Below are 230,686 nucleotides of genomic sequence, written 5' to 3'. Positions count from 1 at the left end.
TAGATTTTGAAAAGCTTCAAAAAGAATTGGTGAAGGCGTTTAGTCCTGAGAACGTTCAAGGAACAGCAAATATGGGTAAGGCCCAGCCTAAAAACACTAATACTCCTACATTAGATCAGTATGGAAGAGATTTGACTCAAATGGCAGAAGAAGAAAAGCTTGATCCAGTAATAGGAAGAGATAAGGAAACAGAGAGAGTTCTTGAGATTTTGTGCAGAAGGATTAAAAACAACCCATGTCTTATTGGTGATCCAGGAGTAGGTAAAACTGCTATTGCAGAAGGCCTTGCTCAAAGGATTGCAAGTGGAAATATTCCAGAAATATTAAAAAACAAGAGAGTTGTAACTCTAGACTTATCTTCTATGGTTGCTGGTTCCAAATATAGAGGAGAGTTTGAAGACAGAATTAAGAAGGTTATAGAGGAAGTAAGCAAAGCTGGAAATGTGATTCTATTTATAGATGAAATTCATACTATAGTTGGAGCAGGTGGAGCAGAAGGAGCTATAGATGCTTCTAATATATTAAAGCCAGCCCTAGCAAGAGGTGAAATTCAATGCATAGGAGCTACAACTCTTGATGAATATAGAAAATATATAGAAAAGGATACAGCACTAGAGAGAAGATTCCAACCTGTAACTGTAGGAGAACCTACAAAAGAAGAATCAATACAAATATTGTATGGTCTAAGAGATAAGTATGAAGCTCACCATGGAGTAAAAATTACAGATGAGGCAATAAAGGCAGCAGTTGAACTATCAGATAGATATATTACAGATAGATATCTTCCAGATAAGGCAATAGATTTAATAGACGAAGCTGGTGCTAAGGTAAGAATTAAAAACTTAACAGTTCCACCAGATTTAAAGAGCTTAGAACAAGAGATTGAAAAAGCTCAGAAGGAAAAAGAGGACGCAATTAGGGTTCAAGATTTTGAAAAGGCAGCAAAGCTTAGAGATAAGGAAAAAGAGCTAAAAGAAAAGTTGGATAATTTCAAAAACAACTGGAAAAAGCATAGTGATGGATTTACTCAAACCGTTGGAGAAGAAGAAATAGCTGAAGTGGTATCTAGATGGACTGGAGTGCCAGTGGAAAAGCTTACAGAAAGTGAATCAGAAAGATTGATGAAGTTAGAAGAAATCCTTCATAAAAGGGTTATAGGGCAGGAAAGAAGCAGTGAAGTCTATTTCTAGAGCAGTAAGACGTGCTAGAGTTGGACTTAAAGATCCAAAGAGACCAATTGGCTCATTTATATTCTTAGGACCTACTGGGGTTGGTAAGACAGAATTATCCAAGGCTCTTGCAGAAGCTATGTTTGGAGATGAAAATAATATAATAAGAATTGATATGTCAGAATATATGGAAAAGCATGCGGTATCAAGACTTATAGGATCTCCTCCAGGATATGTAGGACATGATGAAGGTGGTCAATTAACTGAAAAAGTAAGACGCCGTCCATACTCTGTAATTCTTTTTGACGAAGTTGAAAAAGCTCATCCAGAAGTGTTTAACATTCTTCTACAAATATTAGAAGATGGAAGACTTACAGATTCAAAAGGAAAAACAGTAGATTTTAAGAATACAATTATAATAATGACATCAAATGTAGGTGCGCATACAATTAAAAAACAGAAGTCCTTAGGTTTCTCTACATCTGAAGATGAAGCTGAAAGTCAATATGAAAAGATGAAAGAAAATATTATGGGTGAACTTAAAGAAAGCTTTAAACCGGAGTTCTTAAATAGAATAGATGACATCATCGTATTCCACTCTTTAGAAGAAAAAGATTTAAGACAGATAGTTAAGCTTATGCTTAGAGAAGTATCAAACAGATTAAAAAATCAAGAAATAGATATTGAATTTGACGAAGAGGCTGAAAAACTGTTATCCAAGGAAGGATTTGATCCTGCTTATGGAGCAAGACCTTTGAGACGTACTATAACAAAGGTTGTTGAAGATAAATTATCAGAAGAAATTTTAAGAGGAAATATAAAAAGAGGAGACAAGGTTTGTGCAACAGTAGAGGATGGCAAATTAGTATTAAAAACTTTAATTAACCAGTAAATTAAAGCATGAAAAAACCGACAGAGTCAGCTTAAAGCTGTCCTGCCGGTTTTTGAAATGTAATTAAATTCAAATAAATACAATGAATTTAATTTATATAAAAAAATTCGCATTCCATACAAATTTATATAAAAATATTGTATAATATTATTTTGTATGAGTAGACAGGAGTGGTAAGTGTGGCTAAAAATAAGACTATATTTATATGCCAGGAATGTGGATATGAGGCTCCTAAATGGTTTGGTAAGTGTCCAGGATGCGGTTCGTGGAATACCATGGTTGAAGAAAAGAAAGAAGAGAAGATTTTAAGTAGAAGCACTGGAATAAGCAGCAATAATAAACCAGAAAGCATATCTAATATAAAGTCAGGTGAATTCGAAAGATACGATACAGGCATTAATGAATTAAATAGAGTGTTAGGTGGAGGATTAGTCAAGGGCTCATTGACATTAATATCAGGGGCTCCTGGAATAGGAAAATCTACTATATTACTGCAAACCGCAAACAATATTGCAGGAAAGTTTGGAAAAGTTCTGTATGTATCAGGAGAGGAATCTGGTGAACAGATAAAAATAAGAGGAGATAGGTTAGGCAGTATATCCTCTGATTTATATATTTTATCAGAGACTAATCTTCAGCTTATAGAAGAGCACATTAATAAGATGAATCCAGTATTTGTAATCATAGATTCTATACAAACTCTGTTTAAGCCATCTATTGAATCTGCTCCAGGAAGTGTATCCCAGGTAAGAGAATGCTCTAATGAACTTATGAGAATTGGGAAAACAAAAAATATTCCCCTCTTTATAGTGGCTCATGTAACCAAGCAGGGAGAGCTAGCTGGACCGAGAGTTTTAGAGCATATGGTTGATACAGTGCTTTCTTTTGAAGGTGAAAGAACTCAAGAGTTTAGAATACTCAGAACCATGAAAAACAGATTTGGAACCACTAGTGAAATTGGGGTCTTTGAAATGAGACAAGAAGGGCTTAAAGAAATTCTTAATCCTTCCCAAGTATTTTTAGAGGAAACAAATTTCAATGCTGAAGGTTCTGTAGTAATAGGGATCATGGAAGGTACACGTCCTATTCTAGTTGAAATACAAGCACTTGTAACAGAGACTAAAGCTGTTATGCCTAGAAGAACTGTGGTAGGTGTAGATATATCCAGATTAAATCTAATTTTAGCTGTTTTGGAAAAAAAGCTTAGAATCCCATTCTACAACTGTGATGTTTATGTAAATGTAGTAGGAGGCCTTGAAATAGAAGGTACATATGGAGATTTAGGGCTTGCATTAGCTCTTATATCCAGCGTAAAAGGGCGAAATTTTAAGTTGAATAAGATGATAGTTTTTGGAGAGATTGGATTGACTGGCGAAGTAAGACCTATTGCTTTATGTGACAGGTTAGTAAATGAAAGTATAAAGATGGGATTTGAAAATATCATAATACCTTATAGAAATAAGGATAAGATAGATGTAAAAAATAGAAATGTTATAGGAGTATCTTCATTAAAAGAAGCAGTTAGCAAAGTTTTTTAATATCATATAAAACAAATGAGAGGAGAGTGAGATATGAGATTAGATAAGGATAAAAAGCTGATGGATATATTAAAGATTATGGCTCCAGGAACTCAGCTAAGAGATGGCCTAGATAATATATTAAGGGCTAAAACAGGAGGATTAATAATTCTTGGGGACAGCGATGAAATATTAAAAATCGTAGATGGAGGCTTTAATATAAATTCCGAATATAGTCCATCTTATGTATATGAACTTGCTAAGATGGATGGAGCAATAGTCTTAAGCAGCGATTTAAAAAGAATTCTTTATGCAAATACCCAGCTTATACCAGATGCCTCTATACCAACCTTTGAAACAGGAACAAGGCACAGAACTGCTCATAGAGTAACGAAGCAAACTGGAAGTATAGTAATTGCTATTTCTCAAAGAAGAAATATAATTACTGTGTATAAAAATGATATTAAATATGTGTTAAGAGACAGCAGTGATATATTGGCAAGGGCAAATCAAGCTCTTCAAACTCTTGAAAAATATGTATCTGTTTTAGAGAGAGTGGTTAGCAACTTAAACTTACTAGAATTTCAGGACTTAGTCACATTATTTGATGTTACAACTGCAATTCAAAGGACAGAGATGGTTATGAGAATTGTGGACGAAGTGGAGCTTTACATAGTTGAACTTGGAAACGAAGGTAGGCTTATATCTATGCAGCTAAATGAACTTGTAAAGAGTGTGGAGGAAGACGGAATACTCTTAATTAGAGACTACTGTAGGAATAATATGGATTATAATAAGATATATGAGCAGATTCAAAAGATGTCTTCTGATGAAATTTTAGATTTAGATTCAATAGCTAAGGCATTAGGACATAATGGTGGTGCCTTAGTGGATACCTTAATATCACCAAGAGGATACAGAATGTTAAGCAAAATTCCGAGAATTCCTGTAAATGTAATAGAAAATGTTATAAGCAACTTTAGAGAACTTAAAGCGGTCATGGAAGCATCCTATGAGGAATTAGATAATGTTGAGGGAATTGGAGAAGCCAGAGCCAAAGCTATTAAGAATGGTCTTCGCAGGTTAAGGGAGCAGTTTATGATAGACAGCTAATAGCACAAAATAAGCTGTGCTTATTTTGTGCTATTAACTATCTAAAGGTATACTTACCTAAGGTGTTTATTTTATTTAGCTCTTTCAAAAGTATATCATAAAGATTTAGGTCTAATAAATTGCACAGTGAAGTTAGATAAAATAAATTATTGCCGATTTCTCTTTCTATAACATCCCTACAGTTTTCACATAATTCTCCGTTTAAGTGGGTGTTTAGGTGTTCCTTAAATAAGTTAAGATCTATATCATCAACACTAGGTATTTTCTGTTTTTTTGCATCAATTTGAATACAGCCGCAATTAGTAACAGACTTTGCTACTGCTCTGTTTATACGTCCTTCAGATTCTTGTAATTTGGTTATTATATCTAACAAGCTTCTATGGCGCAAAAGACATTCATCTACTGCATTCTGAAAATCGTCGAAAATAACATCTTTCATAGTTTCAGCTCCTTACCACTAATTTTTCCAGCGTCTTGATATTATAATTATAATAATCTTTGAACAATTTTGTCAATAAAGCTATAAGAGGGGTGTCGGTACATGTATATAATAAGGCAATATAATTTTTATTAATAGGGGGATTAAAAAGTTAAATATTAGACGAAAATATATACTGAGGAAAATGTAACGATATTTTTCATGAATAAATTTTAAATAATTGCTAGGCTGGTTGAAATAGGGTATATAATAATATATATTGGTATTAATAGTATTAAAAACTTTTTAAGTAACATGGTAAGATTATCGAGGAGGTGAAAGAAATGTTTAATAGAATTCTAAGAGGGTTCTTTACTATAATTGGACTTATATTAGGATTTATAGCTGGAGAATGGCTGCTTAGCTTAAATAAGCTAGTATATTTTAATAGTACAACTGTTTTGAAAATAGTGTTTTTAGCCTTTACCACTTTGCTTTTAGGACTTATATTATTTATTATTTCCCCTATATTTAATTCTTTAATAACAAAATCTATGAATTATTTTGAAGAGAACATACAAAAGATACCTACTGTAGAAATACTTATAGGTACTATAGGAGCTATATTAGGGCTTCTTATTTCAGTTCCTTTTGTGAGTTTGTTTAATGATTTCCTTATAGGAAAAATAATAGGAGTAATTATAGTTTTAGTAGTGACTGCTTTAGGAGTTGATATTGCAGTCAAAAAGAAGGAAGAGATAATTGGAGCTGTTTCAAACATAAAAAAAGTTGGAACTACAAAAGAAAAAAAGCCTAAGACTTCATATAAGGGAATTCCAAAGGTTCTTGATACTTCTGTAATAATTGACGGAAGAATTTTAGATATATGTCAAAGCGGGTTTATAGAAGGAACTTTAATAATACCAAACTTTGTTTTAGATGAGTTGAGACATATAGCTGATTCATCCGATAGTCTAAAGAGAAATAGAGGTAGAAGAGGACTTGATACTCTAAATAAGATGCAGAAGGAATTGGTTATAGATTTACAGATAACAGATAAAGATTTCCCAGAGATAGAAGAAGTTGATAGCAAATTGTTAAAATTAGCACAAGTCCTAAAAGGAAAGGTTATAACTAATGACTACAATTTAAATAAAGTAGCAGGGGTGCAGGGAGTACCTGTCCTAAATATAAATGAGCTTGCTAATTCAGTAAAACCTGTGGTTCTTCCAGGAGAAGAAATGACAATACAAATAATTAAGGATGGTAAGGAGCAGGAACAAGGTATAGCTTATTTAGATGATGGAACAATGATAGTTGTAGAAGGCGGTAAAAGGCATATAGGGGAAGTTATGGACGTAGTAGTTACATCAGTACTACAGACGGCAGCAGGAAGAATGATTTTTGCAAGACAGAAAAAGTAAGTTTACTTCGTTTATGGTAAAAGGAGCACTCTAAATGGGAAGAAACTGTGCTGTTATTGTAGCAGCAGGCAAGGGAACTAGAATGAAGTCAGAAATAAATAAGCAGTTTATAGAATTAAAAGGCAAACCAATTTTATACTATACGCTCAAAGCTTTTGAAGATAATGATTTAATAGATGAAATAATATTGGTATTGGCAAAGAATGAGATTGAATATTGCAAAGATAACATTTTAAATAAATATAAAATGAATAAAATAAAGAAGATAGTTGAAGGTGGAAGCACAAGACAAGATTCAGTTATAAGAGGATTATTAGCGGCGAAAGGAAACGACATTGTTTTGATACATGATGGTGCCAGACCTTTTGTAGATAATAGAATAATTGAGGATGGAATAAAATATGCCAATATATATGATGCATGTGCTTGTGGAGTACAGCCTAAAGACACAATAAAAATTAAAACAGAAGAAGGGTTCTCCTTAAATACTCCAAGGAGAGATACTTTGTTTTCTGTGCAGACCCCCCAATGTTTTAAATATGATTTGATACTGGATGCTCATAAGAAAGCTTTGAAAGAAAAAATAGAAGCTACAGATGATACAATGATTGTGGAAAATTATAATCACAAAGTGTATCTATATGAGGGAAGCTACAACAATATAAAAATAACTACTCCAGAAGATTTAATAATTGGTGAAAGAATACTAGATATGATGTAAAATTATACTTGTAGTACGAAGTTGTGCAAAATAAACATAATTTGTTAGGAGGCACTGCAATGAAAATATTCAATACAATGACAAGGCAAAAAGAAGAGTTTGTTTCTATAAAACCTAATGAAATTACTATGTATGTTTGTGGACCTACAGTATACAACTATTTTCATATTGGAAATGCTAGAACTTTTTTAGTGTTTGATACAATTAGAAGATACTTTGAATACAGAGGGTATAAGGTGAGATTTGTTCAAAATTTCACAGATATAGATGACAAAATGATAAAAAGAGCTAATGAAGAGAATACTACAGTAAGAGAATTAGGAGATAGGTATATAGAAGAATATTATAAAGATGCGGATGGACTTAATATTGAAAGGGCTACTGTCAATCCAAGAGCTACTGAATATATAGAAGAGATAATAAAATTTATACAAGATTTAATAGATAAAGGCTATGCTTATGAAGTTGATGGAGATGTATACTTTAGCACAAAGAAGTTTAAAGAATATGGAAAGCTATCTGGGCAGAATCTAGATGACTTACAAGCTGGTGCTAGGATAAGTGTAGATGAGAGAAAAAAAGATCCTATGGACTTTGCAGTATGGAAAAGTGAAAAGCCAGGAGAACCTTCTTGGAATAGTCCATGGGGAAAAGGAAGACCAGGATGGCATATAGAATGCTCATGCATGGCACACAAGATTCTCGGTGATACAATAGATATTCATGCAGGTGGTGCAGATTTAGTTTTTCCACATCACGAAAATGAGATAGCTCAAAGTGAAGCAAGAAGTGGTAAGCCTTTTGCTAACTATTGGATGCATTCGGCTTATTTAAATATAAATAATAAAAAGATGTCAAAATCTCTAAACAATTTCTTTACTACAAGAGAGATTTTGCAAAATTATGATGCAGAAGTTGTTAGATTATTCATGCTTTCCGCTCATTACAGAACTCCTTTAAACTTTAGTGATGAGTTATTAGAAAGTGCAAAAGCTTCAAAGGAAAGACTATATAATGCCATAGGTAACTTAGAAAGGCTTATAGATGAAGTTAAAACTGAAAATTTAAAAGAGGAAGAAAAGGCTTATATAGACAACCTTAATGCCTATAAAGACAAATATATAGATAAGATGGATGATGATTTTAATACAGCAGATGCTATAGCTGTAATATTTGACTTGATAAAAGATATAAACACTAATGTAGGAGTAGATTCATCTAAAGAACTTATAAAATATTGTTTGGACTTAATAAGGGAATTAGGAAAACCTTTAGGTATACTTCAAAAATCTACAATAGAGGATTTGAATTCTGAGATAGAAGCGCTAATAGAGGAAAGACAGCAGGCGAGAAAAAATAAAAACTGGGCCTTAGCAGATAAAATAAGAGATGATTTAAAAGCTAGGGGGATAGTTCTTGAAGATACTCCACAGGGAGTAAGATGGAAAAAAGTTGATTAATTCAAATAATGGTAATAACAAAAAGTGTAGTCATTATTGAAATGACTACACTTTCACGTTATATTAAGTATAGTGTTGTTTTATGATTATCAATATAAAGTAAAGGAGAATTATCTTCCTATGAAATTTGACTTTTTAAATAGTAAACTTACTACAAATGAGGCTAAACAACTAAATCCTCTGGTTCTTGCTTTTGTAGGAGATTCGGCTTATGAAGTGTGTATTAGAACTTATCTAGTCACCAATAATAGAAACATATCTGCTCATAAACTTCATCTTAAAACTATATCTTTTGTTAAGGCTCACAGCCAAAGCGAGTTTATGAAAAGTATAGAAAATCAATTAAATGAAGATGAGCTTACAATATATAAAAGAGGAAGAAATGCTAAATCGGGTACTGTTCCTAAAAATGCAGACGTTCAGGAATATAGGATAGCAACAGGGTTTGAGGCTGTAATAGGATTTTTATACCTTACAAATCAATTAGATAGACTTAATGAGTTATTAAATGTTATTATAAATTTAAACATCAATTAAAGATTAAAAGGGGAGAATATAATGGCACTAAAGGTGAAATTAATAGAATATACACCAAATCCAGAAAAGGTTATTGCATCAGCAGCAAAACTTTGCTATAGTGCTGTGGGAATAGACGATATATTAAATGGATTGGATAATGAAAATACAAATAAATTTCTAAATAGACTAATGTCTTATGGACATATGTCTCCTATAGAACATGTATCATTCACTTTTGCTGTGGAGGGAGTTTCAAGATCCTTAACACATCAATTGGTTAGACATAGAATTGCATCTTACTCTCAGCAGAGTCAAAGATATGTAAAGCTGGATCAATTTGAATACATAATTCCTCCAGAAATTGATAAAGATGAAAGAGCAAGACAAATCTTTATCAAGACAATGGAAGATGATCAAAAAGCTTATGATGACATTGTAAGCATATTAAAAGAAAAATATATAAAAAATGGACTTAAGGAAATGGCTGCAGAGAAAAAAGCTATTGAAGATGCTAGATACGTATTTCCAAACGCATGCGAAACGAAGATAGTACTCACAATGAATGCAAGGTCCTTAATGAACTTTTTTGAACATAGATGCTGCAATAGAGCTCAATGGGAAATTCATGCTCTTGCAGATAAAATGCTGGAATTAGTAAAAGAAGTTGCTCCTATTCTATTTAAAAGAGTAGGTCCTGGTTGTGTAAAGGGGAACTGCCCTGAAGGAGCTATGACTTGTGGAGAAATAGAGAAAGTAAGAGAAAAGTATTCAAAATAATTTTAAATGAAAGAGGTAGCCAAAATGAAAGAAGTAAGAAAAAAAGATATTGAGGCTAGAGAAGACTTAATAGAAGGAAGAAATGCTGTAATAGAAGCTTTAAAAAGTGATAGAACTATAGAAAATATATTAGTTGCCAAAGGAGATATGACTGGCTCTATAAGCAAGATTGTGGCTATGGCAAGAGAGAAGAGTATAGTTATAAAAGAAGTTGATAGAAAGAAACTAGACTCTATGTCTGTAACAGGAGCGCACCAAGGAGTCATGGCTATAGTAACTCCTTATAAGTATTGCAGTATTGATGATATATTGGATTACGCTGATAAAAAGGGAGAAAAGCCTTTTATAGTAATACTAGATGAAATTGAAGACCCTCATAATTTAGGATCTATTATTAGAACAGCAGAAACCTGTGGTGTACATGGAATAATAATACCTAAAAGAAGAAATGTTGGTATTACGCCTACTGTATATAAGACATCAGCAGGAGCTATTGAATATATGAAAGTTGCTAAAGTTGGAAACATAAATAAAGCTATAGATATGATTAAAGAAAGAGGAGTATGGGTATACGGAGCAGATATGGATGGAGAAGGATACTGCTTCCAGACGGACTTTTCAGGAGCAGTAGCTTTAGTTATAGGCAGCGAAGGAAGAGGGATCTCAAAACTTACTAAAGAAAAATGTGATGGACTAGTTAAAATCCCTATGGTAGGAAATATAACATCTTTAAACGCATCTGTAGCGGCCGGCATAATGATGTATGAGGTTCTAAAACAAAAAATGGAATAAGTTAAAGTCGTGAAGAATGTATTTGTAGATGGATATAATGTAATTAATAGTTGGCCGGAGCTAAATAAAATTAAAGAGTATAGTTTTGAGGCAGCGCGCATGAAACTTATTGAGATGTTGCAAGATTATGCAGCCTTTAAAGGAGATAAAATATTTATAGTGTTTGATGCCCATATGGTAAAAGGAAGTTTAGAAAAGAGAGAAAGACTGAATAATATAATAATTGTTTTTACAAAAGAAGGAGAAACAGCAGATAGCTTTATCGAAAAATATGTTGATTCAATAGGTAGAAAGGCTGAAGTGTGTGTTGTAACTTCTGATTTTCTAGAGCAGCAAGTAACATTTCAAAGAGGAGCTACAAGAATGTCTTCTTTAGAATTCTATAATGAAGTGATAAGTACTAGGCGTAAGATAAGTGTAAAGACTAAAAAGGATACTTCGGGAAATAAAAACTTGTTGAAGGATAGAGTAAATAAGGAAGTATTAGATAAACTTGAAAAAATTAGAAGAGGAGATTAAAATTTCTTGACTATAAATTTCCTATTATTGTATAATCAAATATATAATATGGAATATTTTTGGAATTTATAGGTGGAGGGGATATTTTGATAAATAAGGCAGGCGCTCTTGAGGAAAATGTGGATATGGAAGATAGAATAGATGAAGAAATTGCTTTAGAGGCTAAAGATGGAAACGTAAAAGCACAAGAATACTTAATAAATAAATATAAAAATTTTGTAAAAGCAAAGGCAAAGTCCTACTTTCTAATAGGAGCTGATAAGGAAGATATTTATCAAGAAGGCATGATAGGTCTTTATAAGGCTATCAGAGATTTTAGGCCTGATAAGTTATCATCCTTTAAGGCTTTTGCAGAGTTATGCGTTACAAGACAAATTATAACTGCCATTAAAACGGCGACAAGGCAAAAGCATATACCACTTAATACATACATATCTCTTAATAAACCTATTTATGATGAGGAATCAGATAGAACTTTACTGGACATAATATCCACAGTAAAGGTATCTGATCCAGAAGAGTTAATTATAAGTAGAGAAGAAGTAACAAAAATAGAGTGTGAAATAGAAGAAGTGCTATCAGAATTAGAATTAGAGGTATTGAATTCATACTTGCAGGGTAAATCATATCAAGAGATAGCTTGTGACTTGGATAGACACTCTAAATCTATTGATAATGCTCTTCAAAGAGTTAAGCGAAAGCTGGAAAAATGCTTAAACAAAAACATGAAAAAATCTTGACAAAAAAAAGTGGAAATAGTAAAATAGATAATTGGTATAGGGCTTTTGAAAAACGATTATGTGGTGTCATGGGCTCAATACTATTTTGAAATTTTAGAAGATGCCCATGTAGCTCAGCAGGCAGAGCGTCACCTTGGTAAGGTGGAGGTCGCCGGTTCAAGCCCGGTCGTGGGCTCCATGAATTAAAAATAAGCTGACAACACACCAGGACAAGTTTACGAAAAGATTAAACTTAATAATGAATGGGAGGAATAAAAATGGCAAGACAAAAGTTTGAAAGAACAAAGCCACACGTAAACATAGGAACAATAGGACACGTTGACCACGGTAAGACAACAACAACAGCAGCAATCACAATGACACTTGCAAAAACAGGTGGAGCAGAAGTACAAGACTACGAAGATATCGATAAAGCACCAGAAGAAAAAGAAAGAGGAATAACAATCAATACAGCACACGTAGAGTATGAAACAGAAAAGAGACACTACGCACACGTTGACTGTCCAGGACACGCTGACTACGTAAAGAACATGATCACAGGAGCAGCTCAAATGGATGGAGCAATCCTAGTAGTATCAGCAGCAGACGGTCCAATGCCACAAACAAGAGAACATATACTACTAGCATCAAGAGTTGGAGTTAACCACATAGTAGTATTCTTAAATAAAGCAGACCAAGTAGACGATCCAGAATTATTAGAATTAGTAGAAATGGAAGTTAGAGAATTATTAAATGAATACGGATTCGATGGAGACGGATGCCCAGTAGTAGTAGGATCAGCATTAAAAGCTATCGAAGAAGGCGACGACGAATGCATTAAACAATTAATGGATGCAGTTGACGAATATATACCAACACCAGAAAGAGCAACTGACCAACCATTCTTAATGCCAATAGAAGATGTATTCACAATAACAGGAAGAGGAACAGTTGCAACAGGAAGAGTAGAAAGAGGAGTACTACACGTAGGAGACGAAGTACAAATCGTAGGAATGAAAGAAGAAATAGGAAAGACAACAGTAACAGGAGTAGAAATGTTCAGAAAGATGTTAGACGAAGCAATGGCAGGAGATAACATCGGAGCATTACTAAGAGGAGTACAAAGAAACGAGATCGAAAGAGGTCAAGTATTAGCAAAACCAGGTTCAGTAACACCACACAAGAAATTCGTAGGTCAAGTATACGTATTAAAGAAAGAAGAAGGTGGAAGACATACACCATTCTTTGATGGATACAGACCACAATTCTACTTCAGAACAACAGACGTTACAGGAACAATTAAGTTACCAGAAGGTGTAGAAATGGTTATGCCAGGAGACCACATCGACATGAACGTAGAACTAATCACACCAGTAGCAATGGAATCAGGATTAAGATTCGCTATAAGAGAAGGTGGAAGAACAGTAGGTTCAGGAGTTGTTACTTCAATAGTAGAATAGTTTTAAATTAATAATTAGGACTAGGTTCAACACTTAGTCCTTTTAAAAGGCATAAGATAAGAAAACACAAATGGTTTATATTGCATTGGTTTATATTACAATTAAGGTGATTAAAGAAAAAAGTTGACATATACAGCAACTTATGATAAATTCTTAAGGTAACACGTAAATTTATATGGATCAATATAAATGTGTAGTATATGCTTATGAATATAGTAATGCCTGTGTGTGTATACGCAGAATATGGAGGTGTTGATTGTGAGAGTTAAAGTAACTTTAGCATGTACAGAGTGCAAGCAAAGAAATTACAATACAATGAAGAATAAAAAGAATGACCCAGAAAGATTAGAAATGAGAAAGTATTGCAGATTCTGCCGCCAGCACACACTTCACAAAGAAACAAAATAGTTGCTTGTATTCACTAAATATATTTAAGGATGTGAATATAATGGCTTTGAATGAAAATAAAAAGGCTGAAAAAAAATCAAATGAAGGTATAGTCAAGTTTGTTAAAGAAGTAAAGGCAGAAACCAAGAGAATAACTTGGCCACCTAAAGATGAAATAAAAAAGTCTACTATAATAGTTTTGTTTTTTTGTGCTGTTAGTGCTATCATAATTGGATTAATGGATTATGGTTTTAATGGCCTTTACAAATTGATATTTAAATAAACAATAAATACAAAGAGGGAGGTAGGAGTGAGGATTAACCTCATCCCCTGATTATGGCAGAAAAAGCTCGTTGGTATGTTGCTCATACCTATTCTGGTTATGAAAACAAAGTTAAAGTGAATTTAGAGAAGGCAATTGAAAATAGAGGATTGCATGACTTAATTCATGATATACAAGTCCCAATAGAAGAAGTAGTAGAAGTAAAAGATGGAAAAAAGAAAATAACCCAAAAGAAGATATTTCCGGGTTATGTACTTGTGAAGATGATAATGTCAGATGAGTCATGGTACATAGTTAGAAATACTAGAGGGGTTACGGGATTTGTTGGTCCTGGTTCAAAACCAGTTCCTCTTACTGACGAAGAGGTAGCAGCTATGGGAATTACTGAAAAGACTGTTAACATCGACATATCAGTAGGGGAAAATGTTAAGATCACTTCTGGACCATTAAAGGATTTTATCGCATTGATACAAGAGATCAATGTTGAAAAACAAAAAATTAAAGGTTTAGTTAATATGTTTGGCAGGGAAACCCCTGTTGAACTTAATTTTAATCAAATAGAAAAACTTGATTAACCTGCTATAAGACTTTGTCTTATACAGTGGGAGAGCTAAAAGCTCGCATTACCACATATGAGGAGGTGTAAATTATGGCAAAAAAAGTAGTAGGAATGATTAAACTTCAACTTCCAGCAGGAAAGGCAACACCAGCACCACCAGTTGGACCAGCACTTGGACAGCACGGTGTAAACATTATGGCTTTCTGTAAGGAATACAATGCAAAAACTGCAAATCAAGCAGGAATGACAATTCCAGTTATAATTTCAGTTTATCAAGACAGATCTTTCAGCTTTATACTTAAAACTCCTCCAGCAGCAGTTTTAATTAAGAAAGCAGCTGGATTAGAAAGTGGTTCTGGAGAACCAAACAAGAAGAAAGTTGGAAAGATCACAAAAGCTCAACTAAAAGAAATAGCTGAGACAAAGATGCCTGACTTAAATGCAGCATCATTAGAATCTGCTATGAGCATGATAGCTGGTACAGCTAGAAGCATGGGCATAACAGTTGAAGAATAATATATATTCAATTAGTGGGAGGTAAAAACCGCTAATACCACAAGGAGGAAAGAATATGGCAAAAAGAGGAAAAGGTTATTTAGAAAGCGTTAAGCTAATCGATAAGAATACTTTATATACACCTTCTGAAGCTATAGATCTTACTTTAAAAACAGCAAAAGCTAAATTTGATGAGACTATAGAACTTTCTGTAAGACTTGGTGTAGATCCAAGACACGCTGATCAACAAGTTAGAGGAGCTGTAGTGCTTCCACACGGAACAGGAAAAAAAGTTAGAGTTTTAGTTTTCGCTAAAGGAGATAAAGCTAAAGAAGCAGAAGCAGCAGGAGCTGATTATGTAGGAGCAGAAGAATTCATTGATAAAATCCAAAAAGAAAACTGGTTTGAATTCGATGTAGTTGTTGCTACACCAGATATGATGGGATTAGTAGGTAGATTAGGTAGAGTATTAGGACCTAAGGGATTAATGCCTAACCCAAAATCAGGTACTGTTACATTTGATGTATCAAAAGCAATAGCAGATATTAAAGCTGGTAAGGTTGAATACAGAGTAGACAAAACAGCTATAATTCACGTTCCAATAGGAAAGAAATCTTTTGAAAGTAAAAAGCTTGTTGAAAACTATAATGTATTAATGGAAGCTATAGTTAAAGCTAAACCTGCAGCAGCTAAAGGACAATATATTAAATCTGTAACATTATCAAGCACTATGGGACCAGGAATAAAAATTAATCCTGCAAAAGTTATAGATTAATATTGACTTAGCAATTTAGATTTGATATAATAAATCATGTTGTGTGAAATTGAATAAGATAAATCTCCGCAGACAGTAGGTGCGAAAGCGTAACGGGAAACCAACCTACCGAGGATTTAAATATTCGGTATTGGATATTATAGAGTCTCTTTGCGTCTGCGCGAAGAGGCTTTAATTTTTAGTTGAGGAGGTGCTACAGTGGCAGGAGAAAATAGACAATTAAAAGAAGCTAAAGTTCAAGAGATAAGAGAAAAATTTGAAAAAGCTCAATCAATTGTGCTTGCTAGTTATCAAGGACTTAACGTTGAAGAAGATACAGAGCTTAGAAAGAAGCTAAGAGAAGCTGGTGTTGAATATAAAGTTTACAAAAACACATTAGTTACTCTAGCAACTAAGGAATTAGGCTTAGAAGGAATAGCTGAGTACCTAGAAGGGCCAGTATCTGTAGCTATAGGATATGATGATGCAACTGCTCCAGCAAGAATATTAAATGATTTTGCAAAAGATCATAAAAAATTACAATTAAAAGCTGGTATAGTTGAAGGTCAAATATTCGACGAAGCAAAGATAAAAGAACTTGCATCAATACCACCAAAGGAAGTTCTTGTTGCAAAATTACTTGGCAGCCTAAAGGCTCCACTATCAAAGTTTGTTTACTTGATAAATGCTATTGCAGAAAAGAATGGTTCAGCTGAAACTGCTGAATAAAAATTAAAATAACGGAAAAAGAAGATAAATGTTAAAAATTATGGAGGTGCTATTATAATGACAAGAGAAGAGATCATTCAAGCTATAAAAGAAATGTCAGTTTTAGAATTAAACGAATTAGTAAAAGCATGTGAAGAAGAATTTGGAGTAAGTGCTGCTGCACCAGTTGCAGTTGCAGGTGCACCAGCTGCAGGAGCTGCTGCTGCTGAAGAAAAGACTGAATTTGATGTAGTTTTAGCTAGCGCTGGAGCTAACAAGATCAAAGTTATAAAAGTTGTTAGAGAATTAACTGGATTAGGATTAAAGGAAGCTAAAGAAATAGTTGACGGAGCTCCTAAGACACTTAAAGAAGCAGTTTCTAAAGAAAATGCAGAAGAAATGAAAGCAAAACTTGAAGAAGTTGGTGCTGCAGTAGAATTAAAGTAGAATCTAATATAATTAAAAAGGCACTTATTTAAGTGCCTTTTTATTTTAATGAAATCTATGTTGACACTTAAAAGTTATTATGATAATATAGTTTAATGCATGAAAGTATAGAAAATACTATTTAAAATACTACTTAAAATAATTAATCATGATGAATTAATCTATTTTTTTTGGTTATACTAACAGGATGAGCGTGTATATTCTAGAATTATTAGGAATTCATAGAGTGTCTGCGTTTTTTGTTATTCTTATGCGAGGGGTGAAAATTTTAATGGTACATCCTATTCAAATCGGTAAAAGAACGAGAATGAGCTTCTCAAAAGTTAATGAAGTTTGTCCTATGCCAAATCTTATCGAAGTACAATTAGATTCATATCGATGGTTTTGGGAAGAAGGAATAAAAGAAGTTTTTGACGATATTAATCCTATCCAAGATTACACAGGAAACCTTGTTTTAGAGTTTACTGACTACAGCTTAGATAAGGATGCTATCAAGTATTCCGTAGAGGAATGCAAAGAAAGAGATGCAACCTATGCTGCACCTTTAAAAGTAAAGGTAAGATTGCTTAACAAGGAAACAGGAGAGGTTAAGGAACAAGAAGTCTTCATGGGAGATTTTCCATTAATGACACAACAGGGTACGTTTGTTATTAATGGAGCGGAAAGAGTTATAGTAAGTCAGCTTGTTAGATCGCCAGGAGCTTATTATGGATTTGATGTAGATAAGACAGGAAAAAAGTTGTTTTCTTCAACGGTTATTCCTAACAGAGGAGCATGGTTAGAATATGAAACTGATTCTAACGATATTATATATGTAAGAATTGATAAGACAAGAAAATTGCCGATAACTATTCTGATAAGAGCTTTAGGAGTAGGCAGCGATGCCGAAATTATAGAATACTTTGGTGAGGAAGAAAGACTTAAGGCTACAATTGAAAAAGACAACACTAAGACCAGAGAAGAAGCACTACTTGAAATATATAAAAGGTTAAGACCAGGTGAACCACCTACAGTTGATAGTGCGGTTTCACTTATAAATTCATTATTCTTTGATGCTAAAAGATATGATTTATCTAGGGTTGGAAGATATAAGTTTAATAAGAAATTAGCAGTTTATATAAGATTGCTTAACCAAATAGCTGCTGAAGATGTTGTTAATCCGTTAACTGGAGAAATTATAGTACAAAAAGGCGAAGTTATTGAAAGAGAAAAAGCACTTGAAATTCAAAATTGCGGTATAAATGTTGTAAATATTCAAGTTGAGGATAAAGTTATAAAAGTAATAGGAAATAATTTTGTAGACATACATAACTTTATAGACTTCGATATTTCTGATTTAAAGATAAAAGAACATGTACATTATCCAACACTAAAGAAAATTCTTGATAATTATACAGATGAAGAGACTATAAAAGAAGAAATTAGAAAAAATATACATGAATTAATTCCAAAACATATAGTAATAGATGATATCTACGCTACTATCAGCTATGAATTAGGATTACCTTATGGAGTTGGAGACGTTGATGATATAGACCACTTAGGAAATAGACGTTTAAGATCGGTTGGAGAATTATTACAAAATCAATTTAGAATTGGATTATCCAGAATGGAAAGAGTAGTCAAAGAAAGAATGACTATTCAAGATCAAGAAGTTATAACACCTCAAGCATTAATAAATATTAGACCAGTGGCAGCTTCTATTAAGGAGTTCTTTGGAAGTTCTCAGCTTTCACAGTTTATGGATCAAACAAATCCATTATCTGAGTTGACACATAAGAGAAGATTGTCAGCCTTAGGACCAGGAGGACTTTCAAGAGAAAGAGCAGGTTTTGAAGTAAGAGACGTTCACCACTCACATTACGGAAGAATGTGCCCTATAGAGACTCCAGAAGGACCAAACATAGGTCTTATCAACTCTCTTGCATGTTATGCTAGAGTTAATGAATATGGGTTTATAGAAACTCCATATAGAGTGGTAGATAAAAAACAAGGTAAGGTCAAAGATGAAATAGTTTATTTAACAGCAGATGAGGAAGACCAATATCTAGTAGCTCAGGCTAGAGAACCGCTTGATGAAGAAGGACACTTCATTGATAGCAGAGTAACTGTTAGAACAAGAGAAGATGTAATAGTTGTTTCAAAAGATCAGGTTGATTTAATAGATGTTTCTCCAAGACAAATAGTATCTGTTGCTACAGCGATGATTCCATTCCTTGAAAATGATGATGCCAGCCGTGCTTTAATGGGATCAAACATGCAGCGTCAGGCAGTACCTCTACTAAAGCCAGCGGCTCCTATAGTTGGTACAGGAATAGAGTATAAGGCAGCAGTAGACTCAGGAGTACTTCCAAAGGCAGAGCATGATGGAGTAGTTGTATACGCAAGCGCTAATGAAGTCAGAATAAAAAGAGATTCTGATGGAGGATTAGATAGATATAAACTTCTTAAGTTTAAGAGATCTAACCAAGGAACCTGCATAAATCAGAGACCTATAGTAAATAAAGGTGAAAGAGTAAAAGCTGGAGATGTATTAGCAGACGGTCCATCAACAGATTTAGGTGAAATAGCATTAGGTCAAAATATACGTATGGGCTTTATAACTTGGGAAGGATATAACTATGAAGATGCTATGCTTGTATCTGAGCAGCTTGTTCGTGACGATATATTTACTTCTATCCATATTGAAGAATATGAAGCAGAAGCTAGAGATACAAAATTAGGACCGGAAGAAATAACAAGAGATATACCTAATGTAGGTGAAGATGCTCTTAAGAATATAGATGAAAGAGGAATAATTAGAATTGGAGCCGAAGTTAGATCAGGAGATATACTAGTAGGTAAGGTTACTCCAAAAGGAGAGACAGAACTTACAGCTGAAGAAAGATTACTTAGAGCTATATTCGGTGAAAAGGCAAGAGAAGTTAGAGATACATCACTAAGAGTTCCTCATGGAGAAGCTGGAATAATTGTAGATGTAAAAGTATTTACAAGAGAAAATGGCGATGAACTTCCTCCAGGCGTTAATGAGTTAGTAAGATGCTATATAGCTCAGAAGAGAAAGATTTCTGTTGGAGACAAGATGGCAGGAAGACACGGTAATAAAGGTGTTATATCTAGAATATTACCAGAAGAAGATATGCCATTCTTACCAGATGGAAGACCGCTTCAAATATGCTTAAATCCTCTAGGAGTTCCATCACGTATGAACATTGGTCAGGTTTTAGAGGTTCATCTAGGATGGGCTGCTGCAGAAATGGGTTGGCATATTGCAACACCTGTATTTAGTGGTGCTTTAGAAGAAGAAATTGTAGAGCTTCTACATGAAGCAGGTTATGACGGTGACGGTAAGACTGTTTTATATGACGGAAGAACAGGAGAACCTTTTGATAATAGAGTTACTGTTGGATACATGTATATATTAAAACTTCACCATTTAGTAGATGATAAGATACATGCAAGATCAACAGGTCCTTATTCCTTGGTTACTCAACAACCATTAGGAGGTAAAGCTCAATTTGGTGGCCAAAGATTTGGAGAAATGGAAGTTTGGGCTCTAGAAGCATATGGAGCTGCACATACACTACAAGAAGTTTTAACTGTAAAATCTGATGACGTAGTTGGTAGAGTTAAGACATATGAGTCTATAGTTAAAGGAGAAAATATTCCAGAGCCAGGTGTTCCAGAATCATTTAAAGTTCTTATAAAAGAACTTCAAGCTCTTTGCTTAAATGTAAAAGTATTAAGCGATACAAATGAAGAAATAAAGATAAAAGAGTCAGTAGACGAAGAAATGGAAGACTTAGGTGTTAATATTGAAGGAACAGAGGACGAAGTGCTTCCTGGAATTAGAGACGATGAATTAGATGAGCCAGCAGAAGAAGATGTAGATGATATGCCTGATATAGATGAATTTGATGATAGTAAGTTAGACTATGATTTGCCATTAGATGAAATTGGAGATGGGCTAGAGTTAGAAGATTTTAATGATGAACATTAATGCGAAGGGAGGATTTACCCTTGATAGAATTAAATAATTTTGAAGCATTACAAATAGGGTTGGCTTCACCGGAACAAATAAGGGAATGGTCTAGAGGTGAAGTTAAGAAGCCTGAAACTATTAATTACAGAACTTTAAAACCTGAGAAGGATGGATTGTTCTGTGAAAGAATATTTGGACCTATGAAAGATTGGGAATGTCACTGCGGTAAATATAAGAGAGTAAGATACAAAGGTATAGTCTGCGATAGATGCGGAGTAGAAGTTACAAAATCTAAAGTAAGACGTGAGAGAATGGGGCATATAGAACTTGCTGCCCCTGTATCTCATATTTGGTATTTCAAGGGAATACCATCTAGAATGGGACTTATACTTGATATGTCCCCAAGATCCTTAGAAAAAATATTATATTTTGCTTCATATGTGGTTCTAAATCCAAAAGAAACTCCATTGCTAAAGAAGCAATTACTAAGTGAAAAAGAGTATAGAGAAAGTGTTGATAAGTACGGAGAAGATGCATTTGAAGCTGGTATGGGAGCAGAAAGTATAAAGAAATTACTCGAAGAAATTGACTTAGAAAGCTTGTCTGCTGAATTAAAAGAAACTTTAAAAACTAGCACAGGTCAAAAAAAGGTAAGAACTATAAGAAGATTAGAGGTAGTAGAATCATTTAGAAAGTCTAATAATAGACCAGAATGGATGATTATTGACGTTATACCAGTAATTCCTCCTGACTTAAGACCTATGGTTCAACTTGATGGAGGTAGATTTGCTACATCAGATTTAAATGACCTATATAGAAGAGTTATAAATAGAAATAATAGATTGAAGAAGCTTCTTGATTTAGGAGCTCCAGATATTATAGTAAGAAATGAAAAAAGAATGTTACAAGAAGCAGTTGATGCTCTAATAGATAATGGTAGAAGAGGAAGACCAGTTACAGGACCAGGAAATAGACCTCTAAAATCATTGTCAGATATGTTAAAAGGTAAGCAAGGAAGGTTTAGACAAAACTTGCTTGGTAAGCGTGTTGACTACTCTGGACGTTCAGTTATCGTTGTAGGACCTGAATTAAAGATGTATCAATGTGGTCTTCCAAAAGAAATGGCTCTTGAGCTATTTAAGCCATTTGTTATGAAAAAGTTAGTAGAAAGCGGTGCTGCTCATAATATTAAGAGTTCTAAAAAGATGGTTGAAAGAGTTATGCCGCAAGTATGGGATGTACTCGAAGATGTTATATCTGAGCATCCAGTATTACTAAACCGTGCTCCTACTCTTCACAGACTAGGAATTCAGGCTTTCCAACCAATACTTGTTGAAGGTAGAGCTATTAAACTTCATCCATTAGTATGTACAGCATACAATGCAGACTTTGATGGAGACCAAATGGCTGTTCACGTGCCTTTATCAGTTGAAGCACAAGCAGAAGCTAGATTCTTAATGCTTGCAGCTAATAACATCTTAAAGCCATCTGATGGTAAGCCAGTATGCGTACCTACCCAGGATATGGTTTTAGGGTCATATTACTTAACTTTAGATAAGGATGGAGCAAAAGGAGAAGGTAAAGCGTTCTCTGGCCCAGATGAAGTATTAATGGCTTATCAACTAGGTGAAATAGATATCCATGCAAAAATTAAAGTAAAAATGACCAAGGAAAAGGATGGAAAGATTATTAGTGGTATAATCGAAACTACACCTGGAAAGTTAATGTTCAACGAATCAATACCACAAGATTTAGGATTCGTTGATAGGAGTAAGCCAGAAAATGAATTTAAATTAGAAATTGATTTCCTAGTAACTAAAAAGAATTTAGGAAAAATAATAGATAAATGTTATACAAAATATGGTCCAACTATGACATCCACAATGCTTGATAAGATAAAAGCTAAAGGATATCATTATTCTACAATAGGAGCTATAACAATATCAGTATCTGATATGACAGTACCAGCAAATAAGAATCAATTATTAGCAGATACTGATGCTGCAGTAGATAAAATTGAAAAAATGTACAGAAGAGGTTTCATATCTGAGGATGAAAGATATGAAAGAGTTATTGAAAAATGGACTCAAACTACAGAAGATGTTGCTAATGCACTTATGGAAAACCTTGATAAATTTAACCCTATATTCATGATGGCAGACTCAGGAGCCAGAGGTTCTAAGTCTCAGATTAAGCAGCTTGCAGGTATGAGAGGACTTATGGCTAACCCATCTGGTAAAATTATAGAGTTACCAATAAGAGCATCCTTCAGAGAAGGTCTTGACGTACTAGAATACTTTATATCTACTCACGGAGCTAGAAAAGGTAACGCGGATACTGCTCTTAAGACTGCTGACTCAGGATATTTGACAAGAAGACTTGTTGATGTTAGCCAAGATGTTATAGTAAGAGAAGAGGACTGCGGAACAGAAGAAGGATTTGAGGTTTCAGAAATTAGAGAAGGAAATGAAATAATTGAATCATTAACAGAAAGACTTCATGGTAGATATTCAGCTGAAGATATCATGGATCCATCTACTGGAGAAGTTATAGTACCAAAGGATACTTATATGGATGCTGATTTAGCAGAAAAGGTAGAGAAGTCCGGAATTAAAAAGGTAAAAATCAGATCTGTATTTACATGTAAGTCAAAACATGGTGTTTGTGCTAAATGCTATGGTATGAATATGGCAACTGGAATGAAAATAAATATTGGAGAATCAGTTGGTATAGTTGCAGCTCAATCTATAGGTGAGCCAGGAACTCAGCTTACAATGAGAACTTTCCACACTGGTGGAGTTGCTGGAGCTGATATAACTCAAGGTCTTCCAAGAGTTGAGGAGTTATTTGAGGCTAGAAAACCAAAAGGACTTGCAATAGTAACAGAAGTATCAGGTACAGTAAAAATAGAGGAAACTAAGAAAAAGAGAATTGTGCATGTTATAGATGATGATGGTATAGATAAGAGCTATGATATTCCATTTGGTTCAAGAATAAAGGTTGTTAATGGTGCTAGAATAGAAGCTGGAGATGAAATAACTGAAGGTTCAGTTAATCCACATGACATAATAACAATAAAAGGACCAAAGGAAGTTAAAAATTATCTACTATCAGAAGTTCAAAAAGTTTATAGACTTCAAGGTGTTGATATAAATGATAAACACTTAGAGGTTGTTATAAGACAAATGACAAGAAAAGTTAAAGTAAAGGAATCTGGAGATACCGAGTTATTACCAGGAACATTAGTAGATATGTTTGATTTTGAGGAGATAAATCAAAAGATGCTTGAACAAGGTGGAGAATTAGCTACAGGAGAAGTAGCTTTACTAGGAATTACTAAGGCAGCTCTTGCTACAGATTCCTTCTTATCAGCAGCGTCTTTCCAAGAAACAACAAGAGTACTTACTGATGCGGCTATAAAAGGTAAGATAGATCCACTTCTAGGATTGAAGGAAAATGTAATAATAGGTAAATTAATTCCTGCTGGAACAGGAATGATGAAATACAGAGCCATAAAATTAAATACAGATAAACCAAAAGAAGAAGAAGAAAATGTTAGCGAAGCTTAATATTGATTTTGTTGACATGTGGAATGTAAAATGATAAAATACATTTTGTGTGTAATGATTATGATTAGAGGCAAATAAAAAATATTTGTCTCTAACATAATGTTTTTAAGGGGGTTCTCGGATGGTTCGAAGAATTGAAGGGGAAAAGGTGATTGGTCTCAAACAGACTCTAAAGCACATGAAAAATGGAAAAGGACAATGTCTGTATATAGCAAAAGATGCTGAAGAAAAATTAACCAGCCCTGTTATTGAATTAGCCAAAGAGAAATCGATCCAGATTGTATATGTAGAGACAATGAAAGAATTAGGAGTACTTTGCGGAATAGATGTTGGAGCATCGGTAGCTCTAATTCTTCATTAATAATTATGCTAAACACTAAATTTATATAGCTTAAGTTTAAAATATTAAGGAGGTGGAAAAATGCCAACAATTAACCAATTAGTAAGAAAAGGAAGAAAGTCAGTAGAGTATAAGTCTGCATCACCTGCATTAAAACAAAGCCCACAAAAAAGAGGTGTTTGTACAGTTGTTAAAACATCAACACCTAAGAAACCTAACTCAGCTTTAAGAAAAGTAGCAAGAGTTAGACTTACAAACGGATATGAAGTTACAGCTTATATCCCAGGAGTAGGACATAATTTACAAGAACACAGCGTTGTTTTAATTAGAGGTGGAAGAGTTAAGGACCTTCCTGGTGTTAGATATCACATAATCAGAGGAGCATTAGATGCTGCTGGTGTTGCTAACAGAATGCAAGGAAGATCTAAGTATGGTGCAAAGAAACCAAAACAAAAATAGTTTTTGAAAATAGTGCTATGTCTTCGGCATTTATATAGATTATAAATAAATTAATTAGTATTTTGCAGAAGAGAGCACTTTGCGGTGTGGTTACCGAGTACCTATGAATTAAATACACTATGTTAAGGAGGGAAGAAAAGTGCCAAGAAAAGGAAATACACCAAAAAGAGACGTTTTACCAGATCCAGTATATAATAGTAAGGTAGTTACAAAATTAATCAATAATATAATGTTAGATGGTAAAAAGGGAGTAGCTCAAAAAATATGCTACGATGCATTTGATATTGTTGCTGAAAAGACTGGAAAAGAAGCAATGGAAGTTTTCGAAGCTGCAATGAATAATATCATGCCTTTACTAGAAGTTAAAGCTAGAAGAATTGGTGGTGCAACATACCAAGTTCCTATGGAAGTAAGACCAGAAAGAAGACAGACTTTAGGATTAAGATGGTTAATTGACGCTGCTAGAAAAAGAGGCGAAAAGTACATGAGAGAACAATTAGCAGCAGAATTAATGGACGCTGCTAACAATACAGGTGCAGCTGTTAAAAAGAGAGAAGATACACATAAGATGGCAGAAGCTAACAAAGCATTTGCACATTACAGATACTAATATAGATTTGGATATAAAACTGTTTTGGGCATCCCGAAGCAGTTTTATACAATTTTTAAATTTCTGCTTTTAAGGCATACAACTTACTTGTTGAGAGGAGGAAGAACATGGCTAGAAAATACCCATTAGATAAATTTCGTAATATTGGAATAATGGCTCACATAGATGCTGGTAAAACAACATGTACTGAGCGTATATTATTCTACACTGGAAAAACTCATAAAATAGGTGAAACCCATGAAGGTGCAGCTACAATGGACTGGATGGAACAAGAACAAGAAAGAGGTATAACAATTACTTCTGCTGCAACAACATGTTATTGGAAGGATTACCAAATAAACATTATAGACACACCAGGACACGTAGATTTTACTGTAGAGGTTGAAAGATCTCTTAGAGTACTTGACGGAGCTGTTACTATACTTGATGCAAAGGGTGGTGTTGAACCACAAACTGAAACTGTATGGAGACAGGCAGATAAATATGAAGTACCTAGAATGGTATTTGTAAATAAGATGGATATATTAGGTGCTGACTTTTATATGTCAGTTAACTCAATCAGAGAAAGATTAAATGCCAATGCAGTGCCAATACAGCTTCCTATAGGAAAAGAAGATAATTATCAAGGACATATTGATCTTATCAGAATGAAGGCTATAATCTTCGACCATGAATTAGGCCAACATTTTGAAGAGGTTGAAATTCCAGAAGATATGAAAGAACAAGCAGAAGAATATAGATCAGCTATGATTGAAGCTATAGTTGAAACTGATGAAGAATTAATGATGAAGTACTTAGAAGGCGAAGAAATAACTGAAGAAGAAATTCATACTGCTTTAAGAAAAGCTACTATTTCTAATGAAATAGTTCCAGTACTTTGCGGTACTGCATATAGAAATAAAGGTGTTCAACACCTATTAGATGCTGTTGTTGCTTATTTACCAGCACCAACTGATATACCAGCTATTAAGGGAACTAATGCTGAAGGAGAAGAAGTTGATAGACATTCATCAGATGATGAACCATTAGCTGCTCTAGCATTCAAGATAGCTACTGACCCATTCGTAGGTAAATTAGCATTCGTTAGAATTTATTCAGGTATAATGACAAGTGGATCGTATGTATTAAATAGTAACAAGAACAAAAAAGAAAGAATCGGAAGACTTGTTAAAATGCATGCTAACCATAGAGAAGAAGTTAACGAATTATACGCTGGAGAATTAGGTGCGGTAATAGGATTAAAGAACACAACTACTGGAGATACACTATGTGATGAGAATAATTTAGTACTTCTTGAAAGCATGGAATTCCCAGAGCCAGTTATTCGTGTAGCTATTGAGCCAAAAACAAAGGCAGCTCAAGAAAAGATGGGTATAGCTTTAGCTAAATTAGCTGAAGAAGACCCAACATTTAAGACATATACTGATGAAGAAACAGGTCAAACAATTATAGCAGGTATGGGAGAACTTCACCTTGAAATTATAGTTGATAGACTTCAAAGAGAATTCAAGGTTGAATGTAATGTTGGAGCTCCACAAGTTGCTTACAAAGAGACAATCAAGAAGGCTGTTAAGGCTGAAGGTAAGTTTGTAAGACAATCAGGTGGACGTGGTCAATATGGACACTGCTGGATAGAATTAATACCTCATGAAGGTGAATATGAATTTGAAAATGCTATAGTTGGAGGAGTTATACCAAGAGAATATATCCCAGCTGTAGATAATGGAATTCAAGAAGCATCTCAAAATGGTATATTAGGTGGATATCCAGTTATAAACTTCAAGGTTAAATGCTATGATGGATCATACCACGATGTTGACTCATCTGAAATGGCATTTAAAATTGCAGGTTCTATGGCATTCAAAAATGGTATGGCAAAAGCAGATCCAGTACTTCTTGAGCCAGTAATGAAAGTTGAAATAACTGTTCCAGAAGAATATATGGGAGATGTTATGGGAGACGTTAACTCAAGAAGAGGTAGAATTGAAGGTATGAATGCAAGAGCTGGTGCTCAAATCATATCAGCATTTGTTCCATTAGCTGAAATGTTTGGATATGCAACAACATTGAGATCTAAAACTCAAGGTAGAGGAGTTTACAGCATGGAATTTGATCATTATGAAGAAGTTCCAAAGAGTATAGCTGAGAAAGTTATTGGAAACAAATAATTAATTATTTAATATAAATTTTTATTAATAAATAGTTATGGGAGGAATAAAAAATGGCAAGACAAAAGTTTGAAAGAACAAAGCCACACGTAAATATAGGAACAATAGGACACGTTGACCACGGTAAGACAACAACAACAGCAGCAATCACAATGACACTTGCAAAAACAGGTGGAGCAGAAGTACAAGACTACGAAGATATCGATAAAGCACCAGAAGAAAAAGAAAGAGGAATAACAATCAATACAGCACACGTAGAGTATGAAACAGAAAAGAGACACTACGCACACGTTGACTGTCCAGGACACGCTGACTACGTAAAGAACATGATCACAGGAGCAGCTCAAATGGATGGAGCAATCCTAGTAGTATCAGCAGCAGACGGTCCAATGCCACAAACAAGAGAACATATACTACTAGCATCAAGAGTTGGAGTTAACCACATAGTAGTATTCTTAAATAAAGCAGACCAAGTAGACGATCCAGAATTATTAGAATTAGTAGAAATGGAAGTTAGAGAATTATTAAATGAATACGGATTCGATGGAGACGGATGCCCAGTAGTAGTAGGATCAGCATTAAAAGCTATCGAAGAAGGCGACGACGAATGCATTAAACAATTAATGGATGCAGTTGACGAATATATACCAACACCAGAAAGAGCAACTGACCAACCATTCTTAATGCCAATAGAAGATGTATTCACAATAACAGGAAGAGGAACAGTTGCAACAGGAAGAGTAGAAAGAGGAGTACTACACGTAGGAGACGAAGTACAAATCGTAGGAATGAAAGAAGAAATAGGAAAGACAACAGTAACAGGAGTAGAAATGTTCAGAAAGATGTTAGACGAAGCAATGGCAGGAGATAACATCGGAGCATTACTAAGAGGAGTACAAAGAAACGAGATCGAAAGAGGTCAAGTATTAGCAAAACCAGGTTCAGTAACACCACACAAGAAATTCGTAGGTCAAGTATACGTATTAAAGAAAGAAGAAGGTGGAAGACATACACCATTCTTTGATGGATACAGACCACAATTCTACTTCAGAACAACAGACGTTACAGGAACAATTAAGTTACCAGAAGGTGTAGAAATGGTTATGCCAGGAGACCACATCGACATGAACGTAGAACTAATCACACCAGTAGCAATGGAATCAGGATTAAGATTCGCTATAAGAGAAGGTGGAAGAACAGTAGGTTCAGGAGTTGTTACTTCAATAGTAGAATAGTTTTAAGTTTTTTATAGATTATTACGTAATAAGAAATTAAAAAAAGGCCTTTATATAAAGTGAAAGGAGAGGGGGACGCCCTTCTCCTTTTGCTTGTAATATAAATGTAAAAACGTAGTATTGTGAAAGAATTTGTGATAAAAAAGAAAAAATACTTGTCAAAGTCAAAAAAATATTATACAATATAAGAGTTGTGACACGAGAATGGCGATGAAGCAAGAGGTTGCTGGACTTACCAGGATATTCTTAGCTGAGCATGCTTTGATCTTGAATCAGGCGGCAGCGATATGAATATAGGTTCCATTATTTGTGCAAAATGATGCAACGCGTGGAGCAGTTTACATAACGCTGATGTTACATCTATGAATTAATGAGTAGTGAAAAGGAGGGAAACAAAAATGGCAAACCAAAAAATAAGAATTAGATTAAAAGCTTTTGATCATAACATATTGGATCAATCAGCTGAAAAAATTGTTGAAACAGCTAAAAACACAGGTGCTAAAGTAGCTGGTCCAGTACCACTACCAACTGAAAAAGATGTTGTTACAATTTTAAGAGCAACACATAAATATAAGGATTCTAGAGAACAATTTGAAATCAGAACACATAAGAGATTAATCGATATATTAAGTCCATCACCAAAGACTGTTGATGCATTAATGAGATTAGACTTACCAGCAGGTGTTGACATCGAAATAAAATTATAAGAAATATTAACAATGAGATATTATGATCGGAAGCGATCCGCTAATATTTTAGGAGGTGCAAAGAAATGAAAAAAGCTATATTAGGAAGAAAACTAGGAATGACTCAAATATTTGATGAGAGTGGTAAAGTGATTCCTGTTACAGTTGTTGAAGCTGGTCCTTGTGTAGTAACTCAAAAGAAGACAGAAGAAAAAGATGGTTACAATGCTATACAAGTAGGCTTTGGAGATATAAGAGAAAAATTAGTTAATAAGCCTAAAAAAGGACACTTTGCAAAGGCTGGAGTAGCAGCTAAGAGAATCGTTAAAGAATTCAGATTAGAAAATATCGAAGGATATGAAGTTGGAAGCGAAATCAAAGCTGATATATTTGAGATAGGAGAAAAAGTAGATGTATCAGGAGTTTCTAAGGGTAAGGGATTCCAAGGTACAATAAAGAGATGGAACTTCTCTAGAGGACCAATGGCACACGGTTCTAAGTATCATAGAGGTGTTGGTTCAATGGGAGCTTCATCAGATCCATCAAGAACATTCAAAAACAAGAAGATGCCTGGACATATGGGACATAGAAATACAACTGTCCTAAACCTTGAAGTTGTAAAAGTTATGCCAGAAAAAAATGTTATTTTAATTAAAGGTGGAATTCCAGGACCAAACAAGGGTTACGTTGTAATAAGAAATACAGTAAAAGCTTAACGTTTTAGAAGAAAGGAGGATAAAGAATGCCTACAGTAGATTTATATAATAGAGAAGGGCAAAAAGTTGGAGATATGCAATTATCAGACAACGTATTTGCAGTAGAAGTTAATGAAAATGTATTACATCAAGTTGTAGTTGCACAACTTGCAAATAAAAGACAAGGAACACAATCAGCTAAAACTAGAGCTGAGGTTTCTGGAGGTGGAAAAAAACCTTGGAGACAAAAAGGAACTGGTAGAGCAAGACAAGGTTCAATTAGAGCTCCACAATGGATACATGGTGGTATAGTATTCGCTCCAAAGCCAAGAGATTACAGAATGTCAATTCCTAAGTCAATGAGAAGAGTTGCTATGAAGTCAGCTTTAACAAGCAAAGTAAATGATAATAACATAGTAGTTCTTGAAACTTTAGAATTAGAAGCACCAAAAACTAAAGAAATGGTTAAGATGATAAATGCTTTTGAAGCTAAAAAACCATTAATAGTACTACCAGAAAATAATGAGGTTGTTTACAAATCAATAAGAAACATTGAAGGTGCAACTGTTATACCAGTAAACAACTTAAATGTTTATGATATATTAAGACACGATAAATTCATCGTTACTAAAGAAGCGGTTGCTAAAATTGAGGAGGTGTATGCATAATGATGTTAAACAGTTACGATATAATAAAGAGACCTGTAATAACTGAAAAAAGCATGTCTGCTATGGCAGATAGAAAGTACACCTTCATTGTGGATATACATGCAAATAAATCTCAAATAAAAAGAGCAGTTGAAGAAGTATTTGGTGTAAAAGTTGAAGAAGTTAATACTGCTAGAATAATGGGAAAAGTAAAAAGAGTTGGAGTTCATGTTGGGAAAAGACCTGACTACAAAAAAGCAGTAGTTACATTAACTTCAGATAGCAAGACAATTGAATTCTTTGAAGGAATGTAAGATATAGATAAAGCTGTTATTGGTAAGAATACCAGATAAGCGATGAGAAGGAGGGAACTTAGATGGCAGTTAAAAAGTTTAGACCAGTTACACCTTCACTTAGACAGATGACAGTTTCTACTTTTGAAGAAATTACTACAGATAAGCCTGAAAAATCACTTCTAGTTTCATTAAATAAAAAGGCTGGAAGAAATGCTCAAGGTAAAATAACTGTTCGTCACCGTGGTGGTGGAGCTAAGAGAAAATATAGAATAATAGATTTTAAGAGGAATAAGGATGGAATACCTGCAAAGGTAGCAACTATAGAGTATGATCCAAATAGAACAGCTTATATAGCTTTACTTGTATATGCTGATGGTGAAAAGAGATATATAATTGCACCAGTTGGATTAAAGGTTGGAGATGTTGTAGTATCTGGTCCAAATGCAGATATTAAACCAGGTAACGCTCTTCCATTAGTAAATATACCAGTAGGTACAGTAATTCATAACATAGAATTACAAGCTGGAAAAGGCGGCCAAATAGTAAGAGCAGCTGGAGCATCAGCACAGCTTATGGCTAAAGAAGGCAAGTATGCTATTTTAAGATTACCAAGTGGTGAAATGAGATATGTTAATATCCAATGTAGAGCTACAGTTGGAACTGTATCTAACTTAACAAATGACATAATAAACATTGGTAAAGCAGGAAGAAAGAGACATATGGGTTGGAGACCAACTGTAAGAGGATCTGTAATGAACCCTAACGATCACCCACACGGTGGTGGAGAAGGTAGATCTCCAATTGGACGTCCAAGTCCAGTTACTCCATGGGGTAAACCAGCACTTGGATATAAGACTAGAAAGAATAGTAAATACTCTGATAGAATGATTATCAAGAGAAGAGGTCAAAAATAGTAAATAAATGAATTAAGAAGAGAATGTTAATTCTCTTCCTAAGCTTTTACATTATATGAAGGGAGGACACAGAGTTGAGTAGATCACTTAAAAAAGGACCTTTCGTTGCAGAATCGTTAATGAAGAAAATTGAGGAAATGAATGCGAAAGGTGAAAAGAAAGTTGTAAAGACTTGGTCAAGAAGTTCAACAATATTCCCTCAGATGGTAGGTCATACTATAGCTGTTCATGATGGTAGAAAACATGTTCCGGTATATATAAGTGAAGATATGGTAGGGCATAAACTAGGTGAATTTGTATTAACAAGAACATTTAAAGGCCACGTAGATAAGAGCGAAAAGTCATCACGTGTAAGATAGCGAAGGGAAGGAGGAACTAAGATGGAAGCTAGAGCTATAGCAAAGTATGTGAGAATATCTCCAAGCAAAGTGAGAGTTGTTCTTGATTTAGTAAGAGGTAAAAATGTAAACGAAGCTTTTGCTATATTAAAATACACTCCAAAAGATTCAGCTGCTGCAATTTTAAAAGTATTAAAATCAGCTGTAGCTAATGCAGAAAATAATTTTAACTTAGACGTTAATAAATTATATGTTGCAGAGGCTTATGCGAATCAAGGTCCAACATTAAAAAGATTTAAACCACGCGCACAAGGCAGAGCGTATTCAATAATGAAAAGAACTAGTCACATAGTACTAGTAGTTAAAGAAAGAGCATAGAAGGAGGGAAATAGAGTGGGACAAAAAGTACATCCACATGGCCTCAGAGTCGGCGTTATAAAGGATTGGGATGCTAAATGGTATGCAAATGATAAAAACTTTGCAGATAACCTAATCGAAGATGATAAAGTTAGAAAATTCATTAAGAATAAATGCTACTCAGCAGGTATTGCTAAAATAGAGATAGAAAGAACCCCAAAGAGAATAAAGATAAATATTCATACTGCTAAACCAGGAATGCTTATTGGAAAAGGCGGAAAAGGTATAGAAGAATTAAAAGGCGAAATACTTTCAATGGTAAATGAAAAGAACGTAATAATCAATATTGTTGAAGTTAAGAAGCCTGAAGTTGATGCTCAATTGATGGCAGAGAACATTGCTCAACAACTTGAAAAGAGAATTTCTTTCAGAAGAGCTATGAAGCAAACTATTCAAAGAGCTATGAAGGGCGGAGTTAAAGGTGTTAAAACTGCTTGCTCTGGAAGACTTGGCGGTGCTGAAATAGCTAGAACAGAACAATATCATGAAGGAACAATTCCTCTACAAACACTAAGAGCAGATATTGATTACGGATTTGCAGAAGCAAATACAACATACGGAAAAATAGGAGTTAAAGTTTGGATATATAAAGGCGAAGTTCTTCCAACAAAAAAAGTGAAAACAGAAGAAGTTAGCCAATAGGGAAGGAGGAATAAGTTATGTTGATGCCTAAAAGGGTAAAACATCGTAAAGTTCAACGTGGCAATATGAGAGGAAAAGCTACTAGAGGAAATTTCATTGCATACGGTGATTACGCTATACAAGCAACTGAACCAGGTTGGTTAACAAGCAATCAAATAGAAGCTGCCAGAATAGCGATAAATAGATATATAAAAAGAGGTGGAAAGCTTTGGATTAAGGTTTTCCCAGATAAACCAGTAACTGAAAAACCTGCAGAAACTCGTATGGGTTCTGGTAAAGGTTCACCAGAATATTGGGTAGCTGTAGTTAAACCAGGTAGAGTATTATTCGAATTATCTGGAGTATCTGAAGATGTTGCTAGAGAAGCTATGAGACTTGCTTCACATAAGCTTCCTATGAAGACTAAGTTTGTAACAAGAAAAGATTTTGAACAAATGGGTGGTGAAGTAAATGAGGGCTAATGAATTACAAGAATTAAGACAAATTTCTTCTGAAGAATTGTCAACTAAATTAAATGATTTAAAAGCTGAATTATTTAATTTAAGATTCCAATTAGCAACTGGCCAACTTGAAAACCCAATGAGAATAAGACAGGTTAAAAAATCAATAGCTCAAGTTAAAACAATACTTAGAGAAAAAGAGTTAAAGGTACTTGAACAGTAGTATGCTGAAAGGAGGTAATCCTGTGGAAAGAGGTAACAGAAAGACTAGAATAGGAAGAGTTGTTTCTGACAAAATGGAAAAGACTATTGTAGTTGCAGTTGAAGATAAGGTTCGTCATCCTTTATATGGAAAGACAATAAATAAAACTAAGAAATTTAAAGTTCATGATGAAAATAATCAAGCTGGAATCAATGATAGAGTATTAATAATGGAAACTAGACCATTATCTAAAGATAAGAGATGGAGATTAGTGGAAATCGTTGAAAAGGCAAAATAATTCAATGATTGAAAGGAGGGTATTTGTATGATACAGCCACAAACTCGCTTAAAAGTAGCAGATAATACTGGAGCAAAAGAGATTATGTGCATAAGAGTTTTAGGCGGTTCTAGAAGAAAATATGGCAACATAGGAGATATAATCGTTGCTAGCGTTAAAAGTGCAACACCAGGCGGAGTTGTAAAAAAAGGTGATGTAGTTAAAGCAGTTATAGTAAGATCTAAAAGAGGAGTAAGAAGAGTAGATGGTTCATACATCAAGTTTGATGATAACGCTGCAGTTGTTATCAAAGATGATAAGCAACCAAGAGGAACTCGTATCTTTGGAACTATTGCAAGAGAGCTAAGAGAAAAAGATAAAGAATTCAATAAAATATTATCATTAGCACCTGAAGTTCTATAAAAGGGAGGTGGCTGTGATGGCTAAAGTTCATGTAAGAAGAACAGACAAAGTAGTTGTTATTTCAGGTAAAGATAAAGGTAAAGTAAGTGAAGTGTTAGCTGTATATCCTAAAGCTGGAAAAGTTTTAGTTAAGGATGTAAATATAGTTACTAAGCACATGAAGCCTAATAGAGAAAATATGCAAGGCGGATTAGTTAAGAAAGAAGCGCCTATAAATAGTTCAAAAGTTATGTTATATTGCACAAATTGTAATTCTGCTACAAGAATTAGCAAAAAGCTTTTAGAAGATGGAACAAAAGTTAGAGTATGCAAGAAGTGCGGAGAAATACTATAGACTTTGAAAGGAGGTTCACTAAATGACTAGACTACAAGAAAAATACAACACAGAAGTAGTACCAGCTCTTATGGAGAAGTTTGGGTATAAAAACGTAATGGAAATTCCAAAACTTGAGAAAGTTGTTGTTAACATGGGTGTAGGAGAAGCTAAAGAAAATTCTAAGGTGTTAGAATCAGCTGTAGCTGACTTACAAGAAATCACAGGACAAAAGCCAGTAGTTACAAGAGCTAAAAAATCTGTAGCTAACTTCAAAGTAAGACAAAACATGCCTATTGGATGCAAGGTTACATTAAGAAAAGATAAAATGTTCGAATTCGTAGATAAATTAATGAATGTAGCTTTACCAAGAGTTAGAGACTTTAGAGGAGTATCTTCTAAATCTTTTGATGGTAGAGGAAACTATGCATTAGGAATTAAGGAGCAAATCATATTCCCAGAAATCGAATATGATAAGATAGATAAAGTAAGAGGTATGGATATAATATTTGTTACTACTGCTAAAACTGATGAAGAAGCAAGAGAATTGCTTAGATATCTAGGTATGCCATTTGCTCAATAGTAAGGAGGTAGAAATATGGCACGTAAAGCGATGATTGAAAAGTGGAATAAGACTCCAAAATATTCAACTAGAGCTTATACTAGATGTAGAATATGCGGAAGACCACACGCTGTTTTAAAGAAATACGGAATATGTCGTATCTGTTTTAGAGAATTAGCCTACAAGGGACAAATTCCTGGATGCAGAAAAGCTAGTTGGTAAAAACATTGTTATTAGAAAGGAGGCATAATAAATGGTTATGACAGACCCTATTGCTGATATGCTAACTCGTATAAGAAATGCAAATATAGTTAGACATGAAGTCGTTGAAGTACCGTCTTCAAATGCCAAAAAAGCTATCGCTAACATATTACTTCAAGAAGGATATGTTAAAGATGTAGAAGAATATGCAGATGGAGCGGTTCCAATGCTTAGATTGTCTTTAAAATATCAAGGAAAAGAAAGAGTTATAACTGGACTAAAGAGAATATCAAAGCCAGGTTTAAGAGTTTATTGTAAGAAAGATAATATACCTAAGGTACTAAACGGATTAGGAGTTGCTATCGTATCAACTTCTAAAGGAATAGTTACAGATAGAGAAGCAAGAAAATTAGGTTTAGGTGGAGAAGTTATCTGTTATATTTGGTAATTTAACGTGAACAGGAGGTGCTATAATGTCAAGAGTAGGAAGACTTCCAATAGATATACCTAATGGAGTAAATATTACTGTAACACCAGACAACGTTGTTACAGTAAAAGGACCAAAAGGAGAATTAACTAAAGCTATGCATAAAGATATGAGTATAGCTATAGAAGACAATAAAGTTGTTGTTACAAGACCAAGTGATGTACCTCAACACAGAGCATTACACGGTTTAACAAGATCTTTAATAAAGAATATGGTTGTTGGTGTAAGTGAAGGATACCAAAAAACTTTAGAGTTAGTTGGTGTTGGATACAGAGCCCAATTAAAAGGAAAAGACTTAGTATTAAATCTTGGATATTCACATCCAGTTGAAATACATGCTGTTAAAGGCATAGATTACTCAGTTCCAGAACCAACAAAAGTTGTTGTTAGCGGAATTGATAAAGAACTAGTTGGTTCAGTTGCTGCAAACATAAGAGTATGGAGAAAGCCAGAGCCATATAAAGGAAAAGGAATTAAATATGCTGGAGAAGTTATAAGACGTAAAGAAGGTAAGACTGGTAAGTAACAGAAATAACAGCAGAAAGGAGTGAATTAGATGTTCAAGAAAGAGAACAGACAAGAAACTAGAGTTAAGCGTCATTTAAGAGTACGTAATAAAGTTTCTGGTACTGCTGAGAAACCTAGATTAGCAGTATATAGAAGTGAAAAGAATATATATGCTCAAATAATTGATGATGTAGCTGGAAGAACTTTAGTATCAGCTTCAACTTTAGATAAAGATTATACTGGAAAAGTTGGAAGTAATAAAGAAGCTGCTAAAACTGTCGGAGCAATGATCGCTAAAAAAGCAATTGAAAAAGGTATAGAAGAAGTTGTTTTTGATAGAGGCGGATATGTATATCATGGAAGAGTAAAAGAACTTGCTGAAGGTGCAAGAGAAGCAGGCTTAAAATTCTAAAGAAGGAGGGAAAACAATGAGAATAGATCCTAGCACGCTAAATCTTAAAGAGAAGGTTGTATTCATAAATAGAGTTGCTAAGGTTGTTAAAGGTGGTAGAAACTTTAGATTTAGTGCTCTTGTTGTAGTAGGAGACGAAAACGGACACGTTGGCGTAGGAATGGGCAAATCTGTTGAAATACCTGAAGCTATAAGAAAAGGTATTGAAGATGCTAAAAAGCATTTAATAGAAGTAGCAATTGTTGACGCAACTGTTCCTCACACAATACAAGGTGAATTCGGAAAAGGAAAGGTATTAATTATGCCAGCTAGCGAAGGTACTGGAGTTATCGCTGGTGGTCCTGTAAGAGCGGTATTAGAATTAGCAGGATTGAAAGACGTTAGAGCAAAATCATTAGGCTCTAATAACCCAAGAAATATGGTCGGTGCAACATTAGACGGATTATCAAAATTAAGAACTGCAGAACAGATTGCTAAATTAAGAGGCAAGGCTGTAGAAGAAATTTTAGGATAGGAGGGGATCGACCGTGGCTAAACTAAAAGTAACATTAATAAAGAGTACTATAGGTAGAAAAAAGGACCATATTGCTACTGTAAATGCTCTTGGATTAAAGAAAATAGGTAACAGTGTTGTTCACGAAGATACTCCTCAAGTTAAAGGTATGATAAACAAAGTGAGCTATCTTTTAACTGTTGAAGAAATATAGTAAGAGGAGGTGTTATATATGAAACTTCATGAATTGAAACCTGCTGCAGGCTCTAGAAAGGCTTCAAAAAGAGTTGGTAGAGGAAATGGTTCAGGATTAGGTAAGACTGCTGGAAAAGGTCATAAAGGACAAAATGCTAGATCAGGCGGCGGCGTTAGACCAGGATTTGAAGGAGGTCAAATGCCTTTATATAGAAGATTGCCTAAAAGAGGTTTTACTAATATATTTGCAAAAGAATATGTTGAAGTTAACGTAAATAGATTAAACATATTTGAAGATGGAACAGAAGTTACTCCAGAATTATTAAAACAAAATGGTGTAGTTAGCAACTTAAGAGATGGAGTTAAAATAATGGGTAACGGAGTTCTTGAGAAAAAACTAACTGTAAAAGCAACTAAATTTACCAAAGGTGCTATTGAGAAGATAGAATCCATGGGGGGAAAAGCAGAGGTGATATAAAATGTCAACCTTACGTAACGCTTGGAAAGTTCCCGAATTAAAAAAAAGAATTATATTTACATTTTTAATGGTAGCAATTATCAGGATGGGAAATCATATTCCTGTTCCTGGAATTGATACCGACGCACTAAAAAACTTGGCAAAAGCGGGGACGCTATTTAGTTTTTACGATTTGATGTCAGGTGGAGCGCTAAGTAGTTTTAGTATTTTTGCTATGGGAGTTGTACCCTACATCAACTCATCAATTATATTTCAATTGCTTACCATAGCTATTCCTTCTCTTGAACAACTTTCTAAGGAAGGTGAAGAAGGAAGGAAAAAGATACAAAATTATACTAGATACGCCGCAGTAGTTTTAGGTGCGCTTCAATCTTTTGGAACTTATGCTTTAATGAGAAATTATGGAGCTGTTCCCAACTTAGGTAAATTTGATGTATTCTTAATAGTTTTAACATTGACTACATCTTCTATCTTCTTAATGTGGTTAGGAGATCAAATAACTGTTAAGGGTATAGGAAACGGAGTATCATTGATAATATATATCAATATACTTTCAAGATTACCACAAGAAGTTCTTAAAATTGCTAGCTTACAAGAAACTGAGGCTGTAAGTGTTGTTCAAGTAGCACTATTGTTAGTATTTGTTATAGCTTTATTTGTTATGGTTGTTATAGCTACTTTAGCTGAAAGAAGAATACCAGTTCAGTATGCAGCTAAAAATTCTGGAGGAAGAATGTTTAAAGGACAATCAACTCATATTCCTATAAACATGAATTCATCTGGTATTATAGCTATAATATTTGCTATGTCAGTGATGCAGTTTCCAGCTACAATAGCTAGTTTTTGGCCAGATTCTGCATTTAATAAATTTATAACTATGAGTAAATATAGTGTATTTAGATATAATAGTTGGCCATATGCAATACTCTCTGTAGTATTGATAATATTCTTCACTTGGTTTTATACTGAAGTTACATTTAAGCCAGAGGAAATGGCGGAAAATATACATAAATCTGCTGGATTTATACCTGGGGTAAGACCAGGAGAACCAACAGCAAGATTTATTGAGAAAGTATTACTAAGAGTATCAATACTAGGCGGTATATTTGCTGCTGTTATAGCTATAATTCCAATGGCAGTAGAAACATTTAGTGCATTTAAAGGATTATCCTTTGGAGGTACTTCATTGCTAATAGAAGTTGGGGTTGCCCTTGACTTTATGAGACAATTAGAATCTCAATTAGTAATGAGACATTATAAAGGTTTCCTTAAATAAGAAATGGAAAGAATTTGGAGTTGATATTTATGAGAATGATTTTGTTAGGTCCTCCAGGAGCAGGAAAAGGAACTCAAGCAAAATTAATAAGCGAAAAATACTCTATTCCTCATATATCTACTGGAGATATATTCAGAAAAAATATTTCTGAAAAAACACCATTAGGAATAAAAGCTAAAGAGTATATGGATAAAGGACAATTAGTTCCAGATGAATTAACTATAGATTTAGTAAAAGATAGATTAACAAATGAAGACTGTAAAGGTGGATTTCTACTAGATGGATTTCCAAGGACAGTAAAGCAAGCAGAAGCCTTAGAAGATTTTCTAAGAGATAAGGAAAAAGCTATAGACACTGCTTTGCTTATAAATGTGCCTAGTGAATTCATTCTAGAAAGAATGACAGGAAGAAGAGTTTGCCCATCATGCGGAGCAAGTTATCATGTTAAATTTAACCCTCCTAAAGTTGATGGAAAATGTGATATTTGCGGCAGCGAAATTGTTCAAAGAAAAGACGATACTGAAGAGACAGTAAAAGAACGTTTGGATGTGTATGAAAAGCAAACTCAACCATTAGTAGATTTTTATGCCTCAAGAAATCAATTATTTGTGGTTGATGGTACACAATCAATTGATGAGGTCTTTATTTCAATTTCTAATCATATAGAAGGCGATAAATAGATGATAATAATTAAAAGCAGCAGAGAAATTGAGTATATGAGACGTGCAGGAAAAGTTGTTAGCGAAACCCTTGCTCTATTGCAAGAATCTGTAAGACCAGGAATAACTACTGGCGAATTGGATAGAATAGCAGAGGAATATATAAGAAAATGCAATGCTGTTCCATCTTTTAAAGGATACTATGGTTTCCCAGCTTCCATATGTACTTCCGTTAATGAGGAAGTAGTTCACGGTATACCAGGTAAACGGGTGCTGCAAGAAGGAGATATAATAAGTGTTGACTGTGGAGCCATCCTTGATGGTTATCATGGTGATGCGGCTAGAACTTTTGCTGTAGGAAAAATTTCTAAAGAAGCCGAGGAATTAATTAATGTTACCAAGCAAAGCTTTTTTAAAGGTGTAGAAAATGCAAAAGTTGGTAATAGATTAACTGATATATCATCAGCAATTCAAGAATATGCTGAAAGCCGAGGATATTCTATAGTTAGGGACTATGTTGGGCATGGTATTGGTATGGCAATGCATGAAGAACCTGAAGTTCCTAATTACGGTAGACCAGGTCGAGGACCAAAGTTGGTTAAAGGCATGGTTTTAGCAATTGAACCAATGGTTAACATTGGTGCCTATGACGTAGAAGTTCTATCAAATGATTGGACTGTAGTTACTAGAGATAAAACATTATCAGCTCATTATGAAAACACTGTAGCTATTTTAGAGAATGGTCCTGAAATATTGACATTAAGTTAATCGAGGTGGCCATAATGAATAAAAAAGAGCTTTTAGGAAGGGTTGTATACTCTAAAGCCGGAAGAGATTCAGGAAGAACATTTATAATACTTGATGTTATTGATGATAATTATGTAAGTATTGTAGATGGTGATTTACACAAAGTTGAAAAACCTAAGAAGAAAAAAGTAAAACACTTAAACATCACAAGTACTGTTATAGAAGATATAAAAAAGCTGATAATTTGTAAAGAAAGTCTTAGTAATGCAGAGCTAAGAAAGTATTTAGGAAATAGGGACGTTATTAAGGAGGGTTAAGTACCTTATGTCTAAAGATGATGTAATTGAAATGCAAGGTACAGTTTTAGAAGCTTTGCCTAATGCTATGTTTCAAGTTGAATTAGAAAGTGGGCAAAAAATATTAGCTCATGTATCTGGAAAGTTAAGAATGAATTTTATTAGAATTTTACCAGGTGACAAAGTTACGGTTGAGCTTTCTCCATATGATCTAACAAAAGGTAGAATAACTTGGAGAGCGAAATAGCAAGGAGGGTTAGGAATGAAAGTAAGACCATCAGTTAAACCTATTTGTGAAAAATGTAAGGTTATAAAAAGAAAAGGTAAAGTAATGGTTATATGTGAAAATCCTAAACACAAGCAAAAACAAGGATGATAAATTATTACTAAAAAATTTAAGAAAATAGTTGATAAAATAAATAATTTGCAATATTATGTATAAGTATGATATTGCATTAAAAACAAGTTTATATGCGGCTGCTAACATAAATATAAGATGAAGTGAAAGTTGAAAATTAGGAGGTGTACAATTTAATGGCGAGAATAGCTGGTATTGACCTACCAAAAGAAAAAAGAGTTGAGATAGGCTTAACTTATATTTACGGTATAGGTCTTAACAGATCACATGAAATTCTTAAAGCAACTGGAGTAAATCCAGATACTAGAGTTAGAGATTTAAGCGAGGAAGAAGTAAATGCAATCAGAGATTACATTACTAAAAACTTCGTTGTTGAAGGAGATTTAAGAAGAACAATAGCTCTTGACATAAAGAGATTAGTTGAAATTGGATGTTATAGAGGAATTAGACACAGAAAAGGACTTCCAGTAAGAGGACAAAAGACTAAGACAAATGCTAGAACTAGAAAAGGACCAAAGAAGACAATTAGCGGAAAGAAGAAAAAGTAATAAGGAGGGATGAAAGTGGCTAAGGCAAAGACTAAGAAGACTAGAAGAAAAAAGGAAAGAAAAAATATAGAACACGGTTGTGCACATATAAAATCAACTTTTAATAACTCAATAGTTACTTTAACTGATTCTGTTGGTAATGCTTTATCTTGGTCAAGTGCGGGAGCATTAGGATTTAAAGGATCAAGAAAAAGTACACCATATGCAGCTCAAATGGCAGCTGAAACAGCAGCTTCAGCAGCAATGGAACATGGGTTAAAGAGTGTAGAAGTATATGTAAAAGGACCAGGTGCTGGTAGAGAAGCAGCTATAAGATCATTACAAGCTGCAGGATTAGAAATTACTTTAATAAAAGACGTTACTCCAATACCACACAATGGTTGCAGACCACCAAAGAGAAGAAGAGTATAGTATATAGGAAACAGGAGGTGTTACTTGAATGGCTAGATATACAGGAGCTGCATGCAGAATATGCAGAAGAGAAGGCATGAAACTATTCCTTAAGGGTGATAGATGTTATACAGATAAATGTTCGTTTGCAAGAAGAGGATATGCACCTGGACAACACGGACAAAGCAGAAAGAAACTTTCTAACTATGGAGTTCAATTAAGAGAAAAACAAAAAGCTAGAAAATTATACGGAATTCTTGAAGGTCAGTTCAGAAGATACTATGAAAAAGCTGCTCATATGAAGGGAATAACAGGTGAAAATCTGTTAAAGCTTCTTGAAATGAGATTAGATAATGTAGTATATAGAACAGGTTTTGGAGGCTCAAGATCAGAAGCTAGACAATTAGTTACACACGGACATTTCTTAGTGAACGGTAAAAAAGTAGATATACCTTCTTACCAAGTAAGCGTTGGAGATGTTATAACTGTTCGTGAAAAGAGCAGAGCTTCTGAAAAGTTCAAGGTTTTTGCTGAAAATCCAAAAACAATGCCAGCTTGGTTAGAAGGAAGTACAGAAAACTTTGAGGCAAAGGTTGTTGCTGAACCAACTAGAGAAGATATTGATGTTCCAGTAAATGAAACATTAATTGTTGAGTTATACAGCAAATAATAATGGTAATTAGAATGGAATCAGTTGCCCTCAGTATGTGTATAATTCATTAAGGGAGGGTTCGTATGTTAGAGATAGAAAAACCCAAAATAGAATGTGTTGAGGCGTCTGAAGATGGTACTTATGGTAAATTTGTCATAGAACCATTGGAAAGAGGATATGGGATAACTTTAGGAAACTCCTTAAGAAGAATCTTATTATCTTCACTACCAGGAGTTGCTGCGAATTCTATTAAAATTGATGGAGTTTTACATGAATTTTCAACAGTTACTGGAGTTAAGGAAGACGTAACAGAGTTAATCCTTAATATTAAAGGGTTAGCATTAAAGATGAGTGAAGAAGGTCCAAAGACTGTATATATAGATGCTCAAGGACCTGGAATAGTAACTGCTGCTGATATTATTTCTGATGGAAGTGTTGAAGTCGTTAATAAAGATATGTATATAGCTACTTTAGATGATGATGGAAAACTTTACATGGAAATTAATGTTGACAAAGGTAGAGGATACGTAACTCAAAATAAAAACAAAAGAGAAGATCTTCCGATAGGTACTATACCGGTTGATTCAATCTATACTCCAATTAAAAGAGTTAATTTTTCAGTGGAGAACACTAGGGTTGGTCAAATTACTGACTATGATAAATTAACTCTTGAAGTATGGACTAACGGTACTATAAAACCAGAGGAAGCTATTAGTCTTTCGGCTAAGATTCTTATTGAGCACTTCAAGCTATTTATGACACTTACAGATCATGCTGATAATGTGGAAATAATGGTTGAGAAAGAAGAAGATAAGAAAGAAAAAGTTCTTGAAATGACAATAGAAGAATTAGATTTATCTGTAAGAAGTTATAACTGCTTAAAGAGAGCGGGAATAAATACTGTACAAGAACTTACAGAAAGAACTATAGATGATATGATGAAGGTTAGAAATCTAGGTAAAAAGTCCTTAGAAGAGGTACAGGAAAAGCTTGCTGCTCTAGACCTAGGTTTAAAAAAATCCGATGAGTAAAGGAGGATGAAACATGGCACAACAACGTAAGTTGGGGCTTCCAACTGATCATAGAAGAGCTATGCTAAGAAATTTAGTTACTAGCTTCTTAAAGAATGGTAGAATAGAAACTACTATTACAAGAGCTAAAGAAACTAAGAACATGGCTGAAAAAATGATCACTCTTGCAAAAAGAGGAGATCTTCATGCTAGAAGACAAGTATTAGCATATGTTACTGAAAAAGAAGTAGTAGACAATTTATTTACAAACATTGCTCCAAAGTATGCTGATAGAAATGGTGGATATACTAGAATATTAAAGATGGGTCCAAGAAGAGGAGACGGAGCAGAAATAGTTATACTTGAATTAGTGTAAATGCTATATAAGGGGATTAAGTATTTCTGGCTTAGTCCCCGTTTTAATATATCCTTTAATTTTAATTTATAAGAGGAGTATTTATCCATATGAGTGTAAACATGATTGAATGCAAAAACGTTGTATATAAATATGAAAAAAATGATCAAGAAGTTAAAGTAGCAGTGGATGGTGTTGATCTTGATATAAAAAAAGGTGAGTTTTTGGTTATACTTGGACATAATGGATCAGGCAAGTCTACTCTCTCAAAACATATGAATGCTCTTTTGGTACCCACTGAGGGAGTGGTAACTGTTTCAGGAATGGACACTAGGGATGAAGCAAATACATGGAAAATAAGAAATAAAGCTGGTATGGTGTTTCAAAATCCAGATAATCAACTTGTAGCAACCATTGTTGAAGAAGATGTGGCATTCGGACCAGAAAATTTAGGTATTGATCCAGAAGAAATAAGAACTAGAGTAGATGATGCTCTTAAAAAGGTCAATATGTATCATTTTAGAAAACATGCACCCCATTTATTATCAGGTGGTCAGAAGCAGAGAATAGCTATAGCAGGTATTTTAGCTATGAGACCAGAATGCATAATTTTTGATGAACCAACTGCTATGTTAGATCCTTCTGGAAGAAAAGAAGTTATTAATACAATAAAGGACTTAAATTCTAATTATGGTATTACTATCGTGCTTATTACACACTATATGGAGGAAGCAGTAGAAGCTGATAGAATAGTAGTTATGGATAAGGGTAAAATTGTTATGGAAGGTTCTCCAAGAGAAATCTTTAGCAATGTACCAGTAATGAAAGAGATAGGTTTAGATGTTCCTCAAATGACAGAACTTTCATACGAACTAAAAAAAAGTGGGGTAAATATAACTTCAGATATATTAACTATTAATGAGATGGTGGATGCAATATGTCGATTAAAATAGAAAACTTAACTCATATATATATGCCTGGATCGCCTTTTGAAAGAAAAGCGTTGGATAATGTGAACTTATCAATAGAAAATGGAGAATTTGTTGCCCTTATAGGTCATACTGGTTCAGGAAAGTCTACATTAATTCAACATATAAATGGCTTATTGAAGCCATCAAGTGGAAAAATAATCATTGATGGCGTGGACATAACATCAAGTAAGGTAAAATTAAATGAAATACGAAAAAAAGTAGGACTTGTATTTCAATATCCTGAATACCAGCTTTTTGAAGAGACTATAGAGAGAGATATTGCTTTTGGTCCTAAAAATTTAGGACTAAAAGATGAAGAGATAGCTAAAAGAGTAAAAAGAGCTATGAATATGGTAGGCTTGGATTATGAGACATATAAAGATAAGTCACCTTTTGATTTAAGCGGAGGTCAAAAAAGAAGGGTTGCAATAGCTGGAGTTGTTGCTATGGAACCTAAAGTTTTGATTTTGGATGAACCTACAGCAGGTTTAGACCCTAAAGGAAGAGATGATATACTAGAAAAGATTGTACAGCTTAGAAAAGAATATAATATGACAATAATACTAGTATCACATAGTATGGAGGATGTAGCAAAAGTAGCAACTAGAGTATTAGTAATGCATGAGGGAAAATGCATTTTAGATGGAACTACAAGTGAGGTATTTAAACAAGTGGATATACTAGAGGGTGTTGGACTTGCAGTGCCGCAGGTAACTTATTTAGTAAAAAGACTAAGAGAAAAAGGGTTTAGTATATCTGAAGATGTATTTACTATAGATGAAGCAAAAAGAGAAATTTTAAAATTATTAAGGGGAGCTAATCAAAATGATTAAAGATATTACTATAGGGCAATACGTTCCGGGAGAATCTTTCATTCATAAATTGGACCCTAGGGTTAAAATATTATTATCCATAGTATATATAATAGATTTATTCATAATAAATAACTTTAAGGGGTATATTTTCATAATAGCATTTACAATAGCTGCTATTCTCATTTCAAAGGTCCCTTTTAAGTATATATATAAGGGCTTAAAGCCCATATTTATATTACTTATAATTACTGCCTTATTAAATATCTTTATGACAGGAGGCAGTTCTGGTGAAGCACCATTATGGCAATGGGGAATTTTAAGAGTATATAAAGCTGGTCTAGTATTAGCTGGATTTATGATTATTAGACTAGTATTTTTAATAGTAGGAACATCCTTACTTACTTTAACGACTTCACCTATTGAACTTACAGATGGATTAGAAAAGCTTTTAAATCCATTTAGAAAAATAGGCCTTCCAGCTCATGAATTAGCCATGATGATGACTATAGCTCTCAGATTCATTCCAACACTTATGGATGAAACAGATAAAATAATGAAAGCACAAATGGCAAGAGGAGCTGATTTTGAATCAGGAAATATCTTCAGCAGAGCGAAGAACTTAATACCTCTCCTTGTACCTTTATTTGTTAGTTCCTTTAGACGTGCAGATGAGCTTGCTATGGCAATGGAGGCAAGATGTTATAGAGGTGGAGAAGGAAGGACCAGAATGAAGATACTTAAAATGGGAAATAGAGATTATATTGCTATTGCCATTACTGCTCTTTTAGTTATTACTTCTATTTGGAGCAGAAGCTTTATATAAGTAACTAAGTAGTAATATGGAGTGTTTATATTGAAAAGAAATATTAAGTTAACTATAGAATACGATGGAACAAATTATTCAGGCTGGCAGAAACAAAAGCATTCAATTACAATACAACAAAAGATTGAAGAAGCTATTAAAAGTATTACAAGGGAAGATTGTGAAGTTATTGGATCTAGTAGAACTGATGCAGGAGTACATGCGAGAGGATTTACAGCAAACTTCATAACGGAAAGCAATATTCCCCCTAACAAGTTTAAATATGCTATTAACAGCAAACTGCCTAAAGATATTGTAATAATAAACTCCGAGGAAGTGCCTTTAGAGTTCCATTCAAGATTTGATAGCAAGGGTAAAAAATATATATACACCATATTAAATAGAGAAGAGCCACCTACCATTGAAAGAAATTACGTATATCATTTTCCTAAGAAATTAGATGTAGATTTAATGCGCCAAGGCAGTAAATTCTTTATTGGAGAGCATGAATTTGATTCCTTTTATAAAAAATCGGGAAGTACAGTAAAGTCTACTCTTAGAAATATATATTACTGCGATGTAAGAAAGAAAGATAATCTTATTGAATTTACGGTAATCGGCAGTGGATTTTTATACAACATGGTCAGGATAATGGCTGGAACACTTATTGAAGTTGGAATTGGCAGAATACAGCCAAAGGATATACAAGATATATTATTAGCTAAGGACAGAGAAAAAGCAGGTAGATCTCTGCCTCCGCAAGGCTTGTGCCTTCATGAGGTGCTTTACTGATAATAACAGTAATTTCAGTAATAAACTTTTTTATATGATATGGAAATTGTGTTGACACGCCAGGCTAATTGTATTATAATATTTCTTGTTGTAGAAATGTATTTAAGACCACGGCCCCGGTCTTGATATAGAAGAATAAAAGAGCGAAGATAAGCGATAGAAAAAGTTCAAGGAGGGAAAAAAGATGAAATCATACTTAGCAAAACCAAATGAAGTTCAAAGAAAATGGTATGTTATCGACGTAGAAGGAAAGCCACTAGGAAGAGCAGCAAGCCAAGTTGCTACAATTTTAAGAGGAAAAAATAAACCTACTTATACACCACATGTTGATACTGGAGATTATGTTATAATACTAAATGCTGACAAAGTAGTTTTAACAGGAAAGAAATTAGATCAAAAGATGTTAAGACATCACTCATTATATCCAGGCGGATTAAAAGAAGTATCTTATAGAAAAGCTTTAGAAAGCAAGCCAGAATTTGTTTTCCAAGAAGCTGTAAGAAGAATGCTTCCACAAGGACCTTTAGGAAGAAAAATGCTTAAGAAATTAAAAGTATATAGAGGTTCAGAACACGATCAACAAGCTCAAAAACCAGAAGTTTTAGAGTTAAGATACTAATTGGAGCTGAAGGGAGGATACATACAGATGGCTAAAGTTCAATATTTTGGAACAGGAAGAAGAAAAAAATCAGTAGCTAGAGTAATACTTGTACCAGGAGACGGAAAAGTTACTATTAATAAGAGAGACATTGAAAAATATTTTGGATTAGAAACTTTAAGATATATAGTAAATCAACCACTAGTATTAACAGGAACTAAAGATAAGTTTGATGTAATTGTTAATGTTCATGGTGGTGGATTCACAGGTCAAGCAGGAGCTATAAGACATGGTATAGCTAGAGCTCTTGTAAAATCTGATGAAACATTAAAGCCAGAAATTAAAAAAGCTGGATTCTTAACAAGAGACCCAAGAATGAAGGAAAGAAAGAAATACGGTCTTAAAAAAGCAAGAAGAGCACCACAATTCTCAAAGAGATAGTTATTGTTGTCGACTTACAAAAGAGTCGGTTCAAACTTACAAAGTTTGTTTGCGAGTTTACAAAACCGTCATTGGTTCAAATACCTTTGACGGTTTCTTATTTTTGGTGAATTATTAATAATAGTTATATAATATATTATACATGTCCAGTTGTAGAATTTTATGAATTAGGGAATATTTAAGTTTTAGAGATTGGAGAGTAGAAAATGAAAAATCTAATTTTTATAAATGGAACTATGGGCGTAGGAAAAACAGCAACAAGCAGAGAATTGCAAAAACTTTTACCAAATTGTGTTTTTCTGGATGGTGATTGGTGTTGGGACATGTCTCCTTTTATTGTGAATGATGAAACCAAAAATATGGTAATTGATAATGTTAGTTATCTCATAAATAATTTTATTTCATGCTCAGTGTATGAAAATATTATTTTTTGTTGGGTAATGCATGAGCAAAGTATTATTGATGATGTGCTGTCTAGGCTAGAAAAACATGATTATAAATTATATAAGTTTTCTCTAGTATGTACAGAACAAGCATTAATTTCACGAATTACAAAGGATATAAAAATTGGAATAAGGACTGAAGATGTTATTAATAGAAGTGTATCAAGATTAAAAAATTACTTTCAAATGGATACATATAAAATTGATGTAAGCAATATTTCTGCCAAAGAAGCCGCAGAAATAATATTTAAGCACATTATGAATAAATCATAATCATTATATTAATGTATACTTTTTAGGACTATATAGTGTATTTATTACATAATAAATTGTTCATTGTCTACTAACTCGAGTTTCTTCACAATTACAAAGTTTGCTTATAGCAAGCGTACAACCGGCATTGGTTTATATACATTTGGCGGTTTTTTTGTTTGTAAAAATAAAGATAAAAATATGAAATCCGGACGCAGTTGTAATCCCTTGGAATGGAGTATAATTCGTATGTGTAACTGGACAGTTATATCAGAACAAGAGAGGCTTATGTACCTCTTGTTTTTTTGTTATATTTAAAAATTAGAAATATATTAAAAAATTATAGAAAATATAGCTAAGGATATATTCTCCATCTTTTATATAATTATTCAAAGTAAAACATGTTAATATAGGACAAAATATAATTATAGTGTAGTTAGGAGGGATTGTTTTGATAAAGATAAGAAAGAGAAAATATATTTGGTGCGTATTAACATGTATAACCTTAGGATTATTATTTATCAATTTAAAATACATGTCTTCAGAAGTATATAATAAAAGGACTAAGACCATAAGCGGTAAAAAGACTATATTAATAGATCCAGGTCATGGAGGAATAGACGGAGGAGCAGTTTCTAAAAATGGAACAGTGGAAAAAGATATTAACTTGAAGATATCATTAAAATTAAAAAAGGCTTTAGAAGAAAGAGGCTTTAATGCAGTATTGACTAGAGAGGAAGATAATGGTCTTTACTCTGATTCAGGTAGAATAAGAGATAAGAAAAATGAAGATTTAAATAATAGATGTAAAATCAAAAGTGATAGTAAGTGTGATGCTTTTATAAGCATACATTTAAATATGTTTGAGCAAAGTCAATATTACGGAGCACAAGTATGGTATTCTAAAGAAGGAGAGAGTGGACAGTTTGCTCATATAATACAGCAAAACCTTGCAAAGGATATAGACAACAATAACAAAAGAAGAGAAAAGTGTGCTAAGGGAGCATATAAAATATTAAGATGTCATGATGATATACCATCAGTATTAGTAGAATGTGGGTTTTTATCAAATCCTGATGAGGAACAAAAGTTAAAGAAGGAATCTTATCAAGAACAAATTGCAAAATCATTAGCAAGATCTATTGAAGAGTTTTTCTCTATAAAGGAGGAAAGAGAATTAAGGATAGAACAATAAGCAAAAACCGACATATTTCCTTGGAAATATGTCGGCAAATTTTAAAATTATTTTCCCATACAAAAAGGACATTTTTTATGGCATGGCTGATCTGTCATCAAAGATCCTTCATTTAAAGAGCTATACATTTCTATATTCTCTTCATCAATATCATCTATTTTGCACTCAGGTTTTTCATTTTTTAAATCATGAAGCAGGTTAGTGGAAAGATCAAGAGCATATCTTTTGTAAAAGAAAGGATATCCGTGTCTTATCATATATTATCACCTCAAAATTTTTGTTGTGTTTACGTTTACTATTGTATCATATATTTATAATGATAGCATATATTTTATAAGCAAGAAAAAGAGCTTTATTTTTTTAATTATATAAGCTAGTTACTTGTTGATAATATATGTAATTTGCTGTAAAGTTATATTAAGGGATAAATTATCTTCAAAATAAGGAGGAAAGTAAGAGATATTGGCTTTACTAATTCTCTAAGAAGTTATGGAATATAAGTGTATAGGTATAGAACTAGATAGACATAGGAGAATAGAATTTCAATATAAATTAATAAAGAAATTCAATATGCCTTTAGTTGTAATAAGAGTTAACTATCCAGGAGAAAATAGGAGCAATGACATTACAAATAGTATAATAGAGAGTATGGATGATATAATATCGGATATTTTTAGTCCGTATATCCATTTAAAATTACTAAGGATTACGGAAGAGGGGCCTACTTTAACCTTAATAATTAATAAAGATGCACTAGAGATAAAGAAAACAACTGTGGAAATAGAAGATAAACACATTTTAGGAAAATGTGTGGATATAGACGTATATGACATGAAGGCTCGAAAAATCAGTAGAGTTGAGTTAGGCTATGTCCCTCGTAAATGTTATCTATGCAAAAATACTGCTGAAAAGTGCATTAAAGAAAAAACTCACGCTCAAGATGAAGTAATACAATATATCGTAGGAAAATATAGAGAATATGTAGAAAGCTTCTATGGAAAAAAGGCTAGATAAAAATAGAGCAGTAAACTTCAAGTTTACTGCCCTATTTTTTACTTTATATCAAGATCAAGAACCATATGAGCTATGTTGTCTGAATGGTCTCCAACTCTTTCTAAATTAGATAGTAAATCAACAAAGATTGACCCAGCTGCAGGAGTACAAGTTCTACTACTAAGCCAACTGATATGTTCTCTTCTTAATTGTTCTTCCAATTGGTCTATTTTTTCTTCTGTTTCAAGTACCTTATTAGCTGCTTCGAAATCTAAATTTGATAAACTTAATATTGCAAGTTCAACAGCTTCATTAGATAATGAATATAAGTTTTTTAAACCACTAACAGCATTGTCTGAAAGAATTAAGTTATTTTCTAGTTTATATTGCGCAAGCTCAGCAAGGTTTGTAGCATGATCTCCTATTCTTTCAAAGTCACTAACTACGTGGAATAATGATGTTATAAGTTGTGACTGCTGTTCAGATAAACTTGTATTAGATAGAGAAACCATGTAGTCTGTTATTTCTCTTTGAAGGAAGTTGACCAACTTTTCCTGCTCAAATACGGAATCTATCAGTTTTTCATCATAATTTAAAAATGCAGACATAGCATTATCTAAATTCTTATGGGAAGTTTTAGCCAATCTTGTAATTTCCTTAACTACCTGACCACAAGCAATTGAAGGGGTTTCTAATAATCTTGCGTCTAGATATTCTAGTTTTAATCCACTTGAATCAATATCTTCACCAGGAACTAGTTTGTTAACAAACTTAACTAGCAAAGGTATAAAAGGTATTTGAACAATAACATTAGTTATGTTAAATATTGTATGCGCATTAGCAATTTGCCTTTGTATATCTCCACCAAGCATAGGAATAAACTTCATTACTAAGCTAAATGCAGACATAAATAGTAATGTACCTACACAGTTAAATGTAAGATGAATAAGTGCTGCACGCCTTGCATTTTTGTTTGTTCCAATACTTGCAAGAAGAGCAGTTACACATGTACCGATATTATCTCCAAAAAGTATTGGAAGAGCTGCATTAAGGCTAATTGAATTGTTAGATGCAAGTGCCATAAGTATACCTATGGTTGCACTACTGCTTTGCACTGTAGCAGTCATTGCAAGACCAACAAGTACTCCAAGTAGGGGATGCTGACCTATAGTAAGTATAAGGTTTCTAAAAGCATCGAGTTCTCCTAAAGGTTTCATAGCATTTTCCATCATAGACATGCCTACAAATAAGATACCAAAACCTAAAACTATATCTCCTAAGTCCTTTGTTCTTTTCTTCTTTGAAAACAGAACTATAACAGCTCCTATACCAAGTATAAGAGGAGCTACATCGGACAACTTAAAAGCAATCAGCTGTGCTGTTATAGTCGTTCCTATATTAGCACCCATTATTACTCCGGCAGCTTGAAATAGGTTCATAAGACCTGCATTAACAAATCCTACAACCATTACTGTGGTAGCACTACTGCTTTGGAGGATGGCTGTTACTCCAGCACCAACAAGTACAGCTAGGATTCTATTTCTAGTCAAAGCTTCAACTATTTTCTTGAGCTTATTACCAGCAGCTTTTTGAAGACCATCTCCCATGAGCTGCATACCATAGACAAACAGTCCAAGACCGCCCAATAACTTAAAAATCATTATATAGTCCATACTACACATCAATCTCCTATCAAATTTTATAGTATATGAATACGGTTAAAATTGTAGCATACCAATGTTAAGTTTATATTAAGATTAGAAAAAAATAAAGAACATATGTTAAAAAATCGGAAAAAATATAAAAAAAGAGAAGAATATTTATTAATTATGGAAATATTCTTCAAAAATTTAATAACATTAAAACAATGTAGTTAAAAATCTATTCCGTATTTTTTACATTTTAATGAAACTGTTCTATGAGTCAGCCCTAAAGCCTTTCCAGCTTTATTAAAGCTTTTATACTTCTTCATGGCAAGAGATATAATTTCTTTTTCGTACTCTTCCATAGTTTTTAGCTCTCCTTCACTTATATTTACTAATGGGCTATTTTCCTTAGTAGGAGAGTTAATATAAAAAGGTAAGTCCTTAAGAGTTATAAAATCACCATCGCACATATTAATAGCACGCTCTACCACGTTCTCAAGCTCACGAATATTACCGGGCCAATCATAATTCTGAAGATAAGGCATCACATCTGGAGATATACCAGATACTTTTTTATTTAATTTATTGCTTATTTTCTCTATAAAATGTTCTAAAAGTAAATTGATATCTTCTTTTCTTTGTCGAAGAGGAGGAAGGTGTATACTTATGACATTCAATCTATAATACAAGTCTTCCCTAAATTCTCCGTTTTTCATCATTTCTTCTAAATTCTTATTAGTAGCTGCAATAATCCTTACATCTACTTTTTGAGTTTTTAATCCACCTATGCTTTCAAATTCTTTTTCTTGAATGACTCTAAGGAGTTTAACCTGCATAGCAGGGGATAAATCTCCAATTTCATCTAAAAATATACTTCCTTCATGGGCAAGAGAAAACTTTCCTGGCTTACTCTTTGTAGCTCCAGTGAAAGCTCCTTTTTCATACCCAAAAAGCTCGCTTTCTAGAAGATTTTCTGGTATTGCAGCACAGTTTACTCTTATAAAAGGCTTATTTTTTCTATCGCTGCTGTTATGAATAGCATTTGCTATTAACTCTTTGCCAGTTCCGCTCTCTCCTCTTATAAGAACAGTAGAAGAGGATTTTGAGGCTTTATCTGCTATAATGAGACATTCTTTTAAGGTGCCGCTGCTTCCAATTATGCTTTTAAAAGAATTGTTAAGCTTATTATGTCTCTGCAATTCCTGCTTATAATAGTTAAGCTCTTCCTGAAAATCATCAAGCTTTTTAACCAAATCCTTTATCTCCTCAGCAGGTTTAGATATAGATATAACCCCTTTAAAAGAATCCTCTATAAAAATAGGCTGTATGGTGGAGATTAGACTTATATCTCCCTTTTGATGAACTATATTTTCAATCTTATGTTTAGAATTAAAAGATTTCATTCTAAAACCTTTTGGAGATATTTCCATTAAATCTTTTCCAACAATATCTTCATTATCAATATTAAAATACTTCTCATAAGCTGGGTTTATGTAGCTTACTTTTCTATTTTCATCAACAAAGCAAATTAATTCATGAGAAGTTTCTAGTATGCTTCTAAGTTTTTCATTTAATTCTTTTATTCCTACTAGTTCGGATATATCTTGAAATATTTTTACGGCGCCTATTATTTTACCATTTGATATTATAGGAGAGGCATTTACAATGACCATGTGATTATTAACGTATTTAATATCTCCATATCTAGTTGTACTATTTTTTAAAATAGAGGGTAAATCAGAATTAGGTATTATATTTGTAATATTTTTACCGATAACATCTTTAGAGTCTTTATCAATAAGCTTAAGACCGTAACTGTTTATAGTAGTTATATTGGAATTAGCATCTATAACTATAACTCCAACAGGAAGGCTTTGTAATATTTGTTCTGTAGCTATAGTATTTTCTTCTAGTATGGCGTCAAGGTTAGTCATAGTAGAGTGTTTTGTATCAAGGTGTTCTGTTATGAAGTCACATAGTTCAAGAACTGCCTTTTCACCATTTAAGCTATCATCACTGCAGAGAATTTCTACAGTTTCTCCCTTTACTATCTTAAGGGAAAGTAAGGCAAGCATACTTATAGCTAGAGGTTCAGAGTTTTCATATTTCTTTATGCATAACTCTAAGTTATATTTATGTCTTATTTGAGAAGCTTTTTGAACAATCATAGCAGCTATTCTAGTATGAACGCCATCTTCTATATTTATAGTTATTTTATTTTTAAACATAACAAATAACCCTCTTTTCGTAGATTATGTATATATTTGATAAAAAATATCATATATAAAATAATATTGATAAATTTTATCAAATATATATTATCGCATAAAAATCCATAAGTCTACAGGTATTTTATATATACGACATACAAATACTAGACATAATAATTGAGAATTGTTGATAAAAAGTATCAAGTTTAAGTATGTAATCGTATATATTATAGAGATGTATTTACTTAGCTAATCCTGTTATATCAATAGGTTTTGACATACATATAAAATCTGGCATGAATCTTGCTTTAGTAATTAAAGATTAAGTTTTCAAAAATTATAGGAGGTAAGGTAATGAAAAAAGGTATAGCCGCATCAAAAGGATATGCTATAGGGCAGGCAATTATAAAGGAGAATAGAGAAGTATCAATAGTAGAAAGAAGAATAGAAAACGTACAGGCAGAGAAGGAAAGACTTGACAAGGCTATAAACAACTCAAGAAATCAACTAGTAAAAATAAAGGAAAAGGCTGAAAAAGAGCTTGGAAGTGATAAGGCGGCAGTATTTGAGAGCCATATTATGCTTTTAGATGATCCAGAGTTTACTGGAGCTGTAGCTATGAACATAGAGTCTAATAAAGTAAATGCAGAAAAGGCTTTAAGCGACGTTATAGAAATGTATATGGGTATATTTGCATCTATGGAAGATGAATACATGAGAGAGAGAGCAGCAGATGTAAAGGATGTTGGAAATAGAATACTAGCTAATTTATCAGGAAATGGAGCAGATGATTTAGAAAATCTAAAGGAAAACACAATAATTGTAGCTCATGACTTAACACCATCTGATACTGCTCAATTAGATAGAAACAAGGTTATAGGATTTGTAACAAATATAGGCGGAAGAACATCACATAGTGCTATAATGGCAAGGACTTTAGAAATACCTGCTGTTGTAGGATTAAAAGACATAACTGAAATTGTTAAGAATGGTGATACTCTAATTGTAGATGGAGAAGAAGGAGTAGTTTTAATAAATCCAGATGAAGCCACAATGGCTAAATATAAGGAAAAGAAAGCAGCTTACGAAAAGGAAAGAGAAGAACTTAAGAAGTTAATAAGTGTAAAGACAGTAACTAAGGCTGGAAAACATGTTGAGGTTGTAGGAAACATAGGTAAGCCTCAAGATATACATCAAGTATTAGAAAATGGCGGAGATGGTGTAGGACTATTTAGAACAGAGTTCTTATATATGGATAGAGATGAGATGCCATCTGAAGAGGAACAATTTGAAGCTTATAAATATGTTGCAGAAAAGGGAGAAGGAAGACCAATAGTTATAAGAACTTTAGATATAGGTGGAGATAAAAAGCTTCCATACTTGCCTTTACCAGAGGAGATGAACCCATTCTTAGGATATAGAGCAATAAGACTTTGCTTAGATAGAAAAGATATATTTAAGATTCAGTTAAGAGCATTACTAAGGGCATCAGCTTTTGGTAACATAAAAATAATGTTCCCTATGATTTCTTCTTTAGAAGAATTTCTAGCTGCAAAAGATGTGCTTAAAGAATGCATGGATGAGTTAAGAAGTGAAGGAAAAGACTTTAATGAAAATTTAGAAGTTGGAATGATGGTTGAAATACCATCAGCAGCTATTTATGCAGATGAACTTGCAAAACATGTTGACTTCTTTAGTATAGGAACTAATGACTTAATTCAATATACTCTTGCTGCGGACAGAATGAATGAGAAAGTTTCATATCTATATAATCCACATCATCCAGCAGTTTTAAGATTGATAAAAATGACTATAGATGCTGCTCATAAGGAAGGAAAATGGTGTGGAATGTGTGGAGAAGCAGCTGGTGATGAAAGTATGATACCAATTCTTGTTGAATATGGATTAGATGAATTTTCAATGAGCGCTACTTCAATATTAAAAGCAAAACAAATCATAATGAATAATTAGTGATATAATAAAAGGCATATAGTGTTTAAAAAAACACTATATGCCTTTTTATAACTTTTAATGTATAATAAACGTATATAGTAATAAGCAGGTGAAGGGGTGGGACCGCTTGTTCGAAAAAGAAGACGATTTAATCCTGATAGAAAACATATTGAATGGAGACGTTAGAAGCTTTGAATCTCTTGTAGAGAAATACGAAATGACTATACTAAAATTTATATATTCTATGATAAGAGACAAGCAAATAGCAGAAGATATAACCCAAGAAGTATTTATAACAGTATATAATAAATTAAATACTTTCGACAGCAGATATAAATTTTCTAACTGGATTTTAAGAATAGCAAAAAATAGATGCATAGACTATATAAGAAAAGTAAAAAAAGTTAGCGAATCAAATATTGAAGATTTTGTAGGTTTAAAATCTAAAGAAATAACTCCAGAGGAAGCAGTTGAATTTAAGGAAACTAAACAAGTTATTACTGAATATATAAATACTTTAAGTGATATAGACAAGCAAATAATAATACTTAGATATTCTCAGAAAACAACCTTTAGTGATATATCCAAAATTCTGGATATAAATGAGTCGTCTGTAAAAAGAAGGTATTATAAAATAAAAGAACAGTTCAAGAGGAAAATAGCTGTAGAAGAAAAGAGGTGTGGATATGAACTGTAAGGTATTTAGAGAAAAATTGAATAGTTTTATTTCAGAGGATATTCCCAAGGAATTGATGAAAGAAATGCAGATTCATATGCTATCCTGTGAGTTTTGTAGAAGGCTTTATGATGAGGAGCTTTTAATAGAAAAGTCCTTTGAGGAAGCTCTGAATTTTGATGATATAGTTTTTGAAAGTCAAAAGGATAAAATTATGTCTAGAATTGATAAGAATAAGTATGCTGATGATGGACATAAAGATTATAGATACTATAGAAATATGATTAAGGTAGGAGCACCTATAGCAGCAGCTATAGCGTTTATATTACTTATAAATCCAATATCCAGGTTTCATGTAATAGAGAATAATCAAATTTCAAAAGGCACACAAGAAAATAAGCCAAAAGTTCAGGAGAATATAAAACCACAACAAAATGAAAAGAATATTAATACGGATTTATCAGACAAAGTGAATGAAAAATTTTCTATAAAACCAAGTACAGAAAATATGGGTGGTGATTCATTAAAAAAGGATTTACCAAAAAAGATTGCTAAGTCAAATTCTACTTCAAAACAAGAAGAAGCTGTACAAGGAAATGATAAAACAGAAGGTAGTTTAAATACCCAATTAAACGGAAATATAAATGATGAGCATAATAGTTCATCAAACAGTACTGTAAATGGAATAGTTAAAGAAGGCGAAGCTTTAGATAAAGCAGAAGGTGCAGATGGAGGCATAAATACCTTATTACCAGGAGGTAATGAAGTAGCTGTAGAAGAAATTGAAGAGGATCAGAAGAAAATTAAACTTCTTTTCGGAAGAGTTGGTGTTCCTGTAAGAATACCTATAATCTTTAATAAAAAACCTGTGGATGTAAGTCTTCAATACAAGTTGCTTGGCTTATGGAATGAATCTCCAGATAAGAGCTTTGGATTTTATCTTCCAAAGGAAGGAGAATATCCTGAAGAGAGGTTATATATCAGAGATGTATACAATAAAAGCAACTGGTATTTAGAACTAAACTTTGCCTACAGAAAAGCTAAACCTAAGTATATAAAGTGGGACAGTGAAAACTCCTTATTTATTGTCTTTGAAGGGAAAGAAAATGAGGTTAATTGCGCAGAAGAGCTATATATGGTAAATGTAAAAACAGGAGAAGCTCTCATGATATACAAGGTCTTAAATGATAATAAAGGCATAGTAGATGTGGTAAGAGAAAATGATGATATTAAAATAAAAATTGATATTGATAAATATGATGATCATAACGAAATCTATGAAGAAAGTATAATATACGATGCTCCAAATTTTTAATAAGAAATGTATAAAAAACTAAAGGGGGAAAACTTATGAAACCTAGTATAAGTAGATTAAAAAATAGTATATGCTATATTATTTGCTTGCTTTTGACTGCCTCAGTTATAGGATTTACAGGATGTTCAAATAGGAAAGTTGAAGAAAACAAAAAAGTAACTGCAAATTCTGATGATAAAAAGAATACTAAAGAAGCAGAAGAGGATAAAGATAAAAAAGATGAGTCTGTAGATATAGATGAAAATAAAGATGTTGAGAATAATGATGATTCAAATAAGGATTCATCTTCGGAGAATACTATAAAGTTTGCAAAGAACAATCTAGGCAAGGATGTTAATCCTAAGTTTTCAACTGAGTGGAAGGATTCTTTAAATAAAAAATTGAGTGTATGCATTGAAGGAAAAGGACCAGATGCAATAGAAGAAGGAATAGGTAAGATATATGTGAAAGACTTAGAAACTGGAGAAAAATGGTCTTTGGATATTGTCCAAGATGAAGAACAAAATTCACCTAAATTTGTGGAATGGTTAGATGACGAAAATGTAGCTGTAATAATAGGGCATGGTTATGGAACAATAGCTGTAGGTGGAGATTTATATAAGCTTAATGTTAAAACTTGTGAAGTTAAGGGAATATATAATGCTAATACTTTAAATCAGCAGGTAACTTCTGTAAAGAAGGTTAATGACAAGTTAGAGCTTCAGCTTCTTGTCTATGACGATGATGACTTTATAAAATCACATACAGAGAAAAAGATTATAGACTTAAAATAAATCTTTATAAAAACGGTATGCAAAGGCAGTAGAAACTTTGTGTACCGTATTTTAAATATGATTTAGGGGAAAATATTTTTATAAGTATTTACTTGAGAATAAAAGACTTAGAAAGTGATAAACAAATTATTGACTAATATAAAAAAGAGAGTTACAATAATAATATAAGTTACCCCCTTGGGGTATATGAAGAGTTTATGGAGGGATAATACATGGTAAGAGAAATAAATAGCCGTAATTTTATTCAAGAAGTAATAAATTCCGAAGAAGCAGTTATAGTAGACTTCTGGGCTCCTTGGTGCGGACCATGCAGAATGCTAGGACCTGTAATAGAAGAATTATCTGAGGATATGGGAGATAAAGCTAAGTTCTTTAAAATGAATGTAGATGAAAATCCAGAAATAGCATCAAAATATAGAATTTCAAGCATTCCTAATGTTATGATATTTAAAAATGGAGAAGTTGTTGAAAATATGGTTGGATTTAGACCAAAACAAGATTTCGAAACAGCTATTTCTAAACACCTATAAAATACAAAACCGACAATAACCTAAAAAAGGTATTGTCGGATTTCATTATATAAAGGAGGTGAATGGCTTTGAGCGAAAGATATGATATAGCTATTATTGGCAGCGGTCCAGCGGGATTAGAAGCAGCTATAAATGCTAAAATAAGAAATAAGAATATAATTATTTTTGGAAATAAGGATTTTAGTCCTAAGCTTATAAAGGCACCTAAAATTAATAATTATTTAGGATTTTATAATATATCTGGTAAAGAGTTAAAAGAGAAGTTTGAAAGCCATATTAAGAATATGGGAATAGAAATAACAGAGGAGAGAATTGACTCTGTATATGCCATGGGAGAATATTTTGCTCTAATGGTAAATCAAAAGATGTATGAAGCTAGATCTGTAATATTGGCTACAGGTATGGAGTATGGTAAGCCTATAAAAGGTGAAGAAGAATTTTTAGGTAAGGGTGTAGGGTATTGTGCTACCTGTGATGCCCCTCTTTATAAAGGTAAAGTAGTTACAATAATAGGTTACAATAAAGAAGCTGAGCATGAGGCTAATTATGTAAGCGAATTAGCTTCAACAGTTTACTATGTTCCTATGTATAAGGGAAATTTAGAATTAAACTCCAATATTAAGATTGTAAGTGATATACCTAAGGAGATAGTTGGAGAGGATAGAGTATCAAAGCTTGTTTTAAATAAGGAAACTATTGAAACGGATGGAATATTTGTACTTAAGGACAGCATATCTCCAAGCCAGTTGGTTCCAGGACTAGAAATGGAAAATGGGCATATAAAAGTAGATAAGAATATGAGAACAAATATTAAAAGATGTTATGCCGCAGGAGACTGCACAGGAAAGCCTTATCAGTATATAAAGGCAGCAGGTGAAGGTCAAGTGGCTGCACTAACAGCAGTAGATGAAATTTAAAATAATACTATATGAAATTTAAAGTTATGGTAGATAATATTTAGATTAATATAGAAGAGGCAGTTCACACAATGTGAACTGCCTAAGTGTTTTTTGACATTTAAGTTTACTATATTTATATTAATTGAAATGATTGGCAATATGTTACTTTGCTACGAAAAATACATGATTACCAATCCTCTTGGAGTTTTTCTTAGCTATATTTTTCATCCAAGAGGATGTGGCAATTTTCGGATTATAAAAGAAAACTGCACTGTCAGTTGGATCTTTACCTTTAAGAGCATCCATGACAGCTCTATAAGAATTATCATCTGGAGTTACATTTATTTTTCCATCTTTCACGCATGAAAATGCGGCCTTTTGTTTTATTACACCTTCGATGTTATTAGGAAATTTAGAATCTTTTAAACGGTTTAATATAACTGATGCAACCGCTACTTTTCCTTCGTAAGGTTCAGCACAGCTTTCTGCATATACAATTTGAGCCATTAAATGTATGTCATCTTTAGTTATATAGAAATTTTGTCCTTTATCATTAAATACTGTTACAACTTGAGATTCTTCTTTATATAATGTTTTTGCTTCAGAATCGCATATTACCTTTGCACTGGCATAATAAAAAGAAGCTGTTAACATAGTAATCAAAGTTATTATGCTAACAAGAATTTTTTTCATTTTTACTATCCTCTCCTTTAAAATTATTGGAGCTAATTTAAAGTGGGCTATTGATATTGTTCCCGCTAGTAAAAAAATAATTCAAAAAATAATTAAATTTAACAATAATCTTAAACAATTTTATCCTCGAATTCATTGTATATCCTTATAAAGTTTCTATAATCCTTTTCTACAACCTGCATCTGCTGTTCAGGAGTGTCATATAACTTATTTAGATTATTGTTATTTGTAAGCCCAGATACGGATGTGAGTTGTTCTGTTTTTACAGAATACTTTAAACTTTGTATATATGTATCATAGTCATCCAAAACCTTAACAAAAGCCTCATACACAGATAAAGCATCATTTGGAATAGTTAGATTGGATAAGTCTATTTTTATTCTGGTTATAGCATTTTCCGTATTATCTAATTCACTTAGCAAGTTTTCGTATCCGGTGACATTACTTCTAGAATGTATAATAGTATTCATATAATCCTTCTTTATTTGACTAAATTGATTTGATATATCATTAAAAGTAAGAAGAAAATCTCGATTTTGGCTTAAAACTATCTGGGCATCAGTATTTTGTCTAATTTGCTTTTCAGTATAAGCTATGGTGTTGTTTAAGAATTCTAAACTTTCATTAGGTAAGGTGATTTTTATGCCCTTAATAGAAACCAAAGCATAATAATTCATGCAATCATCTCTACTTTTTTCAAGCTCATCTAAAAGTTTTGTAAGGTTAGGGCTTTTAGGGTCGCTAACTATAGAAAGTATGTGTTTATACATTAGTATATTATTTTCAAGACCTAAAATTAAGTTGTTCTGATCTTTAGCATACTTATTTGTTACAATTAAACTTCTGATTTTTGAGTGTGAATTTTGCAATGAAGCTATAGATTGTGAAAGAGAAGACGATATTTTGTTTATATCAATAGTTTGCCCTTTTGTAAAAATATAGGAGGATTCATTTACTTTATTTATATTGTTTATCTCTGTTTTTATTTTGGATACATAAGATGCTTGAGACTTACCTATAAAAAAGTAATATGTTCCGAAAAAAACAGCTGAACCCATAAGAATGGCTCCAATAACAAAAGGCAGAAGTGTAAATAGCGTTTTGTTAGATTCCTTTTTGTTGGATTCTTTCAAAATATCAACTCCTTCAAGATAATTTTAATTTTATATTAAAACATATTTAGGATATTTTTTCTAGTATATCATAAAATTATATAATTTATTCTTGAAAATTATTCTGTTAAATATTTTGTTAAATAAATAAGCTTTTTATTATTAATAAAGTAACAATGGTGTATAATTAATAGTAGACATTAATTGTAAGAGGTGAAGAAAGTGGATATTGCTAATATAGTCATTAATACCATAAAAGGTATTAACATTTATTCTGTGCTGGATATTATAGTGGTATCATATATTTTTTATAAGTTTTATATGCTTATGCATGAGACAAGGGCAGAACAGCTTTTAAAAGGAATTTTATTTATAATTTTACTCATTCCCATAAGCAGTTTGCTTCATTTAACTACATTAAATTGGATTCTTAATAAGACCATAACTATAGGGGTCCTTTCTTTTGTCATTATATTTCAGCCAGAAATAAGAAAGGCTCTTGAGCACATAGGAAGAAGTGCCTTTAATGATAAACATATTTTAGAAGATGAAGAAAAAATGAATATGATTATAACGGAAATCGCCAATGCTGTGGAAAATTTATCTAAGAGCAGAACAGGAGCTCTCATTGTAATAGAGCAGACCACAGGACTTGGAGATATAATAAATACAGGAACAAAACTAGATTCAGTTATTTCAGCTGCCTTATTAGAGAATATTTTTGTAGTAAATACACCTCTTCATGATGGAGCTTCTGTTATTAGAAACGATAGAATAGCAGCAGCTGGATGCTTCCTACCTCTTACCAATAACAATGATATTAATAAACAGCTTGGAACAAGGCATAGAGCTGCTATTGGAATTTCTGAAGTTTCAGATGCTCTAGTAATAGTGGTATCAGAGGAAACAGGAGTTATATCTCTTGCTGTAAATGGAAATTTGACAAGATATTATACAAAAGAAAGGCTTAAGGACATTTTAATAAGGATAATTAAGTATAGAAAAAGCAAAAAGATAACCTATAGGGAGAAGGTGAAGTCATGGCTCAAAAAAGCAGAGAACAATTAATTGTTAAGATATGCTGCGTAATTGCTGCTTTTATTTTATGGCTATATACTTCTAACGATGGTAATACAGCTAAAACTTATAAGATATCAAATATTCCTGTGAAGATAGTTAATGAGGATTATTTGAAGCAAACAGGACTTATACTTTCACCAAATCAAAAGTTTTCAATATCCCTAAATGTGACTGGAAAGCCAGTTGATATTTATGCAATAAAACCAGAACAGTTTAAGTTAGTTGCAGATTTGAGCGGTTATGTTATGAAAAAAGGGGAAAACAGAGTACCAGTAAACATAGTTAGAAGACCTAGTGGAAATATTAATATTGTAAATGATGGTGCTATGTGGATTTTTGTTGATGTTGACAATTATAAGGAAAAGACTTTTGAGGTAGAAGCTGAGGTAAAAGGAAGTTCTAAGACTGGTTTTTATAGTGAAAAACCAGTAATAAAACCAAAAACTGTAACTGTAAGTGGAGCTGAGAGCTATGTGAATTCTGTCCATAGGGTTATAGCAGAATTAGACCTTAATGAGGCAGATAAGAATATTAACCTTGCTGTTCCACTAAAAGCAGTAGATAGGCTTGGAAAGGAAGTAAAGGAAGTAACCTTAAGTCCTAGTGCTTCAGATGTATTTATTTCTGTTCAAAAAACAAAAAATGTAGGGGTAAATATAAAAACTACTGGAGATTTGCCAAAGGGATTTATTTTAAAAACTATAAAGCTTTCTAAAGAAAATTTCACACTGGTAGGAGATGCTAAAAGTATTAATGCTGTATCTAAATTAGAGACAGAACCTATAGATTTAAGTAAATTTAAAAATGACGTTTCCAATATTACAGTTAAACTCATAGTGCCTGCTAATGTGAAAATTACAGATGGAAGCACTACTGTAGATGCACAAATCATCTTGGACAAAGTTAGTGAAAAAAATGTAACATCCAATATTCAAGTTAAGAATTTACAAAGTGGATTTTCGGCTAAATTGGATAAAGAAACTTTGTCACTGGTTATATCTGGAGGTAAGACATATATAGATTCTTTAAAAGAAGACAGTATCAAGTGCTATATAAATCTAGAAAATTTAGATGAAGGAGAATATACAGTACCAATAAAATTAGAACTTCCTCAAAACATTACTGTAATATCTCAAAGTGCTAAGTTTGTTAATGTAAACATAGTTAAAAATGATAACAAGACAACTGAGGGAGAAAAGGATAAGAATTCTGGAGGAACATCGGAAGAAAATACTAATTCTGCAAATGCTAATAATTAACATACTGGAGGATAAGTCGCATGACTATTAGAATAAACAATTTAGTATTAGATATAGATGAAGATATTGAGCTATTAAGAAAGAAGGCAGCAAAAAAGCTGAGAATAGATAAAGAATATATAAAAAATTTTAAGATACTTAAGGAATCAATCGATGCAAGAAAAAAGAATAACATAAAATTCACCTACAGCGTTGAAGTTAAGTGTGATAATGAAAAAAAGGTTGTTCAAAGAGCTAACAATAAAGATGTAAAGATGGAAGAGGCTGCAGATAGAGAAGAATTGATTTTTGGAAATAAAGAAATGTATCATAGACCTGTAGTTGTAGGAATGGGACCAGCAGGAATGTTTGCAGCCCTATTATTAGCTGAAAATGGATATAGACCTATTGTGATTGAAAGAGGAGAAAAGGTAGAAGATAGGACTAAATCTGTAGAGAAATTTTGGAAAGATGGAAAGTTAAATTTAGAGTCTAATGTGCAGTTTGGAGAAGGTGGTGCAGGAACCTTTTCTGATGGAAAACTTACAACTAGAATAAAAGACAGAAGATGCGATTTTGTCCTTGATGAATTTGTAAAGGCTGGAGCGCCAGAAGAAATTACTTATATTGGAAAACCTCATATCGGAACTGATATATTAAAAGGAGTAGTTAAAAATATAAGGGAAAAGATTATAAGTTTAGGAGGAGAAGTAAGGTTTAACAGCAGGCTAGAAGATTTAAAGATAAAGAATAATAAGCTTGAAGCAGTAATAATAAACGGAGAAGAAGTTCCCTGCGAAGTATTAGTGCTGGCTTTAGGGCACAGTGCTAGAGATACCTATGAAATGTTATTTAAAAGAGGAATTTTTATGTCTCCAAAACCTTTTGCCATTGGTGTTAGAATAGAGCATTCTCAAAGATTTATAGATGAAAATCAATATGGCAAGTTTGCATCTCATCCAAGACTTAGAGCAGCAGATTATAGATTGTCCTATACAAGTAAGATAACAGATAGAGCAGTATATAGTTTTTGTATGTGTCCAGGAGGAGAGGTGGTTGCAGCAGCCTCAGAGGAAGAAAGACTTGTGGTAAATGGCATGAGTTATTATAAGAGAGATAAGGATAATGCTAATTCAGCCATTGTTGTAACTGTTGGAGAAAAGGACTTTATAGGAGACACTCCACTAAAAGGAATGGAATTTCAAAGACATTATGAAAGCCTTGCCTATAAACTAGGAGGAGGTAATTATATTGCACCTGTTCAGCTTGTAGGAGATTTCTTAAAGGACAGAGTTTCAACTAAACTTGGAAGTATAAAGCCAACATATAGACCAGGTTATGAATTTGCAGATTTAAGAAGGTGTCTTCCAAGTGGAGTTATAGATACTCTAAAGGAAGGATTAATAGAATTTGATAAGAAGATAAAAGGCTTTGCCTCAGATGACGCAGTTATGACAGGAGTTGAAACAAGAACTTCAGCCCCTGTAAAGATTGAAAGAAATGAGAAGTTCCAAAGCATATCTTTAAAAGGATTGTATCCATGTGGAGAAGGAGCAGGATTTGCAGGAGGTATAGTGTCGGCTGCAGTTGATGGAATGAAAAGTGCGGAACACATAATGATGGAATATAAACCAAGTTAAATTAGACGTTAAATAAAAAATATAATATAATAAGTGATGGTATACAAAAAACATGTGAAGAGAGGTAGCAATATGGGTAGATTGTTTGGAACAGATGGAGTTAGAGGAATTGCCAATAAAGAACTTACAGCTGAACTTGCCTATAAGCTAGGAAGAGCAGGGGCCTTTGTTTTAACAGAAGGAACTCATAAGCCAAAAATATTAGTTGGAATGGATACAAGAATTTCAGGAGATATGCTTGAGAGTGCTTTAGTTTCAGGTATTCTTTCAGTAGGTGCAGAGGCGGTTTGTGTAGGTATTATACCAACACCTGCTGTAGCATATCTTACAAGAAAATATAATGCAGATGCTGGAGTTGTAATTTCAGCTTCTCATAATCCTGTAGAATACAATGGAATTAAGTTCTTTAACAGTAATGGATATAAGTTAAAGGACGAATTAGAAGATAAGATACAAAGCATAATCGAGGGCGGCTTTGATGGAGTGCCAAGTCCAACTGGAGCTGATCTTGGAAAAAAGGTTACGGAAGAAGCAGCCTTAGAGGATTACATACACTTTGCTAAGTCAACTATAGATGTGGACTTAAAAGGGCTTAAAGTAGCTTTAGATTGCGCTAATGGAGCAGCATATGAGGCAGCTGTTGAGACATTTAGAGAATTAGGTGCAGAGGTTGAGGTTATAAACAATGACCCTGATGGAATTAACATAAATAAAAATTGCGGTTCAACTCATCCAGAAGAATTAATGGATTATGTTGTTAAAAAGCAATGTGATTTAGGACTTGCATTTGACGGAGATGCGGATAGATGCTTAGCTGTAGATGAAAAAGGAAATCTTATAGATGGAGACTTTATACTTGCTATTTGTGGAAAATACCTAAAAGAACAAGGCAAGCTTAAAGGAAATATGATAGTAACAACAGTAATGGCAAATTTAGGCCTTGATATAGCCCTAGAAAAGGAAGGAATGTCATCTATAAAAACTAAGGTTGGAGACAGATATGTTCTTGAGGAAATGATTAAGGAAGGATATGTTCTAGGTGGAGAGCAATCAGGGCATATAATATTTTTAAATCACAATACTACTGGAGATGGCCTTGTAACAGCTCTTCAAGTGGCATCAACAGTTAAGAGAAGCGGTAAAAAGTTATCAGAACTTGCATCAATGCTAACAAAACTTCCACAAGTTTTAGTTAATGCAAAGGTTCCTAATAATATGAAAGACATACATGAAAAAGATGAAGAAATAGCAAATGAAATAAGAAAAATAGAAGAACAACTAAAAGGAAAAGGAAGAGTTTTAATAAGACCTTCTGGAACAGAACCATTAGTAAGAGTAATGCTAGAGGGAGAAAATCAAGAGGAGCTTGATAAGATAGCACATTCTCTTGCTAAGATGATAGAGGAAAAAGCAAAATTAGCTTAGAAGATTAAAAGCTTAGGAAGTTAGATTTTTACACGCTTTCTAAGCTTTTTTTATGTACGTTTACGGTTAATTTCAAATTTGTCATAAAAAACATATCCTTAATTTGAACTTGTTAAAATTGAAAACGTATACCCAGTCATTTATTATAATAAGTGTAATAATTTAAATAGTGGTGTTAGTATAATATTGTAGACACAGAAAGCCGAACACTTTAAAATATTAATAAGAAAAGGAAGTGTTTATAATGGCAAGAGGTCAAAAACATTATACAGAAGAATTCAAAAATACAATAGTAGAATTATACAACTCTGGTAAGAGTTTAGCAGAGTTGAGTCGTGAGTATGCCCTATCAAAATCAACAATAAATGGATGGATATCAAAAAAGAAGCCAGTTTCAGTAGATAAAGATACAACTATAACAGCAGAAGAATATAAAAATTTATTAAAGAAAAATGCAAAACTTGAAGAGGAAATTGAAATACTAAAAAAAGCTATGGGCATATTCGCAAGGAAGTAACTAGTATATTTGAATTCATTACTAACAACAAGAAGTATCATGATATTAAGCTTATGTGTAAGGTTCTGAAAGTATCGCGTAGTTCTTATTATAAATATTTAAATAAGAAACCAAGCAAGCGTGAGCTTGAGAATGAAATCATATGTAACAAGATTATAGATATCCATAAGGCAAGCAAGAATCGATATGGAGCACCCAAAATAAACGAATCCTTGAAAGCTGAGGGAATAAATATTAGTTTAAAGAGGACGCAGCGATTAATGAAAAAATTAGGGATAAAATCTATAACTATAAAAAAATATAGACCCACATCATCTAAAAGGAAGATAGAAGAACAAGAAAACGTTTTAAAAAGAGATTTCCAAGCTAATACTATCAATGAAAAATGGGTAACTGACATAACTTACATTCATACTGTTAAAGATGGCTGGTGCTATTTAGCTTCAGTAATGGACTTATATAGTAGGAAAATAATTGGCTACGCCATGTCTAGATCTATCGATACTTCATTAGCTCTACGAGCTGTTAAAAATGCTATAGAGCTACAAAAACCTACTAAACCCTTAATCCTCCATAGTGATTTAGGGTGTCAATATACAAGCAATGCTTTTAAGGAATACATAGCTGCAACAAAGATTATTACACATTCATTTAGCTCCAAAGGATGCCCGTATGATAATGCTTGTATTGAATCTTTCCATGCTTCATTGAAAAAAGAGGAAGTTCATATAGTTAAATACTTTGATTATGATACTGCAAGATTAGCAATCTTTGAATATATAGAATCCTGGTATAACAGAAAAAGGATACATAGTAGCATAGGATATATAACTCCTCAAAAGTGTGAGGACTTAGCTAAAAATTCTGCATAATTTGTTCAACTTTTTGTGTCCAAGATATTGACATAGGTCCAACATCCATTCTTTAAACTGACTATGCAGGTTGTTTATATGATTAATATGATATATACCGTTCTTGTAATGCCATCTCATAATTCGTTTATGGTCCAATTTAAAGTCCTTTGCGAATTGAATGTAACTCTTGTGGCTGTCTGTACAAATTATAGCACCCTCATTTATACGACCATCATAAAGTCTTTTAAAATCGCTATTACTAACTCTACCTTTACAAACCATCTCCATTATTAAGTTTCCATTTCTATCAATTGCTGTGGCTACACACACTTGTTCATTACTAATACCACGCTTCTTGATTTGTTTCCCTCTCTTGCGAGAAGGTCTTGGCATAATAAATCCGCTTTTCTTATGATTACCTTTAAAACTCTCTGCTACAAAGGTTTCATCCATTTCAATTACGCCATCGACATCTCCGATACCCATAAACATACGGATTGCGTCAAGTATCTTATGTCTCATATAGAATGAAGTTTTTACACATACCTCAACTATTTCAGCACTTTTTCTTATCGTGTAACCAAGCACCATACATTTAGCGTACTCTATCCATTTTTCTAAAGGCAGTTTGGTACTTGATAAAGCAGACTTGGTAAAATCATTAAATGTTTTATTGCAACTTTTGCACTTGTATCTCTGCTTTCCATTTAATTTGCCATTTTTAACAACGTGTGTAGAGTTACAATGAGGGCAGACTTCCCCCCTTGAAAATCTTGCTTTCCTACAATCTTTTGGTAAATTACGAGTAAGTGAGTTAAGTGTCATTACTTCACCTATGAAATTAAATAATTCCTGTAATTCAGTATCAGAAAGACTTCTAATATCTGATTTTATATTAACTACACTTGCCATAAACTCACCTCTCTAAATGTATGTTTTAGACTTATTATAACACAATCCGAGAGTTTTGTATATCATATCATTATTTATGTCTAACATAGCCAAAATTAAAAGCTTATCTAAACGAGAAAGTAGGATTCCCAAATAGTGCAGTAGACAGAATAGTTCCTAATGTAAATATTGAAAAAGAGCTTCCAATAGATGTTGCAGTTGAAGATTTTTACGAATGGGATATTGAAAAACATAAAGTAAAAATCAATGATAATATAAAAGGTGCAGAATATGTTGACAATTTAGGACCATATCTTGAAAGAAAGTTATTTTTACTTAATGGTGCTCATGCAACAACTGCTTATCTAGGCTATCTTAAAGGATATACATTTATACATGAAGCTATAAAAGATGAATTTATTAGACACGTTGCTTTAGGATTTCACTCTGAAGCATCAAAGGCTTTAAGTGAGAAGTATAAAATAGAACTAGGATCTTTAGAAGCTTATGCAAAGAAGATAATAGGAAGATTTGAAAATACTTATTTACAGGATGAGGTTTATCGTGTAGGACGTGATCCTATTAGAAAACTATCTGGTAAAGATAGGTTGGTAACTCCACTTAAGCTTTGTCATGAGTTGAATCTTGGATACGAAAATATTGCAATTGGTATAGCAGCAGGATATCTATTCAATTATGATGAGGATAATAAAGCACAAGAGATACAAAATGGTATAAAGGCTAATGGAATTAGAAATACAATTGCTAAAATATCAGGATTATCAGAAGACAGTAAGTTAACTGATATGATTGTAAAAAAATATGAAGAATTAAAAATATGTTTTAATTAAATTATATTGGGGAGTAGTTAAAATAACTTCTCCTCAATTTTTGTAAAAGATAAATTTAGATTAAAAATGTAAAAAAATTTTAAAGATTAATATATAAGTAGTATTAGCATCACAAATAAATTGACATAAAATATAATATAAAATATAATAGATTGGAAGCTTGAAGACTGTAATCATTACATTAATATAATAAAGAAGGGGGGAAGAAGGTAATTAATTAGTATGAAGCGCTAGAGGTTAAGAATATCTGATTAGTTGAGTAACTTTGGACAACTAAATCAAGGAATTAGATTTTCACTTAACCTGACGAGGATGGGGAGTATCGAAGATTTCAGCGGGTGCCCCACGGTACAAATACTACCGTTAAAGGCTAGCAAAACTGGGAAGCAATTTTCAGCACAAATCTAGTCGGGTATTTAAATACAAGCTTCCTTTTAAAGATATGTAATAGAATTACAGTAAGTATTAATAGTATTGAAAGGAAGATAATTATGTGTGGAATAGTAGGATATTTAGGACCAAAGAAAGTTGCACCTATATTAATTGAAGGACTAAGCAAGCTTGAATATAGAGGATATGATTCAGCTGGTATTGCAGTTATTGAGGAAGGAAGCATTGCTGTCCAGAAGCGTAAAGGAAGATTAGTAAATCTAGAAGAAAAACTTAAGGAACATGAATTAAATGGAACTATAGGAATTGGTCATACTAGATGGGCAACTCATGGAGAACCATCTGACACTAATTCACATCCACATGTTAATGAGGATGGAACTATAGCAGTAGTTCACAATGGGATTATAGAAAACTATCTTGTACTAAAAGAATGGTTATTATCAGAGGGATATAAATTCAAATCAGAAACTGATACAGAGGTTATTCCTCATCTTATAGATTACTACTATGATGGAGACTTACTAGATGCAGTAATGAAAGCTGCTAAGAAGCTAGAAGGAAGTTATGCTATAGGAGTAATTTGCAAAGACGAGCCAGATAAATTAGTAGCAGTAAGAAAAGATAGTCCATTAATAGTGGGAGTAGGCAAAGATGAAAGCTTTATAGCTTCAGATATTCCAGCTATATTAAACTATACTAGAGATATATATCTACTTGAAGATAATGAATTTGTACTAATCGATAAAACTGGAGCTAAGATATATAATTCTAATAAAGAAGAAGTTAAGAGAGATATCTACCATGTAACATGGGATGCTAATGCGGCTGAAAAAGGTGGATATGACCACTTTATGTTAAAGGAAATTCATGAACAGCCAAAGGCTATTAAAGATACATTAACTTCAAGAATAATGATTGGAGAAAAAGTTAAACTAGATAATATTAAATTAACTAAAGAGGATATTGAGAACATAGATAAAGTTTATATTGTTGCTTGCGGAACAGCTTATCATGCTGGAGTTGTAGGAAAAGCTGTTTTAGAAAAATTAGTAAAAATACCAGTAGAGGTAGATGTAGCATCAGAATTTAGATATAGAGAGCCATTATTAAATGAAAGAACTCTTATGATTGTGCTAAGTCAATCAGGAGAAACAGCAGACACACTTGCTGCTTTAAGACTTGCTAAAAGCAATAATGCAAGAGTAATTGCAATAACAAACGTTGTAGGAAGCTCTATAGCAAGAGAAGCTGACGATGTACTTTATACTTGGGCTGGACCAGAAATTGCAGTTGCATCAACAAAAGCATATGTAACACAACTTATTACTATTTATATTGTAGCATTATATTTTGCTGAGCTTAAAAATAGCGTTAAGAGAAATGAAATAGAAAAGATAAAAGCAGAATTATTAAATCTATCAGAAAAAGTTGCTGAAATTCTTAATGATGAAGAAAAGATTAAGAAAGTAGCTTATGAAATAAAAGATAATGAAGATATGTACTATTTAGGCAGAGGTCTTGATTATTTAGTAGCTATGGAAGGTTCTTTAAAAACAAAAGAGATTTCATACATTCATTCAGAAGCATACGCAGCTGGAGAACTTAAACATGGTACTATTGCATTAATCGAAGAAGGAACACCAGTAATTGCACTAGCTACTCAAGAACATTTATTTGAAAAGACTTTAAGTAATGTTAAAGAAGTTACAACAAGAGGCGCAAAAGTTTTAGGAATAGCTATGGAAGGTCATGATCACATCGAAAAGATAGTTAATGATGTAATATATATACCAAGAGTTACACCTATACTAGCACCAGTATTAGCTGTTGTACCACTTCAATTATTATCATACTATATAGCTAAAGGTAGAGGCTGTGACATAGATAAGCCAAGAAACTTAGCTAAGGCAGTTACTGTTGAATAGTAGGTATAGAATATAATTGAATTGTTGTATTCTAAAAATAAACTCGTTCAAATGTAAAAAAACTCGTTAAAATAGAAAAAAAGTTGTTCAAAAATAGAGGGAAAATCAGGCATAAAAAAGTCTGGCTTTCTCTCTTTTTATTTGAGATAAAATAGAGAAAATATTATCGTTTCAATTTTATGGTCAATATTTAACTTGGCATTAGTATATAGAGTAATTGCCTCAATAAGCAATTTTAAAAAGAAATAAGACAAAAGTAACTTAGATTTTAGTAATTTCAATGTATAATAGTAAAGTAGGAGGTATTATATATGAGCAATATACTGATTGTTTATTATTCATTGTTCAAGTTCACAGAGAGTTTGGCATTGGAAATAGCAGCGCAAACTGGCGGCGACTTAAGAGAATTAGTTCCTGAAAAGAATTATTCCTTTGACTATAATACTGCTGTTAAAGAAGTAAGAAATCAGATTTCTCGAGGATTTTGCCCTAAATTGATATTTGGAAATGAGCCAATAGATTGTTATAAAACAATATTTATAGGTTCACCCAACTGGTTTAAAACAATAGCACCGCCAGTCTTGAGTTTTCTTAGGCAGCATGATTTTACAGATAAAATAGTAATCCCTTTTTGTACTCATGGAGGCGGAGGATTTGGTAATATTGAAAAGGATATAGCAAAAGAGTGTCAAAATTCCATAATACTACCAGGTTTTTCTGCACAAGGGACTGTTTCATCAACTGAGGTTATGAATTGGCTTAAAAACAATCAAAAACAGTTAAAAATTAATAAAGAATTATAATCCACTACATGATAATAAACTTCCCAACTTATCCCTATTTAGAAATGACTTTATTTTAAAATTTACTGCAAGAAATAAGAAATAAACATAGGCAAATGGGTGGAAATAATGTAGAAAAGGAGACGTATAAAAAGTTATGAGTAATTATCCTGAACCAACCGTCAGTGCAATTATATTTAATCCTGAAGGGAAAATATTGATTTGTAAATCCCATAAATGGGGAAATAAATACGTAATTCCAGGAGGACATATAGAATTAGGAGAAAAAATGGAAGAAGCGTTGAAAAGAGAGATATTAGAGGAGACGGGTTTATATATCTATGACATTAAGTTAATTAGTTTAAAGGAGAGCATATATAGTGATACGTTCCACGAGAAAAAACACTTTATTTTTATTGACTATGTTTGTAAGACAGACTCAAGTGATGTTGTCTTAAATGATGAGGCAGAAACATATAAATGGATTAATATAAATGAGATTGAGCATTATGATTTAGGTGGATTTACAAAAGAATTATTGTTAAAGTTAAAATATAAAGATGAATCTAAAGATTGCGTAAAGATATTTTATAATTATTAAAGATATGAACCATTGTGGATTGATATAGATAACTTGTGATTTAAGTGGACATAAATCTTATTTAGGTAGGGAATAAGCATGGAAGATTATAATGTTGTAAAGACTGATTTCAATGAAATATCAGAACTGGATGAGCCAAAATGGAATCACAACAACTGTTATTTTAATCAACTCATGAAACTGATACCGGATAATGTAGAAACTTGCCTTGATATCGGCTGCGGCAAAGGAGAACTTTCATTTATGTTGTCTGAAAAATCTAAAAGAGTAATAGCAGTTGACCTTGCAGATAAGATGATTGAGAAGGCAAAAGTTTTACATCCTAATAAAAACATAGAGTATATTTGCGGAAACATTCTCGATATGGAATTTGAAACCAATAGCTTTGATGTTATTATAACAACAGCTACTGCTCATCATTTGCCTTATGAATGGCTTCTGAGTTTTGCAAAGGATAAACTTAAAAAAGGTGGTAAACTTATCATATTAGACCTTGTAAAACCAAAATCATTAACTGATTATATTATATGGGGCAGTGCTTTTTTCCCTAACATAGTAATGAACTTGATAAAAAATGGCAGACTTAAAAAAGATGATGAACATGCAAAAGAAGTTTGGGAAAGGCATGGTAAACATGATACATATATGACCATGGATGAAATAAGGTCATTAGCAAATAAATATATACCCACATCAAAAATTAAGCGAAAACTTTTTGGGAGATATTTATTAGTTTGGCAAAGCATGAGTTTGGAATAATATATGGAATATAGCGTTTTTCATAATAAGAATACGAATATATAGGCGAGTAGTGTAGGAGATATTATTTTAATACAGTTAGAAAAATACGATAATTATATAAAATAGTAAGAGGAAATTTCAAAGAAATGTTGAATAAGATATTATAAACATTATATAATCTTATGAAAATAAAATAATAAAAATTAATCTTTTTCAGATATTGCCTTTAGGTGAATTAAAAAAAATTTTTTTAGTTGCCTAAAGGCAATATTATTTTTATCAAGTTTAAAAGTAATGTTTCAGAGAGAAGGTGTCTTTGTGGAGTCAGCTATTGTTACAATATTTGCGATAATTTCAATAGTTATTCTTGATATTTATGCAATTTCTGTTATAAAGAAAATATTTGATAACAGCAGGAAATAGGATAATGGTGATGAGGATTATATTAATGTTTTAAAAAATAGGTTTAAGCTCAAATGACTAAGGTCTTTGGGCTTTTTTTATTTCAATATAAGAACAATTTTCGTAAAAAAGATATCTATATAGAATTATCTTAAAAGCAGATCGTAAAAAAACATTAAAGTTGTTGACTATTGTCAAATATTTACAAAATATCAGATTTATGATATACTTATATTAATAATTTTGTAGAAAGGAGTTTAAAGTAATAATGAAAAATAAGATTAAAGAAGTTTTGGAAGATATTACATTTATGGGATTAGGAGTTATAGTCGGTACATTTCTAAAGAATTTATTAATAATGAGGTGATTTTATGGATGGATGTTCAATTATAAGTGTTGGAAAAAATGGATTTACAGAAATATTACAATTGGAACAAGTAGATTGGCAGCTAATAGAGCTTTACAAAAAAATTTGTGTCAACAAAGATGGAATGATATTTATCACCGATGGTAAACTAATTGATTTTGAAGTCAAAAGCGATAATATGATTATATGGAATATATATGATATTGAAGAAGCCTATGAGAGATGCATAGGTGATGTTGATGAAGAATACTATATGGAATTGATTGAGTATATCAAGGAAAACTATGATTCTAAAGATTTTATCAATAGTGAAGAAATAATTGAATTTTAGGAGGCCACAGTAGTGAAAAGAAAGATAGAATATTTAAAAAATAAAAAGAAATATAAATTTAGAATTAGCACTTTGCTTTAAATAAGAATAAGGCAAGGTGCTAATTTTTTTAATAAGGTTATCTTACTAACATTATAGAGATGAAAAATAGGGATTTTACCTTTATAAAAAAATAAGCAGGAAAAAGCAGATGCTTTTATAGGCTATATAGTGTAAAATAAAGGCATATGGTACACATTAGACAGATATTACGTACTTGTAAAATATTAAAGGAAATTAACGACTACTAGTGCTTTATATGGAGGAGAGAAGCTTATATGGATAAAAAATATACTGAAATTAACTCGAAGGTTATTGATAAATGGGTAGAAGAAGGTTGGGAATGGGGACAACCTATTAGTCATGAGGTTTTTGAAAAAGCAAGGAATAATGATTGGCATGTGGTATTAACACCTATAAAACCCGTGCCAAAAGATTGGTTTTGTGAAATGAAGGATGCTAAAGTATTGGGCTTGGCATCTGGCGGAGGGCAGCAAATGCCTATATTTGCAGCACTAGGGGCAAAATGTACGGTGCTGGATTATTCAGAAAAACAATTGCTTAAAGAAAAAGAGGTTGCGGAAAGAGAAAACTATGAGATTAAAGTAGTGAAAGCAGACATGACAAATCCTTTGCCTTTTGAAGATGAATCCTTTGATTTGATTTTTCATCCAGTTTCTAATTGCTATATAGAGGATGTTTTACCCGTTTGGAAAGAATGCTACAGGGTATTGAAAAAAGGCGGAATTTTATTGGCTGGATTGGATAACGGCATTAATTATATTTTTGATGATGAAGAGAAAATGGTGATCCGCAAACTGCCATTTAATCCATTGAAAGATAAACAACTATATGAAGAGTCAATAAAAAAAGATTGGGGAATTCAATTTTCACATACTATCGAAGAACAAATTGGAGGGCAATTACGTGCAGGCTTTGTCCTTACAGATATATATCAGGACATAAACGGGGCAGGTAGACTTCATGAATTTAACGTACCAACTTTTTATGCAACAAGAGCAATTAAAAGGTAAGAAACTAAATTGTGATAATCTTTAATATTGAACATTCCATATGAGATTTGCATTTAGGAAAGCTTCACTTTGCTATAATGCAAGTCTCATACTCCAGTTCAATATTAAAAATATTATTCATAAAATTTTCACGTGAATTGGTTAGGTATTTTATTAAAAAGATTATATAATTGGTTTTTGAGGTGAATAAAATGAAGAAATTGCTATTAATTTTGTGTATTAGTATATGCAGCATTATATTAGTTATAATGATGCCGTTTATTGCATTTACGTGCAAACAAATAAATGAGCCTTATACAGAAATTATTAATTCGAATTGGAATATGAAACTACCAAACTCATATAAAGAAATCTACTCAAAAGATAGTGGAGCAAGCTTTCATGGTGACGGAGAGAGATATCATATATTTGAATATGAGGATAAAGATATTATAAATGAGGCTTTAAATTGGCAAGAAGGTAAAAATGCAGAAGTTGAATCAGCAATAAGTGGGATTCTTATTCATTTGGATGTTTCACGGATAAATAGACCAAACTTTGATGAGGAATATATGTATTATTCTAAAACAGAAAAAGATAATTCACAAATATACTTAATATTCTTTCCTGATGCAAAGAGACTTTATGTAATTGAATATTTTATGTAATTGGAGGCCTTTATCATTAATATTGCAATTCTTTTATATCCATGTCAGACTATGCTAAGTGAAATCCTTGAAGGATTATATTCTTTTAATTTGATTAAATAGGCTTCTTTACTATTGTTTCTTATCATTGAGTTATCCACCTATCAAAATATTTATATATTATAAAAAATATTACTACATGTTAATTAGTAATATTTTTTATTCAACTTTTTTCTATATGTTCAAGATAATGTAGACATATTTCTCTGTTTTATATCCGAATTATTGAGATATTAATCATACATTTCTTTATAAATAATATGAAAATGTATTATGGGGAGAAAGTATTGGATTTGAAGATATGTAGAAATATCAAATAAACAATAAAAACGCTGACAAATACGGAGGTAAGATTATGGGGGAAGATTTTAGCAGTGATGAACTTATCACATATAAATATATATTTGAGAATTCAGATGATATAATATTAATCATATCTGATAAAGGTAACATATTGAAGGCCAATTCCAAAGCAATTTTTACTTATGGATATAGTGAAGAAGAGCTAACGAACATGAACATATGTCAACTAAGAAACAAAAGTTGTATTAATACTTCAATATATGAGTTTGATATAACTAAAACAAATGTCATTGAATTTGAGACAATTCATTATAAAAAAGATGGTTTCCCATTACCAGTTGAAGTTAAGTCTGTTGGAATTAAACTTAAGAATGGTGTAGTCATTATAAGCATAATAAGAGAAATATCTAATGGAATTAAATCTGAAAAAAAGAGAAGATTATTATCCTCTATAATAGAGAATTGTAACTATGCTATAATTACAGAAAATTTATGTGGTAAAATAACAAGTTGGAATTCAGGAGCGGAAAAATTATATGGATACACATCAAAAGAAGTTATTGGTAAAGATATTTCAATAATTGTACCAGAAGAAAAAAAAGATGAAATTAATTTGATATTGGATAAAGTAAAGGAAGGTAATAAATTAAGCCACTATGAAACTATAAGGAAAAATAAAAACAATAAATTAATAGATGTTTCAGTTACAGTATTGCCAATGTATGATGTGGATGGGAAATTAATAGGAGTATCAACGATAACAATAGATATAATTGAATGTAAGAAAAAAAATCAACTAATAAATAAATTATTGATTGCAGTTGAAAATTCATGCAATGTAGTTATTATAACTGACATGAATTTGAACATAGAATATGTAAATGAAAAATTTGAACATATGATAGGAAATCATAGGTATGATGTTATAGGTAAAAAATTAAGCATATTAAATTTACCAAATCAAAATAAAGAGTTTTATGATGAAGTGTTAAAAATAATAAACAGTGGGAAAAACTGGAATAAAGAGCTTTGTACTAAAAGAAAAGATGGAAGCATACTTTGGATGAGAGTCTTTATATCATCCGTAAAAGATGATATGGGCAATATAACTAACTTTCTATTAGTAATAGAAGATATAACTGAAAAGAAACTTTTGATTGAAAATTTAAGTGAAAAAAATAAGGAATTAGAAAATACGCTGGAGTTATTAAAAGATACACAAATGAAATTAATACAAGAGGATAAGATGGCAAGTATAGGACAACTTTCAGCAGGTATAGCACATGAAATAAATAATCCATTAGGTTTTGTATTAAGTAACTTTAATACTTTAAAAAAATATATTAATAAGTTTATAGAATCTATTTTCCAATATAGAAAGCTTACAGAAATGTTAGATGAAGGTTCAATAGCATCGGTAAAAGATGAAATTGACAATATTAATAATTTAGAAAAATTAAATAAAATTGATTATATTATAGAAGATTTAAAAGATTTATATAAGGAGACTGAGGATGGTTTAAATAGAATAAGGAATATAGTTACAACTCTTAGAAATTTTGCTCATGAAAATAAAGATGATTCATTTACAGACTATAGTTTGAACGAAGGAATAAAAGAAACTATTATTATAGCAAGGAATGATGTAAAATACACAGCAGATTTTAAAATAAATTTAGGTAATATACCAATTATAAAAGCTAAAGCAGGAGAAATAAATCAAGTGCTGTTAAATATTATATTAAATTCATCATATGCAATAAAAGAAAAGAATCATAAAAATCCAGACTTTTTTGGTGAGATAAATATTACAACATGGTGTGATGAATTAAATGTATATTGCTCTATTAAAGATAATGGAATAGGAATTAGTAAAGAAAATATGAGTAAGATATTTAATCCATTTTTTACAACCAAACCAGTTGGGAAAGGAACTGGTTTGGGATTAAGCATTTCTTATGACATAATAGTTAATAAACATAAAGGAAGCATAAATATTGAAAGTATCTTGGATGAAGGAACTGAAATAATATTATCTATACCAATAAATTAGGTGGCGATAAGTAAATGTCAAAAACTATTTTATTTGTTGATGATGAAAAAGCAATTTTAAATTCATTAAAGAGAGAATTTTTTGATAGTGAATTTATAACTTTCTATGCTGAAAGTGGAAGAGAGGCTTTAAAGATACTATATGAAAACAAGAATATAGATGTAATAGTAAGTGATGTGATGATGCCCGAAATGGATGGGTATGAACTTTTAAAGAGAGTTAAATATATATATCCAAATATCATAAGAATTGTTTTAAGTGGATATGTACACAAAGCCTTAATGTTTAAATGCATAAATGAGAACATTGCAAGAATCTATATTAATAAACCTTGGGTGAAAGAAGATTTAATAAATAAAATCAGGGATATTTTGGATACTTCTGATAAGTTAAATGATAGTAATTTAAAAGATATATTAGAGTCTACTAATAAATTACCAACAATTCCAACTCTGTTTGCTAAAATCAATAAACTTATTGAAGATGACAATTCAAGCATAGATGAGATAGTTACTTTAATTAATAAAGACCAAACCATAGCAACAAAAGTTCTTAAAACTATTAATTCTGCTTTTTATGGAATAAAAACAGGTTCTGTAAAGACTGCTGTTGTTAATTTAGGACTTATAAATCTTAAATCATTAATTGCTTATGTGGATATATTTGATTTTGATAATGATAGCGAATATAAAAGTTTATTGTGGGAGCATTCTAATTTAGTTAATACACTGACTGTTGAATTTTATGAAAAGATAAATAAAAAAAAGATTCCAGAGCAATATTCTTCAGCTGGATTATTACATGATATAGGCAAAGTAATATTATTAAAAATGTTTAAAGAAGAATATGAAAGCATACTTAAAATGAAGGATGAAAATAATAAAGTAGATATAAGCATATGCGAAAAGAATATTTTTCATTTTACTCATGAGGAGGTAGGCTCATATATATTAAATTTATGGCAGCTGCCATATCCAATTGTAGAAGTTTCATTAAAACATTCTAATCCATTAACTGCAAGTAATTCTAATAAGAATATTGCATGTATTGTAAATTTAGCTGATTATTATTCGTGGAAGATATTACACCCACAATTTATGACTAATGTAAGTAATGAAGTTTATAAATATTTAGGAATTACAAAACAACAATGTCAGGATATTGTTAGTAAGTATAAGGAGAGTGATTTTAGATTATGAAGACTAATAAAGTGCTCTTTGTTGATGATGAAATAAATATATTAAATTCTATAAAAAGAAGTGTAATCTATGAGAATTATGAATCTATAGTTGCCACAAATGGCAAAAAGGCTATTGATATTATAAAAAATGATGATATTAGTGTTATTGTAGCAGATATGAAAATGCCAGAGATGAATGGATTTGATTTATTAAAGAAGGTTAAAGAAATCTCTCCAGATACAATAAGAATAGTTCTTTCAGGATATAATCAATTACCACAAATTTTGGCGACTGTTAATAGTATTGGTGTCTTTAAATATATAGCCAAGCCATGGGATAATGAAGCAGAATTTTTACCAGCTATACAGGAAGCGATAGAATATTATAATATGAAATTAGAAAATAAAAAAATAAAACAGCAATTACAAGAAAGAAATGATATATATAACCAAGTTTTGAAAATAAAAGAGAATTTAATTAATAATATTGAGAAGGATGTTATTAGTATTAAAAACATAACTAAAAAAGTTTTACAGATTCAAGATATATTTTTTACTAAAATAAAAAGTAATTCAGGTTATATTGAGACTAGTGAACACTACTTAAAATTAATAAATAATATGTATTCAAGGTTTTTAGATACTTTTCCAACAAACATAAATAAATTTAGTATTAAAAGTCTTGTGGAAAGCTTTCAGTCTCAAATAATAAGTGCAGTGACTATTGATGTGGACAATTTATATTTAAATCATCAAGGGAATTATAGTGTAATCTTGCTTACCATAACTGAATTGGTTAATTATATTCTAAAAAAGGAAGAGATCAAAATCACTTCGGTACAGTTTAGAAACTATCCAAATTTAACGGTAACATTAAATTGTGCAAATTTAGATTTAATAGAATACTATAACAATGACATAGGGTTTAAATTAATTATTAAATTTTTAACGGAAATTATTAAAACTTCCGGTGGAAATATAATACTATGTAAAAATAATAAGAATGAAATAATAGTAGAAACTAATACAATTATTTAAAATGTAATTAAAGTTTATAAGATAAAAAATCATGGATATATGTCACTTTTTGACTTAGTTATCCATGATTTTTTTATTAAGCATAATTTTGTGGATATTTTTACTTTATATGCTATATTTTTAATTTGTCTAGTATACTTTTGGATATACACCAATTTATTCTCTTTTTCGTGGATTTTCATAAACAACAATTTTTAATTGTTAATATTTAAATAGATATGACGAAAATTATGTAGTAGGATTTACATAAATCTGAAACTTTATATTATGTAAATAAAGAATGGAGTGAGTATAAATGATAAAAGTTAAAAATTCATCTTTTGCAACAAAAATATTAACTTTTTCTATTAGTAATGTTGTTGTAGCTAGTATTATTCTGATTTGCTTTGGTTATTTTTTACAGTCTGATATTTTATTAGATTCATTGAGAAATCAAACAAGTCAAATTACACAAAGTTGGTCAGAAGAATTAAAAACTGAAGATGTGGAGAAGGCTAAAGAAGCTAAAGATTACAGTGATCCAGCTGAAAAGCAATTAACTGAATACTTTGATCTTCTATCTAAATATAATCCTGTGGTGGCACAAGGATATATATTTGGTACTGAATTGCAAGATGGTAACAAAACTTCTATTATTGCTATGCCTTCTCACGTTATTAAAGATTTCCAAGATGCAGGGCTAAAACTTGGGGATATGTATGAGCAACCTAATGAGATTGCCAATGCTATTAAATCTATGCTAGAAAGTGGAAAAGTAACATTTACAAATGTTTATAAAGATGATTACGGAACATGGATGACTATTCTTTATCCAATACAAGATAAAAATGGTGAAATCTCATCTTATTTTGGAATAGACGTTGATGCAAGCATTATCCCTAACGGTCAAAGAAAGCTTATTGTAAGTAGTTTGATTATGCTTGCAATTTTCCTAGTATTAGCTATCTTTATACAATTTATTTTTATAAAGAAGAGCACATCTCCTATTAATGAACTAGTAAAAGGAATTGATAAAGTCAGCCACGGTAACTTTGATGTTGAATTGAAAACTGGAAGTGATGAATTAGGTATTGTTAACTCTAAGTTTAATATAATGGTTCAGCAAGTTAGAGAAATGATTTCAAAGGTTAAAAAAGCTTCCTCTGATATTGATGAGTTTTGTAAGAAGTTATTGAGTATTACTGAAGAAAATAATGAGCATACAGTTAAAATTACTAAGGATATTCGTGAAATGGCTGCTAGTATTGAAACACAAGAACAGTCTACTGTTGAAAGTGCAAAGGCAATGAATGAAATTGCGTCAGGAATTCAAACGATTGCAAATAATGTGTCAAATGTTTCTTCTTCTGCAGCCAATATGGAGAATAAATCTGCTCAAGGAAATGATGCTGTTCAAAAGGTTGTTAAACAAATAAAACTTATTTCAAATGCTGTAGAAAGTACTGCTAGAGTTGTTAAAACTTTAGATGAGCGCTCTAAAGAAATCAGCAATATAATGAATGTTATTACAGATATATCTGAAAAGACCAACCTTCTTGCTTTAAATGCAGCAATTGAATCAGCTAGAGCAGGAGAACACGGAAAGGGATTTGCTGTCGTAGCAGATGAAGTGCGTAAATTAGCAGAACAATCAAAGAGTTCAGCTGGGGAAATTGTTCAACTTATTCAGGTTATTCAAAGTGAAGTTACAAATGCCGTTAGTTCTATGAATACGGGTACTAAAGAAGTTACAGTTGGTATGGAAATTGCAAAGCAAACTGGTGACTTATTCTTAGAAATTTTAAATACTACCAAAGAGGTTGCCTCACAAATTCAAGATGCTTCAGATTCTTCACAACAAATTTCTGCCACAACTGAAGAAGTATCAGCTGCTGTAACTGATTTAATGTCTATTGCTAGACAAACTTCTTCAACATCCAATAGTATTGCTAATAACGTAGGATTGCAGCAAGCTTCACTAGAGTCTATTGTTGATTCATCTAAACAATTAAGCCTTATGTCAGAAGAGCTACAAAAACTTATTAGTAATTTCCAAGTATAGGTTTTATCTAATAATATAATTAAATAAGCTTATGATAATAAGCACATAGACAGAATATGCAGACGAAAGGAGACTATTTATGGAAACGGAACTTTCTTTATTAGAGCGACTATCAACAGAGGAAAAGAAATACTGGCTAAAAGAACTAGCACTTCCTTTACCAGTGTTAAATATTCCGGTGGACTTTTCTATAGATAATAGAAAGAGCTTAAACAAGAAAAGTATGACTGTTGCTTTTGAAAAATGCTTAAAGAATGACTTGAAAAAAATTAACTATAGCTTAGATATACAATCCATTATGCTTGCTTCTTATTTTGTCTTGATGGCTAGATTATCAAATGAAAAGGACATTTTAGTGGGAGTTACCATTAAAAATAATATTCGTCCAATTCGTATTTCAATGGAAGGCATAAAAACATTTGAAGAACTTCTTATGTTAGTAAAAGAAAAACTAAAAAATGCACGCAAATATAATTTTGTTCCTGAGCAAATAATGACAGATGAATCTTATGCAACTTTATTTCAGACTACATTTAGTATGAATTCTAATAAAAAACTTGCCAATGAAGCTGTGCTTAATTGGCAAGTTAAAGAACAAGATACTAATATTATGGTTAATGTTGAATATGCCGATAATCTATTTAAATCAAAAACTATAGAACGTTTTACTGAGTATTATATAAATATTATTAAAGCTGTTCTTAATGAGCAAAAATCTAGTATTTATGGTATTGATATTTTAACAGAAGAGGAAAAGGAGATTTATAGTAAGTTAAATGATACATATGTAGATTTTCCAAAGGACAAAACAATTCCAAAAATGTTCGAGGAAGCAGTATGTAAATTTCCAAATAACATTGCTATATCTTCTGATAAAAAACAATTTACTTATAGAGAATTGAATGAGGAAGCTAACAAGCTTGCAAATGCTCTTATTCAAAAAGGACTTAAAAAAGGTGATTTTGTTATTATATTTATGGAACGAAGCCTTGAAACAGTCATTAGCATTTTTGGTATTCTTAAAGCTGGTGGTATATATGTACCATTAGATCCTGAACATCCAGAAGAACGTAATACTTATATTATATCTGACACAAAATCGCCGTTCATAGTAACAAAAGGTTTGTATATAAATAAGGCTAAAGAATTACTATCTAGTAGTAAATCAGTAAAAGAAATTATTATATTAGAAGATGATATAGATAGTTTTTCAACGAAAAATCCAGATATTGATATAAAGTCAAACGACTTAGCTTACATTATTTATACATCTGGATCTACTGGAAAGCCAAAAGGAACTTTAATCGCTCATGAAGGTGTAGTAAATTTAGGATATTTAATCCGAAATAAATTTAATATTAATGAAAAGGAAATTTTAACTCAGTTTGCAACTTACAGCTTTGATGCATCAGTATGGGATACTTTTGGTTCATTATTCTGGGGAGCTAGATTGCATTTATTATCTCCAGAGGAACGTATTTCAGTAGAAGCATTTGCCGATGCTATTGATAGGACAAAGGCTACTTTTATTGCAATTTTGCCTACTGTATTCTTTAATCAACTAGCAGCTCATTTATCTGAAGAAAATTATTCAAAGTTATCTACTGTTAAAAGAGTTGCAATAGGTGGCGAAGCTCTATCTGGTGAAATTGTACGTGCTTTCCAAAGAAAGTTCCAGAACTCTATTGAAATTATTAATTTATATGGTCCTACTGAATCAACAGTTGTTGCAACTGGACATATAATTAAAGATTTAGTTCCAGAAGATCAAACTAATATTCCTATAGGAAAGCCTTTTCCAAACTATGAAGTTTATATTGTTAATGAAGAAAATCAACTTTGTCCTATTAATGTACCTGGAGAAATATACATTTCTTCCGTTGCTTTAGCAAAGGGTTATTTGAATCAAGAGGCAAAGACAAAAGAAGTCTTTATAAAAAATCCTTTTAAAGAAAATAGTATCATTTATAAGTCTGGAGATACTGCTCGCATTTTAGAAAATGGTCTTATCGAATATGTAGGGCGTAAAGATTCACAAGTTAAAGTTCGTGGACATCGTATAGAAATTGGTGAGATAGAGGACAATCTTTCGAAATATGAAGAAATACAAGATGTGGCTATTATTCCTATTAAAGATAATAATGAAACTATGTTAGCTGCATATTATACTTCTAAAAATAAGGAAAGAATAAAAACTTCAGAACTAAAGAACTTTTTGCTGGAGAAGCTTCCTTCTTACATGGTTCCTAGATATATAAATTATTTAGAAGAAATGCCTATATCACCAACTGGAAAGATTGATCGTAAAAAATTAGCTACTTTTGAAATTGTTAAAGTAGAGGAAAATGATAATTATGTTGCACCACAAAATGAAATCCAAAAGATTATTGCAGATGCTTGGGCTCAAGTTCTAGGATTAGATAAAATAGGAATATATGATGACTTCTTCGAAATTGGGGGGCATTCTTTAAAAATTATGAGTATTTTAGTGTTGCTAAAGCCTCATTTCCCAGGCTTGAAGATTAGCGATTTCTTCACTCATAGAACCGTTGCTGATATGGAGATACGTGTTAATGAACTAGAAAAAGAAGATAATAAATGCAGCAAAAATGCTGAGCATAATGTATGGGAAGTTAAGGATTTAAATGAATATCCAAGCAGTGAGAATTATAAAGTAGAATTAAAACAATATAAAAAGCCTAAAAATATTCTTCTTACAGGGGCTACTGGGTATTTGGGATCCCATATTCTCTATGAACTACTAAAAAACACAGATGCTAAAGTTTATTGCTTGCTTAGAAAATCTGATAATAAGTCATTATTAGAAAAGCTATTAGATACTATGTCAATATATTTTGATAAAGAGATTACAAGCATTATTGACTCAAGGGTAGCTACTATAGAAGGAGATTTACAAAAGGATAAACTAGGTTTATCTCTAGAGGATGAAGGGTTTATTAAGGAAAATATAGATACAATTATTCATGCTGCTGCTGATGTTCGTCACTTTGGGGATATGTCTTATTTTGAAAAAGTTAACACTCAAAGCACAAAACATTTGCTTGATATAGCTAAATGTAAAAAGGATATAAGATTTCATTATATCTCAACATTAGGAATTCCAGAGGAGTTATCACTGAATGGACAGTGGGAAGAGGTAATTAGTAATCCAAAGCTTTCTGATGATTTGAAATTGGAAAATGTTTATACAAATAGTAAGCTTGAATCAGAAAAATTAGTATATAAAGCTGGAGAAGAAGGAACTGCAATTACAGTCTATCGTGGTGGAAATTTAACTTGCCGCTTTGATGATGGTAAGTTTCAGAAAAACATTGACAGCAATGCTTTCTATCGTATGATTAAGTCTATGATTTTATTGGGAAAAGCGCCAAAAGTTAATTGCTATTTGGATTTTACTCCTATTGATTATGCTAGTAAAGCCATTGTATATCTAGTTTGCCGTGAGGATACTATAGGAGAGACATTCCATATTTGTAATCCTGGTCAAGTTCCATATAATTCTGTTATTGATATGATTAATAACTTTGGATATAGGATAGATTTAATTGATGAAAATGAATATGAGAAGTGGCTTTTTGATAATAGTATTAGTAAAAATCAAGAAGGTTTAGAGTTAGCAATGGCTCAACTAGATGGGGATGGAGTAAAAAATTCTTCTTATAGATTTGCTTGCCCAAATACAGTGAAATATCTAGATTCCGCATATTTAAAATATACGCAGATTAATCAAGATTTTATCAATAAAATGCTAAGCTATGCTATTAAAATTGGCTACTTCCCAGAGCCTTAAATAAAAGATAAGGAGAAATCCTTATCTTTTTATATTATAAATAAAGGGTGATATAACTAGAAATGCAAGATGATATTTTTATTTATACTACAAAAATAAACTTTAATATATCAGATATGGATTTTAAAAAAGCTTTGAATTCATTAAGCAAAGAAGAACAAAATAGAATTATTGCAAAGAAAGATTATAAATCACGCTGTGAATCTTTAACATCAGCTTTAACTATTAAAAATGCAATTAAAGATGTGTTAGGGATAAGAGAAAGCTGTTTTCAAGTAAAGAGGAATATTATGAATCGGCCATATATAGAATCTAATGGTAGATTCTATATAGATTTTAACGTTTCTCATTCAAGTGAATGGGTTGTATGTGCAGTATCATCAGTGTGTAACATTGGAATTGATATTGAAGAAATTCTTCCAATAGACATAAATATAGCAAAAGAATTTCTATCAAATGAGGAATGGACATACTTAACTGCCTGTAAGGAAGAAAGAGTTAAGCTATTTTATAAGTTTTGGACTTTAAAGGAATCATTTTTTAAAGCTATTGGTATTGGAATCAATGACTTAATTAAAGAAGTTAATTTTGGAAGGCTGGATAATAAAAAAAACATATTTAAAAAAGAAATAAATAAAGATATATGGAATTTTTATAATACTACATTTAATAAAAACTATGCACTGTCACTAAGCATTAATAAGCCAATAAAAAGTATCAAATTTATTACCTATAATGAGCTTTAGGTGGCATTTTTTATATTTTGACATTAAAAAAATTTGGTATTATAATTATACTGATCAGTACAAAAAGTCTTTGATGCAATATTATATAAAAGGAGATACTGATATGAAAGTAAGTGCAAAAACAATAGCTAAGATGTACAAAAAAGATCTAAACAAAATCAGAATTAGTTGGGTAACTTTGGTTATTATAATAGGACTAGCTGTATTACCTTCTTTATATGCATGGGTTAACATATATGCATCTTGGGATCCTTATTCTAATACTAAGGGTATAAAGGTTGGTATAGTAAATAATGATGTTGGAGGAAGTATAAGAGGAATTGAATTTAACATTGGTAATGAGGTAGTAAAACTGCTTAAAGAAAATAAGAAACTAGGGTGGACGTTTTATAAGGATGAAGATGAAGGAATTAAAAAGGCTGAAGAAGGAGAAGTATATGCAACTATAATAATACCTAGTGAATTTTCTTTGGAAATGAGTACACTGCTGGATAAAAACCCTGTAAAACCTACTCTTGAATATTACGTAAACCAAAAAATCAATGCCATTGCCCCTAAAATGACTGATTCTGGTGCTTCAACTTTACAAAAGGAAATAAGCCAGTCCTTTGTAGAGACAGTCACTAAGAAGTTGTTTGAAATATTAAATAAGGCAGGAGTTAAGATAGATGAAAACTACGATAAGATAGAAAAATATAAAGGCACATTATATGCCATAAATGATAATTATCCAAAGATAAATAAGGCTTTAGATGATTTAGTAAAAAAATCAGATGGAACTTTTGTAAATATAGACAAGACTTCAGATAATATTAAGGTTATTCAAGATACCTTAAACAAAACTATACAGCTTAATGAAGATATTAGCAAAGATTTAACTAACAAAAGCGATAAGATTGAAGATGTGTCAGATGATGTAAAAGAAAATTTATCTATTATGGAAAATACTTTTTCAAAAATATCAACTACTACGGATGATCTTAATAATAAGCTTTCCATATATAAGCCTGATATGCTCTCAGATATAGATGATGCAATAGATGAAGCTAATAGGCTTAGCAGCGAAATGAAAGAAGTATCTCAGGACTTAGCTGATTTAGGTGAAGATGTTCCTAAGGATTTAAAAGAAAAATCTGATAAAATTGCAGGAGACTTAGATGTTTATAAAAATCTTCTTAATACTTTAGATGATTCCCTATCATCTATAAGTGATAATACAATAGATTTACTGGATTCCTTAGTTGATTTAAATGATTCTCTTTCAGATAAATTTGAAGATATTAATGAAGAAATGGATAAAGCGCTTAAACCTATAGATAATTTGCTGCAGAGACAAACTTTTTCAACAATAAGAAATAAGCTGGAAGATGCAGAAGACGATTTTAATTATATTAGTAAGAAAACAAAAAGGATAAGGAATACTTTGAAATATACTTCTAGTGAGGTAGGAAAGAGTGTAGATAGTATAAATGCTCAAATAGATGATGTAAAAGATTTAATACAAACAAGCTCAAAAGAAATTGGAGATACGACCTCAGAAAAGGCATCTAAGCTATCTTCTGATTTCAAAAGAATAAGTGGAAATCTGGATAAGCTTAAAGGACGGCTTACGACACTTAAAAATAATCTTGATAACAACAAGAATGTTGAAGAATTGCTTCCAGAGATATCAAAGTTGACTCTTAATATATCAAATGACTTAAGTAAACTTCAGAATAGTATTAATAGTGATATTGTACCTCAAGTTCAAGAAGCTCTACAAAAGGGATCAGATGGAGTTCTTGATTTAAATACTATGATTAAAAATATGAAAGATGATATGAACTTTTTAAAAGATTTTCTTTCTGACATATCATCACAAGGGAAGATAGCTGTAAAGGATATACAGGATTTTCAAAAACGAAATAAAGATATAGAGAAAAAAATTAGTGATATTACATCTAAAGTAAGGGCTCTTGACAGCGAAATAAGTTTAAAGGACATTGCTAGCCTTCTTAAAACTGATGGAAATACTGAAGGAGACTTTTTAGCTCTTCCTGTTAATCTAAAAACACATACCCTATTCCCAGTGGAGAATTATGGAGCTGGTTTAACTCCTTTTTATACTACGCTTAGCTTATGGGTAGGTGCACTGCTTCTATGTGCATTATTAAGTGTTAAATTTCATAATGGAGATTTTGAATTTAATCCAAGAGAAGAGTACATTGCTAAATACCTGTTATTTATTTCTATAGCTATACTGCAAGGATTTATAGTTTCTGTAGGAGATATATTGGTGCTGGGTATAAAAGTTCAATTTCCTGTACTTTTCGTATCCTTAGCCGTATACCAAAGTATAATATTTACCACTATAGTATATACATTGGCATCTTTGTTTAACAATGTTGGTAAAGCCATTGGAGTTGTATTTTTGGTTCTCCAGTTAGCGGGATCAGGTGGAACATTCCCTATACAAGTTACTCCTAATTTTTTCCAAAAGATACATTGTGCACTGCCATTCACTTACGGTATAAGTGCTATGAGAGAAGCTCTTGCAGGAGTAACATATTCAACTTTATCAAAAGATATAATTACATTATCAGTATTCTTTTTAATGTTTTTAGCACTTGGATATATTCTAAAGCCAAGAACAACCAAACTTTTTTCAAAGTTAACACCTAAACTTAACGATTCAGGAGTTATTGGACACTAATATTATGGGGGTTGGAGAGTAGGTTGAAAAAATTCACAGTTTTTATTATCATTATGTTCTTTACTATACTTATTTTTGTTCCAATGTTTGTCACGCGTTCTGCTGACAGCGTAACCTTATATAAGGCTTTTAAGAAAGCTAAAAAGGTTAATTCAATGGAAAATGATACAGATATAATCCTTCGGGTTTCTGGAGAAAATATGACAGAAAAGGAGAAGAAGGATTTTGAAAGCCTTCTTCCAATATTAAGCATGCTAAAATTATCACTAAATACCAACTCTGTAGAAAGTGATAAAAGTTCTGGTATAAAAATACAAAGTGATATTAATGCTAAGTTTAAGGCTATGTCTATTCATTCTAAAGTCTGGATTAATAATGATTTCACTGAAAAAGAGCCTAAGCTTGAAGCTGTGATCGGCAGACCTTCATTGTTTAACATTATCGAGTTAAATACTGAAAGCTCTAAGGAATACATTAGAATGGATTTTAATAAAATGAAACATAAATCTAATATGAACTTGCCTGATTATAGAAAGATACTTAATCCAAATAGCTATTCACAAGCTGATTTCTTTAATTTTATAAATAAATACATTAAGAAAGCTAATATTTCTTCTAATAAAATTGAAAAAACAACAATTGAAAGCACATCTGAAGATAATGGTGAAGAACATGTGGACATATATGATATACAATTAGATGATAAGGTTACTAAGCTTATTCTTAGTGATATTGTATCTGATCTGAAGAAAAATAAAGATACTGTAGAGTTTGTTAAAAAGTTTAGAGATTCTCTTATTTTACTTCCGAGCCTTAAAATAGATGGGGAAAATGAAGACAAAAACGAATTTTACAAAGCTGTAAATGTTATTCATGATAATATACCATTATACTCCGATATTATAAGCAATATTTTAGACAACATAGATACCTTGAATATCAATGAAAAAAAAGGAATAAAGCTGCGATGTGGAGTTGATTCTAAAGGATATTTAGTGAGCGAAAGCATAAACTTAAAGCTAAAGATTGATTTATCTTCTATGAAGAAAGACCCAATTATTGATAAGGAAGGAAGAAAATATACAGGCACATACATTATTAACATAGAAGTTGCCAATAAACTTAACAGTATTAATAAGAGTAAAAAAATTAATTTCCCAGTATTAAACAAAGAAAATTCTATAGATTACTTTAAAGTTGCTAAATAGCACATCATGAGAATTGCTGAGAGGATTATATAACACAATCTTCTCAGCAATTTTTTGTTATATTATAAGCACATTTGGGCATTATATTATACAGGGGTTATTTGATATTATATATTTAGATAAGGTGATTATATTGTCTGAAATGAAAGAACTTATCAATGATATAGATAAGCTAAGGAAAAATTAGACGATTTGATAGATAGAAAGAATGGAAATCTACTTAATCCAGATGTGATTGCGGCAAGTAGAATGCTTAATGCTGCAATAAATCAGTATAATAAAATAGTAGAAGAGAAACTCAAAAAATATTAAAAATATTTCAATCCTTCAGTTAATAGATGCTTTAATTATAGTATTGATTTGAAAATAATATATAAAGTATTTTTCCATAGGATAAATTACTGTGCCAAGCGTATCAATATAATAAAGTTTGAGAAAAACGACGAAATATGTAGATATGTAAATTTAATTTGAATTAAAGACATAAGTTATATAAATTGTAGTTCATATTTGTGATAAGATAGTCCATGTCGTCACGAGAGAGACGACGAAAAATAAAAGATTTGGTCTTTGAAAATTAAACAGAATTAAGGTAAATAAATGCCAGTCAATAACTTATGAGTAGAGCTAAGGAAACTCACTCAGCAGAGCTGAGGAGTAAAAGCTTACACGAAATCGAAGATTTCTAGTAATCTTTTAAATTGAGAGTTTGATCCTGGCTCAGGACGAACGCTGGCGGCGTGCCTAACACATGCAAGTCGAGCGAGAAGAACTCCTTCGGGAGGGATTCTAGCGGCGGACGGGTGAGTAACACGTGGGCAACCTGCCTTAGTGAGGGGGATAGCCTCCCGAAAGGGAGATTAATACCGCATAACATTATTCTACCGCATGATAGGATAATCAAAGGAGTAATCCGCACTAAGATGGGCCCGCGGCGCATTAGCTAGTTGGTGAGGTAAGGGCTCACCAAGGCGACGATGCGTAGCCGACCTGAGAGGGTGATCGGCCACATTGGAACTGAGACACGGTCCAGACTCCTACGGGAGGCAGCAGTGGGGAATATTGCGCAATGGGGGAAACCCTGACGCAGCAACGCCGCGTGAGCGATGAAGGTCTTCGGATTGTAAAGCTCTGTCTTTAGGGACGATAATGACGGTACCTAAGGAGGAAGCCACGGCTAACTACGTGCCAGCAGCCGCGGTAATACGTAGGTGGCAAGCGTTGTCCGGATTTACTGGGCGTAAAGAGTATGTAGGCGGATATTTAAGTCAGATGTGAAATTCCCGGGCTTAACCTGGGCGCTGCATTTGATACTGGATATCTAGAGTGTGGGAGAGGAAAGTGGAATTCCTAGTGTAGCGGTGAAATGCGTAGAGATTAGGAAGAACACCAGTGGCGAAGGCGGCTTTCTGGACCATAACTGACGCTGAGATACGAAAGCGTGGGGAGCAAACAGGATTAGATACCCTGGTAGTCCACGCCGTAAACGATGAATACTAGGTGTCGGAGGGTACCACCTTCGGTGCCGCAGCAAACGCAATAAGTATTCCGCCTGGGGAGTACGGTCGCAAGATTAAAACTCAAAGGAATTGACGGGGACCCGCACAAGCAGCGGAGCATGTGGTTTAATTCGAAGCAACGCGAAGAACCTTACCTAGACTTGACATCTCCTGAATTACTCGTAACGGAGGAAGCCCTTCGGGGCAGGAAGACAGGTGGTGCATGGTTGTCGTCAGCTCGTGTCGTGAGATGTTGGGTTAAGTCCCGCAACGAGCGCAACCCTTATTGTTAGTTGCTACCATTAAGTTGAGCACTCTAACGAGACTGCCGCGGTTAACGTGGAGGAAGGTGGGGATGACGTCAAATCATCATGCCCCTTATGTCTAGGGCTACACACGTGCTACAATGGCCGGTACAACAAGATGCAATCCCGTGAGGGGGAGCTAAACTCAAAAGCCGGTCCCAGTTCGGATTGTAGGCTGAAACTCGCCTACATGAAGTTGGAGTTGCTAGTAATCGCGAATCAGCATGTCGCGGTGAATACGTTCCCGGGTCTTGTACACACCGCCCGTCACACCATGAGAGCCGGTAACACCCGAAGTCCGTGAGGTAACCTTTATGGAGCCAGCGGCCGAAGGTGGGATTGGTGATTGGGGTGAAGTCGTAACAAGGTAGCCGTAGGAGAACCTGCGGCTGGATCACCTCCTTTCTAGGGAGAAATGAAAGCAAAGCTTTCATAGACTGGATACTTAATTCTGTTTAATTTTGAGAGACTAATGTCTTTCAAAATTTGTTCTTTGAAAATTGCACAGTGTATATAAAGATTAAACCTAGAATACTTCAATGAGAAGTAAAGCTGATTAAACTTAAAGTTTTGCGAAAGCAAAACAACATTAAGTAGCCAAGAATGAAAATATACGAATGACGATCAAGTTAAAAAGGGCGCACGGTGGATGCCCTGGCACTAGGAGCCGATGAAGGACGTGATAAGCTGCGATAAGCTGCGGGTAGATGCAAATAATCTGTGATCCGCAGATTTCCGAATGGGGAAACCCACTTAGCTAACGCTGAGTACTATATGCTGAATACATAGGCATATAGAGGTACACCTGGGGAACTGAAACATCTAAGTACCCAGAGGAAGAGAAAGAAAAATCGATTCCCTAAGTAGCGGCGAGCGAACGGGGAAGAGCCCAAACCAGGAACTTTGTTTCTGGGGTTGAGGATAGATCATAAATCTTCGATTTTCTTAGCTGAATAGAACTGGAAAGTTCAGTCACAGAAGGTAATAACCCTGTAGGCAAAAAGAAAAGAGAAGCAGATCTACTCCAGAGTACCACGAGACACGTGAAACCTTGTGGGAAGCAGGGAGGACCATCTCCCAAGGCTAAATACTACCTAGTGACCGATAGTGAAGCAGTACCGTGAGGGAAAGGTGAAAAGAACCCCGGGAGGGGAGTGAAATAGAACCTGAAACCGTGTGCCTACAATCGGTGGGAGCACTTTTATGTGTGACCGCGTACTTTTTGTAGAACGGGCCAGCGAGTTACGATATGCAGCAAGGTTAAGCACCTCTAGTGCGGAGCCGAAGGGAAACCGAGTCTGAATAGGGCAACTAGTTGCATATCGTAGACCCGAAACCGGGTGACCTATCCATGGCCAGGATGAAGCGAAAGTAAAATTTCGTGGAGGTCCGAACCACGTTGGTGTTGAAAAACCATGGGATGAGCTGTGGATAGCGGAGAAATTCCAATCGAACTCGGAGATAGCTGGTTCTCCTCGAAATAGCTTTAGGGCTAGCGTCGGGTAATTAAGTAGTGGAGGTAGAGCACTGAATGGGCTAGGGGCTGACAACAGTTACTGAACCCTATCAAACTCCGAATGCCATATACTTGTACCCCGGCAGTCAGACTGCGAATGATAAGATCCGTGGTCAAAAGGGAAAGAGCCCAGACCATCAGCTAAGGTCCCAAAGTGTAAGTTAAGTGGTAAAGGATGTGGGATTTCTAAGACAACTAGGATGTTGGCTTAGAAGCAGCCACTCATTTAAAGAGTGCGTAATAGCTCACTAGTCGAGAGATCCTGCGCCGAAGATGTCCGGGGCTAAAACTTACCACCGAAGCTATGGATGTGTCGTAAGACACGTGGTAGAGGAGCTTTCTATACAGGTTGAAGCTGTACCGTAAGGAGCGGTGGACAGTATAGAAGTGAGAATGCTGGCATAAGTAGCGAGAAACAGGTGAGAATCCTGTTGGCCGAATATCTAAGGTTTCCTGGGGAAGGCTCGTCCTCCCAGGGTTAGTCGGGACCTAAGCCGAGGCTGAAAAGCGTAGGTGATGGACAACTGGTTGATATTCCAGTACCACCATAATGCGTTTGACAAATGGGATGACGCAGAAGGATAGGATGTGCGCACTATTGGATGTGCGTCTAAGCACTTAGGATGTTGAGCAGGCAAATCCGCTCAACGCGAAGTCTGAGGTGTTATGGGGAGCCTATTTTGGCGAAGTATCTGATTCCATGCTGCCAAGAAAAGTCTCTATGGAGCAAAGTGGTGCCCGTACCGCAAACCGACACAGGTAGATGAGGAGAGAATCCTAAGGCCGTCGGAAGAATTGCTGCTAAGGAACTCGGCAAATTGACCCCGTAAGTTCGCGAGAAGGGGTGCCTGCGAGAGCAGGCCGCAGTGACAAGGCCCAAGCAACTGTTTATCAAAAACACAGGTCTCTGCTAAAGCGTAAGCTGATGTATAGGGGCTGACGCCTGCCCGGTGCTGGAAGGTTAAGGGGAATAGTTAGCACAAGCGAAGCTATGAACTTAAGCCCCAGTAAACGGCGGCCGTAACTATAACGGTCCTAAGGTAGCGAAATTCCTTGTCGGGTAAGTTCCGACCCGCACGAATGGCGTAATGATTTGGGCACTGTCTCGGCAGCAAATCCGGTGAAATTGTAGTGCAAGTGAAGATGCTTGCTACCCGCGGTTGGACGGAAAGACCCCGTAGAGCTTTACTGTAGCTTAGCATTGAATTTCGGTATTGTCTGTACAGGATAGGTGGGAGACTTAGAAGTAGGGACGTCAGTCTCTATGGAGTCGCCCTTGGGATACCACCCTGACAGTACTGGAATTCTAACTGGAGGCCATGAATCTGGTCACAGGACATTGTTAGGTGGGCAGTTTGACTGGGGCGGTCGCCTCCTAAAAGGTAACGGAGGCGCCCAAAGGTTCCCTCAGCGCGGTCGGAAATCGCGCGTAGAGTGCAAAGGCAGAAGGGAGCCTGACTGCGACACATACAGGTGGAGCAGGGACGAAAGTCGGGCTTAGTGATCCGGTGGTTCTGTATGGAAGGGCCATCGCTCAACGGATAAAAGCTACCTCGGGGATAACAGGCTGATCTCCCCCAAGAGTCCACATCGACGGGGAGGTTTGGCACCTCGATGTCGGCTCGTCGCATCCTGGGGCTGTAGTCGGTCCCAAGGGTTGGGCTGTTCGCCCATTAAAGCGGCACGCGAGCTGGGTTCAGAACGTCGTGAGACAGTTCGGTCCCTATCCGCCGTGGGCGTAGGAAATTTGAGAGGAGCTGTCCTTAGTACGAGAGGACCGGGATGGACTGACCTCTGGTGCACCAGTTGTTCCGCCAGGAGCACAGCTGGGTAGCTATGTCGGGAAGGGATAAACGCTGAAAGCATCTAAGCGTGAAGCCCACCTCAAGATTAGATTTCCCATAGTTTAACTAGTAAGATCCCTGGAAGACTACCAGGTTGATAGGTCAGAGGTGTAAGTGCAGTAATGTATTGAGCTGACTGATACTAATAGATCGAGGACTTGATCAAATAAAGTACACTGTGCAATTTTGAGAGAATAAATTTCTCTAATGAAACTCACTCAGCAAAGCTGAGGAGTACCATTATTCTAAAAAATCGAAGATTTTGAGAAGAATGGCATCTGGTGGTTATGGCTTGAAGGTAACACCCGTTCCCATACCGAACACGAAGGTTAAGCTTCAAAGCGCCGATGGTACTGCACTGGAGACGGTGTGGAAGAGTAGGTCGCCGCCGGGTAAGAATAAGAACTGAGAATTTCAAATAGAAATTTTCAGTTCTTTTTTTATGTTAAAAATTATTTTACGAAAAAATTTGTTAAAAATTATTAAAAATTAATTGACATCTAAAATAGGCAAGAATATACTATAAGTGAACATATGAATAATTGTTCATATGTTCTTATTTGGAGGTGGATAATTTGATTAATGAAAATAATAGAAATGAAAATAATAATATCGATATCTGCAACTGCAGTGTAATTCACGAAAATATAGTAAATAAAGTAAGAGAGAATATGCCAGTTGATGAAACATTATATGATCTAGCAGAATTGTTTAAAGTATTTGGAGATACCACAAGAATTAAAATAATATGTGCTTTGTTTCAATCAGAAATGTGTGTATGCGACTTGGCTGCTTTGCTTTGTATGAGTCAATCAGCAGTGTCCCATCAGCTTAAAGTTTTGAAACATACTAGATTAGTTAAATTTAGAAGAGAAGGCAAAGTAGTTTACTATTCCTTAGATGATGACCATATTAAAAAGATATTTGATTATGGATTTGCTCATGTAAATGAAAGGTAATCTGGAGGAAGTTAAAATGGATGATAAAATTAAAAAAGAATTTATATTAGAGGGTTTATGCTGCGCAAATTGCGCTGCAAAGATGGAAAAAGGAATTAATGATATTAATGGAGTAAAAAATGCTAGTATAAACTTTGTGTCTAAAAAGCTTACTATAGAAATTCATGACAAAGATGATTTAAACAGAGTTATGGAAGAGGCAGTTGATATAGTAAAAAGAATAGAACCAGATGTAAAGATGGTTGCTCATCAAAAGGATAAAACTGCTCACAGCCATGAGCATTACCACGATCATGATCATAGTCATGGAGAGGATAAAGGTAACAAAGGAGAACTATTAAAGCTGGCTATAGGAGCAGTACTCTTCTTAGGAGCCGTAATACTTAATTTATCATATAACATGGAACTTATACTGTTTATTATAAGCTATCTTTTAGTAGGTGGAGAAATTGTAGTAAGAGCTTTGAAGAACATTATAAAAGGACAGGTCTTTGATGAGAATTTTCTTATGAGCTTGGCAACACTAGGAGCCTTTGCTATTGGAGAATTTCCAGAGGGTGTTTCAGTTATGTTATTTTATCAGATTGGAGAGTTATTCCAAGACATAGCTGTAGATCGTTCAAGAAAATCTATAAGTGAACTTATGAATATTAGACCTGACTATGCAAATTTAAAAATAGGAAATGATACGAAATTGGTATCACCAGAGGAGGTAAAAGTTGGCGATATAATAGTTGTAAAACCAGGAGAGAAAGTTCCTCTAGATGGCAAAATCATAGAAGGAAGCTCTATGCTTGATACTTCTGCTTTAACAGGAGAATCGGTACCAAGAGAAGTAAAAGAAGATGATGAAGTTTTAAGTGGATTTATAAATAAGAATGGATTATTAACCATAAAAGTAGAAAAGGCATTTGGAGAGTCTACAGTAGCTAGAATACTAAATTTAGTTGAAAATGCAAGCAGCAAAAAGGCACCAACAGAAAATTTTATAACAAAGTTTGCAAGATATTATACACCAGCAGTTGTTATTACTGCCCTTGCTCTTGCTATAATACCACCTATAGTACTTAGCCAAGCTACTTTTTCACAGTGGTTATATAGGGCTCTTGTATTTTTAGTAGTATCATGTCCTTGTGCTTTAGTTGTATCCATACCTCTTGGTTTCTTTGGAGGCATAGGAGGAGCGTCTAAAAAAGGTATTTTAATAAAAGGTGGCAATTATTTAGAAGCTCTTAATGATGTTGAAACTATAGTATTTGATAAAACAGGAACTCTTACAAAAGGGGTATTTAAGGTTACAGATATAAATGCTAAGAGTGACATTGCAAAAAGGGAGCTTCTTAAATATGCAGCTTTTGCAGAGGCTTATTCTAACCATCCTATAGCAATCTCAATTCTTAAGGAGTATGGAAATGAAATTGATAAAGAAGAAATTGAAGATTATAATGAAATTTCAGGTCATGGAACAAAGATAAGACTTAAGGGCGGTAAGACTTTAATAGTAGGTAATGATAAGCTAATGCTTAAGGAGAATATAACTTTTGACAAAGTAGAGGCAGCAGGTACGGTAGTTCATATAGCTGTTGACAAAGAATATATTGGATATATAGTTATTTCTGATGAAATTAAGGAAGATTCAAAGCAGGCTATAAATGCTCTTAAAGACATAGGAATTAAAAAGACTATTATGCTTACAGGAGATTCTAATCTAGTAGGAGAAAAGGTTGCAAAGGATCTAGGATTAGATGAAGCATATACAGAGTTGCTGCCAGATCAAAAGGTTGATAAACTAGAGGAGATTGACAAGGAAAAGTCTCCAAAAGGTAAGATTGTATTTGTAGGTGATGGAATAAATGACGCTCCAGTTCTCGCTAGAGCCGATATAGGAATAGCTATGGGAGGATTAGGATCAGATGCAGCAATTGAAGCTGCAGATGTGGTTATTATGACAGATGAGCCATCAAAAATAGCTAGTGCTATAAAGATCGCAAAGAGGACTAAGGGGATTATATATCAAAATATAGTATTTGCTCTAGGCATTAAGGCATTAGTTTTGATTTTAGGAGCTTTTGGACTTGCTACCATGTGGGAAGCTGTATTTGCTGATGTGGGAGTAGCCGTAATAGCTGTATTAAATGCCATGAGAGCACTTAAAGTAGAGGATTAGTATAAAAACTCCAGATATTTATATAGACAAGTATATTTATTTATGATAATATAATTTAAAAATATTAGTGGCGATGGAGTTCGCCTTTAAATGCGCAAAGCTGATGACTCCTACAAAATAGCAGTATTAAACTGTTACTTTGTAGGATTATTTTTTGCTTGTTTTTACATAAAAAAACAAATGATATAACTTATAAGTAAGAAACTTAAAATGGAATGCGGAGGGGATAAAGTGGAACAAAGAAAAAACATCTTAGAAGATAAAGAAAGCAACTTAATAACTCTTATTAGAGGTAGAAATAATACTATTGCTTTATTGATATCATTTGTAGTATGGATTATTATTGGTGGTTTGGTAGGAATATTAACTGGTATTGCAGGAGCATTATTTCTAAAAAGCTTAGAACTAGCTACAGATTTGCGCAATAAGCATACATGGCTTTTATTTTTGCTTCCATTTGGAGGAGCTTTTGTAAGCTATTTATATTCAAAGTATGGTAAAAATTCTTCTAAGGGAAATAATTTAATTATACAAAAAATAAATGAAGCAACTGGAGAAATACCATTTAGAATGGCTCCCTTAGTTTTTTTTGGAACTTTTATTACTCATTTACTTGGAGGTTCAGCAGGAAGAGAAGGAACAGGAGTACAGCTGGGTTCTAGCATAGCAGAAGGAATAGGAAAATTACTGAAGTTAGATAAAATAGATAATAGAATAATTCTTATGGCAGGAATAAGCAGCGGATTTGCTTCTGTTTTTGGAACTCCTCTTGCAGGTACAGTTTTTGGATTAGAAGTAGCTACATTAGGATTGATGAGCTATGAGGCTTTAGTCCCATGTTTTACAGCAAGCATTGTTGGTGATTTAGTAGTAAGATATCTAAAAGTTAATCACACCCACTATAAGATATTAGAAGTACCAGATTTAACATATGTTTCGGTAGGAAAGGTTGTTTTTGCTGCAATTTTGTTTGGACTAGCAAGTAGATTATTTAGTGAGCTAACTCATAAATTAAAGGATATTTTTAATGACAAGTTTAAAAATCCAGCACTTAAGAGCTTTGTTGGTGGAGTTATAGTAATTGTTTTAGTTTATATATTTAGAACTAGAGAATTTTTAGGATTAAGTCTTCCACTTATGGCAGATGCCTTTAATTCTCATGTGCATCCACTTACCTTTCTAGGGAAGATATTATTTACATCTTTAACTTTAGGTGCAGGATATCAAGGAGGAGAGGTTACTCCACTATTTGTTATAGGGTCCACTTTAGGGAACTATTTATCAAGTTTAATGCACATGGCACCATCATTTTTAGCCGCCTTAGGTCTTATTGGAGTGTTTACAGGTGCCGCAAATACACCAATTGCATCATTTATAATGGGTATAGAAATGTTTGGCTCACAAGGGATTGAATTTATGTTTATGACTTGTGTCATTAGCTATATGTTTTCAGGCCATACAGGAATTTATATTGCTCAAAAAGTTGGAAGAAGCAAAAGCAGATTTATTGAAGTCCCAAATAATGCTACTCTTTCTTATTTTAGAAAGAGAAAGAATTCTAAAGGTACAGGGTAATGAAAAATCATTATCCTGTACCTTTAAAATAAAGAATATAATTATATTAGTAACATATAAAACTACTTATTCTTCTTGTATCAATTCCAAAGTAAACCCATCTTCCTCTTTGCCATCTAAAACCAGCAATAGATCTTCTCCCAACAAAGGTTAGAAATGCCCAGAAGGAAACTCCGGTATCAAGCCATATATATACAAATCTAAACATGCATCCAAATAGGGAACCTGGATCTACAGCGAATGTTCCTACTCCAGTTTGGGGTTGTGCAGGTGTAAATGAAGGTGGTGGTCCAGATGGAGGTCCTCCAGCTGCTCCTCCAGGTCCTCCTGGTCCGCCAGGTCCACTAGGTCCACCAGGCCCACCGGGTCCGCCAGGTCCAAGACCGCCTCCAGGTGGGAAGAATCCGCCGCCTCCAGGTAATCCAAATGGAGGTCCAGAAGGAGGAAATTGACGATAACCATAACCATAATCTTCATCGTCTAGGTAGTAGTCATCTTCTAAATAGTCATCATATTCATAAGGATACACTCTGTTAAACACTCCCTTTAAGTATTACATTATATGATATGATGCTAATTAAAAAAGGGTTAAAAGATTTTAAAAAAAGTAATTAAAATAAATTTCCTTTATTTAATCTGTTTTCTGGATCAAAGAGCTTTTTTAAGGTTATCATTTCTTCTATTCCTTTAATAGAGAACATTTTTTGCAGCAAATTAGTCTTTAACTTGCCAACACCATGTTCAGCAGATATGGTACCTCCTAAAGCAATAATCTTTTCTGCCCAAAGGCTATACAGCTCTTTGCCCTTATTGTATTCTTCCATATTTTTAGGAATTATATTAACATGAAGATGATTATTACCTATATGTCCGAAGATTACAGAATCAAATCCTAATTTTTCTAAGGAGCTGTTATATAATTCCATAACCTCTTCAAGTTTTGAATCAGGCACTGCCATATCGGTTCCAAGCTTTGTAAGCTCAGGAACAGTCCTTCTCCTTTCATCAATAAGAGTATTAACAGCTTCAGGTGTAGCATGTCTAAAATATTTAAGAGCTTCATTAGATTGAGAATTTGTTGATAGCCAAGTGTCAGATGGATCACCACCGCATTCCTCTATCATTTCGCAGCATTCCATGAGCATATTCATAACTTCTTCTTCACTATTTCCATGATATTCAACATAAACAGCAGAGTGAAAATGTGAAGAAAGTTTTGAGAGTTTATCAAAGCCTTCATAATTTTCTTTCATATTTCTAAGAAGATTTAGTGAGTTATAATTAAAAAATTCTATAGCAGCAGGAGAAGAATTTTCACGTATCTTTCTAACAAACTTTAAAGCAGGCTCCTCAGAAGTGAAAAATACATTCATTCCATAAATTGTTTTCGGAGTTTTTAAAAGCTTTAATTCTATTTCAGTAATTATTCCAAGAGTACCTTCAGAACCTATAAAAAGATCTATTAAATCCATATTATTTTTTGCATAATATCCAGAAGCATTTTTTACATCAGGAAGGTTATATGAAGGAATATTACCTTCAATCTTATTTCCAGAATGTGTAGTTAATGAAAAATGTGTATTATATGCTTTTTCATTTCCTCTTTTAATATAAAGTTTATCACCATTAACTAAAACAATATTTAATGCTTCTATATGATCTCTTGTAGGACCATATTTAAAAGAACAAGCCCCTGATGCGTTGCATGAAACCATACCTCCAATAGACGCTGTGGTTTCGGTAGGATCAGGAGGAAAGAAGTAAGATTCGGATTTTTTAAATTTATTTAAAGCATCTATAGATGTTTTGTCCCAATTTTCTGTATCAAAAGTCTTATTTTTTAAAGCCTCTCTTAGCTCACATAATAAAACTCCTGGTTGAACCTTTAAGAAAAAGGTATCCGATGTATCATCATAGCGAAGTCCTGTTATCTTGTTCATTTTACTTAAGTTAAGCACATGTCCACCTTGTGGTACTGCTCCAGCGGTAATGCCTGTACGTGCGCCTTGAGTGGTTATTAAGGTTTTGCTTTGAGCTAAACATTTTAATATTTCTATAATTTCTTCTTCAGTTTTAGGAAAGGATATAGAATCAGCATTCCCAATTTTTCGTGATTCATCTCTTAAATAATCTTCATAGTCTTTTTCAAACTTTTTTATAAGAATATTTTCCATGGTATTTGCCCCCTAGCATTTAATGTAATGTCAAATATATTATGAATGTACCAAAGTATTGTCTATATTAAATAAGTATATAATATGTCATGAAATTTTTAAAGATATATGAGTTTAACGTCAAATTCAATAATTAATGATGTTAGCAAAAAATTATTGACAAGTGGTTAAGATTGCTATATAATATGATTAAAGTTAATACTTAAATTTCTTGTATTAAAAGGGAGTAGTAAAAATATAGCATCAACATTTCGATTAGCATGGCTAATCTGGTGTTATATGCCAAGTTGTTTTGGTTACAAGACTTTTAATATAATCCAGGTTTTGGATTATATTAAAAGTCTTTTTTTATATAAAAATATCAAAGAGGGGGAGAAAAAATGAAAGAGGCTTATAAAAAGTCTGCACAAGAGGTAATGGAAAGTTTAAAAGTTACATCAGAAGGGCTTAACAATGAAGAGGTAGAAAAAAGAAGAAAGGAGCAAGGTTTTAATGAGTTAAATGAAGGAAAGAAGAAAAATACGCTTCAAGTTTTTGGTGAACAGTTTAAGGATCTTTTAGTGATAATACTTCTTGGAGCGGCTGTTATATCTATGTTTTTGGGAAACGAAGAAAGTGCTTTAGTTATATTTTCTGTGGTTATACTTAATGCTATATTGGGAACAGCACAGCATATTAAAGCAGAAAAGTCTTTAAGCAGCTTAAAGGCACTATCTGCTCCTATAGCCAGAGTTTTAAGAAATGGTGAAAAGGTAGAAATACCATCAAGAGAAGTAGTTGTAGGAGATATATTATATTTAGAAGCAGGAGATTACGTAAGTGCTGATGGAAGAATTATAGAAAACTTTAGTCTTCAGGTTAATGAAAGCTCTCTTACTGGAGAGTCAGAGAGTGTGGTAAAAACAGAAGAGGTTATAGATGGAGATAATGTTTCTATAGGTGATATGAAAAATATGGTTTTTGCAGGGAGTTTTGTAACCTATGGTAGAGCTGCAGCAGTAGTCACAAATATAGGTATGGATACAGAGATAGGTAAGGTAGCCTCTCTTTTAGAAAATACTAAACAGAAGAAAACTCCTTTGCAAATTAGTTTGGATGACTTTGGAAAGAAGCTAGCTTCAATAATTTTAATTATCAGTGCTTTAATATTTATTTTAAATATGTACAGAGGTTATGAAGTTATAGATTCATTTATGTTTGCAGTAGCATTAGCAGTTGCTGCAATACCAGAGGCTTTAAGCTCCATTGTAACCATAGTTCTAGCACTTGGAACTCAAAAGATGGCAAAGGAAAATGCGATTATAAGAAAGCTTCAAGCTGTTGAAAGTTTAGGTAGCGTTTCTGTAATATGTTCTGATAAGACTGGAACCTTAACTCAAAATAAGATGACAGCAAAAAAAATCTATATAGATGAAAAGATAATGGATATTGAAAATTTAGATCTAAGCAATACCATGGAGAAAAAATTAGTTTTAATGAGTTTGCTGTGCAGTGATGCTATTTCTGGTGAGGATAAGGAAATTGGGGATCCAACAGAAATTGCCCTTACTAATCTTGGACGCAAGTATAATTTAAGAGAAATAGATGTAAGAGAAATGTATCCTAGAATTTGTGAGATTCCATTTGATTCAGATAGAAAGCTTATGAGTACAGTACACAAGATAGAAAATCAAATTACTATGATTACAAAGGGAGCTTTGGATGTAATATTAGAAAGGGCAGTTAAAATATGTACATCAGATGGTGTTAGAGAATTGACATATAAGGATAAAGAAGAAATTAAAAAAGTGAACGAAAACTTTTCTAAAAAAGGCCTTAGAGTTTTAGCCTTTGCTTATAGAAACCTTAATGAGAATAAAGAAATTACTTTGAAAGACGAAGAAGATTTAATATTTGTTGGTTTGATATCTATGATAGATCCCCCAAGGGAAGAGTCTCAAAAGGCGGTAGCAGAATGTATAAGTGCAGGTATTAAGCCAATTATGATTACTGGAGATCATAAAATTACAGCTTCTGCTATAGCAAAGCAGATAGGAATATTAAAAAATGAAGATGAAGCCATGGAAGGTTATGAATTAGATAGATTAAGCGATGAAGAGTTAAAAGAAAAAGTAGATAAGGTTTCGGTATATGCGAGAGTGTCTCCAGAACATAAAATTAGGATAGTGAGAGCTTGGCAGGAAAAAGGGAATGTGGTTGCTATGACTGGAGATGGAGTAAACGATGCCCCTGCTTTAAAACAAGCTGATATTGGTATATCTATGGGGATTACAGGAACAGAAGTTGCAAAAGATGCTGCATCAATGGTGCTCACGGATGATAATTTCGCAACTATAGTAAAAGCTATTTCAAACGGAAGAAACATATATAACAACATTAAAAATTCCATAAAATTTCTTCTTTCAGGAAATACCGCAGGAATAATGGCAGTTTTATATGCAGCTTTAGCCTCTCTTCCTAATCCTTTTGCTGCAGTTCACTTATTATTTATAAATCTTCTTACAGATAGCTTGCCGGCTATAGCTTTAGGACTGGAGCCTCATAAGAGCAGTGTTATGGAAGGTAAGCCAAGAAACATAAATAAATCCATATTGTCTAAGGATTTTGTGTATGAAATTGTTGTGGAAGGATTTCTTATAGCAGCTTGTACTATGATCGCCTTTAAGCTAGGATTACAAAGTGGAAATACTAATATAGCAAGTACCATGGCATTTGCAACATTATGTATGGCAAGATTATTTCATGGATTTAACTGTAGAAGCAGAGAATCTATTTTCAAAATAGGAATTTTCTCTAATAAATATGCATGGATAGCTTTTGGAATAGGAACATTATTTTTAAACTCAGTTTTACTTTTTGAGCCTTTAAGAGGTATAATTCAAGTTGAAAAACTTACTGTAAACCAATATGCAGCGTTTTATGTGTTAGCTTTTATACCATTTACAGTTATACAATTATATAAGTTCTTCTTTGTTAAAACTAGTGAGGGTAGAGTACATTATAATGAAGTGATTAATGCTAATAATTAAATAAAATAAATTTACAACCTCTAAGAAAGGTATTTTCATTTCTTAGAGGTTAAACTATAATATAATGAATGTAATTTAAGCTGCAGGAGGAATTAAGAATGGATGAATTTTTAAGGGAATTTTTATATATAGCATCTCATTTTGAGGATTATATAAGTATGGCTATTAATCAATTTGGAGCATATACATATATACTGCTTTTTTTTGTTATATTCCTTGAAGCAGCTTCAATTATAACCTCCTTTCTGCCAGGAGATTCCTTAATTTTTGTTACTGGAACTTTAGCTTCCATTAAGTTAATAAATGTAATTATTATATTTATTGTATTGTGCATAGCAGTTATAGCAGGAGATATTGTTAACTATTATGTAGGAAAGATTTTAGGAAGAAAAATTTTAAGAGCAGGGGATAATAAAGTTTTTAAAAAAGAGTCTATTGAAAGAGCTCATATGTTTTATGAGAATTATGGAAGAGTTGCAATAATCATGGGAAGGTTTATTCCTATAGTAAGAAGTTTTATAGCTTTTGTGGCAGGTATTACATCAATGAATTTATACAAATTCATGGGATATGCCATCATAGGTGGAATACTTAGAATATCTGTATTTTTGTTTGCAGGATATTATTTTGGAACTTTAAAAATCATAAGGGATAATCTTGAATTTGTTATTATTATAGTGGCTATGATTACATTTATACCAGCAATTGCAGGCTTTATAAAAGAGAGGATAAAACAAAAACATTAAAATATTAAGAGAGAAGAAGTGTTTAACCAAGATTCTACATAAAATAATTGAACTTAAGAGTACTTTACTCTACAATATAAAAGTAAAGTTTAAAAAATCTAGTTATAGTTATTTAAAACATAACCATTAATGATATAGAACTATAAGATAAATGAGGTGATGAAATGAGCAATCTTGCTGGAAGTGGATGTGAGTTATTAATTCCATTGAGTGAAAGAAAACCATTAAAGGATATAGAACGCAGTATTATTAAGACATACAGAAAACGTATATGGACTAAGTTTACAAAGGCAGTTAAAGATTTTAAGTTAGTAGAAGAAGGAGATAAAATAGCAGTTGCAATTTCTGGAGGAAAGGACAGCTTGCTTATGGCAAAGTTATTTCAAGAACTTAAACGCCATGGGCGAATAAACTTTGAATTAGAATTTATTGCTATGAACCCAGGCTTTCACGAAAGCAATAGAGAGTTATTGCTTAGCAACTGCGAATATTTAAATATTCCTGTAAAAATGTTTGATTCCGGCATATTCGAAATAGTAGATAAAATAGCAAATGATTATCCTTGCTATATGTGCGCAAGAATGCGCCGTGGTTCTTTATATTCACAGGCTCAAAAACTTGGATGTAACAAGCTAGCTCTTGGACATCATTTTAATGATGTTATTGAAACCACAATGTTAAATGTTCTTTATGCTGGAAACTTCAAAACTATGAGACCTAAATTGCGTGCTACAAATTTTGAAGGCTTAGAATTGATAAGACCTATGTACTACATTCATGAAGATGATATCAAGCGTTACACAATGAACGCAGGAATATCTCCTATGAACTGCGGATGTGTAGTAGCAGCTCAAAAGACTTCAAGCAAACGTGCAGAAGTGAAAGCACTTATTAAGGAATTAAAGGAAAACTTTAAGGACGTAGAAAAGTCGATTTTCCAATCAGCGCAAAATGTAAATATTGATTCAATTTTAGGTTGGGAAAAAGGCGGGAAAAAGTATTCATTTTTAGACTTTTATGATGAAGAATAATATATAATATCACGCATGGGATTTGCATTTAGGAAAGCTTCACTACGCAAAGAAGCTCTAATATTTCTGGGCTTAAAACCCCTAAACCTTCTAAACTCACTGACGCTCAGACAATAGAAGGTTCTTACGGTGTTTTAAACCCAGAAATAAAGAGCTTCTAATGCTTGTTCAACGCTTTCTACAATGCAAATCCCATGCGTTATGTTCAAATATCTCACCAATGTATTGAAATTTTTATATGAGATAGATAGAGACAATTGAGAAGCATTTAGGAAAGCTTCACTACGCAAAGAAGCTCTAATATTTCTGGGCTTAAAACCCCTAAACCTTCTAAACTCACTGACGCTCAGACAATAGAAGGTTCTTACGGTGCTTTAAACTCAGAAATAAAGAGCTTCTAATGCTTGTTCAACGCTTTCTACAATGCAAATCCCATGCGTTATGTTCAAATATCTCACAAATTCACGTTAAAAGTTATGGATGTTTTGCCGCAGGCAAAATTACAATTTAGAACCGTAAGTTCCTTGTAGCGTAGTGAAGCTTTCCTAAATGCAAATCTCATATGGAATGTTCAATATTAAAGATTGTTACAATTTATTTCTAATGGTTTCTTTTGACCATAGTTAAAAATGTGTGTTTATATTTGTTTTTTTCATCAACAGTACCTTCAATATGTTCGATTATGGTCCAGTCATTTTCGTCATAAGGTGGGAAGAAGGTGTCGCCTTCAAAATAATGATGAATTATAGTTAAATAGATTTTTTTAGCATAAGGCATTAATAAATTAAAGATTTCTCCACCGCCTATTACAAAGTATTCCTCTTCGCTTTCTATATAAGGTTTTAAGTCTTCTATATCATGAAGAATTTCTACGTTTTTGTTGTTAGGCTTATAGTTTTTATTTCTAGTAAGGACTATATGTTTCCTGTTAGGAAGGACTGTAGGAAGAGCTTCGAAGGTTTTTCTTCCCATAATCATTGTCTTAGTTTGGGTCATTGTAATATCTTTAAATCTTTTTAAGTCTACAGGCAAGCTCCATACGAGGGAATTATTTTTTCCTATTACGTTATTATTAGCTACAGCAACTACAAAACTTAACATAAATTCATCTCCTAGAATTATATTGTTGGTTATCTAATTTCCCTTCCTTTAATTAATTTGTATCATGTTGTTCTGAATATAGAAAAACATTATAAGAAATTTATTATTATGCGGTGTAATATTATTTTGTGATTTAAAAAGAGTAGTATATCTTGATCTTGCTATCATTTCATGCATAGAATTACCTATTTTTTATCCATTGTTCTAATTCATCCAAATCTTCGTCGGTTATAGTATTACTTTCACGCAATGTAGAGATGAAGTTTTTTAGGGAATTATTATGGAATTTTTTAAAAAAGCTTGTAGTTTCTGATTTTATATAATCTTTTTCCGATACTATTGGAGTATAATAAGTGACTCTTTTTTCTTTTGCAGCATTTATAAAATTCTTTTTTAATAATCTTGAAAGCAATGTTAAGGTGGTTGTATTTTTCCATTCTTTTTTTTCATGCATTATCTCCACTATTTCTTTAGATGATATGGGACTCTTATTACTCCAAATAACTTTCATTATTTCTAATTCGGATTCAGGAATTTTTTTTAAAGTCAAATGAAAACACCTCCTTTAAGCTTATTCTACTTAAGTAGAATAAGCTTGTCAACTTCATTTTCTAGCATCTAATAACTTTGTGTGGGTTCAAATTATATAGTAACTTGCAGGATCTATACAGTAGCTGCTAAAATTTATTAGTATATCTATAAGTCATAAACATTACATTCAAAAACAGAAAGAGCAAAGCGTGAAATCACACCTAGCCCTTTAATATCAGCACTTATAAAATGATCTGTTATAGATTCTATAGCGAGTTTTTTTAGTCTTCATAATAACATAAATCATTCAAATTAATATAACTTTAGCTTAACAATATTGAACTACTCTTACCATTAAATTTTATAATTATAGATACATCTTTAATGTCTTTTTTAAAATAATCATCTGAAATTAAATAAAGTTTTAAATTATTTATTCTTTTCTTATTATTGCAACTATTTTGTTTGCACTTATTAATGCAAGTGGAACATTAACAAAAATAAGAATAAAAACAGAAATTAAATCTGTTACAATATTAAAGGGTATAAACATATCCCATATAAATCTTAATATTACAAAATAAATAACATAGAAAACTATGCAAATTCCACAATAAATTATCGCTTTTATCAAGCTATATTTCCTCCTATAATAAAACAACTAAGTCCTTCAAATACAAAATATGTTGCATTAGTACTCCTATCATATTTTATAGATTTAATATAATTTATTTCACCCTTTAAAATATTCCTTTCACATATAAGATGGAAAAAAAATAAAAAATGTTTCGCTTTTTTGAAACTTTTTTCATTTTATTTTATCTTATATAAGAAAAAATAAAATCCATAGGGAGGAAAATTTATGAAAAGAATTATGAAATTTTTATCTTTTACCTTTTTAATTATTTGCATTATATCTATAAATGCCTTTGCAGCTTCTAACAATGATGTGCCTAATGAAAAGAGGAATAAGAGCGAAGTGTTTTATTCCAATAACAACTATGATTTAATTCTTGATACTCAAAGTACAACTAGTGATACTTTTATTGATTGGGGATGCTCTATAGCAAAAATAGATATAGGCCTCATTAGTGTAATAGGCTTAACTGAAAGCTATGTAACAGTTGATACAATAGGCTATACACTATACGTGGACAGATATGAAAATGGAAGTTGGCACACGATTAAGACATTCTCTAACAGATTAAATAATTCTAAAAAGGTTAGAGGAAATCATACCTTATCAGTAGCATCTAATTATTACTATAGAGTACGAAGCACAAATTATATAATAGATAATGGAATACAGACATCTAAAACATCAGCAACTGATCCACTATATGTATATTAAATAAAGCCCAATTGGGCTTTATTTTAATGACTTAATTATTTTTTCTACTTCAATATCTATAACATTATAAAATACATTCATCTCGAACTTTATATTATTATTAAACCACAATAATTTTTTGAAGTTTTTATCATCGGTAATTAATTTTATATTCAAACCATTGATATTTATGTCCTCAGTTCTAAGTTGTGAACTAATAGAAACAGTTTCCTTCGCCTCTTCATATATAGTGCTTTGAGAAATTTGAATCTCTTGTCCTTTGTTATTAATATAATTTTGCTCTACACTATAATAATCACCTATAGCTTTTATATATTTTACAGTACTTATCTTGTAGCCATCAGGTAAATATTCTGGTATTAATAATTTAAAAGGTACCTTTTTCCTGGCCTCATCTAGCGATACTATTTTTTCTATCTGATCACCAGCATTATTGATATTATTATCTTCATCCAAGGTGTTTTTTGAGTTATCATCTGTACTAAACTTGATATCTCTATTATCTCCCCTTAGTTCTTCAAAGGTTTTTATGACGTTGAACTTAAATGCAATTACTTTCGGCAATGATGATATAAATATTGAGATAAGTGCAACTATTGTAAAGCTAGCTGCCAAAGCCATTCTTTTTGACATTGATGGACTTTTACTTTTATTTTTTAAATTCTTGTGAAATTTATCCATTACAATGTTAAAGTCAGGAATTTCAACATCGGAATGTATGTCCATTTTGTCACCAAATTCTATATAAGTATCTTTTATAAGTTTATCTAAATTATTATCTTTCATACTAATTTCTACCTCTTTTTCTTTAAGGTTGATGCTGCAATTTCTGAAGAAAGCTCAGAATTTATAATATATTTGCGTATCTTCTCTTTTGCTCTCATATGTCTTGTTCTAACAGTATTTTCATTCATATCTAATATTAATGCTATTTCATTTAGGGTTAAATCATAACGATATCTTAAAAAAAATATTTCTTGATCAACAGGGCTTAACATTTTAATAGATTCTCTTACATATTCTTTTGTTTCATTTTTTATTAATAATTCTTCTGGAATATCTCCTGAGGAGTATGATAATGATTTTAAAGTCATGTTTTCGCTTGGAACTTCTCTAGCGTATCTTTTAATCCAGGATAAACTTTCATTTTTTGCTATTGTAAAAATCCATGATTTAAACTTATGTATATCTTTAATTGTATCAAATTTTTCATAGGCTTTTATTAAGGTTTCTTGGAGTATATCCTCAGCTAATTGTTTGTTTTTTATGATAGAGTATATAAATTTATACAAATCTTTATATATTAAAGCCACATTTTCTTCAAAGCATTTTTTATTTTTTTTATATTTAAATATATTAATTAATTTCATAATCTTCTCCATGAGCTTACTAGTTTATATTATTTATTAAATCAAGCTGAGATAAATATTATATATAATTATACATAAACTTAAATAATTTGACAATAAATATAAATACTTCCATAGAATTATGAACAAATATAAAAGCTAGGCTGGAGCTTAGTTTATTATGATTACAAAAATCTCTAAGTGGAGAAAAAAGGCAGTTTGTGGAGTGGAGAAGTGGAAAGTGGAGGGAGCTAAAGCTCCAGTGGAGAAAAGGGGTAGTGTAGAGAGTTTAGGAAGTATTGAGTATTTGAGTATAATAAATAGTGGATAGAGTATGAATAAACATACCTATCCACTATATACTTTTAATTTAAATGGCGCTAGTTCTTATAGTAAGTTCCGCTACGCTTTTACATGGTTTATTATTTCTTTTTCCACTTTTTTCACATCTGGTACATAGCTTTTTAAAACTTTCATATTTCCTTTGAAAGTATATTCACCAAGAGAAGCAGGCATTAGCAAGCTGTCTCCTTTATTTATGTTTTCTTTTCCATCTTTATAGATGATTTCACCACTGCCTTCTACACAGGTAAAGGCAAAAAATCTTTCTTTATCGCTGTTTTCTGTGAAAGAAGTTCTTACATCATATAATTCAAGGGAGAAATCTTTACATAGACAAAGATATGTTTTATTATAGCCTTCGTTTTTTATAGTAAGTCCAGTAGAATTTTTCGCAATTAAGTCTAAATTAATTACATCTAAAGCTTTTTCTATATGAAGTTCTCTTCCTCTGTTGTAGTCATATACTCTATAAGTAGTATCGCTGTTTTGCTGTATTTCCGCAATTATAACACCTTCGCCAATGGCGTGTATTAAACCGCTTCTTACAAAAAACACATCTCCTTTTTTAACAGATACCTTGTTCATATATTTATCCAAAGTTCCAGTTTCGATAGCGTTTTTTAATTGTTCTTTGGTGCAGCCTTTCTTTGTGCCTATAACTATATTTGCACCTTCAAAAGCTTCGACTACATACCACACCTCAGTTTTACCCATTTCTCCTTCTACTCTTTTAGCGTATTCATCGTCAGGATGTACTTGAACAGATAGCTTATCTTTAGCATTTATAAGCTTTATAAGTAGCGGAAACCAATCTTTAGGTATTTCTGTACCTAAAAGATCGTTACCCTTCAATTTTATCAGATCGATTAATTTTGTACCTTTAAGCTCACCATTAGATACAACACTCATTCCGTGTGGATGGCAAGCAATATCCCAGCTTTCACCGATATTTCCCTCAGGAAGATTATCTCTAAATAATTCAAGATCTCTTCCGCCCCATACTTTATTATAATATAAGTTTTTGAATTTTAATGGATACATATTGACACCTCCATATATTGATAAATTAATGAATTTCTTTTTCTATAATGGGATTTTTTGTGCTTTCATCTTTTATATCAGATAAGTTTTAGTAATTATCTTAATCTTTATAAGTTTATGTAATATAATAAATAAATTATATCATAAAGGACATATATGCATATACGATACTTTACAATAAGCTCCTTATATGTATGTTAGTAGCAAAAAATAGTTGTTTGTTTTCAACAGATTACTTAAATATTTGATAAAATATATGTATTAAACAAATTAAAAAAGAGGGGAAAAAGTTATGAAGCTAATTATTGACTATGCAAACTTGGATAAAATAAAGGATATATATGCTTATTATCCAGTAGACGGGGTTACAACTAACCCATCTATCATATCTAAAGAGGGTAAAAACCCTTATGAAGTTCTAAAAGTAATTCGTGAATTTATTGGAGAAGAATCTGAATTACATGTACAAGTAGTTTCTGCTAAATCAGAAGACATGATAAAAGAAGCTCACAAGATACAAGATGAATTGGGGAAAAACACATATATTAAAGTTCCAGTTACAAGGGAAGGATTAAAAGCAATAAAAGCACTAGCAAAAGAAGGAGTTAACATTACAGCTACGGCTATCTACACTTCTATGCAAGCTTATCTAGCAGGTAAGGCAGGAGCTCATTATGCAGCACCATATGTAAACCGTATTGATAATTTAGGTGCAGATGGTATACAAACTGCAAAAGATATTCATGATATTTTCAAGAAGAATGGTTTAAAAACAGAGGTATTAGCAGCCAGCTTCAAAAATTCACAACAAGTATTAGAACTTGCTAAATACGGAATTGGAGCAGCAACTGTTGCACCAGACGTAATTGAAGGCCTTATTAAACTTGATGTTGTAACTTCAGCAGTAGAGGCGTTTACGAAAGATTTTGAAAAATTATGTGGTCAAGGAAAGACAATGTTAAACTGTTAATTTTATAAAAAGGTGAAATAAAGGACTATTTAATACAAGACTGTAATGAATATCTTTGTTTAAATAGTCTCCTTTTATATAAAATAGATATTGTAGGTTAATTATGTAGGTGCTGGTTAATAGGAAATTAAAAATGGGAGGATTATATATAATGGTAAGATTTGCGGTAATAGGTACAAATAAAATTACAGATAAATTTATAGAAGCAGCTAGTTTATGTAAGAAATTTAAATTAGCGGCGGTATATTCAAGAACAAAGGAAAGAGCTATAGAGTTTGGAAGTAAATATGGAGTTTCCTTAGTATATGATGATTTAGATAAGCTTGCAGAAAGTAAAGAAGTTGATGCTGTATACGTAGCTAGCCCAAATAGCTTACATGCTTCTCAATCAATAAAGATGATGAATGGTAAAAAACATGTACTTTGTGAAAAAACTATAGCGTCAAATAAAAAAGAATTGGAAGAAATGATAAAGGCATCTAGGGATAATGGAGTAATTCTACTAGAGGCCATGCGTTCTGTCTTTGATCCAGGGTTTAAGATGGTAGAAGATAATCTATGCAAACTTGGAACCATCAGAAGAGCTACTTTTCAATACTGTCAATATTCCTCACGATACGATAACTTTAAAAAAGGAATAATAGAAAATGCGTTCAATCCCATTTTTTCTAACGGATCATTAATGGATATTGGAGTATACTGCGTTCATCCACTAGTGAAGCTTTTTGGAATGCCTAAGAAAGTATGGGCAAATGCTGTTATTTTAGAAAATGGAGTAGATGGTGCTGGAACAATTATGGCTCAATATGAAGGTATGCAGGCGGAACTTATATATTCTAAGATTACAAACTCTGCATTACCAAGTCAAATTCAAGGGGAAAAGGGATGCATGATTATTAAAGAAATACCAGATATAAAGGAAGTCGTAATTGTTTATAATAATGGAGATAAGGAAGAAATATCAGTAACTAATAAATGCCATAATAATATGTATTATGAAGTGGAAGAGTTTATTAGGCTTATTGAGGCAAAGGAAAGGCTGAAGTACATAATCGATGTTCTGTTATGGAACTTGAGGTTATGGATGAAGCAAGAAGACAAATGGGAATTAAGTTTCCTGCGGATAAATAGAAGCTGAGTTTAAAGACAAGAAATTTTCAGTTGAGCCGTCAATTATGACGGCTCTATTATATTAGCAATTACCAATAGGATTATCAATTAGTGTAGCAAAAATAAATTGATGAGTGTGCCCAGCATTTAGACTAGTTGTGCCATAAACAAAGTGTATATGCCTGCCTTTGCCAACAGGGATAGCAGGTCCTGTTGTAGCTCCAACATCATGAAGATGGCTTTGGAAAAAGTCGGAGTTTCCTAAAAGTTGATGAACATGACTATTACCACTTGGTATAGCTTCACTAGTCACTCCTGCAAAACGATGGTTGTGTGGTATTCCTTGAAAGATGTCAGTGCTGCCTACATATTCGTGTACATGGGTTTGAGAACCTTCACGTTTTTCATTTTCAGAATAACTTTCAGCAGATAATGCCATATCCAACCCCACCTTTTTAAAATTGACAATAAAAGCTTGTCCTATTTTATAATATGGACAAGCTCAAAAAAGGTTACTGTTTAAATATAATTAATTTTGATTAATTGTATTTAAAAATAACTCTTGACAAAATATTTACAGTTGAGTAAAATAAATTCTAAATTAAATAATATAAAAATCTTATCAAGAGTGGTTGAGGGACTGGCCCTATGAAACCCGGCAACAGCTGTCTTAATTTATTAAGATGGAAATGTGCTAATTCCTGCAGGAGTTTTCCTGAAAGATAAGAAGTGAGAGAATCTTTTATTATGGATTCTAAAATTGGCTTATACCACTTCTTATTTTGGGAAGTGGTTTTTTATTTGTAAAAAAGGTGTTGCACATTTAAAAAATAGGCTTTTATCTAGTAAAGCATTTATTAAGTTAGATATTTTACTTTAGTAAAGTATTTAATTAAAGCTTTAATATGATAATCTAATAAAATAGGGGGCGTTCTTATGACAGGTATAGCTATATTAGGGAATGGAACTGTAGGTTCTGGGGTGGAGGAACTTATAAACAAGAATATTAAAAAGATAAAGGATAGAACTGGGGAAGAAATAAGAATAGCAAAAATACTGGTAAGAGATATAAATAAACACTTAGGACAAAGTGATGCAAGTCTATTAACAGATAAGATTGAAGAGTTATTTAATGAAGACATAGACATAGTTGTGGAGGCTATGGGAGGAATTAATCCTGCTTATGAGTATATAAAAAAATTTCTTAATATGAAAAAGCATGTGGTAACTGCTAATAAAGATTTAATAGCTAAACATGGAGAAGAACTTTTAAGTTTGGCTAACAAAAATCAGGTTAAGTTGCATTTTGAAGCTAGTGTGGGAGGGGGAATACCCATATTAAAGCCTTTAAGCGAGTGTTTGGCTGGAAATGAAATACAATGTGTTAAAGGAATATTAAATGGTACTACCAATTTTATTCTTTCTAAAATGTATAACGAGAACATGGGATATGATGAAGCACTCAAGATTGCTCAAGAACTAGGTTTTGCAGAAGCTAATCCTGAATCTGATGTAATGGGGTATGATGCTGCTAGAAAATTATCTATATTGTCTACAATTGCATATGGAAAAAAGGTTGACTGGCAGGAAATTAGAACTATTGGAATAACTGAAATTGATGAAACAGATATACAGTGTGCTAAAGAGGAAAATTGTAATATAAAGCTTCTAGCTATGAGCAGTAAAGAGGACAGAGGAATATATGCAGCAGTAAGGCCAGTGTTAGTTAGCAGAGGAAGTCAAATTGCCAAAGTTGAGGATGAATTCAATGGAATATCAGTTGAAGGAGATGCTGTTGGTGATATGTTTTTCTATGGCAAAGGGGCAGGAAAACTTCCTACAGCTAGTGCAGTATTTGGAGATATAGTAGATATTATAGAAAATAAAGGCAGGAAAATGTTATTCCCAGTTAGAGAAAAAGCAGAAGTTTATGGACTATGGAAACAAAAGTCTGAATGGATGCTTAGGATTAAGTGCAAAAATAGAGTAGAAACAATGTGCGCTTTAGGGGAGCTTTTTAGCAAGTGCTGTTTCTCTAATGCAAAGGGTAAAGATGGTGATGAAGTGGTTGCTTTTGTTGAAAGTGAAAGCGAAGAGATTTTAGATTCTATGCTCAATAAGCTTAATAACCAAAATTCTATTTTAGATGTAAAGAAGTTTATAAAACTAGATAATTGAATTCAACTTAAATAAAAAGGGGGAAACAATAATGAGTAATGATTGGAAAAAGGGAACTATATGTATACAAGGAGGATATACTCCAAAATCAGGGGAGCCGAGAGTACTTCCTATATATCAGAGCACAACTTATAAGTATAATGATCCAGACGAGGTTGCAGCTTTATTCGATTTAGAGGCAGATGGACATATGTATTCAAGAATAAGCAATCCTACTGTAGCTGCTTATGAAGAGAAGGTAGCTCAATTAGAAGGTGGAGTTGGAGCTCTTGCAGTATCAGCAGGGCAAACGGCAACGACTTTAGCAATTTTAAATATCTGCAAAAGTGGTGAACATATAGTAGCTGCATCAACTTTATACGGAGGAACATTTACTCTTTTATCAGCTACTTTGAAGAAGTTTGGAATAGAAGTGAGTTTTGTAGATCCAGATGCGGATGAGGAAGAAATATTAAAGGCTTTTAGAGATAACACTAAGGCAATCTTTGGAGAAACTATAGGAAATCCTGGCTTGAACGTATTGGACTTTGAAAAGTTCTCAAGAATTGCAAAGAAGAAGCAAGTACCTTTTATTGTGGATAACACTATAGCAACTCCATATCTTTGCAATCCGTTAAAGTTAGGGGCTAACATAGTCACTCACTCTGCTACAAAGTATATCGATGGGCATGCATCAAGTATAGGAGGAATTATCGTAGACGGAGGAAACTTTGATTGGAATAATGGAAAATATCCTGAACTTACAGAACCAGATCCAACTTATCATGGAATTATATATACTAAGAAATTTGGAAATGCGGCATATATAGTAAAGGCTAGAGTACAGCTTTTAAGAGACCTAGGAGTTTGCACAAGTGCTTTCAATGCATATTTATTTAATCTTGGACTTGAAACTCTTCATTTAAGAATGGAAAGACATAGCGAAAATGCATTAAAGTTAGCTAAGTATCTAGAAAAGAATGAAAATGTAAGCTGGGTAAGCTATCCGCTATTAGAAAGCCATCCTACTTATGAATTAGCTAAAAAATATTTGCCTAATGGGGCGAGTGGTATTTTAACCTTTGGAGTTAAAGGTGGAGTTGAAGCTGGAAAGCAATTTATAAGAAATCTAAAATTAGCTGCTTTAGTTGTTCATTTAGGAGATGCTAGAACTTCAGTAATTCATCCAGCAAGCACAACCCATAGACAGCTTACAGAAGAACAGCAAATAGCAGCAGGAGTTGCTCCAGACTTAATAAGAGTATCTGTAGGTATTGAAGATATAGAAGATATAATAAAAGATTTTGAACAGGCTTTAGAAAACTTAGCTTAAATCCTTAAGCAGTAAAAGGAAAGGATAGAAACTATGCCAGTAATTATTCCGAAAAATCTTCCAGCTGCTGAAGTTCTTATAAAGGAAAAGGTTCCAGTAAGATATAATGAAGAATTGCATGGGGAGTTAAAGACCATAAAAATAGGAATTTTAAATTTGATGCCTACAAAAATTCAGACAGAAACTCAGCTGCTAAGACTCCTTGGAAGTACTCAACTAAATGTTGAAGTGAAGCTTATTTATATTAAAGAGCATAAGTGTAAAAATACTCCTAAGGAGCATCTGCTTAACTTTTACAGCACATTTAAGGATATAAAAAATGAAAAATTTGATGGACTCATAATAACAGGGGCGCCTATTGAACATTTAGAATTTGAAGAGGTTGACTACTGGGAGCAGTTAAAGGACATAATGAATTTTTCTCTGGAAAATGTCACATCAACTCTTCACATATGTTGGGCAGCACAGGCAGGGCTATATCATCATTTTGGCATTCCTAAATATCCTTTAGATAAAAAATTATTTGGTATTTTCTCACATAGAGTAAATGATAAGGGCATAAAGCTTTTAAGGGGCTTTGATGATGAGTTTTATGCCCCTCATTCAAGATATACAGAGGTTTTAAAAGAGGATATAGAGAAAGTCCCAGAGCTCACCATATTATCAGAGTCAGAAGAGGCTGGGGTATATCTTGCCTATGCTAATAATGGAAAACAAATTTTTGTAACAGGACATTCAGAGTATGATGCTTGTACTTTAAAGGAAGAATATGAGAGGGATATATCAAGGGGGCTTGATATAGATATTCCAAAGAACTATTTTTTAAGGGATGATCCAAATAATGAACCACTAGTAAGGTGGAGAGCACATGCAAATTTATTATTCTCAAATTGGCTAAAATATTATGTATGCAAGGATACTTCCTATAATTAATATAAATATAAACTAAAAAAGCCACCAGTTTTTCTGGTGGCTTTTTTAGTTTATTAAACTGTTCAATTTACTGCAAAGCAAGAAATTATTAAAAACATGAGAGAAATTAGATAATAAATAATTCTGTTATGATAATTATTTTATTCTAATTTTTATGGAAAAACTATGATTTTTATCACACTGAAAATTGTCTTCTTAAAAAACTATTAGTACTCTGTATTTATTACCAGATCATCTATTTTACATCGTAAAACATTTGCAAGAACCGCTACCTTTTGAAGACTAGGATTCTTTTTATCCCCTCTCTCTAGTTCTTCTAAGTAGGATTTAGAAATAGATGTCTCATATTTAGGATTCTTAGTAAGAATCTCAATATCCCGAGAAGTGTAACCTAGATTCATTCTAAACTCTCTGACCTTTTTACCATTTAACATACAGAGACCCCCTCGCATACTATATAGTTGTCCTTTATATAATTATAATACGTTTTTGTAAAAAACTATAGTACAAAATAATAAAATTGCCCAGCAATTTTATTATTTTGTAACAAAAGATACAGATTATGATTTTCAGTTTAGTTATAATCTAACCTGTGATTGAGAAGGAAACTCATTGTAGGTTAATTATACAAATTAGATTATAACGGAGGTTTTAAAATATGAGTATGTTTTGTTATCAATGCCAAGAGGCTGCTGGAGGAAAGGGATGCACAGTTAAAGGAGTATGCGGTAAGACTTCAGATGTTGCTAATTTGCAGGACCTTTTAATTTATGTTGTAAAAGGTATTTCAATATACAGTACAAAAGCAAGAGAAATCGGAGTTACAAATAAAAAGGTAGATAAATATATAGTAGAAAGTCTTTTCACAACTATAACTAATGCTAACTTTGATAGAAAAGATTTAGTTGAAAGAGTAAAGACAGGGCTAGCTTTACGTGAAGAAATAAAAATGCAATTAGAAAAGGCTGGCGGTAAAATTAATGGTACTTCAAATGAAGAAGTAACTTTATTTGGAAAGATAAAGAAGCTTTTAGGAATAATACCTAAAGAAGAAGGAGACAATCTACATGATGCAGCTTTATGGTTTGGAAGCAATGAAGCTGAATTAAAGAAAAAATCAGAAGAAGTTGGAGTTTTAAATACAGAAAATGAAGATATAAGATCTTTAAGAGAACTTTTAACTTATGGATTAAAAGGTATGGCAGCATACATGAAGCATGCATATAATTTAGGCTTTGAAGATAAAAATCTATATGGATTTATGCAAAGAGCTTTAGCTGAGACTTTAAACGATAAGCTAACAGGAGATGAATTAACAGCTTTAGTACTAGAAGCTGGTAAATATGGAGTAGATGCTATGGCATTACTTGACAAAGCTAATACATCTACTTATGGAAATCCTGAAATTACAAAAGTTAATATAGGTGTTAGAAATAATCCTGGTATTTTAATTAGTGGACATGATTTAAAGGATATGGAAGAATTATTAAAGCAAACAGAAGGAACTGGAGTAGATGTTTATACTCACAGCGAAATGCTTCCTGCAAACTACTATCCAGCATTTAAAAAATATAAGCACTTTGTAGGAAACTACGGAAATGCATGGTGGCTTCAAGATAAGGAATTTGAAAGCTTTAATGGACCAATAATTATGACAACAAACTGTATAGTTCCTCCAAAGGCTTCTTATAAAAATAGAATGTATACAACAGGAGCTACATCAGTTGAAGGAGTTAAGCACATAGCAGATGGGAAAGATGGTAAAGCTAAGGACTTCTCACAAGTAATAGCTCATGCTAAAAAGTGTAAGCCGCCTGTAGAAATAGAAAAGGGAGAAATCATAGGTGGATTTGCTCACAACCAAGTATTAGCTTTAGCTGACAAAGTAGTTGAAGCAGTTAAGAGTGGAGCAATCAAGAGATTCTTTGTAATGGCAGGATGCGACGGAAGAATGAAGAGCAGAAACTACTACACAGATTTTGCTAAACAATTACCAAAGGATACAGTAATTCTTACAGCAGGATGTGCTAAATATAAATATAATAAGCTTGATTTAGGAGATATTGGTGGAATTCCAAGAGTATTAGACGCTGGACAATGCAACGACTCATACTCATTAGCAGTAATAGCTCTTAAATTAAAAGAAGTATTTGGACTTGATGATATAAATGAATTACCAATTTCATTTAACATTGCATGGTATGAACAAAAGGCTGTAATAGTATTGCTTGCATTACTACACTTAGGAGTTAAAAATATTCACTTAGGACCAACACTACCAGCATTCTTATCACCAAATGTAGCTAAGGTTTTAGTTGATAACTTTGGTATTGCTGGAATTGGAACAGTAGAAGATGATATTAAATTATTTATGGGAGAAAACTAAAAAACAATGGAAAAATAGAAGTATTTCGCTGAGTTTATAGGATTTCAGCCTTGAAATATAAGTCATTGAAAGATAGTTTAGATATTAAAATTTAAAGCGTAAGTATTAAAGAGTGTAAAAAGCCCAAGAAGTTTTTTGCACTCTTTAAATTTTTTTATTAGTCAATAAAGAAAGAATTTCATATTAAAAGTAAAATAGAAGATTATATAAGTTTTAAAGTCAAAAATACTAACATATTATAAAATAGGCATTATGATTAAAAAGTGTTTTTCATGAAAGGTATAAATAAAATGAAGGATTTTGATATAAAAGGAATTTCTAAAAGCCATGCAAAAGAAAAGATTATTATTTCAGCGGGTCTAATTATATTAGTGTATTTGCTTATTTCTTTATATTTTGATAATCATTTATTTTTCAATACAGAAATAAATGGAGTTGATGTGTCATTAAAGGCACGTGATAATGCAATACATACAATTAAAAGATATTTTGAGGGCTATAAGCTTAGATTAATAGAAAGAGATGGTGAATCAGAAGAAATACTAGAACAAGATATAGGAATACAGATCAATGAAAAAGCTGATATTGATAAGATTTATTATGAACAAAATTCACTTAAGTGGATAGGTTCATTATTTGGGAAGTCAAGGTACTATGTAGATGGATTAATTATTTATAATAAGAATAACTTAAACAACAGGGTAAATGGTCTAAATTGTTTAAACAAAGAGATTGTAGAACCTAAGAACGTAAGCTTTAAGTATTCCAATGGCTACTATGAAGTGATTCAAGAAGTATATGGAAATAAGGTGAATAAAGATAGACTGAAGGCTGCTGTAGAAATGAGTATATTGAAAGGAGAAAGAAATTTAGATTTAGATAAAAAACTTTGTTATGAAAATCCGAAGTATACTTTAAACTCTAATAAGACTCCTAAAACTAAAAATTTATTAAATAAATATGTAAAGGCAGATATTACCTATATATTCGGAAATGAAATAGAAAGGTTAAATGGAGATACAATAAATGAATGGCTTAGTGTTGATGAGAATTTAGATGTAGTAATAAACAAGATGGCAGTTATGAAATATGTTAGAGACTTGTGTAAAAAATATGATACAGTTGGCATAACAAGGGAATTTAAGACCTCTGTAGGCAAAATAATAGAAGTTAAGGGGGGACTTTACGGATGGAAGATTAACCTTCATGGCGAGACTGAGGCATTAATTCAAAATATAAAATCTGGTAAAGTAATTGAAAGGGAACCCATATATATTCAAAAGGCCTTGTCAAGAGAGGGAAATGAAATAGGCAATACATATGTAGAAATCAATATAACAAGACAACATTTATGGTTTTATAAAAATGGAAAGCTTATAACTCATGGTGCTGTAGTAACAGGTAATCCTAACAGGGGGCACTCTACTGTGCTTGGCACATATATGCTAAATTATAAACAAAAGGGAGCAACCTTAACAGGACCTGGTTATGAGGCAGGAGTAACTTATTGGATGCCATTTTTCGGCAATATAGGAATACATGATGCAACTTGGAGGCATTCTTTTGGGGGAGAGATATATAAAAGAAATGGAAGCCACGGATGCATAAATGCTCCATTATATTTAGCTAAAAAAGTCTATGAGAATATAGAAGATGGAACGCCAATTATTTGTTATGAGGAATAGAAATGTAGATGTAACTATTTAGTTAATTTTATATAGGTGGTTATGACTTTTTATTGAAAGATATATATAATTATTATGTTAGTAAAAGTTATATATTTTTAAATAAACTTTAATATAATTATAAGTTATGTGTGAGTCAATTTACAATATTGAAGACAGTAATGCATAATCTTAAGGAGGGATTTGTTTGATTGATTTTGATTTAGAAATGAAAAATACGCAGCCTTTAGATATGGATAATATAGAATCAAATGAGTATAGTGTTGATACCGATATTAAAAAGTCTATTATTCTATATAACAAGGCTATTGCAGAGATAAAAATAAATGACTTAGATTCTGCCATAAAAGATTTAAGAAAAGCTTTATCCTATAATGAAGATTTTACTGAAGCAATAAGACTTTTAGGATTATGCTATATTAACAACAAAAAATATAAAAAGGCAGAAAATACATTTAAGGAACTGGCTGAATATGAAGAATATAGCGATTTAGCAAAAGAATATATAAGAAATTCAATAGTAGAGAGGACTATGGCCAAAACTGTGAAGCCTATTAAAGAGAAGGAAGATAGCTCAAGTAAGAATATTGATGATAATCGAAATAAGAAAGTTGTTATGGGAATTTCTATTCTAAGTGTCCTTATAGCTATTTTTACCATAAGTTTTATAATTGGAATAAACATTCCAAGTGCTTCAAAACAAGAGTTGGCTGCTAATAAGACTAAGAACTTGGCTGATAAAAAGACAAATAAGTCTTCGGATGAAAATAATAACGAAGATATGAGTAATACTGTATCAAGCGATATAACAAAAAAAAATACAACAGAAACTACTGAACAACTAGATAATACAAGCTCCCAAGAAGATGATAATGATAATTCGTCATTATCAAATACAACTGAAAAGTCTTATAAAGATGAGAATATTAACAATACACAAAACATAAAAAATACAGATGCTAATGATAAATCAAAAAATAAGACAAAAGAAGTAAAATCAGATGATAAACCAAAGTCTAATACAGATGTAAAGAATAAGTGGGATATATATAATGAAGGAAACAGACTATATAAGCAAGGAAAGTATAAACAAGCACTTCCAAAATTGAAAGAAGCTTATGAAATTAGACCAAGTGAAGAACTTATGCCTTGGATTACTTATCAAATAGGAAATGCTTATAAGGAGACTGGCGACAATGCTAATGCTCTTGCATTTTTCCAGAAGGTAAAAGAAGATTATCCTAATTCTGGGTACGTTTCTTCGGCTGATAGAGGGATTAAACAAATAGAAAAGGAAATGAGTGGAAAGGACAATGATTAGAAGTTTTTGGTTTCACAGCCTTATATATGGTATAATATATTAGTTAAGTGGAGAATACAACTATACTATTGATTATACTAATAAGCAAAGGAGATTTTGAATATGAGATCTAAAAGACTTATGGGAATGATATCATCATTTTTACTTTTTACAGCATTAATAGTGTCTATACCAGTAAAGCAAGTTTATGCAGATGCTTTTAAGGTTGTTACTCTTGGAGCAAATTTAACTTCTAAACAAAAAGAAGACATGCTAAAATACTTTGGGGTTACTAAAGAAGAAGCTAATGTAATAGAGGTAACAAATGATGAAGAAAGAAAATATCTAGGTGATGTAGCAGATGCAAAGCAAATAGGGACAAGGGCTATATCATCTTCCTATGTGGAACCTACAGAAAAAGGTGGATTGGTTATATCCATAAATAATATGTATTGGGTTAGTGAAAGTATGATAAGAAATGCTCTAATCACTGCAGGCATAGAAAATGCTGTTGTAAAGGCATCGGCTCCTTTTAATGTATCAGGAACAGCAGCTCTTACAGGAATACTAAAGGGATTTGAAAATAGTGAAGGTGGACAAAAAATAGACGAAGATAAAAAGAAGGCTGCTAATGAAGAAATAGTGGTTACAGGAGATTTAGGAGAAAAGGTAGGAAAAGATGAGGCTGCTAAATTAATAAACGAAGTAAAAACAGAAGTTATCAAAGAAAAGCCTCAGGGAGCTAAGGAAATACAAAAAATAGTAACAGATGTAGCTGATGAATACAAGGTTAAATTAAGCGACGAGGATGTTCAAAGAATAACAGCTTTAATGGAAAAAATAAATGGTTTAGATATAGATTTCAATGAAGTAAAGGACCAATTAAAGGATGTTACAAGCAAATTAAACACTGTATTAACAAGCGAAGAAGCTCAAGGTTTTTTCGCTAAGCTTTGGAGTGCGATAACAGCATTCTTTAGAGAACTTTTTGCATAAGATATAAAAATGAAGGGTAATTGCTAAAAATAAAAAGCAATTGCCCTTCATTTTTACGTTATTTTAAATAATGCAGATGAAATATGGAAAATGTACGTGCTTAGGAAACTTTTTCCTAAAATCTTTCGTATATATAAGTAGCTGCAGCTTTTAAAAATTTAGGAAAGAGGGATGAATATGAAATCGAAAGCATTAATAAGTACCATTACAGCAGGAGTTTTGTTATTATCTTCATCAATAGCATTAGCAACAACTGCAGAAGGAATGAATAAAGATGCTCAAATAGTAGAAGATGTTAAACTTATAAGCGCACCTGCACAGAAAATAGAGCAATCTTATTTTAAGAGTTATACAGGAATAATTAAGAGTATAGAAGATTATAGAGGTATAGAAGATTCTAAAATTGTGGAAGTGGAAGACAGTCAAGGTAAAACAGCAAATCTTATAATATCTAAGGACACTTACATTGTGAATGATAATAAGTTAGAGATTGGTGCTAAAATAACAGGATATTATGATGCAACAAGACCAATGATATTGATATATCCACCTCAATATCCAACCGAAGTTGTTATAATTGGAGATATAAAAGAATCAGTAAAGGTAGGCTTATTTGATGAAAATCTAATAAGCGTAGATAATCAATTAAAAATAAAAGTTACAAATGATGTAGAAGTTGTTACACGAGATGGAGAGAAGTATGAAGGAGAACTTAAAAACAAAAATTTATTAGTAATATACGATATTGCAACTAAAAGCATACCTGCTCAAACAAAGCCAATAAAAGTAGTAGTATTAGATAAGGAATCAGAAATCGACAATAATGATGCTGCAAAGAATAAAACCATGAAGGATGAAGAGGTAGTAAAACTTTTGCTTCGAATGATAACTACAATCATTAAATAGACACTAGGCATGGTAATAATATGTATTTTGCAGTAGTATAGGCGTATAGTTCAACACTTTATGAATAAGAAATAGACATTTGGATTAATTTCTAAGTGTCTATTTTTTTACTAACTCTATTAATTGGAAATAATGTTGTTATCCATAGTATACTTCTCCAAGCGTATCAATATAATAAAGTTTGAGAAAAACGACGAAATATGTAGATATGTAAATTTAATTTGAATTAAAGACATAAGTTATATAAATTGTAGTTCATATTTGTGATAAGATAGTCCATGTCGTCACGAGAGAGACGACAAAAAAGAAAAGATTTGGTCTTTGAAAATTAAACAGAATTAAGGTAAATAAATGCCAGTCAATAACTTATGAGTAGAGCTAAGGAAACTCACTCAGCAGAGCTGAGGAGTAAAAGCTTACACGAAATCGAAGATTTCTAGTAATCTTTTAAATTGAGAGTTTGATCCTGGCTCAGGACGAACGCTGGCGGCGTGCCTAACACATGCAAGTCGAGCGAGAAGAACTCCTTCGGGAGGGATTCTAGCGGCGGACGGGTGAGTAACACGTGGGCAACCTGCCTTAGTGAGGGGGATAGCCTCCCGAAAGGGAGATTAATACCGCATAACATTATTCTACCGCATGATAGGATAATCAAAGGAGTAATCCGCACTAAGATGGGCCCGCGGCGCATTAGCTAGTTGGTGAGGTAAGGGCTCACCAAGGCGACGATGCGTAGCCGACCTGAGAGGGTGATCGGCCACATTGGAACTGAGACACGGTCCAGACTCCTACGGGAGGCAGCAGTGGGGAATATTGCGCAATGGGGGAAACCCTGACGCAGCAACGCCGCGTGAGCGATGAAGGTCTTCGGATTGTAAAGCTCTGTCTTTAGGGACGATAATGACGGTACCTAAGGAGGAAGCCACGGCTAACTACGTGCCAGCAGCCGCGGTAATACGTAGGTGGCAAGCGTTGTCCGGATTTACTGGGCGTAAAGAGTATGTAGGCGGATATTTAAGTCAGATGTGAAATTCCCGGGCTTAACCTGGGCGCTGCATTTGATACTGGATATCTAGAGTGTGGGAGAGGAAAGTGGAATTCCTAGTGTAGCGGTGAAATGCGTAGAGATTAGGAAGAACACCAGTGGCGAAGGCGGCTTTCTGGACCATAACTGACGCTGAGATACGAAAGCGTGGGGAGCAAACAGGATTAGATACCCTGGTAGTCCACGCCGTAAACGATGAATACTAGGTGTCGGAGGGTACCACCTTCGGTGCCGCAGCAAACGCAATAAGTATTCCGCCTGGGGAGTACGGTCGCAAGATTAAAACTCAAAGGAATTGACGGGGACCCGCACAAGCAGCGGAGCATGTGGTTTAATTCGAAGCAACGCGAAGAACCTTACCTAGACTTGACATCTCCTGAATTACTCGTAACGGAGGAAGCCCTTCGGGGCAGGAAGACAGGTGGTGCATGGTTGTCGTCAGCTCGTGTCGTGAGATGTTGGGTTAAGTCCCGCAACGAGCGCAACCCTTATTGTTAGTTGCTACCATTAAGTTGAGCACTCTAACGAGACTGCCGCGGTTAACGTGGAGGAAGGTGGGGATGACGTCAAATCATCATGCCCCTTATGTCTAGGGCTACACACGTGCTACAATGGCCGGTACAACAAGATGCAATCCCGTGAGGGGGAGCTAAACTCAAAAGCCGGTCCCAGTTCGGATTGTAGGCTGAAACTCGCCTACATGAAGTTGGAGTTGCTAGTAATCGCGAATCAGCATGTCGCGGTGAATACGTTCCCGGGTCTTGTACACACCGCCCGTCACACCATGAGAGCCGGTAACACCCGAAGTCCGTGAGGTAACCTTTATGGAGCCAGCGGCCGAAGGTGGGATTGGTGATTGGGGTGAAGTCGTAACAAGGTAGCCGTAGGAGAACCTGCGGCTGGATCACCTCCTTTCTAGGGAGAAATGAAAGCAAAGCTTTCATAGACTGGATACTTAATTCTGTTTAATTTTGAGAGACTAAGGTCTTTCAAAATTTGTTCTTTGAAAATTGCACAGTGTATATAAAGATTAAACCTAGAATACTTCAATGAGAAGTAAAGCTGATTAAACTTAAAGTTTTGCGAAAGCAAAACAACATTAAGTAGCCAAGAATGAAAATATACGAATGACGATCAAGTTAAAAAGGGCGCACGGTGGATGCCCTGGCACTAGGAGCCGATGAAGGACGTGATAAGCTGCGATAAGCTGCGGGTAGATGCAAATAATCTGTGATCCGCAGATTTCCGAATGGGGAAACCCACTTAGCTAATGCTGAGTACTATATGCTGAATACATAGGCATATAGAGGTACACCTGGGGAACTGAAACATCTAAGTACCCAGAGGAAGAGAAAGAAAAATCGATTCCCTAAGTAGCGGCGAGCGAACGGGGAAGAGCCCAAACCAGGAACTTTGTTTCTGGGGTTGAGGATAGATCATAAATCTTCGATTTTCTTAGCCGAATAGAACTGGAAAGTTCAGTCACAGAAGGTAATAACCCTGTAGGCAAAAAGAAAAGAGAAGCAGATCTACTCCAGAGTACCACGAGACACGTGAAACCTTGTGGGAAGCAGGGAGGACCATCTCCCAAGGCTAAATACTACCTAGTGACCGATAGTGAAGCAGTACCGTGAGGGAAAGGTGAAAAGAACCCCGGGAGGGGAGTGAAATAGAACCTGAAACCGTGTGCCTACAATCGGTGGGAGCACTTTTATGTGTGACCGCGTACTTTTTGTAGAACGGGCCAGCGAGTTACGATATGCAGCAAGGTTAAGCACCTCTAGTGCGGAGCCGAAGGGAAACCGAGTCTGAATAGGGCAACTAGTTGCATATCGTAGACCCGAAACCGGGTGACCTATCCATGGCCAGGATGAAGCGAAAGTAAAATTTCGTGGAGGTCCGAACCACGTTGGTGTTGAAAAACCATGGGATGAGCTGTGGATAGCGGAGAAATTCCAATCGAACTCGGAGATAGCTGGTTCTCCTCGAAATAGCTTTAGGGCTAGCGTCGGGTAATTAAGTAGTGGAGGTAGAGCACTGAATGGGCTAGGGGCTGACAACAGTTACTGAACCCTATCAAACTCCGAATGCCATATACTTGTACCCCGGCAGTCAGACTGCGAATGATAAGATCCGTGGTCAAAAGGGAAAGAGCCCAGACCATCAGCTAAGGTCCCAAAGTGTAAGTTAAGTGGTAAAGGATGTGGGATTTCTAAGACAACTAGGATGTTGGCTTAGAAGCAGCCACTCATTTAAAGAGTGCGTAATAGCTCACTAGTCGAGAGATCCTGCGCCGAAGATGTCCGGGGCTAAAACTTACCACCGAAGCTATGGATGTGTCGTAAGACACGTGGTAGAGGAGCTTTCTATACAGGTTGAAGCTGTACCGTAAGGAGCGGTGGACAGTATAGAAGTGAGAATGCTGGCATAAGTAGCGAGAAACAGGTGAGAATCCTGTTGGCCGAATATCTAAGGTTTCCTGGGGAAGGCTCGTCCTCCCAGGGTTAGTCGGGACCTAAGCCGAGGCTGAAAAGCGTAGGTGATGGACAACTGGTTGATATTCCAGTACCACCATAATGCGTTTGACAAATGGGATGACGCAGAAGGATAGGATGTGCGCACTATTGGATGTGCGTCTAAGCACTTAGGATGTTGAGCAGGCAAATCCGCTCAACGCGAAGTCTGAGGTGTTATGGGGAGCCTATTTTGGCGAAGTATCTGATTCCATGCTGCCAAGAAAAGTCTCTATGGAGCAAAGTGGTGCCCGTACCGCAAACCGACACAGGTAGATGAGGAGAGAATCCTAAGGCCGTCGGAAGAATTGCTGCTAAGGAACTCGGCAAATTGACCCCGTAAGTTCGCGAGAAGGGGTGCCTGCGAGAGCAGGCCGCAGTGACAAGGCCCAAGCAACTGTTTATCAAAAACACAGGTCTCTGCTAAAGCGTAAGCTGATGTATAGGGGCTGACGCCTGCCCGGTGCTGGAAGGTTAAGGGGAATAGTTAGCACAAGCGAAGCTATGAACTTAAGCCCCAGTAAACGGCGGCCGTAACTATAACGGTCCTAAGGTAGCGAAATTCCTTGTCGGGTAAGTTCCGACCCGCACGAATGGCGTAATGATTTGGGCACTGTCTCGGCAGCAAATCCGGTGAAATTGTAGTGCAAGTGAAGATGCTTGCTACCCGCGGTTGGACGGAAAGACCCCGTAGAGCTTTACTGTAGCTTAGCATTGAATTTCGGTATTGTCTGTACAGGATAGGTGGGAGACTTAGAAGTAGGGACGTCAGTCTCTATGGAGTCGCCCTTGGGATACCACCCTGACAGTACTGGAATTCTAACTGGAGGCCATGAATCTGGTCACAGGACATTGTTAGGTGGGCAGTTTGACTGGGGCGGTCGCCTCCTAAAAGGTAACGGAGGCGCCCAAAGGTTCCCTCAGCGCGGTCGGAAATCGCGCGTAGAGTGCAAAGGCAGAAGGGAGCCTGACTGCGACACATACAGGTGGAGCAGGGACGAAAGTCGGGCTTAGTGATCCGGTGGTTCTGTATGGAAGGGCCATCGCTCAACGGATAAAAGCTACCTCGGGGATAACAGGCTGATCTCCCCCAAGAGTCCACATCGACGGGGAGGTTTGGCACCTCGATGTCGGCTCGTCGCATCCTGGGGCTGTAGTCGGTCCCAAGGGTTGGGCTGTTCGCCCATTAAAGCGGCACGCGAGCTGGGTTCAGAACGTCGTGAGACAGTTCGGTCCCTATCCGCCGTGGGCGTAGGAAATTTGAGAGGAGCTGTCCTTAGTACGAGAGGACCGGGATGGACTGACCTCTGGTGCACCAGTTGTTCCGCCAGGAGCACAGCTGGGTAGCTATGTCGGGAAGGGATAAACGCTGAAAGCATCTAAGCGTGAAGCCCACCTCAAGATTAGATTTCCCATAGTTTAACTAGTAAGATCCCTGGAAGACTACCAGGTTGATAGGTCAGAGGTGTAAGTGCAGTAATGTGTTAAGCTGACTGATACTAATAGATCGAGGACTTGATCAAAAAATAAAGTACACTGTGCAATTTTGAAGAATAAATGATTTCAAAATACACGTTCAATTTTGCGATAGCTCAACGGTGGAGCACTCGGCTGTTAACCGATAGGTTGAAGGTTCGAATCCTTTTCGCGGAGCCATATCTGGTGGTTATGGCTTGAAGGTAACACCCGTTCCCATACCGAACACGATGGTTAAGCTTCAAAGCGCCGATGGTACTGCACTGGAGACGGTGTGGAAGAGTAGGTCGCCGCCGGGTAATGTGAAAAACACCAAGAATTTCCTAATAGAAATTCTTGGTGTTTTTTATGTTAGTAGGGTAGAAACTTAGTTATAGAAGCCACTTTTATAATAAAAACTGCGATTATAATTATTAATGTAATAATCCAGGCCCAGTCTAGGGAATAATAATATAAATTTAAATAAATTGTAATTTGATTGAAATCACATAAAAATACCAAGGAACATTATAAAATAAAGTCAAGAAAATTACTTACAAGTTATAGGGAGGAACATTAAATGAAATTAGATAATGTTAAGGATAAGATGGTTTATTTACCTAATAGTATAACTAAAAGGCTTATATTCAGTGGAGAAAAGGTTTTAAATTTTATATTAAATCTAATGCCGGGACAGGAGATACCACCACATCAACATGAGAGCAGTGACTTAATTTTATATGTTATAGCAGGAGGAGGAGAACTTACGATAGATGATAAAAAGCAAGATATTGCAGAGGGAGATGTTGTATATTGCACTGGTGAAGAAATGTTTTCACTAATAAATAATACAGATAAGAATTTATCTTGCTTTGTAGTTATTGCACCAAGACCTAGCTTAAATGCATATTCTAAAGAGTTTGGAGACAAGTAGAAAGAAATAATTATAAATAAGCTAAAGTGTCACATAAATGATTAGTGGTACTTTAGCTTATTTTATCTGCTATCATATAATATTCACAAATCCCTTCCCCTGTACTTCCGAGGTGTCAGTAATAGATATAAAGGCATTTTCATCAATTTCTCGAATGAGCTGTTTAATTTTTGGTAGCTGTGCTGGAGAGACAATACAATATATTATATTTATTTTTTCTTTTGTATAAGCTCCCTCGCCATATAGTATAGTAACTCCTCGACGAAGCTTATTCATTACAGCAGAAGATACATTTTCCGTTTTTTTTGTAACTATTATAAGCATCTTTTGTCTGCTAAATCCTTTAAGAACCCTATCGATTACAGCAGAAGATATATACATGGCTATAAGGGTGTATAATCCTACTTCAAGTCCAAAAAATATGGCTCCAATAGAAATGATAATAAGGTTTACAACAAAGCTTGCTGTGCCTATATCCATGTTATACTGCTTTTTGGCTATCATACTTATTATATCTATACCACCAGTAGAGCCCTGATTTGAAAAGACTAGTCCGATTCCTAGGCCGCTTAGAACTCCGCCATAAATACAATATAGTAATCTGTTTACTTCAGATGCAGAAGAAAATACTTCTGTTAAAGGAGCGGTAAGCATGATACCAAATGAAAGAACTAATGTCCCTATAATGGTAAACAGAGTGAACTTTTTATTTATCTTTAATATGCTTAAAATGAGAAGAGGAATATTAAGCAGAAGCAATGATAGGCCTACAGGAATGTTAAATAGATAATGAAGAATAAGGCTTATTCCAGATAAACCTCCGCTAAGTAATTTACTTGGTATTATAAAAAGATTAACACTTACAGCATTTATAAAACTCCCAAGGCTTATCATTAAGCTTTTCTTAATAAACTCTGTTTTAGACATACCTAAAAATCTTATGTTCATATTAATCCTCCTGCTGAAAATCTATGCTTAGTATTCCCACCAAGCAAAACTTAATTCCATAAGAATTGTAACCTTTTTATTCTAATAGACTTTATAAATAAAAAACGCAGTTCTTGCTATTAAGAAAGAGGTTAAGATGTTTATAAGTTATACTTATTTGAATAATATGAAAGAATTAGAGAAAGTATAATAAAGAAAAGCAAATTATTAAAGAAGATAGGAGAACCTCCATGGTAGGATTGACTTCAATTCACTATATATATGTGATAATTATTATATGTATAATTGCAGCGATTATTAAAAAAAGAGATGTATCTTTGCTTTGTATTTTAGGTACAGGAATAATTGGGCTTGTGGCAACGGGAAATCCATTAAAGGCTATGGTGATTATATATACAGCTATAATTGTTTCCGGAAGAGAGTTTATAGACATTATACTTATTATTTCATTAGTCAATGCTATGTCAAGGGCTTTAAGCGATATAGGAGCAGATGAAATTATGATTTCTCCTATAAAAAAGCTTATGTTTAATAAATCAATAGCTTTTATTATACTTGGAATCACTATGATGGTAATATCTTGGTTCGTTTGGCCAACAGCAGCTGTGGTATTTATAGGAGCCATAATGGTTCCGGCAGCAATAAAAGTAGGTCTTCCTAGAATTTGGGTAGCTGTTGTATTGTGTTTATTTGGGAAAGGAGCAGCTTTGTCTAGTGATTTTTTTATACAAGGAGCTCCAGCCATAACTGCAAAGAGTGCTGGCATAAAGGATATATTGGGAATAGTTAAGGCTAGCATACCATTTTGGCTTGCCATGTGTTTATTTTCTGCTGCAACTGCTTTTATACTTATGAAAAGAGATGAAAAGGCATTCTTAGAAAAAGAGGAAGCAGATGAAGCAGCTTTTACAGAAGATAAAGCTGTTAAGGGAGCCAAAGCCATTTCAATTTTAACTGTAATTATGTTTATGCTTAATATAGTATTTATGCTCATATTTAATATAAAAGGAGAAGAAGCCACAGCTTTAATTGGAGGCACATCCGTATTGATTTTAATACTTTCAGCTATAACTAAATTTGGATTTGCTAAAGCCCTTGGAGAATTTACAGGGTATATAAGAGATGGTTTTATGGCTGGAATGAAGATTTTTGCACCTATAATCATAATAGGAGCCTTTTTCTTTCTAGGAAGTGAAGAAACTGCTCAGAAAATATTGGGATCAGAAGCTACTGGATTATTGACAGACATAAGCATGTATGTTTCTTCTAAAATAAAATTATCAAGAATTAGTGCAATAGCCATGCAGGGGCTTATAAGTACTTTAGTGGGAGTGAGTGGTTCAGGCTTCGGTGGAATTCCACTGGTGGGAACCCTAGCAAGGGCCTTTTCAACATCAGTAGGTGTAGATATAGAAAGAATAGCAGCATTTGGTCAGGTTATAACTGTATGGATTGGGGGAGGAACTATAATTCCTTGGAGTGTAGTTCCAGTTGCAGCTATATGTGAAGTAACACCTATTGAACTTGCTAAAAAGAACTTAATACCTGTAGCTGTGGGAGTAGTAGCCACGTTTATAGTTGGAATGCTTTGGATTTAAAAAAATTTTAAGCTTAATAACGAAAAAGGATATAGGATTTAGGAGGGAGAACTTTGAGTAATGATGTTGCGGGAAAAAAATTAAATCTACTTCTTTTTAGTGGAGAATATGACAAAGCCTTAGCAGCCTTAACTATAGCAAATGCTGCAAGAGAGCTGGGGGTAGAAGTTACTATATTTTGTGCTTTTTGGGGTCTATTTCTCCTAAGAGATCCGGAAAAGATGACCTTGGAGGATAAAACAGCTTATGAAAAGATGTTTGACACTGTAACACCCAAGGGACCAGAACAGCTTCCACTGTCTAAAATGAATGTGGCAGGCATAGGTAAAGCCATGCTTGAAGATATGATGGAAGATTCAAAAACTCCACCACTTACTGCCTTTTTAAAAGGTGCGATAAAAAATGGTGTTAAATTCTACGGTTGCAAAATGTCTGTCGAGGTTATGGGATTTAAAGAAGAAGAGTTTATTCCTGAGCTTGAAATCATAACCGCAAAAGACTATTTAAAAGATGCTCTGAACTCAGATATGCAGTTGTTTGTTTAAAAAAGTTCTAAGTGGAGGCGTCAAAGCACCGTAAGAACCTTCTATTGTTTGAACGATAGTGAGTTTAGAAGGTTTAGGGGCTTTAAATTCAGAAATATTAGAGCTTTTTTGCGAAGAGAAGCTTTCATAAATGCTCCTCAAATTGCCTTTATTTATCTAATTTAAAGATTACAATACATTGGTGAGATATTTAAACATCACGTATGGGATTTGCATTGTAGAAAGCATTGAATAAGCATTAGAAGCTCTTTATTTCTGGGTTTAAAACACCGTAAGAACCTTCTATTGTTTGAGCGGCAGTGAGTTTAGAAGGTTTAGGGGCTTTAAATTCAGAAATATTAGAGCTTCTTTGCAAAGTGAAGCTTTCCTAAATGCAAATCCCATAATAATGTTAGATATCTTGAAGGAGCTTATTTAGCTTATCTGGGTAGTTTGTTGTTATTCCGTCTACTCCAAAATCTATAAATCGTTTCATAAATTTCTCATTATCAATAGTATATGGGACTATTTCTATTTTAGCTTTTTTTATTCTTCTTATAATCTTAGGATCATTTACTGCAAGGAAATAAGGATGAAGAGCCTCAGCACCTAAAAACTTTGCATATTTTTCTGGGTGAACAAGTCCAGTCATATATAAAAGACCTATTTTTGTTTTTTTAGAAATTCTCTTTATCTTCATCAAAGAATAATGATTAAAACTAGAAACTGTGACTCTATGATTCATGTTGTATTTGTTTATCAGATCTACAGTTTTTTCTTCTATTCCATCATACAGAATAATATTACTTTTTAACTCAAGATCCAGCTTAAGTTCGTTATGAGATGCAAATTGAAGAAGTTCCTCTAAAGTAGGTACTTTCAACCCTTTGAACTCTTCAGAAACATAAGAACCAGCATCTAATTTTAAAAGTTCTTTGTAAGTATAATCTTTTACATAGCCAGTCCCGTCTGTAGTTCTGTCTACCCTTTCATCATGAATTAACACTAGAACTCCATCTTTGGTCATTTGAATATCTGTCTCTATACCTGTTGAACCGAGAGAAACAGCTTTTTCAAAAGCCAGCATGGTGTTTTCTGGGAAATATCCACTAGCACCTCTATGAGCATAATTTATTATCATATATAAGCTCCTCCTTTTATGGATTACTTAAATTTAGCAGAAGATGTGATAGAAGATTAGAATACTAAAAAATTGGAGAAGAGTTCATATATTTCTCAATAGAGTATATTCAACTATTTTCTTATTATGATTTATAAAATAAAATTATAAATTAACTTCATATTGAATATATAGTATAGAACATCTTTTTTGGGGGAGTTAAGTTGAAGATTAGTTGGAAGGATATCTTAGAAATAGTTTCTGTAGTTTTACTTGTATTGATTATAAGCCTTCTAATTTTCGGAAAAAAGAATTCAAAAAAGATTACAGACTCTTCTGTAATTTATCAAGAAGATTTTATAGTCGTTCCAGAAATCATAGGACAAACTCCTCAGGAAGCTAAATCTATTTTAAATAAAAGAGGGTTAAATATACAAATAGTTGGAGAAGAATATAGTGAAGTTATTCCCAAAGGAAAAATAGTTACACAAAGTCCTTCAGTAAATGATACTGCTATAGAAGGAACTACAATAAAGATTAAGATTAGTAAGGGTAAAAAGGTGGAAAAAGATAAAAATTAAAATATGCACTTAATGGAGAGATTTGGAACTAAAAATCATCTCATATAAGAAAGTTTAAGTATAGTTTGTCTAAGTAATACAAACAATATTAAAGAAGAGTTGTATACAAGATAATATTAGTTAGTAATACAAAAATAAGAGTCATTAGAGGTGATATAATGAACGAAAATCTAAGGAATATTAGAATAGAAAATGGTGAGACAGAGGAGAATATTGCAGAGCTTTTAAATATACCAGTTTCAGAATATATAGATAAAGAAAAAGGAATTATATCAACAACTAATGGAGAAAAGAAAATACTAGCAGAATATTATGGTGTTGATATTAATAAATTAATTTGATAAAGAGGCTTATTCGGGCCAATATATGCTCTGAATAAGCTTTTTTTTATAATAAATTCGTTCATAGAGGGAAAAATAAATTAGTAGTAACTAGATATGAGCATAATTAAATAAAAAATAAAACAATAAAAGTTAAATTATTACAATTTTTACTAAGCGTAGCTTAACTATCTAAAATGGAACTTAAATTGAAATGAAAGAAACAAAAAAAGGGCAGACTATCCCCTTGGTAAAATTGATGCTTAAAAATTTTAATATAACTTATTTAAGCTGTTCTTCTTAGTGCCGATAGGGATTTTGATTTATCAACACAACCAGATTTTATAGCAGCAATTGCAACAGTTAAAAGACAAATGTGTCCTATAGTATTCAGATTAGTAACAGAGTTAATATTTTTAACATAAGCTTGTTCAGTATTAAGATTTTTCCATCTAGAATTGTATCTTTCCGATTCAGTTCTTAGACTATATGTTTTCTTAAAAAATATAGAATCACGATTTATAGAGGCTCTATAATCAGTGCCAATGCTTATGTATTTTACACAACCTCTGTTTTTCTTACCGTTAAAGAATTTTTCATGTTTACATGGGCATAAAGAATCATCTTTAGAAGTTCTATAAGGGCAGCAAAACTTTTGCTTAATATAGGAATCAAAATATTGTTTACCATCTTTATGCATAGCTAAACCGCCATCACATATAACATTACCAGTGGATGTTAAGTTATTTTTCTTAGTACCACGCTTATTTAAGGCAATGAAGGCAAGACCTTTAAGGGTATTGCGAATAAAATCATGATTTTGCTTTGAATCATAGCCTTTATCAGCAATAATGTAACTGCCTTTGAGTGAAAACCATTCATTTGTAGCAGTAAGAATTTCTATAAGGTTAGAAATTTCATTGACATCAGCGGTTGTAGTAAATTCAGCAATAGGCAGACCAGATATAGCATCACAAATAACATGATTTTTGTATCCCCAATAGAATTCATATTTTTTCTTTGAATTATTGGGCTTATCTTCTGAAACTTGAACATTCATGGAGTTATTAGCGGTATGAACTCCTAACCTACAATCTTTATCAGAAGATGGAGGATTGTTTTTAGAAAATTTGTTATTTGAAAAACATTTAGGATTATTAAATTTAGTATTAGCTTTAACAGGAGTGGCATCAACTGATATAAAATTGTTGTCAATAAACCCTAACTCTTTAAGAACGTTAACTTGTTTTTTCATGATTTCTTTAAGATAAGAGTTAGATAAATTTTTAATAAATCTCTGAAAAACCCAGTATGAAGGTAATGGTTTAAGAATATTGAAACCGCAAAGCTGGGCTATGATTAAATTATTTTCTAAAAAATCTTTAAGATCAGTAATTTGGGCAAACTTCTCACATTTCATGACAATGAAGGCTCTGAAAAGAGCATGTCGTGAAAAGCCTGTAGGGCCATATTTAGAAGGCACCCTATCGGGTAATGAGGATAAATCAAGGTTATCGAAGATTTTCGTATAAAAATTGATAAGCTTTTGAGAAGTAAAAAGTTCAATTATGTTAAAGATTTCTTGACGTTGGTACATAGAGATTTTCTCCTTTTTAATAATTTTATTTTTAGTACTTATAAAATTCGACAAAAATGTGAGAAAATCCTATGATATATATTTGAGTGATAAAAAAAATTAGCCCTAACGGGCTAGTAATACCAAGGCCTTAGAGTTATGCTCAAGGCTAGTAGTAACTATTTTAGAGGTGATAGATATGAAAAAAAAGATATTACCTGAACTATTAACATTAGTCTTTATTTTTTATTCAGCGATTGGACTAACTGGGTGCCGCCTTTTAAGCATTATATATAGAAAAGAGCCTATAAATAAAGAAAATACTGTATTTACATTAGAAACAACTCAGGCTAATGGATGGGGCTCAGGTGCTGCAAATCAAGATGATAATTTAACCTTCGAAAAGATGCTGAGATATGCTATTGAAGATGAATATATTAAGAGGACCAGATATGAGTTGATCTCAGAAAAATTTAAAATAGATGAGCCTTTTTATAGTATGGCAAAGTGTGAAACAGGGAATATATTAGCTCTTATAACCTTATTTTCTAAGCATAACATACCTGTTCCTCAAGATAAGTCTTTAGAATATATAAAGACTCCTAAAACCATTGAAGATGCATATAATCTATCTATAAAAGGTGAGGAAAATAATATCATTATGTATGAAAAATTTCTTAAAGATGAATCTTTAGATGAAGATGCAAAAGCAATATTTTCGAAGCTTAGAGATATATCAAAAGAAAATCTAAATAAATTAAGCAAAAGAGAAAATAACTAAATCTATATATACAATACTAATGAAGAAAGGGTGCTTCTCATGAGTACAAGATTATTTATTATTGCTGTAATTCCTGGAATAGCCTTAGCTCTTGCAGCCTATTTAACGGATAGATATGATAGAGAACCTATTGGCCTACTTATGAAGGTATTTATTTTAGGATGCTTATCAGTAATTCCTGCGGCAATTGTAGAGAAGTTTTTAATGTCGTTTAATGTTTTCGGATGGCTTTTAGGATCAGCTTATCAAGCTTTTATAGTTGCAGGATTGACAGAGGAGTTTTTAAAAAGAGAAGTAGTTTTAAGGACTGCCTTTAGAAGCCATGCATTTGATGAAAAGTTAGATGGAATAATATATGCAGCCTTTTCAGCTCTAGGATTTGCTACAGTAGAAAACATAATGTATGTAGTCTTTAGATTTACTACTAACCCTCATATAGGAATATACAGAGGAGTATTTTCTGTACCTGCTCATATGTTGTTTGCAGTAACTATGGGATATTATTTATCTTTAGCAAAGTTTTCGCAAAAGGATATAACTAATAGATATTATTTAAGAAAGTCATGGCTAGCTCCAGCTATTCTGCATGGAATCTTTAACTTTATTTTGATGTCAAATTTGCCTGTGCTAATGACATTGTTTATACCTTTTGTATTATATTTATGGGTAATAAATTTGAGAAAGCTTAACAGATTTTATTTAGAATCTAGAGATTTATTTAAAGTAGAGTATAGTAAAAGGGACAAAGTTTGACAAAAGCAATTACACTAGGCACTATACCAATTATTTTAGTTCTAAAGATAGGATTATGTTTATAAAAATAGTATAGTAAGTATTTTTAAAGGAGAGGCTTTTAATGGCAGATAATAGAGCCATTATACCTTTGTATGCTAATGAAAGTTTGTTAAATAATTTATTTACTGTAGTTGTTCAACAATTTGCTCAAATAAGAACTGTAACCACTAGAAGTCAGCAGACCTTAAGAATTGCAACACCATTAGCTAATATTGTCAAAGGACCTTATATTCAGGGAACATGCGATATAGAATTAATAAATGAGTTTGCAAATCAAAGGACAGAAGAAAGAATTTCAAAAATAATAGTAGTACTTCTTGAAACTAGAGGTATATTAGAAAAGAATAATTTATTAAAAAGGCTAGACAGTAGTAATGATATAAATAACTTACAGGAAAATGATTATGTAGAATTTAAGTGTATACTAAATAAAAATCCTCAGATTAAACAAATGGAAGATATTATAAGGTATATGGAAATGGAACATACATTTTGTCCTAATAATGCATCAATTAATTCAGAAATTTTATCTAGAATGAAGAGCAGTCTAGAAGCATGGAAAAATTCAAATAGCTTAAAGTTTATTACAGCAGGCCTTGCAGGGACCAACACAAGAGCAATAGTTCCACTACAATTAAGGTATATGCAGGATAGTTTAGATGATATTTATAATAATTATGTTACTGTAATGGGAAAAGTAGTAAAAGGCAAAGATAGAGTAGATAGAAATGTAGATTTATCCAGTCACACATACTATGACTTTTTAGATGATGTTCATTTTAAAGAATTTAAGGAGAAGTTTCTAAAAGATGCTCCTATTGATGGAATGTATAGAAATGAATTTGTAAATAATGAAGACTCCTTTATAGAAGTACTACCAATTGCTATGTACATCTAAGAAGTAAATTGTTCAACAACTTACTTTTAGTGGAGAAATGGAGGAAGCTAAAGCTCCAGTATGGGATTTGCATTGTAGAAAGCATTGAACAAGCATTAGAAGCTCTTTATTTCTGGATTTAAAACACCGTAAGAACCTTCTATTGTCTGAACGGCAGTGAGTTTAGAAGGTTTAGGGGTTTTAAACTCAGAAATATTAGAGCTTCTTTGCGAAGCGAAGCTTTCCTAAATGCAAATCCAATGCGTGATGTTATATATTAGGATGTATAGTACAGGTCACAATATTTTGAAAATTCTAAAATTGCTATATCTTTTTTTGTTTATATATGGCATAATTATAATAACTGATAGATATCTTATGTTAGGAGGTTGATTTTTTTGAAATTATATACAAGACGAACTGGTACAAATATGGGTACTGGGAGGATCGAAATAGAAGATCCAAGAGAACTTGTGGATATTGAAACAGCCTTAAAGCAGTATAGAAAACAGTTAGATAGAAAAACTCAAACAAATTATGTCATGGAACAAAAATCTGAAATTGACAAATTAATAAAAAAATTGGAGTTTAGAAATGCATTAGAATTAGAATAAACATATGAAGAGTATCTGAATAGACTACAGTCTAACAGGTGCTCTTTTTTAGTTTTATAGAAGATATAGGAGCCTGCTTTGGATTAACTTACATTTTATAAAAAAATTAAAATATGTTATAATCTCTATGCAGTATATTATATCGTTTGAGGTGTATTGATATGAAAACATGGGACGAGCATGAGTTTATTATAAAGCATGGAATTTTAGAATGGGGAATACCTGTTGCCATAGTGTATGCTTTTATAATAACCTTGCATGAAAAAGACTTAAATAAAATAATGTTTATATCAGACTATTTTTTAACTAATATATTAATATCCTCTATAGGTTTTTCCATAGGAGGATATTTTTTAGGCTACTTTATGTGGAGAAGACACAAGAAAAATTCAAATAAAACAAAATAGCTATTTAATATAGTGTTGATATGGGGGGAGGAGAACATATGAACAATAAGAAAAAGGTTTTTAAGAGAATCTTTATTGTAGTTTCTATGGTTTCAATTTTTTTCTTCGCAGCTATATTGACAGAAGCTAGTGGTATAAAAAATGGACAAACTATCTATGGAAATAAAAATGTTAATAAAGAAGTAACGCAAACTTCCTCTATTGAATCCAGTGATAAATTAACTGTAATGGATAAGCTAATAGTCCTTCCAGAAGAACACTATGATAAATTAGAAGCGGAAAAGATGATAGATAGATTAAAAAGGATACCTTATCCTATATTAGAAGAACTGTTGGAAAGCGATGTGAAAATAATACTTTCTAACACCAATATTACAGGAGTTCATGAATATACCCATTTAAAAGGGGTAACTCCAAGGGGATGGGAAAATACAGGAAAGACTTGGGATGATGTGCCAGGCGCAGGAGGAAAACCTGTTGTAGCAAGAATAGGGTACAGCAATCCAGGAGAGGCACACGGAGCTGTTAACTTAGAACTTCACGAGACTGCTCATGCTATAGATGCTTATGTCTTCGATAATATATCTTCAAGTCAAAGTTATAAGAGTATATGGAACAAAGAGGTATATAACTTATTTGGAAATGATCCTTACTTTGTAAACTATCCAGAAGAATATTTCGCAGAAACCTTCGCTATGTATTATTTAGATGAAGAACAAAACCAAATATTAAAGGAAAAAGCACCTTTGACTTATGAGTTTATTAAAAATTTGCAAAGTTAAAGTGAAGCTTTCCTAAGATAAACTTTCCATGCGTAATTTTGCATATAAGAAAATTGATTTGCAATTTTATCATAGTACGTAACTAATGTTACTATATTAATTTTGAAGTTGTGGTATGATTTAGAAAAGGTTATTTAAAAAGAAATTGCTGAGTAGATATTTCAAACATAACAAATACTAATACAAATAGATTTTTGGCAGTGATAAATTGCAATAAAATAAATTATGAAATGGAAAGGAGAAATAAAGATGGATGCTATAGATATAATGGTTCAGGAACACAGCAATATTGAAAGAATGTTGAAGGTTATAAGAAAGATGTGCATTAAGGTGTTAAACCATGAGGAAATAAACTATAATGACTTTTATAAGGTAATAGATTTTGTAAGAAATTATGCAGACAAACATCATCATAGCAAAGAGGAAACTATTCTTTTCACTAAACTATCTCAGGGAGAAGGTAACCATATAGGAAAGATTTCTGTGGAAGGAATGCTAGTTGAACATGATCTTGGAAGACTATTTATGATGAATTTAGAAAATGCCCTTAAAAAATTTGAAGAAGGAGATAAGGACTCAAGAGTTGATATTATATCTAATTCTATAGGATATGCAGATTTACTAAAGAGGCACATATTTAAAGAAAACAATGCATTGTATAAGTTTGCTAGAAAAAATCTATCAGAGGAAGATTTAAAAGAGATTAATGAAAAGTCTAATGAGGTAGAAAAAATTGCACTAGATAAAAAGATTCAGGAAAAATATCTTAATATTCTAGAAGAATTAGAAAGGAGCATCTAGCATTGGGTTTTTATGAAGAATTTAGTAAGTACTATGATATAGTTTTTCCTTTAGGAGAGGCTCAACTGAAGTTTATAAATAAGAGAGCAAAGGGTAAAAAGAAGATCCTTGATTTAGCTGCAGGCACAGGTAATTATTCTATAGCTTTAGCTAAGGAAGGATATGATATAACAGCTGTAGATTTAGATAGTGAAATGATAAAAAAGATAGATGAAAAGGCTAATAAGGAAGAAATTAAAGTAAAAGCTATAGCTATGGACATGAAGGAAATTGATAAAATAAATAGCAAATTTGATTTGATATTTTGCATAGGAAACTCCTTAGTACATCTAGACAATAAAGATGAAATAAAAGGTGTTATAAATAAACTATACAATCTTTTAAATGAGGATGGAGTATTAATTATACAGATAATAAATTATGATAGAATAATACAAAACAATATAAAGGGTCTTCCTACTATAGATAGAGAGGAAGAAGGGGTTAAGTTTATAAGAGATTATGAACAGAAGAATGGTAAAATTCTATTTAAGACTAAGCTCATGATTAGCAAAGAAGAGAAAGTATATGAAAATTGTGTAGAACTATATCCTCTTTTAGCCGAAGATTTAAAGGACATATTGATATCTTCTGGATTTAAAAACGTAGAGCTTTTCGGAGGATTTAATGAAGCAGAATATAATATAGATTCCATGGCAGCAGTAGCTGTTGGAAAAAGAAATTAGAGGGAAAATTGCACATCAATTTTCCTTTTTTGTTATAAATAATTGTAACATATATGCAACTTTTTAATATTATGATATTAGGCAAAAGATAACTCACCAGACTTATAAAGCACTAACGAAAATGGACATGCTAGATACAAAGAGTGATTTCGGCCTAGAGATGTTTTATAGGGAGGAAGGTGATATTTATGAGATACGATGATAATAATTTCAAAAAAACTTGTAACTGTAATGGCAATGGTAACGATAGAGGGGTAGCTGTTGTTACACTTTCTTATAACATCGCAACCAATGTTGTTACTGATTTTGATGTTTACCCAAATACACCATTTGAAGCTACTCAATGCGATATTGAAGTTGGTCAAGATCTTGCTGATGTAGTTGCTTGCCTACTTCGAAATGGATTTGAGCTTGTTTCTAATGTAGCAGCTACTGCAGGAACTACTACAACCGTTACAGCTTTAGGACACTACACTTTTGTAAAAAGATAGACAAGCTATAAAGCTTTAACTTTGATATAGAGTTTGGCATAAGCTATATTCTTATGCCAAACTCTTATTTTTTGATTAAGTTAAGTTTTTTAATGATATTCTTATGATTTTTGTTTTTTAGATTTTCTGAGGTAACAATAAATATACAAAAATAAGAAAATATATACATTAACAAATATACTATTGAAATTTAATTTAAAGTCTATTATGATATAATTACAATATGTTAACGTGAACAATACTTAAAATTCGAAAAATTAGCAAATAGCTTATTGTTTTCAGTAAAGAGTGCATTTATAATAAATAATTAAAACTTATTATAAATAAAATGCATTTCATAGCTATAAAAAGACAAAAAAGTGTTTATATATTCAACAAAATTCTACAAAACAATAAATAAATTTAAATAGCAATATTGACATACTAGTATACCAATGATACAATAATTATTGTTAACGTTAACAATTCGTCGGTCTAAGCCGTGGCCGAATAGGAATGTGGGTCTTTGTAATAATATAATTGAATTATGCAAGGCAAGAAGGAGGAAAAGTTATGTTGAAATCTATAAAAAAAGGTATTGCTCTTCTATTGTCTTCAGCTTTGGTTTTTGCTTTGGCTGGATGTAGTGGCGCTGCCGGTGGAAAGAGAATTATCCGTATATCTCACTCACAATCAGAAGCTCATCCTCAACATTTAGGATTAGTGGAATTTGAAAAATATGTAGAATCGAAATTAGGAGATAAATACGATGTTCAGATTTTCCCTAATGAATTATTAGGACCTTCTGTAAAAGCAATAGAATTAGTACAAACAGGAGCAATTGACTTTGCTATTGCAAGTACAGGTAACCTTGAAACTTTCGATAACATTTATCAGGCATTTAGTATTCCTTATCTATTTGATAGCGTAGATGCTTACCATAAGGTTATGGAAGATAAAGAATTAATGAACAGTATATATAAATCTACAGCAGCAGCTGGTTTTGAAGCGGTTACGTGGTTTGACGCTGGTACAAGAAACTTTTACGCGAAAACTCCTATAAAAACTCCAGATGATTTAAAAGGTAAAAAGATACGTGTTCAACAAAGTCCTACTAATGTAAAAATGATGCAAGCTTTTGGAGCTGCAGCAGCACCTATGAGCTTTGGTGAAGTGTACACAGCTATACAATCAGGAGTTATTGATGGTGGAGAAAACAACGAATTAGCATTGACTAACAACAAACATGGAGAAGTTGCTAAGTACTACACTTATAATCAACACCAAATGGTTCCAGACTTATTAATAGGAAATCTTAAACTTTTAAATGGATTATCACCTGAGGAGAGACAAGTTTTTGATGAAGCAGCTGAAATAGCAACAAAGGCTGAACGTGAACAATGGACTGTTGCTACAAATGAAGCTATTGAACAGGCAAAAAAAGATATGGGAGTTCAATTTATAGAAACTGATATAGAAGCATTTAAAGAAAAGGTACTTCCATTACACAAAGAATTATTATCAGAAAATCCAAAGTTAAAGCCTATATATGATAAGGTTCAAGAAGTGAACAAAGAAGTAAAGGAGATGAAGTAATATGCAAAATCTCAAAAATGCATTAAATAAAGTACTAGAAGTAATATGTATAGTCTTATTTGCATTCATAACAATCGTAGGAACATACCAAATTGTAACAAGGTACGTGTTTAATGCTCCAAGTACAATTTCTGAAGAATTATTAACATTCTCATTTACATGGATGGCATTTTTAGCTGCAGCATTAGTTTTCGGTAAACGTGAACACATGAGAATGGAGTTTATTGCAGAAAAGTTTAAAGGAAAGTCCGGAATAATTTTAAGTATTATTTCTGAAATATTAGTTCTAGTTTTCTCACTTTTAGTACTTGTTTATGGTGGAACTGCAATTACAAAACTTACAGTATTACAAGTTACAGCATCACTAGGAGTTCCAATGTCATATATATATGTTATAGTTCCAGTAAGCGGAGTTTTAATATTGATCTATAACATTATTAATATAAGCCAATTTGTTTCACAACTAAAGGGAGAAAATTCTAAGTAAAAGAGGAGGAACACATTATGAATATAGCACTAATATCAGGGCTAATAATAGCTGTAGTTTTAGTTATATTATTGCTTGCAGGTATTCCTATTTCAATTGCATTAGGTGTATCTTCATTATTAGCCATATTACCAACATTAAATTTTAATGCTGCCGTTTTGACAGCTGCGCAAAGAACTTTTTCAGGAATATCTGTGTTTACATTAATAGCAATACCATTCTTCATTCTAGCTGGTAACATAATGAATAAGGGTGGAATAGCTATACGTTTAATAAACTTTGCAAAAGTTTTATCAGGTAGAGTGCCGGGTGCAATGATGCACACAAACTCAGTTGCAAACATGATGTTTGGAGCTATTTCAGGATCAGGTGTTGCAGCAGCATCAGCTATGGGTACTATTATAGGACCTATTGCAGAACAAGATGGATATGAACGTGATGATATGGCTACCATAAACATAGCCACTGCACCAACAGGATTATTAATACCTCCAAGTAATGTGTTAATCACATATTCTCTAGTAAGTGGCGGAACTTCAGTAGCAGCTTTATTCATGGGAGGATATGTTCCAGGAATTCTTTGGGGATTTGGATGTATGCTAGTTGGCTTCTTTATAGCACGTAAAAAAGGATATGTAAGCAAGGAACGTGTTACTGCAAAACAAGCATTAAAGACAACTCTTGATGCTATTCCAAGCTTATTGCTTATTATAATAGTTATCGGTGGAATTATTACTGGTATATTTACAGCTACAGAAGGTTCAGTAGTAGCCGTTGTATATAGCTTGATATTGTCTCTATTCTTCTATAAGACTATAACATTTAAAGATCTATATGGCATATTCAAGGAAAGTGCTGAATCTACAGGATTAATAGTATTCTTAATAGGTGTATCAAGTATTATGGCTTGGGTTATGGCCTTTACTGGAATACCTGCTGCAGTTTCAAATGCATTATTAAGCATTAGTAACAGTCCAGTTGTAATATTATTAATCATTAATATAGTACTACTATTTATAGGAACTTTCATGGATATTACACCTGCAGTCCTTATATTTACACCTATATTTTTACCAATATGTCAAGGGTTTGGAATGTCAGCAATTCAGTTCGGTATAATGATAACATTTAACCTATGTATAGGTACAATTACACCGCCAGTAGGAAATATTTTATTTGTTGGTGTTAAGGTTGCAAAAACTAAGATTGAAAATGTAATAGGAAAGCTAATACCATACTATGTAGCTATCTTTATTGTATTGCTGCTTACAACTTATGTACCGGCAGTTACTATGTGGATACCTACATTAATGGGATACAGTAAGTAATAACTTAATAGCAAAATATCAGATAAAAATAAAATAATATTCCCTGTAGTATACTTTAAAAATATTCTACAGGGAATATTACAATAGCGGTATAGGAGGGAAATTTTATGAAAATGACATTAAGATGGTTTGGAAAAGACCATGATTCAGTTACTCTTGAACAGATAAAGCAAATTCCTGGTGTTACAGGAGTTATTACAACATTATATGATATTCCAGCAGGCGAAGTATGGCCTATGGAGAGAATTTTAGAATTAAAGAAAGAAGTAGAAGAAAGCGGCTTAAAGATAGAAGGAATAGAAAGCGTAAACATTCATGACTCTATTAAAATAGGATCACCTGATAGAGAACAATACATTGAAAATTACATTGAAACTTTAGAAAACTTAGGTAAAGCTGGTATTAACATAGTTTGCTATAACTTTATGCCTGTATTTGACTGGACTCGTTCAGATCTTGCTAAAAAAAGAGAAGATGGTTCTACTGTTTTATCTTATGACCAAGATCTAATAGACAAAATTGATCCTGAAAAAATGTTTGCTCAAATTGATAGTAGCAGTAATGGATTTGTAATGCCAGGTTGGGAACCAGAGAGATTAGAAAAGGTAAAGGAATTATTTGAAAAATATAAGGATGTTGATAACGAAAAATTATTTAACAATCTTGTATATTTCTTAAATAAAATTCGCCCAGTTTGCGAAAAGTACGGTATAAAAATGGCAATACACCCAGATGATCCAGCATGGCCTGTATTTAATCTTCCAAGAATTATAAACAATAAAGAAAATATATTAAAACTTTTAAATACAGTAGATGGAGAATTTAATGGACTTACTCTATGCACAGGTTCTTTAGGATCAAATCCTAAAAATGACATTTGCGATATAATCCGTTCTACAAAAGGAAGAATTCATTTTGCTCATGTACGTAACATAATTCATCATGCACCAGGTAAGTTTGATGAAGCAGCACATCTATCAAAAGATGGTTCTTTAGATATGTATGAGATAATGAAAGCTTTACATGAAATCGGATTTGATGGACCAGTACGTCCTGACCATGGTCGTGCTATTTGGGGTGAAGTTGCAATGCCTGGATATGGATTATATGACCGTGCATTAGGAGCTGCTTATCTAAATGGATTAATAGAAGCTATTGAAAAATCAAGTAAAGAAAAATAAGATATAGAAATCATATACAAGGAGGAGAAACCCTTGAAGCTTAGACAAGAAGAATTAAAGAATGTAGAAGTTTGGGAAAAGGCTGGCTTTGAATTACCTAAATTCAATAGAGAAGAAATGATAAAAAACACTAAAGAAAATCCTGAATGGATACACTTTGGTGCAGGAAATATATTCCGTGCTTTCCCAGCAGCTGTTTGCCAAGAACTATTAAATAAAGGAATATTAAATACAGGTATAATAGTTGCTGAAGGATATGATTATGAAATAATCGAAAAAAGCTATAAAAATTTTGATGATTTAAGTGTTTTAGTAACTTTAAAAGCTGATGGAACTTTAGAGAAAAAAGTAATAGGAAGCATGGCAGAATCTTTAACTGTTGATACAAGCAATTCACATGACTGGAATAGGTTAAAAGAGATTTTTAGAAATAAGAGTCTAAAAATGGTATCTTTCACTATTACAGAAAAAGGATACAGTCTAGTAGATGCAAAGGGAGAATTTTTAAAAGATGTAGCTAATGATTTTACTAAGGAGACTTCTGCTGCAATAAGCTATATCGGTAAATTAGTTGCTTTATGCTATGAGAGATTTAAGAACGGTAAGCTTCCATTAACTTTACTAAGTATGGACAACTGCTCTCATAATGGTACTAAACTTCAAAATGCTGTTACTACATTTGCAGAAAATTGGGTAAATAATAAAATAGTAGAACCTGAATTCTTAACTTATGTTAAAGAAGACATATCTTATCCTTGGTCTATGATAGACAAAATTACACCAAGACCTGCTGAATCTGTTATAAAGATGTTAAATGAAGTGGGATTTGAAGACACAGAAGCAGTTGTAACATCAAAGAACACATATGTTGCGCCATTTGTTAATGCGGAAGAATCTCAGTATCTAGTTATTGAAGACAACTTTAAGAATGGTCGTCTTCCACTTGACAAAGGTGGTATTATTTATACAGATAGAGATACTGTAGACAAAGTAGAAAAGATGAAGGTTTGCACTTGCCTAAATCCTCTTCATACAGCATTAGCTATTTATGGATGCTTATTATCTTACACTAAGATTTCAGATGAAATGAAGGATAAGGAACTTGTAACTTTAATAGAAAACATCGGATATAAGGAAGGACTACCTGTTGTTGTAGATCCAGGCATTATATCACCTAAAGACTTTATTGATCAAGTATTGCAGGTGCGTTTGCCAAATCCATTTATGCCTGATACACCACAAAGAATTGCAAGTGATACTTCACAAAAGCTAGGAATACGTTTTGGAGAAACTATAAAAGCATATGTTAAAGATCCTAATTTAGATGTTAATTCATTAAACTTTATACCTCTTGTTATAGCAGGATGGTGTCGTTACCTAATGGGTATAGATGATAATGGAGATACATTTGAATTAAGTCCAGATCCATTGCTTTCGGTATTAATTCCAATAATGAATGATGTAAAGTTAAGCGAAAATAATGATATCCACAAACCTTTAAGCAAAATCTTATCTAATAAATCAATCTTTGGTGTTGATTTATATGAGGTAGGTTTAGGAGAAAAAGTTGAAGCTTACTTCAAAGAGCTAAATAGTGGAAAAGGTGCAGTTCGTTCAACTCTACAAAAGCATTGCACTCTTTAAATTTAATGCCATATATGATAAAATAAAAAATAATTAACTGCATTAATGCAGTTAATTATTTTTTAGTTAATTATTTTTTGAATGTAAAATGGAGAATGGTATGCAAATTACACAACGTTTAGAAAAAGAAACTGCAAGAGAATATGCTTATAGAATAATAAAAGATAATATAGTATCATTAGAACTTCCACCAGGAAGTAAGGTAAGTGAGAGTATGTTAGCAGAAGAGCTTGGTGTTAGTAGAATGCCAGTTCATGAAGCTCTTATTATATTAAATGAAGAAGGATTAGTAGAAGTGTATCCTCAAAGAGGAAGCTTTATTTCATTAATTGACAGTGAACTAGTCGATGAAGTAAGATTTTTTCGGCTTGTCCTTGAAAAGGCTATAGTGGAATTAGCCTGTGATATTGCAACAAAAGAAGATTTGTTATCAATAAAAGAAAATTTAAAATTGCAAGAATTATACTCAGAAGAAAATTTGCTAGCAAAAAATTTATATCTTGATAACGAATTTCACAGATTGTTGTTCGTAATTTGTAAAAAGGAAAATATATATAGAAGATTGAGAAATATGACTCCGCATTTTGACAGAGCAAGAAATTTGAGTCTTACAGTAACTGGAGATAGAAAGAGTATTTCTGAGCATAAGGCTATAGTTGATGCTATTGAGAAGAAAGACAAGAAATTAGCAGAAAAATATATAGTTGAGCATCTTTCGCGTTACAAGGTAGATGAAAAATTATTAAAAGCTAAATATCCTCAATATTTTAAAGAGAATCCTCATTTGTAAGAATACATGTGAGGATTTTCTTTAATAAATAATATATAAATACATTACATTTGTTGATTATATTTTATAAACTAACCTATGTCTTTTAAAAATCTAAGCGCATTTTTGTAGAATAATTTTTCTATAGCATCCTCAGAAAAATTATTGCGTTTTAGAGCATGTATCAATTTATTAATCTGCCCTATATTTTCTATTTCCAGAGTAGAGTCTATTCCATCAAAGTCTGAACCAATAGACAGCACTTCTATGCCGCCTACATTTATAATATGCTTTATATGAGCCAGCATATTTTCAATCTTACTAAAATCACCACTGCCTAAGAACTCTCCGTAAAAGTTTAATCCTATAACACCACCCTTACAAGCTAAAAGCCTTATCATATCATCTGTAAGATTTCTTGGATGATTAGTTACAGCTCTTGCATTTGAGTGAGAAGCTATAAATGGGGTTTTTGAATATTTAGCTACATCATAAAAACCTTTATCAGAAAGATGAGACACATCTATTATCATTTTTAAATTGTTCATCTCTTCTACCACATCTAAACCAAAAGGGGTAAGACCTTTATCGTAATATTTATAATCTACATTAGGATAACCTATCTCATTTGGAAAGTTCCAAGTTAAAGTTATAAGCTTAACTCCAAGTCTTTGAAAGTTTCTAAGATTAGAAAGTCTTCCTTTAAGGACACCACCTTCTTCTATAGTTAAAAAGGCTGATATTTTTCCTTGAGACTTATTAGATAGCAGTTCATCATAGTTCCTAGCAATGTCAATGGAATCCTTATTTTTATCTAGTTCTAAATAAAATCTATCCAGCATATTAAGACACTTTTCCAGAGGATTATTAGTGCTTCTTAGGTCTACAAATAAAGCAAAAAATTGAGCTAGGGAGTTTCCAGCCTTTAGCTTATTTATATCAACACTAAAATTATTGCTCTTCAATTTAGAATCCTCTTCATATATTTTTAAAATTGTATCACAATGAAAGTCAATTATATTCATGTATTTCACCTCCTTAATAAATAATAACTGTCGTCATACTATAATATATATTATATAAGTTTAACTATCTTATGAGAAGATTAATACTGTTTTATAACTTAGAGTGTAATAAAAATTGTAATAATTTAACTTTTATTGTTTTATTTTTTATTTAATTATGCTCATATCTAAATAATAACTGTCGTCATACTATAATATATATTATATAAGTTTAACTATCTTATGAGAAGATTAATACTGTTTTATAACTTAGAGTGTAATTTTAGCAGGCAAAAGCAGTGACAATTACTGCAATAAGCTTGACATAGATAACTTTTAATAATATAATCTTCTTTGAATAAAATTTTGACATAGTGATAGAATATGTATGAATACATATTTTTAAAGATAATGAAGAGGAGAGTAAATATAGAAATTCAATCCTAGCGAGCTGACGAGGGTGAAAGGTTGGCATTGAAACTATATGGAAGAACACCTCAGAATCTCTAACCCAAATTGTGGCATTAATGGCACAAAAGTAGGCTTAGACGGAGCCAAACCGTTAAGAATTGGAGAGTATATAATTGTACTCGTTAAAGTGGTCATGTTTTTTATGACAAGTTAGGTGGTACCGCGAATATATAACCTTCGTCCTGATATTAGGATCGAAGGTTTTTATAATTTTAATAATAAATTATATAACTAACTAGTCGATAATCACTGATTAATATTTTGATGTCATGTTTTAATTTAACTTCTTTTATAAAATAGTGATTAGCGGCTAGAGATTATAAAACTAGGAGGTAAGCAATGGAAAGTGTATTAATTAAAAAACTTTACAGAGAGACAGATAAGTTTTTAGGCAAGGAAGTAAGGATTAGTGGTTGGATTAGAACAATTAGATCTTCAAATAAGTTTGGATTTATTGAGGTTAATGATGGAAGCTTCTTTAAAAACCTTCAAGTAGTCTTTGATGAAGGATTAGAAAACTTTAAGGAGATTACTAAATACTCTATAAGCTCAACTATAAGTGTAGAGGGAGAACTTGTGAGAACTGAGGGCGCAAAACAGCCTTTTGAAATACATGCTAAGAAGGTAACTTTAGAAGGTAAATCTCACTCAGACTATCCTCTTCAAAAGAAAAGACATACATTTGAGTATTTAAGAACTATAGCTCATTTAAGACCAAGAAGCAATGCTTTCTCAGCAGTATTTAGAGTACGTTCTATAGCAGCTTATGCAGTACATAAGTTTTTCCAAGAGCAGGGATTTGTTTATGTTCATACTCCAATAATAACAGGAAGCGATGCTGAAGGTGCAGGAGAAATGTTTAGAGTAACTACTCTAGATATTGAAAATCCACCAAGAGATGAGAAGGGAAACATAGACTACAAGAAAGATTTCTTTGGAAGACAAACTAACCTTACAGTAAGTGGTCAGCTTGAGGCTGAAATATATGCTCTTGCTTTTAGAAATGTATATACATTTGGGCCAACATTTAGAGCAGAAAACTCAAACACAGCAAGACACGCATCAGAATTCTGGATGATAGAACCTGAGATGGCATTTGCAGAATTAAATGACTATTTAGATGTAGCTGAAGCTATGGTTAAATATATAATAAACTATGTAAGAGAAAATGCTCCAGAAGAGATGGAGTTCTTTAATCAATTTGTAGATAAAGGCTTATTTGAAAGATTAGATAACGTAGTTAATTCTGATTTTGCAAGAGTTACATACACTGAGGCTGTAGAGCTTCTTAAAAAGTCAGGAGAAAAATTTGATTACCCAGTAGAGTGGGGAATAGATTTACAAACAGAGCATGAAAGATATTTAACAGAGAAGATATTTAATAAACCAGTATTCGTTACAGACTATCCAAAGGAGATTAAGGCCTTTTACATGAGATTAAACGACGATGGAAAGACTGTTGCAGCAGCAGACCTTCTAGTTCCAGGAGTTGGAGAAATCATAGGTGGAAGCCAAAGAGAGGAAAGAATTGATGTTCTTGAAAAGAGAATGGAGGAGCTTGGACTTAACAAGGAAGATTATTGGTGGTATTTAGAGCTTAGAAAGTATGGAGAAACTAAGCATTCTGGATATGGTCTTGGTTTTGAAAGAATGATAATGTATCTAACAGGAATGAGCAACATAAGAGACGTAATTCCATTCCCAAGAACTCCAGGAAACGCAGAATTTTAGAAAAAAATGAGCAATATCCTTATTATGTTACCATGTGCATAATTGAAATCTTAGCTGTTATATAGTATTATAATATGTGTTGGAAAACGTGTGCAAAATACTATAAAAAGCTAAGGAGAATTGATATGAACAAAGAAAATACTTGTTTTTATTGTGAAAAGGACAAAAGACTTGATGATTTAATGATTAAGGTGTGCAAACTTAATGCATCTACTGTTTATTTATTTAGAGAACAAACATATAGAGGAAGATGCGTTGTAGCTTATGATGAGCATGTAAATGAGCTATATGAATTAGGAGAGAAAGAACTTGAGATATATATGAAAGATGTTACAAAAGCAGCGGCTGCAATTAAAAAGGCCTTTTCACCTAACAAGATAAACTATGGAGCATATTCAGATAAGCTTCCTCATCTTCATTTTCATATAGTACCTAAGTATGAAGATGGCTATAGTTGGGGCGGTACATTTGAGATGAATCCTCAAAAAACATATCTTAAAGATGAGGAATATGAAGAGATTATAAATGCAATAAAAGCGAATTTATAAAGAGAATCCATAAATAGGCACAAAAATTCTTTGTTAAAAAGGAGTTTTGTGCCTTTAATTATTTTATAAGATGTTATTTCTATTCACTTTTGTGTCAATAATAGAAGATAAGATGGCATGAAAGGATGGTAGTATGTTCAAGATTATAGGAAGATTATTAGGATTTGCTCCTGAAGAGATAAAATATGATAAAGAAATATTAAGCTTTATGCTCATAGGTACAATTATTTTTTTATTTTTGGGAGTAATTCATACTGAAAAAGGTGCAAAGTTTTTATATACAAATAGACTGGCTATAAACCTAATGTCAGCAGCAGAAAAAGAAGGAATAACAAATGAGACTGTTGATAAATTCACTTATAGCTTTAAGGAGTATATTCCTGTAAATATAAGAGAATTTGAGCTGTATGATATAAAAGATAGATTACAAAATTATATAAATGATTTAAAAAATGAAAAGAACTCCAGCTTGGATAATATAATAGATAGCTTAGAAAATATATATAAAATAGATGATAAAGAAAAACTTCTTAAAGAATTAAACAATATAAATATAAAAGATATGCTCACAAATATTAGCAAAGAAGAAATTGTAAAAAAAGATTTAGAAGAGACAGTAGAGTGGCAGACTAGCGTATTTTTATCAAATGTTTATTTTATTTTAGGCGCTTTTCTTGGATTTTCAACTATTATAGTAAAGGTAATATGTGAAATTAAACTTATAGAAAAAAAGAATAAAAATTTAAATAAGAAAGAACAGATACTATAAATAAAAAGTATAGATAACTTTAAAGCTATCTATACTTTTATTAGCTATTTTGCTAGATTAAATATGGCTATAATATCTTCCTTATTAAGTTTTACAAAATTACCTAAAGGTCCGTTTTCTGTTGCTTTTTTAGCCATTTCTTCAAATTTATCATCTGGTATATTAGCTTCCCTTAAAGAAACAGGCATTCCTATTTCCTTAAAATAAGCCTTAGTTTTTTCAATGCCTTCTAAGGCAGTTTTTTCAAGGTCATTTACATCAATTTCTACATTCCATACTCTATTAGCAAATTGGGCAAATTTTTTTACATCTTTTTTATATACATATTTCATCCAAGCAGGGAATAGTATTGCAAGGCCAGCGCCATGAGTGATATCGTAAATTCCACTTATCTCATGTTCTATATCGTGAGTTGCCCAATCTTCAACTCTTCCTGTTCCAAGGAGACCATTGTGTGCTATAGTGCCAGCCCACATAATTTCAGCTCGAGCCTCATAGTTTTTAGGATTCTGTAAAACTATAGGCACATTTTTGATTATAGTCTTAAGAGTACCTTCACTTAGTCTATCGGTTAAATCCACATTAGGTTCATTTGTAAAATATCTTTCAAATATATGTGCCATCATATCTGCAGCACCAGCAGCAGTTTGATATGGTGGTAAAGTATATGTAAGTTCAGGATTCATTATTGCAAATACTGGTCTTATAAGATTATCTCCAACTGATCTTTTATACCAGCCATCTTCATTTGTTATAACAGAACTAGTACTAGATTCGCTTCCAGCTGCAGGTAGAGTTAAGATTACTCCAACAGGCAGTGTAGATGATACTTTAGCTTTTCCAGTATAAAAGTCCCATACATCACCTTCGTAATGTACGCCTATGCCTATAGCTTTAGAAGAGTCAATAACACTTCCACCGCCTACAGCTAATATAAAATCTATGTTATTTTCGCGGCATATTTTTATTCCTTCTTTAACTAAGCTTAATCTAGGATTTGGCTTAACACCACCAAGTTCAAAAACTTCAAGGTCAGCATCCTTCAGTGATTTAATCACTTTATCATAAAGACCAGATTTTTTTATACTTCCTCCACCATAATGAAGTAAAACCCTGCTTCCAAATTTTTTAACTTCATCTCCTACTTGGCTTTCAGTACCCTTTCCGAAGATAATTTTTGTAGTATTTTGATAACTAAAATTAATCATTTTTCAACGCCTCCTTAGGGATGTTTTTTTCATATAAGTTTATTATACTACACAGAAGAAGTTTTATTTGAAAACATATTAAGAGGCGGCTTAAAGGCTTATTTCCTGGGCTGACTTTATATTTTAATAAAAATCATAGTAATCGTCTATAGGTTCTTCATCCATATCTTTAAATACTTCTTTGCTCATTTCAACATCATCATTGTAACCAATTTCAGCAGTATAGTCATAATCATATCCGTCATAAAATCCAGTTTTGGATTTAGTTATAAAACGATAAGGAATCTCTTCAAAGGACATAATCTTCACCACCTTTATAATATAAAGATTTGTGGAATTATATAATTAGATTGTCCTTATGAAGAGTTTTTATTCCATTTATAATTTTTCAGCCATAGATTCTAGGATCTTAGCAGTTTTGTGTAAGTTATTTATAGATTCTAATATTTTTAAAATCGAGTCAGATTGTTCGTTAAAGGTTTTCACAGAATCATTTAGTTTTTCATTAATATTTTCAACAGATTTCTGTATGGAATTAATGACATCATTTATTTGCTTTATGGAATCGGCACTAGAAGAAGATAGTTTTTTTATTTCAGAGGCTACTACTCCAAAACCTCTTCCGGCATCTCCAACTCTTGCAGCTTCTATGGAGGCATTTAATCCTAGTAGTCGGGTTTGATTAGCTATTTTATTTATAAATTTTATTATTTCATCAGTATTATTAGTATGTACTAAGGTTTCATTTATCTCACTAAATATATCATTATAGGAACTTGACACCTGATTAACTCTAGAAGTAATCTTATTAGATTCATCAGAAATACTATTTATAGAACTTGCCAAAGATTTGGACATATCTAATATATCGTTACGGTTCTTCAAACTTCTTCCATAGGATACTGCACCTACAATAGCACCATTAGATGATAATATAGGAACAGCTATAACTCTTATAGAAAAGCCAAAACTGCATCTATCCGTAGTTATTGACTGTACTTTACCAGTTTTAATAGCTTTAGCAAGGACGTCATCTTTAGGTATTGGAGAACCTGTTTCAAACACAGGCGGCATATGTTCGCTTGGAATAACTTTTAAAACTTTTTCTTTATCTGAAAGGATAAATGACATTTCATCCTCGAAAAGGTTAGGTAATTGATCCATTATATGATAAAAACATTCTAAGGTATCCACATTGTTGCTATCTGAATAATTCATAATTTCATGTCCTCCTTGAAATTAATATTTTATTAGCCATTAACAAAAATGGATTATTATTAAAGTATATACTATTTTTAGCTAATGTGAAAGGCTAATACATAAAGAAAAAAGTAGATTTAATTAAATTAAAGGACTCATTTTCTCCATTTAAAAATGCATCGCATTTTTTTCAAGTTATGCTATAATGTAGGGGAATGGGTGTTCGATAAAATTTGTTAAAAAGTTGGTGAAAATATGAGTTTAAGATTTATATATGGTAGAGCTGGAACTGGAAAGAGCAGATATTGTGTAGATTCTATAGAAAAGAATTTAAAAGAAGGAGAGAAAGGTCCTTTAATATTAATTGTTCCTGAGCAGTTTTCTTTTCAAGCAGAGAAAAGTGTGGTGGAAAAGGTTAAGGGAACTGGAATCATAAATGTAGAAGTAACAAGTTTTAAAAGAATGGCTTACTCAGTATTTAATGAAGTTGGAGGGTCGACACGTAAGTTTATAAATTCTTCAGGAAGGCTTATGCTTATATTTAGTATAGTGAATAAGCTAAAAGAAGAACTAAGAATTTTTAAGACAGCTGCTGATCAGCAGGGATTTGTTAATACCATTGGAGATGTAATAACTGAGCTTAAAAGGTATGATATAAGTCCTCAGGAGCTTAAGTCCTCCATAAGCTTAATGGAAGAAGATGAGCTTTTAAGGGAAAAAGTTTTGGATATAAGCAATATATTTGAAAAATTTGAAGAGACCCTTCATAAAAATAAAGAATATTTAGACAGTGAAGATGAGTTAACCTTACTTTATAATAAGTTAGATAAGTCTACTATGTTTGATAATGGAGAGGTTTGGATTGATGAATTTAGTTCATTCACGCCGCAGCAGTACAATATAATTGAAAAACTTTTAAAAAAGACAAAAAGAGTAAATATCACCTTATGTATGGACTATAATATGGAGATAGAGAATGGGGATGTATTTGCACCAATAAAAAATACAAGAGATAAACTACTAGAATTGGCAAGGAATAATAATATCCAAGTTGAAGCTGATGTCATATTAAAGCATAACAAAGAGGATAGATTTAAGGATAGTAAAGAAATGCGATATGTGGAAGCTAATTATTTTAAATATCCATATAAACAGTATAAGGATAAAACAGAGGATTTAAAAATAATTAGAGCTTTAAATCCATATTCAGAAATTGAGAAAGCAGCAAGAGAAATAGTAGAAATGGCAAGGAGTAATGGTCTAAGGTTTAGAGACATTGCAGTTATAAGCAGGGATTTAGAAGCTTATGAGAAAATAGTAAAGACTATATTTGATGAGTATGAAATTCCTTATTTCATAGATAAGAAGAGGGAAATAGATGATAATCCACTTATTGTGCTTATAACCTCAGCTATAGATATATTTAATAGAAACTGGTCATATGAGGCTGTATTTAGATACTTAAAAACTGGGCTTATAAATATATCTAAAGAAGATATAGATATTTTAGAAAATTATGTTATGGCATATGGCATAAGGGGTAAAAAGAAATGGTCATCTATGTGGAAATATGGGAGCGAAGAAGTTTTAGACAAAATTAATGATATAAGACTTCAAGTTGTAATTCCTTTAATAAACTTTTATTCAAAGCTAAAAGGTAAAAAGAGTGCAGAGGAAATCTGTGCGGCTTTATACAATTTTTTATGCAGCATTGGAGCTAATGAAACTGTAGAATCTTGGGTAAATAGGTTTAAGGAAGATGGAGACCAGGACCTAGCAATGGAATACAGTCAAATTTGGAATATGGTAATCGAACTTTTGGATCAAGTAGTAGAAGTCTTTAGGGGAGAGAAAATAGAACTAAAAGAATTTGTAAAGATTTTATCCTTAGGATTTGGAGAGTATAAAATGGGGCTTATTCCACCATCTTTAGACCAGGTTTTAGTTTCAGATGTTGAGAGAGTTAGAACTCATGATATTAAACTTCTATATATAGTGGGAGTAAACGACGGCGTTTTTCCAGCAGTAGAAAAGGATGAGGGGATACTCTCAGATGCGGATAGAGATAAGCTCAAAAAGATAGGAATAGAAATTGCTGAAAATACAAAATCTAAGACCTTTGAAGAGCAGTATTTGATATATAGAACTCTTACCACAACAGGTAAGTATCTCAGAATATGCTATCCTATAGCTGATTTTGAAGGAAAGGCTCTAAGACCATCTATTATAGTATCAAGATTTAATTCTCTTTTCCCTAATATTAAGATTGAGAGCGATTCATTAGAAATAGAGGATGAAGGAGAAAATTTAGAACTGGTATCTAGAAAAATACCAACTTTTAATAAACTGGTATCTATTTTAAGAAAAGACCAAAAAAACATAAAAGTGAGTCCATTTTGGACAGATGTATACAGCTGGTATAGCGATGAGAAAAATGGGTTTAAGGAAAGATTAAAAACTGTATTTTCTGCTGCAGCTTTTACAAATGCAGTAGAGAACATAAGTGAGGAAAAGGCAAGAAAGATATATGGAGATAGGCTTTTCTTAAGTGTTTCCAGAATTGAAAAATATGTGTCATGTCCTTTTGCATATTACATTCAGTACGGACTAAAAGCAAAGGAAAGAAAGACTTTTGCACTTACTCCACCAGATTTAGGCACATTTATGCACAATGTTATTGATGAATTTTCCGCAGTTGTGGATAAAAATTCTTTAAAATGGTATGAGATAGATGAAAAATGGTGTAGAGATAAGGTCTCAGAGATAGTGGATAAAAAGGCTGAAGAAGTTTCAGGAGGAATTTTTAGCAGCTCTCCAAGATACAGATACTTTACTGAAAGGCTAAAGAGAGTGCTTGTAAAAACCATACTTATAATTGTAGAACATTTAAAAAGAAGTGGGTTTCAGCCTATAGGACATGAAATTGGGTTTGGAAGTGGAGAAAGTTATCCTCCAATAGAAATAGAGCTTTCAAGTGGAGAGAAGGTAAGGCTTATAGGAAGAATAGATAGAGTTGATAAGCTGGACTTAGAGAAAAAAGACTACTTTAGAATAATAGATTATAAGTCAGGAAATAAGGATTTTAGTCTTTCAGATGTTTATCATGGACTACAACTTCAGCTTTTAACCTACCTAGATGCAATACTAACAAATGAAGAACTAAAAGAAGATGATCAAGTGCTTCCAGGAGGAGTTCTGTACTTAAGAATTGATGACCCTATAATAAGGGGAAGCAGAAATCTTTCTGATAAAGAGGTAGAAGAGGAGATAATGAAGGCATTAAAGATGAAGGGACTTCTTATTGCAGACCCTGAAGTTGTAAAAGAAATGGATAGGCAAATAGATGGGGCATCATTAATAATTCCAGCGAGAATTAATAATGATGGTAGCCTAGGAAAGTCCTCTTCAATAGGAACAGAAGAACAATTTAGAATGCTTAGAGAACACGTTAAGAAAAAGTTAGTGGAATCATGCGAATCCATGCTAAGAGGAGATATAAAGATAAATCCTATTAAAAGCAAGAATTTAGATGCTTGTACTTACTGCGTATATTCTGCCATATGCCAATTTGATACCAACTTTGAAGGCAATGGGTATAGAACTATCAAAGATGAAAGCGATGAAGAAATATGGAAGAGATTAGAGAAGGAAAAACAAGAAAAGTTAGGTGAAAGTTAGCGGTGAGTAATTAAACATAGGGAGGTTGAAAGTTTGGAAGATACAAAATGGACTAAAGAACAGCAGGCTGCAATTGATACCCATGGGTGTAATCTGTTAGTGGCGGCTGCAGCAGGTTCTGGAAAGACTGCGGTTCTAGTTGAAAGAATAATAAAGATGATAACGGATTTTAAAAATCCTATAGATATAGATAGACTGCTTGTTGTGACTTTCACAAACGCAGCAGCATCGGAAATGAAGGAAAGAATAGCAAAAGCTATAAGTGATGAGCTAACAAAGCATCCAAAATCAAGACAGCTTCAAAGGCAGCTTACCCTCATTAATAAAGCCAGCATTACTACAATGCACTCTTTTTGTTTAGAAGTTATAAGAAATAATTTTCACTATATTGATTTAGACCCTAACTTCAGGATTGGTGATGAAACTGAGACTATACTTCTTAAGGGAGAAGTTATAGAGGAAATGTTTGAAGAGATGTATGAACCTGAAAGGTGCAGTCATGAGTTTTTAAGTTTAGTAGAGTTTTACAGCAGCAATAAAAATGATTTAGAACTTCAAAATATAGTATTAAATCTATATAATTTTGCAATGGCATCTCCAAATCCTAGAGATACATTGATTAAAATGGCTGAAGATTTTAATGTAGATGAAGATTATGACTTTGGAGAGTCTAAGTGGGCAAAGGTTTTAATTGAAGATGTTAAGATTGAGGCTATTGGACTAAAAAAGAAGATGGAAAATGCCATTAAAATAATAAATGAAACAGAAGGATTAGAACCTTATTTAGAAAATTTTCAAAGTGAATTAAACATGATTAAAGAAGTTATAGTGAGTACAGATATATCATGGAGTTCCCTATTTGATTCGCTTGAAGGAGTAAAGTTTAGTAAACTAAAGCCATGTAAAAAGTGTCAGGATAAAGATGCTCAAGATAAAGTTAAGAAGATTAGAGAAAAGGTAAAAAAACAGCTGCAGAATGACATAAAAATGAGAATTACATCATATTCAAATAAGGAAACAGCTTTAGATTTAAAATCTCTTTACCCTGTAATGAAAGCACTTTCAAATTTGGTGCTAGAATTTATGGATAGATATGCTGAGGCTAAAAGGGATAGAGGTATAATTGATTTTAATGACTTTGAGCACTTTTGCATTGATATTTTAGGGCATTCTGAGGTATCTTCAAGGTTAAGAGAAAAGTATGTAGAAATACTTGTAGATGAATATCAAGATAGTAATGATGTTCAAGAAGCTATTATTAATTTCATAGCTAGAAAAGATGAAACTACAGGCAAAAATATAAATGTGTTTATGGTTGGGGATGTGAAACAGAGCATTTATAGGTTTAGACAGGCAAAACCTGAATTATTCCTTCAAAAATATAATACTTATTCAATAGAAGAGGGAGCAGCAGAGAGAAAAATTAAATTATTTAAGAATTTTAGAAGCAGAAAAGAAATATTAGATGGTACTAACTTTATTTTTAAGCATGTAATGTCTGAAAGTGTAGGAGAATTAGAGTATGATGAAGATGAAGCTTTAAATCTTGGAGCAGATTATGAAGAATTGGATGGAGATAGGTCTTTAACTGCAGGGCCTATAGAGATAAATATAATTGAAAAGAATTATGAAGATTTAGAAAGTGATGATACAGAGGAAAAAGAAGAAGAATTACTTGATAATATACAAATAGAAGCGAGATTTGTAGCAAAAAGGATAAATGAACTTGTAAATCCAAAGTACGGCGAACCATTTAAAGTTTATGACAGGGATTTAAAGTCATATAGAAATGTAGAGTATAGGGATATAGTTATACTTCTAAGAAGTACTGCAAACTGGGCTCCTGTGTTCATGGATGAGCTTAAAGAAAACTTAGTTCCAGCTTATGCGGATGTAGGAAGTGGATATTTTGAAAGCTTAGAGATAAAAACAATTTTATCACTGCTTCAAATAATAGATAATCCGCGACAAGATATTCCTCTTATTGCAGTATTAAGGTCTCCTGTTGCTTCCTTTACTCCAGAGGAGCTTATAGATGTGAGAATGACAAGCAAAACTGGAGATTTTTATGAAGGCATTTTAAATATTATAAATAGTGAAGACAAGGATATAGCACAGGATGAGCTTAAAGAAAAATGCAGCGCATTTTTAGAGAAACTAAAAATATGGAGAGATAAGTCTATTCATATGCCTATAGATGAATTCATATGGTACTTATATACGGATACAGGATACTATGGCTATGTAGGTGCTTTAAATGGAGGAATACAAAGACAAGCAAATCTTAGAATACTCTTCGAAAGAGCTAGACAGTATGAGAAAACCAGCTATAAGGGATTATTCAATTTTATAAATTTTATAAACAGGCTGAAGGTAAGCAGTGGAGACATGGGAAGTGCTAAGATCTTAGGTGAAAATGATAATGTAGTTAGGATAATGAGTATCCATAAGAGTAAGGGGTTAGAGTTTCCTGTAGTATTCTTAAGTGCATTAGGAAAGAACTTCAACATGAAGGATTTAAACAGAAGAATTTTGTTTCATGGAGAATTAGGTTTTGGTCCAGATTATATAGATCTTGAAAAGAGATTATCCTACTCTACTGTGGTAAAAGAGGCATTGAAAGAGAAGATAAAGATAGAAACTTTATCAGAAGAAATGAGAATTCTCTATGTTGCTTTGACAAGAGCTAAGGAAAAGCTTATAATGACAGGATCGGTAAAGGACATAGAAAAGAAGTGTAAGGAATGGAGTTATGGACTTTACGATGATGATGAAAAACTTTCTCAGCATGAGATACTTAAAGCCAAAAGTTATTTAGATTGGATTTGTCCTGTGGTTATGAGACATAAAGATGGTGAACCTCTTAGAAATAAAGCAGGTATACAAGAATACGAAAGAATTAATCTAGTAGAAGATGATTCTAAATGGAAGGTAGAGTTTTATAATATAAGCAATGTGATTAATGAGAAAAAAGAAGACATAGAACAGATTGAACTAGAAAGCATAGAAGATATTGAGAACATAAGATTAAATAGTATATATTATGATGAAATCAATGAAAGGCTGAACTGGAAATACTCATATATAGAAGCCTCAAAACTTCCAACCTTGCTTACAGTTACAGAACTTAAAAGAATGCAGAATAGAGATATGTATGATGATTATTCAACTAATGTATATACTCCAAGTCTAGTAAAAAAACCATCTTTTATGGAAAAGGACAGAAAGCTTACAGGAGCTGAGAAGGGAACGGCTATACATGCTGTAATGCAAAAGATTGACTATAAAAGAGAGTTAAACAGAGAAGAAATAGAAAGACAAGTTAAAGGATTAGTGGAAAACGAACTAATCACTGAAGAACAAGCTGAAAGTGTAGATATTTCAAAAATACTGAACTTTTTTAATTCAAATATAGGAAAGAGAATGATTAAATCACAAAAGGCATATAGGGAAGTGCCTTTCCATATGGAAATAAAAAGCACAGAAATTTACAGGGACATTCCTAATGATAAATATATGGATGAAAATATAATGGTTCAAGGAATTATAGACTGCTACTTTGAGGAGAATGGAGAGGTTATTCTTGTGGATTACAAAAGCGATTACTTTAAAAAAGGAGAAGAGAAGGCTATAATAGATAAGTATAAGATTCAAATAGAACTTTATGCAAGGGCAATTGAAGAGATTACAAATAAAAAGGTTAAGGAAAAGTATCTTTACTTATTCTATGGTGATAAAGAAGTAGAGGTAAAATGAAAGGAGTTTTAGTATGGAGATCATGGTAAAATCCATACAGGATTTTCAGGTTAATGACAAAATAGATGGCTTTTTTGTAATAAAGAGTGCAGAATGCAGAACAGCCAGCAATAGTAAGAAATATTTAGACTTTACTATAGCTGATAAAACTGGGGAGATAAATGCAAAGTACTGGAATTACAATGAAGGTGATGAAGAAATTTATAAACCTAATATACTTATAAAAGTAAGAGGTAGCGTTACTCAATGGCAGAATAATGTGCAATTTAAGATAGACAGGATTAGGCTTACTAATGAGCAGGATAATGTAAATATAGCTGATTTTGTTCCATCAGCTCCATATTCACCAGAATATATGTTTAATGAAATACTTTGGTATCTTAACAAGATAAATAACAAGGATATTAAGGGAATTGTTCAAACTATTATCAATGACAATAGAGATAAAATAATGCATTTTCCAGCGGCTAAGAAAAATCATCATGCTGTAAGGTCAGGACTTTTATACCATACTCTTACTATGCTTAGGGCTGGAGAAAAACTTTGTGAGGTATACACATTTATAAACAAAGATTTGCTCTATGGAGGCATAATACTTCACGATCTTGCGAAGATGGATGAAATGGATTCTAGTGAACTTGGTATAGTCAGTGATTACACTGTAGAAGGTCAGCTTTTAGGACACATAATTCAAGGGATTAAAAATATTGAAGTTGCAGCTTTAAGCATAGGAGCTGATAAAGAGATTACAATGTTATTACAGCACATGGTTCTATCTCATCATTATGAAGCAGAATTTGGAAGCCCTAAAAAGCCAATGTTTCCAGAGGCTCAAATGCTGCACTATTTAGATACAATGGATGCTAGTCTTTATGATATGCATAAGGCATATAACGAAACAAATAAAGGAGAATTCTCAGAACCTATATGGTCTTTAGACAAAAGAAAAGTATATAAGTTTAATACTGAATTTTAAGGGTAATACAATTTATTTGTATTGCCTTTTTATATTATTAAATTTTATAAATTTAAGCATACTAATATGGTAAAATTTTATTTTTTTGTAATATAAAAATGCCTTAATTGGAATAATGTTTCTAGAGAGATATTTTTAAATTTATAAGTCTATTTTTTTAAATGAAAAAATATAGATAATATTATATGATCTGAAGGAAGAAAATTCTATTTATAGAATATTATATACAATACTAAAGGAGGAAGGGATTTTACTATGAAGATTTTATTTGCAGCTGCTGAAGCTTATCCATTTATGAAAACTGGAGGTCTTGGAGATGTAGCTTATGCACTTCCAAAAGCATTAGTAAAGTTAGGAGTTGATGTCAGAGTTATCATACCAAAATATTCAAAGATACCGCAAGAATATATCAGCAGGATGGAAAAGGTTGCAGAATACAATGTACAGGTTGGATGGAGAAATCAATATTGTGGGCTTTTGCATTTAGAACATGATAATGTTCATTTTTATTTTATAGATAATGAATACTATTTGAAGAGAGGAAGCACCTATGGAGATTTTGATGATGGAGAAAGATTTTCTTTCTTTTCAAAAGCAATTTTAGAAGCTATAAAGTATTTTGGAGACTTTGTTCCAGATATACTGCACTGCAATGATTGGCATACGGCTATTGCAATACCACTTTTAAAGGAACATTATAAGAATGATTCAAGATATAAAAATATAAAAACTGTATATACTATACACAATCTAGAGTATCAAGGGATTTTTCCAAAAGAAATGCTTGGAGAACTTTTAAATCTAGGTATGGAATATTTCTCGGAGGATAAACTTAAATATTATAATGCAATATCTTTTATGAAAGGAGGCATAATTTTTTCAGACATAATAACAACAGTAAGTCCGACCTATGCACAGGAAATAAAAACTGAATACTATGGAAAAGGGCTTAATGGGCTTTTAAGAAGCAGAGAAAATGACCTATATGGAATAATAAATGGAATTGATACAGATTTAAATAATCCTATGACGGATAAAAACATTTTTCAAAACTATGATGAAAATAATCTTTATGGAAAGGAAAAAAATAAACTAGAGCTTCAAAGGTATTTAGGATTACCTCAAAACAAGGATATACCTATGATAGCTATGGTAACAAGACTTGAAGAGCAGAAAGGATTGGATTTAGTAAAAGAAATCATAGAAGAATTGTTTAGAGAAAATATTCAGTTTGTAGTCCTTGGAACGGGAACGCAAAGATATGAAAATATGTTTAAGTTCTTTGCGTGGAAGTATCCAGATAAGGTCTCTGCAAATATTTATTTTGATGATTCTCTTGCTCAAAATATTTATGCTGGTTCTGATATGTTTTTGATGCCATCAAGGTTTGAGCCTTGTGGTATAGGACAGCTTATAGCCTTAAGATATGGAAGTGTCCCAATAGTTCGCGAAACAGGTGGATTAAATGACACTATTTACTCTTTTAATCAATTTACAGGAGAAGGAAATGGCTTTAGCTTTAAGGAGTATAATGCTCATGATATGTTATATACCATAAGGAGGGCTATAGGAATATTTTATGATAAAGGTGCCTGGAATTACTTGGTTAAACGATGTATGAGAGATGATTATAGTTGGAATAAGTCAGCGGAACAATATATTAATATATATAATAAGCTATTAGGTAAGTAATATATAGGAGTGGAATAAATGAAATTAGACAAAGAGACAATAAAGAAAGATTTTTCTAGAAAACTCATAGCTATGTTTTCAGAAGATGTAGAGGAAGCCTCAAATCTGCATAAATATTTAGCTTTTGGAAGCTTAATAAAAGAATACTGTGCAGAAAATTGGATGATGAGCAATAAAGCATATACAAAAGGTGAAAAAAAGCAGGTTTATTATTTTTCAATGGAATTCTTAATAGGAAAGCTTCTTAGAAGCAACCTATTAAATTTAGGTATAGAAAAAGAAAGTGAAGAAGCTTTAAAAGAATTGGGTATTGATTTAAGTGAGCTGGAGGAATCAGAAATGGATGCAGGCCTTGGAAATGGAGGTCTTGGAAGATTAGCCGCTTGTTTTTTGGATTCAATGGCATCTCTTGAGATTCCAGGTCACGGATGTGGAATAAGATATAAATATGGACTCTTTGAGCAAAAGATAGTAAATGGGTATCAAGTTGAGATACCAGATAATTGGTTAAAAGAGGGAAATGTATGGGAAACAAGAAAGGATGATAAGGCTGTAGTTGTAAAATTTGGGGGCAATGTTACACCAGTTATGGTAAATGGCAGGTTAAATTTCATCCACGAAAATTATCGAGCAGTAAAAGCAGTACCTTATGATACTCCAATAATAGGATATAATAATAAAACTGTAAATACTTTAAGACTTTGGAGTGCAGAGACATTCGAAAAGGATAAAGACCTAGATTTTTCATTTTTTAAATATGGAAATTATTCTAAGGCTGTAGAGTATAAATCTTCAGTGGAATCTATATCTCAAATTCTTTATCCAGATGATTCACAAATAGAAGGAAAAATCTTAAGACTAAAACAGCAATACTTTTTTGTTAGTGCAGGAATACAAAGCATAATAAGAACTTATAAAAAGAGAAATAAACCAATAAATGAATTAGACAAATATGTAGCAATTCACATCAATGATACTCATCCTGCTCTAGCTGTACCTGAGCTTATGAGAATACTTATTGATGAAGAATGTTTGGGATGGGATGAAGCTTTTGAAATAACTAAGAAGGTTATATCATATACAAATCATACTATAATGGCGGAAGCACTTGAAAAATGGCCTATAAATATATTTAAGGGATTGCTTCCAAGAATATATATGATTGTAGAGGAAATAAATAGAAGATTTATTGAAGAGATTAAGGAAAAGTACCATGAAGATTGGAATAAGATAAATACCATGGCAATAATAAGTTCAGGTCGAGTTAAAATGGCTAATTTAGCTATAATTGGGGGACATTCAGTAAATGGAGTAGCAAAACTTCATACTGAAATATTAAAAAAGAGAGAACTTGAAAACTTCTATGAACTCTATCCAGAAAGGTTTAATAATAAGACTAATGGTATAACTCATAGAAGATGGCTATTACAATCTAATCCTAAGCTTGCGGAACTTATAACAAATACTATAGGAGATGTTTGGATTAGAAATCCTATAAAACTTGAAGAGTTAGAGAAGTATGCTAAAGATAGCGGTTTCCAAGAAGAATTATATAATATAAAGAGAAACAACAAAATTAAGTTTGCAAAAGAAATAGAAACCAAGTATGGAATAGCTATAAATCCAGATTCTATTTTTGATGTTCAAGCAAAAAGACTTCATGCATATAAGAGGCAGTTATTAAACGTAATTCATATAGCTTATCTATATAATAATTTAAAAGAAAATCCTAACTTAGATATAATGCCGCGAACTTTCTTCTTCGCAGCTAAAGCATCTCCTAGTTATTATTTAGCAAAAGAGATTATTAAACTAATAAATACTATTGGAGATAAAATCAATAATGACAAGTCAATAAGAGATAGGATAAAGGTTGTATTTTTAGAAAATTATAGGGTTTCTTTAGCTGAAAAAATAATACCTTGTGCCGATGTCAGTGAGCAAATATCCACTGCATCAAAGGAAGCTTCAGGAACAGGAAATATGAAATTTATGATGAATGGTGCTGTTACTATAGCTACCTTAGATGGTGCTAATATAGAGATTAGAGATAGAGTAGGAGAAGATAATATTGTAATCTTTGGTCTAACTGCAGAGGAAGTTATGAATTATGAGAAGAATGGTGGATACTTGTCAAAGGAATTATATTATAAGGACAGAAGAATCCATACAGTAATGGATCAAATGACTAACGGATATTTTGGAGTACCAAGTTCTGAGTTTAAAGATATTTATAATTATTTAGTTGAGAAGAATGATGAATACTTCGTATTTAAAGATTTTGATTCTTATGTAAAGGCACAGGAAAAGATAGATTCTTTATATAGACAAAGAAGTAAGTGGATGGAGATGTGCGCAATAAATATTGCAAAATCAGGTGCATTTTCAAGCGACAATACTATTTTGCAGTATGCAAAGGAGATATGGCACAACTATAAATAGTTTAGATGTTATAAAACAGTTTAATGGCTTCGTTGAGTTTAAAAGTGGAGAAGCTTAAAAAGAACAAACCCAATTTGGGATTGTTCTTTTTTAGGTGGATTATTCTGTGTCTTTATCTTCTGAAGTGTTAGTGCTGTTAACTTCATTTTTCATGTTATCAGTATTACTAGCTGCATTATCAGAAGAGGTATTATCAATTGAATTTGAGCTTACTGTACTACTTTCAGCATTAGGTATGTAGATTTCTAAACCTACGCTTAATGCTGAAGGATTGGTTATATTGTTTTTGCTCATAATTAGATTAATTGCAGAATTAATATCTGTGTTAGGAAGATATTCTTGAGCTATAGTATAAAGACTATCGCCTTCTTGAACTATATACTTTGTGCAGTTAGATGTATCTATGTTATTAACTGGTATCATTAATTTAGAACCTACGGTAAGAAGTTCACGATTTTTGATATTATTCATAGTTTCTATTGTTTTAACAGCTTCTTCTTGGCTTTTCCAAGGCATAGTTTTTCTTGCGATGCTAAATAAAGTATCTCCTTGTTGTACGGTATAATCTATATACTTTTCAACAGAATTATTGTTTGCAGTTTTGCTTTCCTCAGTATTGAGTGAGACATTGCTACTTTGCTTACCAACTGATGCAGTATTCTTTGTTGTGTCAGTATTTACATTGTTATCACTTTGGCTTGAAGAAGTATCTTCAACGCTGATAATATTTTCTTTATCTGAGCCGTCGATTAAGTTATTTAAGCTTCTCGTCATGAAAAATACCGCTAGAAATAATACTACTGATGATGAAATTATTATTAATGTTTTTTTAATTTTAGAATTCATATACTAAAATACCCCTTTCATAATATGTACTTATCTTGATTATTGACACATATAATTTTTTTAAACTTGTCTAAGTTAATTTTTTTATAAAAAATTTTACATATTTTAATGTTTTTTTATGCAAACTCTTATATATAAATATGTTTAAGGAGGTATTTCTATGGATTTACACAGAGTTCATGAAATTATAAATAGCCCAGACAAGGTAACAGTATTGTATAAGGATCATCCTGTATGGATTGAAGAAGTTGATAATAACTCTAAAACAGCCCAGATTAGGACACTAGATACAAGAAAAGTTATGGGAGTATATGTAGAAGACTTGACAGATACAGGTGAAGTTACTGGAAAAATAAATCAATAAATGCCTAGAGGTGAAATGAATGTTTATTAGGAGAGATGTTTATGAAACTAAGATAGGAAATTATTTATTTGTTATGAATGAAAGCAGAGGAGGAATAGAGGTTTTTGATGATCATAATAATATGATAAAAAATATAAATGAAGTTCCAGAAAATTTTAGAGAGTTCAAAGCAAAAGCACATAAAATATATAAAGAAATAGAAGAAGGAGAGTAAAGACTAGGAGATAATATTTAAAAGTTTAGGAAGTTTAACCGCTGTGCTGAGTTTAGAAGGACAGTTTAGGAGTGTAGAAGAGTAGGGAGGTTATAAAAAAAGGCTGGTTGATGGATAGATGGGAGGAGTAAGATATGGGTAAAATAGTAGGACACTACATAATGCCTCACCCGCCAATCATAATTAAAGAGGTAGGAAAAGGAGAAGAAAATAAAGCTATAAATACGGTAAATGCTTGCAATAAGATAGGAGAAGAAATAAGCAAATTTAGACCAGATACAATAATAGTTATAACTCCTCATGGACCTTTATTTAGAGATGCATTATCTATCTCTATACTGCCAAAAGTGAGTGGAGACTTAGGAAACTTTAATGCTCCAGAAATCAAGTTCAATATTGATGTGGACTTAAAGCTTTCAAGAAAGATAAGAGATAAGGCATATAGAGAAGGAATAATAACAGTTCCCATTGATGAAAAGGCATCTATGCAGTATGGAATCTCACTAGAACTTGACCACGGCAGCATGGTGCCTCTTTATTTTATAAATAATTACTATGTAAATTACCAGATAGTACATATAACTTATGGACTTCTATCTAAAGAGGAGTTATATAGATTTGGAATGATAATAAAAGAATCTGTAGAAGAAAGTAACACCACTGCAGTAGTAATTGCCAGCGGAGATTTATCTCATAGATTAAATAATGAAAGTCCTTACGGAGCAGGAGAGCATGGAGAGACATTCGATAAAAAGTCTATGGAATTACTGCAAAATGGAGATATATTAGGTTTATTCAGTTTAGATAGAAAGATTATAAAAGACGCTGGAGAATGTGGATTGAGGTCATTTTATATTCTATCGGGAACTATGGATGGATGCGATGTTAAGGGTGAGCTTTTATCTTATGAAGGACCTTTTGGCATTGGATATGGTGTTATGAAATTCTATACAAGAGAATGTGAAGAAAGAAAATTTCTAAATAAAATATCAGATATGAAGAAAAAGGAAATGAAAAGAATAAGAGAATGTGAAGATATATATGCAAAATTAGCTAGAAGCAGCCTTGAGCATTATGTAAAAACAGGTGAGTACATAGATGTACCAGTACTTTATGAAAAAATGCTTACTGAAAGAAACGGAGTTTTTGTATCTATAAAAAAAGATGGAGAACTTAGAGGATGCATAGGTACTATTTTTCCTACTACAGATTGTATAGCTAAAGAAATAATAAAAAATGCAGTAGAAGCAGGGCAAAGAGATCCTAGATTTTCACCAGTAGAAGAGGAAGAACTTCCATACCTGGAATATTCAGTAGATATATTAATGCCTCCAACTAAAGCCGTTAAAGAGGAATTGGATCCTAAAAAATATGGGGTAATAGTAAGAAAAGGTTCAAAAACAGGAATTTTGCTTCCAGATTTAGATGGGGTAGACACAGTAGAAGAACAGATATCCATAGCTTTAGATAAAGCAAATATAGATAAAAATGAAGACTATGAAATAGAAAAATTTGAAGTCATAAGAAAAGGAAGTAAGTGTTAATAAAGTAATTGTAAAAATAAGGGAAAATGGTATAATTAAATTGTAATTTGCACTAAAGAGATAGTAATTAATACAGAAATATTAGAAAAATATTTTAAAAGTTTAGGCGACAAAAGGTGGGGTGGGGCACAAGAATATGAATATTAAACTAAGGGAATATATAGATTCTTTAGATGAAGATGTGTTAAAACTTCAAGTAATTGATATGTACAGGATTTTTCCAGAGGTTAAAAGATACTATGATTTAAAGATAAACCCTGATTTAGAAAGAAAACTTTTAGAACAATATAAGATGTTGATAAAGAAGAAATTCTATTTCTACAAAGGAAAGGTAAAAGTTAGATATGCAGACATTAGTAAAATTATAAGGGAATTTAATGATAAAGCAACTATGCCTGATAATGTTGTAGAACTAATGCTTTATTATATTGACTTAGGAATAGAGCTCGCCAATACTTATGGTATGGCGGAAGAAGAATTTTATATAAATGTTGAAGCCACTTTTCTTAAGGCCTTAAAACATATTTCCAAATATGACTTAAAAGATACATTTAAGGACAAAGTGAAGAGTATAGTAGAAAGTATTTTAGTTACACAAGGTGATTTTAAAAACAATATGAGCAATATACTTTTCTCCTATTATTAATCATTTATGTAAATATAAAAATGATAAATAATTTAAGAAAAAATAGAGAATTATAAACTATATAATATATATGCCAAAAATATAGGAGGAAAAGTACATATGGAAACACAACAAACTATAACAGTTACAAATGAATTTGGAAAAAAAGTAGAATTAGAATTAGTGGACAGAATAAGCATTGGAAAGGATACTTATGTAATAGTATCTCAGCCAGGGTCAGATACTGCTAATGCTTATAGAGAAGTTAGCAGAGAAAATGGAATGATAGAATACGCATCAATAGGCTCAGGAGCAGAATTCCAGAGAGTTTTAAAGGCTTACAATGAAAAAGAATAGTTAGTATATAGAAGCCACCTTAAGGCGGCTTCTATGCTTAAATATAAGCTAATTTTCTAAAACTTCTATGTCTTTAGGCATATCAGCTTCTATTAACATTCTTCCCTTTTCAGAAAGACTATATATTTTCTCAGGCTTATCCTTGCTTTGAGTACTTTTTAATAAGGAACAGTTTTCTAAGTCCTTAATGGAAGCTCTAACGATAGCACGGTACTTTTTTACAAACTTGGAACATATGCTGTCAGCATCTAAATGTTTATCGGGATACAACTCATTCATTATTTTCTTTGCATAAGGCCTGTGACTCTTTTTTAATTTATCAAGCATAGTAACACCTTCCTATCTTCATATAGTTAAACTTGATAAATAATATGAAAAAGTATGATATATTATTCTTAAAAGAAAAAAATATTTTACATATACTTGTAATAAGCTATAGAATTTATATAATTAGGTTGAAAGAGGTAATAGTTATGATGAGGTATGTTATAGTATGCTTATTAAAAGGAGAAGTACTTAATTTTCATGAGGCCATAGTAGATGATGTATGCAAAAAATTTGATGTCAAAAGACAGAGGCTTCCTGCTCATTTTACAATTAAAGCACCTTTTGAAACTGATAATATTAAAGAGATAGAAAAGATTACAGAAGAATTTTGCAGCAAAAATGTAAAAACTCCAATCAGTATAAAAGGCTTTGGACATTTTAGAGATAATGTTATTTTTATGGATATTCATCCTTCAAGAGATGCTGTTGAAGTTCATGATAAATATATTGATGAGCTAAAAAAGTTAAGTTGGTTAGAATGGAAGCGAAATGAAGGTGAAGATAAAAAATTTCACTGCACTATTGTTTCAAAAAGAATAAGAGAAAAATTCAATGATATATGGCAATATATTTCAAATTATGAAGCAAATTTCCAGACCTATTTTGATAATATATCTATTTTAATATGGAAAAACTATAGATGGGAAACTTATAAAGAATACAAGTTAAACTAGCTTATAATGATTTATAAATATACCTATAATTAAAAATGTATAAAAATATATAATATAAATAAAATAAGTGGTAAAAATAAGAGGGTAATGTACCCTAAAAAAGAAAGGATGAAAATTTATGAAAGCTTTTGTAGATCAAGATACTTGTATTGGATGTGGATTATGTCCTTCAATTTGCCCAGATGTTTTTGATATGGGTGATGATGGCAAAGCACATGCAATTGTTGATGAGGTTCCAGGAGATGTAGAAGATTCTGCAGTAGAAGCACAAGAATCTTGTCCAGTAAGTGCTATAAAAGTAGAGGAATAATCAAGCATCAAAGTTTTATTGAAATTATAAAAGCCGTGTATACAATATCACGGCTTTTATATATAGATATATATAAACTTTTTAGATTTTTTAAGAGCTGCTTTTTAAATCCTCTGTTATATTGAACAGATTCTCTATGTGATAATTATATACAATATCTAAGTCAGAATTAGAAGATTGTAATTCCTGCTCACCCATATCAAATAAAGCTCTTGCTTTAGCAAGGTTTTTCTCGTTAAGAAAACACATAGAATTTAATGAATTAAGCATAAATAAATGGCTGTAAGCTTTTTTGGAAAGCTTAAGAACCCTTTGAAGGTCAGCTATTTTATGAGAGTCATTTTTCTTAGGTATAATTTCATTCATATAAGATTTCATTAGGTTTTCAAAAGAGGATATTTTATTATCTAAAACTGATAAATTTACATCTCTATTATGGCAGAGTTTATCGCAAAAAAGGTTATCTATTATAGATATTATTTCTCCTTTAAACTTATAGAAATTATCAAAGTATCTAGGTGGATATATAAAATAGTTTACTAAAACCGCAATAAAAATTCCTATAAATGTTTCTATAAGTCTATGTGTGCTATAAGAAAGAGGAGTTTTATCATTTAGATTAACCATAATAGCAATAAAAACAATACAAGCTATAGATATAGATTTATTATAGCCCAGCATATCGCATATATAAATTAAAATAACAATGCCTATAGCAACAAGGAATGAATTTCCTGGCTGGATTAAAGCAAATATAAATCCTATCAAGGCTCCAATGAAAGTCCCTATCATCCTATTTTTACCGGTTTTAAAGGTCTCAAAAACCGAACTTTGCATACATATTACCGCAGCTATACAGGCATAAAATGGAGAATCGAAAGTATCAAACATTCTTATAACCAATATGCATAAGAAAACAGAGATAGCTGTTTTTAGATTCCTCATACCCACTTTTTTCATGTTAAAAATAGCCCTCCTTTAGTGAAGTGAATTGCGTTATTAGTATATTATTATACATAACTCATTAATTATAGTAAATGGCAAATGGAGTGATCCTATTGTTTTTTAAAATTATGCATAATCCAATACTTATAAGCTAATATTAATATTAACTTATAAAAACACTAATGATTGGTAACTAAGTGCCAAAATGTTAATGTTTGCTGGATTCTTGGGGGTGCTAATATGGTAGAAGCTGTTGAATTTATGAATTTTAAAGCTTTTAAGGATTCTGGTAAAGTAGATTTAAAGAAGATAAATATACTGGTGGGTCCTAACAGTGGAGGAAAGTCTAGCTTTATAAAAGGAATACTACTATTAAAAAATACCATGGAGAGCAAATACAAAGAAACTGCCATAGATATGAACAAGGAAATAGGGGATTATACAAGCCTAGTCTATAATCATGATTATAATAACAAAATAGGCTTTAAAATAGAATTTAATAAAAACCCTTTGAAAAAAGGCTTAAGTACAGAATACATACTATTTAAAATAGCATATGAAATTAGAAATAAAGGTAAAGAAGACATAAAAGACATCTTAGATGAATTGATTAAAAAAAGCGAAAGTTATTCTATAAAGGAAATAAGCTTTTCCTTAAATAAAAATGAAAAGGAAAGAATAGTTGTAGATAGATTTAAAGTAAAATACGAAGGAGATAAAGAACTAGAAATATACTCCAATGGACAATATTATTGTGTCAATATAAATGACATTACTATAGAAATTCCTAACTTAATAGTGCCTGACAGGTTTTACTTTAAAATAAATGAAGAGCAGTTGACAGAGGCAACTATAGATGAGCTTAAAAATATCGCTATAGTATATGTTACATTTGAAGCTATAAAAATAAAATTAAAAGAATTTACGGAAAATATAATTTACATATCTTCTTTTAGAAATAAGCCTGAAAGAGTGGAATACATAACTAAGCTATCCTGCTTTGATACAGTAGGAAGCAGAGGAGAAAATATGATATCTGCTCTTATGGGTGCGCAAAACAATATAAGAGAAAAAATAAATTTTTGGCTAAGGAAATTTGATTTAGCTGAAAGCATAGATGTTAAAGCTTTTGGAAATGGAACATATTCTCTGTTTATAAAAGATAAGTTTACAGGTATAACAAATAATCTATTGGATGTAGGTGTAGGCACATCACAGTTGCTGCCTATTATAATTGAATCTATAAATTGTAAAGATAACAGCACTATTATTATTGAAGAACCAGAGGTACACATTCACCCAGGTGCTCAATCGAAATTAGGAGATTTATTCGTTGAATGCTGTAAGGATGGAAATAAGCAATTTATAATAGAAACTCACAGTATATTTCTAATAACTCAAATTGAAATATTAGTAGCTCAGGGAAAAATAGATGCTAAAGATATAGGAGTTTATTACTTTAAACATGGTGAAAATGGTGCCGTAATTAAAGATATGAAATTAAGTTCTAATGGACAATTTGAAGAATCTTGGCCTAGCGGTTTTTTTGACGTTAATTATAATTTAGGAAAGACCTTATTTGAATTTATGTAAGATAGGTGAAAGTATGAGACTAGATATTACCTTAGACAAAAATACTATAAAAAATAAATTTAACATAGATGCAAAATATGATATTTTAAGAAATCGAATAAATAGGCATATATTAGTGGTAAGCAATGAACTTAAAGCTATATGGGATGAGGATGCTGAAAAAAATAACTATAAACAGGCTTATGATGAATGGTTTTTATCTATATTAAGGGAAAAAACAAAAGTTAAGAAAGTAAATATAGGAGATTTAAAAAAGAATAATGATGGAATTCTAGATGAAAGAGAGGTATTAATAAAAACAGCTCTCTTGTCAGAGGATAAAATCTTAATTGGGGATTATAATAGCAATATAAAGGGAAGATATAATCAAATTAAATTTATATCAGAAGAAATATTTATAAGAGAAGATAAGCAAACTGTAAAGCTTAGTGATATAGAAGATGTTATTGTTAGGAATAAATATGATACACTATTTGATATTTATGAAACTCCTGTAAGAATAGAAGTAACCTATGGAAATGCAGATATATTAGCAAAATATTTATCTAAATTTTATAAAAATACAAAAAGTATTACAATAAAAGATAGGTATCTAAACAATCCAGAAAATGAGAGAAATCTTAATAATTACATACTAAAATATATAAATAAAAAAGATTGCAAAATAAAATTTATAACCTATTGGGATAAGAAAACTAAAGATAATTTAAAGGAGAAGTTTACAAACTATGAAGGATACAATAGTGAAGCAATTTTATCAAAAAAAGAGATGGCTCACAGCTCATATATTGAAACGGATGAATATATAATAGATTTAGGATATAGGCTAAAGGTCTTTGGAGGATCAGAAAATGATGGGGAGACTGAATATGAGATAATCAATATAACAAGAAAGTAGAATTTAACAATAATAAATTTTAAGCTCTAGGACACTCTAAATAGTGAGGTTATATTTTAACCAGAAAATTGGAGGTGTCCTATATTGAAACAGGAACTAATGAATAATAGAGAAAGTCATGACTATAATAGAAGATTATTCAATAGAAAGGGATATAAATCAACAGAAAATCAATTTGCTAAGAATCAAATTGTGCAAACTATAGAAAGTAATGCTTATAACAAGAGCGGAATAGAAGCAAAGAAAAAATATGAGTTAGATTGATAATGTTTTAGGTTTAAAAAGGTAATTACACTATAGGAATTTAGAATGTGTAATTACCTTTTTTATTTATAGGTAAAATTGTATTTGTAAGGAAAAGAAAATTTAAAAAATTGCGAAAATTATAAAAAAACTTTGTTAAATGATTGACAATATACAAAAAAGATGATATATTATAATTACAAAGATAAACTGATTATTTTGAAAATTGCTTAAAATTATGATTATAAAAAATTAAGGTTAGGGGTTGGGAAAAATGAAAGAAATAATAGTAAGAGATATTTTGGGAACTAATTTTACACAAGAAGACATTATAGTTTTAAAGCAAATGATGAACTCATATATAGATGATGATATCGTATTAGATTTTCAAAATGTTGAAGAAGTTCCATGCACATTTTTCGCAACACTACTAGTAAATCTTTTTTTCAGAAAAGGAAGAGAGTATGTTTTATCACATTTAAAAGTTAAAAATTTAACCAATACTGAAGCTTTTAACAGAGTTGCTTATGGAACATCCGTTTATAAAAATTAAGTAGATAACAATTGTCCACATTAAAATTAATAATAAATCCCAAACAAAGAGTGCTCGTTAAAGAGCACTCTTTATTTGAGTGTTTTTAAGGACATACTTCATGCCATTCTTCTATTAAATCATTGGTATTGATACCTAGTTTTAACGGAAGTATTCTTATATCTGTGTATAAATCTTCATCATAATAGTCACATATATAACAATGTAAGGAAGTAGAAGATAAATGATGAAATTATCTTTTAAGCTCAAGCCAGTATTTACAGAACAACAATTAGCTATCATTGAGGGATTATCTTATCATACAACAAAGCTATATAATATAGTTAACTATGATTTTAGAGAAAATGCTTTTAAACCTTATTTAGATATATTTAATGTAAAAAGGAGTATATTGTTATGGGGGAAGAATTCTTAAAAGCTCTGCTTAAGGCAACTTCTGAAGGAATTATAATCACTGACGACAGTTTAAGAATTGTAGAATACAATGATGTAGCTTTAGGAGCGCTGGGACTTAGACGTAATGAACTTAAAAATAGAAATATTAACGAATTTCTAACTAATATTGATTTGATAAATAAATGTATGAAATCAAGAAAAGCTTATAAAAGTGAAGAGTGTATGTTTATTGTCAATGAAAATAGAATTAGATGCATTACCAATATAGTACCAGTAGAGAAGGAAGAGAAAGTAATAGGAATCATTATTACATTTAGAGATACAAGACACATACATAGAGTAGTAAATAATGTGGTAGGATACAGCGCTGCATTTACTTTTGAGGACATAATAACCAAAAATCAAAATATGAAAAAGATAATTCGATGTGCTAAGAAGGCAGCAAATACAGATTGCAATATTTTGCTGGAAGGCAGCAGTGGTACTGGAAAAGAAGTTTTTGCTCAAGCTATCCACAATTACAGTAAAAGAGCAAGAGGGCCTTTTGTTGCTGTAAACTGTGCTGCTATACCAAGAGAGCTTGTAGAAAGTGAACTTTTTGGGTATGAGAAGGGAGCTTTTACTGGAGCGAATAAGGGAGGATATCCTGGAAAATTTGAATTAGCTGAGGGAGGTACCATATTCTTAGACGAGATAGGAGAATTGCCTCTAGATATTCAGTCTAAACTTCTTAGAGTTTTAGACAATCACAAGATAGTAAGGGTGGGTTCCACCTATGAAAAGAAGGTTAATGTAAGAGTCATAGCTGCTACTAACAGAAACTTAGTGGATGAAGTGGAGAAGAGAAACTTTAGGTATGATTTATACTACAGACTAAACGTAATTGGTATTAAGCTTATGGATCTTAAAGATAGAAAAGAAGATGTTGAGCCACTAATAAAGTATTTTATATATAAGTTAAATAAACAGAATATGAAGAATAAAGGTATAGAAAAAAATATTATAGAAGAGTTAAAAGAATATAAATGGTTAGGAAATGTAAGAGAGCTTAGAAATTTGGTAGAAAAAGCATATTATCTTTGTGATGATGATATAATAACTAAAAATTTTATGGATAATTTACTAACTCATAAGCCAAGACTTATAGAGAGAATAAAAAACAGCGATAATGAAGTAGTTTTGAGTAGAGATGATATAATGCCTCTTAAACTTATTGAGGAACAGAGTATAAGAAAAGCTTTGATATACTGTAAGGGGAATGCAGATGAGGCTGCAAAAATTTTAGGTATAAGCAGAGCTACTATTTATAGAAGAATAAATAAATATGGAATAAAGATTAGCTCAATATGATATCAAAGTGATAAAAAGTAAAATATCTCAATATAAGATATAATAAGAGTTGTATAAGGATAAAAACTATACAGGGAGGAAGAAGAATGAAGTATATTGATTTAAGAAGTGATACAGTAACTGAACCTACTGAAAAAATGAGAGAGGCAATGTTTAAAGCTGTAGTTGGAGATGATGTTTATGGTGATGACCCAACAATGAAGGAACTTGAAGAGTATGGAGCTAAGTTAGTTGGAAAGGAAGCTGCTTTATTTGTACCAACAGGAACCTTTGGAAATCAGCTTTCTTTATTTACTCATTGTAAAAGAGGTAATGAGGTAATACTAGGAGACGACTGCCATATAGTTGTTCATGAGGTTGGAGCAGCTTCTGTAATAGCGGGAGTTCAATTGAGAACATTAGTGAGCAATAAAGGAGAACTAAATCCAGAAGACATAGAAAAAAGAATAAGAACAGAAGATGAAGACTTGCATTATCCTGGTACTGGATTAATCTGCCTTGAGAATGCACATTCTAACGGAAGAGTTATATCTCTAGAAAATATGAAGAATATATATGAGATTGCTAAGAAACATAGTATTCCAGTACATCTTGATGGGGCAAGACTTTTTAATGCTGCAGCATATCTAGGTGTAGAGGCTTCGGATATAACTAAATATTGTGATTCTGTTATGTTTTGTTTGTCAAAGGGTCTGTGTGCACCAGTTGGTTCTATGTTAGCTGGAAGCAAGGAATTTATAGATAAAGCTAGAAAGAAAAGAAAGCTAATGGGTGGCGGATTAAGACAAGCTGGAATATTAGCTGCTGCAGGATTAGTAGCTCTAAAAGAAATGAGAGAAGGTTTAAAAGTAGATCATGAAAATGCTGTACTTATGGGAGAGGAACTATCAAAAATAGAAGGAATTAAAGTTAGAAAAGATGACATTCATATAAATATGGTGTTTTTTGATATAAAAGATACTGGATGCAGCAGTGAAAAGCTTGTACAAGGTCTTCTTGAAAAAGGAATAAAGATAAATGGAGAAGAAGGTGGAGAAATAAGATTTGTTACAAACCATTGGGTTACAAAAGAAGATGTGCTTTATGTAGCACAATGTGTTAATGATATAATTAGAAGTTAAAGATTATAGTTTGATAAATGATATCTTTAATAGTGATAATAATCAAAATACTTAATGAAAAACTGCAGCATGATAAAGCTGCAGCTTTTTCTATTGAATATCTATCTTTCTTCTATTTTGTTTTCCTTTGTTTAATTTAGGAAGTGTAATTTTTAAAACACCATCATTAAAGGTTGCTGTTATCTTACTTTCGTCTACATTGTCTATATAGAAACTGCGTTTTAATTCTCCATAGTGTCTTTCACGTCTAACGTAATTTTCATTTTTGTCTTCTAAAGATTCATCACGTTTTGCACTAATTGTTAAATAATTGTTGCTAAAATCTATATCGATAGCTTCTTTTTTGATTCCAGGCAAATCTGCTTCTACTAAATAATTTTCGTCGGTTTCTTTCAAGTCTACCTTAAAACTTCCTTGAAAGTTGCCTACAGCATTAAAGAAGTCATCATCAAAAAAGTTTTTAAATAATGGAGAAAAGAAATCATCTCTTCTAGCTAAGTTATTTCTTCTAAAAGGAACCATATCAAACATTATTAAATCCCTCCAATATATTTGATATACTTTTAATTTATATTTATATAGTAGAATAAAGGTCAAAGAAAGTCAAAGTCTAATACTAAGAGCTTCTTCAACCTAGATTAAAAAAATTAATGAAATGGGTTCATAAATTATTTTAAACAAAATTTTAAGAAATAAACTAGGCTGTTTTAAAGGATTTTCGAACTTAAAGTTAAACTTTTAAAAAAAGCTTTATGAAATTATATTGACAACTAAGTACAAATTTTTTATAATTAAGAACAAATATTAATAAGCTATTTTATTATTTTAATTTTATTATTTTAAAGCTAAGACGGAGAGAAAAATACCATGTTTTATCTAAAGAGAGCTAACATTTGGTGAAAGTTAGTGTTAAAAGGGTATATAATGATCACTCCAGAGCTGCCGAACTGAAAAAACTTTTAGTAGGTAAGGACGGTAGTCACCGATAAATGACTAGGCTAAGTAAAAAATACTTCGGCCTGATAATGAGGCATTTTTTAATAAATGCAAATTAGGGTGGTACCACGAGTGTTAATCCTTCGTCCCTATGAATAAGTATTCATAGGGACGAAGGATTTTTTGCAAAAAAAGTCTTAAAAGGCTGTTCTTACTCAATTAAAGTATAGTGAAGGTATTCAAAAGGGTAAGGAGGTGTAGAGTTTTACAAGGGGCAAAATCGTTTATGGTTTTAATTTCAAAACTTTAATTAATAAGTTTATAAAAGGGGGAAGTAACGTATGAAAAGAGATAGTTTTGCAACAAGATTAGGGCTTTTAGCTGCAGCTGCAGGTTCAGCGGTAGGCTTAGGAAATATATGGAAGTTTCCTTATATAACAGGTAAGAATGGTGGCGCAGCATTTATATTGGTTTATTTAGTATGTATTGTTGTTATAGGGGTACCTGTTATGCTTTCAGAATTTGCATTAGGAAGAAAGACTCAAGCTAATGCAGTGGGAGCATATAAAAAATTAGAATCTAACAAGCCATGGCATTTGACGGGAATATTAAGCGTTTTAGCTGCATTTATAATATTATCATATTACGCTATAATAGCAGGATGGGTGTTTTCATATATATTTAAAGCTATGACAGGGAAATTAACAAGTGTAGCACCAGCTGCTTTGGGTGACTATTTTAATGGAATTATATCTCAAACTGGACAGCCTTTATTCTGGAATTTCGTTGTATTAGCAATAACAGCTTTTGTTGTAATTGCAGGTGTAAAGGACGGAGTAGAAAAGTACAGCAAGATATTAATGCCAATTTTATTTGTATTATTAATTGTACTAATGATTAGATCAGTGACTTTAGACGGGGCGTCAAAAGGTTTGGAATTTTTATTTAAGCCTGATTTTTCTCAACTTACTCCAGCATCTATTTTAGAAGCTGTAGGACATGCGTTTTACTCTCTTAGCTTAGGAATGGGAATAATTATGACATATGGTAGTTATATAAAGAAGGAAGAGAATCTAGTATCCTTATCTCTTCAAGTAACAGTATTAGATACCTTAGTTGCATTAATGGCAGGAATAGTTATTTTTCCAGCAGTATTTGCCTATGGATTAGAGCCAAACTCTGGACCAGCACTTATATTTGTTACCTTACCTGCTGTATTTAAATCAATGCCATTTGGGTCATTTTTCGCAACACTCTTCTTTGCATTAATTGCAATAGCAGCTATAACTTCAACTATATCACTTTTAGAAGTTGTAGTAGCTTGCTTTACAGAACAATTTAGCATTGAAAGAAAAAAAGCTACTATTCTTATTGCTATAGCCTTATTTATAGTAGGAATACCAAGTACTTTATCTTTTGGAGTATGGAGTGACGTTTCAATATTTGGCAAAAGTATATTTGATGCTTTTGATTTCCTAACATCTAATATATTCTTGCCTTTTGCAGGAATATTAGTTTGTATCTTTGTTGGATGGATATGGGGGTCTAAAAATGCAGCAAAAGAAATATCTAGTTATGGAGCATTTTCATTTAAGTTAGAAAAAGTATATAGTTTCGTAGTTAAGGTACTTGCACCAGTGGTTATAGGGATGATCTTTTTATACTTTACAGGAATAATGGATAAATTAAAGAGTGTAGGAACTATGTTACCTAATATAGTTTTAGGAGTAATAGGATTGTTAACTATAATTCTTGCACTTCTACACTTTAAAACTGAAAATTCAAATGCATCAGAAGTATAAAAAATATAAAAATTAGATTATAGTAGATAAGCTGGATTGTATTAATATGCAAATGAACTTAAATGCTGAATTGAGCAAAACCCAATTCAGCATTTATTTTTTAGTTTAGCACTATAGACTGCATATTTTAGACTAGATATTGACAAAGAGGTTAGTGTAATATATATATTAGATTTTTATTTGAAAAGGGAGGAGAAAAGATGATTAAAAAGTTTATAGGATATTATAAGCCTCATATGAAGCTTTTTATATTGGATATGGTGTGTGCATTTTTGGCAGCTGCTGCAGATCTTTTTTATCCAATGATATCTAGAAAGATTATAAATGATGTAATACCTAATAGGCAATTAAGCCTTTTATATAAGTTAATTATATTCTTAGCAGCATTATATATATTAAAGCTTATATTTAATTATATAGTTGAATATTGGGGACATGTGGTAGGAGTAAGAATGCAGTATGATATGAGGAAAGAGATATTTTCTCATCTTCAAAAGCTGCCTTTTAGTTATTTTGATGATAACAAGACAGGACATATTATGTCTAGAATAGTGAATGATTTAATGGAGGTATCAGAGCTTGCCCATCACGGACCAGAAGATTTATTTATATCTTTAGTAATGCTTGTAGGATCTTTTATAGCTCTATGCACTATCGATTGGAGGCTTACATTAATAGTATTTGCTTTTGTACCAGTTATGATCGTATTTGCTATAAAAAAGAGAGTAAAAATGAACAATGCTTTCAAAGAAGTTAGAAAAAAAGTTGCTGATGTAAATGCTCAACTTGAAAACAGCATATCTGGAATAAGAGTTGCAAAATCTTTCACTAATGAAGATTATGAAATGGAAAAGTTTGATGAGGGAAATGATAGGTTTAGAATATCAAGAGAATTTGCATATAAGGCTATGGCAGAGTTTTATTCTGGAATACATTTTTTGATTGATATACTAAATGTAATTGTAATTTGTGCAGGCGGCATATTCACATATAAGGGAATAATAACTCCTGGAGATTTGGTAGCTTATCTTTTGTATATTAGTATATTCATGCAGCCTATTAGAAGGCTTACTTCATTTATAGAGCAATATCAATCAGGAATGACAGGCTTTGAAAGATTTATGGAAATAATGAACATACAACCAGATATAAAAGATAGAGAAGATGCTGTAGAGCTTAAAGATGTAAATGGAAACATTGATTTTAAAAATGTTACTTTTAACTACAATGATAAGGAATCTGTATTATCAAATATAAGTCTTAAGGTGAAGGCGGGCAAAACTCTAGCGTTAGTAGGGCCATCGGGAGGTGGAAAAACTACTCTTTGTCATCTCATACCTAGATTTTATGAAGTTACAGAAGGAGATATATTTATAGATGGTAAAAATATAAAAGATTTAACCTTAGAATCTCTTAGAAGAAATATAGGTATTGTGCAGCAGGATGTATTCTTATTTACAGGAACCATAAAAGAGAATATTCTTTATGGAAATCCAGATGCTTCAGACGAAGAAGTAATAGAGGCTGCTAAAAATGCTAACATTCATGACTTTATAATGAATCTTCCAGATGGTTATGATACTTATGTAGGGGAGAGAGGAATAAAGTTATCTGGAGGACAAAAGCAAAGGATATCAATAGCAAGAGTATTCTTAAAAAACCCTCCAATACTAATATTAGATGAAGCTACATCAGCCTTAGATAATGCTACAGAAATAATCATTCAAAAGTCCCTTGAAAGACTATCAAAGGGCAGAACTACTATAGTTGTTGCTCACAGGCTTTCTACTGTAAAAAATGCAGATGAAATAATAGTTCTAACAGCTAATGGAATTGAAGAAAAAGGATCTCATGAAGAACTTTTAGATAAAAACGGAATATACGCAAAGCTTTATAATTCACAATTTAAAGGCTATATTCAAGATGAAGTATAATGTTTTTACTTTATATACCATGGTGGTATGGAATTAAAGAAGAATCCTTGGTTATAGGAAATAAGAGCATTATTATAGGTATAAGGTTATTTTCTTATTCCGATATAAAAGATATTTATTTTGAAGATAAGAGTATTATAATAGCTACGAAAGAGAAGAATTTTAAAATTCCTAATTGGATGGTTAGAAAAAGGAGATTTCAACTGGAAAGAGCCCTTGAAAAGGTAAGTTTAAAGAGTAAAAATTAAAGAATTTTCCTTTTTTATATATTGAAATGATGCAGTGATTTTAGTATAATTATTTAAGTGCTAAAATAGAATAAAATTTCTTATCAAGAGAGGTGGAGGGACTGGCCCTATGAAACCCAGCAACCTAGAGCTATGCTCAGTGGTGCTAATTCCAACAGGTGTATTCCTGACAGATAAGTATTGAGACTCTTCTTACAATTATCTGTAAGAAGTTTTTTTATTTTATAAGACTTTAAGTAGTTTTAAGAAGTTAGGTTTAAATAAATAGAAATAGTAAGGGGGAGAAACAAAAGGTGAAAGAAAATAAGAGTTTAAAAGTAAAAGGAAATCCATAGGCATTAATTCCTTTAGTGATTTTTCTAGTTATGTATCTTGTACCATCTATAGTAACTAATGACTTTTATAAGATGCCAGTTAGTGTTTCATTTATAGCAGCAAGCATAGTTGCTATAGCTATGAATACAAAGGAAAGCATAAATAAAAAGGTGGAAGTTTTTTGCAAAGGGGCAGGGAATACAGATATTATATTGATGATTATAATATTTATATTAGCCGGAGCTTTTGCAGAGGTTGCTAAGGTTATGGGAGCTGTAGACTCAACTGTTAATCTTGGACTTACAATTTTACCAGGCAATATACTTATTGCTGGTGTTTTTATAATTTGCTGTTTTATATCTTTATCTATAGGTACATCTGTAGGAACTATAGCAGCCCTTGCACCTATGGCCTTAGGAATAGCTGAAAAAACAGGAATACCAGTTGGACTTGCTCTTGGAGCTGTAGTAAGCGGTGCTATGTTTGGAGATAATCTTTCTATGATTTCAGATACAACTATAGCTGCTACAAGAACTCAAGGGTGTGATATGAGAGACAAATTTAAGATGAATTTTGCCATAGTTATTCCAGCAGCAGTAGCTACTGCAGTAGTCTTTGCCTTCATAAACATTGGAAATAATGCAGCTTTAGATGGAAGTTATAGCTATAGTATTATTAAAGTGCTTCCTTATATGGTAGTTCTTATTGCGGCTTTAATAGGAATTAATGTAATGCTTGTACTTGTTGGAGGTACGATTTTTGCAGGAGCTGTAGGAATAATGACAAATACCTTTGATGTATGGGGATTTTTAAAGGCAATTCAAGATGGAATAGCTGGAATGTCGGAACTTATAATTATTTCTCTATTAATAGGTGGAATGGTTGAGGTAATTAAATATAATGGTGGAATTGACTTCCTTTTAAACTTTATTACAAAAAGAATAAAAAGCAAAAAAGGAGCAGAGTTCGGAATTGCAGCTCTAGTAAGTGTAGTAGATATATGCACAGCAAACAATACTATCGCTATTGTAATGGCTGGACCTATAGCAAAAAATATTGCAGATAAGTATGACATAGATCCAAGAAGAGCTGCGAGTTTACTTGATATTTTTTCATGCTTCTTCCAAGGAATTATTCCTTATGGAGCACAAATTTTAACTGCTGTTGGTGTAGCAGGTGCCATGAAAATATCGCCTTTTGATGTTATGAGATATTTATATTATCCTTATCTAATGGGAATATGTGCTATACTTGCTGTAGCTCTTGGAATACCTAGAGTTAAGAAAGCGGTAAAAACAGAAATGTAGGAATGTTTCTCATGATTTAGAAGTAAATTGTAAGATGATTTATTTGAATGGAGAAGTGGAGAGCTGAAACAAAAGAAGGTATACAATAGGAAAAGGTGTAAAGCTATCCACTTCTCTATTAATAAAAGATGCTTTGTATTTTTATTACTATTTTCCAAATACTTGTTCTTTAAGTTTAAGACCTGTAGGTGTAATTGCAAGACCTCCTTGGGCTGTTTCACGAAGTTCGCAAGGAAGGTGTCTTCCAACCTTATACATTGCCCAAACTGCCTCATCAAAAGGAATCATACTTTTAACTCCGCTCATAACTAAATCTGCTGTAGTTAGAGCAGATACAGTTCCAGCAACGTTTCTCTTTGCACAAGGCACTTCTACAAGTCCTGCAACAGGATCACATACTAAACCTAATATATTCTTTATGACAATAGCTCCAGCATCTAATGCCTGTTCTACAGTTCCACCCATCATTTCAACTACAGCACCAGATGCCATAGCTGCCGCAGAGCCGCACTCAGCTTGGCACCCACCTTCTGCACCAGATACTGTTGCATTTTTTGCTATAAGCATTCCAATTCCAGAAACGGTAAGAAGAGCCTTTACTAAGTCATCTTCTGATTTACCTAATTTTTCACCAGCAGAGATTACAACTGCAGGCACAATACCACAGGATCCAGCAGTAGGGCAGGCAACTATTTTACCCATAGCAGCATTAACTTCAGAAGAGGATAATGCTCTAGCCATGGCTTTAACCATAAATTTTCCTGTTAGAGTATTATCACTTTCAGCGTATTTGTTTAACTTTACAGCGTCTCCGCCTATAAGTCCACTTACAGATTTTATGTCATTTTCTAAAGCGTGATTTGCAGAATGTTGCATAACCTGAAGTGTTTTTTTCATCCTTTCAAAAACTTGTTCCTCTGTAAGAGAGCTATTTTCAACTTCAGATTTTAGTGTGTATTCCCAAATTGAATAATTTTTATCTTTACATATATCAATAAGTTCTTTTCCACTATTTACAAACATGGATTAACCCTCTCCTTCTATTATTGGATTTATAAACTTAATACTCTGTATTTCTGGAATTTCTTTTATCTTTTCAATAATATAGCAAGGAACAGTATTATCAGTTTCAAGAGCCATAGCAGCTTGAAGGCCTTTACTATTTCTATATACTTTCATAGATCCGATATTTATATTCTCGTTATATAGAAGTGTAGTAATTTTAGAAATTACTCCAGGAGTATCCTTGTGAAGAGTTATCAAAGTTGGATAATCTCCTCTAAATTCTACGGACTGGCCATCTATATCAAATATTAATATGTTACCTCCGCCTATAGAAGAACCTGTAATTTGGGATATTGTTCCATCTTTTTTTGTTATTATAAATTTAACTGTATTAGGGTGAACTTCTCCTAAATCTCCTTCTGTAAATATGATCTCTATACCTTTTTCCTTAGCTATTTCAAAAGAGTTTTTTAAATTTTCATCCCAAGGATCCATTTTTAAAATTCCAGCAACTAATGCTTTGTCTGTTCCGTGACCTTTATATGTCTTAGCAAAAGAGCCGTGAAGAATAAATTCTACCTTCACAGGATCGCCGCCGCAGATTAGACTGGCAAGCTTTGCAAGTCTTGCAGCACCAGCAGTGTGAGAACTTGAAGGTCCTATCATTATTGGCCCTACTATATCAAAAATGCTGTAATTACTCATTCAAATAACCTCCTTTATTATCTATAAATTAATTTATGTAGAAATAAAAAGTAAATTTTAAAATATAGTCTATTTTATTAATTTCTAATATGGGAAATTAATATTCAAGGTTCATCATAAAAAATAAAATATTTAAATAAATATCCCTCCTATTTAACATAAGAGGGATATTTATTTTATTGCTAATCTGATTTAAGCTTGTTTTAATTTGTAGCTTCAGATTTGCTCCATTTACGTTGGAAGAAGTCAACTATCATAGCTACAGCTTGGTCTCCAGAAACATTACAAGCAGTACCAAAACTGTCTTGAGCTATATATAAAGCTATCATTAAAGCTGTCATTTGTTCGGAGAAACCTAACATTGAACTTAGAAGTCCTAAAGCCGCCATTATAGCTCCACCAGGAACACCAGGAGCAGCTACCATAGAAACACCTAGCATAGCTATGAATCCAAACATTGTAGCAAAACTTAACTTCATTCCAAATAGCATTGATACAGCCATTGCACAAGTTGTAATAGTCATTGTGCTTCCAGATAGATGAACAGTAGCGCAAAGAGGTATAACAAACTCACGAATTCCTTTTGAAATACCCATTTTTTCTGAACATTCTATATTTACAGGAATAGTTGCTGCAGAAGATTGAGTTCCAATAGCTGTTAAATATGCTTTAATTTGTATTTTTAATGATTTAAATAGATTATTTTTACTAAAACTACATCCAACTGCGAATTGGAAAGTAATCATTGTAAGATGTAGAATGATAATAATTAAAAATACCTTCCAGAATACAGAGAATACTGCTGAAACTTGTCCTGTATAAGTCATATTAGTGAATATTCCACATATGTGTATAGGTAATAAAGGAATAACTACTTTTTCAATAACAGAAGATATTATTTCTTGTACACCAATAAAGGCATCTTTTAATGTTTTGTTCTGAGTCTTTGCTATTCCTAATCCTAGTATAAATGATATTATAAGTGCTGATATAACGTCTGCTAGTGGTGGCATTTTAATTGTAAAGTAAGGAGCTAAATCTTCTTTAGCAGATGCAATCTTGCTCATAGCATCAGAAGTTATTATTCCAGGTAGGAAGGTCTTGCCAACAATTAATGCATAAGTTCCTGAAACAACTGTGAAAATATAAGCAAAAAGAACTGTTATGCCTAAAAGTTTTCCTGCACCTGTTCCAAGATCAGCAATACCGGCAACTATAAAGCCTATGATTATCAGTGGAATTACAAAGTCTAAGAAGTTTGCAAATATGCTAGAGAATGTAGCAAAAATTCTAGCAAATCCTACTGGTGCAAAGTTGCCGATAATTACACCAAGTATGATTCCGATAATGATTTTAGGAATTAATCCTAGTTTTTTCATATACAATTCCTCCTTAAATTTTATTATAAATTTATTATAAATATAAATTTATTAACTATGCAGTTATAGTAATACATATATGTATATGGGTATAATAAATAATATTTTGCAAATACTCAAATATAGGCTATTTAATTTGTTTTATTTGAGCGATATTATTATGGGAAAGCATTCTATTTACAGAAAAATGAATTATATCCAATATTAAAATTCAAATTATATAATCAATATTAGAAGATAAAATCAATATTAATTATGAAACGTTTACAATATGAAGTATAGCATATGGGAAAAAGTATTTCAACTAATTTTAAAAAAATAAATGAATTTTATGAAAATATGTATGTGCACAAAATACAAATGAATGTGGCTTAACCCGCTAAAAATAGACATAAAATTATCGTATTATATATAATGTCCGTATAATAAATACAAGTGTGTTCTGTAGGAAAATTCTAAAAATTTTTTCAAATAAAATAGTGACAATTTATAAATTTAAAGTATAATGAAAATATGTAAAGGTTTAAATATAATATTTCAAATTATTTAGATGAAGCGGTACAATGAATAAATTGCATAATTACAACACGAGACTTATATGCTTTTCACCCGCAAATTGAAAAAATACAAATATTATAATTGGGAGGATTATATATGACATTAGACTTAAACAAAATTAAACAAGCACAAAAGAACATTGAAGGTGTGGTAAGAAAAACACCATTAATTTATTCAAGCACATTTTCAAAACAATCTGGATATGAGATATATCTAAAGTGCGAAAATAAGCAAAAAACTGGTGCTTTCAAATTAAGAGGAGCTTATAATAAGATAATGACTTTAACACCAGAAGAAAAAGAAAAAGGAGTATTAGCATCATCTGCAGGAAATCATGCACAAGGAGTAGCATATGCTGCAACTGCTTGTGGAATTAAATCAACTATAGTAATGCCAGCTACAGCACCACAAGCTAAAGTGGAAGCTACAAAGGGATATGGAGCTGAAGTAATTCAATATGGAGAAGTTTATGATGAATGCTATGAAAAGGCTTTGGAAGTTTTAAAAGAAACAGGTGCTACTTTTGTACATCCTTTTAATGATGAAGAAGTTATGGCAGGACAGGGAACTATAGCTCTTGAAATTTTAGAAGAATTACCTGATGTGGATGCTATAGTAGTTCCAATCGGCGGCGGCGGATTAATATCTGGAGTAGCTGTAGCTGCTAAGTCTATAAAACCAGACATTAAAATAATAGGAGTGCAATCAGAAATAATTGCGTCAACAAAGGCTTCATTAGAAGCAGGAAAGGTTGTAACCGTAGATGGTGCTAAATCTTTAGCTGATGGAATATCTGTTAAAACTCCAGGAGATATTAGCTTTAAATATATAAAAGAATATGTGGATGAAGTTGTTACAGTTTCAGAAGATGAAATATCTTATGCTATGTTCTCATTAATGGAAAGATCAAAATTAATATCAGAAGGATCAGGTGCCACACCTCTAGCAGCTGTACTTGCAAATAAGATAAAAATAGATGCCAAGAAAATTGCTCTTTTAATCAGCGGTGGAAATATTGATATGGCAATGATATTAAAAATACTAAATAGAGAGTTAATACTTCAAAAAAGAAGATTACGCTTTAGTGTAGAGTTACAAGACAGAGTAGGAGAGTTAGGAACACTTATAAACCATATCGGTAAGTTAGGAGCTAATATTGTATCTGTAAGACAGGATACAAACTGGGAAGAAAAGGGAATCGATTTTGCAAATGTAGTTTTCGAAATTGAATCTCAATCAAAAGAACATTCAATAAAAATAATGGAAGAATTGAATGGAAAAGGATATAATGTACAAAAGTTAAGTTTATTTTAATTTTAATCTAATATTGCTATCTCTCTTTAGAGAGATAGCAATATTTTAATATAAGATGCTTATATTTGTCCTAAAGCTTTCAAAATGATTTGAGCTATAACAGCAGAGCCTAAATAGGTTCCTAAGAATATAAAACAAGATACTACAATTATTCTCCAACCAGACTTTTTAAAGCTATCTAAATCTTTTCCTATAGAAATTCCTACATATGCAAGTATTGGAGTAGTTAAAGTTAGAAAATCTACCTTTTCCATATATTTTGAAATCAGTGCTGAGCATGGAACTCCGGGATAAGTTAAAATGCAGGCTAAAGTAACTATATATGCTACAGCAGGTATTTTCCCTGGAATTATTTTAGCTAATATGATTCCTAAAATAGCTATAATTACAAGTATAGCCATTCCAGGAAAGGCATCTATTATATTATTTTTAGGTCCTACCATATTTCCAATTAAGGATAGAATTCCCATAAGAACAAGTATAAATAGAGAATCTTTAATTTTCATAAGCTAAGCCTCCTTGGAAGTTTCTTTTTTCTTTGTTTTGACTTCTGGAGCTTGAATACCATATTTTAATCTATACATTTTTTTATATAGCCATTCTGTTAATGGAAGAGCAATGAATAGAGACATATAAAGACCATCTAAACCTGATAACATATTACTTGCAGCTCCAAAAGCGGCAAGAGTTTCTTGCATATCAGGGAACATAGCGGTTAAGGAACCAACAGCAGCAGTCATCATACTTGCACTTCCTACTCCGGATGCCATTGCGAGAGAATAAGGATGAAGTGGAGTATAGGCTGCGCAGAAGCTTGCTAATAATCCAAAGAATACTGTTCCGAAAACGGTGCCACAAATATATACTCCCATAACACCTTTACCTTCATCACCTTCTAAGCCGTATATGTCGCTTATCAATGCGACGTTAGGTTCGCGAGCAATAGAATGAGCTGATCCTATGGCTTCTCGCTTTAGTCCGAGAAGTACTGCTAAAGGAACTCCAAAAAATACTGTTCCAATATTTCCGAATTCTTGTAATATCAATGCAGGACTTGATTTTATTATTTTAGGAAGTGTAGGCCCTATCAATGTTCCATACCTTGCCATAAGAAGCATTAATGAAATTGTAATTAAGGAGCCTGCATCCTTCATATCTTTATCATTGACCAATTTTAGAAATTTAGGACCTAAGAATATGCCTATGATAAGGGCATAAAGCATAGGAAGAAACACCAATGTACCAGGACCAAGCTTAAGATTTATTACACCTATAAGCTCCGATATGACGACTAGAACAAGTACTATTATATGGTTTTTCCAATTTTTCATTTAATTCACCTTCCTTTCAAAACATCCTTCTAAGAATTTTATATATTCATCTTTACTCTCAAATGTAGGTTCATAAGAATCTATAATTTCTTTTGCAGCTTTTGCATTGTCATATAATAAGTCTATTACCGTCATTGCCATAAGTTTAGCTGGAAGAATTAGAGCTGCATCATAATTTTCTATTTTAAAATCTTTTGTATGAAGGTTTCCAGAAGCTCCTCCAATAAAAGGATGTATAGCTGGTATTAAATTTGATACATCTCCCATATCCGTTGAAGCTGTAAAATGCCCAGCGTCTATTATTTGCTTTTCAGGAAGAATTCCTTTTGCGTTATTTCTAAATAAGTCATTTAATCTTGATGAGCATTTTAAAGGAAGATGACCTGGAATTGTATTTATGACGGTTTTTGCTCCTATAGCATAGCCACCAGCTAATAAAGCTCTATCCACCTTATCATTAGTGTTTTTTATAGCTTCTACTGTTTTAGCTCTTACATAGGTCTCAATTTTTACATCGGAAGGAACGCTGTTTACTGTATCTCCACCTTTGGTTATTATAGGATGTACTCTTATAGAATCTTCATCTCTAAATGTTTCTCTCAAAGCGTTTATTCCCATTATTCCAAGCATTGCTGCGTTTAAAGCATTTATACCATCATGAGGAGCTTCTGCAGCATGGGCTGCCTTTCCTGTGTATTGTACGGTTTTACCTAAGAATCCATTACTGCTGTCGCCAATAGCTACAGTAGGTGTTGGACAATTTTTTAAAGAGTGGAACATCATAGCTATGTCTATATCATCAAACTCTCCTCTATATATTAATTCCTGTTTTCCTGCTAGAAAGTGTATCTTTCCTTCTTCTCTTAATTTATTTCTATATTCTATTTCTATATACTCTTCTGAAGGTACTGCCATAAAGGTTACATTACCACATAGATTATTTTCGATGCCTGATAACTTTAAACCTAGTGCAGCACCTAGCATTGCAGCAATTTGTAAATTATGTCCACATGTATGAGATGCTCCTGTTTCTTTGTTTGCATTTGGACTGTCGAAACATATGACACCATCTAATTCCCCTAATATAGCTACATTAGGTCCGTAACTTTCTTTTTTTAGACTGCCTTTTACCCCAGTTAAGGCTAAGCCGCTTCTGTAATTCAAATTTAATTCCTTCATAAAATTGCAGACCTTTTCAGAAGTTTTAATCTCTTTATAGCCTAGTTCAGGGCAGCTTTCTATATCTTTGGCTAAAGTTATAATTTTGTGTGCATTTTCATCGATAGATTTACACACTAGCTGCTTCATTTCATCCTTTTTCAAGTAAATCTCCCCTTTAAATAAAAAATTCACTTCATGGAAATATGACCAGATATTAAAGTTCAAATTTCTATGAAGCGTATAAAAATAACATGAACTTATTGATAGTATTATGGGAAATTATACCATAAGAGTACATGGATTTCAATACTTAAGTAATAATATTGCAGGTAAATTCATAAAAATTCAGTCTTAACTATTCTAAACATTAATGGTAATATAAATATGAATTTAACTAATAAGATGAGGAGAAGATAAATGGGTAAATTATTAAAAGTATTTATAATGTCAGCTATTCCGCTTATAGAGCAGAGAGGGGCAATCCCTTTAGGAATAAATGTATATAACTTAGATCCTATGATTATATTCTTAGTTAGCTTTTTAGGTAGTATGCTTCCAGTGCCTTTCATACTTTTATTATTTAATCATATATTTGATTGGATGAAAAAATATAAAATTTTTAGTAGGTTTAATAATTTGATAGAAAAAAAAATAAATAAAAACTCAGCTAAAATGGAAAAGTATAAGGAAATAGGACTTATAACATTTATCGCAATACCTCTTCCAACAACGGGAGTTTGGACAGGAACCGCAGTAGCAGCATTTTTAAAATTGGATTTTAAGAAATCTATGATTTGTGCAGCTGTTGGTGCCATTATTTCAGCATTTATAATTACAGTATTATGTGTAGTTTCTCCAGCCATTTTATCGAGCGTTTTTAAAGCTTAAGGTGGTGTGTAATTAGTGATAGAGCTGATAAAAAGCCTTTTTAATAACATGGGTTATATCATATTGATTGGATTTGTAGTGACACGTACAAACAGTTTTAAAAATATAATACAGAAGGATAAATTTCAAAAGAAAGATTTAATTATTTTATCTTGTATATTTGGAGCTTTTGGAATATTAGGAACTTATATAGGTACGGATATTAATGGAGCCATAGCAAATACTAGGATTATTGGAGTTATGGCTGGCGGTATACTCTGTGGGCCTTTTGTTGGAATCCTGTCAGGTCTTATAGCAGGAATACATAGATTCATTATAGATTTTGGAGGTATCACAGCTTTCCCTTGCGCTATGACAACTATTACTACTGGTTTTTTGTCTGGAGTGCTTTATAAAAAATGTAAAAACAAAAATGAAGACAAGTCAAGTTATGGATTTGTAGGTGGAATTTTAATGGAAAGCATGGAGATGATCCTTATACTGCTATTATCTAAACCTTTTCACGTAGCCTTAGATATAGTTCAACATATATATATTCCAATGGGATTTACCAATGCTATTGGAATAGCCATACTGATTTTATTGATACAAAGTATATTTGAGGAAAAAGAAGAAATAGCCGCAAAACAAGCTAAAATAGCTCTAGAAGTGGCTAATAAAACATTACCTTATTTTAGAGAATTTGAAGGCAATTCTTTTGATAAAATATGTGAGATTATAAAGGATTCTATAGATGCAGATGCAGTATCTATTACTGATAAAAAATATGTTCTTGCTCATATAGGAATTGGTTCGGACCACCATATAAAAGGACAGGAAATCCAAACGGAAGCTACTGGGAAAGTAATTAAAACTGGGGAAATTTTAGCACTTACTAAGCCTGAGCAAATTAATTGTCCTCATAAACACTGTCAGCTTAAATCAGCTATAATAGCGCCTTTAAAAGATGGAGATGAAATAGTAGGCACATTAAAGATATATTATTCAAAGGAAGATGCCATATCCTTTAGAAATAAAAACTTAGCTATTGGGCTTTCTCAAATTATTTCTACCCAGTTAGAAATAAGTAAACTTGGAAAACTTAAAGAAATGGCAACCAAGGCAGAGATAAAAGCATTACAAGCGCAGATAAATCCTCACTTTTTATTTAATGCTTTAAATACAATTATATCTTTTGTTAGAATAAATCCGGGTAAGGCTAGAGAATTGATAATTAATTTATCTACATTTCTTAGGTATAATTTGGAGGCAGGAGATAATTTTGTAGATATATATAAAGAATTGGAACAAGTTAAAGCCTATGTCGAAATTGAGAAGGCTAGATTTGGAGATAAGTTAAACGTGGTTTATAACATAGATGAGGACTTAGATATTAAAATACCAAGTTTGATAATACAGCCTTTGGTAGAAAATTCTATAAAACATGGGATTTTAGTAGATAGCAATAGAGGTACTGTGAAAATAGATATAAAAAAGATTAATGATAACAGTGTTAGTATAATTATAGAAGATGATGGCATAGGAATCCCAGAAGAAGTTATAAATAAGGTATATGAAAATAAAATGCAGGAAAATAAGATTGGCATATGCAATGTAAACAATAGATTAAAATACATCTACGGGAAAGGACTTAAAATAGAAAGGCTAAATAGAGGAACAAGAGTTAGTTTTATGGTAGAAACAAAGAAAGGATGATTTTATGAATTGCATAATTGTGGATGATGAATATCCTGCAAGAGAGGAATTAAAGCATTTTATAAATGAATTCAGTTCTATAGTTATAGAAGCAGAATTTGACGATTCCATAAAAGCTTTGGAATATATAGAAAAAAATAAACCAGATATTATATTTTTAGATATAAATATGCCTAAGTTAGATGGTATGGCATTAGGACGCATAATAAATAATTTTGAAAAGAAAATAGATGTGGTATTCATAACAGCTCATAAGGAATATGCTGTAGATGCTTTTGAAGTAGAAGCTTTTGATTATATTTTAAAACCTTATTCAGAAGAAAGAATTATGAGCACTTTAAAGAGATTAGAAAAGTCAAGGTCTGATAATGATATAAAATATGTAAGTAATAAAATAACTTTAAAAAAGGATAATAAATTAAAAGTAATAGAAGTATGCGATATTTGTTATTGTGAAGCTAAGGAGAGAGAAACTATAATATATACCTCTTCAAATAGATACGTAGGAACATTGTAGCATATCTGAATTTTATAAAAGACTTCCTAAGGAGCACTTTTTTAGGACACATAGATCTTATATAGTAAATTTAGACAAAATAACAGAAATAATACCATGGTTTAATAACACATATATGATTAAATTAAAAGGAATTGATGAAGAAATACCAGTGAGTAGAAATAATATTAATAATTTTAAGCACTTAATGGGTATATAAAAGCACTTTATGTGCTTTTTTTGTTCTTTAATGTCGTATTTAGATACTAATTTAAAAATAATGCTATAATCTAATGCGTAACCATTATAAGTTTATTAGGAGGTATACGCTATGATATCATTTATAGTATGTGTTATTGCTTTAGTAATCGGCTACTTTGTTTACGGCAAAGTTGTTGAAAAGGTTTTCGGAGCGGATGAAAGTATAGAAACTCCAGCAGTAAGGCTTGAAGACGGCGTTGACTTTGTTCCAATGCCAGAGTGGAAGATATTCTTAATTCAATTTTTAAATATAGCAGGACTTGGACCTATATTTGGAGCTATAGCAGGGGCTATGTGGGGACCAGCAGCTTTCTTATGGATTGTGTTTGGATGTATCTTCGCAGGAGGAGTACATGATTATTTCTCAGGAATGTTATCAGTAAGACATGACGGAGCTAGTATACCAGAAGTTGTTGGTATGTATTTAGGAAATGGCTTTAAACAATTTATGAGAGTGTTCTCAGTTATATTACTAGTTTTAACAGGAGTTGTATTTGTAAGTGGACCAGCAGGAATATTAAATGGACTAATACCTTCAGTTAGCACACAAACTTTCTTATATATTATATTTGCATACTATGTAATAGCAACTCTTGTACCAATAGACAAGCTTATAGGAAAGATTTATCCTCTATTTGGAATATGCTTGCTAATAATGTGCTTTGGAGTTGGAGGAGTTATAATACTTGGCGGATATGATATACCAGAAATACCAACTCATCTTTACAATATGCATGCTAAAGGATTACCATTATATCCAATGTTATTTATAACAATTGCTTGTGGAGCTATTTCAGGTTTCCACTCAACTCAATCACCATTAATGGCTAGATGTATAAGTAAAGAGAGTCAAGGAAGAAGAGTATTCTATGGAGCAATGATAGCAGAAGGTATAATTGCTTTAGTTTGGGCAGCAGCATCAATGAGTTTCTTTGGTGGAGTAGATGGACTTGCTAAATTCATGGCAGAAAACAACAGTAATGCAGGTGTAGTTGTAAACACAATAACTAACAGTTTACTTGGAAAAGTTGGTGGAACTTTAGCAGTAATTGGAGTAGTTGCATGTCCTATAAGTTCTGGAGACACAGCATTTAGAAGTGCAAGACTTACAATAGCTGACTCAATTAAATTTAATCAAGGATCAATTAAGAACAGATTAATGATAAGTATTCCTTTATTTGTAATAGGATTTATTTTAACAAGAATAAACTTTGATATAGTTTGGAGATATTTTGGATGGTCAAACCAAACATTAGCAACAATAGTTCTTTGGACATCAGCAATGTATTTAGTACACACAAAGAAGAGCCATTGGATGGCGACTATACCAGCTACATTTATGACAGCTGTATGTACAACCTATATATTAATAGCACCAGAAGGATTTAAATTATCAATGAGCATAGGTCTTCCTGTAGGAATAGTTGCAGCAGTTGCAGCTATAACAGGATTCTTAGTAGCAGCTAAAAAGGTTACTGCGAGGGTAGCAGCAGAAGCATAATAAGCAGTGATTACTAAAATATAAATGCAAACTTTATAAATATTTAGACTGTTGACAAATAAATTTTGTCAGCAGTCTTTTTTTCGTACGCCAACATTTATTAAGCATTTCATGAATACATAAAAGCATTTTATGTACTTTTTTTGATTTTTAATGAATAACATGAAAAATATGTTATAAAATATAATATAATGTTAATATAATAAATTTTAGGAGGTATGGCGAATGGTATCATTTATAGTATGTATTATTGCTTTAGTAATCGGCTTCTTTGTTTATGGCAAGTTCGTTGAAAAGGTTTTCGGAGCGGATGACAGCATAGAAACTCCAGCAGTAAGGCTTGAAGACGGCGTTGACTTTGTTCCAATGCCAGAGTGGAAGATATTCTTAATTCAATTTCTAAATATAGCAGGACTTGGACCTATATTTGGAGCTATAGCAGGGGCTATGTGGGGACCAGCAGCTTTCTTATGGATTGTGTTTGGATGTATCTTCGCAGGAGGAGTACATGATTATTTCTCAGGAATGTTATCAGTAAGACATGACGGAGCTAGTATACCAGAAGTTGTTGGTATGTATTTAGGAAATGGCTTTAAACAATTTATGAGAGTGTTCTCAGTTATATTACTAGTTTTAACAGGAGTTGTATTTGTAAGTGGACCAGCAGGAATATTAAATGGACTAATACCTTCAGTTAGCACACAAACTTTCTTATATATTATATTTGCATACTATGTAATAGCAACTCTTGTACCAATAGACAAGCTTATAGGAAAGATTTATCCTCTATTTGGAATATGCTTGCTAATAATGTGCTTTGGAGTTGGAGGAGCTATAATACTTGGCGGATATGATATACCAGAAATACCAACTCATCTTTACAATATGCATGCTAAAGGATTACCATTATATCCAATGTTATTTATAACAATTGCTTGTGGAGCTATTTCAGGTTTCCACTCAACTCAATCACCATTAATGGCTAGATGTATAAGTAAAGAGAGTCAAGGAAGAAGAGTATTCTATGGAGCAATGATAGCAGAAGGTATAATTGCTTTAGTTTGGGCAGCAGCATCAATGAGTTTCTTTGGTGGAGTAGATGGACTTGCTAAATTCATGGCAGAAAACAACAGTAATGCAGGTGTAGTTGTAAACACAATAACTAACAGTTTACTTGGAAAAGTTGGTGGAACTTTAGCAGTAATTGGAGTAGTTGCATGTCCTATAAGTTCTGGAGACACAGCATTTAGAAGTGCAAGACTTACAATAGCTGACTCAATTAAATTTAATCAAGGATCAATTAAGAACAGATTAATGATAAGTATTCCTTTATTTGTAATAGGATTTATTTTAACAAGAATAAACTTTGATATAGTTTGGAGATATTTTGGATGGTCAAACCAAACATTAGCAACAATAGTTCTTTGGACAGCAGCAATGTATTTGGTGCACACAAAGAAGAGCCATTGGATTGCAACTGTTCCAGCTACATTTATGACAGCTGTATGTACAACCTATATATTAATAGCACCAGAAGGATTTAAATTATCAATGAGCATAGGTCTTCCTGTAGGAATAATTGCAGCAGTTGTAGCTATAACAGGATTCTTAACAGCAGCCAAAAAAGTATCAGCTAAGCAATCGGCACAGATGTAATCTTAATAAAAAAGGTCTAAGTATAAGATAAGGCTTATACTTAGACCTTTTCTTATGGTATGAATAATTTCTTATAATGATGACAAAATACAATGTGTAAGTAGATAATACAACTAGGAGTGTTCATATGAGAGATAGAAGACATTTAGAGAAAACATATAAGAGTTTTAATCAATTTTTATCTACAGCATGTGCCAGAGAATTAGAATATTTTATTTTAGATTCTAAATTTACAAGTGCATTCAACTATAGGATGAAGAATATGATTAATGAGGTAAGAAAAAAGGGGAAGGAGGATGTAGAATTTAGCATAGTCTTTAATACAGAAGGAGAAATAGTGCTGATAGATGCTGATATCATAGGAAATTTTATAAGCAACAATTATATTATTTCCATAGAAAAGTATTATAAAGATGCTCCAATAAAGAAGATTATTAGAGAAGTAGTAAACGGAAGTGAAAAAAGTAAAAGAGATTTTGTAACTATTTCATGTTCAATATTGTATAAAACTTTGGAGAATTTATACAAGGAGATAAAATATAAGAAGGAAAGCGTAATTAAATACAGCATGTTATATGGCCTAAAGGACTATAAAAGAAGAGACTTATCAATAATTATACCTACACTACTTATAATGGAAGATATTTGTGAGTATTTATCAGTTGGGAAAAATATACTAAGGGATAGTATAAATATGATGATTTCTTGGAGAAAAATATGATAATATTCGACAGAAAACTTGAGCACCCCCCTAAATTTTATCCTTTAAAAGTGATAGTTGTAACTTAATAGAATGTAATCCGTATATTATTGTCATAAGGAAGGGATAAAAAGATTTATTGAAGGATTATAAAATGACATCTTTTTTATAAAATTAGTGATAATATATTGTCAAAGAAAAGTACAGGGGGAAAGAGTTATGTTAGTTGTTGAGAGCCTAGGAAGAACAGAATATTATGATGATGTACAGTGTCATTACTCATATAGAGTAATAAAGGACAAGGTTACTTTTCTAAATGGTTACAAGAAGGATATTCAGTCTTATGGAATTGAGGTTGAAAGACAAGATATTGTACATGGGAAATTAGTTAGAATAGAGAGGGACAGTGTTAAATGTATTAGTCCTCATAGACACAAAGTCCATGAATTATTGAAAATGCTGTATGATAACGTTGTATCACCAATTCATTTAATAGATATTTTAGGGGAATACATTGATGAATATATAACAGACTTTGATGAAATATTAAAAGATATATACATATGTTAAAAAAGGAGGGAAAACCTCCTTTTTTATTTGGGATTTTAGGTGTAAAATTAAAATGTAATTTGTCTAGGGGATGATATTATGATTATGGGTGTCGGAACGGATATAATAGAGGTAAAAAGGATAGAGAAAGCAATCTTCAAAAACCCCAATTTTATACAAAAGCTATTTACTGAAAATGAGATAGAGTATTTAAATAGCAGAAAAATGAGACCTGAATTTGTGGCAGGAAGATTTGCTGCAAAGGAGGCAGTAGCAAAAGCATTGGGAACTGGAATTAGAGGATTCGAATTTAGAGATATAGAAATAGATAAAGATGACTTAGGAAAACCAATGGTATTTTTAAAGGGAAAAGCAAAAAAAATAGGAGAAAGGTTAGGAAATTATAAGATGCATTTAAGCATATCTCATAGTAAAGAGAATGCTATTGCATACGCAGTTTTGGAGGTGTTGCAAAATGAAGATTGTCACAGCTCAAAAAATGAGGGAAGTAGATAAATTCTGTATAGAAGAAATAGGAATACCAAGTCTTGTTCTTATGGAAAATGCAGCTCTAAGTGTTCTTAAGCATATAAATGCTTATAACAGTTTTACCATTGTATGCGGCAGTGGTAATAATGGTGGAGATGGATTAGCACTTTCAAGGCATTTATACATATTAGGAAAGAGTATAGAGATATTTATAGTTGGCGAAAAGGAAGGTTTAAGTAGAGATTGTAAGGTTAATTATGAAATATTAGTAAACTCAGGAGTGCATGTTGAGTTTATTAAGAGCGTTGAGAATATAGATAAACTAAAAGAAGCTGTAAAAGGAAGCGAAATTGTTGTAGATGGTTTATTTGGAACAGGGCTTTCCAGGGAAATAAAAGGTATTCATAGAGAGATTATAAGTTGTATTAATGAGCTTAGTTCTTATACTGTAGCTATAGATGTACCATCAGGATTAAATTCAGATACTGGAGAAGTGCTGGGATGCTGCATTGAAGCAAGTAAAACTATTTCTTTTCAGTTTTACAAAAAAGGATTTCTCAAATATGGTGCAGATAAATATACTGGAGAAATTATAATCGAAAATATAGGAATACCTAGTTTTGTAGAAACCAAGCTTTCCATTAATGATTACATATTAAATAAATCTGATGTAGGAGAAGCTATACCAATAAGAGAAAAATATCTCCATAAGGGGGATTTTGGAAGGACAGCTGTTGTGGCTGGTTCTACTGGCTTTACTGGAGCAGCTTTTATATCTACCCAAGCTGCAGTTAAGTCGGGAGCTGGACTTGTAACTTTATGCTGTCCAGAGAATATACAAGATATATTGAGTATTAAGCTTACAGAAGCTATGACTGTTTCATTTAAAAATAAGGATAAGCTTAATGAAATCTTAGGAAAAAGCGATGCTATAGCAGTAGGACCTGGCATGGGTGATAATGAAGCTACTTTAAAAATAGTAACAGATATAATAAGGTATACTAGCTGTCCTATAGTTATTGATGCTGATGGAATAAATGTTCTAAAAAAAGATCTAAATATTTTAAAAGAAAAGAATAATAAGATTGTGTTAACTCCTCATCCTGGAGAAATGTCTAGAATAACAGGTATGCCTATAGAAAAGATTGAAAAAAATAGGATAGAAATTGCAAAGCTTTTTGCAAGAGAATATGATGTTATTCTACTTCTGAAGGGATATAACACTGTAATTACTGATGGCAAAACTGTTGTAATTAATACTACAGGTAATAGTGCTATGGCATCAGGGGGAATGGGAGATGCATTAACAGGAATAATAGCATCATTTATAGCTCAGGGCTTTGATCCTTTTAAGGCTGCTTATATAGGAGCTTATGTACATGGATATTGTGGAGATATGCTATCTAAGGATAGATTTTGTGTAAATGCACTTAGCCTTATAGATAAGCTTCCATCTGGCATAAAAGAACTTCAAGTTAAATTGGATTAGCAGCATATTATAAAAAATTAATGAATAGTATTTAATATAGCTTGTATAAATTTTGGAGGAAATTTTATGATAAAGAAAGTATTGATGCTATTCATTACAGTTTTGCTTATAACATTAAGTTTAAGCGGCTGCGGCAAAAAAGAAAAAAATCCTAATGATGCTATTGATTACTTAAAAAGTTTAAATAGTTATACCTGCGATGTAAGTGTACATATAAAAAATAGTATGCAAGAAATAGAAACTCAATGTAAACAGTTCTATCGTAAGGATTATGGGCATAGACTAGATATAGATAAAGATAGAATACTATTATATAAAAAAAATGATATAATAGTAAGTGACTTGAACAACAATATGAAATACACTTTAGATAAGGAATTTGACAGCGTATATAAACTTAGTTTTATAGAGGAGTATATTGGATTATTGTATACCGATGAGGATATAGAAAGTTCGTTTAAAGAAATAGAAGGTAGAGAATATCAACTTATTCAGCTTAATATTCCAGGAAACAATAGAAATATATGCAAAGCAGTAATGTACGTAAATCTTGAAGATAATTGTCCAGATAAAATAGTCATATACGATATAAAAGGAAATGAGGTATTGAACTTCATATATAAAAATTTTGTACCAAATGCTGAAGTTTCAGAGGAAACTTTTCAATAATAAAATATTAAATCAATAACAAAAGAATGAGATATGAAAATATCTCTATTTTGGAGGTAATAGAATGTTTAAACACTTAAGGCCTGTTTGGGCTGAGATAAACCTTGATAATCTTGCTTTCAACATGAGGCAGATTAGAAAAATATCAAAAAGCAAGGATATTATAGGTGTGGTAAAGGCTGATGCATATGGGCATGGAGCTTTAGACGTAGCCCCTGTGCTTTTAGAAAATGGAGCTACTGGTCTAGCTGTTGCAGTAGTCAGCGAAGGAGTAGAACTAAGAAGAGGTGGTATAGAAGCTCCTATAATGATTTTAGGTTTCACTCCTCCAAGTTTAATAGATAATTTACTTAAGTATGATATAGAGCAAACTGTATTTTCTTTTGATTATGCTAAGGAACTTTCAAGAATAGCTCAAAGGGAACACAAAACAGCTAAGATTCATATAGCTTTAGATACTGGAATGGGAAGAATAGGATTCTTGCCCAATGAAGAAAGCGTAGATGAGGTAGAAAAAATAAATAAGTTACCTAATATAGAAATAAAGGGCTTATTTTCACACTTTTCTACTGCTGATGAGAAAGATAAAGAATACACTTATTATCAACTAAACAACTTTAATAAGTTCTATGAGGCTTTAAAAAGAAAAGGTGTAAATATAAAAACACGTCATATAGCCAATAGTGCAGCTATAATTGAGTTGCCAGAAACCCATTTTGAAGCAGTAAGGCCAGGAATAATATTGTATGGATATTATCCTTCAGAGGAAGTTGATAGAAGCAAAATAGAATTAAAACCTGTAATGGAACTTAAAACTAATATAGCTCACATAAAAAATATATCTTCAGGGCAATATATAAGCTATGGAAGGAAATTTCAAAGCAGCAGAGAAAGTGTTATAGCTACATTGCCTGTAGGATATGCAGATGGGTATACTAGACTGCTTTTCAATAAGGCTAAGGTGATAATAAATGGTAAATTCGCGCCTGTAGTAGGAAGAATATGTATGGATCAATGTATGGTAGATATTACTGACATAGAGGGAGAAGTAAAAGTAGGGGACGAAGTTATACTCATAGGAGAAAGAAATGGAGTAGAACTAAATGCAGAACATATTGCGGAAATGTTGGGCACTATAAGTTATGAAGTGATATGCATGATAACTAAGAGAGTTCCTAGAGTATACATAAGGAATGGAGAAGTTGTAAAGGTAAGGAATTATGTGTAGGATATTGTAAGAAAGCCTTAAAATACATGAGGATATTAGGAAGAAAAACTGTGGTTTTCTTTGACATGTTGACAAACGTTCAAGTATAATTGTATTGTACATATTTTCTCTATGTCAGTTTAGGAGGTATTAATAACTCTATGTCAAACTCAAAGAAATTAGCAAATAATTTAGAAGAAGTACAAAAGCAACAGGACATTATAAATAAAGAAAGAATAAAAAAATATAGAAAAAAGAGTGAATTTATTAGAGACTCTTTAATATTATATATTAAGGACAAAAAAAATCTAAGCAAGATAGAAGAATTAAAAAAAGGATATATAGAAATGGCACAAATTAACCTTGATATATGTGAAATGGGCTTTGCAGATGACATGAAGGTATTAAAAGAATATGAAGCCAAGCTTGCGGAGAGTGATTTGCCTGATGACAATGGTAGTGAAAAGAGGAGATATATTTTATGCTGATTTAAGTCCAGTTGTGGGTTCTGAACAGGGTGGAATAAGACCTGTACTTATTATTCAAAATAATGTAGGCAATAAGTACAGCCCTACTGTAATTGTTTCTGCAATTACATCTCAGATAAATAAAGCGAAACTTCCAACACATGTGGAAATTTCCTCAGAGGAATATGGGCTTAATAAAGATTCAGTAGTTTTGTTAGAACAAATAAGGACATTAGATAAAAAAAGATTGAAAGAGAAAATTGGTCATATGTCTGAAAAAGATATGAGAAAAGTAGATGAAGCACTTTTGATAAGTATTGGACTATAAAGCAAAAAGGGGCAGAAATGTCCCTTTTTTAATTTAAATGAAAAACTTATACATGGATATATATAATCGTATACATACCTTTTTAAGTTTATGTAGTGTAATTTTTCTAATATATTGTTATAATAATAAAAGATAAAAATCAAACATAGGAGGGTTTAAAATGACAAAAGATATTGGAGAGCTAAAAAAAATAGCTAAGAGCATAAGAAAAGATATTGTAACTATGCTCACTGAATCTGGCTCAGGGCATCCAGGCGGTTCACTTTCAGCAGCTGATATTTTAACAGTTTTATATTTTAAAGAAATGAATATAGATCCTGAAAAACCACACGATCCAGATAGGGATAGATTCGTTTTATCAAAGGGACACGCAGCACCAGTATTATATAGTGCTCTTGCAGAAAGAGGCTTCTTTAATAAAGAAGAATTAATGAGACTAAGAAAATTAGGTTCAATGTTACAAGGACACCCTAATATGAACTATGTACCTGGAGTAGACATGTCAACAGGTTCACTAGGTCAAGGAATTTCTACTGCAGTTGGTATGGCACTAGCTGGGAAGTTAGATAAAAAAGATTATAGAGTATTCGCTCTTTTGGGAGATGGAGAATTAGAGGAAGGACAAGTGTGGGAAGCTTCTATGGCAGCAGCTCATTATAAATTAGATAATTTAACTGCTTTTGTAGACTATAACAGCCTTCAAATAGATGGAAGAATTCAAGATGTTATGTCTCCAGATCCAATAGATAAAAAATTTGAAGCTTTTGGTTGGCATGTTATAAAAATCGATGGACATAACTATGAAGAAATTATAGCTGCTATAGACGAAGCTAAGAATACAAAAGGAAAGCCAACAATGATAGTTGCTAAGACTATAAAAGGTAAAGGAGTATCCTTCATGGAAGATGATGCATCTTGGCATGGGTCAGCTCCAAACAAAGAACAATGTGAGCTTGCATTAAGAGAACTTGGGGGTGAAGAATAATGGCAAATAAGATAGCTACTAGGGAAGCTTATGGAAAGGCTTTAGCAAAGTTAGGAGAAACTAATCCAAATGTCGTTGTACTTGATGCAGACTTATCTAAGTCAACTAAAACAGCAGACTTTAAAAAAGTATTCCCAGAAAGACATATAAATATGGGAATTGCTGAAGGAAATATGATGGCTGTTGCAGCTGGACTTGCAACTTGCGGCAAAATACCATTTGCAAGCACTTTTGCTATGTTTGCAGCAGGAAGAGCTTTTGAGCAAATAAGAAATACAATCTGTTATCCAAAACTTAATGTAAAGATATGTGCAACTCACGCAGGATTAACAGTTGGTGAGGATGGAGCATCACATCAAGCTATAGAAGATATATCTCTTATGAGAAGTATTCCAAATATGACAGTAATATGCCCAAGCGATGCAGTTGAAACAGAAGCTGCAATAAATGCAGTAGCAGAGTATAATGGACCTTGCTATGTTAGACTTGGAAGACCAGGAGTATCAATAATAAATGATAATCCTGAATATAAGTTTGAGATTGGAAAGGGTGTAACCCTAAGAGAAGGAAAAGATGCTACTATAATAGCTACGGGTGTTATGGTAGAGCAAGCTCTTGAAGCCTATAATGTTCTTGCAGAAGAAGGAATAAAGGTTAAGGTAATAAATATACATACTATAAAACCTATAGATGGAGATATTATAATAAATGCAGCAAGAGAAACAGGTGTTATAGTAACTGCAGAAGAACACAATATTATCGGAGGCTTAGGCTCTGCTGTATGTGAAGTTTTAAGTGAAAACTTCCCAGTTCCAGTAGTAAGAGTAGGAGTTAAGGATGTATTCGGTGAAAGTGGAAAACCTGCTGAATTATTAAAAGCTTATGGTTTGACTTCAGAAGATATAGTTAAGGCTGTTAAAAAAGGAATATCACTTAAATAAAATAAAAAAAGAGAAGAAGCAGGTCTATGCTTCTTCTCTTTTTCATTTTATTTGCAGTTATTATTGTAATTTTATCATATAAGATATATGTGTAAGAGTATATTATATTTTATTAAGAAAGAGTTATATGTGCTGAAAGTTATGGTATAATAAATTAATTATGGAAGTATATAATTTTATATGGGATATAACACGGAATTTGTGGAAAAATAAGTTTTAATAAAGTCTATAACTTCTACGCTTAACTTCTAATTTTTAATATGAATTATTATCGGGGGTATGTTTATGGAAAAAGGTTCAAAGAAAGATATGAGCAAATATGTAATGGAAGGTATAAAAAAGCATATAAAAGAATATGTAATGATTACTATAGGATATGTAATATTAGCTTTCGCTATAAAGTTTTTCTTAGAACCTAATAAAGTAGCTGGTGGAGGGGTAACGGGAATTGCAATCATAATAAATCATCTTGTTCCTAGTCTAAGTGTTGGAACATTGATGCTCATGATGAACATAGTGCTATTTATAGTGGGATTTGTGGCTATAGGAGGACATTTTGGAGCAAAAACTATATATGCATCTCTTGGATTATCAGGATTAATATCCCTTTTGGATAGATACATATCACCAGAAGCAGCAATAACTCATGATTTGCTTTTAGCTACTCTATTTGGTACATTTTTATCAGGCATAGGTATGGCTATTGTGTTTAATGAAAATGCATCCACAGGTGGAACGGATATATTAGCTAAAATACTAAATAAGTTTGTGCATCTAGATATAGGTAAGTCTCTTCTTATTGTAGACTTTGTAATAGCTGTAGCAGCAGGATTTACATTTAGCCCAGAATTAGGTATGTATGGACTTCTTTCTGTAGTTTTAAATGGAATTACAATTGACAATGTTATAGAAGGAATGAATACAGCTAAGGCTATTATAATTATGAGTTCTAAGAATGATTTAATAAATAAATATATTATTGAAGAATTAGATAGAGGATGCACTATATTTGAAGGAAAAGGAGCTTATAGTGGAAAGAAAATAGATGTATTATATACCATATTAGACAGAAAAGAGTTTATAAAACTTCGAAATTATATAAAAGAAATAGATAAAAAGGCTTTTATAAGTGTAAGTGAAGCCCATGAAGTTTTAGGAGAAGGGTTTAAAGATATATTGGAAGATTAACGATTATTAATAATATATTAATTTAAATTTATTTATATTATGTTATAATAATACATGTAAGAAATCATAATATGAAGTAAATCCTCCGCTTAAATCGGATTTTGCGGTGTGAACGAAAGAAACTAGGATGGGAGCTATAGTATGATTGAATTTAAAAATACAACTAAAATATATGATAATAATGTCTTTGCCCTTTCGAATATAAACTTAGAAATAGATAGAGGAGATTTTGTATTTCTTGTAGGGCCAAGTGGTGCAGGTAAATCTACATTTATCAAGCTGCTTTATAAAGAAATAGAACCTACTACAGGGAGAATACTACTCAATGGAGAAGATGTGACTAAACTCAAAAGAAAAAATATTCCATTTTACAGAAGAAAAATAGGAATGGTTTTTCAAGATTTTAGATTAATACCAAGTCTAAATGTGTATGAAAATGTTGCTTTTGCCATGAGGGTAATAGAGGCACCTTATAAAGAGATTAAAAAAAGAGTCCCTCTGGTGTTATCTATGGTTGGATTATCTCATAAATTCAAGTGCTTTCCAAACGAGTTATCAGGAGGGGAGCAGCAAAGAGTGGCTCTTGCAAGAGCTATTGTAAACAATCCTACTATGCTTATTGCGGACGAGCCTACAGGTAACTTAGATCCAGATACTTCGATGGAGATTATGAACATATTAAATGATATAAATAAAGCAGGAACGACTATTATAATGGCTACTCATGATAAAGGGATTGTAGATACGTTGAAAAAGAGGGTTATAGCTATTGAAAAAGGGGTAATAGTAAGAGACGAGCAGAAAGGTAGATATGGTTATGAAAATTAGTACTATAAAATATTTTTTTATTGATGCTTTAAACAGTTTAAAAAGAAATACAACTTTAACAATAGCTTCTGTAATTACTGTTTCACTAACCCTTTTTATGTTTGGAATATTTTTACTTACAATGCTTAATGCGAACCAGATTTTAAAACATGTTGAATCTAAGCTTGAGGTATCTGTATTTTTAAAAGATGATATTAAGGCTGAAGATAAACAGAATATAGAGGAAACTCTTAAAAAGGTTAATGGCTTATCTGATATAACTTATGTAAATAAAGAGCAAGCTTTAGAAAGATGGAAAGAACAATTAGGAGAAGAAAATAAGGATCTAGTTCAAGGACTTGAAAATAAAAATCCTCTTCCTGAATCCTACATTGTAAGAGTAGAAAATGCAGATATTGTTAAGAATGTGGTTGAAAGTACAAAAGAATTAAATGGAATAGAGAAAGTAGTAGCTAATGAAGATTTAGTTAATCAGATATCTAAATTGACGAGGGGAGTAAAATGGGTAGGGTTTACAGCTTTAATGATAATGATACCTATTTCATTACTTCTAATAGGAAATACAATTAAATTAGCTGTTTATGCAAGAAAAAAAGAGATAAGTATAATGAAATTTGTAGGAGCTACAGACTGGTTCATAAGATGGCCTTTTATAATTGAGGGAGTAGTTATAGGAATTATAGGTTCTCTTGTTTCCAGTGGATTTCTTTATTATTCTTATGGGGTAGTATATAGAAAACTTTCCTCAATAATAATAATGTTGAACTTAATAACTCCAAAATATTTCTTAATGAATGTAATATGGATATTTGTTCTTTCAGGGATTTTGATAGGAGGACTTGGAAGTATTTTATCTATTAGAAAATTCTTAAAGGTATAGATTAAATATTACTTATGATAAAAGGTTGGCGATTTTTTCGTCAGCCTTAATATTTATTTTAATTTTATTTTTAAAGGTATAAATGCATATTGATTAACGTAAAAATATAATTAAAACGGATATAAGAGATAAGAGGAAAGGTTGGGTTATAAGAATATGAATGACAGCAATGGAAAAATTAAATCAAGAGACAGTAAAATCATATGGATATTAATAGGAGTGTTAATATTAATATTAACAAATTTCGCTACGTACATAATAGGAACAAGAATGCCTATAAAGGGAACAAGAAGAATAAGCGAAAAAACATATGAAAATCTTGTGCAATTTAATAAGTTATTTATAGTTAAGGAAAATCTTAATCACTTTTATGATGGAAAGATTGATGAAGAAGCTCTTGTAGATGGGGCGATAAAAGGAATGACGGAAAGCTTAAAAGATCCATATACTGTCTATATGAATGCAAAAGAATTTAAGGAGTTTAGCACTGAAACAGAAGGAAACTACGTTGGACTAGGCCTTCAAGTTGCTGTAAAGGATGATAAGGTAGTAGTAATAGCACCTTTTGAGGATTCTCCAGCAAAGAAAGCAGGAATATTAAGTGGAGATATAATTGAAAAGGTAGATGGAAAAGAAGTAACTGGAAAAGAATATGAGAAAGCTGTAGCCATGATGAGGGGCGAAAAAAACACTTATGTTACTTTAACCATAACTAGAGAAGGTAAAGGAACCTTTGATGTAAAGGTAAAAAGAGAAGAAATCACTCTAACTACTGTAACTGGCGAAATGATAGATAATGGTATAGGATATGTACAGATAACCATGTTTGATGAACATACAGATGAACAGTTTAATAAGGTTACAAAGGATTTAAAGAAAAAGGGCATGAAGGCTATGGTGCTGGACTTAAGACAAAATCCAGGTGGATGGCTAACACAGTCTATAAATATAACTTCACAATTTGTTCCTAAAGATAAAGTTATAGTATCTACAGAAGATAAGAATGGTAATAAAGAAGAGTATAAATCAAAGGGTGGAGATCTTATAGGAATGCCTCTTGTAGTTCTTACAGATGGAGGAACAGCTAGTGCTTCTGAAATATTTTCAGGTGCAATAAGAGACTACAATTTGGGAACTTTAGTTGGAGAGAATACCTTTGGAAAAGGAATAGTGCAAAGCGTGCTTTATGAAAAGAAATACGGATTTGGAGATGGAACAGCATTAAAGGTAACTACTTCTAAATACTACACTCCTAAAGGAGAAAATATACATCATAAAGGTATTAAGCCAAATATTGAGGTAAAATATCCTAAGGAATTATCAGAAAAACCTTATGATAAGAAAACAGATCCTCAATTTATTAAAGCCCTAGAGGTTATAAAAGAAAAGGTCAAGTAGATAAATAGTGAGAGGGGAAATAATCTTACATGAGTATTTTATTAAATTCATTAAGGGCTGTAGCTTATGCTATAGTTACATCCCCTTATGTGTTTATATTAATAATATTTGCTATCATATTTTATAGGCAAAATAGAAGGATAGTTATGATGCAAAAAATGATTATTGGAGACAAGTTAAATTCTTCCTTTGAGCTTACTATATCTCAAATTGTGTTTGGAATACTAGCAGGCGTCATAGGAAGTATTATGCTAAGTTATTTAGGAGTCTCCTTTAATGAAAATACGTCCATAGAACTAGTATTTTTAACGTCTATATTTCTTGTGCTCATAAATCCAAGACTTATATGTTTTTCTTATTCTGCTTCTATATTAGGCTTTATAAGTATACTTCTGCAAATTCTCAGAGAAATGTATAATGTAGATGTAAAATCTCTAGGTTTTTTAAACATAGATGTAGTAGCTCTTATGACTTTAATTGCTGTACTTCACTTTGTTGAGGGTATTTTGGTTATTTTAGATGGAAGTAAAGGAGCTATACCTATATTTACAAAAAAGAGCAATAAGATAGTTGGTGGTTTTGCGTTAAAAAGATATTGGACTCTTCCAGTAGCTATTGCCTTGATAGTAAATTCTAGCATGTATTCTTTGGACAATATAATACCCATAAGGGAATGGAACACTCTATTAAATCCTTCGACTCCTTTTAGTATTGTAAAAAATGCAGCAATACTTCTTATGCCTTTTTATGGAGTTATAGGATACAGCAGTATAACTTTTACTAAAACAAAAAATGAAAAAGCTCTTTCTTCAGGAATTATGATAATGATTTATAGTGTAATTTTGTTCATGTTTGCAAGGCTTGCTATTTTAAATATATTTTTTAAGTTGTTTGTAGTTATATTTGCTCCTACAGCTCATGAAGCTATGCTTTATATACAAAGGTACAGAGAAGTAAATGCTGAACCTAAGTATGTAAGCGATGAGAGAGGAATGATGGTTCTTGAGGTAGCTCCAAACTCACCAGCTTTTGAAATGGGAATTAAAAGTGGAGATTTGCTTATAGAAGTCAATCATAAAAAGATATCAAAAGAAGATGACATAGTTAAAACGATTAAAGAAGCTTCCAATATGGCTTTGTTTAAAATAAAAAGGGCAGCTGGGAACTTAGAAGAGATAAGATATAAGAATATAGATAATTCAAAGAAGCTTGGTATTGTATTTGTGCCTGTAAGTGTTCCTGATGAAACTGTAGTTGTAAGATTGGACGGAAGTAAATTTCAAGAAGTGTTAGAAAAATTAAAGAATGATAATAAGTAAATAAAAAACTAACTCATATGGGTTTATGCCAATAAGAGTTAGTTTTTGTTTATTTATTGACATTAAAATCTCTAAAGTATACAATTGATATGTTCGAACTAGTGTTCATGGGAGATGAGAATATGGAGAAGTTTAAAATACATTCTAAATTTAAACCCACAGGAGATCAACCTGAAGCTATTAAAAGCATAGTTGAAGGTATAAATAGAGGAGAAAAGTTTCAAACATTACTTGGAGTAACGGGTTCGGGAAAGACCTTTACCATGGCAAATATAATAGAAAAAGTCCAAAAACCAACCTTAGTTTTAGCTCATAATAAAACATTAGCAGCTCAATTGACATCAGAGTTTAAGGAATTCTTTCCTGAAAATTGTGTAGAGTACTTTGTATCCTACTACGATTACTACCAGCCAGAAGCTTATGTACCCCAAACAGATACATTTATTGAAAAAGACGCATCTATAAATGATGAAATAGATAAGTTAAGACATTCAGCTACATCCGCTTTGCTTGAAAGAAAAGATGTTATAGTGGTGGCTTCTGTTTCTTGCATTTATGGACTTGGTAATCCAGAAGAATATAAAAAGTTAACTGTGTCTTTAAGAGAGGGTATGGAAAAAGACAGAGATGAAATAATGAGACAGCTTATAGATATACAGTATGAGAGGAATGAAATAAATTTTGTAAGAGGTACCTTCAGAGCAAGGGGGGACGTCCTTGATATATTCCCAGCTTCATCCACAAACATAGGTATAAGAATAGAGTTTTTTGGAGATGAAATAGATAAAATAAGAGAATTTGATGTTTTAACAGGAGAAATAATAGGTGGAAGAAAACACATATCTATATTTCCAGCTTCTCACTTTGCAACTTCAAAGGACAAACTTGAAGTTGCTATAAAAAAGATAGAGGAAGAGTTAGAAGAAAGAGTAAAAGAGCTTATGGCTGAAGATAAGCTGCTAGAAGCTCAAAGATTAAAACAAAGAACTAACTTTGACATAGAAATGATAAGAGAAGTTGGGTATTGCAGTGGAATAGAGAATTATTCAAGAATTTTAGATGGAAGAGCTCCAGGAACTCCACCACAAACTTTAATTGATTATTTTCCAGAGGATTTTTTACTATTTATTGATGAAAGTCACGTAACATTACCTCAAGTAAGAGCTATGTACGGAGGAGATAGATCAAGAAAGGATAACTTAGTTAAATATGGATTCAGACTTCCCTGCGCTTATGATAATAGACCTTTAAAGTTTGAAGAATTTGAAGGAAAATTAAATCAAACCGTATTTGTAAGTGCTACACCAGGACCTTATGAAGAGGAGCATTCCACAAATGTAGCAGAGCAGATAATACGACCAACTGGACTTTTAGATCCAGAAATCATAGTAAAGCCTATAAAAGGGCAGATAGACGATTTATATGCTAATATACGTGAAACAATTGATAAAGGCTTTAGAGTTTTGGTTACCACCCTTACGAAAAAGATGGCTGAGGATTTGACAGATTACTTTAAAGAAATGGGAGTAAAAACAGAGTATCTTCATTCCAGCATAGATACCATAAAGAGAATGGAGATTATAAGAGATCTTAGAAAAGGTGAATTTGATGTACTGGTGGGAATTAACCTTTTAAGAGAAGGACTAGATATACCAGAAGTTGCTTTAGTAGCAATATTGGATGCAGATAAAGAAGGTTTTCTTCGTTCTGAAACTTCATTAATACAAACTATAGGAAGGGCAGCTAGAAATTCTGAAAGCAAGGTCATAATGTACGCGGATAAACTAACTAAGGCTATGAATTTTGCTATTAGTGAAACAAATAGAAGAAGAAAGATACAGATAGAATACAATAAAAAACATGGAATAGTTCCAACCACTATATTTAAGGAAATAAGAGATGTAATTCAAACAAAGGTATCAGAAGAACAAGAAGAATATAAAGTTGATGCAAATACAGAGAAGCTTACTAAAAAAGAAATAGAAAAGCTTATATCTAAATACGAAGAGGAAATGAAACAAGCAGCGAAGGAACTACAATTTGAAAGAGCGGCAGAACTGCGCGATGAAATCGCGAAATTAAAAGAAGCATTAGAGTAGAAAATGAAGAAAGGAAGGAATAAATGAGGGATAAGATTGTTATAAAAGGTGCTAAGGTTAACAATTTAAAAAATGTAGACTTAGAGATTCCTAGAGAGAAATTAGTTGTATTTACGGGGCTTTCTGGTTCTGGTAAGTCTTCTTTGGCCTTTGACACATTATATGCAGAGGGGCAGAGAAGATATATAGAATCTTTATCTGCTTATGCAAGGCAGTTCCTAGGACAGATGAATAAGCCAGATGTGGAGTATATTGATGGGCTTTCACCAGCTATATCTATAGATCAGAAGACTACAAGCAGAAATCCCCGTTCTACTGTGGGAACTGTCACTGAAATATATGATTATTTAAGGCTTTTATATGCTAGAGTTGGAATTCCTCATTGCCCAAAGTGCGGAAAGGAAATAACTCAACAAAGCGTAGATACAATGGTAGATAGAATATTAGAGCTTCCAGAGAGAAGTAAGGTGCAAATTTTATCACCTATAATAAGCGGAAGAAAAGGACAACATGCAAAGGTGCTGGAAAGTATAAAGAAAAATGGATTTGTAAGGGCTAGAATAGACGGGGAGATATATGATCTTCAAGAGGAAGAGGTAAATTTAGACAAGAATAAAAAGCACACTATAGAAGCGGTTATAGATAGAATTATAGTAAAAGAAGGAATAGAGAGCAGACTTACAGATTCCTTAGAAACAGCTCTAAAGCTTTCAGAAGGTGTAGTTATTGTAAATGTCATAGGGGGAGAAGATCTTAAATTTAGTGAAAAATTTGCTTGCCCAGATTGCGGCATAAGTATAAGTGAAATAGAACCTAGACTCTTTTCTTTTAATACCCCTTTTGGAAGATGTGAGAAATGTGATGGTATAGGAAGTTTAATGGAAATAGATGAGGACTTAATTATACCAGATAAAAGCAAGAGTATCTTAGGAGGAGCTATTATATCTTTAGGAGATACTTCATTAAAAGAGGATTCTTGGACATTTAGTGTGTTAAAAGCTTTAGCAAAAGAGCTTAAATTCGATTTAAATACTCCTATTGAAGAATTGCCAAGAAAAACTTTAGATTATATTTTATATGGTCTAGATGGAGAAAAAATAACTGTAGAATATGTAAAAGAGGATAAGAGAGGGCTATATAATCATAGATATGAAGGTATAATAAACAGCCTTAGAAGAAGGTATGTGGAGACTAGTTCAGATTACATTAAAAGGCAAATAGAACAGTATATGAGCGATACACCTTGTCCTGAATGTAAAGGTACAAGACTAAAGCCCGAAGCTTTAGCAGTAACAGTAGGAGGAAAAAACATATTTGAATTTGCAAATATGTCTATTAAAGAAGAGCTTGAATTTATAAACAATTTGAAGCTGTCAGAAAAAAATACTATTATAGCAAATCAGGTATTAAAAGAAATTAAAAGTAGACTTCAGTTTTTAATAGACGTAGGTCTTGATTATTTAGACTTAAACAGAAAATCTGGTACTTTATCAGGTGGAGAATCTCAAAGAATAAGGCTTGCAAGCCAGATTGGATCAGGATTAGTTGGAGTTTTATATATTCTTGATGAACCAAGTATAGGGCTTCATCAAAGAGATAATGATAAATTGATAGGTACACTGCAGCATCTAAGAGATTTAGGAAATACCTTAGTTGTAGTGGAACATGATGAGGATACCATGAAGGAAGCAGATTTTATTGTGGATGTAGGACCAGGTGCTGGAGAACATGGTGGAAGAATTGTTGCTGCTGGAGATATAAATGAAATAAAAAAATGCAGAGAATCTATAACTGGTCAGTATCTAACTGGTGAAAAGAAGATAGATGTTCCAAGAGAAAGACGTAAGGGCAATAATCAATTTATAGAGGTTATTGGAGCGAGAGAGAATAATTTAAAGAATATAAATGTAAAATTTCCTCTAGGTGTTTTAACCTCTGTAACAGGAGTATCAGGATCAGGAAAAAGTACTTTAGTAAATGAAATCTTATATAAAGGACTTAATAAAAAAATAAATAGGTCTAAAATGAATCCTGGACTTCATAAAGATATATTAGGTGTAGAAAACATAGATAAGGTTATAAATATTGATCAAAGTCCTATAGGAAGAACTCCAAGATCTAATCCTGCTACCTACACAGGTCTATTTGACGTAATAAGAGAACTATTCTCTAATACTTCAGAAGCTAGAATGAGAGGATATAAGGCAGGAAGATTCAGCTTCAACGTAAAAGGTGGAAGATGTGAAGCTTGCCACGGTGATGGCATAATAAAGATTGAAATGCAATTTTTATCTGATGTTTATGTTCCATGCGAAGTTTGCAAAGGAAAAAGGTACAATAGAGAAACACTTGAAGTTAGATATAAAGGGAAAAACATAGATGAAGTCTTAAATATGACTGTAGAAGAAGCACTAGAATTTTTCTCAAATATTCCAAGAGCTAAAGCTAAGCTCCAAACTCTTATGGATGTAGGTTTAGGCTATATAAGACTTGGCCAACCATCTACCCAGCTGTCAGGAGGAGAAGCTCAGAGAATTAAACTTGCCTATGAGCTGTCTAAGAGAAGTACAGGAAAGACTTTCTATATACTAGATGAACCTACTACTGGTCTTCATATAGACGATGTAAATAAGCTTATACAAATACTTCAGCGTCTGGTTGATAGCGGAAATACAGTGGTTGTAATAGAGCACAATCTTGATGTAATCAAATGTTCAGATTATATAATAGATTTAGGACCAGAAGGAGGAGACAGAGGAGGTACAATTATAGATTGCGGTACTCCAGAGAAAATATCACAAAATAATAATTCTTATACAGGATATTATCTAAAAAGAAAGTTATAATAAAATTAACAATATATTAAAGGCTAGCGGAGTTTACGCTAGTCTTTAAGTATGGTAAAATTAAACTTTAGTTATATAATATAAATTTATAGTAAGTAGGTGGATTTATGCCTTTAGTAAGATTGGTTTTAAGAGTTCTCATAATCGTAATAATATATATAATAATATTTTGGGCTTTGAGAATTATGTACAAGGATATAAAGGGTGGAAATAGGAGAAGAAGGGCTTCAAGACAATTAGGATTAGAGGTTATTAAAGTTGGAGATAATAAATCTAATCTAAAAGTAGGCTCTGTAATACCTATTCATTCTAAAATGACTGTAGGAAGAAAAGAAGATAATCTTTTAGTTCTGCATGATCAATATGTTTCAGGGCATCATGCTGTAATTTTCATCAAGAACAATGAATATTTTATAAAGGATTTAGATAGTACGAATGGAACTCTGCTTAATGGTACAAGATTAGATAAGGTTTTAGCCTTAAATGTGGATGATGAAATAATAATAGGAGAGTATGTATTTAAGGTTATTGGTTAATAAGGAATGGAGAATTAGCTTATGAACAGTAAGTATGATGAAAGAAGGCTTCTAAGATATACCTATTTGTTTTGCATAGTTTGCTTTTTGAATTTAGGTATTCTACATTGGCCAAAAGAAAATTTTGATAAAACAGCAATTATTATGGGAGTAGTAGTTTGCGCCCTTATAGCGTATGCACACTTTATTATTAGAAAGTTTTTTCCTGATGGAGATAAGTATATACAGATTTTTGCCTGTACACTGACCGTTATAGGAATAGTTCTTATATACAGAATAAATCCATCCAATGCCATAAAGCAAATTATATGGTTTACTGTAGGAATAACTGGATTCATAGTCATAGTAGTTTTGTTCCCTAATTTAAAAAGATTTGCTAAGTATAGATATTTTTATTTAGTATGTACCATACTCCTAATGTCATTAGGTTCATTCTTAGGGCAAGCGAAACATGGAGCTAAAAACTGGATTACTCTTGGAGGTTATTCTTTTCAACCTTCAGAATTTGGTAAGCTTTTTCTAGTTGCTTATTTGGCTTCTTCTTTAAGAAAGTATAAAGAGTATAAAGATTTAATAGAACCAGCAATTGTTGTCATGATTTCCTTGGGATTTATGGTACTCCAAAGAGATTTAGGTTCTGCGCTCTTATTCTTTGGAATATCCGTAACTATGCTTTATATAGCTACATCAAAATTTAAGTATGTAGCTACTTGCTTTATATTGTTTGCAGCAGGAGCAGTTATTAGTTATAAGCTTTTTGGACATGTAAGGATTAGAGTGGCTATATGGAAAGATGTCTGGTCTTATGCTAACGATGAAGGGTATCAGGTAGTTCAATCCATGATTGCTATAGCTTCAGGGGGCTATTTGGAACAGGATTAGGTCAAGGTTATCCAGAATTTGTACCAATAAATTCCACGGATTTTATATTTGCTGTTTTAAGTGAGGAAATGGGAGGACTTATGTCCTTTGCTGTTATTATACTGTACTTCCTGCTTTTTTATAGATGCATGAGGGCGGCAGTATATGCAGAAGATAAATTTTCAGCCCTGTTAGCTGTTGGTTATAGTGCAATGATAGCAACACAAGTTTTGGTTATTATAGGTGGAGTTATAAATTTAACTCCATTAACAGGTATAACAATGCCTCTTGTAAGCTATGGAGGAAGCTCAATGATTACTACATTCTTTGCACTTGGAATACTTCAAAAGATTTCAGAGGAGGGCAGAAGTGATGAATGATATTTCTACAAATATAAAAAAGGTTCTTGTAGTGTTTTTAGTATGCTTTATGGGAGTAATTATGTATATAACTTATTTTCAAGTTTTTAAAGCAGAAAAGATTGTGCAAAGCCCTTACAATAAAAGAATTCAAGCAAAGAGAAACTCCATATTGAGAGGAACAATCTATGATAGAAACATGACAGCCTTGACAAAGAGTAAAAAAATAAGCACTCTAAATCAAGAAAGAACTTATACTGAGGGAAGTGCCTTTGCTCATGTACTAGGATATGTAAATCCTAGATATGGAATCACAGGACTAGAAAAGCAATATGATTCCACTCTTTTAGGGGAAGATGCTATGGATTTATCAAAAGTTGTTCAATTTGTTACAGAAAAAAAAGATGAGGTTGGTTATAGCATAAGAACTACTCTGGACTCTAAGATACAAAAAAAGGCATATAGTTTATTGGGAAATAATAAAGGAGCTGTAGTAGCAATAGAGCCTCAAACTGGAGAGATTTTGGCTATGGTATCAACGCCATCTTTTGACCCAAACAACCTAGAGAAAAACTGGCAGAATTTAAACACTAATAAAGATATACCTTTATACAACAGGGCTAT

Annotated in this window: 215 protein-coding genes, 2 tRNA genes, 6 rRNA genes, 4 pseudogenes, 3 riboswitches and 3 other annotated features (2 of these 233 only partly in view); of the genes and pseudogenes, 193 read left to right on the top strand and 34 right to left on the bottom strand. The window is 32.3% G+C overall.

Annotated elements, in window-relative coordinates:
* The 3 genes and pseudogenes from ACFWTK_RS04580 to disA all read left to right on the top strand — a co-directional run.
* Positions 1 to 2,061 (top strand): annotated as a pseudogene (locus ACFWTK_RS04580) (ATP-dependent Clp protease ATP-binding subunit) (it extends 391 nt beyond the left edge of the window).
* 179 nt (positions 2,062 to 2,240) lie between these two features.
* A complete protein-coding gene (gene radA / locus ACFWTK_RS04575; protein ID WP_415874936.1) occupies positions 2,241 to 3,599 on the top strand; it encodes a DNA repair protein RadA in 1,359 nt (452 codons plus the stop codon).
* A gap of 33 nt (positions 3,600 to 3,632) precedes the next feature.
* Positions 3,633 to 4,691: a DNA integrity scanning diadenylate cyclase DisA gene (gene disA, locus ACFWTK_RS04570; RefSeq protein ID WP_415874935.1), complete on the top strand. Its 1,059-nt coding sequence runs from the start codon at positions 3,633 to 3,635 to the stop codon at positions 4,689 to 4,691.
* Between the two features lie 37 nt (positions 4,692 to 4,728).
* Here the strand turns inward: disA and ACFWTK_RS04565 are convergent, their stop codons facing one another.
* Positions 4,729 to 5,130 carry a DUF1573 domain-containing protein gene (locus ACFWTK_RS04565; RefSeq protein WP_415874934.1) on the bottom strand — a complete coding sequence of 134 codons (402 nt, stop codon included), beginning with the start codon at positions 5,128 to 5,130 and terminating at the stop codon, positions 4,729 to 4,731.
* A 323-nt stretch (positions 5,131 to 5,453) separates the two neighbouring features.
* On the opposite strand from ACFWTK_RS04565, the gene ACFWTK_RS04560 reads away from it, so the two are divergent.
* The 64 genes from ACFWTK_RS04560 (at position 5,454) to cwlD (ending at position 51,721) form a co-directional block, all read left to right on the top strand.
* Complete coding sequence (locus tag ACFWTK_RS04560; RefSeq protein ID WP_415874933.1) at positions 5,454 to 6,533, top strand: PIN/TRAM domain-containing protein; 1,080 nt, start codon at positions 5,454 to 5,456, stop codon at positions 6,531 to 6,533.
* Positions 6,534 to 6,567: 34 nt separating this feature from the next.
* Complete coding sequence (gene ispD, locus ACFWTK_RS04555) at positions 6,568 to 7,254, top strand: 2-C-methyl-D-erythritol 4-phosphate cytidylyltransferase (RefSeq protein ID WP_415874932.1); 687 nt, start codon at positions 6,568 to 6,570, stop codon at positions 7,252 to 7,254.
* A 59-nt stretch (positions 7,255 to 7,313) separates the two neighbouring features.
* Positions 7,314 to 8,714, top strand: coding sequence for a cysteine--tRNA ligase (gene cysS, locus ACFWTK_RS04550; protein ID WP_415874931.1), 1,401 nt, complete (start codon positions 7,314 to 7,316; stop codon positions 8,712 to 8,714).
* Positions 8,715 to 8,834: 120 nt separating this feature from the next.
* On the top strand, positions 8,835 to 9,251 hold the full coding sequence (locus tag ACFWTK_RS04545) for a Mini-ribonuclease 3 (RefSeq protein WP_415874930.1): 417 nt from the start codon (positions 8,835 to 8,837) through the stop codon (positions 9,249 to 9,251).
* Between the two features lie 21 nt (positions 9,252 to 9,272).
* On the top strand, positions 9,273 to 10,010 hold the full coding sequence (gene thyX / locus ACFWTK_RS04540; RefSeq protein ID WP_415874929.1) for an FAD-dependent thymidylate synthase: 738 nt from the start codon (positions 9,273 to 9,275) through the stop codon (positions 10,008 to 10,010).
* A gap of 24 nt (positions 10,011 to 10,034) precedes the next feature.
* Complete coding sequence (rlmB, locus tag ACFWTK_RS04535; RefSeq protein WP_415874928.1) at positions 10,035 to 10,802, top strand: 23S rRNA (guanosine(2251)-2'-O)-methyltransferase RlmB; 768 nt, start codon at positions 10,035 to 10,037, stop codon at positions 10,800 to 10,802.
* A gap of 9 nt (positions 10,803 to 10,811) precedes the next feature.
* Complete coding sequence (locus ACFWTK_RS04530; protein ID WP_415874927.1) at positions 10,812 to 11,321, top strand: NYN domain-containing protein; 510 nt, start codon at positions 10,812 to 10,814, stop codon at positions 11,319 to 11,321.
* An 89-nt stretch (positions 11,322 to 11,410) separates the two neighbouring features.
* Positions 11,411 to 12,061 (top strand): RNA polymerase sporulation sigma factor SigH, encoded by a 651-nt coding sequence (sigH, locus tag ACFWTK_RS04525; RefSeq protein WP_415875159.1) that lies wholly within the window; start codon positions 11,411 to 11,413, stop codon positions 12,059 to 12,061.
* 102 nt (positions 12,062 to 12,163) lie between these two features.
* Positions 12,164 to 12,239 (top strand) — tRNA-Thr (locus tag ACFWTK_RS04520).
* A 79-nt stretch (positions 12,240 to 12,318) separates the two neighbouring features.
* Complete coding sequence (gene tuf, locus ACFWTK_RS04515; protein WP_415874915.1) at positions 12,319 to 13,500, top strand: elongation factor Tu; 1,182 nt, start codon at positions 12,319 to 12,321, stop codon at positions 13,498 to 13,500.
* Positions 13,501 to 13,743: 243 nt separating this feature from the next.
* Positions 13,744 to 13,908, top strand: coding sequence for a 50S ribosomal protein L33 (rpmG, locus tag ACFWTK_RS04510; RefSeq protein ID WP_415874926.1), 165 nt, complete (start codon positions 13,744 to 13,746; stop codon positions 13,906 to 13,908).
* Positions 13,909 to 13,948: 40 nt separating this feature from the next.
* Positions 13,949 to 14,170 carry a preprotein translocase subunit SecE gene (gene secE, locus ACFWTK_RS04505; RefSeq protein WP_415874925.1) on the top strand — a complete coding sequence of 74 codons (222 nt, stop codon included), beginning with the start codon at positions 13,949 to 13,951 and terminating at the stop codon, positions 14,168 to 14,170.
* A 53-nt stretch (positions 14,171 to 14,223) separates the two neighbouring features.
* The gene (gene nusG / locus ACFWTK_RS04500; RefSeq protein ID WP_415874924.1) at positions 14,224 to 14,745 is read left to right on the top strand and encodes a transcription termination/antitermination protein NusG; all 522 of its coding nucleotides are present in this window, start codon (positions 14,224 to 14,226) and stop codon (positions 14,743 to 14,745) included.
* A gap of 74 nt (positions 14,746 to 14,819) precedes the next feature.
* On the top strand, positions 14,820 to 15,245 hold the full coding sequence (gene rplK / locus ACFWTK_RS04495; protein WP_415874923.1) for a 50S ribosomal protein L11: 426 nt from the start codon (positions 14,820 to 14,822) through the stop codon (positions 15,243 to 15,245).
* A gap of 55 nt (positions 15,246 to 15,300) precedes the next feature.
* Positions 15,301 to 15,999, top strand: a complete 699-nt coding sequence (gene rplA / locus ACFWTK_RS04490) for a 50S ribosomal protein L1 (RefSeq protein ID WP_415874922.1) — start codon at positions 15,301 to 15,303, stop codon at positions 15,997 to 15,999.
* Positions 16,000 to 16,047: 48 nt separating this feature from the next.
* Positions 16,048 to 16,184: a sequence feature (ribosomal protein L10 leader region), on the top strand.
* Positions 16,185 to 16,197: 13 nt separating this feature from the next.
* A complete protein-coding gene (gene rplJ, locus ACFWTK_RS04485) occupies positions 16,198 to 16,707 on the top strand; it encodes a 50S ribosomal protein L10 (RefSeq protein ID WP_415874921.1) in 510 nt (169 codons plus the stop codon).
* Positions 16,708 to 16,764: 57 nt separating this feature from the next.
* Entirely contained in the window at positions 16,765 to 17,133 is a 369-nt protein-coding gene (gene rplL / locus ACFWTK_RS04480; protein WP_415874920.1) for a 50S ribosomal protein L7/L12, read from the top strand.
* 271 nt (positions 17,134 to 17,404) lie between these two features.
* The gene (rpoB, locus tag ACFWTK_RS04475; RefSeq protein WP_415875158.1) at positions 17,405 to 21,133 is read left to right on the top strand and encodes a DNA-directed RNA polymerase subunit beta; all 3,729 of its coding nucleotides are present in this window, start codon (positions 17,405 to 17,407) and stop codon (positions 21,131 to 21,133) included.
* Between the two features lie 20 nt (positions 21,134 to 21,153).
* The gene (gene rpoC / locus ACFWTK_RS04470; protein ID WP_415874919.1) at positions 21,154 to 24,684 is read left to right on the top strand and encodes a DNA-directed RNA polymerase subunit beta'; all 3,531 of its coding nucleotides are present in this window, start codon (positions 21,154 to 21,156) and stop codon (positions 24,682 to 24,684) included.
* A 121-nt stretch (positions 24,685 to 24,805) separates the two neighbouring features.
* Positions 24,806 to 25,045, top strand: coding sequence for a ribosomal L7Ae/L30e/S12e/Gadd45 family protein (locus ACFWTK_RS04465; RefSeq protein ID WP_415874918.1), 240 nt, complete (start codon positions 24,806 to 24,808; stop codon positions 25,043 to 25,045).
* 60 nt (positions 25,046 to 25,105) lie between these two features.
* Positions 25,106 to 25,483: a 30S ribosomal protein S12 gene (gene rpsL / locus ACFWTK_RS04460; protein ID WP_061858389.1), complete on the top strand. Its 378-nt coding sequence runs from the start codon at positions 25,106 to 25,108 to the stop codon at positions 25,481 to 25,483.
* A 139-nt stretch (positions 25,484 to 25,622) separates the two neighbouring features.
* Complete coding sequence (rpsG, locus tag ACFWTK_RS04455) at positions 25,623 to 26,093, top strand: 30S ribosomal protein S7 (protein ID WP_415874917.1); 471 nt, start codon at positions 25,623 to 25,625, stop codon at positions 26,091 to 26,093.
* A gap of 107 nt (positions 26,094 to 26,200) precedes the next feature.
* The gene (fusA, locus tag ACFWTK_RS04450) at positions 26,201 to 28,261 is read left to right on the top strand and encodes an elongation factor G (RefSeq protein WP_415874916.1); all 2,061 of its coding nucleotides are present in this window, start codon (positions 26,201 to 26,203) and stop codon (positions 28,259 to 28,261) included.
* A gap of 53 nt (positions 28,262 to 28,314) precedes the next feature.
* A complete protein-coding gene (gene tuf, locus ACFWTK_RS04445; protein ID WP_415874915.1) occupies positions 28,315 to 29,496 on the top strand; it encodes an elongation factor Tu in 1,182 nt (393 codons plus the stop codon).
* Between the two features lie 398 nt (positions 29,497 to 29,894).
* Entirely contained in the window at positions 29,895 to 30,203 is a 309-nt protein-coding gene (rpsJ, locus tag ACFWTK_RS04440; RefSeq protein WP_003367878.1) for a 30S ribosomal protein S10, read from the top strand.
* Between the two features lie 65 nt (positions 30,204 to 30,268).
* The gene (gene rplC, locus ACFWTK_RS04435) at positions 30,269 to 30,898 is read left to right on the top strand and encodes a 50S ribosomal protein L3 (RefSeq protein WP_415874914.1); all 630 of its coding nucleotides are present in this window, start codon (positions 30,269 to 30,271) and stop codon (positions 30,896 to 30,898) included.
* Positions 30,899 to 30,924: 26 nt separating this feature from the next.
* On the top strand, positions 30,925 to 31,545 hold the full coding sequence (gene rplD / locus ACFWTK_RS04430) for a 50S ribosomal protein L4 (protein WP_415874913.1): 621 nt from the start codon (positions 30,925 to 30,927) through the stop codon (positions 31,543 to 31,545).
* Complete coding sequence (gene rplW / locus ACFWTK_RS04425; protein WP_415874912.1) at positions 31,545 to 31,838, top strand: 50S ribosomal protein L23; 294 nt, start codon at positions 31,545 to 31,547, stop codon at positions 31,836 to 31,838. Before rplD ends, rplW begins: the two co-directional genes overlap by 1 nt.
* Before the next feature lie 62 nt (positions 31,839 to 31,900).
* Positions 31,901 to 32,734: a 50S ribosomal protein L2 gene (gene rplB / locus ACFWTK_RS04420; RefSeq protein ID WP_415874911.1), complete on the top strand. Its 834-nt coding sequence runs from the start codon at positions 31,901 to 31,903 to the stop codon at positions 32,732 to 32,734.
* 74 nt (positions 32,735 to 32,808) lie between these two features.
* A complete protein-coding gene (rpsS, locus tag ACFWTK_RS04415; protein ID WP_415874910.1) occupies positions 32,809 to 33,093 on the top strand; it encodes a 30S ribosomal protein S19 in 285 nt (94 codons plus the stop codon).
* A gap of 21 nt (positions 33,094 to 33,114) precedes the next feature.
* Positions 33,115 to 33,450: a 50S ribosomal protein L22 gene (gene rplV / locus ACFWTK_RS04410; RefSeq protein WP_415874909.1), complete on the top strand. Its 336-nt coding sequence runs from the start codon at positions 33,115 to 33,117 to the stop codon at positions 33,448 to 33,450.
* 15 nt (positions 33,451 to 33,465) lie between these two features.
* Positions 33,466 to 34,131 carry a 30S ribosomal protein S3 gene (gene rpsC / locus ACFWTK_RS04405; RefSeq protein ID WP_415874907.1) on the top strand — a complete coding sequence of 222 codons (666 nt, stop codon included), beginning with the start codon at positions 33,466 to 33,468 and terminating at the stop codon, positions 34,129 to 34,131.
* A gap of 17 nt (positions 34,132 to 34,148) precedes the next feature.
* Positions 34,149 to 34,592 carry a 50S ribosomal protein L16 gene (gene rplP, locus ACFWTK_RS04400; RefSeq protein WP_415874906.1) on the top strand — a complete coding sequence of 148 codons (444 nt, stop codon included), beginning with the start codon at positions 34,149 to 34,151 and terminating at the stop codon, positions 34,590 to 34,592.
* Positions 34,582 to 34,794 (top strand): 50S ribosomal protein L29, encoded by a 213-nt coding sequence (gene rpmC, locus ACFWTK_RS04395; RefSeq protein ID WP_415874905.1) that lies wholly within the window; start codon positions 34,582 to 34,584, stop codon positions 34,792 to 34,794. Before rplP ends, rpmC begins: the two co-directional genes overlap by 11 nt.
* Positions 34,795 to 34,816: 22 nt before the next feature.
* Positions 34,817 to 35,071 (top strand): 30S ribosomal protein S17, encoded by a 255-nt coding sequence (rpsQ, locus tag ACFWTK_RS04390; protein WP_415874904.1) that lies wholly within the window; start codon positions 34,817 to 34,819, stop codon positions 35,069 to 35,071.
* A 27-nt stretch (positions 35,072 to 35,098) separates the two neighbouring features.
* A complete protein-coding gene (gene rplN / locus ACFWTK_RS04385) occupies positions 35,099 to 35,473 on the top strand; it encodes a 50S ribosomal protein L14 (protein ID WP_415874903.1) in 375 nt (124 codons plus the stop codon).
* Between the two features lie 16 nt (positions 35,474 to 35,489).
* On the top strand, positions 35,490 to 35,807 hold the full coding sequence (rplX, locus tag ACFWTK_RS04380) for a 50S ribosomal protein L24 (protein WP_415874902.1): 318 nt from the start codon (positions 35,490 to 35,492) through the stop codon (positions 35,805 to 35,807).
* Positions 35,808 to 35,829: 22 nt separating this feature from the next.
* On the top strand, positions 35,830 to 36,369 hold the full coding sequence (gene rplE, locus ACFWTK_RS04375; protein WP_415874901.1) for a 50S ribosomal protein L5: 540 nt from the start codon (positions 35,830 to 35,832) through the stop codon (positions 36,367 to 36,369).
* A gap of 15 nt (positions 36,370 to 36,384) precedes the next feature.
* Positions 36,385 to 36,570: a type Z 30S ribosomal protein S14 gene (locus tag ACFWTK_RS04370; protein ID WP_415874900.1), complete on the top strand. Its 186-nt coding sequence runs from the start codon at positions 36,385 to 36,387 to the stop codon at positions 36,568 to 36,570.
* Positions 36,571 to 36,601: 31 nt separating this feature from the next.
* The gene (gene rpsH, locus ACFWTK_RS04365) at positions 36,602 to 36,997 is read left to right on the top strand and encodes a 30S ribosomal protein S8 (protein WP_415874899.1); all 396 of its coding nucleotides are present in this window, start codon (positions 36,602 to 36,604) and stop codon (positions 36,995 to 36,997) included.
* 25 nt (positions 36,998 to 37,022) lie between these two features.
* Positions 37,023 to 37,562: a 50S ribosomal protein L6 gene (gene rplF, locus ACFWTK_RS04360; protein WP_415874898.1), complete on the top strand. Its 540-nt coding sequence runs from the start codon at positions 37,023 to 37,025 to the stop codon at positions 37,560 to 37,562.
* A 30-nt stretch (positions 37,563 to 37,592) separates the two neighbouring features.
* A complete protein-coding gene (gene rplR / locus ACFWTK_RS04355) occupies positions 37,593 to 37,955 on the top strand; it encodes a 50S ribosomal protein L18 (RefSeq protein WP_415874897.1) in 363 nt (120 codons plus the stop codon).
* 16 nt (positions 37,956 to 37,971) lie between these two features.
* Complete coding sequence (gene rpsE, locus ACFWTK_RS04350; RefSeq protein WP_415874896.1) at positions 37,972 to 38,469, top strand: 30S ribosomal protein S5; 498 nt, start codon at positions 37,972 to 37,974, stop codon at positions 38,467 to 38,469.
* Positions 38,470 to 38,482: 13 nt separating this feature from the next.
* Positions 38,483 to 38,662: a 50S ribosomal protein L30 gene (rpmD, locus tag ACFWTK_RS04345; protein ID WP_415874895.1), complete on the top strand. Its 180-nt coding sequence runs from the start codon at positions 38,483 to 38,485 to the stop codon at positions 38,660 to 38,662.
* Between the two features lie 18 nt (positions 38,663 to 38,680).
* A complete protein-coding gene (gene rplO / locus ACFWTK_RS04340) occupies positions 38,681 to 39,121 on the top strand; it encodes a 50S ribosomal protein L15 (protein ID WP_415874894.1) in 441 nt (146 codons plus the stop codon).
* Position 39,122: 1 nt separating this feature from the next.
* On the top strand, positions 39,123 to 40,397 hold the full coding sequence (secY, locus tag ACFWTK_RS04335) for a preprotein translocase subunit SecY (RefSeq protein WP_415874893.1): 1,275 nt from the start codon (positions 39,123 to 39,125) through the stop codon (positions 40,395 to 40,397).
* A 29-nt stretch (positions 40,398 to 40,426) separates the two neighbouring features.
* Positions 40,427 to 41,077, top strand: coding sequence for an adenylate kinase (locus ACFWTK_RS04330; RefSeq protein WP_415874892.1), 651 nt, complete (start codon positions 40,427 to 40,429; stop codon positions 41,075 to 41,077).
* The gene (map, locus tag ACFWTK_RS04325; RefSeq protein ID WP_415874891.1) at positions 41,078 to 41,824 is read left to right on the top strand and encodes a type I methionyl aminopeptidase; all 747 of its coding nucleotides are present in this window, start codon (positions 41,078 to 41,080) and stop codon (positions 41,822 to 41,824) included.
* Between the two features lie 14 nt (positions 41,825 to 41,838).
* Positions 41,839 to 42,120, top strand: a complete 282-nt coding sequence (locus ACFWTK_RS04320) for an RNA-binding protein (RefSeq protein WP_415874890.1) — start codon at positions 41,839 to 41,841, stop codon at positions 42,118 to 42,120.
* 7 nt (positions 42,121 to 42,127) lie between these two features.
* On the top strand, positions 42,128 to 42,346 hold the full coding sequence (infA, locus tag ACFWTK_RS04315) for a translation initiation factor IF-1 (protein WP_061858417.1): 219 nt from the start codon (positions 42,128 to 42,130) through the stop codon (positions 42,344 to 42,346).
* Positions 42,347 to 42,361: 15 nt separating this feature from the next.
* Complete coding sequence (rpmJ, locus tag ACFWTK_RS04310) at positions 42,362 to 42,475, top strand: 50S ribosomal protein L36 (protein WP_002509257.1); 114 nt, start codon at positions 42,362 to 42,364, stop codon at positions 42,473 to 42,475.
* 158 nt (positions 42,476 to 42,633) lie between these two features.
* Complete coding sequence (gene rpsM, locus ACFWTK_RS04305) at positions 42,634 to 43,005, top strand: 30S ribosomal protein S13 (RefSeq protein WP_415874889.1); 372 nt, start codon at positions 42,634 to 42,636, stop codon at positions 43,003 to 43,005.
* 15 nt (positions 43,006 to 43,020) lie between these two features.
* The gene (rpsK, locus tag ACFWTK_RS04300) at positions 43,021 to 43,416 is read left to right on the top strand and encodes a 30S ribosomal protein S11 (protein ID WP_415874888.1); all 396 of its coding nucleotides are present in this window, start codon (positions 43,021 to 43,023) and stop codon (positions 43,414 to 43,416) included.
* 28 nt (positions 43,417 to 43,444) lie between these two features.
* Entirely contained in the window at positions 43,445 to 44,065 is a 621-nt protein-coding gene (rpsD, locus tag ACFWTK_RS04295) for a 30S ribosomal protein S4 (protein WP_415874887.1), read from the top strand.
* A gap of 65 nt (positions 44,066 to 44,130) precedes the next feature.
* The gene (locus tag ACFWTK_RS04290; protein WP_415874886.1) at positions 44,131 to 45,078 is read left to right on the top strand and encodes a DNA-directed RNA polymerase subunit alpha; all 948 of its coding nucleotides are present in this window, start codon (positions 44,131 to 44,133) and stop codon (positions 45,076 to 45,078) included.
* A gap of 13 nt (positions 45,079 to 45,091) precedes the next feature.
* Positions 45,092 to 45,433 carry a 50S ribosomal protein L17 gene (rplQ, locus tag ACFWTK_RS04285; RefSeq protein WP_415874885.1) on the top strand — a complete coding sequence of 114 codons (342 nt, stop codon included), beginning with the start codon at positions 45,092 to 45,094 and terminating at the stop codon, positions 45,431 to 45,433.
* Between the two features lie 89 nt (positions 45,434 to 45,522).
* Entirely contained in the window at positions 45,523 to 46,365 is an 843-nt protein-coding gene (locus ACFWTK_RS04280; protein WP_415874884.1) for an energy-coupling factor transporter ATPase, read from the top strand.
* On the top strand, positions 46,350 to 47,216 hold the full coding sequence (locus tag ACFWTK_RS04275) for an energy-coupling factor transporter ATPase (RefSeq protein ID WP_415874883.1): 867 nt from the start codon (positions 46,350 to 46,352) through the stop codon (positions 47,214 to 47,216). The genes ACFWTK_RS04280 and ACFWTK_RS04275 overlap by 16 nt, the downstream gene beginning before the upstream one ends.
* A complete protein-coding gene (locus tag ACFWTK_RS04270) occupies positions 47,209 to 48,021 on the top strand; it encodes an energy-coupling factor transporter transmembrane component T family protein (protein ID WP_415874882.1) in 813 nt (270 codons plus the stop codon). The genes ACFWTK_RS04275 and ACFWTK_RS04270 overlap by 8 nt, the downstream gene beginning before the upstream one ends.
* Before the next feature lie 30 nt (positions 48,022 to 48,051).
* Positions 48,052 to 48,792, top strand: a complete 741-nt coding sequence (gene truA / locus ACFWTK_RS04265) for a tRNA pseudouridine(38-40) synthase TruA (protein WP_415874881.1) — start codon at positions 48,052 to 48,054, stop codon at positions 48,790 to 48,792.
* 184 nt (positions 48,793 to 48,976) lie between these two features.
* On the top strand, positions 48,977 to 49,411 hold the full coding sequence (gene rplM / locus ACFWTK_RS04260) for a 50S ribosomal protein L13 (RefSeq protein WP_415874880.1): 435 nt from the start codon (positions 48,977 to 48,979) through the stop codon (positions 49,409 to 49,411).
* 27 nt (positions 49,412 to 49,438) lie between these two features.
* Positions 49,439 to 49,831: a 30S ribosomal protein S9 gene (rpsI, locus tag ACFWTK_RS04255; protein ID WP_415874879.1), complete on the top strand. Its 393-nt coding sequence runs from the start codon at positions 49,439 to 49,441 to the stop codon at positions 49,829 to 49,831.
* A 206-nt stretch (positions 49,832 to 50,037) separates the two neighbouring features.
* Positions 50,038 to 50,547 (top strand): AAA family ATPase, encoded by a 510-nt coding sequence (locus tag ACFWTK_RS04250; protein ID WP_415874878.1) that lies wholly within the window; start codon positions 50,038 to 50,040, stop codon positions 50,545 to 50,547.
* Between the two features lie 433 nt (positions 50,548 to 50,980).
* A complete protein-coding gene (cwlD, locus tag ACFWTK_RS04245; RefSeq protein WP_415875157.1) occupies positions 50,981 to 51,721 on the top strand; it encodes an N-acetylmuramoyl-L-alanine amidase CwlD in 741 nt (246 codons plus the stop codon).
* 47 nt (positions 51,722 to 51,768) lie between these two features.
* Here the strand turns inward: cwlD and ACFWTK_RS04240 are convergent, their stop codons facing one another.
* A complete protein-coding gene (locus ACFWTK_RS04240; protein ID WP_415874877.1) occupies positions 51,769 to 51,978 on the bottom strand; it encodes a hypothetical protein in 210 nt (69 codons plus the stop codon).
* 232 nt (positions 51,979 to 52,210) lie between these two features.
* Here ACFWTK_RS04240 and citX point away from each other — a divergent pair, with 232 nt between their 5' ends.
* Positions 52,211 to 52,735 carry a citrate lyase holo-[acyl-carrier protein] synthase gene (gene citX, locus ACFWTK_RS04235; RefSeq protein ID WP_415874876.1) on the top strand — a complete coding sequence of 175 codons (525 nt, stop codon included), beginning with the start codon at positions 52,211 to 52,213 and terminating at the stop codon, positions 52,733 to 52,735.
* Between the two features lie 38 nt (positions 52,736 to 52,773).
* On the opposite strand, the gene ACFWTK_RS04230 is transcribed toward citX, so the two are convergent.
* Entirely contained in the window at positions 52,774 to 54,387 is a 1,614-nt protein-coding gene (locus ACFWTK_RS04230) for a Na/Pi cotransporter family protein (RefSeq protein WP_415874874.1), read from the bottom strand.
* Positions 54,388 to 54,587: 200 nt separating this feature from the next.
* On the bottom strand, positions 54,588 to 56,588 hold the full coding sequence (locus ACFWTK_RS04225) for a sigma 54-interacting transcriptional regulator (protein WP_415874873.1): 2,001 nt from the start codon (positions 56,586 to 56,588) through the stop codon (positions 54,588 to 54,590).
* Positions 56,589 to 56,924: 336 nt separating this feature from the next.
* Between ACFWTK_RS04225 and ptsP the strand changes: the two genes are divergently transcribed.
* The 6 genes from ptsP (at position 56,925) to ACFWTK_RS04195 (ending at position 62,734) form a co-directional block, all read left to right on the top strand.
* The gene (gene ptsP / locus ACFWTK_RS04220) at positions 56,925 to 58,541 is read left to right on the top strand and encodes a phosphoenolpyruvate--protein phosphotransferase (RefSeq protein ID WP_415874872.1); all 1,617 of its coding nucleotides are present in this window, start codon (positions 56,925 to 56,927) and stop codon (positions 58,539 to 58,541) included.
* Positions 58,542 to 58,650: 109 nt separating this feature from the next.
* Positions 58,651 to 59,220, top strand: coding sequence for an RNA polymerase sigma factor (locus ACFWTK_RS04215; RefSeq protein WP_415874871.1), 570 nt, complete (start codon positions 58,651 to 58,653; stop codon positions 59,218 to 59,220).
* Positions 59,210 to 60,514, top strand: coding sequence for a DUF4652 domain-containing protein (locus ACFWTK_RS04210; RefSeq protein ID WP_415874870.1), 1,305 nt, complete (start codon positions 59,210 to 59,212; stop codon positions 60,512 to 60,514). The genes ACFWTK_RS04215 and ACFWTK_RS04210 overlap by 11 nt, the downstream gene beginning before the upstream one ends.
* Positions 60,515 to 60,549: 35 nt before the next feature.
* The gene (locus ACFWTK_RS04205) at positions 60,550 to 61,287 is read left to right on the top strand and encodes a DUF4652 domain-containing protein (RefSeq protein WP_415874869.1); all 738 of its coding nucleotides are present in this window, start codon (positions 60,550 to 60,552) and stop codon (positions 61,285 to 61,287) included.
* Between the two features lie 212 nt (positions 61,288 to 61,499).
* Positions 61,500 to 61,817, top strand: a complete 318-nt coding sequence (gene trxA, locus ACFWTK_RS04200) for a thioredoxin (protein WP_415874868.1) — start codon at positions 61,500 to 61,502, stop codon at positions 61,815 to 61,817.
* A 68-nt stretch (positions 61,818 to 61,885) separates the two neighbouring features.
* On the top strand, positions 61,886 to 62,734 hold the full coding sequence (locus ACFWTK_RS04195) for an NAD(P)/FAD-dependent oxidoreductase (protein WP_415874867.1): 849 nt from the start codon (positions 61,886 to 61,888) through the stop codon (positions 62,732 to 62,734).
* A gap of 144 nt (positions 62,735 to 62,878) precedes the next feature.
* Here ACFWTK_RS04195 and ACFWTK_RS04190 read toward each other — a convergent pair whose 3' ends face one another.
* Both ACFWTK_RS04190 and ACFWTK_RS04185 read right to left on the bottom strand, forming a co-directional pair.
* Positions 62,879 to 63,409, bottom strand: coding sequence for a cell wall hydrolase (locus ACFWTK_RS04190; protein WP_415874866.1), 531 nt, complete (start codon positions 63,407 to 63,409; stop codon positions 62,879 to 62,881).
* Positions 63,410 to 63,519: 110 nt separating this feature from the next.
* The gene (locus ACFWTK_RS04185; protein ID WP_415874865.1) at positions 63,520 to 64,542 is read right to left on the bottom strand and encodes a hypothetical protein; all 1,023 of its coding nucleotides are present in this window, start codon (positions 64,540 to 64,542) and stop codon (positions 63,520 to 63,522) included.
* A 201-nt stretch (positions 64,543 to 64,743) separates the two neighbouring features.
* Here ACFWTK_RS04185 and cdaA point away from each other — a divergent pair, with 201 nt between their 5' ends.
* The 5 genes from cdaA to ACFWTK_RS04160 all read left to right on the top strand — a co-directional run bounded on the left by cdaA (position 64,744) and on the right by ACFWTK_RS04160 (position 71,293).
* The gene (cdaA, locus tag ACFWTK_RS04180; protein ID WP_415874864.1) at positions 64,744 to 65,589 is read left to right on the top strand and encodes a diadenylate cyclase CdaA; all 846 of its coding nucleotides are present in this window, start codon (positions 64,744 to 64,746) and stop codon (positions 65,587 to 65,589) included.
* Positions 65,562 to 66,860, top strand: a complete 1,299-nt coding sequence (locus tag ACFWTK_RS04175) for a CdaR family protein (RefSeq protein ID WP_415874863.1) — start codon at positions 65,562 to 65,564, stop codon at positions 66,858 to 66,860. Before cdaA ends, ACFWTK_RS04175 begins: the two co-directional genes overlap by 28 nt.
* Before the next feature lie 20 nt (positions 66,861 to 66,880).
* Positions 66,881 to 68,479: an NAD(P)/FAD-dependent oxidoreductase gene (locus ACFWTK_RS04170; RefSeq protein WP_415874862.1), complete on the top strand. Its 1,599-nt coding sequence runs from the start codon at positions 66,881 to 66,883 to the stop codon at positions 68,477 to 68,479.
* 72 nt (positions 68,480 to 68,551) lie between these two features.
* Positions 68,552 to 69,904: a phosphoglucosamine mutase gene (gene glmM / locus ACFWTK_RS04165; RefSeq protein ID WP_415874861.1), complete on the top strand. Its 1,353-nt coding sequence runs from the start codon at positions 68,552 to 68,554 to the stop codon at positions 69,902 to 69,904.
* Positions 69,905 to 70,148: 244 nt separating this feature from the next.
* Positions 70,149 to 71,293, top strand: a protein-coding gene (locus ACFWTK_RS04160; RefSeq protein ID WP_374045498.1) for an IS3 family transposase whose coding sequence is annotated in 2 segments (ribosomal slippage) — positions 70,149 to 70,386 and positions 70,386 to 71,293 — 1,146 coding nt in all. Because the reading frame shifts where the segments join, the coding sequence is not laid out codon by codon here.
* On the opposite strand, the gene ACFWTK_RS04155 is transcribed toward ACFWTK_RS04160, so the two are convergent.
* Complete coding sequence (locus tag ACFWTK_RS04155) at positions 71,273 to 72,100, bottom strand: IS1595 family transposase (RefSeq protein WP_415875156.1); 828 nt, start codon at positions 72,098 to 72,100, stop codon at positions 71,273 to 71,275. The two genes, ACFWTK_RS04160 and ACFWTK_RS04155, sit on opposite strands and share 21 nt — an antisense overlap.
* Positions 72,101 to 72,279: 179 nt before the next feature.
* Between ACFWTK_RS04155 and ACFWTK_RS04150 the strand changes: the two are divergent.
* The 23 genes and pseudogenes from ACFWTK_RS04150 to ACFWTK_RS04040 all read left to right on the top strand — a co-directional run.
* Positions 72,280 to 73,017: pseudogene (locus ACFWTK_RS04150) on the top strand (mannitol-1-phosphate 5-dehydrogenase); the annotation flags it as partial.
* A 491-nt stretch (positions 73,018 to 73,508) separates the two neighbouring features.
* Positions 73,509 to 75,335, top strand: a complete 1,827-nt coding sequence (glmS, locus tag ACFWTK_RS04145) for a glutamine--fructose-6-phosphate transaminase (isomerizing) (protein WP_415874860.1) — start codon at positions 73,509 to 73,511, stop codon at positions 75,333 to 75,335.
* 311 nt (positions 75,336 to 75,646) lie between these two features.
* Positions 75,647 to 76,138, top strand: a complete 492-nt coding sequence (locus tag ACFWTK_RS04140) for a flavodoxin (protein WP_415874859.1) — start codon at positions 75,647 to 75,649, stop codon at positions 76,136 to 76,138.
* 136 nt (positions 76,139 to 76,274) lie between these two features.
* On the top strand, positions 76,275 to 76,718 hold the full coding sequence (locus tag ACFWTK_RS04135; RefSeq protein WP_061858451.1) for an NUDIX domain-containing protein: 444 nt from the start codon (positions 76,275 to 76,277) through the stop codon (positions 76,716 to 76,718).
* A 78-nt stretch (positions 76,719 to 76,796) separates the two neighbouring features.
* On the top strand, positions 76,797 to 77,477 hold the full coding sequence (locus ACFWTK_RS04130) for a class I SAM-dependent methyltransferase (RefSeq protein WP_415874858.1): 681 nt from the start codon (positions 76,797 to 76,799) through the stop codon (positions 77,475 to 77,477).
* Between the two features lie 755 nt (positions 77,478 to 78,232).
* Positions 78,233 to 78,559: a hypothetical protein gene (locus ACFWTK_RS04125; protein ID WP_415874857.1), complete on the top strand. Its 327-nt coding sequence runs from the start codon at positions 78,233 to 78,235 to the stop codon at positions 78,557 to 78,559.
* A gap of 317 nt (positions 78,560 to 78,876) precedes the next feature.
* Positions 78,877 to 79,632: a class I SAM-dependent methyltransferase gene (locus ACFWTK_RS04120; protein WP_415874856.1), complete on the top strand. Its 756-nt coding sequence runs from the start codon at positions 78,877 to 78,879 to the stop codon at positions 79,630 to 79,632.
* Between the two features lie 191 nt (positions 79,633 to 79,823).
* Positions 79,824 to 80,279, top strand: coding sequence for a hypothetical protein (locus ACFWTK_RS04115; protein WP_415874855.1), 456 nt, complete (start codon positions 79,824 to 79,826; stop codon positions 80,277 to 80,279).
* 394 nt (positions 80,280 to 80,673) lie between these two features.
* On the top strand, positions 80,674 to 82,674 hold the full coding sequence (locus tag ACFWTK_RS04110) for a PAS domain S-box protein (protein WP_415874854.1): 2,001 nt from the start codon (positions 80,674 to 80,676) through the stop codon (positions 82,672 to 82,674).
* 14 nt (positions 82,675 to 82,688) lie between these two features.
* On the top strand, positions 82,689 to 83,873 hold the full coding sequence (locus tag ACFWTK_RS04105) for an HDOD domain-containing protein (RefSeq protein ID WP_415874853.1): 1,185 nt from the start codon (positions 82,689 to 82,691) through the stop codon (positions 83,871 to 83,873).
* Positions 83,870 to 84,892 (top strand): response regulator, encoded by a 1,023-nt coding sequence (locus ACFWTK_RS04100; protein ID WP_415874852.1) that lies wholly within the window; start codon positions 83,870 to 83,872, stop codon positions 84,890 to 84,892. Before ACFWTK_RS04105 ends, ACFWTK_RS04100 begins: the two co-directional genes overlap by 4 nt.
* Positions 84,893 to 85,316: 424 nt before the next feature.
* Positions 85,317 to 86,933, top strand: a complete 1,617-nt coding sequence (locus ACFWTK_RS04095) for a methyl-accepting chemotaxis protein (protein ID WP_415874851.1) — start codon at positions 85,317 to 85,319, stop codon at positions 86,931 to 86,933.
* A 79-nt stretch (positions 86,934 to 87,012) separates the two neighbouring features.
* Positions 87,013 to 90,744, top strand: coding sequence for an amino acid adenylation domain-containing protein (locus ACFWTK_RS04090; protein WP_415874850.1), 3,732 nt, complete (start codon positions 87,013 to 87,015; stop codon positions 90,742 to 90,744).
* A 62-nt stretch (positions 90,745 to 90,806) separates the two neighbouring features.
* Entirely contained in the window at positions 90,807 to 91,490 is a 684-nt protein-coding gene (locus tag ACFWTK_RS04085) for a 4'-phosphopantetheinyl transferase family protein (protein ID WP_415874849.1), read from the top strand.
* 103 nt (positions 91,491 to 91,593) lie between these two features.
* Positions 91,594 to 94,182 carry a YhgE/Pip family protein gene (locus ACFWTK_RS04080; protein ID WP_415874848.1) on the top strand — a complete coding sequence of 863 codons (2,589 nt, stop codon included), beginning with the start codon at positions 91,594 to 91,596 and terminating at the stop codon, positions 94,180 to 94,182.
* Positions 94,183 to 94,235: 53 nt separating this feature from the next.
* Entirely contained in the window at positions 94,236 to 95,390 is a 1,155-nt protein-coding gene (locus ACFWTK_RS04075; RefSeq protein ID WP_415874847.1) for a hypothetical protein, read from the top strand.
* A gap of 192 nt (positions 95,391 to 95,582) precedes the next feature.
* Positions 95,583 to 95,702, top strand: coding sequence for a Spo0E family sporulation regulatory protein-aspartic acid phosphatase (locus tag ACFWTK_RS04070; protein ID WP_415874846.1), 120 nt, complete (start codon positions 95,583 to 95,585; stop codon positions 95,700 to 95,702).
* 385 nt (positions 95,703 to 96,087) lie between these two features.
* Positions 96,088 to 97,599, top strand: a 16S ribosomal RNA gene (locus tag ACFWTK_RS04065).
* 217 nt (positions 97,600 to 97,816) lie between these two features.
* A 23S ribosomal RNA gene (locus tag ACFWTK_RS04060) occupies positions 97,817 to 100,720 on the top strand.
* Between the two features lie 111 nt (positions 100,721 to 100,831).
* Positions 100,832 to 100,948: ribosomal RNA gene (gene rrf, locus ACFWTK_RS04055) — 5S ribosomal RNA — on the top strand.
* Together the 16S, 23S and 5S rRNA genes form the textbook arrangement of a ribosomal RNA operon.
* Positions 100,949 to 101,129: 181 nt before the next feature.
* Positions 101,130 to 101,513 (top strand): ArsR/SmtB family transcription factor, encoded by a 384-nt coding sequence (locus ACFWTK_RS04050; RefSeq protein WP_415874845.1) that lies wholly within the window; start codon positions 101,130 to 101,132, stop codon positions 101,511 to 101,513.
* A 16-nt stretch (positions 101,514 to 101,529) separates the two neighbouring features.
* On the top strand, positions 101,530 to 103,680 hold the full coding sequence (locus ACFWTK_RS04045; protein ID WP_415874844.1) for a heavy metal translocating P-type ATPase: 2,151 nt from the start codon (positions 101,530 to 101,532) through the stop codon (positions 103,678 to 103,680).
* A gap of 60 nt (positions 103,681 to 103,740) precedes the next feature.
* A riboswitch (Fluoride riboswitch) is annotated at positions 103,741 to 103,800 on the top strand.
* Between the two features lie 156 nt (positions 103,801 to 103,956).
* Positions 103,957 to 105,255: a voltage-gated chloride channel family protein gene (locus tag ACFWTK_RS04040; RefSeq protein ID WP_415875155.1), complete on the top strand. Its 1,299-nt coding sequence runs from the start codon at positions 103,957 to 103,959 to the stop codon at positions 105,253 to 105,255.
* Positions 105,256 to 105,301: 46 nt separating this feature from the next.
* Here ACFWTK_RS04040 and ACFWTK_RS04035 read toward each other — a convergent pair whose 3' ends face one another.
* Both ACFWTK_RS04035 and ACFWTK_RS04030 read right to left on the bottom strand, forming a co-directional pair.
* The gene (locus ACFWTK_RS04035) at positions 105,302 to 105,784 is read right to left on the bottom strand and encodes a hypothetical protein (RefSeq protein WP_415874843.1); all 483 of its coding nucleotides are present in this window, start codon (positions 105,782 to 105,784) and stop codon (positions 105,302 to 105,304) included.
* 82 nt (positions 105,785 to 105,866) lie between these two features.
* Positions 105,867 to 107,429 (bottom strand): FAD-binding oxidoreductase, encoded by a 1,563-nt coding sequence (locus tag ACFWTK_RS04030; protein WP_415874842.1) that lies wholly within the window; start codon positions 107,427 to 107,429, stop codon positions 105,867 to 105,869.
* A gap of 380 nt (positions 107,430 to 107,809) precedes the next feature.
* Between ACFWTK_RS04030 and ACFWTK_RS04025 the strand changes: the two genes are divergently transcribed.
* From ACFWTK_RS04025 to ACFWTK_RS04015, 3 genes are all read left to right on the top strand, one after another.
* The gene (locus ACFWTK_RS04025) at positions 107,810 to 110,458 is read left to right on the top strand and encodes a cation-translocating P-type ATPase (RefSeq protein WP_273092201.1); all 2,649 of its coding nucleotides are present in this window, start codon (positions 107,810 to 107,812) and stop codon (positions 110,456 to 110,458) included.
* 98 nt (positions 110,459 to 110,556) lie between these two features.
* Positions 110,557 to 111,204 carry a VTT domain-containing protein gene (locus ACFWTK_RS04020; RefSeq protein WP_415874841.1) on the top strand — a complete coding sequence of 216 codons (648 nt, stop codon included), beginning with the start codon at positions 110,557 to 110,559 and terminating at the stop codon, positions 111,202 to 111,204.
* A gap of 164 nt (positions 111,205 to 111,368) precedes the next feature.
* On the top strand, positions 111,369 to 112,235 hold the full coding sequence (locus tag ACFWTK_RS04015; RefSeq protein ID WP_415874840.1) for a tRNA 2-thiocytidine biosynthesis TtcA family protein: 867 nt from the start codon (positions 111,369 to 111,371) through the stop codon (positions 112,233 to 112,235).
* Between the two features lie 600 nt (positions 112,236 to 112,835).
* Here ACFWTK_RS04015 and ACFWTK_RS04010 read toward each other — a convergent pair.
* The 3 genes from ACFWTK_RS04010 to ACFWTK_RS04000 all read right to left on the bottom strand — a co-directional run bounded on the left by ACFWTK_RS04010 (position 112,836) and on the right by ACFWTK_RS04000 (position 114,501).
* Positions 112,836 to 113,336: a dihydrofolate reductase gene (locus ACFWTK_RS04010; RefSeq protein WP_415874839.1), complete on the bottom strand. Its 501-nt coding sequence runs from the start codon at positions 113,334 to 113,336 to the stop codon at positions 112,836 to 112,838.
* 181 nt (positions 113,337 to 113,517) lie between these two features.
* Entirely contained in the window at positions 113,518 to 113,886 is a 369-nt protein-coding gene (locus ACFWTK_RS04005; protein ID WP_415874838.1) for a BlaI/MecI/CopY family transcriptional regulator, read from the bottom strand.
* Between the two features lie 414 nt (positions 113,887 to 114,300).
* Positions 114,301 to 114,501, bottom strand: a complete 201-nt coding sequence (locus ACFWTK_RS04000) for a hypothetical protein (RefSeq protein WP_415874837.1) — start codon at positions 114,499 to 114,501, stop codon at positions 114,301 to 114,303.
* A gap of 228 nt (positions 114,502 to 114,729) precedes the next feature.
* On the opposite strand from ACFWTK_RS04000, the gene ACFWTK_RS03995 reads away from it, so the two are divergent.
* A complete protein-coding gene (locus ACFWTK_RS03995; protein WP_415874836.1) occupies positions 114,730 to 115,218 on the top strand; it encodes a hypothetical protein in 489 nt (162 codons plus the stop codon).
* A gap of 18 nt (positions 115,219 to 115,236) precedes the next feature.
* On the opposite strand, the gene ACFWTK_RS03990 is transcribed toward ACFWTK_RS03995, so the two are convergent.
* Together ACFWTK_RS03990 and ACFWTK_RS03985 are read right to left on the bottom strand one after the other, a co-directional pair.
* The gene (locus tag ACFWTK_RS03990; protein WP_415874835.1) at positions 115,237 to 116,004 is read right to left on the bottom strand and encodes a DUF4367 domain-containing protein; all 768 of its coding nucleotides are present in this window, start codon (positions 116,002 to 116,004) and stop codon (positions 115,237 to 115,239) included.
* An 8-nt stretch (positions 116,005 to 116,012) separates the two neighbouring features.
* A complete protein-coding gene (locus ACFWTK_RS03985) occupies positions 116,013 to 116,588 on the bottom strand; it encodes an RNA polymerase sigma factor (protein ID WP_415874834.1) in 576 nt (191 codons plus the stop codon).
* A gap of 160 nt (positions 116,589 to 116,748) precedes the next feature.
* Here ACFWTK_RS03985 and ACFWTK_RS03980 point away from each other — a divergent pair, with 160 nt between their 5' ends.
* Positions 116,749 to 116,898: a hypothetical protein gene (locus ACFWTK_RS03980; RefSeq protein ID WP_165815388.1), complete on the top strand. Its 150-nt coding sequence runs from the start codon at positions 116,749 to 116,751 to the stop codon at positions 116,896 to 116,898.
* 71 nt (positions 116,899 to 116,969) lie between these two features.
* Here the strand turns inward: ACFWTK_RS03980 and ACFWTK_RS03975 are convergent, their stop codons facing one another.
* Complete coding sequence (locus tag ACFWTK_RS03975) at positions 116,970 to 117,950, bottom strand: type I phosphomannose isomerase catalytic subunit (protein ID WP_415874833.1); 981 nt, start codon at positions 117,948 to 117,950, stop codon at positions 116,970 to 116,972.
* 292 nt (positions 117,951 to 118,242) lie between these two features.
* On the opposite strand from ACFWTK_RS03975, the gene ACFWTK_RS03970 reads away from it, so the two are divergent.
* Entirely contained in the window at positions 118,243 to 118,920 is a 678-nt protein-coding gene (locus ACFWTK_RS03970; protein WP_415874832.1) for a fructose-6-phosphate aldolase, read from the top strand.
* Between the two features lie 151 nt (positions 118,921 to 119,071).
* Complete coding sequence (locus ACFWTK_RS03965) at positions 119,072 to 120,058, top strand: Gfo/Idh/MocA family protein (RefSeq protein ID WP_415874831.1); 987 nt, start codon at positions 119,072 to 119,074, stop codon at positions 120,056 to 120,058.
* Between the two features lie 54 nt (positions 120,059 to 120,112).
* Here ACFWTK_RS03965 and ACFWTK_RS03960 read toward each other — a convergent pair whose 3' ends face one another.
* Positions 120,113 to 120,469 (bottom strand): YmaF family protein, encoded by a 357-nt coding sequence (locus tag ACFWTK_RS03960; RefSeq protein WP_415874830.1) that lies wholly within the window; start codon positions 120,467 to 120,469, stop codon positions 120,113 to 120,115.
* 177 nt (positions 120,470 to 120,646) lie between these two features.
* A riboswitch (SAM riboswitch) is annotated at positions 120,647 to 120,759 on the top strand.
* Between the two features lie 207 nt (positions 120,760 to 120,966).
* Between ACFWTK_RS03960 and ACFWTK_RS03955 the strand changes: the two genes are divergently transcribed.
* From ACFWTK_RS03955 to ACFWTK_RS03945, 3 genes are read left to right on the top strand one after another with little or no spacing between them, the layout of a single operon-like run.
* Positions 120,967 to 122,208: a homoserine dehydrogenase gene (locus tag ACFWTK_RS03955; RefSeq protein WP_415874829.1), complete on the top strand. Its 1,242-nt coding sequence runs from the start codon at positions 120,967 to 120,969 to the stop codon at positions 122,206 to 122,208.
* Between the two features lie 31 nt (positions 122,209 to 122,239).
* On the top strand, positions 122,240 to 123,520 hold the full coding sequence (locus ACFWTK_RS03950) for an O-acetylhomoserine aminocarboxypropyltransferase/cysteine synthase family protein (RefSeq protein ID WP_415874828.1): 1,281 nt from the start codon (positions 122,240 to 122,242) through the stop codon (positions 123,518 to 123,520).
* A gap of 33 nt (positions 123,521 to 123,553) precedes the next feature.
* Positions 123,554 to 124,453: a homoserine O-succinyltransferase gene (locus ACFWTK_RS03945; protein ID WP_415874827.1), complete on the top strand. Its 900-nt coding sequence runs from the start codon at positions 123,554 to 123,556 to the stop codon at positions 124,451 to 124,453.
* Positions 124,454 to 124,659: 206 nt separating this feature from the next.
* Here ACFWTK_RS03945 and ACFWTK_RS03940 read toward each other — a convergent pair whose 3' ends face one another.
* Entirely contained in the window at positions 124,660 to 124,887 is a 228-nt protein-coding gene (locus ACFWTK_RS03940; RefSeq protein ID WP_415874826.1) for a helix-turn-helix domain-containing protein, read from the bottom strand.
* Positions 124,888 to 125,111: 224 nt separating this feature from the next.
* Between ACFWTK_RS03940 and hcp the strand changes: the two genes are divergently transcribed.
* The 10 genes from hcp to ACFWTK_RS03890 all read left to right on the top strand — a co-directional run bounded on the left by hcp (position 125,112) and on the right by ACFWTK_RS03890 (position 137,673).
* Positions 125,112 to 126,839: a hydroxylamine reductase gene (hcp, locus tag ACFWTK_RS03935; protein ID WP_415874825.1), complete on the top strand. Its 1,728-nt coding sequence runs from the start codon at positions 125,112 to 125,114 to the stop codon at positions 126,837 to 126,839.
* A 272-nt stretch (positions 126,840 to 127,111) separates the two neighbouring features.
* Positions 127,112 to 128,524 carry a L,D-transpeptidase family protein gene (locus ACFWTK_RS03930; protein ID WP_415874824.1) on the top strand — a complete coding sequence of 471 codons (1,413 nt, stop codon included), beginning with the start codon at positions 127,112 to 127,114 and terminating at the stop codon, positions 128,522 to 128,524.
* A gap of 187 nt (positions 128,525 to 128,711) precedes the next feature.
* Complete coding sequence (locus tag ACFWTK_RS03925; protein ID WP_415874823.1) at positions 128,712 to 129,845, top strand: tetratricopeptide repeat protein; 1,134 nt, start codon at positions 128,712 to 128,714, stop codon at positions 129,843 to 129,845.
* Between the two features lie 102 nt (positions 129,846 to 129,947).
* On the top strand, positions 129,948 to 130,820 hold the full coding sequence (locus ACFWTK_RS03920) for a DUF1002 domain-containing protein (protein WP_415874822.1): 873 nt from the start codon (positions 129,948 to 129,950) through the stop codon (positions 130,818 to 130,820).
* Between the two features lie 177 nt (positions 130,821 to 130,997).
* The gene (locus tag ACFWTK_RS03915) at positions 130,998 to 131,726 is read left to right on the top strand and encodes a hypothetical protein (protein ID WP_415874821.1); all 729 of its coding nucleotides are present in this window, start codon (positions 130,998 to 131,000) and stop codon (positions 131,724 to 131,726) included.
* Between the two features lie 448 nt (positions 131,727 to 132,174).
* Positions 132,175 to 133,686: ribosomal RNA gene (locus tag ACFWTK_RS03910) — 16S ribosomal RNA — on the top strand.
* Between the two features lie 217 nt (positions 133,687 to 133,903).
* Positions 133,904 to 136,807 (top strand): 23S ribosomal RNA (locus ACFWTK_RS03905).
* 58 nt (positions 136,808 to 136,865) lie between these two features.
* Positions 136,866 to 136,940: transfer RNA gene (locus ACFWTK_RS03900), tRNA-Asn, on the top strand.
* 2 nt (positions 136,941 to 136,942) lie between these two features.
* A 5S ribosomal RNA gene (rrf, locus tag ACFWTK_RS03895) occupies positions 136,943 to 137,059 on the top strand.
* A 260-nt stretch (positions 137,060 to 137,319) separates the two neighbouring features.
* Entirely contained in the window at positions 137,320 to 137,673 is a 354-nt protein-coding gene (locus ACFWTK_RS03890; RefSeq protein ID WP_415874820.1) for a cupin domain-containing protein, read from the top strand.
* Positions 137,674 to 137,745: 72 nt separating this feature from the next.
* On the opposite strand, the gene ACFWTK_RS03885 is transcribed toward ACFWTK_RS03890, so the two are convergent.
* Positions 137,746 to 138,621: a YitT family protein gene (locus ACFWTK_RS03885; RefSeq protein WP_415874819.1), complete on the bottom strand. Its 876-nt coding sequence runs from the start codon at positions 138,619 to 138,621 to the stop codon at positions 137,746 to 137,748.
* A 230-nt stretch (positions 138,622 to 138,851) separates the two neighbouring features.
* Here ACFWTK_RS03885 and ACFWTK_RS03880 point away from each other — a divergent pair, with 230 nt between their 5' ends.
* Both ACFWTK_RS03880 and ACFWTK_RS03875 read left to right on the top strand, forming a co-directional pair.
* Positions 138,852 to 140,219 (top strand): TRAP transporter large permease subunit, encoded by a 1,368-nt coding sequence (locus ACFWTK_RS03880; protein ID WP_415874818.1) that lies wholly within the window; start codon positions 138,852 to 138,854, stop codon positions 140,217 to 140,219.
* Between the two features lie 53 nt (positions 140,220 to 140,272).
* The gene (locus ACFWTK_RS03875; RefSeq protein ID WP_415874817.1) at positions 140,273 to 140,764 is read left to right on the top strand and encodes a DsrE/DsrF/DrsH-like family protein; all 492 of its coding nucleotides are present in this window, start codon (positions 140,273 to 140,275) and stop codon (positions 140,762 to 140,764) included.
* A 391-nt stretch (positions 140,765 to 141,155) separates the two neighbouring features.
* Here ACFWTK_RS03875 and ACFWTK_RS03870 read toward each other — a convergent pair whose 3' ends face one another.
* Positions 141,156 to 141,884: a glycerophosphodiester phosphodiesterase gene (locus tag ACFWTK_RS03870; RefSeq protein WP_415874816.1), complete on the bottom strand. Its 729-nt coding sequence runs from the start codon at positions 141,882 to 141,884 to the stop codon at positions 141,156 to 141,158.
* A gap of 203 nt (positions 141,885 to 142,087) precedes the next feature.
* Between ACFWTK_RS03870 and ACFWTK_RS03865 the strand changes: the two genes are divergently transcribed.
* A complete protein-coding gene (locus tag ACFWTK_RS03865) occupies positions 142,088 to 142,444 on the top strand; it encodes a PASTA domain-containing protein (protein WP_415874815.1) in 357 nt (118 codons plus the stop codon).
* A 158-nt stretch (positions 142,445 to 142,602) separates the two neighbouring features.
* Positions 142,603 to 142,785 (top strand): helix-turn-helix domain-containing protein, encoded by a 183-nt coding sequence (locus ACFWTK_RS03860; RefSeq protein ID WP_106024020.1) that lies wholly within the window; start codon positions 142,603 to 142,605, stop codon positions 142,783 to 142,785.
* 265 nt (positions 142,786 to 143,050) lie between these two features.
* Here the strand turns inward: ACFWTK_RS03860 and ACFWTK_RS03855 are convergent, their stop codons facing one another.
* Positions 143,051 to 144,361, bottom strand: a complete 1,311-nt coding sequence (locus ACFWTK_RS03855) for a transposase (protein ID WP_415874814.1) — start codon at positions 144,359 to 144,361, stop codon at positions 143,051 to 143,053.
* Between the two features lie 178 nt (positions 144,362 to 144,539).
* On the opposite strand from ACFWTK_RS03855, the gene ACFWTK_RS03850 reads away from it, so the two are divergent.
* The 15 genes from ACFWTK_RS03850 (at position 144,540) to ACFWTK_RS03780 (ending at position 157,618) form a co-directional block, all read left to right on the top strand.
* A complete protein-coding gene (locus tag ACFWTK_RS03850) occupies positions 144,540 to 145,121 on the top strand; it encodes a hypothetical protein (protein WP_106024021.1) in 582 nt (193 codons plus the stop codon).
* 39 nt (positions 145,122 to 145,160) lie between these two features.
* Complete coding sequence (locus ACFWTK_RS03845; RefSeq protein ID WP_415874813.1) at positions 145,161 to 145,874, top strand: PrsW family intramembrane metalloprotease; 714 nt, start codon at positions 145,161 to 145,163, stop codon at positions 145,872 to 145,874.
* Between the two features lie 103 nt (positions 145,875 to 145,977).
* Positions 145,978 to 146,814 carry a DUF6414 family protein gene (locus ACFWTK_RS03840; protein WP_415874812.1) on the top strand — a complete coding sequence of 279 codons (837 nt, stop codon included), beginning with the start codon at positions 145,978 to 145,980 and terminating at the stop codon, positions 146,812 to 146,814.
* A 377-nt stretch (positions 146,815 to 147,191) separates the two neighbouring features.
* Entirely contained in the window at positions 147,192 to 147,407 is a 216-nt protein-coding gene (locus ACFWTK_RS03835; protein WP_415874811.1) for a hypothetical protein, read from the top strand.
* Positions 147,408 to 147,568: 161 nt separating this feature from the next.
* A complete protein-coding gene (locus tag ACFWTK_RS03830) occupies positions 147,569 to 147,814 on the top strand; it encodes a peptidylprolyl isomerase (RefSeq protein WP_415874810.1) in 246 nt (81 codons plus the stop codon).
* 38 nt (positions 147,815 to 147,852) lie between these two features.
* Positions 147,853 to 148,596: an anthrax toxin lethal factor-related metalloendopeptidase gene (locus ACFWTK_RS03825; RefSeq protein WP_415874809.1), complete on the top strand. Its 744-nt coding sequence runs from the start codon at positions 147,853 to 147,855 to the stop codon at positions 148,594 to 148,596.
* 249 nt (positions 148,597 to 148,845) lie between these two features.
* Entirely contained in the window at positions 148,846 to 149,397 is a 552-nt protein-coding gene (locus tag ACFWTK_RS03820) for a hemerythrin domain-containing protein (RefSeq protein ID WP_106024025.1), read from the top strand.
* 2 nt (positions 149,398 to 149,399) lie between these two features.
* Complete coding sequence (locus ACFWTK_RS03815) at positions 149,400 to 150,122, top strand: class I SAM-dependent methyltransferase (RefSeq protein WP_415874808.1); 723 nt, start codon at positions 149,400 to 149,402, stop codon at positions 150,120 to 150,122.
* Positions 150,123 to 150,310: 188 nt separating this feature from the next.
* A complete protein-coding gene (locus tag ACFWTK_RS03810; RefSeq protein WP_415874807.1) occupies positions 150,311 to 150,613 on the top strand; it encodes a hypothetical protein in 303 nt (100 codons plus the stop codon).
* A 552-nt stretch (positions 150,614 to 151,165) separates the two neighbouring features.
* Positions 151,166 to 152,188, top strand: a complete 1,023-nt coding sequence (locus ACFWTK_RS03805) for a TRAP transporter substrate-binding protein (RefSeq protein WP_415874806.1) — start codon at positions 151,166 to 151,168, stop codon at positions 152,186 to 152,188.
* Between the two features lies 1 nt (position 152,189).
* Complete coding sequence (locus tag ACFWTK_RS03800; protein WP_415874805.1) at positions 152,190 to 152,675, top strand: TRAP transporter small permease; 486 nt, start codon at positions 152,190 to 152,192, stop codon at positions 152,673 to 152,675.
* A 17-nt stretch (positions 152,676 to 152,692) separates the two neighbouring features.
* Complete coding sequence (locus ACFWTK_RS03795) at positions 152,693 to 154,003, top strand: TRAP transporter large permease (RefSeq protein ID WP_415874804.1); 1,311 nt, start codon at positions 152,693 to 152,695, stop codon at positions 154,001 to 154,003.
* A 107-nt stretch (positions 154,004 to 154,110) separates the two neighbouring features.
* Complete coding sequence (gene uxuA, locus ACFWTK_RS03790) at positions 154,111 to 155,184, top strand: mannonate dehydratase (RefSeq protein ID WP_415874803.1); 1,074 nt, start codon at positions 154,111 to 154,113, stop codon at positions 155,182 to 155,184.
* A 33-nt stretch (positions 155,185 to 155,217) separates the two neighbouring features.
* Positions 155,218 to 156,828 (top strand): mannitol dehydrogenase family protein, encoded by a 1,611-nt coding sequence (locus ACFWTK_RS03785; protein ID WP_415874802.1) that lies wholly within the window; start codon positions 155,218 to 155,220, stop codon positions 156,826 to 156,828.
* A gap of 100 nt (positions 156,829 to 156,928) precedes the next feature.
* Entirely contained in the window at positions 156,929 to 157,618 is a 690-nt protein-coding gene (locus tag ACFWTK_RS03780) for a GntR family transcriptional regulator (protein WP_415874801.1), read from the top strand.
* A gap of 71 nt (positions 157,619 to 157,689) precedes the next feature.
* Here the strand turns inward: ACFWTK_RS03780 and ACFWTK_RS03775 are convergent, their stop codons facing one another.
* Entirely contained in the window at positions 157,690 to 158,622 is a 933-nt protein-coding gene (locus ACFWTK_RS03775; RefSeq protein WP_415874800.1) for a dipeptidase, read from the bottom strand.
* A 381-nt stretch (positions 158,623 to 159,003) separates the two neighbouring features.
* Positions 159,004 to 159,260: a binding site (T-box leader), on the top strand.
* Positions 159,261 to 159,411: 151 nt separating this feature from the next.
* Here ACFWTK_RS03775 and asnS point away from each other — a divergent pair.
* From asnS to ACFWTK_RS03760, 3 genes are all read left to right on the top strand, one after another.
* Positions 159,412 to 160,803: an asparagine--tRNA ligase gene (gene asnS / locus ACFWTK_RS03770; RefSeq protein WP_415874799.1), complete on the top strand. Its 1,392-nt coding sequence runs from the start codon at positions 159,412 to 159,414 to the stop codon at positions 160,801 to 160,803.
* 125 nt (positions 160,804 to 160,928) lie between these two features.
* Positions 160,929 to 161,351: an HIT family protein gene (locus tag ACFWTK_RS03765; protein WP_415874798.1), complete on the top strand. Its 423-nt coding sequence runs from the start codon at positions 160,929 to 160,931 to the stop codon at positions 161,349 to 161,351.
* A gap of 133 nt (positions 161,352 to 161,484) precedes the next feature.
* A complete protein-coding gene (locus ACFWTK_RS03760; RefSeq protein ID WP_415874797.1) occupies positions 161,485 to 162,120 on the top strand; it encodes a hypothetical protein in 636 nt (211 codons plus the stop codon).
* A 44-nt stretch (positions 162,121 to 162,164) separates the two neighbouring features.
* Here the strand turns inward: ACFWTK_RS03760 and ACFWTK_RS03755 are convergent, their stop codons facing one another.
* From ACFWTK_RS03755 to ACFWTK_RS03745, 3 genes are all read right to left on the bottom strand, one after another.
* Positions 162,165 to 163,328, bottom strand: a complete 1,164-nt coding sequence (locus tag ACFWTK_RS03755; protein ID WP_415874796.1) for an iron-containing alcohol dehydrogenase — start codon at positions 163,326 to 163,328, stop codon at positions 162,165 to 162,167.
* A 123-nt stretch (positions 163,329 to 163,451) separates the two neighbouring features.
* Positions 163,452 to 163,628 (bottom strand): hypothetical protein, encoded by a 177-nt coding sequence (locus tag ACFWTK_RS03750; protein WP_415874795.1) that lies wholly within the window; start codon positions 163,626 to 163,628, stop codon positions 163,452 to 163,454.
* Positions 163,629 to 163,706: 78 nt separating this feature from the next.
* The gene (locus ACFWTK_RS03745) at positions 163,707 to 164,546 is read right to left on the bottom strand and encodes a methyl-accepting chemotaxis protein (protein WP_415874794.1); all 840 of its coding nucleotides are present in this window, start codon (positions 164,544 to 164,546) and stop codon (positions 163,707 to 163,709) included.
* A 237-nt stretch (positions 164,547 to 164,783) separates the two neighbouring features.
* On the opposite strand from ACFWTK_RS03745, the gene addB reads away from it, so the two are divergent.
* The 5 genes from addB (at position 164,784) to ACFWTK_RS03720 (ending at position 177,072) form a co-directional block, all read left to right on the top strand.
* Positions 164,784 to 168,206, top strand: a complete 3,423-nt coding sequence (gene addB, locus ACFWTK_RS03740) for a helicase-exonuclease AddAB subunit AddB (RefSeq protein ID WP_415874793.1) — start codon at positions 164,784 to 164,786, stop codon at positions 168,204 to 168,206.
* A 33-nt stretch (positions 168,207 to 168,239) separates the two neighbouring features.
* The gene (addA, locus tag ACFWTK_RS03735; RefSeq protein WP_415874792.1) at positions 168,240 to 171,962 is read left to right on the top strand and encodes a helicase-exonuclease AddAB subunit AddA; all 3,723 of its coding nucleotides are present in this window, start codon (positions 168,240 to 168,242) and stop codon (positions 171,960 to 171,962) included.
* A 13-nt stretch (positions 171,963 to 171,975) separates the two neighbouring features.
* Complete coding sequence (locus ACFWTK_RS03730) at positions 171,976 to 172,938, top strand: 3'-5' exoribonuclease YhaM family protein (protein WP_415874791.1); 963 nt, start codon at positions 171,976 to 171,978, stop codon at positions 172,936 to 172,938.
* Between the two features lie 255 nt (positions 172,939 to 173,193).
* Positions 173,194 to 174,630, top strand: a complete 1,437-nt coding sequence (glgA, locus tag ACFWTK_RS03725; RefSeq protein WP_415874790.1) for a glycogen synthase GlgA — start codon at positions 173,194 to 173,196, stop codon at positions 174,628 to 174,630.
* An 18-nt stretch (positions 174,631 to 174,648) separates the two neighbouring features.
* Positions 174,649 to 177,072, top strand: a complete 2,424-nt coding sequence (locus ACFWTK_RS03720; RefSeq protein ID WP_415874789.1) for a glycogen/starch/alpha-glucan phosphorylase — start codon at positions 174,649 to 174,651, stop codon at positions 177,070 to 177,072.
* A gap of 99 nt (positions 177,073 to 177,171) precedes the next feature.
* Here ACFWTK_RS03720 and ACFWTK_RS03715 read toward each other — a convergent pair whose 3' ends face one another.
* Positions 177,172 to 177,918: a LysM peptidoglycan-binding domain-containing protein gene (locus tag ACFWTK_RS03715; protein WP_415874788.1), complete on the bottom strand. Its 747-nt coding sequence runs from the start codon at positions 177,916 to 177,918 to the stop codon at positions 177,172 to 177,174.
* Between the two features lie 160 nt (positions 177,919 to 178,078).
* Between ACFWTK_RS03715 and ACFWTK_RS03710 the strand changes: the two genes are divergently transcribed.
* The 5 genes from ACFWTK_RS03710 (at position 178,079) to ACFWTK_RS03690 (ending at position 181,022) form a co-directional block, all read left to right on the top strand.
* Positions 178,079 to 178,282 carry an H-type small acid-soluble spore protein gene (locus tag ACFWTK_RS03710; RefSeq protein WP_415874787.1) on the top strand — a complete coding sequence of 68 codons (204 nt, stop codon included), beginning with the start codon at positions 178,079 to 178,081 and terminating at the stop codon, positions 178,280 to 178,282.
* A 19-nt stretch (positions 178,283 to 178,301) separates the two neighbouring features.
* A complete protein-coding gene (locus ACFWTK_RS03705) occupies positions 178,302 to 178,496 on the top strand; it encodes a hypothetical protein (protein WP_415874786.1) in 195 nt (64 codons plus the stop codon).
* 134 nt (positions 178,497 to 178,630) lie between these two features.
* A complete protein-coding gene (gene amrA / locus ACFWTK_RS03700) occupies positions 178,631 to 180,040 on the top strand; it encodes an AmmeMemoRadiSam system protein A (protein ID WP_415874785.1) in 1,410 nt (469 codons plus the stop codon).
* Positions 180,041 to 180,176: 136 nt separating this feature from the next.
* Complete coding sequence (locus ACFWTK_RS03695) at positions 180,177 to 180,686, top strand: DUF6155 family protein (protein ID WP_415874784.1); 510 nt, start codon at positions 180,177 to 180,179, stop codon at positions 180,684 to 180,686.
* Positions 180,687 to 180,785: 99 nt separating this feature from the next.
* Entirely contained in the window at positions 180,786 to 181,022 is a 237-nt protein-coding gene (locus ACFWTK_RS03690) for a DUF1292 domain-containing protein (RefSeq protein WP_415874783.1), read from the top strand.
* Between the two features lie 48 nt (positions 181,023 to 181,070).
* Here ACFWTK_RS03690 and ACFWTK_RS03685 read toward each other — a convergent pair whose 3' ends face one another.
* On the bottom strand, positions 181,071 to 181,349 hold the full coding sequence (locus ACFWTK_RS03685) for a winged helix DNA-binding protein (protein WP_415874782.1): 279 nt from the start codon (positions 181,347 to 181,349) through the stop codon (positions 181,071 to 181,073).
* Positions 181,350 to 181,495: 146 nt separating this feature from the next.
* Between ACFWTK_RS03685 and ACFWTK_RS03680 the strand changes: the two genes are divergently transcribed.
* On the top strand, positions 181,496 to 182,023 hold the full coding sequence (locus ACFWTK_RS03680) for a 2'-5' RNA ligase family protein (protein ID WP_415874781.1): 528 nt from the start codon (positions 181,496 to 181,498) through the stop codon (positions 182,021 to 182,023).
* Positions 182,024 to 182,141: 118 nt separating this feature from the next.
* Complete coding sequence (locus ACFWTK_RS03675) at positions 182,142 to 182,333, top strand: ferredoxin (protein ID WP_415874780.1); 192 nt, start codon at positions 182,142 to 182,144, stop codon at positions 182,331 to 182,333.
* Positions 182,334 to 182,423: 90 nt separating this feature from the next.
* Here the strand turns inward: ACFWTK_RS03675 and ACFWTK_RS03670 are convergent, their stop codons facing one another.
* The gene (locus ACFWTK_RS03670) at positions 182,424 to 183,293 is read right to left on the bottom strand and encodes an FUSC family protein (RefSeq protein ID WP_415874779.1); all 870 of its coding nucleotides are present in this window, start codon (positions 183,291 to 183,293) and stop codon (positions 182,424 to 182,426) included.
* Between the two features lie 225 nt (positions 183,294 to 183,518).
* Between ACFWTK_RS03670 and ACFWTK_RS03665 the strand changes: the two genes are divergently transcribed.
* The 7 genes from ACFWTK_RS03665 to ltaE all read left to right on the top strand — a co-directional run bounded on the left by ACFWTK_RS03665 (position 183,519) and on the right by ltaE (position 189,432).
* Positions 183,519 to 184,871, top strand: coding sequence for an AAA family ATPase (locus tag ACFWTK_RS03665; RefSeq protein WP_415874778.1), 1,353 nt, complete (start codon positions 183,519 to 183,521; stop codon positions 184,869 to 184,871).
* On the top strand, positions 184,858 to 185,769 hold the full coding sequence (locus ACFWTK_RS03660) for a hypothetical protein (protein ID WP_415874777.1): 912 nt from the start codon (positions 184,858 to 184,860) through the stop codon (positions 185,767 to 185,769). Before ACFWTK_RS03665 ends, ACFWTK_RS03660 begins: the two co-directional genes overlap by 14 nt.
* Before the next feature lie 84 nt (positions 185,770 to 185,853).
* Positions 185,854 to 186,033 carry a hypothetical protein gene (locus ACFWTK_RS03655; protein WP_415874776.1) on the top strand — a complete coding sequence of 60 codons (180 nt, stop codon included), beginning with the start codon at positions 185,854 to 185,856 and terminating at the stop codon, positions 186,031 to 186,033.
* A gap of 253 nt (positions 186,034 to 186,286) precedes the next feature.
* Positions 186,287 to 186,565: an STAS-like domain-containing protein gene (locus ACFWTK_RS03650; RefSeq protein WP_415874775.1), complete on the top strand. Its 279-nt coding sequence runs from the start codon at positions 186,287 to 186,289 to the stop codon at positions 186,563 to 186,565.
* A gap of 223 nt (positions 186,566 to 186,788) precedes the next feature.
* Positions 186,789 to 186,980, top strand: coding sequence for a hypothetical protein (locus ACFWTK_RS03645; RefSeq protein WP_415874774.1), 192 nt, complete (start codon positions 186,789 to 186,791; stop codon positions 186,978 to 186,980).
* Entirely contained in the window at positions 186,962 to 188,311 is a 1,350-nt protein-coding gene (locus tag ACFWTK_RS03640; RefSeq protein ID WP_415874773.1) for a sigma-54 interaction domain-containing protein, read from the top strand. Before ACFWTK_RS03645 ends, ACFWTK_RS03640 begins: the two co-directional genes overlap by 19 nt.
* 86 nt (positions 188,312 to 188,397) lie before the next feature.
* A complete protein-coding gene (gene ltaE, locus ACFWTK_RS03635; protein WP_415874772.1) occupies positions 188,398 to 189,432 on the top strand; it encodes a low-specificity L-threonine aldolase in 1,035 nt (344 codons plus the stop codon).
* A gap of 90 nt (positions 189,433 to 189,522) precedes the next feature.
* Here the strand turns inward: ltaE and hsp18 are convergent, their stop codons facing one another.
* Positions 189,523 to 189,963, bottom strand: a complete 441-nt coding sequence (hsp18, locus tag ACFWTK_RS03630; RefSeq protein WP_415874771.1) for a heat shock protein Hsp18 — start codon at positions 189,961 to 189,963, stop codon at positions 189,523 to 189,525.
* Between the two features lie 307 nt (positions 189,964 to 190,270).
* Positions 190,271 to 190,522: a binding site (T-box leader), on the top strand.
* Positions 190,523 to 190,709: 187 nt separating this feature from the next.
* Here hsp18 and ACFWTK_RS03625 point away from each other — a divergent pair.
* From ACFWTK_RS03625 to ACFWTK_RS03610, 4 genes are all read left to right on the top strand, one after another.
* A complete protein-coding gene (locus tag ACFWTK_RS03625) occupies positions 190,710 to 192,170 on the top strand; it encodes a sodium-dependent transporter (RefSeq protein ID WP_415874770.1) in 1,461 nt (486 codons plus the stop codon).
* A 200-nt stretch (positions 192,171 to 192,370) separates the two neighbouring features.
* Positions 192,371 to 194,104 (top strand): ABC transporter ATP-binding protein, encoded by a 1,734-nt coding sequence (locus ACFWTK_RS03620; protein WP_415874769.1) that lies wholly within the window; start codon positions 192,371 to 192,373, stop codon positions 194,102 to 194,104.
* Entirely contained in the window at positions 194,104 to 194,352 is a 249-nt protein-coding gene (locus tag ACFWTK_RS03615; protein ID WP_415874768.1) for a hypothetical protein, read from the top strand. The genes ACFWTK_RS03620 and ACFWTK_RS03615 overlap by 1 nt, the downstream gene beginning before the upstream one ends.
* 77 nt (positions 194,353 to 194,429) lie before the next feature.
* A riboswitch (SAM riboswitch) is annotated at positions 194,430 to 194,532 on the top strand.
* A 185-nt stretch (positions 194,533 to 194,717) separates the two neighbouring features.
* On the top strand, positions 194,718 to 195,974 hold the full coding sequence (locus tag ACFWTK_RS03610) for a Na+/H+ antiporter NhaC family protein (protein WP_415874767.1): 1,257 nt from the start codon (positions 194,718 to 194,720) through the stop codon (positions 195,972 to 195,974).
* A gap of 147 nt (positions 195,975 to 196,121) precedes the next feature.
* Here ACFWTK_RS03610 and sdaAA read toward each other — a convergent pair whose 3' ends face one another.
* The 3 genes from sdaAA to ACFWTK_RS03595 form a co-directional block, all read right to left on the bottom strand.
* Positions 196,122 to 196,997 (bottom strand): L-serine ammonia-lyase, iron-sulfur-dependent, subunit alpha, encoded by an 876-nt coding sequence (gene sdaAA / locus ACFWTK_RS03605; RefSeq protein ID WP_415874766.1) that lies wholly within the window; start codon positions 196,995 to 196,997, stop codon positions 196,122 to 196,124.
* Positions 196,998 to 197,000: 3 nt separating this feature from the next.
* A complete protein-coding gene (gene sdaAB / locus ACFWTK_RS03600) occupies positions 197,001 to 197,684 on the bottom strand; it encodes an L-serine ammonia-lyase, iron-sulfur-dependent subunit beta (RefSeq protein ID WP_415874765.1) in 684 nt (227 codons plus the stop codon).
* A gap of 203 nt (positions 197,685 to 197,887) precedes the next feature.
* Positions 197,888 to 199,063 carry a dicarboxylate/amino acid:cation symporter gene (locus tag ACFWTK_RS03595; RefSeq protein ID WP_415874764.1) on the bottom strand — a complete coding sequence of 392 codons (1,176 nt, stop codon included), beginning with the start codon at positions 199,061 to 199,063 and terminating at the stop codon, positions 197,888 to 197,890.
* A gap of 654 nt (positions 199,064 to 199,717) precedes the next feature.
* Here ACFWTK_RS03595 and ilvA point away from each other — a divergent pair.
* Positions 199,718 to 200,935, top strand: coding sequence for a threonine ammonia-lyase (gene ilvA / locus ACFWTK_RS03590; RefSeq protein ID WP_415874763.1), 1,218 nt, complete (start codon positions 199,718 to 199,720; stop codon positions 200,933 to 200,935).
* A 59-nt stretch (positions 200,936 to 200,994) separates the two neighbouring features.
* Here ilvA and ACFWTK_RS03585 read toward each other — a convergent pair whose 3' ends face one another.
* From ACFWTK_RS03585 to ACFWTK_RS03575, 3 genes are read right to left on the bottom strand one after another with little or no spacing between them, the layout of a single operon-like run.
* Positions 200,995 to 201,441 (bottom strand): DUF340 domain-containing protein, encoded by a 447-nt coding sequence (locus ACFWTK_RS03585; protein ID WP_415874762.1) that lies wholly within the window; start codon positions 201,439 to 201,441, stop codon positions 200,995 to 200,997.
* Positions 201,442 to 201,444: 3 nt separating this feature from the next.
* A complete protein-coding gene (locus tag ACFWTK_RS03580) occupies positions 201,445 to 202,266 on the bottom strand; it encodes a DUF3100 domain-containing protein (protein ID WP_415874761.1) in 822 nt (273 codons plus the stop codon).
* Positions 202,267 to 203,589, bottom strand: coding sequence for an amidohydrolase (locus ACFWTK_RS03575; protein WP_415874760.1), 1,323 nt, complete (start codon positions 203,587 to 203,589; stop codon positions 202,267 to 202,269).
* 255 nt (positions 203,590 to 203,844) lie between these two features.
* Between ACFWTK_RS03575 and ACFWTK_RS03570 the strand changes: the two genes are divergently transcribed.
* The 25 genes and pseudogenes from ACFWTK_RS03570 to ACFWTK_RS03450 all read left to right on the top strand — a co-directional run.
* Positions 203,845 to 204,315 (top strand): COG2426 family protein, encoded by a 471-nt coding sequence (locus tag ACFWTK_RS03570; protein WP_061858773.1) that lies wholly within the window; start codon positions 203,845 to 203,847, stop codon positions 204,313 to 204,315.
* Positions 204,316 to 204,330: 15 nt separating this feature from the next.
* Positions 204,331 to 206,010, top strand: a complete 1,680-nt coding sequence (locus tag ACFWTK_RS03565) for a LytS/YhcK type 5TM receptor domain-containing protein (protein ID WP_415874759.1) — start codon at positions 204,331 to 204,333, stop codon at positions 206,008 to 206,010.
* Between the two features lie 4 nt (positions 206,011 to 206,014).
* Positions 206,015 to 206,726: pseudogene (locus ACFWTK_RS03560) on the top strand (LytR/AlgR family response regulator transcription factor).
* Positions 206,727 to 206,837: 111 nt separating this feature from the next.
* Entirely contained in the window at positions 206,838 to 208,268 is a 1,431-nt protein-coding gene (locus ACFWTK_RS03555) for a carbon starvation CstA family protein (protein WP_415874758.1), read from the top strand.
* 225 nt (positions 208,269 to 208,493) lie between these two features.
* Positions 208,494 to 209,924, top strand: a complete 1,431-nt coding sequence (locus ACFWTK_RS03550) for a carbon starvation CstA family protein (RefSeq protein ID WP_415874757.1) — start codon at positions 208,494 to 208,496, stop codon at positions 209,922 to 209,924.
* Positions 209,925 to 210,051: 127 nt separating this feature from the next.
* Positions 210,052 to 210,645, top strand: coding sequence for a hypothetical protein (locus tag ACFWTK_RS03545; protein WP_415874756.1), 594 nt, complete (start codon positions 210,052 to 210,054; stop codon positions 210,643 to 210,645).
* 198 nt (positions 210,646 to 210,843) lie between these two features.
* Positions 210,844 to 211,194, top strand: a complete 351-nt coding sequence (locus ACFWTK_RS03540; RefSeq protein ID WP_415874755.1) for a DUF6514 family protein — start codon at positions 210,844 to 210,846, stop codon at positions 211,192 to 211,194.
* 78 nt (positions 211,195 to 211,272) lie between these two features.
* A complete protein-coding gene (gene acpS, locus ACFWTK_RS03535) occupies positions 211,273 to 211,689 on the top strand; it encodes a holo-ACP synthase (RefSeq protein WP_415874754.1) in 417 nt (138 codons plus the stop codon).
* Positions 211,649 to 213,151, top strand: coding sequence for an NAD(P)H-hydrate dehydratase (locus tag ACFWTK_RS03530; protein WP_415874753.1), 1,503 nt, complete (start codon positions 211,649 to 211,651; stop codon positions 213,149 to 213,151). The genes acpS and ACFWTK_RS03530 overlap by 41 nt, the downstream gene beginning before the upstream one ends.
* A gap of 66 nt (positions 213,152 to 213,217) precedes the next feature.
* Entirely contained in the window at positions 213,218 to 213,820 is a 603-nt protein-coding gene (locus ACFWTK_RS03525) for a germination lipoprotein GerS-related protein (RefSeq protein ID WP_415874752.1), read from the top strand.
* A 64-nt stretch (positions 213,821 to 213,884) separates the two neighbouring features.
* Positions 213,885 to 215,048, top strand: coding sequence for an alanine racemase (gene alr / locus ACFWTK_RS03520; protein ID WP_415874751.1), 1,164 nt, complete (start codon positions 213,885 to 213,887; stop codon positions 215,046 to 215,048).
* Positions 215,049 to 215,188: 140 nt separating this feature from the next.
* Positions 215,189 to 215,515 carry a hypothetical protein gene (locus ACFWTK_RS03515; RefSeq protein WP_415874750.1) on the top strand — a complete coding sequence of 109 codons (327 nt, stop codon included), beginning with the start codon at positions 215,189 to 215,191 and terminating at the stop codon, positions 215,513 to 215,515.
* Positions 215,475 to 215,822, top strand: coding sequence for a type II toxin-antitoxin system PemK/MazF family toxin (locus tag ACFWTK_RS03510; RefSeq protein ID WP_061858785.1), 348 nt, complete (start codon positions 215,475 to 215,477; stop codon positions 215,820 to 215,822). The genes ACFWTK_RS03515 and ACFWTK_RS03510 overlap by 41 nt, the downstream gene beginning before the upstream one ends.
* A 160-nt stretch (positions 215,823 to 215,982) precedes the next feature.
* Positions 215,983 to 216,807 carry a transketolase gene (locus ACFWTK_RS03505; protein ID WP_415874749.1) on the top strand — a complete coding sequence of 275 codons (825 nt, stop codon included), beginning with the start codon at positions 215,983 to 215,985 and terminating at the stop codon, positions 216,805 to 216,807.
* Complete coding sequence (locus ACFWTK_RS03500; protein WP_415874748.1) at positions 216,807 to 217,748, top strand: transketolase family protein; 942 nt, start codon at positions 216,807 to 216,809, stop codon at positions 217,746 to 217,748. The genes ACFWTK_RS03505 and ACFWTK_RS03500 overlap by 1 nt, the downstream gene beginning before the upstream one ends.
* Positions 217,749 to 218,033: 285 nt before the next feature.
* A complete protein-coding gene (locus ACFWTK_RS03495) occupies positions 218,034 to 218,936 on the top strand; it encodes a YitT family protein (protein ID WP_415874747.1) in 903 nt (300 codons plus the stop codon).
* A gap of 141 nt (positions 218,937 to 219,077) precedes the next feature.
* A complete protein-coding gene (gene ftsE / locus ACFWTK_RS03490) occupies positions 219,078 to 219,764 on the top strand; it encodes a cell division ATP-binding protein FtsE (RefSeq protein ID WP_415874746.1) in 687 nt (228 codons plus the stop codon).
* Complete coding sequence (gene ftsX / locus ACFWTK_RS03485) at positions 219,754 to 220,644, top strand: permease-like cell division protein FtsX (RefSeq protein ID WP_415874745.1); 891 nt, start codon at positions 219,754 to 219,756, stop codon at positions 220,642 to 220,644. The genes ftsE and ftsX overlap by 11 nt, the downstream gene beginning before the upstream one ends.
* A gap of 156 nt (positions 220,645 to 220,800) precedes the next feature.
* A complete protein-coding gene (locus tag ACFWTK_RS03480) occupies positions 220,801 to 222,042 on the top strand; it encodes a S41 family peptidase (protein WP_415875154.1) in 1,242 nt (413 codons plus the stop codon).
* 29 nt (positions 222,043 to 222,071) lie between these two features.
* Complete coding sequence (locus tag ACFWTK_RS03475; RefSeq protein ID WP_415874744.1) at positions 222,072 to 223,361, top strand: PDZ domain-containing protein; 1,290 nt, start codon at positions 222,072 to 222,074, stop codon at positions 223,359 to 223,361.
* Positions 223,362 to 223,483: 122 nt separating this feature from the next.
* The gene (gene uvrB, locus ACFWTK_RS03470; RefSeq protein ID WP_415874743.1) at positions 223,484 to 225,460 is read left to right on the top strand and encodes an excinuclease ABC subunit UvrB; all 1,977 of its coding nucleotides are present in this window, start codon (positions 223,484 to 223,486) and stop codon (positions 225,458 to 225,460) included.
* A 23-nt stretch (positions 225,461 to 225,483) separates the two neighbouring features.
* Positions 225,484 to 228,306, top strand: a complete 2,823-nt coding sequence (gene uvrA / locus ACFWTK_RS03465) for an excinuclease ABC subunit UvrA (RefSeq protein WP_415874742.1) — start codon at positions 225,484 to 225,486, stop codon at positions 228,304 to 228,306.
* Between the two features lie 107 nt (positions 228,307 to 228,413).
* Positions 228,414 to 228,842, top strand: a complete 429-nt coding sequence (locus tag ACFWTK_RS03460) for an FHA domain-containing protein (protein ID WP_415874741.1) — start codon at positions 228,414 to 228,416, stop codon at positions 228,840 to 228,842.
* A gap of 21 nt (positions 228,843 to 228,863) precedes the next feature.
* Positions 228,864 to 230,083, top strand: a pseudogene (locus ACFWTK_RS03455) (FtsW/RodA/SpoVE family cell cycle protein).
* Positions 230,076 to 230,686 carry the 5' portion of a peptidoglycan D,D-transpeptidase FtsI family protein gene (locus tag ACFWTK_RS03450; protein ID WP_415874740.1) on the top strand. The gene runs 805 nt beyond the window's last position, so only the first 611 of its 1,416 coding nucleotides appear in the window; it begins with the start codon at positions 230,076 to 230,078; the stop codon falls past the right edge of the window. Before ACFWTK_RS03455 ends, ACFWTK_RS03450 begins: the two are co-directional and overlap by 8 nt.

Origin of the sequence: Clostridium sp., from assembly GCF_047777555.1 — a bacterium.
Classification (GTDB): domain Bacteria; phylum Bacillota; class Clostridia; order Clostridiales; family Clostridiaceae; genus Clostridium_H.
This window is presented reverse-complemented; position numbering and strand designations above follow the sequence as displayed.

Bases quoted from the DNA above. Each gene is read 5' to 3' on its own strand.
- ltaE (WP_415874772.1), top strand. From the start codon at position 188,398: ATGAAGTATATTGATTTAAGAAGTGATACAGTAACTGAACCTACTGAA.
- ACFWTK_RS03515 (WP_415874750.1), top strand. From the start codon at position 215,189: ATGTCAAACTCAAAGAAATTAGCAAATAATTTAGAAGAAGTACAAAAG.
- ACFWTK_RS03750 (WP_415874795.1), bottom strand. From the start codon at position 163,628: ATGTCCTTTGAAGAGATTCCTTATCGTTTTATAACTAAATCCAAAACT.
- ACFWTK_RS03825 (WP_415874809.1), top strand. From the start codon at position 147,853: ATGAACAATAAGAAAAAGGTTTTTAAGAGAATCTTTATTGTAGTTTCT.
- rpmC (WP_415874905.1), top strand. From the start codon at position 34,582: ATGAGGGCTAATGAATTACAAGAATTAAGACAAATTTCTTCTGAAGAA.
- ACFWTK_RS03730 (WP_415874791.1), top strand. From the start codon at position 171,976: ATGGAGATCATGGTAAAATCCATACAGGATTTTCAGGTTAATGACAAA.
- ACFWTK_RS04155 (WP_415875156.1), bottom strand. From the start codon at position 72,100: ATGACACTTAACTCACTTACTCGTAATTTACCAAAAGATTGTAGGAAA.
- ACFWTK_RS03915 (WP_415874821.1), top strand. From the start codon at position 130,998: ATGAAATCGAAAGCATTAATAAGTACCATTACAGCAGGAGTTTTGTTA.
- ACFWTK_RS04565 (WP_415874934.1), bottom strand. From the start codon at position 5,130: ATGAAAGATGTTATTTTCGACGATTTTCAGAATGCAGTAGATGAATGT.
- ACFWTK_RS03580 (WP_415874761.1), bottom strand. From the start codon at position 202,266: ATGAAAAATTGGAAAAACCATATAATAGTACTTGTTCTAGTCGTCATA.
- ACFWTK_RS03850 (WP_106024021.1), top strand. From the start codon at position 144,540: ATGAAAAAAAAGATATTACCTGAACTATTAACATTAGTCTTTATTTTT.
- ACFWTK_RS04020 (WP_415874841.1), top strand. From the start codon at position 110,557: ATGGATGAATTTTTAAGGGAATTTTTATATATAGCATCTCATTTTGAG.
- ACFWTK_RS04465 (WP_415874918.1), top strand. From the start codon at position 24,806: ATGGTTCGAAGAATTGAAGGGGAAAAGGTGATTGGTCTCAAACAGACT.
- rplV (WP_415874909.1), top strand. From the start codon at position 33,115: ATGGAAGCTAGAGCTATAGCAAAGTATGTGAGAATATCTCCAAGCAAA.
- acpS (WP_415874754.1), top strand. From the start codon at position 211,273: ATGATTATGGGTGTCGGAACGGATATAATAGAGGTAAAAAGGATAGAG.
- ACFWTK_RS03720 (WP_415874789.1), top strand. From the start codon at position 174,649: ATGAAATTAGACAAAGAGACAATAAAGAAAGATTTTTCTAGAAAACTC.
- ACFWTK_RS03960 (WP_415874830.1), bottom strand. From the start codon at position 120,469: ATGGCATTATCTGCTGAAAGTTATTCTGAAAATGAAAAACGTGAAGGT.
- rplD (WP_415874913.1), top strand. From the start codon at position 30,925: ATGCCTACAGTAGATTTATATAATAGAGAAGGGCAAAAAGTTGGAGAT.
- rlmB (WP_415874928.1), top strand. From the start codon at position 10,035: ATGAAAGAAGTAAGAAAAAAAGATATTGAGGCTAGAGAAGACTTAATA.
- ACFWTK_RS04170 (WP_415874862.1), top strand. From the start codon at position 66,881: ATGACTATTAGAATAAACAATTTAGTATTAGATATAGATGAAGATATT.
- ACFWTK_RS03585 (WP_415874762.1), bottom strand. From the start codon at position 201,441: ATGAAAATTAAAGATTCTCTATTTATACTTGTTCTTATGGGAATTCTA.
- ACFWTK_RS03705 (WP_415874786.1), top strand. From the start codon at position 178,302: ATGTTTATTAGGAGAGATGTTTATGAAACTAAGATAGGAAATTATTTA.
- rpsJ (WP_003367878.1), top strand. From the start codon at position 29,895: ATGGCAAACCAAAAAATAAGAATTAGATTAAAAGCTTTTGATCATAAC.
- rplM (WP_415874880.1), top strand. From the start codon at position 48,977: ATGAAATCATACTTAGCAAAACCAAATGAAGTTCAAAGAAAATGGTAT.
- ACFWTK_RS03710 (WP_415874787.1), top strand. From the start codon at position 178,079: ATGGATTTACACAGAGTTCATGAAATTATAAATAGCCCAGACAAGGTA.
- ACFWTK_RS03620 (WP_415874769.1), top strand. From the start codon at position 192,371: ATGATTAAAAAGTTTATAGGATATTATAAGCCTCATATGAAGCTTTTT.
- ACFWTK_RS04290 (WP_415874886.1), top strand. From the start codon at position 44,131: ATGTTAGAGATAGAAAAACCCAAAATAGAATGTGTTGAGGCGTCTGAA.
- ACFWTK_RS03880 (WP_415874818.1), top strand. From the start codon at position 138,852: ATGGTAGGATTGACTTCAATTCACTATATATATGTGATAATTATTATA.
- tuf (WP_415874915.1), top strand. From the start codon at position 28,315: ATGGCAAGACAAAAGTTTGAAAGAACAAAGCCACACGTAAATATAGGA.
- ACFWTK_RS04115 (WP_415874855.1), top strand. From the start codon at position 79,824: ATGAAGAAATTGCTATTAATTTTGTGTATTAGTATATGCAGCATTATA.
- infA (WP_061858417.1), top strand. From the start codon at position 42,128: ATGTCTAAAGATGATGTAATTGAAATGCAAGGTACAGTTTTAGAAGCT.
- ACFWTK_RS03540 (WP_415874755.1), top strand. From the start codon at position 210,844: ATGTTAGTTGTTGAGAGCCTAGGAAGAACAGAATATTATGATGATGTA.
- ACFWTK_RS03780 (WP_415874801.1), top strand. From the start codon at position 156,929: ATGCAAATTACACAACGTTTAGAAAAAGAAACTGCAAGAGAATATGCT.
- ilvA (WP_415874763.1), top strand. From the start codon at position 199,718: ATGACATTAGACTTAAACAAAATTAAACAAGCACAAAAGAACATTGAA.
- rpmJ (WP_002509257.1), top strand. From the start codon at position 42,362: ATGAAAGTAAGACCATCAGTTAAACCTATTTGTGAAAAATGTAAGGTT.
- ACFWTK_RS04270 (WP_415874882.1), top strand. From the start codon at position 47,209: ATGATTAAAGATATTACTATAGGGCAATACGTTCCGGGAGAATCTTTC.
- ACFWTK_RS04190 (WP_415874866.1), bottom strand. From the start codon at position 63,409: ATGAAAAAAATTCTTGTTAGCATAATAACTTTGATTACTATGTTAACA.
- hsp18 (WP_415874771.1), bottom strand. From the start codon at position 189,963: ATGTTTGATATGGTTCCTTTTAGAAGAAATAACTTAGCTAGAAGAGAT.
- glgA (WP_415874790.1), top strand. From the start codon at position 173,194: ATGAAGATTTTATTTGCAGCTGCTGAAGCTTATCCATTTATGAAAACT.
- rpsE (WP_415874896.1), top strand. From the start codon at position 37,972: ATGAGAATAGATCCTAGCACGCTAAATCTTAAAGAGAAGGTTGTATTC.
- asnS (WP_415874799.1), top strand. From the start codon at position 159,412: ATGGAAAGTGTATTAATTAAAAAACTTTACAGAGAGACAGATAAGTTT.
- ACFWTK_RS03950 (WP_415874828.1), top strand. From the start codon at position 122,240: ATGAGTAATGATTGGAAAAAGGGAACTATATGTATACAAGGAGGATAT.
- thyX (WP_415874929.1), top strand. From the start codon at position 9,273: ATGGCACTAAAGGTGAAATTAATAGAATATACACCAAATCCAGAAAAG.
- ACFWTK_RS04015 (WP_415874840.1), top strand. From the start codon at position 111,369: ATGAGCAATCTTGCTGGAAGTGGATGTGAGTTATTAATTCCATTGAGT.
- rplQ (WP_415874885.1), top strand. From the start codon at position 45,092: ATGGCACAACAACGTAAGTTGGGGCTTCCAACTGATCATAGAAGAGCT.
- rplL (WP_415874920.1), top strand. From the start codon at position 16,765: ATGACAAGAGAAGAGATCATTCAAGCTATAAAAGAAATGTCAGTTTTA.
- ACFWTK_RS04240 (WP_415874877.1), bottom strand. From the start codon at position 51,978: ATGATAAGACACGGATATCCTTTCTTTTACAAAAGATATGCTCTTGAT.
- ACFWTK_RS04105 (WP_415874853.1), top strand. From the start codon at position 82,689: ATGTCAAAAACTATTTTATTTGTTGATGATGAAAAAGCAATTTTAAAT.
- cysS (WP_415874931.1), top strand. From the start codon at position 7,314: ATGAAAATATTCAATACAATGACAAGGCAAAAAGAAGAGTTTGTTTCT.
- ACFWTK_RS04225 (WP_415874873.1), bottom strand. From the start codon at position 56,588: ATGTTTAAAAATAAAATAACTATAAATATAGAAGATGGCGTTCATACT.
- ACFWTK_RS03995 (WP_415874836.1), top strand. From the start codon at position 114,730: ATGAAAAGAATTATGAAATTTTTATCTTTTACCTTTTTAATTATTTGC.
- addB (WP_415874793.1), top strand. From the start codon at position 164,784: ATGAGTTTAAGATTTATATATGGTAGAGCTGGAACTGGAAAGAGCAGA.
- ACFWTK_RS03615 (WP_415874768.1), top strand. From the start codon at position 194,104: ATGTTTTTACTTTATATACCATGGTGGTATGGAATTAAAGAAGAATCC.
- ACFWTK_RS03610 (WP_415874767.1), top strand. From the start codon at position 194,718: ATGTATCTTGTACCATCTATAGTAACTAATGACTTTTATAAGATGCCA.
- ACFWTK_RS03800 (WP_415874805.1), top strand. From the start codon at position 152,190: ATGCAAAATCTCAAAAATGCATTAAATAAAGTACTAGAAGTAATATGT.
- ACFWTK_RS03760 (WP_415874797.1), top strand. From the start codon at position 161,485: ATGTTCAAGATTATAGGAAGATTATTAGGATTTGCTCCTGAAGAGATA.
- rplE (WP_415874901.1), top strand. From the start codon at position 35,830: ATGACTAGACTACAAGAAAAATACAACACAGAAGTAGTACCAGCTCTT.
- rpsM (WP_415874889.1), top strand. From the start codon at position 42,634: ATGGCGAGAATAGCTGGTATTGACCTACCAAAAGAAAAAAGAGTTGAG.
- ACFWTK_RS04250 (WP_415874878.1), top strand. From the start codon at position 50,038: ATGAAAAATCTAATTTTTATAAATGGAACTATGGGCGTAGGAAAAACA.
- ACFWTK_RS03810 (WP_415874807.1), top strand. From the start codon at position 150,311: ATGAGATACGATGATAATAATTTCAAAAAAACTTGTAACTGTAATGGC.
- ACFWTK_RS03460 (WP_415874741.1), top strand. From the start codon at position 228,414: ATGCCTTTAGTAAGATTGGTTTTAAGAGTTCTCATAATCGTAATAATA.
- ACFWTK_RS03665 (WP_415874778.1), top strand. From the start codon at position 183,519: ATGGTAGAAGCTGTTGAATTTATGAATTTTAAAGCTTTTAAGGATTCT.
- ACFWTK_RS04560 (WP_415874933.1), top strand. From the start codon at position 5,454: ATGTTTAATAGAATTCTAAGAGGGTTCTTTACTATAATTGGACTTATA.
- ACFWTK_RS03970 (WP_415874832.1), top strand. From the start codon at position 118,243: ATGAAGCTAATTATTGACTATGCAAACTTGGATAAAATAAAGGATATA.
- ACFWTK_RS03775 (WP_415874800.1), bottom strand. From the start codon at position 158,622: ATGAATATAATTGACTTTCATTGTGATACAATTTTAAAAATATATGAA.
- ACFWTK_RS03715 (WP_415874788.1), bottom strand. From the start codon at position 177,918: ATGAATTCTAAAATTAAAAAAACATTAATAATAATTTCATCATCAGTA.
- ACFWTK_RS04090 (WP_415874850.1), top strand. From the start codon at position 87,013: ATGGAAACGGAACTTTCTTTATTAGAGCGACTATCAACAGAGGAAAAG.
- ACFWTK_RS04045 (WP_415874844.1), top strand. From the start codon at position 101,530: ATGGATGATAAAATTAAAAAAGAATTTATATTAGAGGGTTTATGCTGC.
- rplO (WP_415874894.1), top strand. From the start codon at position 38,681: ATGAAACTTCATGAATTGAAACCTGCTGCAGGCTCTAGAAAGGCTTCA.
- ACFWTK_RS03890 (WP_415874820.1), top strand. From the start codon at position 137,320: ATGAAATTAGATAATGTTAAGGATAAGATGGTTTATTTACCTAATAGT.
- ACFWTK_RS03505 (WP_415874749.1), top strand. From the start codon at position 215,983: ATGACAAAAGATATTGGAGAGCTAAAAAAAATAGCTAAGAGCATAAGA.
- ptsP (WP_415874872.1), top strand. From the start codon at position 56,925: ATGAAAAAAGGTATAGCCGCATCAAAAGGATATGCTATAGGGCAGGCA.
- ACFWTK_RS03525 (WP_415874752.1), top strand. From the start codon at position 213,218: ATGATAAAGAAAGTATTGATGCTATTCATTACAGTTTTGCTTATAACA.
- ACFWTK_RS03685 (WP_415874782.1), bottom strand. From the start codon at position 181,349: ATGCTTGATAAATTAAAAAAGAGTCACAGGCCTTATGCAAAGAAAATA.
- ACFWTK_RS03990 (WP_415874835.1), bottom strand. From the start codon at position 116,004: ATGAAAGATAATAATTTAGATAAACTTATAAAAGATACTTATATAGAA.
- ACFWTK_RS03755 (WP_415874796.1), bottom strand. From the start codon at position 163,328: ATGATTAATTTTAGTTATCAAAATACTACAAAAATTATCTTCGGAAAG.
- ACFWTK_RS03955 (WP_415874829.1), top strand. From the start codon at position 120,967: ATGACAGGTATAGCTATATTAGGGAATGGAACTGTAGGTTCTGGGGTG.
- ACFWTK_RS04320 (WP_415874890.1), top strand. From the start codon at position 41,839: ATGAATAAAAAAGAGCTTTTAGGAAGGGTTGTATACTCTAAAGCCGGA.
- ACFWTK_RS04175 (WP_415874863.1), top strand. From the start codon at position 65,562: ATGGCTCAAAAAAGCAGAGAACAATTAATTGTTAAGATATGCTGCGTA.
- ACFWTK_RS03830 (WP_415874810.1), top strand. From the start codon at position 147,569: ATGAAAACATGGGACGAGCATGAGTTTATTATAAAGCATGGAATTTTA.
- ACFWTK_RS04125 (WP_415874857.1), top strand. From the start codon at position 78,233: ATGGATGGATGTTCAATTATAAGTGTTGGAAAAAATGGATTTACAGAA.
- ACFWTK_RS03550 (WP_415874757.1), top strand. From the start codon at position 208,494: ATGGTATCATTTATAGTATGTATTATTGCTTTAGTAATCGGCTTCTTT.
- ACFWTK_RS03510 (WP_061858785.1), top strand. From the start codon at position 215,475: ATGACAATGGTAGTGAAAAGAGGAGATATATTTTATGCTGATTTAAGT.
- ACFWTK_RS03555 (WP_415874758.1), top strand. From the start codon at position 206,838: ATGATATCATTTATAGTATGTGTTATTGCTTTAGTAATCGGCTACTTT.
- ACFWTK_RS04010 (WP_415874839.1), bottom strand. From the start codon at position 113,336: ATGTTAAGTTTTGTAGTTGCTGTAGCTAATAATAACGTAATAGGAAAA.
- amrA (WP_415874785.1), top strand. From the start codon at position 178,631: ATGGGTAAAATAGTAGGACACTACATAATGCCTCACCCGCCAATCATA.
- ACFWTK_RS04030 (WP_415874842.1), bottom strand. From the start codon at position 107,429: ATGGAAAATATTCTTATAAAAAAGTTTGAAAAAGACTATGAAGATTAT.
- hcp (WP_415874825.1), top strand. From the start codon at position 125,112: ATGAGTATGTTTTGTTATCAATGCCAAGAGGCTGCTGGAGGAAAGGGA.
- rplA (WP_415874922.1), top strand. From the start codon at position 15,301: ATGGCAAAAAGAGGAAAAGGTTATTTAGAAAGCGTTAAGCTAATCGAT.
- ACFWTK_RS03920 (WP_415874822.1), top strand. From the start codon at position 129,948: ATGAGATCTAAAAGACTTATGGGAATGATATCATCATTTTTACTTTTT.
- ACFWTK_RS03795 (WP_415874804.1), top strand. From the start codon at position 152,693: ATGAATATAGCACTAATATCAGGGCTAATAATAGCTGTAGTTTTAGTT.
- ACFWTK_RS03695 (WP_415874784.1), top strand. From the start codon at position 180,177: ATGAATATTAAACTAAGGGAATATATAGATTCTTTAGATGAAGATGTG.
- ACFWTK_RS03845 (WP_415874813.1), top strand. From the start codon at position 145,161: ATGAGTACAAGATTATTTATTATTGCTGTAATTCCTGGAATAGCCTTA.
- rplK (WP_415874923.1), top strand. From the start codon at position 14,820: ATGGCAAAAAAAGTAGTAGGAATGATTAAACTTCAACTTCCAGCAGGA.
- ACFWTK_RS04135 (WP_061858451.1), top strand. From the start codon at position 76,275: ATGAGTAATTATCCTGAACCAACCGTCAGTGCAATTATATTTAATCCT.
- rplX (WP_415874902.1), top strand. From the start codon at position 35,490: ATGGCTAAAGTTCATGTAAGAAGAACAGACAAAGTAGTTGTTATTTCA.
- rplB (WP_415874911.1), top strand. From the start codon at position 31,901: ATGGCAGTTAAAAAGTTTAGACCAGTTACACCTTCACTTAGACAGATG.
- ACFWTK_RS03860 (WP_106024020.1), top strand. From the start codon at position 142,603: ATGAACGAAAATCTAAGGAATATTAGAATAGAAAATGGTGAGACAGAG.
- ACFWTK_RS03975 (WP_415874833.1), bottom strand. From the start codon at position 117,950: ATGTATCCATTAAAATTCAAAAACTTATATTATAATAAAGTATGGGGC.
- ftsE (WP_415874746.1), top strand. From the start codon at position 219,078: ATGATTGAATTTAAAAATACAACTAAAATATATGATAATAATGTCTTT.
- glmS (WP_415874860.1), top strand. From the start codon at position 73,509: ATGTGTGGAATAGTAGGATATTTAGGACCAAAGAAAGTTGCACCTATA.
- ACFWTK_RS03650 (WP_415874775.1), top strand. From the start codon at position 186,287: ATGAAAGAAATAATAGTAAGAGATATTTTGGGAACTAATTTTACACAA.
- ACFWTK_RS03675 (WP_415874780.1), top strand. From the start codon at position 182,142: ATGAAAGCTTTTGTAGATCAAGATACTTGTATTGGATGTGGATTATGT.
- ACFWTK_RS04370 (WP_415874900.1), top strand. From the start codon at position 36,385: ATGGCACGTAAAGCGATGATTGAAAAGTGGAATAAGACTCCAAAATAT.
- ACFWTK_RS03870 (WP_415874816.1), bottom strand. From the start codon at position 141,884: ATGATAATAAATTATGCTCATAGAGGTGCTAGTGGATATTTCCCAGAA.
- ACFWTK_RS03530 (WP_415874753.1), top strand. From the start codon at position 211,649: ATGAAGATTGTCACAGCTCAAAAAATGAGGGAAGTAGATAAATTCTGT.
- ACFWTK_RS04280 (WP_415874884.1), top strand. From the start codon at position 45,523: ATGAGTGTAAACATGATTGAATGCAAAAACGTTGTATATAAATATGAA.
- uvrA (WP_415874742.1), top strand. From the start codon at position 225,484: ATGAGGGATAAGATTGTTATAAAAGGTGCTAAGGTTAACAATTTAAAA.
- rplP (WP_415874906.1), top strand. From the start codon at position 34,149: ATGTTGATGCCTAAAAGGGTAAAACATCGTAAAGTTCAACGTGGCAAT.
- alr (WP_415874751.1), top strand. From the start codon at position 213,885: ATGTTTAAACACTTAAGGCCTGTTTGGGCTGAGATAAACCTTGATAAT.
- ACFWTK_RS04080 (WP_415874848.1), top strand. From the start codon at position 91,594: ATGAAAGTAAGTGCAAAAACAATAGCTAAGATGTACAAAAAAGATCTA.
- uvrB (WP_415874743.1), top strand. From the start codon at position 223,484: ATGGAGAAGTTTAAAATACATTCTAAATTTAAACCCACAGGAGATCAA.
- ACFWTK_RS03765 (WP_415874798.1), top strand. From the start codon at position 160,929: ATGAACAAAGAAAATACTTGTTTTTATTGTGAAAAGGACAAAAGACTT.
- ACFWTK_RS04205 (WP_415874869.1), top strand. From the start codon at position 60,550: ATGAAACCTAGTATAAGTAGATTAAAAAATAGTATATGCTATATTATT.
- citX (WP_415874876.1), top strand. From the start codon at position 52,211: ATGGAATATAAGTGTATAGGTATAGAACTAGATAGACATAGGAGAATA.
- ACFWTK_RS03670 (WP_415874779.1), bottom strand. From the start codon at position 183,293: ATGAAAAAAGTGGGTATGAGGAATCTAAAAACAGCTATCTCTGTTTTC.
- rplW (WP_415874912.1), top strand. From the start codon at position 31,545: ATGATGTTAAACAGTTACGATATAATAAAGAGACCTGTAATAACTGAA.
- ACFWTK_RS04545 (WP_415874930.1), top strand. From the start codon at position 8,835: ATGAAATTTGACTTTTTAAATAGTAAACTTACTACAAATGAGGCTAAA.
- ACFWTK_RS03545 (WP_415874756.1), top strand. From the start codon at position 210,052: ATGAGAGATAGAAGACATTTAGAGAAAACATATAAGAGTTTTAATCAA.
- ACFWTK_RS03840 (WP_415874812.1), top strand. From the start codon at position 145,978: ATGGCAGATAATAGAGCCATTATACCTTTGTATGCTAATGAAAGTTTG.
- ACFWTK_RS03500 (WP_415874748.1), top strand. From the start codon at position 216,807: ATGGCAAATAAGATAGCTACTAGGGAAGCTTATGGAAAGGCTTTAGCA.
- secE (WP_415874925.1), top strand. From the start codon at position 13,949: ATGGCTTTGAATGAAAATAAAAAGGCTGAAAAAAAATCAAATGAAGGT.
- rpsH (WP_415874899.1), top strand. From the start codon at position 36,602: ATGGTTATGACAGACCCTATTGCTGATATGCTAACTCGTATAAGAAAT.
- ACFWTK_RS04130 (WP_415874858.1), top strand. From the start codon at position 76,797: ATGGAAGATTATAATGTTGTAAAGACTGATTTCAATGAAATATCAGAA.
- disA (WP_415874935.1), top strand. From the start codon at position 3,633: ATGAGATTAGATAAGGATAAAAAGCTGATGGATATATTAAAGATTATG.
- rplR (WP_415874897.1), top strand. From the start codon at position 37,593: ATGTTCAAGAAAGAGAACAGACAAGAAACTAGAGTTAAGCGTCATTTA.
- ACFWTK_RS03980 (WP_165815388.1), top strand. From the start codon at position 116,749: ATGATTACAAAAATCTCTAAGTGGAGAAAAAAGGCAGTTTGTGGAGTG.
- rplF (WP_415874898.1), top strand. From the start codon at position 37,023: ATGTCAAGAGTAGGAAGACTTCCAATAGATATACCTAATGGAGTAAAT.
- ACFWTK_RS04230 (WP_415874874.1), bottom strand. From the start codon at position 54,387: ATGGACTATATAATGATTTTTAAGTTATTGGGCGGTCTTGGACTGTTT.
- ACFWTK_RS03940 (WP_415874826.1), bottom strand. From the start codon at position 124,887: ATGTTAAATGGTAAAAAGGTCAGAGAGTTTAGAATGAATCTAGGTTAC.
- ACFWTK_RS03820 (WP_106024025.1), top strand. From the start codon at position 148,846: ATGGATGCTATAGATATAATGGTTCAGGAACACAGCAATATTGAAAGA.
- rplC (WP_415874914.1), top strand. From the start codon at position 30,269: ATGAAAAAAGCTATATTAGGAAGAAAACTAGGAATGACTCAAATATTT.
- ACFWTK_RS03480 (WP_415875154.1), top strand. From the start codon at position 220,801: ATGAATGACAGCAATGGAAAAATTAAATCAAGAGACAGTAAAATCATA.
- glmM (WP_415874861.1), top strand. From the start codon at position 68,552: ATGGGTAGATTGTTTGGAACAGATGGAGTTAGAGGAATTGCCAATAAA.
- sdaAB (WP_415874765.1), bottom strand. From the start codon at position 197,684: ATGAGTAATTACAGCATTTTTGATATAGTAGGGCCAATAATGATAGGA.
- ACFWTK_RS04210 (WP_415874870.1), top strand. From the start codon at position 59,210: ATGAACTGTAAGGTATTTAGAGAAAAATTGAATAGTTTTATTTCAGAG.
- trxA (WP_415874868.1), top strand. From the start codon at position 61,500: ATGGTAAGAGAAATAAATAGCCGTAATTTTATTCAAGAAGTAATAAAT.
- ACFWTK_RS04110 (WP_415874854.1), top strand. From the start codon at position 80,674: ATGGGGGAAGATTTTAGCAGTGATGAACTTATCACATATAAATATATA.
- ACFWTK_RS03885 (WP_415874819.1), bottom strand. From the start codon at position 138,621: ATGAACATAAGATTTTTAGGTATGTCTAAAACAGAGTTTATTAAGAAA.
- rplN (WP_415874903.1), top strand. From the start codon at position 35,099: ATGATACAGCCACAAACTCGCTTAAAAGTAGCAGATAATACTGGAGCA.
- nusG (WP_415874924.1), top strand. From the start codon at position 14,224: ATGGCAGAAAAAGCTCGTTGGTATGTTGCTCATACCTATTCTGGTTAT.
- ACFWTK_RS03855 (WP_415874814.1), bottom strand. From the start codon at position 144,361: ATGTACCAACGTCAAGAAATCTTTAACATAATTGAACTTTTTACTTCT.
- ACFWTK_RS03595 (WP_415874764.1), bottom strand. From the start codon at position 199,063: ATGAAAAAACTAGGATTAATTCCTAAAATCATTATCGGAATCATACTT.
- ACFWTK_RS04275 (WP_415874883.1), top strand. From the start codon at position 46,350: ATGTCGATTAAAATAGAAAACTTAACTCATATATATATGCCTGGATCG.
- sdaAA (WP_415874766.1), bottom strand. From the start codon at position 196,997: ATGTTTGTAAATAGTGGAAAAGAACTTATTGATATATGTAAAGATAAA.
- rpoB (WP_415875158.1), top strand. From the start codon at position 17,405: ATGGTACATCCTATTCAAATCGGTAAAAGAACGAGAATGAGCTTCTCA.
- ftsX (WP_415874745.1), top strand. From the start codon at position 219,754: ATGAAAATTAGTACTATAAAATATTTTTTTATTGATGCTTTAAACAGT.
- rpsL (WP_061858389.1), top strand. From the start codon at position 25,106: ATGCCAACAATTAACCAATTAGTAAGAAAAGGAAGAAAGTCAGTAGAG.
- tuf (WP_415874915.1), top strand. From the start codon at position 12,319: ATGGCAAGACAAAAGTTTGAAAGAACAAAGCCACACGTAAACATAGGA.
- ACFWTK_RS03640 (WP_415874773.1), top strand. From the start codon at position 186,962: ATGGGGGAAGAATTCTTAAAAGCTCTGCTTAAGGCAACTTCTGAAGGA.
- ACFWTK_RS04120 (WP_415874856.1), top strand. From the start codon at position 78,877: ATGGATAAAAAATATACTGAAATTAACTCGAAGGTTATTGATAAATGG.
- ACFWTK_RS03570 (WP_061858773.1), top strand. From the start codon at position 203,845: ATGGGTAAATTATTAAAAGTATTTATAATGTCAGCTATTCCGCTTATA.
- rpsD (WP_415874887.1), top strand. From the start codon at position 43,445: ATGGCTAGATATACAGGAGCTGCATGCAGAATATGCAGAAGAGAAGGC.
- ACFWTK_RS03690 (WP_415874783.1), top strand. From the start codon at position 180,786: ATGGAAACACAACAAACTATAACAGTTACAAATGAATTTGGAAAAAAA.
- ispD (WP_415874932.1), top strand. From the start codon at position 6,568: ATGGGAAGAAACTGTGCTGTTATTGTAGCAGCAGGCAAGGGAACTAGA.
- ACFWTK_RS03805 (WP_415874806.1), top strand. From the start codon at position 151,166: ATGTTGAAATCTATAAAAAAAGGTATTGCTCTTCTATTGTCTTCAGCT.
- ACFWTK_RS04140 (WP_415874859.1), top strand. From the start codon at position 75,647: ATGAGCAATATACTGATTGTTTATTATTCATTGTTCAAGTTCACAGAG.
- ACFWTK_RS04100 (WP_415874852.1), top strand. From the start codon at position 83,870: ATGAAGACTAATAAAGTGCTCTTTGTTGATGATGAAATAAATATATTA.
- ACFWTK_RS03645 (WP_415874774.1), top strand. From the start codon at position 186,789: ATGATGAAATTATCTTTTAAGCTCAAGCCAGTATTTACAGAACAACAA.
- fusA (WP_415874916.1), top strand. From the start codon at position 26,201: ATGGCTAGAAAATACCCATTAGATAAATTTCGTAATATTGGAATAATG.
- ACFWTK_RS03495 (WP_415874747.1), top strand. From the start codon at position 218,034: ATGGAAAAAGGTTCAAAGAAAGATATGAGCAAATATGTAATGGAAGGT.
- ACFWTK_RS03985 (WP_415874834.1), bottom strand. From the start codon at position 116,588: ATGAAATTAATTAATATATTTAAATATAAAAAAAATAAAAAATGCTTT.
- ACFWTK_RS04025 (WP_273092201.1), top strand. From the start codon at position 107,810: ATGAAAGAGGCTTATAAAAAGTCTGCACAAGAGGTAATGGAAAGTTTA.
- ACFWTK_RS04085 (WP_415874849.1), top strand. From the start codon at position 90,807: ATGCAAGATGATATTTTTATTTATACTACAAAAATAAACTTTAATATA.
- ACFWTK_RS03625 (WP_415874770.1), top strand. From the start codon at position 190,710: ATGAAAAGAGATAGTTTTGCAACAAGATTAGGGCTTTTAGCTGCAGCT.
- ACFWTK_RS03965 (WP_415874831.1), top strand. From the start codon at position 119,072: ATGGTAAGATTTGCGGTAATAGGTACAAATAAAATTACAGATAAATTT.
- rpsI (WP_415874879.1), top strand. From the start codon at position 49,439: ATGGCTAAAGTTCAATATTTTGGAACAGGAAGAAGAAAAAAATCAGTA.
- ACFWTK_RS03745 (WP_415874794.1), bottom strand. From the start codon at position 164,546: ATGAATTATTCAGATAGCAACAATGTGGATACCTTAGAATGTTTTTAT.
- uxuA (WP_415874803.1), top strand. From the start codon at position 154,111: ATGAAAATGACATTAAGATGGTTTGGAAAAGACCATGATTCAGTTACT.
- ACFWTK_RS03930 (WP_415874824.1), top strand. From the start codon at position 127,112: ATGAAAGGTATAAATAAAATGAAGGATTTTGATATAAAAGGAATTTCT.
- rpmG (WP_415874926.1), top strand. From the start codon at position 13,744: ATGGAGGTGTTGATTGTGAGAGTTAAAGTAACTTTAGCATGTACAGAG.
- ACFWTK_RS04075 (WP_415874847.1), top strand. From the start codon at position 94,236: ATGTTCTTTACTATACTTATTTTTGTTCCAATGTTTGTCACGCGTTCT.
- ACFWTK_RS03475 (WP_415874744.1), top strand. From the start codon at position 222,072: ATGAGTATTTTATTAAATTCATTAAGGGCTGTAGCTTATGCTATAGTT.
- secY (WP_415874893.1), top strand. From the start codon at position 39,123: ATGTCAACCTTACGTAACGCTTGGAAAGTTCCCGAATTAAAAAAAAGA.
- ACFWTK_RS04330 (WP_415874892.1), top strand. From the start codon at position 40,427: ATGAGAATGATTTTGTTAGGTCCTCCAGGAGCAGGAAAAGGAACTCAA.
- ACFWTK_RS03945 (WP_415874827.1), top strand. From the start codon at position 123,554: ATGCCAGTAATTATTCCGAAAAATCTTCCAGCTGCTGAAGTTCTTATA.
- map (WP_415874891.1), top strand. From the start codon at position 41,078: ATGATAATAATTAAAAGCAGCAGAGAAATTGAGTATATGAGACGTGCA.
- ACFWTK_RS03680 (WP_415874781.1), top strand. From the start codon at position 181,496: ATGATGAGGTATGTTATAGTATGCTTATTAAAAGGAGAAGTACTTAAT.